General features: G+C 63.0%; 196 protein-coding genes and 6 tRNA genes (2 of these 202 cut by a window edge). 107 read left to right on the plus strand and 95 right to left on the minus strand.

Annotation, left to right across the window (positions count from 1 at the left end):
* Positions 1-51, plus strand: partial view of a succinate--CoA ligase subunit alpha gene (sucD, locus tag C4S68_RS07455; RefSeq protein ID WP_103932429.1) — the final stretch only. Its footprint begins 840 nt before the window's first position; the window shows 51 of its 891 coding nt (coding positions 841-891); the start codon falls outside the window, past its left edge; it ends in the stop codon at positions 49-51.
* A 71-nt stretch (positions 52-122) separates the two neighbouring features.
* Here sucD and C4S68_RS07460 read toward each other — a convergent pair whose 3' ends face one another.
* Together C4S68_RS07460 and C4S68_RS23140 are read right to left on the minus strand one after the other, a co-directional pair.
* Complete coding sequence (locus C4S68_RS07460; protein ID WP_146072062.1) at positions 123-497, minus strand: hypothetical protein; 375 nt, start codon at positions 495-497, stop codon at positions 123-125.
* Positions 498-586: 89 nt separating this feature from the next.
* Positions 587-757 carry a hypothetical protein gene (locus C4S68_RS23140; protein ID WP_160115050.1) on the minus strand — a complete coding sequence of 57 codons (171 nt, stop codon included), beginning with the start codon at positions 755-757 and terminating at the stop codon, positions 587-589.
* A 67-nt stretch (positions 758-824) separates the two neighbouring features.
* Between C4S68_RS23140 and C4S68_RS07465 the strand changes: the two genes are divergently transcribed.
* Complete coding sequence (locus C4S68_RS07465; protein ID WP_103932431.1) at positions 825-2,414, plus strand: tannase/feruloyl esterase family alpha/beta hydrolase; 1,590 nt, start codon at positions 825-827, stop codon at positions 2,412-2,414.
* 21 nt (positions 2,415-2,435) lie between these two features.
* Here C4S68_RS07465 and C4S68_RS07470 read toward each other — a convergent pair whose 3' ends face one another.
* A complete protein-coding gene (locus C4S68_RS07470; RefSeq protein WP_146072063.1) occupies positions 2,436-3,071 on the minus strand; it encodes a hypothetical protein in 636 nt (211 codons plus the stop codon).
* Between the two features lie 75 nt (positions 3,072-3,146).
* On the opposite strand from C4S68_RS07470, the gene ndk reads away from it, so the two are divergent.
* Both ndk and C4S68_RS07480 read left to right on the plus strand, forming a co-directional pair.
* Positions 3,147-3,563 carry a nucleoside-diphosphate kinase gene (ndk, locus tag C4S68_RS07475; RefSeq protein ID WP_103932433.1) on the plus strand — a complete coding sequence of 139 codons (417 nt, stop codon included), beginning with the start codon at positions 3,147-3,149 and terminating at the stop codon, positions 3,561-3,563.
* Between the two features lie 146 nt (positions 3,564-3,709).
* The gene (locus C4S68_RS07480; RefSeq protein WP_103932434.1) at positions 3,710-4,378 is read left to right on the plus strand and encodes an FmdE family protein; all 669 of its coding nucleotides are present in this window, start codon (positions 3,710-3,712) and stop codon (positions 4,376-4,378) included.
* A 97-nt stretch (positions 4,379-4,475) separates the two neighbouring features.
* Here C4S68_RS07480 and C4S68_RS07485 read toward each other — a convergent pair whose 3' ends face one another.
* The 5 genes from C4S68_RS07485 to C4S68_RS07505 all read right to left on the minus strand — a co-directional run bounded on the left by C4S68_RS07485 (position 4,476) and on the right by C4S68_RS07505 (position 9,478).
* Entirely contained in the window at positions 4,476-4,790 is a 315-nt protein-coding gene (locus tag C4S68_RS07485; protein WP_103932435.1) for a hypothetical protein, read from the minus strand.
* A 190-nt stretch (positions 4,791-4,980) separates the two neighbouring features.
* The gene (locus C4S68_RS07490) at positions 4,981-7,071 is read right to left on the minus strand and encodes a TonB-dependent receptor (protein ID WP_103932436.1); all 2,091 of its coding nucleotides are present in this window, start codon (positions 7,069-7,071) and stop codon (positions 4,981-4,983) included.
* 144 nt (positions 7,072-7,215) lie between these two features.
* Positions 7,216-8,670 carry an Asp-tRNA(Asn)/Glu-tRNA(Gln) amidotransferase subunit GatA gene (gene gatA, locus C4S68_RS07495; RefSeq protein ID WP_103932437.1) on the minus strand — a complete coding sequence of 485 codons (1,455 nt, stop codon included), beginning with the start codon at positions 8,668-8,670 and terminating at the stop codon, positions 7,216-7,218.
* Positions 8,671-8,795: 125 nt separating this feature from the next.
* A complete protein-coding gene (gene gatC, locus C4S68_RS07500) occupies positions 8,796-9,143 on the minus strand; it encodes an Asp-tRNA(Asn)/Glu-tRNA(Gln) amidotransferase subunit GatC (RefSeq protein ID WP_103932438.1) in 348 nt (115 codons plus the stop codon).
* Between the two features lie 20 nt (positions 9,144-9,163).
* Positions 9,164-9,478 carry a DciA family protein gene (locus C4S68_RS07505; protein WP_103932439.1) on the minus strand — a complete coding sequence of 105 codons (315 nt, stop codon included), beginning with the start codon at positions 9,476-9,478 and terminating at the stop codon, positions 9,164-9,166.
* Between the two features lie 99 nt (positions 9,479-9,577).
* On the opposite strand from C4S68_RS07505, the gene rfbC reads away from it, so the two are divergent.
* The gene (gene rfbC, locus C4S68_RS07510) at positions 9,578-10,141 is read left to right on the plus strand and encodes a dTDP-4-dehydrorhamnose 3,5-epimerase (protein ID WP_103932440.1); all 564 of its coding nucleotides are present in this window, start codon (positions 9,578-9,580) and stop codon (positions 10,139-10,141) included.
* Between the two features lie 9 nt (positions 10,142-10,150).
* Here the strand turns inward: rfbC and C4S68_RS07515 are convergent, their stop codons facing one another.
* Both C4S68_RS07515 and C4S68_RS07520 read right to left on the minus strand, forming a co-directional pair.
* Positions 10,151-10,723, minus strand: a complete 573-nt coding sequence (locus C4S68_RS07515) for a D-glycero-alpha-D-manno-heptose-1,7-bisphosphate 7-phosphatase (RefSeq protein WP_103932441.1) — start codon at positions 10,721-10,723, stop codon at positions 10,151-10,153.
* Positions 10,724-10,753: 30 nt separating this feature from the next.
* Positions 10,754-12,853 carry an alpha/beta hydrolase family protein gene (locus C4S68_RS07520; protein ID WP_103932442.1) on the minus strand — a complete coding sequence of 700 codons (2,100 nt, stop codon included), beginning with the start codon at positions 12,851-12,853 and terminating at the stop codon, positions 10,754-10,756.
* 108 nt (positions 12,854-12,961) lie between these two features.
* Between C4S68_RS07520 and C4S68_RS07525 the strand changes: the two genes are divergently transcribed.
* The 16 genes from C4S68_RS07525 to C4S68_RS23145 all read left to right on the plus strand — a co-directional run bounded on the left by C4S68_RS07525 (position 12,962) and on the right by C4S68_RS23145 (position 23,789).
* Complete coding sequence (locus tag C4S68_RS07525) at positions 12,962-13,546, plus strand: thioredoxin family protein (protein WP_103932443.1); 585 nt, start codon at positions 12,962-12,964, stop codon at positions 13,544-13,546.
* Between the two features lie 70 nt (positions 13,547-13,616).
* On the plus strand, positions 13,617-14,294 hold the full coding sequence (locus C4S68_RS07530) for a carbonic anhydrase (protein WP_103932444.1): 678 nt from the start codon (positions 13,617-13,619) through the stop codon (positions 14,292-14,294).
* A gap of 325 nt (positions 14,295-14,619) precedes the next feature.
* Positions 14,620-14,994, plus strand: coding sequence for a phosphoribosyl-AMP cyclohydrolase (gene hisI / locus C4S68_RS07535; RefSeq protein ID WP_103932445.1), 375 nt, complete (start codon positions 14,620-14,622; stop codon positions 14,992-14,994).
* A 102-nt stretch (positions 14,995-15,096) separates the two neighbouring features.
* Positions 15,097-15,972, plus strand: coding sequence for an ATP phosphoribosyltransferase (hisG, locus tag C4S68_RS07540; protein WP_103932446.1), 876 nt, complete (start codon positions 15,097-15,099; stop codon positions 15,970-15,972).
* Positions 15,973-16,341: 369 nt separating this feature from the next.
* Positions 16,342-16,818 carry a hypothetical protein gene (locus C4S68_RS07550; protein WP_103932448.1) on the plus strand — a complete coding sequence of 159 codons (477 nt, stop codon included), beginning with the start codon at positions 16,342-16,344 and terminating at the stop codon, positions 16,816-16,818.
* A gap of 35 nt (positions 16,819-16,853) precedes the next feature.
* A complete protein-coding gene (hisD, locus tag C4S68_RS07555; protein WP_103932449.1) occupies positions 16,854-18,113 on the plus strand; it encodes a histidinol dehydrogenase in 1,260 nt (419 codons plus the stop codon).
* 36 nt (positions 18,114-18,149) lie between these two features.
* A complete protein-coding gene (locus tag C4S68_RS07560; protein WP_103932450.1) occupies positions 18,150-19,298 on the plus strand; it encodes a pyridoxal phosphate-dependent aminotransferase in 1,149 nt (382 codons plus the stop codon).
* A complete protein-coding gene (locus C4S68_RS07565; RefSeq protein ID WP_103932451.1) occupies positions 19,291-19,527 on the plus strand; it encodes a hypothetical protein in 237 nt (78 codons plus the stop codon). Before C4S68_RS07560 ends, C4S68_RS07565 begins: the two co-directional genes overlap by 8 nt.
* Positions 19,524-20,162 carry an imidazoleglycerol-phosphate dehydratase HisB gene (hisB, locus tag C4S68_RS07570; protein ID WP_103932452.1) on the plus strand — a complete coding sequence of 213 codons (639 nt, stop codon included), beginning with the start codon at positions 19,524-19,526 and terminating at the stop codon, positions 20,160-20,162. The genes C4S68_RS07565 and hisB overlap by 4 nt, the downstream gene beginning before the upstream one ends.
* On the plus strand, positions 20,159-20,446 hold the full coding sequence (locus C4S68_RS22900; RefSeq protein ID WP_146072066.1) for a hypothetical protein: 288 nt from the start codon (positions 20,159-20,161) through the stop codon (positions 20,444-20,446). The genes hisB and C4S68_RS22900 overlap by 4 nt, the downstream gene beginning before the upstream one ends.
* A 51-nt stretch (positions 20,447-20,497) precedes the next feature.
* The gene (locus tag C4S68_RS07575) at positions 20,498-20,752 is read left to right on the plus strand and encodes a DUF2164 domain-containing protein (RefSeq protein ID WP_235011442.1); all 255 of its coding nucleotides are present in this window, start codon (positions 20,498-20,500) and stop codon (positions 20,750-20,752) included.
* Positions 20,753-20,770: 18 nt separating this feature from the next.
* Entirely contained in the window at positions 20,771-21,382 is a 612-nt protein-coding gene (gene hisH / locus C4S68_RS07580; RefSeq protein WP_103932454.1) for an imidazole glycerol phosphate synthase subunit HisH, read from the plus strand.
* Positions 21,383-21,385: 3 nt separating this feature from the next.
* Positions 21,386-22,165 carry an imidazole glycerol phosphate synthase subunit HisF gene (hisF, locus tag C4S68_RS07585; RefSeq protein WP_103932455.1) on the plus strand — a complete coding sequence of 260 codons (780 nt, stop codon included), beginning with the start codon at positions 21,386-21,388 and terminating at the stop codon, positions 22,163-22,165.
* Positions 22,166-22,333: 168 nt separating this feature from the next.
* Positions 22,334-22,753, plus strand: coding sequence for a hypothetical protein (locus C4S68_RS07590; RefSeq protein WP_103932456.1), 420 nt, complete (start codon positions 22,334-22,336; stop codon positions 22,751-22,753).
* Positions 22,754-22,796: 43 nt separating this feature from the next.
* Entirely contained in the window at positions 22,797-23,498 is a 702-nt protein-coding gene (locus C4S68_RS07595; RefSeq protein ID WP_103932457.1) for a 1-(5-phosphoribosyl)-5-[(5-phosphoribosylamino)methylideneamino]imidazole-4-carboxamide isomerase, read from the plus strand.
* 129 nt (positions 23,499-23,627) lie between these two features.
* Positions 23,628-23,789: a hypothetical protein gene (locus tag C4S68_RS23145; RefSeq protein WP_160115051.1), complete on the plus strand. Its 162-nt coding sequence runs from the start codon at positions 23,628-23,630 to the stop codon at positions 23,787-23,789.
* A gap of 22 nt (positions 23,790-23,811) precedes the next feature.
* On the opposite strand, the gene C4S68_RS07600 is transcribed toward C4S68_RS23145, so the two are convergent.
* A complete protein-coding gene (locus tag C4S68_RS07600) occupies positions 23,812-24,951 on the minus strand; it encodes a VWA domain-containing protein (RefSeq protein WP_235011443.1) in 1,140 nt (379 codons plus the stop codon).
* Positions 24,952-25,268: 317 nt separating this feature from the next.
* Between C4S68_RS07600 and C4S68_RS07610 the strand changes: the two genes are divergently transcribed.
* The gene (locus tag C4S68_RS07610) at positions 25,269-26,642 is read left to right on the plus strand and encodes a VWA domain-containing protein (RefSeq protein WP_235011444.1); all 1,374 of its coding nucleotides are present in this window, start codon (positions 25,269-25,271) and stop codon (positions 26,640-26,642) included.
* A 5-nt stretch (positions 26,643-26,647) separates the two neighbouring features.
* Positions 26,648-27,547: a DMT family transporter gene (locus tag C4S68_RS07615; protein WP_103932459.1), complete on the plus strand. Its 900-nt coding sequence runs from the start codon at positions 26,648-26,650 to the stop codon at positions 27,545-27,547.
* 6 nt (positions 27,548-27,553) lie between these two features.
* Here the strand turns inward: C4S68_RS07615 and C4S68_RS07620 are convergent, their stop codons facing one another.
* The 3 genes from C4S68_RS07620 to C4S68_RS07630 form a co-directional block, all read right to left on the minus strand.
* Entirely contained in the window at positions 27,554-27,763 is a 210-nt protein-coding gene (locus C4S68_RS07620) for a hypothetical protein (protein ID WP_103932460.1), read from the minus strand.
* Positions 27,764-27,828: 65 nt separating this feature from the next.
* The gene (locus C4S68_RS07625; RefSeq protein ID WP_103932461.1) at positions 27,829-28,737 is read right to left on the minus strand and encodes a polyphosphate kinase 2 family protein; all 909 of its coding nucleotides are present in this window, start codon (positions 28,735-28,737) and stop codon (positions 27,829-27,831) included.
* A 137-nt stretch (positions 28,738-28,874) separates the two neighbouring features.
* Complete coding sequence (locus C4S68_RS07630) at positions 28,875-29,099, minus strand: Sec-independent protein translocase subunit TatA/TatB (RefSeq protein ID WP_103932462.1); 225 nt, start codon at positions 29,097-29,099, stop codon at positions 28,875-28,877.
* Positions 29,100-29,393: 294 nt separating this feature from the next.
* Between C4S68_RS07630 and C4S68_RS07635 the strand changes: the two genes are divergently transcribed.
* Positions 29,394-30,212 (plus strand): hypothetical protein, encoded by an 819-nt coding sequence (locus C4S68_RS07635; RefSeq protein ID WP_103932463.1) that lies wholly within the window; start codon positions 29,394-29,396, stop codon positions 30,210-30,212.
* Between the two features lie 153 nt (positions 30,213-30,365).
* Here C4S68_RS07635 and C4S68_RS07640 read toward each other — a convergent pair whose 3' ends face one another.
* The 5 genes from C4S68_RS07640 to C4S68_RS07660 all read right to left on the minus strand — a co-directional run bounded on the left by C4S68_RS07640 (position 30,366) and on the right by C4S68_RS07660 (position 35,309).
* Positions 30,366-31,367 carry a GNAT family N-acetyltransferase gene (locus C4S68_RS07640; RefSeq protein WP_235011445.1) on the minus strand — a complete coding sequence of 334 codons (1,002 nt, stop codon included), beginning with the start codon at positions 31,365-31,367 and terminating at the stop codon, positions 30,366-30,368.
* A gap of 82 nt (positions 31,368-31,449) precedes the next feature.
* On the minus strand, positions 31,450-33,231 hold the full coding sequence (locus C4S68_RS07645; protein ID WP_103932465.1) for an ArnT family glycosyltransferase: 1,782 nt from the start codon (positions 33,229-33,231) through the stop codon (positions 31,450-31,452).
* Between the two features lie 141 nt (positions 33,232-33,372).
* Entirely contained in the window at positions 33,373-34,377 is a 1,005-nt protein-coding gene (locus tag C4S68_RS07650; protein WP_103932466.1) for a DHH family phosphoesterase, read from the minus strand.
* Positions 34,378-34,399: 22 nt separating this feature from the next.
* Entirely contained in the window at positions 34,400-34,846 is a 447-nt protein-coding gene (gene rbfA, locus C4S68_RS07655) for a 30S ribosome-binding factor RbfA (protein ID WP_103932467.1), read from the minus strand.
* Positions 34,847-35,000: 154 nt separating this feature from the next.
* On the minus strand, positions 35,001-35,309 hold the full coding sequence (locus tag C4S68_RS07660) for a DUF503 domain-containing protein (protein ID WP_103932468.1): 309 nt from the start codon (positions 35,307-35,309) through the stop codon (positions 35,001-35,003).
* A 52-nt stretch (positions 35,310-35,361) separates the two neighbouring features.
* Between C4S68_RS07660 and C4S68_RS07665 the strand changes: the two genes are divergently transcribed.
* From C4S68_RS07665 to C4S68_RS07675, 3 genes are all read left to right on the plus strand, one after another.
* Positions 35,362-37,206 carry a TonB-dependent receptor plug domain-containing protein gene (locus tag C4S68_RS07665; protein ID WP_235011446.1) on the plus strand — a complete coding sequence of 615 codons (1,845 nt, stop codon included), beginning with the start codon at positions 35,362-35,364 and terminating at the stop codon, positions 37,204-37,206.
* Positions 37,207-37,274: 68 nt separating this feature from the next.
* On the plus strand, positions 37,275-39,086 hold the full coding sequence (locus C4S68_RS07670; RefSeq protein WP_103932469.1) for an amidase: 1,812 nt from the start codon (positions 37,275-37,277) through the stop codon (positions 39,084-39,086).
* Positions 39,087-39,180: 94 nt separating this feature from the next.
* Complete coding sequence (locus tag C4S68_RS07675) at positions 39,181-40,449, plus strand: glycoside hydrolase family 28 protein (RefSeq protein ID WP_103932470.1); 1,269 nt, start codon at positions 39,181-39,183, stop codon at positions 40,447-40,449.
* Positions 40,450-40,507: 58 nt separating this feature from the next.
* On the opposite strand, the gene C4S68_RS07680 is transcribed toward C4S68_RS07675, so the two are convergent.
* On the minus strand, positions 40,508-41,800 hold the full coding sequence (locus C4S68_RS07680) for an NAD(P)-binding domain-containing protein (protein ID WP_160115052.1): 1,293 nt from the start codon (positions 41,798-41,800) through the stop codon (positions 40,508-40,510).
* 282 nt (positions 41,801-42,082) lie between these two features.
* Here C4S68_RS07680 and C4S68_RS07685 point away from each other — a divergent pair, with 282 nt between their 5' ends.
* Entirely contained in the window at positions 42,083-43,327 is a 1,245-nt protein-coding gene (locus C4S68_RS07685; protein WP_146072068.1) for an ATP-binding protein, read from the plus strand.
* 176 nt (positions 43,328-43,503) lie between these two features.
* Here the strand turns inward: C4S68_RS07685 and C4S68_RS07690 are convergent, their stop codons facing one another.
* Positions 43,504-45,054 (minus strand): sugar transferase, encoded by a 1,551-nt coding sequence (locus tag C4S68_RS07690; protein WP_103932473.1) that lies wholly within the window; start codon positions 45,052-45,054, stop codon positions 43,504-43,506.
* Between the two features lie 361 nt (positions 45,055-45,415).
* On the opposite strand from C4S68_RS07690, the gene C4S68_RS07695 reads away from it, so the two are divergent.
* From C4S68_RS07695 to C4S68_RS07725, 7 genes are all read left to right on the plus strand, one after another.
* Complete coding sequence (locus tag C4S68_RS07695; RefSeq protein WP_103932474.1) at positions 45,416-47,620, plus strand: exopolysaccharide transport family protein; 2,205 nt, start codon at positions 45,416-45,418, stop codon at positions 47,618-47,620.
* Between the two features lie 102 nt (positions 47,621-47,722).
* Positions 47,723-48,556 (plus strand): polysaccharide biosynthesis/export family protein, encoded by an 834-nt coding sequence (locus C4S68_RS07700; protein ID WP_160115053.1) that lies wholly within the window; start codon positions 47,723-47,725, stop codon positions 48,554-48,556.
* A 26-nt stretch (positions 48,557-48,582) separates the two neighbouring features.
* A complete protein-coding gene (locus C4S68_RS07705) occupies positions 48,583-49,983 on the plus strand; it encodes a glycosyltransferase family 4 protein (protein WP_160115054.1) in 1,401 nt (466 codons plus the stop codon).
* 84 nt (positions 49,984-50,067) lie between these two features.
* Positions 50,068-51,387: a lipopolysaccharide biosynthesis protein gene (locus C4S68_RS07710; RefSeq protein ID WP_103932477.1), complete on the plus strand. Its 1,320-nt coding sequence runs from the start codon at positions 50,068-50,070 to the stop codon at positions 51,385-51,387.
* Positions 51,384-52,826, plus strand: a complete 1,443-nt coding sequence (locus C4S68_RS07715) for an O-antigen ligase family protein (protein ID WP_103932478.1) — start codon at positions 51,384-51,386, stop codon at positions 52,824-52,826. The genes C4S68_RS07710 and C4S68_RS07715 overlap by 4 nt, the downstream gene beginning before the upstream one ends.
* Positions 52,823-53,854 carry a glycosyltransferase family 2 protein gene (locus C4S68_RS07720; protein WP_103932479.1) on the plus strand — a complete coding sequence of 344 codons (1,032 nt, stop codon included), beginning with the start codon at positions 52,823-52,825 and terminating at the stop codon, positions 53,852-53,854. Before C4S68_RS07715 ends, C4S68_RS07720 begins: the two co-directional genes overlap by 4 nt.
* A complete protein-coding gene (locus tag C4S68_RS07725) occupies positions 53,851-54,996 on the plus strand; it encodes a glycoside hydrolase family 26 protein (protein WP_103932480.1) in 1,146 nt (381 codons plus the stop codon). Before C4S68_RS07720 ends, C4S68_RS07725 begins: the two co-directional genes overlap by 4 nt.
* A gap of 23 nt (positions 54,997-55,019) precedes the next feature.
* Here the strand turns inward: C4S68_RS07725 and C4S68_RS07730 are convergent, their stop codons facing one another.
* The 5 genes from C4S68_RS07730 to C4S68_RS07750 form a co-directional block, all read right to left on the minus strand.
* The gene (locus C4S68_RS07730) at positions 55,020-56,297 is read right to left on the minus strand and encodes a BamA/TamA family outer membrane protein (RefSeq protein ID WP_103932481.1); all 1,278 of its coding nucleotides are present in this window, start codon (positions 56,295-56,297) and stop codon (positions 55,020-55,022) included.
* A gap of 74 nt (positions 56,298-56,371) precedes the next feature.
* Positions 56,372-57,361: a tagatose 1,6-diphosphate aldolase gene (locus C4S68_RS07735; RefSeq protein ID WP_103932482.1), complete on the minus strand. Its 990-nt coding sequence runs from the start codon at positions 57,359-57,361 to the stop codon at positions 56,372-56,374.
* 308 nt (positions 57,362-57,669) lie between these two features.
* Positions 57,670-58,161, minus strand: coding sequence for a hypothetical protein (locus C4S68_RS07740; protein WP_103932483.1), 492 nt, complete (start codon positions 58,159-58,161; stop codon positions 57,670-57,672).
* 78 nt (positions 58,162-58,239) lie between these two features.
* A complete protein-coding gene (locus C4S68_RS07745) occupies positions 58,240-59,748 on the minus strand; it encodes a sigma-54-dependent transcriptional regulator (RefSeq protein ID WP_103932484.1) in 1,509 nt (502 codons plus the stop codon).
* Between the two features lie 10 nt (positions 59,749-59,758).
* A complete protein-coding gene (locus C4S68_RS07750) occupies positions 59,759-60,586 on the minus strand; it encodes a sensor histidine kinase (RefSeq protein ID WP_160115055.1) in 828 nt (275 codons plus the stop codon).
* 646 nt (positions 60,587-61,232) lie between these two features.
* Here C4S68_RS07750 and rph point away from each other — a divergent pair.
* Together rph and C4S68_RS07760 are read left to right on the plus strand one after the other, a co-directional pair.
* Positions 61,233-61,982, plus strand: a complete 750-nt coding sequence (gene rph / locus C4S68_RS07755; protein WP_103932771.1) for a ribonuclease PH — start codon at positions 61,233-61,235, stop codon at positions 61,980-61,982.
* Positions 61,983-62,125: 143 nt separating this feature from the next.
* Positions 62,126-62,401 (plus strand): UBP-type zinc finger domain-containing protein, encoded by a 276-nt coding sequence (locus C4S68_RS07760; RefSeq protein ID WP_103932772.1) that lies wholly within the window; start codon positions 62,126-62,128, stop codon positions 62,399-62,401.
* A gap of 72 nt (positions 62,402-62,473) precedes the next feature.
* On the opposite strand, the gene C4S68_RS07765 is transcribed toward C4S68_RS07760, so the two are convergent.
* Positions 62,474-64,171 carry a M28 family metallopeptidase gene (locus tag C4S68_RS07765; RefSeq protein WP_103932486.1) on the minus strand — a complete coding sequence of 566 codons (1,698 nt, stop codon included), beginning with the start codon at positions 64,169-64,171 and terminating at the stop codon, positions 62,474-62,476.
* Positions 64,172-64,279: 108 nt separating this feature from the next.
* Between C4S68_RS07765 and C4S68_RS07770 the strand changes: the two genes are divergently transcribed.
* The 5 genes from C4S68_RS07770 (at position 64,280) to C4S68_RS07790 (ending at position 72,330) form a co-directional block, all read left to right on the plus strand.
* Positions 64,280-64,528, plus strand: a complete 249-nt coding sequence (locus C4S68_RS07770; protein WP_103932487.1) for a CDGSH iron-sulfur domain-containing protein — start codon at positions 64,280-64,282, stop codon at positions 64,526-64,528.
* A 403-nt stretch (positions 64,529-64,931) separates the two neighbouring features.
* Positions 64,932-66,815 (plus strand): CocE/NonD family hydrolase, encoded by a 1,884-nt coding sequence (locus tag C4S68_RS07775; RefSeq protein WP_235011447.1) that lies wholly within the window; start codon positions 64,932-64,934, stop codon positions 66,813-66,815.
* Positions 66,816-67,151: 336 nt separating this feature from the next.
* Complete coding sequence (locus C4S68_RS07780) at positions 67,152-68,354, plus strand: hypothetical protein (RefSeq protein ID WP_146072069.1); 1,203 nt, start codon at positions 67,152-67,154, stop codon at positions 68,352-68,354.
* A gap of 179 nt (positions 68,355-68,533) precedes the next feature.
* Positions 68,534-71,554 carry a TonB-dependent receptor gene (locus tag C4S68_RS23375; RefSeq protein WP_103932489.1) on the plus strand — a complete coding sequence of 1,007 codons (3,021 nt, stop codon included), beginning with the start codon at positions 68,534-68,536 and terminating at the stop codon, positions 71,552-71,554.
* 149 nt (positions 71,555-71,703) lie between these two features.
* Entirely contained in the window at positions 71,704-72,330 is a 627-nt protein-coding gene (locus tag C4S68_RS07790) for a GNAT family N-acetyltransferase (protein WP_103932490.1), read from the plus strand.
* A 63-nt stretch (positions 72,331-72,393) separates the two neighbouring features.
* On the opposite strand, the gene C4S68_RS07795 is transcribed toward C4S68_RS07790, so the two are convergent.
* The 9 genes from C4S68_RS07795 to allB all read right to left on the minus strand — a co-directional run bounded on the left by C4S68_RS07795 (position 72,394) and on the right by allB (position 82,452).
* Entirely contained in the window at positions 72,394-73,944 is a 1,551-nt protein-coding gene (locus tag C4S68_RS07795) for an NAD-dependent succinate-semialdehyde dehydrogenase (protein WP_103932491.1), read from the minus strand.
* 350 nt (positions 73,945-74,294) lie between these two features.
* Positions 74,295-75,629: a M20 family metallo-hydrolase gene (locus tag C4S68_RS07800; protein WP_103932492.1), complete on the minus strand. Its 1,335-nt coding sequence runs from the start codon at positions 75,627-75,629 to the stop codon at positions 74,295-74,297.
* A gap of 6 nt (positions 75,630-75,635) precedes the next feature.
* A complete protein-coding gene (locus C4S68_RS07805) occupies positions 75,636-75,932 on the minus strand; it encodes a hypothetical protein (protein ID WP_103932493.1) in 297 nt (98 codons plus the stop codon).
* Positions 75,933-76,498: 566 nt separating this feature from the next.
* Positions 76,499-77,272 carry a (S)-ureidoglycine aminohydrolase gene (gene allE, locus C4S68_RS07810; RefSeq protein ID WP_103932494.1) on the minus strand — a complete coding sequence of 258 codons (774 nt, stop codon included), beginning with the start codon at positions 77,270-77,272 and terminating at the stop codon, positions 76,499-76,501.
* Between the two features lie 200 nt (positions 77,273-77,472).
* Positions 77,473-78,729: an allantoate amidohydrolase gene (locus C4S68_RS07815; protein ID WP_103932495.1), complete on the minus strand. Its 1,257-nt coding sequence runs from the start codon at positions 78,727-78,729 to the stop codon at positions 77,473-77,475.
* 213 nt (positions 78,730-78,942) lie between these two features.
* Positions 78,943-79,809: a factor-independent urate hydroxylase gene (gene pucL, locus C4S68_RS07820; protein ID WP_103932496.1), complete on the minus strand. Its 867-nt coding sequence runs from the start codon at positions 79,807-79,809 to the stop codon at positions 78,943-78,945.
* Between the two features lie 3 nt (positions 79,810-79,812).
* On the minus strand, positions 79,813-80,160 hold the full coding sequence (gene uraH, locus C4S68_RS07825; RefSeq protein WP_103932497.1) for a hydroxyisourate hydrolase: 348 nt from the start codon (positions 80,158-80,160) through the stop codon (positions 79,813-79,815).
* Between the two features lie 167 nt (positions 80,161-80,327).
* The gene (uraD, locus tag C4S68_RS07830) at positions 80,328-80,849 is read right to left on the minus strand and encodes a 2-oxo-4-hydroxy-4-carboxy-5-ureidoimidazoline decarboxylase (protein WP_103932498.1); all 522 of its coding nucleotides are present in this window, start codon (positions 80,847-80,849) and stop codon (positions 80,328-80,330) included.
* Between the two features lie 55 nt (positions 80,850-80,904).
* Positions 80,905-82,452, minus strand: a complete 1,548-nt coding sequence (allB, locus tag C4S68_RS07835; protein ID WP_103932499.1) for an allantoinase AllB — start codon at positions 82,450-82,452, stop codon at positions 80,905-80,907.
* 55 nt (positions 82,453-82,507) lie between these two features.
* Here allB and C4S68_RS07840 point away from each other — a divergent pair, with 55 nt between their 5' ends.
* Positions 82,508-82,981, plus strand: coding sequence for a nucleoside deaminase (locus C4S68_RS07840; RefSeq protein WP_103932500.1), 474 nt, complete (start codon positions 82,508-82,510; stop codon positions 82,979-82,981).
* A gap of 36 nt (positions 82,982-83,017) precedes the next feature.
* Positions 83,018-84,328 carry a homoserine dehydrogenase gene (locus C4S68_RS07845; RefSeq protein ID WP_103932501.1) on the plus strand — a complete coding sequence of 437 codons (1,311 nt, stop codon included), beginning with the start codon at positions 83,018-83,020 and terminating at the stop codon, positions 84,326-84,328.
* Between the two features lie 82 nt (positions 84,329-84,410).
* Here the strand turns inward: C4S68_RS07845 and C4S68_RS07850 are convergent, their stop codons facing one another.
* The 6 genes from C4S68_RS07850 to C4S68_RS07875 all read right to left on the minus strand — a co-directional run bounded on the left by C4S68_RS07850 (position 84,411) and on the right by C4S68_RS07875 (position 90,593).
* Positions 84,411-85,427, minus strand: a complete 1,017-nt coding sequence (locus tag C4S68_RS07850) for a hypothetical protein (protein WP_200821505.1) — start codon at positions 85,425-85,427, stop codon at positions 84,411-84,413.
* A gap of 57 nt (positions 85,428-85,484) precedes the next feature.
* Positions 85,485-86,693, minus strand: a complete 1,209-nt coding sequence (locus tag C4S68_RS07855) for a GAF domain-containing sensor histidine kinase (protein ID WP_103932502.1) — start codon at positions 86,691-86,693, stop codon at positions 85,485-85,487.
* 65 nt (positions 86,694-86,758) lie between these two features.
* Positions 86,759-87,961 (minus strand): sensor histidine kinase, encoded by a 1,203-nt coding sequence (locus C4S68_RS07860; protein WP_103932503.1) that lies wholly within the window; start codon positions 87,959-87,961, stop codon positions 86,759-86,761.
* A gap of 199 nt (positions 87,962-88,160) precedes the next feature.
* The gene (locus tag C4S68_RS07865; protein ID WP_160115056.1) at positions 88,161-88,628 is read right to left on the minus strand and encodes a DUF4440 domain-containing protein; all 468 of its coding nucleotides are present in this window, start codon (positions 88,626-88,628) and stop codon (positions 88,161-88,163) included.
* A gap of 278 nt (positions 88,629-88,906) precedes the next feature.
* The gene (gene moeB / locus C4S68_RS07870) at positions 88,907-90,130 is read right to left on the minus strand and encodes a molybdopterin-synthase adenylyltransferase MoeB (RefSeq protein WP_103932505.1); all 1,224 of its coding nucleotides are present in this window, start codon (positions 90,128-90,130) and stop codon (positions 88,907-88,909) included.
* A 160-nt stretch (positions 90,131-90,290) separates the two neighbouring features.
* Positions 90,291-90,593 carry a MoaD/ThiS family protein gene (locus C4S68_RS07875; protein ID WP_103932506.1) on the minus strand — a complete coding sequence of 101 codons (303 nt, stop codon included), beginning with the start codon at positions 90,591-90,593 and terminating at the stop codon, positions 90,291-90,293.
* A 141-nt stretch (positions 90,594-90,734) separates the two neighbouring features.
* Here C4S68_RS07875 and hemQ point away from each other — a divergent pair, with 141 nt between their 5' ends.
* Positions 90,735-91,574, plus strand: coding sequence for a hydrogen peroxide-dependent heme synthase (hemQ, locus tag C4S68_RS07880; RefSeq protein ID WP_103932774.1), 840 nt, complete (start codon positions 90,735-90,737; stop codon positions 91,572-91,574).
* Between the two features lie 79 nt (positions 91,575-91,653).
* Here hemQ and C4S68_RS07885 read toward each other — a convergent pair whose 3' ends face one another.
* The 6 genes from C4S68_RS07885 to C4S68_RS07915 all read right to left on the minus strand — a co-directional run bounded on the left by C4S68_RS07885 (position 91,654) and on the right by C4S68_RS07915 (position 98,089).
* A complete protein-coding gene (locus C4S68_RS07885; protein WP_160115057.1) occupies positions 91,654-92,961 on the minus strand; it encodes a glycoside hydrolase family 28 protein in 1,308 nt (435 codons plus the stop codon).
* Between the two features lie 136 nt (positions 92,962-93,097).
* The gene (locus tag C4S68_RS07890; RefSeq protein WP_103932508.1) at positions 93,098-94,540 is read right to left on the minus strand and encodes an ATP-binding protein; all 1,443 of its coding nucleotides are present in this window, start codon (positions 94,538-94,540) and stop codon (positions 93,098-93,100) included.
* A gap of 186 nt (positions 94,541-94,726) precedes the next feature.
* Positions 94,727-95,197 (minus strand): Mov34/MPN/PAD-1 family protein, encoded by a 471-nt coding sequence (locus tag C4S68_RS07895; protein WP_103932509.1) that lies wholly within the window; start codon positions 95,195-95,197, stop codon positions 94,727-94,729.
* A gap of 152 nt (positions 95,198-95,349) precedes the next feature.
* The gene (locus C4S68_RS07900; RefSeq protein WP_103932510.1) at positions 95,350-95,838 is read right to left on the minus strand and encodes a helix-turn-helix domain-containing protein; all 489 of its coding nucleotides are present in this window, start codon (positions 95,836-95,838) and stop codon (positions 95,350-95,352) included.
* Between the two features lie 566 nt (positions 95,839-96,404).
* The gene (locus tag C4S68_RS07910; RefSeq protein WP_235011448.1) at positions 96,405-97,454 is read right to left on the minus strand and encodes a PLP-dependent cysteine synthase family protein; all 1,050 of its coding nucleotides are present in this window, start codon (positions 97,452-97,454) and stop codon (positions 96,405-96,407) included.
* 170 nt (positions 97,455-97,624) lie between these two features.
* On the minus strand, positions 97,625-98,089 hold the full coding sequence (locus C4S68_RS07915; protein WP_160115058.1) for a DinB family protein: 465 nt from the start codon (positions 98,087-98,089) through the stop codon (positions 97,625-97,627).
* Positions 98,090-98,465: 376 nt separating this feature from the next.
* Between C4S68_RS07915 and C4S68_RS07920 the strand changes: the two genes are divergently transcribed.
* Together C4S68_RS07920 and C4S68_RS07925 are read left to right on the plus strand one after the other, a co-directional pair.
* Positions 98,466-98,786 carry a hypothetical protein gene (locus tag C4S68_RS07920; protein WP_235011449.1) on the plus strand — a complete coding sequence of 107 codons (321 nt, stop codon included), beginning with the start codon at positions 98,466-98,468 and terminating at the stop codon, positions 98,784-98,786.
* 80 nt (positions 98,787-98,866) lie between these two features.
* On the plus strand, positions 98,867-99,568 hold the full coding sequence (locus tag C4S68_RS07925; protein ID WP_103932514.1) for a hypothetical protein: 702 nt from the start codon (positions 98,867-98,869) through the stop codon (positions 99,566-99,568).
* A gap of 177 nt (positions 99,569-99,745) precedes the next feature.
* Here the strand turns inward: C4S68_RS07925 and rsmI are convergent, their stop codons facing one another.
* The gene (gene rsmI / locus C4S68_RS07930; protein WP_103932776.1) at positions 99,746-100,654 is read right to left on the minus strand and encodes a 16S rRNA (cytidine(1402)-2'-O)-methyltransferase; all 909 of its coding nucleotides are present in this window, start codon (positions 100,652-100,654) and stop codon (positions 99,746-99,748) included.
* Positions 100,655-100,716: 62 nt separating this feature from the next.
* On the minus strand, positions 100,717-101,922 hold the full coding sequence (locus C4S68_RS07935) for a site-2 protease family protein (RefSeq protein WP_103932515.1): 1,206 nt from the start codon (positions 101,920-101,922) through the stop codon (positions 100,717-100,719).
* A gap of 2 nt (positions 101,923-101,924) precedes the next feature.
* Here C4S68_RS07935 and rsmD point away from each other — a divergent pair, with 2 nt between their 5' ends.
* The gene (gene rsmD / locus C4S68_RS07940) at positions 101,925-102,494 is read left to right on the plus strand and encodes a 16S rRNA (guanine(966)-N(2))-methyltransferase RsmD (RefSeq protein WP_103932516.1); all 570 of its coding nucleotides are present in this window, start codon (positions 101,925-101,927) and stop codon (positions 102,492-102,494) included.
* Positions 102,495-102,584: 90 nt separating this feature from the next.
* Here rsmD and C4S68_RS07945 read toward each other — a convergent pair whose 3' ends face one another.
* From C4S68_RS07945 to C4S68_RS07955, 3 genes are all read right to left on the minus strand, one after another.
* Entirely contained in the window at positions 102,585-103,190 is a 606-nt protein-coding gene (locus tag C4S68_RS07945; RefSeq protein WP_103932517.1) for a hypothetical protein, read from the minus strand.
* A gap of 102 nt (positions 103,191-103,292) precedes the next feature.
* Positions 103,293-104,306 (minus strand): thiamine-phosphate kinase, encoded by a 1,014-nt coding sequence (thiL, locus tag C4S68_RS07950; RefSeq protein WP_103932518.1) that lies wholly within the window; start codon positions 104,304-104,306, stop codon positions 103,293-103,295.
* A gap of 257 nt (positions 104,307-104,563) precedes the next feature.
* Positions 104,564-104,968, minus strand: coding sequence for a nuclear transport factor 2 family protein (locus C4S68_RS07955; RefSeq protein ID WP_103932519.1), 405 nt, complete (start codon positions 104,966-104,968; stop codon positions 104,564-104,566).
* A 312-nt stretch (positions 104,969-105,280) separates the two neighbouring features.
* Here C4S68_RS07955 and C4S68_RS07960 point away from each other — a divergent pair, with 312 nt between their 5' ends.
* The gene (locus C4S68_RS07960; protein ID WP_103932520.1) at positions 105,281-106,303 is read left to right on the plus strand and encodes a M23 family metallopeptidase; all 1,023 of its coding nucleotides are present in this window, start codon (positions 105,281-105,283) and stop codon (positions 106,301-106,303) included.
* A gap of 177 nt (positions 106,304-106,480) precedes the next feature.
* Here the strand turns inward: C4S68_RS07960 and C4S68_RS07965 are convergent, their stop codons facing one another.
* Positions 106,481-107,374, minus strand: a complete 894-nt coding sequence (locus C4S68_RS07965) for an SDR family oxidoreductase (protein ID WP_103932521.1) — start codon at positions 107,372-107,374, stop codon at positions 106,481-106,483.
* A 209-nt stretch (positions 107,375-107,583) separates the two neighbouring features.
* Between C4S68_RS07965 and C4S68_RS07970 the strand changes: the two genes are divergently transcribed.
* The 5 genes from C4S68_RS07970 (at position 107,584) to C4S68_RS07990 (ending at position 112,349) form a co-directional block, all read left to right on the plus strand.
* The gene (locus tag C4S68_RS07970) at positions 107,584-108,519 is read left to right on the plus strand and encodes a helix-turn-helix domain-containing protein (protein ID WP_103932522.1); all 936 of its coding nucleotides are present in this window, start codon (positions 107,584-107,586) and stop codon (positions 108,517-108,519) included.
* 158 nt (positions 108,520-108,677) lie between these two features.
* Positions 108,678-109,223 carry a helix-turn-helix domain-containing protein gene (locus C4S68_RS07975; protein WP_103932523.1) on the plus strand — a complete coding sequence of 182 codons (546 nt, stop codon included), beginning with the start codon at positions 108,678-108,680 and terminating at the stop codon, positions 109,221-109,223.
* A complete protein-coding gene (locus C4S68_RS07980) occupies positions 109,220-109,843 on the plus strand; it encodes a hypothetical protein (protein WP_103932524.1) in 624 nt (207 codons plus the stop codon). Before C4S68_RS07975 ends, C4S68_RS07980 begins: the two co-directional genes overlap by 4 nt.
* 201 nt (positions 109,844-110,044) lie before the next feature.
* Positions 110,045-111,478: a flotillin family protein gene (locus C4S68_RS07985; protein ID WP_103932525.1), complete on the plus strand. Its 1,434-nt coding sequence runs from the start codon at positions 110,045-110,047 to the stop codon at positions 111,476-111,478.
* A 178-nt stretch (positions 111,479-111,656) separates the two neighbouring features.
* Positions 111,657-112,349, plus strand: coding sequence for a PspA/IM30 family protein (locus C4S68_RS07990; RefSeq protein ID WP_103932526.1), 693 nt, complete (start codon positions 111,657-111,659; stop codon positions 112,347-112,349).
* A gap of 70 nt (positions 112,350-112,419) precedes the next feature.
* Here the strand turns inward: C4S68_RS07990 and C4S68_RS07995 are convergent, their stop codons facing one another.
* From C4S68_RS07995 to C4S68_RS08015, 5 genes are all read right to left on the minus strand, one after another.
* A complete protein-coding gene (locus tag C4S68_RS07995; protein WP_160115059.1) occupies positions 112,420-112,890 on the minus strand; it encodes a tryptophan-rich sensory protein in 471 nt (156 codons plus the stop codon).
* Between the two features lie 255 nt (positions 112,891-113,145).
* Positions 113,146-114,570 carry a PQQ-dependent sugar dehydrogenase gene (locus C4S68_RS08000; RefSeq protein WP_103932528.1) on the minus strand — a complete coding sequence of 475 codons (1,425 nt, stop codon included), beginning with the start codon at positions 114,568-114,570 and terminating at the stop codon, positions 113,146-113,148.
* A 221-nt stretch (positions 114,571-114,791) separates the two neighbouring features.
* Positions 114,792-115,754, minus strand: a complete 963-nt coding sequence (locus C4S68_RS08005) for a hypothetical protein (RefSeq protein WP_103932529.1) — start codon at positions 115,752-115,754, stop codon at positions 114,792-114,794.
* A 3-nt stretch (positions 115,755-115,757) separates the two neighbouring features.
* Positions 115,758-116,714: a hypothetical protein gene (locus C4S68_RS08010; protein WP_103932530.1), complete on the minus strand. Its 957-nt coding sequence runs from the start codon at positions 116,712-116,714 to the stop codon at positions 115,758-115,760.
* A 179-nt stretch (positions 116,715-116,893) separates the two neighbouring features.
* Positions 116,894-117,691: a hypothetical protein gene (locus C4S68_RS08015; protein ID WP_103932531.1), complete on the minus strand. Its 798-nt coding sequence runs from the start codon at positions 117,689-117,691 to the stop codon at positions 116,894-116,896.
* Positions 117,692-117,982: 291 nt separating this feature from the next.
* On the opposite strand from C4S68_RS08015, the gene C4S68_RS08020 reads away from it, so the two are divergent.
* The 12 genes from C4S68_RS08020 (at position 117,983) to rplK (ending at position 123,305) form a co-directional block, all read left to right on the plus strand.
* Positions 117,983-118,058, plus strand: a tRNA-Thr gene (locus C4S68_RS08020).
* Positions 118,059-118,235: 177 nt separating this feature from the next.
* A tRNA-Tyr gene (locus C4S68_RS08025) sits at positions 118,236-118,322 on the plus strand.
* A 50-nt stretch (positions 118,323-118,372) separates the two neighbouring features.
* Positions 118,373-118,660: a hypothetical protein gene (locus tag C4S68_RS08030; RefSeq protein WP_146072070.1), complete on the plus strand. Its 288-nt coding sequence runs from the start codon at positions 118,373-118,375 to the stop codon at positions 118,658-118,660.
* A tRNA-Thr gene (locus C4S68_RS08035) sits at positions 118,656-118,730 on the plus strand. Before C4S68_RS08030 ends, C4S68_RS08035 begins: the two co-directional genes overlap by 5 nt.
* Before the next feature lie 129 nt (positions 118,731-118,859).
* A tRNA-Gly gene (locus C4S68_RS08040) sits at positions 118,860-118,934 on the plus strand.
* Positions 118,935-118,972: 38 nt separating this feature from the next.
* Complete coding sequence (locus C4S68_RS08045; RefSeq protein WP_103932533.1) at positions 118,973-119,335, plus strand: hypothetical protein; 363 nt, start codon at positions 118,973-118,975, stop codon at positions 119,333-119,335.
* Between the two features lie 92 nt (positions 119,336-119,427).
* On the plus strand, positions 119,428-120,942 hold the full coding sequence (locus C4S68_RS08050; RefSeq protein WP_146072071.1) for a glycosyltransferase family protein: 1,515 nt from the start codon (positions 119,428-119,430) through the stop codon (positions 120,940-120,942).
* Between the two features lie 246 nt (positions 120,943-121,188).
* Positions 121,189-121,338: a 50S ribosomal protein L33 gene (rpmG, locus tag C4S68_RS08055; protein WP_103932535.1), complete on the plus strand. Its 150-nt coding sequence runs from the start codon at positions 121,189-121,191 to the stop codon at positions 121,336-121,338.
* 93 nt (positions 121,339-121,431) lie between these two features.
* A tRNA-Trp gene (locus tag C4S68_RS08060) sits at positions 121,432-121,507 on the plus strand.
* Between the two features lie 84 nt (positions 121,508-121,591).
* A complete protein-coding gene (secE, locus tag C4S68_RS08065) occupies positions 121,592-121,855 on the plus strand; it encodes a preprotein translocase subunit SecE (protein WP_103932536.1) in 264 nt (87 codons plus the stop codon).
* 110 nt (positions 121,856-121,965) lie between these two features.
* Positions 121,966-122,631 (plus strand): transcription termination/antitermination protein NusG, encoded by a 666-nt coding sequence (gene nusG, locus C4S68_RS08070; protein WP_103932537.1) that lies wholly within the window; start codon positions 121,966-121,968, stop codon positions 122,629-122,631.
* A gap of 236 nt (positions 122,632-122,867) precedes the next feature.
* Positions 122,868-123,305, plus strand: a complete 438-nt coding sequence (gene rplK / locus C4S68_RS08075) for a 50S ribosomal protein L11 (RefSeq protein ID WP_103932538.1) — start codon at positions 122,868-122,870, stop codon at positions 123,303-123,305.
* A gap of 80 nt (positions 123,306-123,385) precedes the next feature.
* Here rplK and C4S68_RS08080 read toward each other — a convergent pair whose 3' ends face one another.
* Positions 123,386-124,024: a CDP-alcohol phosphatidyltransferase family protein gene (locus C4S68_RS08080; protein WP_103932539.1), complete on the minus strand. Its 639-nt coding sequence runs from the start codon at positions 124,022-124,024 to the stop codon at positions 123,386-123,388.
* A 354-nt stretch (positions 124,025-124,378) separates the two neighbouring features.
* Positions 124,379-125,302, minus strand: a complete 924-nt coding sequence (locus C4S68_RS08085; protein ID WP_160115060.1) for a GntR family transcriptional regulator — start codon at positions 125,300-125,302, stop codon at positions 124,379-124,381.
* A 615-nt stretch (positions 125,303-125,917) separates the two neighbouring features.
* Here C4S68_RS08085 and C4S68_RS08090 point away from each other — a divergent pair.
* From C4S68_RS08090 to C4S68_RS08130, 9 genes are all read left to right on the plus strand, one after another.
* Entirely contained in the window at positions 125,918-126,091 is a 174-nt protein-coding gene (locus tag C4S68_RS08090; RefSeq protein WP_103932541.1) for a Flp family type IVb pilin, read from the plus strand.
* 348 nt (positions 126,092-126,439) lie between these two features.
* Positions 126,440-126,982 carry an A24 family peptidase gene (locus tag C4S68_RS08095; RefSeq protein WP_103932542.1) on the plus strand — a complete coding sequence of 181 codons (543 nt, stop codon included), beginning with the start codon at positions 126,440-126,442 and terminating at the stop codon, positions 126,980-126,982.
* Between the two features lie 2 nt (positions 126,983-126,984).
* Complete coding sequence (gene cpaB / locus C4S68_RS08100) at positions 126,985-127,794, plus strand: Flp pilus assembly protein CpaB (protein WP_103932543.1); 810 nt, start codon at positions 126,985-126,987, stop codon at positions 127,792-127,794.
* 8 nt (positions 127,795-127,802) lie between these two features.
* On the plus strand, positions 127,803-129,806 hold the full coding sequence (locus C4S68_RS08105; RefSeq protein WP_103932544.1) for a type II and III secretion system protein family protein: 2,004 nt from the start codon (positions 127,803-127,805) through the stop codon (positions 129,804-129,806).
* A gap of 20 nt (positions 129,807-129,826) precedes the next feature.
* Positions 129,827-131,050 carry an AAA family ATPase gene (locus tag C4S68_RS08110; RefSeq protein ID WP_103932545.1) on the plus strand — a complete coding sequence of 408 codons (1,224 nt, stop codon included), beginning with the start codon at positions 129,827-129,829 and terminating at the stop codon, positions 131,048-131,050.
* A 65-nt stretch (positions 131,051-131,115) separates the two neighbouring features.
* Positions 131,116-132,474, plus strand: a complete 1,359-nt coding sequence (locus C4S68_RS08115; RefSeq protein ID WP_103932546.1) for a CpaF family protein — start codon at positions 131,116-131,118, stop codon at positions 132,472-132,474.
* Between the two features lie 4 nt (positions 132,475-132,478).
* Positions 132,479-133,459 (plus strand): type II secretion system F family protein, encoded by a 981-nt coding sequence (locus C4S68_RS08120; RefSeq protein WP_103932547.1) that lies wholly within the window; start codon positions 132,479-132,481, stop codon positions 133,457-133,459.
* 2 nt (positions 133,460-133,461) lie between these two features.
* Positions 133,462-134,367, plus strand: a complete 906-nt coding sequence (locus tag C4S68_RS08125) for a type II secretion system F family protein (RefSeq protein WP_235011450.1) — start codon at positions 133,462-133,464, stop codon at positions 134,365-134,367.
* A 406-nt stretch (positions 134,368-134,773) separates the two neighbouring features.
* Complete coding sequence (locus C4S68_RS08130) at positions 134,774-135,124, plus strand: DUF192 domain-containing protein (protein WP_103932548.1); 351 nt, start codon at positions 134,774-134,776, stop codon at positions 135,122-135,124.
* A gap of 101 nt (positions 135,125-135,225) precedes the next feature.
* Here the strand turns inward: C4S68_RS08130 and C4S68_RS08135 are convergent, their stop codons facing one another.
* The 5 genes from C4S68_RS08135 to C4S68_RS08155 all read right to left on the minus strand — a co-directional run bounded on the left by C4S68_RS08135 (position 135,226) and on the right by C4S68_RS08155 (position 139,763).
* Positions 135,226-136,497 carry a glycosyltransferase family 87 protein gene (locus tag C4S68_RS08135; protein ID WP_103932549.1) on the minus strand — a complete coding sequence of 424 codons (1,272 nt, stop codon included), beginning with the start codon at positions 136,495-136,497 and terminating at the stop codon, positions 135,226-135,228.
* The gene (locus tag C4S68_RS08140) at positions 136,484-137,740 is read right to left on the minus strand and encodes an ArnT family glycosyltransferase (protein ID WP_103932550.1); all 1,257 of its coding nucleotides are present in this window, start codon (positions 137,738-137,740) and stop codon (positions 136,484-136,486) included. The genes C4S68_RS08135 and C4S68_RS08140 overlap by 14 nt, the downstream gene beginning before the upstream one ends.
* 6 nt (positions 137,741-137,746) lie before the next feature.
* Complete coding sequence (locus C4S68_RS08145) at positions 137,747-138,229, minus strand: GtrA family protein (protein ID WP_103932551.1); 483 nt, start codon at positions 138,227-138,229, stop codon at positions 137,747-137,749.
* A complete protein-coding gene (locus C4S68_RS08150) occupies positions 138,226-138,906 on the minus strand; it encodes a CDP-alcohol phosphatidyltransferase family protein (RefSeq protein WP_103932552.1) in 681 nt (226 codons plus the stop codon). The genes C4S68_RS08145 and C4S68_RS08150 overlap by 4 nt, the downstream gene beginning before the upstream one ends.
* An 80-nt stretch (positions 138,907-138,986) precedes the next feature.
* A complete protein-coding gene (locus C4S68_RS08155) occupies positions 138,987-139,763 on the minus strand; it encodes a hypothetical protein (protein ID WP_103932553.1) in 777 nt (258 codons plus the stop codon).
* A gap of 167 nt (positions 139,764-139,930) precedes the next feature.
* Here C4S68_RS08155 and C4S68_RS08160 point away from each other — a divergent pair, with 167 nt between their 5' ends.
* The 3 genes from C4S68_RS08160 to C4S68_RS08170 all read left to right on the plus strand — a co-directional run bounded on the left by C4S68_RS08160 (position 139,931) and on the right by C4S68_RS08170 (position 143,291).
* Positions 139,931-140,854 carry a winged helix-turn-helix domain-containing protein gene (locus C4S68_RS08160; protein WP_103932554.1) on the plus strand — a complete coding sequence of 308 codons (924 nt, stop codon included), beginning with the start codon at positions 139,931-139,933 and terminating at the stop codon, positions 140,852-140,854.
* 33 nt (positions 140,855-140,887) lie between these two features.
* Positions 140,888-142,546 (plus strand): amidohydrolase family protein, encoded by a 1,659-nt coding sequence (locus tag C4S68_RS08165; protein ID WP_103932555.1) that lies wholly within the window; start codon positions 140,888-140,890, stop codon positions 142,544-142,546.
* Positions 142,547-142,805: 259 nt separating this feature from the next.
* Entirely contained in the window at positions 142,806-143,291 is a 486-nt protein-coding gene (locus C4S68_RS08170) for a hypothetical protein (RefSeq protein ID WP_146072073.1), read from the plus strand.
* Between the two features lie 110 nt (positions 143,292-143,401).
* On the opposite strand, the gene C4S68_RS22905 is transcribed toward C4S68_RS08170, so the two are convergent.
* Positions 143,402-143,644, minus strand: a complete 243-nt coding sequence (locus C4S68_RS22905) for a hypothetical protein (protein ID WP_146072074.1) — start codon at positions 143,642-143,644, stop codon at positions 143,402-143,404.
* Positions 143,645-143,686: 42 nt separating this feature from the next.
* On the opposite strand from C4S68_RS22905, the gene C4S68_RS08175 reads away from it, so the two are divergent.
* The 3 genes from C4S68_RS08175 to C4S68_RS08185 all read left to right on the plus strand — a co-directional run bounded on the left by C4S68_RS08175 (position 143,687) and on the right by C4S68_RS08185 (position 150,127).
* A complete protein-coding gene (locus C4S68_RS08175; protein WP_235011451.1) occupies positions 143,687-147,073 on the plus strand; it encodes a TonB-dependent receptor in 3,387 nt (1,128 codons plus the stop codon).
* 97 nt (positions 147,074-147,170) lie between these two features.
* A complete protein-coding gene (locus C4S68_RS08180) occupies positions 147,171-148,391 on the plus strand; it encodes a tetratricopeptide repeat protein (protein ID WP_103932557.1) in 1,221 nt (406 codons plus the stop codon).
* Entirely contained in the window at positions 148,391-150,127 is a 1,737-nt protein-coding gene (locus tag C4S68_RS08185; protein ID WP_235011452.1) for a CRTAC1 family protein, read from the plus strand. The genes C4S68_RS08180 and C4S68_RS08185 overlap by 1 nt, the downstream gene beginning before the upstream one ends.
* 42 nt (positions 150,128-150,169) lie before the next feature.
* On the opposite strand, the gene C4S68_RS08190 is transcribed toward C4S68_RS08185, so the two are convergent.
* Positions 150,170-151,621 carry a glycoside hydrolase family 30 protein gene (locus tag C4S68_RS08190; protein ID WP_103932558.1) on the minus strand — a complete coding sequence of 484 codons (1,452 nt, stop codon included), beginning with the start codon at positions 151,619-151,621 and terminating at the stop codon, positions 150,170-150,172.
* Positions 151,622-151,852: 231 nt separating this feature from the next.
* On the opposite strand from C4S68_RS08190, the gene C4S68_RS08195 reads away from it, so the two are divergent.
* Together C4S68_RS08195 and C4S68_RS08200 are read left to right on the plus strand one after the other, a co-directional pair.
* Positions 151,853-153,316, plus strand: coding sequence for a carboxylesterase/lipase family protein (locus C4S68_RS08195; protein ID WP_407641100.1), 1,464 nt, complete (start codon positions 151,853-151,855; stop codon positions 153,314-153,316).
* A 123-nt stretch (positions 153,317-153,439) separates the two neighbouring features.
* Positions 153,440-156,052 carry a glycoside hydrolase family 3 protein gene (locus C4S68_RS08200; protein ID WP_235011453.1) on the plus strand — a complete coding sequence of 871 codons (2,613 nt, stop codon included), beginning with the start codon at positions 153,440-153,442 and terminating at the stop codon, positions 156,050-156,052.
* Between the two features lie 71 nt (positions 156,053-156,123).
* On the opposite strand, the gene C4S68_RS08205 is transcribed toward C4S68_RS08200, so the two are convergent.
* On the minus strand, positions 156,124-156,819 hold the full coding sequence (locus C4S68_RS08205; RefSeq protein ID WP_103932560.1) for a response regulator transcription factor: 696 nt from the start codon (positions 156,817-156,819) through the stop codon (positions 156,124-156,126).
* Positions 156,788-158,227: an ATP-binding protein gene (locus tag C4S68_RS08210; protein WP_160115062.1), complete on the minus strand. Its 1,440-nt coding sequence runs from the start codon at positions 158,225-158,227 to the stop codon at positions 156,788-156,790. Before C4S68_RS08210 ends, C4S68_RS08205 begins: the two co-directional genes overlap by 32 nt.
* Positions 158,228-158,497: 270 nt before the next feature.
* Here C4S68_RS08210 and C4S68_RS08215 point away from each other — a divergent pair, with 270 nt between their 5' ends.
* Positions 158,498-161,830 carry a carboxypeptidase-like regulatory domain-containing protein gene (locus tag C4S68_RS08215; protein WP_235011454.1) on the plus strand — a complete coding sequence of 1,111 codons (3,333 nt, stop codon included), beginning with the start codon at positions 158,498-158,500 and terminating at the stop codon, positions 161,828-161,830.
* A 93-nt stretch (positions 161,831-161,923) separates the two neighbouring features.
* Here C4S68_RS08215 and C4S68_RS08220 read toward each other — a convergent pair whose 3' ends face one another.
* On the minus strand, positions 161,924-163,195 hold the full coding sequence (locus tag C4S68_RS08220) for a hypothetical protein (RefSeq protein WP_235011455.1): 1,272 nt from the start codon (positions 163,193-163,195) through the stop codon (positions 161,924-161,926).
* A 355-nt stretch (positions 163,196-163,550) separates the two neighbouring features.
* Here C4S68_RS08220 and C4S68_RS08225 point away from each other — a divergent pair, with 355 nt between their 5' ends.
* Complete coding sequence (locus C4S68_RS08225; RefSeq protein ID WP_235011456.1) at positions 163,551-167,072, plus strand: TonB-dependent receptor; 3,522 nt, start codon at positions 163,551-163,553, stop codon at positions 167,070-167,072.
* Positions 167,073-167,177: 105 nt separating this feature from the next.
* Entirely contained in the window at positions 167,178-168,641 is a 1,464-nt protein-coding gene (locus tag C4S68_RS08230; RefSeq protein WP_103932565.1) for a GH1 family beta-glucosidase, read from the plus strand.
* 188 nt (positions 168,642-168,829) lie between these two features.
* On the opposite strand, the gene C4S68_RS08235 is transcribed toward C4S68_RS08230, so the two are convergent.
* Positions 168,830-168,906 (minus strand) — tRNA-Pro (locus tag C4S68_RS08235).
* Between the two features lie 278 nt (positions 168,907-169,184).
* A complete protein-coding gene (locus C4S68_RS08240; protein ID WP_103932566.1) occupies positions 169,185-170,858 on the minus strand; it encodes an OmpA family protein in 1,674 nt (557 codons plus the stop codon).
* A gap of 450 nt (positions 170,859-171,308) precedes the next feature.
* On the opposite strand from C4S68_RS08240, the gene cysD reads away from it, so the two are divergent.
* From cysD to C4S68_RS08265, 5 genes are all read left to right on the plus strand, one after another.
* On the plus strand, positions 171,309-172,199 hold the full coding sequence (gene cysD, locus C4S68_RS08245) for a sulfate adenylyltransferase subunit CysD (RefSeq protein ID WP_103932781.1): 891 nt from the start codon (positions 171,309-171,311) through the stop codon (positions 172,197-172,199).
* Between the two features lie 101 nt (positions 172,200-172,300).
* Positions 172,301-173,950: a sulfate adenylyltransferase subunit CysN gene (gene cysN / locus C4S68_RS08250; RefSeq protein ID WP_103932567.1), complete on the plus strand. Its 1,650-nt coding sequence runs from the start codon at positions 172,301-172,303 to the stop codon at positions 173,948-173,950.
* A gap of 24 nt (positions 173,951-173,974) precedes the next feature.
* A complete protein-coding gene (locus C4S68_RS08255; protein ID WP_103932568.1) occupies positions 173,975-174,676 on the plus strand; it encodes a phosphoadenylyl-sulfate reductase in 702 nt (233 codons plus the stop codon).
* Positions 174,677-174,730: 54 nt separating this feature from the next.
* The gene (locus C4S68_RS08260) at positions 174,731-175,783 is read left to right on the plus strand and encodes an XdhC family protein (RefSeq protein WP_103932569.1); all 1,053 of its coding nucleotides are present in this window, start codon (positions 174,731-174,733) and stop codon (positions 175,781-175,783) included.
* The gene (locus tag C4S68_RS08265; protein ID WP_160115063.1) at positions 175,780-176,376 is read left to right on the plus strand and encodes a nucleotidyltransferase family protein; all 597 of its coding nucleotides are present in this window, start codon (positions 175,780-175,782) and stop codon (positions 176,374-176,376) included. The genes C4S68_RS08260 and C4S68_RS08265 overlap by 4 nt, the downstream gene beginning before the upstream one ends.
* 19 nt (positions 176,377-176,395) lie before the next feature.
* Here C4S68_RS08265 and C4S68_RS08270 read toward each other — a convergent pair whose 3' ends face one another.
* Genes C4S68_RS08270 through C4S68_RS08280 form a run of 3 tightly spaced genes read right to left on the minus strand, consistent with a single transcriptional unit; the run spans position 176,396 to position 180,241 of the window.
* The gene (locus C4S68_RS08270; protein ID WP_103932570.1) at positions 176,396-177,271 is read right to left on the minus strand and encodes an FAD binding domain-containing protein; all 876 of its coding nucleotides are present in this window, start codon (positions 177,269-177,271) and stop codon (positions 176,396-176,398) included.
* Positions 177,272-177,331: 60 nt separating this feature from the next.
* The gene (locus C4S68_RS08275; protein WP_103932571.1) at positions 177,332-177,829 is read right to left on the minus strand and encodes a (2Fe-2S)-binding protein; all 498 of its coding nucleotides are present in this window, start codon (positions 177,827-177,829) and stop codon (positions 177,332-177,334) included.
* Positions 177,830-180,241 carry a xanthine dehydrogenase family protein molybdopterin-binding subunit gene (locus tag C4S68_RS08280; protein ID WP_103932572.1) on the minus strand — a complete coding sequence of 804 codons (2,412 nt, stop codon included), beginning with the start codon at positions 180,239-180,241 and terminating at the stop codon, positions 177,830-177,832.
* A 116-nt stretch (positions 180,242-180,357) separates the two neighbouring features.
* On the opposite strand from C4S68_RS08280, the gene C4S68_RS08285 reads away from it, so the two are divergent.
* Positions 180,358-181,296 (plus strand): MBL fold metallo-hydrolase, encoded by a 939-nt coding sequence (locus tag C4S68_RS08285; RefSeq protein WP_235011457.1) that lies wholly within the window; start codon positions 180,358-180,360, stop codon positions 181,294-181,296.
* A 14-nt stretch (positions 181,297-181,310) separates the two neighbouring features.
* On the opposite strand, the gene C4S68_RS08290 is transcribed toward C4S68_RS08285, so the two are convergent.
* The 4 genes from C4S68_RS08290 to treS form a co-directional block, all read right to left on the minus strand.
* Positions 181,311-181,565 carry an acyl carrier protein gene (locus tag C4S68_RS08290; RefSeq protein WP_103932573.1) on the minus strand — a complete coding sequence of 85 codons (255 nt, stop codon included), beginning with the start codon at positions 181,563-181,565 and terminating at the stop codon, positions 181,311-181,313.
* 172 nt (positions 181,566-181,737) lie between these two features.
* Positions 181,738-182,496: a hypothetical protein gene (locus tag C4S68_RS08295; RefSeq protein ID WP_103932574.1), complete on the minus strand. Its 759-nt coding sequence runs from the start codon at positions 182,494-182,496 to the stop codon at positions 181,738-181,740.
* 55 nt (positions 182,497-182,551) lie between these two features.
* Positions 182,552-183,808, minus strand: a complete 1,257-nt coding sequence (locus C4S68_RS08300) for a hypothetical protein (RefSeq protein ID WP_103932575.1) — start codon at positions 183,806-183,808, stop codon at positions 182,552-182,554.
* A gap of 10 nt (positions 183,809-183,818) precedes the next feature.
* Positions 183,819-187,262: a maltose alpha-D-glucosyltransferase gene (gene treS / locus C4S68_RS08305; RefSeq protein ID WP_103932576.1), complete on the minus strand. Its 3,444-nt coding sequence runs from the start codon at positions 187,260-187,262 to the stop codon at positions 183,819-183,821.
* A gap of 107 nt (positions 187,263-187,369) precedes the next feature.
* On the opposite strand from treS, the gene C4S68_RS08310 reads away from it, so the two are divergent.
* A complete protein-coding gene (locus C4S68_RS08310; protein ID WP_103932577.1) occupies positions 187,370-187,597 on the plus strand; it encodes a DUF433 domain-containing protein in 228 nt (75 codons plus the stop codon).
* 81 nt (positions 187,598-187,678) lie between these two features.
* Here C4S68_RS08310 and C4S68_RS08315 read toward each other — a convergent pair whose 3' ends face one another.
* Together C4S68_RS08315 and C4S68_RS08320 are read right to left on the minus strand one after the other, a co-directional pair.
* Positions 187,679-188,182, minus strand: coding sequence for a DUF2199 domain-containing protein (locus C4S68_RS08315; RefSeq protein ID WP_103932578.1), 504 nt, complete (start codon positions 188,180-188,182; stop codon positions 187,679-187,681).
* Positions 188,183-188,186: 4 nt separating this feature from the next.
* Positions 188,187-190,265, minus strand: a complete 2,079-nt coding sequence (locus tag C4S68_RS08320; RefSeq protein ID WP_103932579.1) for an alpha-1,4-glucan--maltose-1-phosphate maltosyltransferase — start codon at positions 190,263-190,265, stop codon at positions 188,187-188,189.
* A 122-nt stretch (positions 190,266-190,387) separates the two neighbouring features.
* On the opposite strand from C4S68_RS08320, the gene C4S68_RS08325 reads away from it, so the two are divergent.
* The 4 genes from C4S68_RS08325 (at position 190,388) to C4S68_RS08340 (ending at position 197,675) form a co-directional block, all read left to right on the plus strand.
* Positions 190,388-192,352 (plus strand): glycoside hydrolase family 15 protein, encoded by a 1,965-nt coding sequence (locus tag C4S68_RS08325; RefSeq protein WP_235011458.1) that lies wholly within the window; start codon positions 190,388-190,390, stop codon positions 192,350-192,352.
* A gap of 210 nt (positions 192,353-192,562) precedes the next feature.
* Positions 192,563-195,214: a malto-oligosyltrehalose synthase gene (treY, locus tag C4S68_RS08330; RefSeq protein WP_103932580.1), complete on the plus strand. Its 2,652-nt coding sequence runs from the start codon at positions 192,563-192,565 to the stop codon at positions 195,212-195,214.
* Positions 195,215-195,262: 48 nt separating this feature from the next.
* Entirely contained in the window at positions 195,263-197,032 is a 1,770-nt protein-coding gene (gene treZ, locus C4S68_RS08335; RefSeq protein ID WP_103932581.1) for a malto-oligosyltrehalose trehalohydrolase, read from the plus strand.
* Between the two features lie 76 nt (positions 197,033-197,108).
* On the plus strand, positions 197,109-197,675 hold the full coding sequence (locus C4S68_RS08340; protein ID WP_103932582.1) for an NUDIX domain-containing protein: 567 nt from the start codon (positions 197,109-197,111) through the stop codon (positions 197,673-197,675).
* A 356-nt stretch (positions 197,676-198,031) separates the two neighbouring features.
* On the opposite strand, the gene C4S68_RS08345 is transcribed toward C4S68_RS08340, so the two are convergent.
* The gene (locus C4S68_RS08345) at positions 198,032-199,618 is read right to left on the minus strand and encodes a deaminase (protein ID WP_103932583.1); all 1,587 of its coding nucleotides are present in this window, start codon (positions 199,616-199,618) and stop codon (positions 198,032-198,034) included.
* 1,029 nt (positions 199,619-200,647) lie between these two features.
* Complete coding sequence (locus C4S68_RS08350; RefSeq protein WP_103932584.1) at positions 200,648-201,871, minus strand: vWA domain-containing protein; 1,224 nt, start codon at positions 201,869-201,871, stop codon at positions 200,648-200,650.
* A gap of 262 nt (positions 201,872-202,133) precedes the next feature.
* On the opposite strand from C4S68_RS08350, the gene C4S68_RS08355 reads away from it, so the two are divergent.
* Together C4S68_RS08355 and ftsA are read left to right on the plus strand one after the other, a co-directional pair.
* Complete coding sequence (locus C4S68_RS08355; RefSeq protein WP_103932585.1) at positions 202,134-203,411, plus strand: cell division protein FtsQ/DivIB; 1,278 nt, start codon at positions 202,134-202,136, stop codon at positions 203,409-203,411.
* Positions 203,408-204,634, plus strand: coding sequence for a cell division protein FtsA (ftsA, locus tag C4S68_RS08360; RefSeq protein ID WP_103932586.1), 1,227 nt, complete (start codon positions 203,408-203,410; stop codon positions 204,632-204,634). The genes C4S68_RS08355 and ftsA overlap by 4 nt, the downstream gene beginning before the upstream one ends.
* Positions 204,635-204,730: 96 nt before the next feature.
* On the opposite strand, the gene C4S68_RS08365 is transcribed toward ftsA, so the two are convergent.
* Complete coding sequence (locus tag C4S68_RS08365) at positions 204,731-206,116, minus strand: Zn-dependent hydrolase (protein WP_200821506.1); 1,386 nt, start codon at positions 206,114-206,116, stop codon at positions 204,731-204,733.
* Between the two features lie 182 nt (positions 206,117-206,298).
* Between C4S68_RS08365 and C4S68_RS08370 the strand changes: the two genes are divergently transcribed.
* The 3 genes from C4S68_RS08370 (at position 206,299) to C4S68_RS08380 (ending at position 210,540) form a co-directional block, all read left to right on the plus strand.
* Positions 206,299-207,039 (plus strand): outer membrane beta-barrel protein, encoded by a 741-nt coding sequence (locus C4S68_RS08370; protein ID WP_146072076.1) that lies wholly within the window; start codon positions 206,299-206,301, stop codon positions 207,037-207,039.
* A gap of 279 nt (positions 207,040-207,318) precedes the next feature.
* Positions 207,319-209,049: a cell division protein FtsZ gene (gene ftsZ / locus C4S68_RS08375; protein ID WP_103932589.1), complete on the plus strand. Its 1,731-nt coding sequence runs from the start codon at positions 207,319-207,321 to the stop codon at positions 209,047-209,049.
* 168 nt (positions 209,050-209,217) lie between these two features.
* A complete protein-coding gene (locus C4S68_RS08380; protein WP_103932590.1) occupies positions 209,218-210,540 on the plus strand; it encodes a penicillin-binding transpeptidase domain-containing protein in 1,323 nt (440 codons plus the stop codon).
* Positions 210,541-210,708: 168 nt separating this feature from the next.
* Here C4S68_RS08380 and C4S68_RS08385 read toward each other — a convergent pair whose 3' ends face one another.
* Positions 210,709-212,280 (minus strand): outer membrane beta-barrel protein, encoded by a 1,572-nt coding sequence (locus C4S68_RS08385; protein ID WP_146072077.1) that lies wholly within the window; start codon positions 212,278-212,280, stop codon positions 210,709-210,711.
* Between the two features lie 233 nt (positions 212,281-212,513).
* Here C4S68_RS08385 and C4S68_RS08390 point away from each other — a divergent pair, with 233 nt between their 5' ends.
* Together C4S68_RS08390 and tsaE are read left to right on the plus strand one after the other, a co-directional pair.
* Positions 212,514-214,226 (plus strand): NAD(P)H-hydrate dehydratase, encoded by a 1,713-nt coding sequence (locus C4S68_RS08390; protein WP_103932592.1) that lies wholly within the window; start codon positions 212,514-212,516, stop codon positions 214,224-214,226.
* A gap of 14 nt (positions 214,227-214,240) precedes the next feature.
* Positions 214,241-214,702: a tRNA (adenosine(37)-N6)-threonylcarbamoyltransferase complex ATPase subunit type 1 TsaE gene (gene tsaE / locus C4S68_RS08395; RefSeq protein WP_103932593.1), complete on the plus strand. Its 462-nt coding sequence runs from the start codon at positions 214,241-214,243 to the stop codon at positions 214,700-214,702.
* A 749-nt stretch (positions 214,703-215,451) separates the two neighbouring features.
* Here tsaE and C4S68_RS08400 read toward each other — a convergent pair.
* The 7 genes from C4S68_RS08400 to C4S68_RS08430 form a co-directional block, all read right to left on the minus strand.
* Positions 215,452-216,354, minus strand: a complete 903-nt coding sequence (locus C4S68_RS08400; RefSeq protein WP_200821507.1) for a class I SAM-dependent methyltransferase — start codon at positions 216,352-216,354, stop codon at positions 215,452-215,454.
* A gap of 53 nt (positions 216,355-216,407) precedes the next feature.
* Complete coding sequence (locus tag C4S68_RS08405) at positions 216,408-216,707, minus strand: DUF59 domain-containing protein (protein ID WP_103932594.1); 300 nt, start codon at positions 216,705-216,707, stop codon at positions 216,408-216,410.
* Positions 216,708-216,720: 13 nt separating this feature from the next.
* Positions 216,721-217,137 (minus strand): hypothetical protein, encoded by a 417-nt coding sequence (locus tag C4S68_RS08410; protein WP_103932595.1) that lies wholly within the window; start codon positions 217,135-217,137, stop codon positions 216,721-216,723.
* Positions 217,138-217,193: 56 nt separating this feature from the next.
* Positions 217,194-218,153 (minus strand): polyprenyl synthetase family protein, encoded by a 960-nt coding sequence (locus C4S68_RS08415; RefSeq protein WP_103932596.1) that lies wholly within the window; start codon positions 218,151-218,153, stop codon positions 217,194-217,196.
* Positions 218,154-218,178: 25 nt separating this feature from the next.
* Positions 218,179-219,960, minus strand: coding sequence for a glycosyltransferase family protein (locus tag C4S68_RS08420; protein ID WP_103932597.1), 1,782 nt, complete (start codon positions 219,958-219,960; stop codon positions 218,179-218,181).
* Positions 219,961-220,013: 53 nt separating this feature from the next.
* Positions 220,014-222,953 carry a penicillin acylase family protein gene (locus tag C4S68_RS08425; protein ID WP_160115064.1) on the minus strand — a complete coding sequence of 980 codons (2,940 nt, stop codon included), beginning with the start codon at positions 222,951-222,953 and terminating at the stop codon, positions 220,014-220,016.
* Positions 222,954-223,026: 73 nt separating this feature from the next.
* Positions 223,027-224,148, minus strand: a complete 1,122-nt coding sequence (locus C4S68_RS08430; RefSeq protein WP_103932599.1) for a CPBP family intramembrane glutamic endopeptidase — start codon at positions 224,146-224,148, stop codon at positions 223,027-223,029.
* A gap of 162 nt (positions 224,149-224,310) precedes the next feature.
* Here C4S68_RS08430 and C4S68_RS08435 point away from each other — a divergent pair, with 162 nt between their 5' ends.
* The 3 genes from C4S68_RS08435 to C4S68_RS08445 all read left to right on the plus strand — a co-directional run bounded on the left by C4S68_RS08435 (position 224,311) and on the right by C4S68_RS08445 (position 227,107).
* Positions 224,311-225,321, plus strand: a complete 1,011-nt coding sequence (locus C4S68_RS08435) for a DHH family phosphoesterase (protein WP_103932600.1) — start codon at positions 224,311-224,313, stop codon at positions 225,319-225,321.
* A 33-nt stretch (positions 225,322-225,354) separates the two neighbouring features.
* Positions 225,355-226,014, plus strand: coding sequence for a CatA-like O-acetyltransferase (locus C4S68_RS08440; protein ID WP_103932601.1), 660 nt, complete (start codon positions 225,355-225,357; stop codon positions 226,012-226,014).
* Positions 226,015-226,144: 130 nt separating this feature from the next.
* Complete coding sequence (locus C4S68_RS08445; RefSeq protein WP_103932602.1) at positions 226,145-227,107, plus strand: sugar-binding transcriptional regulator; 963 nt, start codon at positions 226,145-226,147, stop codon at positions 227,105-227,107.
* Positions 227,108-227,133: 26 nt separating this feature from the next.
* On the opposite strand, the gene C4S68_RS08450 is transcribed toward C4S68_RS08445, so the two are convergent.
* Positions 227,134-228,585: a hypothetical protein gene (locus C4S68_RS08450; protein WP_103932603.1), complete on the minus strand. Its 1,452-nt coding sequence runs from the start codon at positions 228,583-228,585 to the stop codon at positions 227,134-227,136.
* Positions 228,582-229,552, minus strand: partial view of a glycoside hydrolase family 30 beta sandwich domain-containing protein gene (locus C4S68_RS08455; protein WP_103932604.1) — the 3' portion only. 952 nt of this gene lie beyond the right edge of the window; only the last 971 of its 1,923 coding nucleotides appear in the window; its start codon lies off the right edge, out of view; it ends in the stop codon at positions 228,582-228,584. The genes C4S68_RS08450 and C4S68_RS08455 overlap by 4 nt, the downstream gene beginning before the upstream one ends.

Raw genomic sequence — 229,552 nt, forward strand, 5'->3', positions numbered from 1 at the left:
TCACCAGCTGAGATCGGCGACGCGATGGCGAAGCTGCTAGGCAGGGATTAGGGATTAGGGATTAGGGATTAGGAAGAGCGAGAGGGAGCGTGCTTCGGTGCGCTCCCTTTGCTTTTCGTGGATCAAAGATGGTCCGTGATTTTCGACCATTCAACCTCGAACTCGTCCACACCGTCTGGGACAGGTTCGCCCGCGATGCGCCGGAATGAGGCCCGCATTTCTGCCTGACAGCCTGGGTTCACCATGAAGGCATTCGCAAGTTGTATCGCAATCTCTTCATGACGGGATCGGTCGGCGGGTAGCGCAGGATGCGTGTCTAGCGTCGTTGATCCTACGTCAAACGAAGCCTTCCACCGTGTCCAGATATCCCAGTCTTCAAGCACCAGAGCAAGGTCCTGGTCGGTGATCTGGGAGACGAGAAACCGATCAGTGTAGTCGTCGGCCGTTTCGTCGAAGATGCACCTGAAGGCATGGGGTACTCCGAACACTTCCGCCACTCCCGACCGTGGCCCATCCCAGTAGTCGTGGACTGTATAAACCCGCTCCCATCCCATGGGAACATCGTAGCGCCGAGAACGACGCTTCTCTACCTCTTCGGCTTCGTCGTCTGCGCGAAGAAGGCGAAGGCCAGGCCGAAGACGGCGGCAAGGGCGAAGGCGAGTTTGGCGTTGGCGGGGTGGCCGTGGCGCGCTTCGAGGGCTGCGTCGAGGAGCCAGGCGGCTCCTCCCACTGCCCAGATCCAGGTCTGCCAGCGCATGCGTAGTTGGACGTGGAAGTGACGGGAATCGCTGCAGCGAATTTTGCCGTGGCTATACTGCTCGGATATGAAGCGAGCGAACTTCGTTGTTCTTGCAGCCGCTGTGTTTGCGGTTGTCGCCCCAATTGCGGCTCTTGCCCAGACGGGACCCGAGGTGATGTGCCTGGGGTTGCAGGGGCGCGAGCTGAACCATGCACGGGTGGTGACGGCGAGCTTCGTGCTGCATGGCGAAGGGTTGGAGGCGGCGAAGCTGCCGCCGACGGCGACGGGTTCGCTGCCGGCCTTCTGCCGCGTGCAGATCGAGGATAGGCCCTCCGCCGATTCCGACATCCGCACCGAGGTGTGGCTGCCGGTGGCGTGGAACGGCAAGTTTCGCGGGCAGGGCAACGGCGGGTTTGCGGGGAACATCGATTACCCGGGACTTGCAGCGGCGGTTGCGGAAGGCTACGCCAGCGGTGGAACCGACACCGGGCATGTGGGCGGGTTGCCGAACTTTGCCCTAGGTCATCCCGAGAAGGTGAAGGACTTTGGCTGGCGCGCCGTGCATGACATGACCGTGCAGGGCAAGGCGCTGGCGACGGCGTTCTATGCGAAGCCGGTGGCGCACTCGTACTTCACGGCGTGCTCCGACGGAGGGCGCGAGGCGCTGATGGAGGTCGAGCGCTTCCCGCAGGACTACGACGGCGTGCTGGCCGGGGCTCCTGCCTACAACTGGAGCGGCCTACTCTCCGGCGGGGCGGCTGGAGAGCAGCGGATGCACGCCTCCACCGCGAGCGAGATTACTGCCGCGCAGCTGCCCATGATTGCGAAGGCCGCGCTGGCCGCCTGCGATGCGAAGGATGGGCTGGCGGATGGCGTGCTGAGCGATCCGGCGCACTGCGGCTTCGATCCTGCCACTTTGGCCTGCAAACAGGGCCAGACGGACACGGCAGGCTGCCTCACGCCCGAGCAGGTGGCGACGCTGCGTGGCTTCTACAGCCCGAAGCTCGACGCGAGCGGCAAGACGATTCTGCCAGGCTCGGTTCCCGGCGCGGAGGATGCTCCCGGCGGATGGGATACATGGGTGGCCGGTGACAAGGCGCTGGGTATTTTTTACTCGCAGGGCTACTTCCGCAACTTCGTTTACGAGAAGCCCGACTGGCAGCTTGCGAGTTTCGACCTCGACCACGACTACAAGCTCGCCACAGCCAAAACAGGCGCGGATCTCAACTCCACCAGCACGGCGATCCAGCCGTTCCTCTCGCACGGCAAGCTGATCCTGTACCACGGCTGGGCGGACCCGGCGATCCCCGCGCTGGGCACGGTGGACTACTACAACGGTGTGATCAGCACGGTGGGGCAGAAGGCGGCGGCTGAGTCGACGCGGCTGTACATGGTGCCGGGGATGCTGCACTGCGGCGGAGGTCCCGGCGCGACGGTCTTCGGCCAGGCGGAGTATGGTCCGCGTGGGGATGCGCAGCATGATGTGTTCACCGCGCTGGAGCAGTGGGTGGAGTCGGGCACCGCTCCCGGCACGCTGGTGGCAACGAAACTCGGCAGCGAGAGGACTGCGCCGAAGCCCGTGATGACGCGGCCGTTGTGTGTGTACCCGCAGACTCCGGTTTACAAGTCGGGCAATGCAAACGACGCGAACAGCTTCAGCTGCATCGCTCCCTGACGACGCCGAAGGCATTCGGTCTTAGGTGTGGCTTTCATCACTAAGTCCGAGTGTCACGATGTCGGAAGGCATGGGTTTCGTATCAACGGTGACAACTTCATTTCCTTGCCGGTCCTGGTTCCATTGCCAGACAAAGTACGCAAAGCCCCCCAGCAACAGGAAACACCCTCCGATGAGCTCGCTATACGCGTCCGATTGATAGCGAAGTGACCAGCCGGGATGGATGCCGTCGATCACATCGATGGAGAGGATGGTCTCGTCCCACGTCCTGTACTCGATCTGGAGCGTGTCGCCCTTCGCGAGAGGGCGAAAGTTGGACGAACGGCTTCCGAGGCGATCGGTCTCCAGCAACGGGCTATATCTTCCGTCCGGGAGGGCGAGGACAAACTCATCGGCATAGCCACCTTTGCCCTGGGGATCCTCGTTCAGCCGCGCTACGACTCCTGAAAGTTTCACGCGAGGAGAGTAGGCCTGGGCATGGTGTTCCCGAACGGAAAACGCCGAGGCCGCAAGAAATGCCAATACTCCGGTAAGGGCTCCCTTCCAACCCTTCGAGAGGCGGCGAACGTCTATTCTTGTCGCCGCATACGACACGATCGTCGCCGCGACCAGCGCATAGCCGACAAATTGCAGCCAACCCAGATCCATACTCTGCATAGGTCACTCTTTCACGCAGAGACGATACAATCAAAGATGCGAAAGCCGCAGAAAATCAGGGAGTCTGAATACAACATGTCACAACGTACTTTCAGCATCATCAAGCCCGACGCCGTGAAGAAGGGCTACACCGCCGCCATCCTCGCCGAGATCGAGAAGGCCGGCTTCAAGATCGTCGCCATCAAGAAGATCGGTCTCACCAAGGACCAGGCTGCGGGCTTCTACTACGTTCACTCTGAGCGTGGCTTCTTCGACGAGCTCACCACATTCATGAGCTCCGGCGCCATCTTCCCGATGGTTCTCGAAAAGGACAACGCCATCGCTGACTTCCGCAAGCTCATGGGCGCGACCGACCCGGCCAAGGCCGACGAGGGCACGCTCCGCAAGCTTTTCGCCAGCTCCATCGGCGAGAACGCGGTTCACGGTTCGGACGCCGAAGAGACGGCCGCCTTCGAGATCGGCTACTTCTTCACCGGCTACGAACTCAAGTAGCTCAATTCAGGGACAAAAAAGACCGGCGAGGAAGATTCCCCTCGCCGGTTTGTCTCATCAGGATTGGTTGAAACGCTTGTTACTGTGCGACTCATCGGCTGCCCCGGCCCGTGTCTTGAGTGCTGCAGTGTGGAAGAAAGGCTGCCATGGCCGAGCTTATTCCCGTTCTGAAATCGCCCCTGTCTCCCGCCTCCCTGGATGAATTGCTCCAACTCGCCGAGGAAGCCCATGGCCACCTGTGTGCCGGGCAGATCCTGGGCGTGCGCATGGCCATGCTGGCGCTGGACCGGCTCGGTGTGCAGAACCCTACCGCACGCCATCTTCCTGACGGCACACTGAATCCGGACCGCAAGCGCCTGGTGACCTTTGTAGAAATTGATCGCTGTGCCACGGACGCCATCGGTGTAGTGACCGGATGCCGCGTGGGCAAGCGCGCGCTGAAGCTGCGCGACTGGGGCAAGATGGCGGCCACCTTCGTCGACCTTGAAGCGAAGCTCGCAGGGAACGAATACAAGGGCCTCCGCGTGGTCGCGCTGGAAAGCTCCAAGCAGTGCGCCAGAGAGCTCTACCCTGAACTCGACAAGAACGTGCAGCAGATGAAGGCGTACCGCGAGATGCCGGATGCGGAGTTGTTCGATGCCCAGTGGGTGCGCGTCCCGCTGCCGCCCAGCGAGTTCCCGGGCTTCCGCGGACAGCGCGTGGTGTGCGATGGTTGCGGTGAAGGCGTTAACTTCGACCGCTTCATCGAGCGGGAAGGCCAGCGCTTGTGCCTCGCTTGCGCGGAGCCGGAGTCGGTCTACTTCCGCGCGCTATAGATCCCCAACACAAACGGCAAGGCCGCTCTCATTTGGAGAGCGGCCCATGCGAACGTGGATCGTTAGGTTGAGTGCAGAAGGAGCTGTCGGTTATCGCTTAGCGATGCCACCGGCCCTCATAGCCGCGGTGCCAGCCGTAATCGCGATGCCAGCCATGGAAGCGGTCATAGTAGCCATACCCATACGCCGGGCCGCCATAGACGACCGCCGGGCCAGCGGCGTAGTAGGGTTGCGGAGCAACATATACCGGACGGGGCGCCACGTAGCGGGGGCCAACTCCCACTCCGACGAAGAAGCGCTGAGCCTGTGCGGCAGGAGCCGCGACGGCGAGGGTACCTGCGGCGAGGGCGGCAACAGCGGCGCCTCGCGCCACCTTGGTCCTGAGGATGTTTGCAACGGTTGCGAGTTTCATATTGCCTCCTATCCGAGCGCTTTCGGTCATCGTTGACCTGCGCTCCGTATGTTGAATGAAACGCAAGTAGCTCGCAGAGGTTGCGCGCAACTTTCAGCAGGATTTGCGGTTGATAGGAGCCTTCCAGCTATGCGAGAGAAATAGAATCGAGCTGCGAACCCTCGCATCGCCATCAGTTGCTGTCACGTCGCTATCGCTTGAAGGTGTAACGAATGCCGCCCTGCACAAGGCGTGGCGCAGCCAGCGTTAGGATCGGGGTGCGGCCTGCGTCGATGGAGCGATTGAGCAGGTTCTGCGCACCGGCGAAGAGGCTGAACCCGTGCGTGAGCGAGCGATCCGCCGAGACATCGAAGCGCGCATAGGGATGCAGAAGGTACTGGTTCGACGAATCGTCGAAGGCCTGGCCCGTGTAGCTCACGATGGCATGGAAGCTCGCGACGTGCGGCGCGCTGTAGTTGGCTGTAGCTGTCGCCATCTCGCGCGGCACTTCGGGGATCCAGTTGCCCTTGAGGTTGGCTTGCACGGTGGAACTGGTATTGAAGGCTGTCACCGTTGCGACGGCGAGTTGATAGCCGAAGCTTGCATCGAGGCCGCGCCAGCGTGCGCTTTGCGCTTCGAGCATGATGCCTCGGCTGCGGATCTGCCCGAGGTTCTGGCGTTGCAGCGTCTGTGTCGTGGCTGTCTGCGAGAGCAACACTGCGGAGATGGGACGGTTGGCCTCGGTCCAGAAGTAGGTCGCGCGCAGATGGCCGATGCGCCGATCAAGCTCGATGCCACCTTCGGCTCCCGTCGCGCGTTCCGCGTGCAGGGAAGGGTTAGCGAGTGTGGTCTGCTGACCCACCTGGCCGGTGCGGTAAAGCTCGTTCATCGTGGGCCCGCGAAAGGCACGGAAGGCCGTTGCCGTCAGCGCGAGTCCGCGCGGCCACGCATGCGATTGAGGTTGAAAGACCAAGCCCAGTCGCGGGCTAGCGACCAGCTCGCTGACGTCGGGCAGGGGAACGATTGTGCTCGAGGTGGAGACCGCCTGCCGGGCATCGTAGGTGTGGAAGCTGTCCACACGTACTGAGCCCGAAAGCGACCACGTGCGCGGCGTCCAGATGGCATCGACGAAGCCCCCGGTCTCACGTTGACGAGCGCTGATGCTGGTCGTGGCGGTGGCGAATATCTTGGATACGGCCGCCTCGTTATCGGTCGCGCGCACGTCGTCGATGTCGAAGCCGACCGCTGCGGTGAGCTGATGCGGCATCGCACGCGCAGCCTGCGCGACGAGGCCGGCCTGATCGAGTGGCACACGCTGCAGCTTGGTCAACGTCTCGGAGTTGCGATCGGTGGCGATCGACGAGAAGCTCTGGCGATAGGCTTCGCGGGCGCCGTAGAGCCTCAGCAATGCAGTGGACTTTCCTGCAGCGTAGTCGGCGCCGGCGGTGTAGCGCCACAAGCGCGTGCCGTTGGTCTGGAGCGGCGTGCCATTGCTGCGAGCTTCGTTCAATACGTTGCCGCGCAGGAAGGCCGAGGCCTTCTGCTGCAACGCAAAGCCTCGCAGCCCCACGCGACCGGCTTCGCTGGTCACGTTGGAGGGAATGTCCACGAGGCCTCGCAATGACGGTGCTGTCGGGATGTAGCCGCCCGTGGTGAGGAAGCTCTCCGCGCCAAGGAAGGCAACGCGCTTCGATGTGGTGGAGAGCAGGGCATCCTGATTGGCGGAGTTCTCGCTCGCGCCTGCTGCGTCGGCGGAGAAGAGCAGGCTTTCGCCATGGCGTGTGCCCGGCTCAACGGGCACAACGTTGACCACGCCGCCGATGGCGCTGGAGCCGTAGAGATCGCTGGCTCCGCCTCGTTCCAGCTGCACGCGATCGATGGCGAGCGCGGGGATCTCGTCCCAGTGAATCCAGCCGCCGAAGGGATCGTTGAGCGGCACCTCATCGCTGACGACGAGCGTGCGGCTGGCGGCGGTTGAGCCGAGGCCGCGCAGGCTCACGCCTTCGGTCGTCGGATTGGCGGTCCAGGAGCCGGTGCGGCGATAGAGGGTGAAGCCTGCGACCTGGTGCAGCGCATCGTCGAGTGAAAGGCCGGGTTGCTGCTGCATCTGCTCGGCGCTGAGGGTGGTGGTGCTGGTCGCGGAGTCGTTGATGCCCGCGAGGCCGCGGTCGGCGGTGACTGTCACGGAGTCCTGCGCTGTGGGCCTGGTGCTTGCGGGTGTGGGTGTGCTCTGCGCGCGTGCGGCCATCGCGCCACTCATGCAGAGGGCGGCCCAAAGGTGGCGGCGTGCGAGGTGCTTCATGCTTTCAGGCTCTCACGGGTGGTGGGTGCGCGGACGTAGCGGTACGGTGACAGGGACGTGGCCAAGAAGGACGTGGGCAAAGAATGAGGCTGCTGCATCGGTAGACGCAGCAGCCCTGACGCAAGACGAAGGTGATCGTGAAGCTTAGCTGGCCTTGCGTGCGGCTTCGATGGCCGCGCCGACGCGCAGCATGGTGGCCTCGTCGAAGTGCTTGCCGAGGACCTGCACGCCGATGGGGAGGTTATCGCGGGTGTAGCCGCAGGGCACGCTCATGCCGCAGATGCCGGCGAGCGATGCAGCGACGGAGAAGATGTCTTCGAGGTACATCTGCACGGGGTCATCGGTTTTCTCGCCGAACTTGAACGGCGGCGACGGCGTGACCGGGCAGACGATGGCATCGACCTTGTGGAAGGCCGCGAGGAAGTCCTGCGTGAGCAGAGCACGTACCTGCTGCGCCTTACGGTAGTAGGCGTCGTAGTAGCCCGCCGAGAGCACGTAGGTGCCAAGCAGGATGCGGCGCTTGACCTCGGGACCGAAGCCTTCTTCGCGCGAGTTCTTGTACATCGCGGAGAGCGTCTCGGAGTGTGCGGAGCGGTGACCGAAGCGCACGCCATCGAAGCGCGAGAGGTTGGCGCTGGCTTCGGCGGTCGCGATCACGTAGTAGGTCGGCACAGCGTATTTGGTATGCGGCAGGGAGATCTTGACCAGCTCGCAACCCTGCTCGCGCAAGGCGTCAAGGCTCTTCTCGATGGCGGCGCGGATATCGTCATTCAGGCCCTCGCCGAAGTACTCCTCGGGGATACCGATGCGGAGGCCGCTGACGGGTTTGGCCAGCTCGGCGGTGTAGCTCTGCGGCGCTGTGGTCGAGCTGGTCGCGTCCAGCGGATCAGGGCCAGCGAGCACCTCGAGCATCGTTGCCGCATCGGCGACGTTCTTCGTGAACGGACCGATGCGGTCGAGCGAAGAGGCGAAGGCGATGAGGCCGAAGCGCGAGACGCGGCCATAGGTGGGCAGCACGCCGACGACGTCGCAGAAGGCCGCAGGCTGGCGGATGGAGCCGCCGGTGTCGGTGCCCAGCGAGGCCACGCAAAGGCCAGCAGCGACCGATGCCGCCGAGCCGCCCGAGCTCCCGCCCGGAACGTGACCGGGAGCCTTGGGATTCATCACGGGGCCATAGGCCGAGTTCTCGTTGGAACTGCCCATCGCGAACTCATCGCAGTTGAGCTTGCCGAGCACGATGGCGCCAGCGGCTTCGAGCTTCAGCACGGCGGTCGCATCATAGGGCGGCTTGTAGCCTTCGAGAATCTTTGAACCGGCGGTGGTCACCGTGCCGCGGGTGGCGAGCACATCCTTGATGCCGACGGGCACGCCAGCAAGCGGACCGAGCTGGCCGCCAGCCTTCACGGCAGCGTCGATCTTCTCCGCCTGCGCGAGGGCGCGCTCCTGGGTCAGCGCGAGGTAGCTGTGCACGTGCGTGTCGATGGTGGCGATGCGCTCGTAGTGCTCCATCGTCAGCGCGGCGGCGGAGGTGCGGCCTTCCACGACGGCGGCGCGGGCCTCAGCCAGCGTGAGTGTCTCCAGATTCAGTGCGTTCGACATCAGGGTTCGTCTGTCCTTCGAGGGGAATTGTCCCTCCGGGGCTGAAGCCCCTTCGTTCCTGTGCTTTGACGGACGGGTTGAAGCCCATCCCCAACAAAACGTTGTGCTCGATTCTCGCGGGCTTCTTAACGCTCAATGACCTTGGGGACCTTGAAGAAGCGGCCATCGGTCTCGGGAGCAGCGGCCATCACGGCGGCCCGGTCCACGGAGGGCCGCACCACATCGGGACGCAGCGTGTTGCCTGCACCGTCCGGCGTGAGGCCCAGCATCTCGCCCACCTGGGCCATGGGAGCGACGGCAGCGGTATCCAGCTGGTTGAGCTCGGCGATGTAGTTCAGGATCGAGTTCAGGTCGCGAACCATGCGCGGCAGCTCCTGGTCGGTGAGCTCCAGGTTGGCGAGGTTGGCGACGTGGCGGACGTCCTGTTCGGACACGCCCGCGGTCTGGTTCTCCGCAGTGTGGGTGTCAGCCATGCGTACTCCGTTCGAAGTGGTTATCGCGCTGGGCGGCGAGCGCGTTCTGCCGCGCGGCCCTGCTCTTCGAAGTGTATCCCGTTCAACGGGACGCGAGCGATGCGGGCGAGGTTCTGGCGCAGAGAAGACCGCATATCGAGGAACTCGCGCATCCACTCCGCGCCTTCGACCCGGATGTGCACCGTGCGCTCGGCGTCGAGTTCGACGATCTCTCCATGGCGGGCGAGGGAAGCTCCGCAGGCGACAGGCCACGCGGTGGCCAGCCGGTCGAGCTCGCTGAGCGCATCGAGGCTCAGGCCGAGGCTCTCTCGCAGAACGTCGCGCATGCGCTGCATGTTGTCCTCCGGTGGGCCGGTGCAGGACGAGCGATTAGCGTCATCGCAACGCCTCTGGGGTAGGCCGAGCTCAGTCTCTCATGCGTTATCGTGAACAACATGGAGATCGTGGAGACCCCCCTTCGGGACGTAAAGCTGGTTCGGCCACGCATGCATGGCGACGACCGTGGATGGTTCACCGAGGTATTCAACGCGGAGCGTTTTGCGGCCGTTGGACTGCCTGCCGAGTTTGCGCAGGACAACCAGTCGTTCTCGCGCCGGGGTGTGCTGCGTGGGCTGCACTACCAGCTCGGTCAGCCGCAGGGGAAGCTCGTGCGCGTGCTCAGCGGGCATATCTGGGATGTCGCCGTGGATGTGCGTCGCGACTCGCCGCAGTTCGGCCAGTGGGCAGGCTTCGACCTGCGACCGCTGAATGAAGCTGGGCAGCTGGAGCTGCTGTGGATCCCCGAAGGCTACGCGCACGGCTTCGTGGTGGTGTCGGAGACAGCCGAGGTTCTTTACAAGACCACGCGCGGGTACTATCCCGCGGGTGAGCGGTCGATCCTTTGGGACGATCCTCAGCTGGCGATCGCGTGGCCGCTGGATAAGCTGGGCGGCGCCGCGCCGGACCTCAGCGCGAAGGACCTCAAGGGCTCGCCCTTCGCGACAGCTGAGGTCTACTGACGTCCGGGCTTACTGCGCGGGCGTGTTCGCGATCAGCCACTGCTCCACTTCGGCGAGCTTATCCACGGGAATGTAGCTGCCGCTGCAGGGGCCGGTCTCGGTGCCGGCGATGAGGAACGCCTGGCGCAGGCCACCGTTGTTGGCTGCGCCGATGTCCGTGCAGCGGTCGCCGATCATCACGGACTGCGAGAGATCGAGGGCGTGCTCGCGTGCGCCACGGAGCAACATGCCGGGCGAGGGCTTGCGGTCCTCGTGCTCGCGACGATAGCGCTCGTCGCCGTGGCCCGGATGGAAGGGGCAGTAGTAGTACGCCGTCAGCGGGACCTCGCGGGCGGCGAACTCGGCGACCATCCAGTCCATGAGCGTCTCAACGTCTTCCGCGGTGAAGTGCCCGCGCGCTACGCCGGACTGGTTCGTGACCACGACCATCTTGTAGCCGAGCCGTGTCGCGGTGGTCGCGAGCGAGAAGATGCCCTCGATCCACTTGACGTCCTCGATCTTGTAGAGGAAGTTGGTGTCGACGTTGATGACGCCGTCGCGGTCGAGAAAGAGGGCAGGACTTAGCGTGGTTTCTTCAGGCACACGCCAAGTTTACAAGCTTTGCACTGTGCCCTACTTCGTGGGCACGAGCCTCGTGCCCACGGCTTGGTACAGGTCATCGACGTCGTAGTGCTTCAGGACGCCGGGGAGGATGTCCTCGGGCGCGTCCCTGGGCATGGGATCGGCGATGAGATCGCGGTAGTTAATGATCTCGCCGAGGACGAGAACGGACTTGAGTCGCGTATCGAGCACGGCCGCGTGGAGCAGCACGAGGGCGTAGTGGCCGGAGGCTTCGGCTGCAAGCCGCGGGGTGTGGGCTGGCTGCGAGTGCTGGGTTGTCAACGTTGCGAGGTAGTTTGCCGCGACGATGGTGTCGTCGACGCGGAGACCAATGAGCGTGCGGCCAGTGAGTTCGGCACGCAGCTCCGTGAGATAGAACTCTCCCAGAACGCCAGCCTTGGATTCTTCATTGCCTTGCGGTGATGGACGCGGCTGCATCGCGAGAACCACGCCTCCCTCCTTGCTCTGTTTGAGGACTTTCTCTCGTAGCGACGGCGTGGGCTCGCCGGTCTTGTCGAACTCGTTGGTCAGGAGCAGCTTTCCATACTTCGGCTGTGACAACGCGCTGCTTCCCAGCAAAGCGTGGAAGTTGCTGCCTCCGGGATACGTGAAGGTCAATTCCAGCAGGCCGGGCGCGATGTCCTTGCCGGCGATCGAAACTGTGGCGGAGGGAGACAGCGTGCAGCTGCCCTCAAGACCTTCCAGATGGCAGCTGCCGGGGATCGCCATCGCATGCGTCACGCTGCGCACCGCCTGCTGCATCGCGAGAAGTCCCTTCGGATGTGGCGTGACGACCTTCTCCGCGCGGGCTCGATTCAGCGTGAAGACGGTGGCTGCGTCGGGATAGGACGTCGCGACCTGTCCGGTCGGCGTCACTTGCGTGAGCTTGGGATCGGGTGGTGTGGGCTTCAACACCGGAAGAACGGTGGTGAAGGGATCGGTGATTGGAGGAAGGTTCTTCGCGTAGGCCGCGTCGGGATGAAGGTGTGCGGTGAAGAAGGCGAGGATCTGCGGAAGGATGGGCCGCAGGTTGCCATGGTGGCCGGGGCCTTTGATCCAGGTCAGGTTCGTGTCCGCGCCCAGATGAGCGTAGAACTTCTGCGCCTCGGCTTCGCTGGTGGTCGCTCCGGCGAAGGGGAACATGTCTTCCGTGGTCGAGATGATGGCGTAGGGACGGGGTGCTGCAACCTCGACCCAGTCCGGCAGGTCGAGACCGCTGGCGATGAAGTTGGGGATGGACTGCTCGGCGTCCTGGGGGCCGAGGGAGGGTAGCAGGGCGTCGAAGCTGGTGATGTAGCAGGCCACGCCGATGGCCGCGACGCGTGTGTCCAGCGCGCCCAGCAGTGCTGTGTCGGTGCCGCCGCCGGAGCAGCCGAAGGCTCCGATGCGCTTGCTGTCGACCTCAGGTAGCGAGGTGAGATAGTCGACGGCGCGCATGCCGTCCCACAGCATGTATTGCGCGATGGCGTTGCCGAGGAGGGTGGGTTGCAGGCCCGCTTCGCCGTGCTCGCCCGTGGGCGCCTTCGCCAGCGTTTTGCCTTCGTGCTGCGGATCGGGATACTGCAGGCGCTCGCCCTGGCCGAAGGGGTCCCAGCTGAGGACAACGAAGCCTGCGCGGGCGAAGGCTTCGGCGAAGGCGACGTCCCCGGCCTTGCCGCTGGGAGCGTGCCCGGGCGCCATGACGATGGCTGGGAACTTCGTGGTCATGTCGCTGCCGTTGGGGCGGTCGGGCACGTAGAGCAGCGCCGTCACGTAGAACTTCGGCTGAGATTCATAGAGCACGCGATCGACGCGGAAGCCCTCCAACTGCGTGGAGCCGGTGACCTGCGCGTTGAGCGGCGTGCGCCCAGGCAGCGGTCCGAGGAGTCGAAGCATGGTCGCGCGCACCTCGTGCTGGCGTGCTTCGGCGTCGGCGTTGCTCGCGATGGCAGCAACCTTGGCGCGGCGGGCAGCGGTCTCCTTCGCGGCGAGGGCGTTCAGCTCCTTGTTCAGCGACTCGCGGCCGGGGCTGGGGACAGGCTTTGCCGTCTGCCCGTGGAGGGCGTGCGTCAGAAGCAGGGGCATCAACAGGAGGGAGGCGAATCGGGCGCGCGGCGAAAACCTGTCTGACATGGTGCCCACTTGATACATCCGGAGATAGACCCCTGGCAAGGGCGTTCACGCGAACGCCACACTGACAGGACGCGCGAACGCTATCATGGCAGGTGGAGGTCCGCCGCAATGTCGAGAACTGAATCCACGATGGTCGAGCTAGGCACCATCGCTCCGCCGTTTGAGCTGCCCGATGTGGTCAGCGGCAAGGCGCTGGGCCGCGACGACATCTTTGCCGGACGGAAGGGCCTGCTGCTGGCCTTTGTCTGCGTGCATTGTCCCTATGTAAAGCATGTGGAAGAGGAGCTGGCGCGCATCGGCAAGGATTACTTCCAGGGCGGCAATGGGCCCATCGCGATGGCGGCGATCTCCTCGAACGACATCGTGCAGTATCCGGAGGATGGCCCCGATCAGATGTGCGAGCAGGCGTCGCGGCTGGGCTGGGAGTTTCCATATCTCTTCGACGAGACGCAGGAGGTGGCGCGTGAGTATGAAGCTGCCTGCACCCCGGACTTCTTCGTCTTCAACGCCGATTTGAAGCTGGTCTATCGCGGCCAGCTGGACGACTCTCGCCCGCGCCGCAAGGACTTTGGCAACGACATCCCGGTGACAGGCAAAGACCTCCGCGCGGCGCTGGATGCGGTGGTAGCGGGCAAGCTTCCCGACGCTCATCAGGTGAGCAGCATTGGTTGCAACATCAAGTGGAAAGAGTAGAAGCGAGCTTCTAGCTTCTAGCCTAGCTTTTCGCCTCTAGCTGAGCGCTGGGGCATACAGTTTCTAAGGAATGAACGCAGGCACTATGGATGAGACGCTTGAGCAGTTGAAGGAAGGTGTGCGCCGCTTTCGCACCCAGATTTATCCCGAACGCGCGGAGCAGTTTGCGCAGGCCGGAAGCGAGCCGCAGCGGCCGCATACGCTGTTCATCGCTTGCGCCGACTCGCGCGTGGACCCCAACCTGATCACCAGCACGACGACGGGCGAGGTCTTTGTGACGCGCAACATCGGCAACATGGTGCCGGCGTATGGCGAGATGCTGGGTGGTGTGAGCGCGGTGGTGGAGTTTGCGGTGACGGGGCTGAAGGTGCGCCACATCGTGATCTGCGGCCACTCCGACTGCGGCGCGATGAAGGCGTTGCTTGCGCCTGACAACAGCGGCAAGCTGCCGGCTGTGACGAACTGGCTGACGAACGCTCACGCAGCGCTGACCGTTGCCGAGACCGTGAACGAGCGGGATGTGGCTCAGGGGAGCGACAAGCCGTTGATCCTGGAGCTGACGGAGCAGAATGTGCTGCTGCAGATGCGGCACCTCAAGACGCATCCCTCGGTCGCGGGCGCCATGGCGCTGGGTGAGCTGACGGTGAGCGGATGGATCTACAACATCGGAACCGGCGAGGTGCGTGTGGCCGAGGACGGCGAGCGCACGTTCACCCTCATCGATCCGGCGCCGGAAGACGGCGTCTGAAATCCGGGGTGGCGCGCATTGACTTCGGGCGGCCCGGGCATCTACCCTTACAGGAGATGATCGTTCGGCTGCACCATCACGGACTCCACCATCACCATGCGAAGCGTGTGGCGGCGGTTCTGTCCGGACAAGAGAAGTAGTCGAAGCTCACCGGAAATGGACCAGGCCCGCTGCCGCGACACCGCGAGCGGGCTTTTTGCTGCGCGGTGACGGGGCTTCCCCGCAGCACACCGGACGGTCGCGAAGAGCACACCGGGCCGGCAGATCAACGAATTAACGAAGGATTGGCACCAGGAACTTCAGCAGGACATCCAGCAAGGAAACCATGGCAGACCAGCAGACGCAGCCCACGAACTCCACCACACCCAGCCCCCTCATCGACTTCGCCAAGACCGGCGGCCTCGTCGCCGGCATTGTGCAGGACGCCGCCACCGGCCAGGTGCTCATGCTCGGCTTCCTCAACGAGGAGAGCTACCAGCACACCCTTCGCAACGGCTTCGTCACCTTCTGGTCACGCAGCCGGAGCAAGCTGTGGATGAAGGGCGAGACCAGCGGCAATCGCCTGCGGGTCGTGGAGATGGCCACCGATTGCGATAACGATGCTCTGCTCTTCAAGGTCGTCGTCGAAGGCGATGGCCTGGTGTGCCACGAAGGCACGGTGAGCTGCTTCACCAAGCCGATCCCTTTCGAGAAGGCCTAGGTTCTCCGTTGTCGGTTCTCCGTTCTCCGAGCCGACGACCCTGAACAAACGGAGAACGGACAACTGAGAACGAACAACTGGGAACGGATAACGGACAACATCATGGCCAACAAGCTGAAGCTGGGAATCCCGAAGGGCAGTCTGCAGGACGCAACGCTGGCGCTGTTTGCACGCGCTGGCTGGAACATCTACGCGAGCGGCCGGAGCTACTTTCCGACGATCGACGACACCGAGATTGAGTGCATGCTGGTGCGCGCGCAGGAGATGGCCCGCTATGTGGAGCATGGTGCGCTCGACGCTGGGCTTACGGGCAATGACTGGGTGCTCGAGAACCTTGCGGACGTGGAGCGCGTCACGTCGCTGACCTACTCCAAGCAGAGCAACACCCGCGTGAAGTGGGTGCTCGCGGTGCCTGAGGACTCGCCCTTCCAGAAGCCCGAAGATCTCGAGGGCAAGACCATCGCGACGGAGCTGGTGGAGTACACCAAGCGCTACTTCGCTGAGAAGAAGATCAACGTAAAGGTGGAGTTCAGCTGGGGTGCGACCGAAGTAAAGCCGCCAACGCTGGCCGATGCCATCGTTGAGGTGACCGAGACCGGAAGCTCGTTGCGCGCGAATCGCCTGCGCATCATCGAGACCCTGATGGAGTCCGAGACTCAGCTGATCGCGAACAAGACCAGCTGGGCCGACGACTGGAAGCGCGAGAAGATCGAGACGCTGAGCCTGATGCTGAACGGAGCGATGGCAGCGCAAAGCCAGGTGGGTCTGATGCTCAACGTGGAGAAGTCGAACCTCGACGCCGTGCTGGCCGTGCTGCCGGCGCTGAACTCGCCCACGGTGAACCAGCTGCATGATTCGAACTGGGTGGCGGTGAATACGATCCTGGAGCAGTCGACGGTGCGGGATGTGATTCCGCAGCTGAAGGCGGCGGGCGGCACGGGGATTGTGGAGTATCCGTTGTCGAAGGTTGTGTTGTAGGGAGGAAACGTGAGGCGACGGCGACTGCAGGCGAAGGCTCGTGTACTCGCGCGAGCGGGAATCGATGGATCATTGGGCCCTGCCGAACTTTGCTTGTCTCTGTCGCCTTACACGTCTTGGGTTCCAGAGTATTTCTCCGAAGAGGAGAAGATTCTGATCAAGGCCATCAACAGTGAGACGGATGATCTTCCTGTGGGTCGCCTCGCTGAAAATTGGCACCCGGATTTTCTGCCTGCGAGACTGGAACAGTTGGCTCGTTTTGAAACTCAGATTGCACCTCAAGTTCGATCGATGTGCGAGCAGATTCTTGTACGAGCGGGAGCGGCATCGGGGAAGCACATCGACGATGCAGCTTAGGAGAGAACAACGATGAAGAGTCCTTTGATCATTGCCCTGATCGTCGTCCTGGCCGTCGGTATCTTCGCCGCCGTGCGCTACTTCCTGGAGCGCGCACGGCAGAAGAAGATCGATGCCACGGGCACGGTCGTTTATGCCACGCTCGTCTCGTCGGAGCCGGTGAAGGTCTTCGGCAAACTGCAGGCGGACTTCGTGAAGATCAACATGCGCGTGCAGGAACCGGGCACCACCGAGTCGCGCGACGTATCGATGAGCACCCGCGTGCCTGCCAATCAGCGGCTTGAGGTTGGCATGCGCATCCCCGTGGTGCTCGATCCCAAGAACCCCAAGCGCGTTTACCCCGCCAGCGAAGCTTCGGCCAAGCGGGTCGTAATGACCGGTTCGCGTGATGAGCGCCGCATGATGCAGCAGCAGCTTCGCTCGCCGGGCCGCGCTCCGCGCCAGCAACAGACCGGGTACATTCCGCCCAACATGGGCCGTCGCCGCTAAATCTTCTGTTTGACCCCGAGGACACCCAACCAACGATGAAGATCCTGAAGACATATGGCGAGACCGCTAACGCTGCTGAGAACGCCATTCGCCAGATAGAGCGCCGCGGCGCCACCAACACCGCCAAGGTTGACGACGTCGTCCATGAGATTCTCGACGCCGTTCGCTCGCGTGGTGATGCTGCACTGCGCGAGTACGCCGAACGCTTCGATGCCCTCGCACCGGGGCAGTCTCTGCGCGTGACGCGTGAGGAGATGCAGGCCGCCTGGGAGTCACTGGGCGAAGAGCTTAAGGCTGCCATGCGCATGGCGCAGGCCAACATCCGCATCTTCGCGGAGAAGCAGCTGCCGCGTGCCTTCAGCTTCCGCCCGAGCGAGGGCATGGAGGTTGGTCAGGTCATTCGGCCGCTGGTCAGTGTGGGGTGCTACGTTCCTGGTGGACGGTACCCGCTGCCTTCGACGCTGCTGATGACCACCACGCCAGCGCAGGTCGCTGGTGTGGAGCGGATCGTCGTCTGCTCGCCGAAGCCCGCGCAGGAGACGCTCGCGGCCGCACACCTCGTCGGTGTCACGGAGTTCTATCGCATTGGCGGCGCACAGGCCATTGCAGCGCTGGCGTACGGGACTGAGAGCATCGAGTCCGTGGACAAGATCGTCGGTCCGGGCAACATCTATGTGACTGCGGCCAAGTCGATCGTGAGCCTTGAGTGCGGCATCGATATGCCGGCTGGGCCGACGGAGATCGTCGTCACCACAGAGCACGGTGATCCCGATGGCGTCGCAGCCGATCTCGTCGCGCAGGCCGAGCATGATCCCGAGGCACTCGCGGTCCTCATCACTCCGAACGAAGAGCTTGCCGAGGCCGTGGTCCTTGAAGTGAAGCGCCAGGTCCAGGGCAATGCCATTGCAGAGCAGTCGATTGCAGCGCAGGGCTATGCCTTCGTGACGCAGAGCCCTGATGAAGCTCGTGAGCTTACGAATCGTCTCGCGCCAGAGCACCTCACGGTCGATAGCGGCGCGGACCTGCGTTGGGTAAAGAACGCCGGTTCGGTCTTCGTTGGAAATCACACGCCGCAGTCCATGGGCGATTACATCAGCGGGCCGAATCATGTGCTGCCCACGGGCCGCAATGGCCGCGTGCGCGGTGGGCTCAGCGTGCTGGATTTCATCAAGGTCATCACCGTGCAGCAGTACACGCTGGACGCGTTGCGTGTCGTTGGGCCGCACGCAATCACGCTCGCCGAAGCCGAAGGCCTCAAGGGCCATGCGGACAGTGTTCGCGTCCGCATGCGCTAGGTTATTGCACCGTTTTCACTCGCTGGAAGGATCACCATGGCTCTCACCGCCGAAGACGTAATGCTGGTGCAGCCGCGGGCCCGCGTGCTCGCGATGCCCGAGTATCACCCGCCGCTCGCTGGCCGCGATGCCCTGCGGCTGGACTTCAACGAGAACACCTCTGCGCCGAGTCCGCGTGTCTTCGCGAAGCTTCAGCAGCTCAGCGCGGAAGGGCTCACGATCTATCCCGAGCGCACGCCGGTGGAGCGCATCGTCGCGGCACACTTTGGCCTCGCGAGCGAGCAGGTGCTGCTCACCAACGGCGTCGATGAAGCGATTCATCTCATCGCGTGCACCTTTCTTGATGAGGGTGACGAGGCGCTGGTGTGGGTGCCAAGCTTCTTCATGTACGACGTCTCGATCAGCCTAATGACGCCGGGCCTCAAGCGTGTGCAGAGCGATGACTCGCTGGCCTTCCCACGCGAGCGCTTTCTTGCAGGCATCACGCCGAAGACCAAGCTCATCATCGTGGCTTCGCCGAACAATCCGACGGGTGCGACGGTCGCTCGCGAAGACCTGCTGGCCATCGCCGCCGCCGCGCCGCATGCGGTGTTGATGGTGGACGAGGCGTACTTCCACTTCCACGGCGAGACGATGCTTGACGAAGTGAACTGCATCCCCAACCTGCTGGTCACGCGTACGTTTTCGAAGGCGTATGGCCTCGCGAACCTTCGCGTGGGCATGGTCGTTGGCGATGCGCGGCTGCTTGGCTTCCTGCGCAAGGCGAGCTCGCCGTACAACGTGAACGGTGTGGCGCTGGCGGTGCTGCCTGAAGCGATTGCGGATGAGGACTACCTCAACTGGTACGTTGCGCAGATGCGCGCAGGGCGTGAGCGGGCTTTTGCGGAGCTTGCGAAGCTGGGCGTCCCTACGTGGCCTTCGGCCGCGAACTTCGTGCTGATGGATATCGGCCCGAAGCATAAGCAACTGGTAGAAGCGATGCGCGAGCGTGGCGTGCTGCTGCGCGATCGTTCCTCCGATCCGGGCTGCGATGGCTATGTGCGACTCACCATCGGTCTCGAAGATCAGATGACGCAGGGCCTCGCAGCGTTGAAGGATTCGCTTGATGCCATCGGCTGGACGCCTGCCGAGGCGCGGCATGCACGCGGGACCTCGAGCGAAGGGCATGAGTATGAGTATGAGTAAGGGCGTCAGCTCCGCGCAGCGCAAGGGGCTGCTCATCATTGGCAGCGTTGTAGCCATGAGTGGCGTTGCGGCGTCGCTGGGGCAGAAGTTCCCCTTAGTGGTGTGGCTCTACGGGGCCTATCTGCTCTGCGCGTTCGGTTATGTGGTCGTGCAGCTGGTCAAGGTCAAGCGGTTGCAGAAGCGCCGCAAGAGCCTGTCCGCCGCGACAGGCAGGGGAGGAAGAGCATGAGCGAGATCGTAAGTGAGCTGGGCGTGACGCCCGTCGCTGTTGAGGCCGAACGCATCGGCACCGTGAACCGTAAGACGCTGGAGACGGACATTGCGCTGCGGCTGAACGTGGATGGCATGGGCACGTACAAGGTGTCGACGGGTATCCGCTTCTTCGACCACATGCTGGAGAGCTTTGCCAAGCATGGCGGCTTCGACCTGGAGCTGAAGTGCATCGGGGACCTCGACGTCGACCAGCACCACACCGTCGAGGATGTGGGCATCGCGCTGGGGGAAGCCTTCGCCGAAGCTCTCGGCGACAAGCGCGGCATCCTGCGGGCGGGATACTTTGTGATGACGATGGATGAGACGCTGGCTGTCGCTGCTGTCGATCTCTCGGGTCGCGTGGCTTGTGTGGTGGATGATCAGTTGACCGCGCCGGTGGTTGGTGACCTTGTCACCGAGCTGGTGCCGGACTTCTTCGATGGGTTCGCTCGTGGAGCGAAGTGCAACGTGCACGTGAAGACGATGTATGGGCGTAACAACCATCACAAGATTGAAGCGATCTTCAAGGCGTTTGCGCGAGCGATGCGGGGAGCTTGCTCGAAGGATGAGCGCATGCGGGAGCTGCTGCCGAGCACGAAGGGGTTGCTGTGAGCCTCGCTCCACTGCGGCGCATCTACCTCGCCTCTGCCGCGACAGTTTGCGCGTTGGCTGCGATCGGGGTTTGCTTTTCTCATCCCAGGCCGCCCATGGATCTTGGAGCGTGGACTCTCATGGGCATCGTCCTGCTCTGCGCGATGACTGCGTCGGTTCTCCTGCATCCGCTGCGTGCGAACAAAGGTGTCCGTCTTTACGAGGCGGTGACGCTCACCATTGCCGCTGTTGCTGTGATTATGACTGCCGGCGCCAGGATCATGGCCTGGGCCATCTATCACTGATATGGCGGCTCTGATTGCTAAAGTTCGAGGGGTTGATTGATGACCGTTGAGTTGTCGAAAGAGAATCGCGCGGAAGCGATTGCGTCGATGCAGCAGTACTTCGAGCGCAACCTGCCGGAGCCGATCGGTGAGTTGCCTGCCGGGTTGCTGTTGGATTTCTTCCTCACTGAGGTTGGGCCGCTGCTCTACAACCAGGGGGTGCGCGATGCCGCAACGCGGATGACGCAACGTATCGAAGACCTTGAAGGTGAGCTGAATGAGGACGCCTTCACGTACTGGGTGAAGCAGAAGAGCAAGCGGCGATAGGCGGGCGCAAGGGACTTCATGATCGCAGTCATTGACTACAAAGCGGGCAATCTTACCAGCGTCGTGAAGGCGCTGAAGTTTCTCGGTGCGGACGACATCGTCGTGACGCAGAAGCCGGATGATGTGTTGCGGGCGGACAAGGTGGTGCTCCCGGGCGTGGGGCACTTTCAGGCGACGCAGCTGTTGGAAGACCTTGCGCTGACGCAAGCGGTGCGCGAGATCGCGGCCAAGGGCACGCCATTCCTGGGCATCTGCGTTGGATTGCAGTGGCTGTATGAAGGGTCGACCGAAGCTCCGAATACGTTAGGACTTGGCCACTTTGCAGGGCAGTGCGAGCGCTTTCCCGCAGCGTATGAGGGCGCGGAGCTGAAGTCGCCGCACGTGGGCTGGAACTCGCTGGAGGATGTGCGCGCGGACTCGCGGCTGTTGAAGGACGTCACGCCGGGAAGCTTTGTGTACTACACGCATTCGTGGCGTGCGCCGCTAGGTGCGGACACCGCAGCTTCGACGATGTATGGCGGTGCCTTTACCGGTGCGGTCGAGCGCGACAACGTGATGGGTGTGCAGTTCCATCCGGAGAAGTCAGCGGAGACCGGGCTGAAGGTGCTGAAGAACTTTCTGGAGCTGTAGGACATGCTTACTAAACGAATCATCGCCTGCCTGGACGTACGCGGAGGCCGCGTTGTCAAAGGTATCCAGTTCGTCGACATCATTGACGCCGGCGATCCGGCGGAGCTGGCCCATCGTCATGCGGCTGCCGGAGCCGACGAGATCGTGCTGCTCGACATTACTGCGACTCATGAAGGTCGCGGCACGCTGCTGGAAACGGTGAAGCGCACCGCCTCGCAGCTCTTTGTGCCGTTCACTGTCGGCGGAGGCATTCGTTCGGCGGAAGAGGCTGCCGCGGTGTTCGATGCGGGCGCGGATAAGGTCTCCATCAACTCCTCTGCAGTCTCGCGGCCCGAGCTGATCGGCGAGATTGGTTCGAGCTTCGGAGCGCAGGCGGTGATCGTCGCGATCGATGCGCGGCGTGCGGCTGGCAGTGCTGATCCCGTGCGCGAAGCCGAGGTCTACGTGAGTGGTGGCCGCAAGCCGACGGGGCTGCGTGTCGTCGACTGGGCGATTGAAGCCGAGGCGCGTGGCGCGGGTGAGATTCTGCTGACCTCGATGGACTCCGACGGCATGCGCAACGGCTTCGATTGCGAGTTGACGCGAGCGGTGAGCGAGGCGGTGCAGATCCCGGTCATCGCTTCGGGCGGTGCTGGCTCGGCGGCTCACTTTGCAGAGGTCTTTCTTGCAGGCAAGGCTGACGCAGCGCTGGCTGCGAGCATCTTCCACTTCGGTGTAACGGACTCCCGCGTGCTCAAGGCGGAGGTCGCGCGTGCGGGCGTGCCGATGCGTTTGCCCTGTTAGCCCTGTAAGTCGTGTTGCCGGATAGAGTTCGAAGCGCAAGTGACGCGGATGCCGCAATTTGCGACGCTTCGTCCCCGGCGCGGCGGAGCTTGTTGTCTGCGAGTACACCACGCAACACTCCTTGATCTACGTCGATAGGTACCTCCGTCTGGTTACCAGGAGGTCAGTGTGCGTGCAAAGTCGTTGATCGTGATTGCCGTGATTCAGGTCGCGGCGGCTTTGGGTACGAGCTTCCTTCCAGCGCAACCAGCACAGGGCACAAAGCCTCAGCCAACGGCCGTGCAGACGATCTGCGCGAGGGTGCAGGACCCTTCCACCACTGCGCTGCGTCTGGTGGTCGAACAGGGACAGCTGCGCAGGGCCATGCCTGGCGTACCCTGGACGCTGCTGCTGGCTCTTCTCACCGTGCCGTGCAATATCGTGGTCTGGCAGGCCCTCTGGCGTGTCCTTGCCGGTGATGGTCTGAGTTCCAGCGAATCCGAGGACTGGTCCTCGCGCACGCTGCAGCGAACGATGGTGATTCCTCAGACCGGCAGCGTCAACGGCAGCTGGACCTTTCCATCGTCGATGACCACGCACCGTCGCTAGCGAGTCGCGATGCTCGCGACCTGTCTGCTGCGACAATAGAAGCATGCTCATTCCTTCCATTGATCTGATGGGCGGCCGCATTGTGCAGCTCGTCCAGGGCGAGACCCTGAAGCTGGCGTTTGATGACTTCGAATACTGGATCGAACGCTTCTCGAAGTATCCGCTGGTGCAGTTAATTGACCTCGATGCCGCGATGCGGCAGGGCTCGAACGCCGAGCTCGTTGCGATGATCTGCAAGCGGCTTCCATGTCAGGTGGGCGGCGGTCTGCGCTCGGCCGAAGACGGCAAGCGGCTGCTGGACCTGGGTGCGAAGCGCGTGATCTACGGGTCATCGTTGTTTGGAACCTCGGAAGACGGCGAAGCACGCCGCCACAAGCTCATCAGACTGGAGTTCGCCGAGGGCCTGAAGAAGGTGCTTGGCGAAGACGCGTTGTGCTTCTCCGTGGATACGAAGAAGGGCCAGGTGGCGGTGAAGGGCTGGAAGGACTCGGTCGCGCTCACACCGGAAGAGGCCGTGACGTGGCTGGAGGACTCCTGCTCGGCGTTCCTTTACACCCACGTGGACACCGAAGGCACGATGAGCGGTTTCCCGATTGACGTGGCTGCGATTCTCAGGTCGACGACGGCGAAGCAGCTGATCGTAGCCGGGGGAATCAAAGAGCAGCGCGAGATCGACGAGCTGGACGCCATGGGCGTGGACGCCGTCGCGGGCATGGCGGTCTACTCGGGAGCGATGGACGCGTAAGCCACGCAGGCTGCACGAATTTTCATTGAAGCGTTTCGAGCCACGGGCCGATAAGTGGCCCGTGGGGCACCCGTGCTGCGGAAGATGCCCCGGCTTGCGCCCAAGGCGCGAGAACGAGGTGGGATTCCAGTGAACGTGGGCAACGAGTACGGGTTGATCGAAGAGCCGCGAGGCATGGTGGAGCGGTTCTTCTCGGGCGACAGTCTATTGTGGACCCAGGCCGCCATCGCCGTCATTGCGGCGGCAGGCGTGCTGATTCTCGCAATCATCGTGCAGACGATCTTCTTCTAGGCCTGGATGGCGGAATCGATTCCTACTGGTTCCCGGTAGGGTCGTCGCCACCCGGCACAGCGTAGTACCCCTTGCGGGCCTGGATCTTCAGTCCCTTGCCGCAGTCCATCTCGATCTTGCGGAACTTGCCGTCGGCGGTCTTGTTGGTGGGCGTGTAGCTGGCGATGTACTGCGAGCGGAGTTCATCCTGGATCTGGTCGAAGGCGTCGTCAAGCTTGCGGCCGTTGTTGCCGACGTTGATCACGCGGCCTCCGGTCTGCTCCGCAATCTGGCTCATCGCTCCCGAGCCCATGTAGATCTCGCCGTACGACGCGTACATGGCGCGGTCGGCGATGAGGATGGGGTAGACGATGACGTTGGCCTTTTGCGCGGCCTCGATGGCGTCCTTGATGCGGTACTGCGAGCCCTGGTCCTGACCGTCGGTGAGCACGATGATGACCTTGCGGCCGGCCTGGGTCTGGAGCTTCTCCGTGGAGGCCAGGTGGATGGCGTCGTAGAGCAGGGTGCCGCGCGGGTTCGAGGTGGGGAACGGTCCGCCGCCGATGCCGGGGACGCCTGCCGAGCTGGAAGCCTCGTTGATGGAAGCCTTGTTGATGGCTCGGGTGAGCTCGCGGGGCGAGTTGGTGAAGTCGGCGAGCTCATCGACGTTCACGTCGAAGGAGATGAGGAAGGCCTCGTCCTTGGGGGTGATGACCTCGCGGAGGAAGCGTGAGCCGGCGTCCTGTTCGAGGGGAAGGACGTGCTCCTGGGAGCCGGAGGTGTCGAGGAGGATGCCGATGGTGAGCGGGAGATTCTTCTCGAGCGTGAGGCGCTTGATGGTCTGCGGGGTCTTGTCCTCGGCGATCTGGCAGGAGTCCTTGCTCAGGCTGGTAACGAACCCACCCTTGTCGCGGACGGAGAAGTACACGTCGACGAGGTTGACGTTGACCTTGAGGGTCTGGCCGTCGTGAAGGATCGGGCCTTCATCGGAGGGCGCCGCGGCCGTCGAGGGCGGCGGCGGAGCGTCCACGGAGGGAGCGCACTGCCCGTGCAGCGCTGCCGGCGTCAGCAGCAGGCCCGCGGCGAGGCTCAGCGAGGCCATCGCTGGCAGGATGGTAGAGGGCGTCGAGAATGCAGAAGGCAGCAGGGAGACGGGGAATCGGCGAGTAGGCTGAAGCGGCATGGGGTCTCTCGCCCTATTAGACGGGTTGGCGGGCTGTTTTGGCGACACAATCGGCATCCGGCGGGCGGGGCGTCGCCCGATGATGCAGTTTGGGGGCGATCCGGTGGGAATCCCGCGCAACGTTGCGGTGGGGTCAAGCGTCAGAGCAAATAGAACCATCACCGCGAGAGAACGGAAGCCGGTCACGCGCATGCGCTTCCGATACGTTTGAGCGGGTAGGGTTGCGTTGATTTTGTTGATACTCTCAAAGGGTATTTTGAACCACAGGCATTTGAAGCCGGGACCAAAACTGGTCACGGAGGCTGAAAAGAGGACGTATGGCGTTGGGCACCACATTGAAGACGACGGGCATGGTGATGGCAACAGTGCTCACACTGGCTATCGCAGGCGGAACCGCCGCAGCACAGGGCGGTCAGCAGAGCATCCCGGACGCTCCGCGGCCACAGACGCTGCCTGATCTCAACACTGTGACTCCCGTGGGCCAGGCGCTGCCTGCGACCCCTCCAGCGCAGGCGTCCACCCCTGCCGAAGACAAGGCCGCCGAAGCCCAGGCCGTGAAGGAGAACGGGGGGATCGCTCCCTCCGGCAAGTTGCCAACCTCGGCCACCAAGGAGCAGACGGAGGACGAGGACGGTCCGGTGCCCATGCCTACGGGCCCGGAGAGCTCTGCATCCATCATCCGGGTGCACGTCAACTTCGTGCAGGTCCCAGTCACGGTGAAGGACTCCAAAGGCAAGTTGTACCCCGGCCTGACGTGGCGCGACTTCCGGGTCTTCGAGAACGGTGTGCGCAAGAACATCACCTACTGGTCCTCGGATCCGTTCCCGATCTCTGTAGCGCTGGTCGTCGACCAGAGCGTGGACTTCCAGACGATGGAGAAGGTGAACACCTCGCTGCACGCTCTGCAGGGTGCGTTCACTCCATACGACGAGATGGCGGTCTTCACCTACAACAACGGTGTCACCGAGCAGACCAACTTCACCGCCGCGCAGAGTCAGCGTCTCGCCGTGGTGCTGGATCGCTCCAAGACCGCTGGACGCGACCAGGTCTGGTATGGAGCCGGCCCGCTTGGTCAGACGACCTACAAGAACGGCTTCGACGTCGATCCCAACACCAGCCCCACGCATTCGGCGGCTGGCAATGGGACGGTCTACCCGGAGAAGGAGTTCCACACCCTCAACGACGCGATCCTGACGGCTGCAGCGGCACTGGCGAAGACGCCGAACAATCGCCGCCGCGTTCTGTTCGTGATCTCCGACGGCAAGGAGTACGGCTCCAAGTCCAAGGAGAAGGACGTCATCAAGTTCCTGCAGGCGCACAGCATCGCGGTCTACGCCACGCTGGTGGGCGACTCCAGCGTTCCGGGCATGGGTTTCCTCGACCGCATCCACCTCCCGCTGACGATGCGAGACAACGTGTTGCCGCGCTATGCCGCCGCCACTGGCGGGCAGTGCGATCCGGAGTTCCGCCCCAAGGGGATCGAGGAGAGCTTCGCGAAGATCAGCGAAGAGGTCCGCTCGCAGTACACGCTCGGTTACTACTCGAACGAGAGCGTGCTGGACGGCAAGTACCGCACCGTCGAGGTGCGCGTCCTTCGGCCGAATCTGGAGATCATCTCCAAGAAGGGGTACTACCCCACGGCGAGCGCCAGCTCGATCACTCCGCCGTCGTCCAACGCGCCCACGCCCTAGTCAGGATGCCGTTTCCTTCCAATGCATTTGTAGCTCTCGCTGCCGCCGCCTCCTGGGGCGGCGGTGACTTTTCCGGCGGCATGGGCGCGAAGTACGCAGCCGAAGACGCGGGCGACGCCACGCGCGGCGCGCTGCGGGTGGTCATCGTGGGCCATGCCACGAGTCTCGCCGTGCTGCTGGCGGTTCTCTTCGCCCTGCATGCGGTGTGGCCGCTAGGCGCGCCCATGTACTGGGCCCTGGCGGCAGGCTCTGCCGCGGCAGTCTCCCTCACCGCGTTCTATATCGCGCTCTCACGCGGGGAAATGGGCGTCTCCGCTGCCCTAAGCGGACTGCTGGCGGCGGCCATTCCTGCGCTGGTCTCAGCCTTCGTGGAAGGCCGGCCCGGAGCCTTGACGATCGCTGGCTTCGTCCTGGCTGGCGCAGCCATCTGGGCCATCGCAGCGGGGCCTTCGCCGGAGAATGCCGACGGTGCCGCGGCAAAGGGCACGATGACCCTCGCGCTCATCGGCGGTGTGGGTTTCGGCTTCTATTTCACTGCGCTGAAGTTCGCGAACCCGTTAGGTGTGCTGGAGCCGATCGCGCTGGCCCGCTCCTCGAGCCTTGCAACCTGCCTTGTGCTCCTGGCCGGATATTCCATCTTCAGCAAGGCAAGGTCGCCGAAGCGATGGCTCAGCCGCAACGCGGTGGCCTGGGCCATGGGGATCGCGCTGCTGGATACGGGCGGTAACCTGCTCTTCGTGGCTTCCACGCGGCTGGGACGGTTGGACGTGGCGTCTGTGCTGGCGAGCCTGTATCCGGCAGGGACGATCCTGCTCGCGGCCTGGCGCCTGCACGAGCGGCCGACGCGAAGGCAGCTCGGCGGGATGCTGCTGGCTCTGGGCGCGGTGGTGATGATTACGTTGTAGGCGGGGCTAAGCCGCCGGTGTGGATTTCCAGCGTGAGAACGCCAGCACGTAGAGCGCGATGATGTTGGCCATGGGGACGAGCATCAGGAGCGAGAGCGCCGCTGGGAAGCCGGCCTTCTTGAAGATCATCCAGAACGGCAGGACGACCAGCGCGGAAAAAGGTAGCCCGAAGATCATCAGGATCAGCAGGTGCGCTGGCTGGAATAACTCGCCCATGGTGTAGACCTCTGCGTGGAATGAGCTACAAATAACCGAGCATTCCAAAGAAGTCCAGCAAATTCCTACTGGCTCTTCTTCCCGTAGCTCATCGAATCGGCATCCGGCGCACGCTTTTCGCGGTCGGTGCGGATCTTCACCTGCTTCGCTGCCGCCTTGGGGCTCTCCTTGCCCAGCTTGATGCCGCTGGGGTCGAAGGTGGCCACCGGGTACTCGAGCTTCATCGAGCTCAACGCATCGACGAGAATCTTCGAGATCGCGAGGTTGCGGTACCACTTGTGGTCGGCGGGGATGACGAACCACGGTGCGTGCTTCGGGCTGGTGTGGCGCAGGATCTCCTCGTAAGCCTGCTGATACTTCGGCCAGAAAGGCCGCTCCTCAAAGTCCGCGGGAGATAGCTTCCAGTGCTTGGAGGGCGTGTCGATGCGCTCCTGCAGGCGCTGGGTCTGCTCCCCGTGGGAGATGTGCAGGAAGAACTTGAGGATCACCACACCGTTGTCGGTAAGCGTCTGCTCCCACTCGTTGATGTCTTTGAAGCGGAGGCGGCGCTGCTTGTCGCTGAGCGTGCCATGGACCCAGGGTGAGAGCACATCCTCGTAGTGCGAGCGGTTGAAGATGCCGATCATGCCGCGCGGCGGCACCTGCGCGTGACAGCGCCACAGAAAATCATGCCGCGCCTCGATCGGCGTGGGCACCTTGAAGCTGGCGACCTGGCAGCCCTGCGGGTTCACGCCGGAGAAGATGTGCTTGATGGTGCCGTCCTTGCCGGCGGTGTCCATGCCTTGCAGCACCAGCAGAACGGACCTGGACTGAGCGGCGTAGAAGCGCTCCTGCAGGTCCTCGAGCCTGGTGCGGTGCTCGACGAAGACGGCCTGGGCGGCGCCTTCGTTGAGGCCGTCGTGCGCGCTCGTGGAGTGCGAGGACAAGCGGACCTTCGTATGCGGCTTGATCAGGTACGGGCTCTTCAGCTTCATTCAAAGAGAGATGCGAGATACGGGATGCGAGATGCGAGGGGAGGTGCGGGCGGATGTCCGGACGCAGAAAAGCCCGGCATCTGCCGGGCCTCTCGAAGAGCCTGATGTTTCGCCGCTGGATGCGGCTGGCCGCGCGGTTACGCGACGGGGGGCTTGGTTGCGTCTTCGGCCTTGGGAGTCACGACGTGTGCGGTCTCGCCGGGCTTGGCCGGATCCTCGGTAACGCCCTTCATGCCTTCCTTGAAGCCGCGCAGGCCTTCGCCCAGACCCTTACCGAGCTCCGGCAGCTTCTTGCCGCCGAACAGTACAAGCAGGATCACGCCGATCACGAGCAGATGTGTAGGCTGGAAAAGTTCACCCATAAAAAGACTCCGGGCCGCGCAGACGCGGACTCCGAACATTGTCGCACGTTTGGGGTTCAGCGGGCATGTGCGCTGCCGCACAGCGTTTTGCTTCGTCCAACAGGGCAAGAGTTAATCGTGCGAGATCGCCATACAGATGGCCGGATCGGGCCGAAGACGCCCGCGCCGGTATATCCTTGAGGCACGGACACCAAAGCTGGGCCGCCCTGTGGGCTGCTCGCGGTACAGGCAGGTTCGAAGGCGCCCCGGCGCTATTTTTTACGGCGCACACCACGAGGGCGCGGTTTGAGGACGATGCTGCACAAGACATTCATGCGTTCAGACACGGCGATGCGTAACACCACGAGCTCGCTGGCAACCAAGTTGACTTCGCGTAAAGCCGCGACCCTGCTGCTGGCCCTGGCCGGCGTGATTGGCGGCGCTGCGGGCGCCCAGGTTGTTGCTGCACCCGGCACGGCGCCCATGCAGCCCAAACCCGTGGCCCAGCTGACGGCCTACACCGGCCCCAAGTACAACAACCGCTATGAGCTCTTCGGCGGCCTCAGCTTCATGAACGGCCAGGCCGGACAGAATCTGCAGTCGAAGTACAACATGGGCGGCGGCGAAGGCCAGTTCACCTACTGGCTGGGCAAGGGGCCTGTAAGCCGCCTCGGTGTGCTTGGGGACTACCGCTTCGAAGCGGGCACCACGCCGACAATCCCGAATCCCGGCAATGCGCAGAACGTCCACCTTAACCGCGTGCTCGTCATGCAGCACGTCTTCTCGGGCGGCGTGGTCTATCGCGGCTTCAAGAATCGTTACTTCGCCATCGATTACCACGCACAGGCTGGCGCCTCGCACGGCATCTTCGACCACGCGACGCAGAACTACCCTGGCGGAAGCCCCGTCTCTGCCTGCCCCGCGCAGCAGACGGCAGGACAGACCGGCAACCTCGGCCTGTACTGCAACAGCACAGCTCCCTGGGGTGCGGTCGGTGGTTCGATCGACTTCAACCAGAGCAGCCGTTTCGCGGTGCGCCTCTCGCCGGACATGATCTTCGAGCACTTCGGCACCGAGACCCGCGAGTACTTCTCGCTCGGCGGTGGTATCCTGTGGCGCTTCGGCGCGCGGTAGGGAGAAGCGGTTTTCCGTTCTCCGTTGTCGCGAAGACCCTCCTCTGGAGGGTCTTCGTCTTTTCGAACGAAACATGAGAGCTAAGAGCTAAGAGCTGAGAACGGAAAACTGAGAACGGAAAACGGAGAAAGTCCAACCCCTCCCACCCTCGCCTCAATTTCCCGGCTTCTCCCACACCATGGCTTCAAACCGATGCCATGCCTGAAATCCGAGGCCTTCGTAGAGCTGTCGTGCGGGTCCATTGGACTCCGTCACCGTGAGCGACAGTGCCGTGTAGCGGCGTCGCAGCAGCACGCTGGCCACCTGCTGCAGCAGGAAGCGTCCCAGGCCCTTGTGGCGGGCGCCAGGGGCCACGCAGAGCTGCGTGATGTGCCCTGCGTCGTGGTCGACCCGGGAGCTGAGCACCATCGCCTCAATCCGCGGGATGCCATTCGCCGAAGCCGCATCCAGCAGCAGCCACGAATTGTCCGCATCGAAGACCCCGCAGCCGGGGAAGCGGATGATGTTGTGCAGGAAGCGCTCTGCGCCATGCAGCGTGCGGTACTGGTCGTTGATGCTGGCGTCGGTATGGCCTTCATAGCAGCGATGAATCAGCTGAGCTGCCTGCGTGGTGAAGCTCGTTCGCCAGGGCTCGAGATAGATTCCCGCAGGCACCGGAGGCGGCACGAACTGCTTGCCCAGCGGAGACTGCGCGAGATCGCACAGCATGAAGAGGCGCGGGTGGGCCTGGAATCCTCGCGAGAGAAACGGCGTGTGCAGCGACCCGGCGGGAAACATCAACAGCTGAGACTCGATGCGGTCGACGGCTGGCGTCGCTTCGAGGATCTCGATCAGGTGCATCAGCATGTTGTCGCAGATGGGGTTGATCTGCGATCCGGTCTCGGTAAAAGCGTACACGTCGCCGATGACAGCCTTTGCTGCCTCGTAGACCGCGAAGGCGTAGCCGATGACCCGCTTCGAGGAGTACGCCACCACGCCTGGCAGAATCCGGCTATCGAGGTACTCAAGCAGCAGGTCGGTCGACTGGGTGTAGTTCCAGTGCAGCCGCCTCTGCCATTGGGACGCTTCATCGCGCAGGAGGGGGCGAAGCTGCGCCGCCGAAAAGTGGCGCAGGTCGAGAATCTCCATTTGCGAGCCGGGGGACATGGTACCCATCGACTCTACAGGTTACGGACCGGATTGGCGATTGCCGATCGGCGGTTGGGGCTGTTACCGCGCGAGCGCTGCTATGGGCTGGCTACAGAGGAGCTGCTGCGGACGTCGCGGCTGCAGCGCTCACCTTGTACACGTTCAGTCCCTGAGGACCATAGGTAAACAGCTTCTGGTACGGACGGCCCTGCAGATAGTGGTCGATCTGGCTGGATTGCCGAATGGGCACGACCAGGATGTGTTCGCCTGCCGGGACCTCGCCACTGTAGTTCAGGATGCTCTGGTTCCGGTAAAACGCCAGGCCATAGACCATGTCGCGACGGACATCGAGGACGGCGACGGTCTGCTCGTGGGGGGTGAGCCCTGCGATCTCTTCGGCGAGAGGTCGCGCGGAGTAGTTCTCGTCGATCGTGCGGCCGTTGAGTCCCAGCAGGAACCACAGCAGGCAGCAGAGGGGAATCAGCGTGGCCAGGCGAAGCTTAGCGGGGCCACCGCGCCGCACCAGCACGATCACCAGGGCGGAAGCCAACACACCGCATACGGCGGCCTGGATAAAGAAGCGCGGCGCCGGCACGATCTTCTCGTACACCATGTACTGCGGGCAGAGCAGCAGCACGAAGGTCAGCACCCCGGTCAGGATCGCATGCGAGTTGAGCAGCCACTTCGGCATACCCGTGCGGCGGATGCGGTAGAGGTAATCGCCTGTGAGGATGGCCAGCGGCGGTATCGAGGGAAGGATGTAGCCCGGCAGCTTGGATCCCGCAAAAGAGAAGAAGAGGACCGGGAAGAGCGCCCACAGCACAAGGAACTCGGGGAAGGCATCACCTGCGCGAATGTGGCCCAGGTAGCGCTGCGGCTTGTGGCGCGACCGCCACTCCGCCAGCGAAATCTCGAGGCCATCCACCAGCGCCCGCAGGCCGACGGCCGTCCAGGGCATCAGTCCCAGCACCAGGACGATCAGGTAGTAGTACCAGGGTTGGTGATGCTGGTAGAGATTCGTGGTGTACCGCTCGATGTTGTGTTCCCAGAAGAACTCACGAACGAAGCTCGGATTGCGCCGCTGCACCGCGATGTACCAGGGCAACACCATCAGGAGGTACAGGAGGATGCCTGGGATCCAGATCGTTCGCTTGAGCGCGCTCCATTCCTTGCGCAGTCCCAGGAACAGGCACAGGATGCTCAGGATCATGAACGGAGCGACGGGGCCCTTCGCGAGCGTCGCCGCCGCGCCAAAAAAGTAGAGATCGAAGAGCCAGAACTTCTTGCCGGTCTCGTACCACGCATACCAGCCGAGCATGCCGGCACATAAGGGCGCTGCCAGCTGCATGTCCGTCGACGCCCCACGCGCGAATGCCACCATACCGACGCTGCTCACCATGATCAGCGCGGCGTCGAGGTGCCCGCCAGGACGGAATCGTCGCAGGTGCAGAAATGCCAGCAGGATGAGCACTGCCGTGGCGGTCGTGGACGGCAACCGGGCCGACCAGTCCGACACGCCGAACTCCTTGAAGAAGCCCATCGCGCGCCAGTAGTACAGGGCCGGCTTCTCGAGCCACGGTTTGCCGTAGAGGATCGGCGTAATCGTGCCGCCCACCAGGCACTCGTACGAGGCGTGGATCGCGCTCGGAGACAGGTTGTGCGGCGTGATCTTGGCGTGGACTTCGTGGCAGTCGATGGAGTGCTGCTCCAGCATCTCCCGTGCGATCTGCGCATAGCGGGGTTCGTCTGCCCCCACCAGGCCGACGCGATCGCCGCCAAACCAGGGGATCAGCCCGAACAGCAGGAAGTAGCCGCCCACCACCACCAGTACGAGGAATTCCCAGCCGGAGCGCCCAAGCTCGGTGGCCATCATGGAGCGAAGTCGGGCCATGGGACGCGCACTCGCTGCTGAGACGTCGGCGGGTTGGGAGGGGGCGTTCAAATGGGCCGGATAGGGTAGGGACAGGCGAACGTTGACCCACGACACGAGTTTCAGCGTCGTGGGTCAACGGTCCCAGAAACAGAATCGAGCTTAGGCTAACAGAGTTGAGCGCACAGAGGGGCAGGCCGCCTGAAGTGCGGCCACGATGCGGGCGGTAGCCCTGTCGGCCGGACCTTCCAGGGTGCAACCGCTGGCATTGCGGTGGCCCCCGCCTCCCAGCTCCTCCGCTACCCGGGCCACATCGATCTCGCCCTTGCTGCGAAGGCTCAGCCGGTAATGACGATCGTTGTCCGGCAGAGCGACCTCGCGGAGGAACGCTGCGGCGCGAACCCCAGCGATGCCAATCAGGTAGTTCACCACGCCTTCGCAGTCTTCCACCTGGGCGCCGGCCTGGCGCATCTCGTCCTCGGTGACCAGCGTCCAGGCCACCTCGCCGTCGATCTGCATGTTCGAGAGCGCGGAGCCCAGCAGCCGGATCTTGCCGACAGAGTTCGAATGATAGACCTGCTGGGCGATCCCGTTGGGATCGGCGCCACACTGGATCAGGTGCTCCGCGAGGGAGAACGTCGATGCCATGGTGCCTGCATGGGTAAACGCCGCGGTATCGGTCAGCACCGCAGTGTAGAGGCATGTGGCCATCGCGCAGGTGATGGGAATACCCATCGCCAGGGTCAGGTCGTAGATCATCGCGGCAACCGCGCAGGCCTTCATGTCGATCCAGTTGAAGTCCGCATAGTCGCGGCCGCTCTGGTGATGGTCGATGTTGACGACCATTCCCGGTCTCATCGCGGCAAAGCTGCGTGGATCAAATCCGGTGCGTTCCACCGAGTCGCACTCGAGAATCACGGCAACTTCAGGCGCAGCCGAGGGCAGAGCGTGAACGATGCGCTCCACTCCAGGTAGCGTGAGATATGTGTTGGGAATGGCGTCGGCGAAGGCGACTACCGAATGCTTTCCAAGCGCGTCAAGCAGATGCATCACTGCCAGGGAGGTACCGATGGCGTCGCCATCGGGCCGGGCGTGAGACGTAATGAAGAAGCTCTGATGGCGCGCAATGATCCTTTGCAGCTCGGCGATGGCGGATTCATTGGTCATGTGGGGTCTTCGAAGCAGGGCGTTACTTGGCCTTTGGAGTTGGGTCGCTGGTTGGGGTTGAGTCGCCTTTCGGAGCGGCCTTTTTAGCAGCCTTCCGGACGATCTTCTTACGGCGTTTTTCGATATTCTCGAAGACCTGGTCCAGACGGGCCCCGATCTTCTCCGAGCGGTCGATGGCAAAGCTGATCTCGGGAACATGGCGAACGCCCATGCGGTCGCGGATCTCCGTGCGGATGTAAGCGCGCGCGGCCATCAGGCCCTCGAGCGTGGAATCTTCCTCGTCCTCGTCACCATGGACGGCCACCAGCACCCGGCAGCTCTTGCCTCCGGGGGCGAGGATGACCTCCGTGACATGGCAGGATGCAATCCGGGGATCCGACAGCTCACCCTCGAGCATGGCGGTAATCTCTTCCCCGAAGGTGCTGGCCACTCGGCCGCGGTGATAATCTCTTGCGCGTTGAACAGGCATATAGACAGTGCAGGATAGCACTTGCCAGGCGGCGGGGGACTTGCTGCTTTTGGGTCAGGTACCGTTATCGTCGGGTACCGCAGCGTACCAAAACGGAGTTAACGTCGCGTTTTGCACACGGGATCGACAGCGTAACGGCTTGTCGCAACGCGGATTAGCCCTCCGGGAGCTCGACGTCCGCTTCGATGAAGCTGTCCACGATCTCGCAACCCAGCCCGTTGGCGATCCGCCGCGCCGCTTCTTCCACCTCACGCAGCTGACCCGCAAGGTAGGCGGACGATCCGGAGATTGCCGCCACGCCGATGGTGGCGCGGTTCCAGACCATCGCATCGTCCAGCTCTGCGACCGAGATGTTGAAGCCGTGCCGCAGCTTGTCCTTGAGCGAACGAACCGCCTGGCGGCGGTCTTTGAGCGACTGGGCGTGTTCGATGGCGAGTTCCAGCGTGAGCGAAGCGATGGGCATGGGGCGTGCCGCCACTGGCGGACAGTATCCTGTAGGGCGGGTATAGACATTGTTGTCCGAAAACACGTTCCTCCGCTTTGCCGTCGCTTCCTTCGCCGCCATCTCCTCCACCCAACTCCTTCCCGCACAGACTCCGTCTCCGACCTCCCCGTCTACGCCGCAACCTCCATCGTTGCGCGAAACCGTCGTCGTCCTCGGAGAGATTGAGCCGGTGACCATCGGCGAATCGGCGCGGCCCGTTGTCACGCTGGATCTCCTGCCGCTGGTCCAGGGGGACGTCGAGGACGCGCTGCGCACCGACGCTTCGGTGGACATTCAACAGCGGGCTCCGGGCGGCGTGATGAACGACGTCTCCATCCGCGGCGCTAGCTTTGAGCAGACGCTGGTGCTGCTCAACGGCCTGCGGCTGGATGATGTGGAGACCTCGCACTTCAACCTGGATCCGCCGGTGCCGCTGTTAGCGATTGTGGGGGCGGATGTGCTGCACGGCTCCGGCTCCACGCTCTACGGCTCGGACGCCATCGGCGGCGTCATCGATCTGCGAACTCGCAAGCCGGAGGGCGACTCGTTGCTCCTGCGCGCGGGTGGCGGCAGCTTCGCCAGCGACGAAGAGGGTGTGCTGGCGACGTTGGCCCGCACCCGATTCAGCGAGACGCTCGCTGCTGATCGCGCCCGCTCCGAAGGCTTCCAGTTCGACCGCGACTACCGCACGCAGGACGTAAGCAGCGAGAGCTGGTACAAGTCGGCCCTCGGCACCAGCGATCTGCTGCTTGCCGGGGATGAGCGGCTCTTTGGCGCGAACCTGTTCTTCGGCAACTATCCCTCGTGGGAGCGGACTAAGGGCTGGTTCGGCGCGCTCACGCAGCAGTTCAGCGAGCACACAACGGCCTCCGTGGCCTACCGTCGGCATACGGACGAGTTCGTCCTCTTCCGCTACCAGCCGTCGATCTACGAGAACAACCACATCGACCAGGGCTACGAGGGCTCAGTGCGTGACAGCCGAACGCTGCGGCATGGGCTGACGCTGCTCACGGGGCTCGACGAGACGACCGACCAGATTCACTCGACGAACCTTGGAGACCATGGACGCAATCGCGGCGCGGGGTATGGTGAACTGCAGTGGCATGGTGTGCGGGGCTCGCTCACCGGTGGGCTGCGCGAGGAGGTCTTCTCTGGTGGCCGAGTCGTCAGCTCGCCGATGGGCGAAGGGACGCTGCGTCTCGGCGAAGACTGGAAGCTGCGCGGGGCTGTGAGCTATGGCTTCCGCCTGCCGACGTTTCTCGACCTCTATTACAGCGATCCGACGACGGTGGGCAATGCAAAGCTCGCGCCGGAGTCGGCCTGGAACTATGAAGGCGGAGCGGACTGGTACCCCAGCGCGAAGCTCGCGGTGAGTGCCACGGTCTTTACGGCGCGGCAGAAGAACACCATCGACTACACACGGGCGAACTCCACGCAGCTTTGGCAGGCGACGAACCTCGGAGCACTGGCCTTCAGCGGCGTCGAGTCCCAGGTGGAGTGGCGCGCGACCAGCTCGCAGCAGCTGCGGTTCAGCTGGACGTATCTGCACGGCTCGCAGAGCGCCCTGGGCAGCCTGCAGTCGGAGTATGTCTTCAACTACCCGGTGAACAACGGCCGCGCGACCTGGCTGTGGCATGCGCGGCAGGGGCTGCTCTTGAGCACTCAGCTGGGTGTGTTGGAGCGCACGAAACTCGCGCCGGTGCCCTCGGCGCCATACGCGGTATGGGATCTTTCCATCGCGCGCGACAAGGGCCGCTGGCAGCCCTACGTCCGCGCCACGAACCTCAGCAGCACCGGCTACCAGGAGATTCAGGGGGTAGCGATGCCGCCACGAGCGGTGATGGCTGGTGTGCAGATCGTGCTTTCGCGCAAGTAGGTGTCACTCCGGTGATATACCCGTTCTTGTTCCCCTCAGTACAAGCCTCAAAGCAGGAGGAAGAGACGATGGCAGGTTCGCGGCGCGAGTTTCTGACCAAGGGCAGCATGGGAATCCTGGCTGCCGCTGTGGCGGTAGCTGGAACAGATGAGGCTGCGGCGCAGGTTTCGCAGACGCCGACTCCCGGCCAGCCTCCCGTTCCAAACAGTGCGCAGCCGGTCGGGCCCGCCGTTTCCGGCGCCACCTTCGCTGAGGCGGAGAAGCTGCAGCAGATCAGCTTTTCTCCCGCACAGTTAGAGGAGGCAGCTGCCGCGTGGCCGGTCGGCGTGGCGCCGATGATGGAGCGGCGCGTTGGGCCGCGCAAGGTTGTGCTGGGCGATGCGGATGCCCCAGCCACCATTTGGCGGCCGCAACTCGCGGCCGGAGAGCACCATCCAGAGCCCGTGCGGGAGCCGACACCCGTGCCCGTGAAGATGCTGCCAAAGCTCCCGGTTGCTGACGACGACATTGCCTTCGCCCCGGTGTGGCAGCTCTCTGGTTGGATTCGCACGAAGCAGATCACCTCCGAACGACTTACGCGGATTTATCTCGCAAGGCTCAAACGGTTCGATCCGCAGCTCAAGTGCGTCATCACGTTGTGCGAAGAGCATGCTTTGGAACAGGCTCGTGCGGCCGACGCCGAGATCGCAGCCGGGCACTATCGCGGCCCGTTGCATGGCATCCCGTGGGGCGCGAAGGACCTGCTCGATACGAAGGGGATTCGTACCACCTGGGGCGCGGAGTTCCTTCGCGACCGCGTGCCTGCCGAGGACGCCGCCGTTACTCGCATGCTGAATTACGCCGGTGCTGTGCTGGTTGCCAAACTCTCGCTGGGTGCGTTGGCGCTGAATGACATCTGGTTCGGCGGCCAGACGAAGAACCCGTGGAATCTGGACGAAGGGGCATCGGGCTCAAGTGCAGGTCCCGGAGCGGCTGTGGCTGCGGGGCTGGTTGGCTTTGCGATCGGCAGCGAGACGCAGGGGTCCATCATTTCGCCTAGCATGCGTTGTGGGGTCACGGGGCTGCGGCCCACCTTCGGTCGCGTGCCACGCACGGGAGCGATGACGCTGAGCTGGAGCTGCGACAAGCTTGGTCCCATGGCTCGCAGCGTCGATGACACGCTGACTGTGCTGCGGGCCATCACCACGACCGACAATCGGGACTTTGGCAATGTGCCCTTGCCGGTCGAGTTGCCACATGCCAGGCCGCTGCCCCTCACGCGAGTCGGCTACGTGGAGAAGTGGATGGCCGAGGCTACCGATGTCGATCGCCATGCGCTTGAGGTGCTGAAGAAGCTCGGCGTGCAGACGGTGCCGGTCACGCTGCCCGATCTGCCCTACGATTCGCTCAACGTCATCCTGCTGGCGGAGGCGGGAGCCGCCTTTGAGGCGGAGACGCTGGATGGCCGCGTCGAACAATTGAAGATGCAGACGCCGGATGCTTGGCCCAATACGTTCCGGCAGGCACGCTTTCTCAGCGCGGTGGATCTTGTCCAGGCCGATCGTTTGCGCCGCCGGGTCGCGGTGGAGATGGGCAACCTGTTCATGAAGTTCGATGTGCTTCTCGTCCCGAGCCTTCGCGATGAGCCGATGGTGATCTTCAATTTCACCGGGCACCCGAGTCTCACGCTGCGGGCGGGCTTCGTCGAGGTCACCGAAGAGCGGAGCGACTGGATGCCGGATCCGGCGCATCCGCTCAAGAAGTTTTCTCCGCCGCGCCGCGTGCCGCATGGCATCACACTTGTCGGGCCGCTCTTCGGCGAAGAAGTACTGGGGCAGATCGGCGCCGAGCTGGAACATGAGCTGGATGTAGCGGCTGAGCGGCCGAAGGGCTTTCAGTAACCGTGTTCCGCGCCTCGGACCTGGCTCAGCGTGGCAGCTGAAAACGTTGTCTAATGACTCTGGTTCCTCGAAACACATTCAGTGAGGGTTGTGCATGCGTGCAGTGATGTTGCTTGGTCTTGGCCTGGGTGTCGCTGTTGCAGGTAGCTCCATGTGTGCCCAGATCGCCCCACCGACGGCCCCCGGCCAGCGCACCTGCCCGGTCGAGAAGTACGCGAAGACCGTCGGCGACGGAGAGCATCTCGACACAGTAGCCATCCAGAAGGCCATCGACGACTGCGCAGCCAAGGGCGGCGGCGTGGTGGAGTTGCACGGCGCGCCCCTGTTCGTCAGCGGCCCGCTGGAGCTGAAGAGCCACATCACGCTGGAGATCGCCGAAGGCACCACGCTGGCCGGCAGCGAGAACCACGCGGACTACCCGGAAGCCGAGCTGCTTCACGAGCCCTCACTTCGCGGCCTGCTATGGGCGAAGGATGCCGAAGATATTGCCATCCGTGGCGGCGGTATCATCGACGGCCGTGGCCAGAGCTGGTGGCTTCATCCGCAGACTCCGCGCCCGCGCATGATCTTTTTCGACCACGTGAAGGGGCTCACGATGGAGAACATCACCGTCGAGAACTCGCCCATGTGGCAGATCACTGCCTACGAGAGCGAAAACCTGACCTTCCGCAACATGAAGATCCTCGCGCCTCTGCCTGCGGGCCACAACACGGACGGCATCGATCCCTTCAGCTCGAAGCACATCCTGATCGACCACGTCTTCATCGACACGGGTGACGACAACGTGGCGATTAAGAGCGGCCAGCCCGGCTCGGCGGGACCCAACGATCCCACGGTCGACGTAACCATCACCGACTGCACGTTCCTGCATGGCCACGGTCTCTCCATCGGCAGCGAGATCGCTGGTGGCGTGCAGCATGTCCGCGCGGAGCGCATCACGTTCAGCGGCACCACGCAGGGCATCCGCATCAAGAGCGGACGCGACCGCGGCGACGACATCGGCGACTTCATCTACTCTGACATCACGATGGAGAACGTCGGCACGGCCGTGCAGGTGACCGACTACTACGGCGGCCCCAAGGGCGGCGCAGCCGTCGTGGAGACGGCACCGGTCACACGCCTCACGCCGCACATCCACGACGTCACGATCCGCAATCTGAAGGTGACCTCCGCGAAGAACGGCCTCGAGGTCGAAGGTCTTCCGGAGGCTCCCATCAAGGGGCTAACATTCGACAACGTGACGATCACAGCGCAGAAGGCGGGTCGCGTGGCCTACGCCGACATCTCCGCGAAGGACCTGACGGTGACGGGCGCGGACGGCCAGCCGCTCACGATCGGCAAGGATGTCACAGGAATCAAATAGCTGGGCTAAATGCGAGAGACGAGATTCGAGATGCGATCGTCTCTCGCATCTTCTTCGCTTACTTCACCGGCCGCACACGCTGAGCCTGCACTGCCATCGAGGGCCGGGCGAGGCCGCGGATGCGGGCGAAGTCTGCCGCAAGGTGATTCGTCACCTGGGTCGCTGCGTAACCGGCTCCGGCGGCGAAACGCAGCAGGGGACCAAAGCTCGCAGCCGCAGCCGGTCCGACCAGGTACAGTCCCGGAACCGAAGTCTCGAAGCTGCGGCTCAGCACCGGAGCCCCGTACTTCTGGCGGTGAATCGAGGCCCGCAGATTTGCGGCAAGGAACCGATAGCGGTCCAGATCCGTCCGGTACCCTGTGCCAGAGATGATGTGCGACGTGGTGATCTCGCGCCGCTCACCCGCTTCGTTCGCCAGCTTCACGCGAACCATCTCCTCGCCGGACGGACCGGCAACGGCTTCGGCCTTCAGAACCGACCAGCCGCGCAGGATCGGCATCCTGCCTTCAATGCGTCCCTGAAGCGTAGACCCCCCGGCTGGGCCAAGGTGCTTGTAGACCAGCGCGCGGCGCAGCGGCGCCGGCAGAGCCTGGAAGACTCCAGGAAAGTTTGAGGACAACCATGACCGGAGACTCTCGCCGAGCGGCGAGGAAGGATGCCGCAACCGATACCACAGCGGCGTCTTGCCCTCAAACGCGGGCCGGTGGATGTGGATCTTCTGCGAGCGGGTCACGACGGTGGGGTGCGAGCCGATCTCGTTGAGGATCACCGCGGCGTTGAGCGAGCTTGCGCCGCGGCCCAGCACCAGTACCTCGCGTCCGCGGAATTGCTCGAACGTGCGGTGGTCAGCGGTGTGAGAAACGAGGCTGGCCGGCAAGTGCCGCAGCATCGGAGGAATCCACGAAAAGAGGCTTACGCCGGTCGCAAGGATGACGTGGCGAGCGAGGAAGCTCTCGCCGGTCTCCAGCGTCAGCCGGAAGGCCTTGCCTTCGGACTCGATATGCGTGACGTCGACCTCTTCAAGTTCAGGAACGAAGCGGTGCGCAAACTCCTGCCCATAAGCGATAAAGTCCTCGAGAGCAATGGGCACCGCGGTCGCGTGGTAGGGGCGGCCGGTAAGCCGCGCAAAGTCCTCCAGCGTAAAGGGGACCGAGCCGGCGGAGAGGTTCGAAGCGAATCCATCGGACTTGAGCTTCATGCCCACGGGCATCTGCGTCGCCCAGGAATGCATGGGCCGTCCGAAGATGCGGTGAGGCACGCCGGCCTCGCGCAGGTGGGCTGCGAGCGAAAGTCCATAGGGCCCCGCGCCGATGATGGCGGCGTGGAGGAACGACCCGGTATTGCGGTTCACGATCAAGCTCCGTCCTTTCGCGGCTCTGCGGACGCTTACGAAGATGAGAAATCCGTCGCTTCGGGGCCGCTATCCCCCGGATGAGTTATCCCCATTACGAACGGGTGCTGCGGCTCGCAAGAGGTGTTGGTATGGGACGTTCCCGCAGCGGATACCCCACCTTTGCGGGACAACGTGCACGGACTGTCGTGCGATAGACTCGACTTCGTTTCCATCACGGCGTCCTGCAGACGACTTGTCTAAGGGACTCGTTCAGAGGACCGGTTACAGAGGACCAGGGGATTGAGCACAAGCTCAGAAGATTCGAGCCGGCCGGGCAAGAGCAAAGTGCTGCTCCTGGCGGGAGCAAAGTGGGTGTCGACCGCCCGTTTGGTGCTGGCTCTGGCCTCCTTCGATTGCGACGTCGAACTCATGGCGCCCAAGTCCCACCCGGCAATCCGGGCTGGCGTCGTGAAGCGGGGATATCGATACGACGTATTACGACCTGTCGAAAGTATCCTCAAAGCGATCCGTGCGTCGCAACCCGACATCGTGATTCCTGTTGATGAGCTCACCGTCCTGCATCTGGAGGAGCTGCGGTCGGCTGCGGAGGTCAGCTCTGGCGAGGACCAGGAGGCGATCCGGCGCCTGCTGGCGACCAGCGGAGAGCGCGCTGAGACCACCGCCTTGGGCCGCTCGCGTCTGGCCCTGCTGACCCTGGCCGCGGGGCTGGGAGTCGCCACCCCCGACACCATTGCCGTTTCCTCGCCGCAGGAGCTTGCCGTCGCCGTGCGCGATCTGGGGCTGCCTCTGGCCCTCAAGGCTGACGCCACCTTCGGTGGCCGCGGGGTCCGCCTCGTCGCCACCGAAAGTGAGGCCGCGCGCGCCTGGGGCCGTCTCCATCGGGCATCGACGTTCCTCACCGCACTTAGGCGCGGTATCGTCTGGCACGACTGGAGCTACATCCGCGAATGGGCCAACGGCACCACACGCGACGTCGCTGCCCAGCGCCTGGTCCGTGGAACGGAACGAACCGCCATGGCCGTCGCCGTCGCTGGGGAATTAAGGGCTGCTGTCTGCCTGGAGGTGATTCAGACTGCGGAGTATCTCGGCCCCTCCAGCGTGCTTCGGATCGTCGAGGACGAGACCATGATGGAGGCTATCCGCAGCGTCGCGAAGGGCGCCAACGTCAGTGGCTTCTGCGGCTTCGACTTCATCGTCGACGAAGCGACCGGTACGCCTCTGCTGATCGAGATGAACCTTCGACCGACACAGCTCGCCCACCTTCCGCTGGGGCCTGGGCGGGATCTGGTTGCGGCTTACCTGAGGGGGATGCTCGGGCTCAACGTGGAAGATCGGCCAGCGGCTACCGCGCAGGACCTGATAGCCCTCTTCCCTCAGGAGCTTCTGCGGGATGCGGACAGCGAATGGACTCTAAAGGCTTACCACGATGTCCCATGGGACGTGCCTGAGCTGGTCCGGGAAGCACTGGACAGGAATGTGCCCGAGGTCATCGCGGCGGATAAGCGATATGGCGCTCGAGGATAGCGCTTCGCGTTAGCCGCTCCGCGGGCAGCCCTTTCGGGAGCGGCTTCGCCGTTAGGTCGTTAGCGCCTTCGCCCTCAGCTCGTTGTTGGTTCGCGTTGGCGGAAAGCGACCCTGACCGCGAAGCGGCTGACGGCAACGCCGCTATCCCGAAGGGCTAACGCGAAGCGCTGATCTCTTCAGTACGCCCCGCGCCGGCGCACCACCGCGGAGAACGTCCGCAGCAGGATCTTGATGTCCAGCAGCAGGCTCCAGCGGTCGATGTAGCGCAGGTCGAGCTTGATGAGGTTGTCGAAGTCCGACAGCGAGCGCCCGGAGACCTGCCAGAGGCCCGTAATTCCGGGCTTGACGGAGAAGCGGCGCATCAGCCACGCCTCGGAGAAGCGGCGCACATCACGCTCCGGCAGCGGCCTGGGGCCAACAAGCGACATCTCGCCCTTCACCACATTGAATAGCTGCGGCAGCTCGTCCAGCGAGGTCTTGCGGAGAAAGGATCCGACCTTCGTGACGCGGGGATCCTGCTTGATCTTGAAGGTGGGGCCGTCGTTCTCGTTCAGGTGCTCGAGCGCAGCCTGCCGTGCCTCGGCGTCCACCACCATGGAGCGGAACTTGATCATCCCGAACATCCGCTTGCCCAGCCCATAGCGCTGCTGGATGAAGAAGACCGGCCCGTTGCTGGTGAGCTTCACGGCGAGCGCAATGAGCAGTAGCACCGGGGCCAAAATCAGCAGGCCCAGCGATGCCAGAATGCGATCGAAGATGTTCTTGACCAGCAGGCGCTGGTCGCGGTGCACCATCTCCAGCACTACGCGATTGCCGTCCCCGGCGCCGACATGATGGTGCTTGGTCGCGGCGGCGGTGAAGAGGTCGAGGGAGTACTGCACCTCGATGCCTCCTCGCCCGCAAACGTTGATGATCTGTTCGATCTCGTTGAAATGGCTCTTGATGGGAAGCGCGATCAGCACTTCGTCCACCGGCAGCCGCATCAGCAGCATCTCCAGGTCGGAGACGTGGCCCAGATACGGCGCGAGGCCGTCGCACTCGGGCTGTGGCGTCGAGTCGACGTAGCCTTCCAGGTGATAGCGGAACTCCCGATCATCCGGAAGCTCCAGCGTCGCGCTGCGGGCGCGCATGCCTGTGCCGCAGATCAGCACCGTCCGTGGCTTGCGGAAGGCCGGGCGGATGTTTTCCTCGTAGGTGTAGACGCAGACCCGCGTCGCCAGCATCAGCGAGCACCCCAGGAACCAGAACAGGCAGGCGGAGGTAATCGGGTCGAGGTGCTGCGCTCCGGTGTGCAGGGGTAAGACTGCGACCAGGGTGCACAGCGCGGCGCTCAGCGGCACCTTCACCATCACCGAGGTCAGGGTGCGGGTCAGCCGCGGGTGATACAGCCCCGTCAGCCAGAAGATGAGTCTCCACGTAAGCAGGAGAGCCAGCACGGCCAGCAGGTTGTGAACCGATATGCGTAGCTGGAGGAAGCTGCCGAGGCTTCCGTCGTGGTGAATGGCGAAGCTGTAAGCTGTTGCGAACAGGGCGGCGCACAGGCTGGCCTGGTCGAACAGTCGCACCAGGGGGGAGGCCAGTTGCCGGACGAGAGGCGGCACGGCGGGCGCACGGCCGTCGAAGTCGCCGGGCAGAACGGGTGCCAGCGGGGCGGAACGGGGCGACGTCCGCATCCGGCTCGTGCCGGACGAAGCCTGATGGATAGCCTCGAAGGTCTCTTCCGCCATAAGAGAACAGCTTTCATCGGCCGCTGAGGCCGAGGACTGAGTGAGTGGTACAAGAGGCCCGGGTGAGCTCTCGAATGAAGTTGGTCTCAATCTACCCCTTCAATTGCCGAAGCGTAAGCCTCTAACGGGGACAGCGAAATTCGTCTTTGGTGTTACGACAATTTTAGTCGTACTACCTTTGCCTGCACGAAAGAATGATATTCCTTGCTAACGGTGTAGCGTCGATCCGGGTTTCTCACCGGTTTTCCTCCGCAATCGTCGGCTTTGTTCCCGGAATTCAAGGTAAAGAGGTTGGTACACTGGTGCGGGCAGCGAGAAGATACTGGACGAAACGGCAGCCTGTTCGCGTAAGTAACGCAAAATGAACAGTTACGCTCCGCCAAAGATGCGACAGATCGTCACCGAGGCCGTCTTCCGGCGGCGGCGCATCTTCCTGTTCACCATATACATCGTGGTTGGCGCGGTTCTTCTCCTCACGCTGCTCATGCACCGGAAGTACCAGGCGGAAGCCAAGTTGATGGTGCAGAATCTCCGTGCGCAGGCGCCGTTGACCACCAGCCCTGCCGAGCACCTCGTCCAGGCCAACGACGTCTCGACGACCGAGATCAACAACGAGGTCGACCTGCTGACCAGCACCGGCGTCGCCCGCCGCGCGCTCGGCCTCGATCCCCAGGGGACCAGTACGCGGGATGAAGAGAAGAGCATCTCCACGCTGGAACGTCATCTCAAGGTCGACCCCGTCCACCAGAGCAGCGTCATCGACATTTCTCTGATCGATAACTCCCCCGAAGAAGCCCGCGACCAGCTGCAGAAGATCATTGACGCCTATTTCGCCGATCGCGGCGATGCGGCTCGTTCCAGCGGTGCGGCGGAGTTCTTCGACCAGCAGGTGAAGGAGAAGGCCCGCCAGCTCGACGAGGATCAGCAGGAGCTGACACAGTTTGAGGTCGACCACCAGATCTCCGATCTGGAAGACCAGATCAAGCTGCAGACGCAGCGCGTCGGCGGGCTGCAGGACCAGCTGTCGCAGGCGGACGCGATGCTGGCCCGCCAGCAGAGCTCCCGTGCCGCGCAGCAGCGCGAGCTGGACAAGACCCCCCAGCGTTCCCGCACGACGGTCCGGACGATTACCAACCAGTACTCGCAGGAGCGCCTGAATACTGAGCTGGTAGACCTCGAGAACCGCCGCACCGAGCTGCTCAAACGCTACCCCGCCACTGACCGCCAGGTGCTGGAGATCGACGAGAAGATCGAGACCACCAAGGATGCGGTGCAGGCGGCGGCGAAGAACCCCGCCGGCGAGACGGCCACGGACGTTAACCCCGTCTACCAGCAGCTCAGCTCAGCCATGGCGACTTCGACGGCGGAGGTCAGCGGTACGGTGGCGGCGCGCGCCCAGCTGGGAGAGCAGGTCAAGAACGCAAAGGCCCGCCTCGATGAACTGGAGCAGGCTACCACCGAGTACAACGGCCTCAAGCGCAAGCTCGCCCAGGCCCAGGACGACTACAAGGTCTACGCCCAGAAGCGCGATGAAGCGCGCATCTCCGACGCGCTGGACAAGGCGAAGATGTTCGACGTGGCGCTCGTCCAGGCTCCCATCGCGTCTCCGGATCCCGTGCGGCCAAAGCCGGTCCTGTATCTCGCGGCGGGTCTTGCCTTTGCGATCCTGCTGGGGACGCTGCTCGCGGTCTACGCGGATACCTCCACCGAGCAGGTCTACTCGCCCGCCAGGCTCGACGAACTCACCGGCATGCGCACCATCGCCACCTTTGCTGACGAGGATGACCACGATGGTGCGAAGGACGGCAATGGTGTCGAGTACCGGCGCGTTCTCGTCGCAATCCGGGGAGGTCTCGGCGCCGATCAGGATGGCTCGGGCGCCAGTGCGCACTTCGCTCCCGTGGCTTCAGTCGACGGCAGCGAAGGAGCTTCGGGCTGGGCCGCCGCCATCGCGCCCGCGCAGCGCAGGACAGCGAATGCCACGGCAAGCGGCCACGACGAGGCTGTGGCGCTGGGCAAGGGCAAGCCTGCTGGGTACGCTGTGGCCTTCCTCTCTGCGCTCTCAGGCGAAGGCACCTCCTACGTCGTCCGCAATCTTGCCACGGAGGCCTCACGCCAGGCCTCGAGCCGCGTGGCCATCATGGATATGGGCAAGCTGCTCAAGCACTTCGAGGCCGAGGAGGATGTCAGCTTCGGCCTGAAGTACGACTCCAGCAAGCTCTGCTGGGTGCTGGCCACAAACGGCGAGCTGGGCTCTCGTCCACGCCAGCGCGGAGCGACCCAGGGCCAGTTCTCGGCACGGCTTCGCCCGCTCATGATCGAGGCCCGGCGCGAGTTCGACTTCATCTTTCTCGACTGCCCCAGCCTGCAGGCCTCCACGCTCGCCAGCGAGCTAGCCCTCTGCATCGACGGTTACGTCGGCGTCGTCGCTGCCGGGCAGTCGCGCAAACAGAATCTCGAGCAGCTGCAGGCGATGTTCGGCTCCACGCGGGTTCCGTTGCTCGGCTATGTTTTGAATCGCCGCCGCTACGCTGTTCCGGGCTGGCTGCACAAGCTGTTGTTCTAGGAACTTGGGTTCTGCTTTGAGGATCTGGTCTTCGGTTCGGGGTTCCGTACCAAGTTAGGCTCTTGGCCCGGACGTCCGGCACAGGTCATGCTGAGGAAGAAGATGCGCAAGGTGTCTGCCAAATCGAGCTCGTACATGAACCCGGTGCTGGGGCTTGCGTTGGGGTGCGCCCTGGGCGGGTTGCTTCCGTGCACGTCCGCTCTTGGACAGAATGCCACCCCCCCGGATTCCCCGAAGACTCTGCCCGGCTCAGTCCCGTCGACGCCCGTCGTAAAGGCAAAGGGGTCTTCGATCATCGCCGGTGCAGGGAAGTCCGAGACCGGTCCGCAGCACATGGGGGATGGCTCCGCGATCGGGCCGCAGGGGTACTACGAGGTCGAGCCCGGTGACACGGTCACCGTCAACTTCCGCTTTACTCCCGAGTTCAACGACGAGGTCGTCGTCGGCCCTGACGGCCGTGCGAGCCTCAAGTCCACCGGCGCCGTGAAGCTGGCTGGAATGACGGTGCCCGAGATTGAGCGCATGATCGTCCGCGAGAGCTCGATGAAGCTCGTCAATCCCGAGGTCACCGTCAGCCTCAAAGACTTCCAGAGGCCGCAGATCGTCGTCGCCGGCGAGGTGACGACCCCCGGGCACTTCGATCTCAAGCGGCCCATCACCGCGACGCAGGCAATCTTGATGGCCGGTGGCCCGAAGGACGATGCGTCGATGGGCCACGTGCTGCTCTTCCGCCGGATCAACTCGGAGTACGCCGAGGTTCACGTGCTGGAGCTGGGACGCTACGACGCCCGGACCCGCGCGAAGAACGACATGATCCTGCAGCCCGACGACCTTATCCTGGTCCGGCATGATCTGGTCTCGAAGATCGATCGCTTCGTGAAGCTCATCAATCTCGGCGTCTACTTCAACCCGATCGGCAACAACGGAATCTTCTAGCGCATGCTGGAACCATGGAGCGACGCGTGAAGGTTCTGCTGATGGCCTACGAGTGCAGCCCTTACCGTGGCTCGGAATGGGCCGTGGGTTGGGGAAGATTGCTTGAGGGCGCCCGTGCGGCCGAGCTCCACGTCATCACCAGTGAGTCGAACTTTGCTGCACTGCAGCGTGCCGACAGCGAAGGGCTCCTTCCAGCGGGCGTCCGCTACTACACCCCGACGCCGGATGCAGCTCTCCGAAAGATGGAGCAGAAGCCCGCCCTCTTCGCCTACAACTACACCGCCTACCACCACTGGCAGAAGCTAGCCTTCGAGCTCGCGAGGAGCCTGCACGCAACGGAGAAGTTCGATCTCGTCCACCAGGTGAACGTCTGCACCTTCCGCGAGCCCGGCTATACGTGGCAGCTCGATATCCCGTACCTGTGGGGACCGGTTGGCGGGACGCAGAACTTCCCATTCAGCTTCCTCTCGATGCTGCACCCGGTCGAAGCCATCAAGGAGTTCATGCGCGCCGTCAGCAACGAGTGCTCGCTGCGCTTCAAGGGGCGTGTGCGGGCCGCCGCGCGACACGCCGCAATGATTATCGGGGCCAATTCCACCAATCAGCGCGACTACGAGCGCGTCTTTCAGCGCGACGTAGGCTTGCTGCTCGAGACCGGTCTGCGCACGGTGATTGAACCTGATCGCTCGCGCTTTCAGTCCCGCGTGGACGACAAGCGTGCAGGACGGTCGGCACGGCCCATCAAGCTTCTGTGGAGCGGTGAGTTCCAGACCCGCAAGGCTCTGCCCATCCTGCTGCGAGCTCTTGCCAGGCTTGAAGAGGAGGATGTGCGCTGGGAGCTGGACATCCTCGGCAACGGCCCCATGTGGACCTCGTGGATCGCCGAGACGGGAAGGCTTGGCCTGCTGAGCATGGTTCGCGAGCCGGTGGCGCTCGCTCCATCCGCAGGCCCGGGCACTCCACCGGTCCTTCCCGAAGAGACGCTCGGTCGCCAGGCCAGGGGCCAGCGTCAGCTGGAACAGGCTCGCGCCGCCGGACGCAACATCGTCCACTTCCTCGGCCGTCTGCCGTTCCAGGAGGCAGTCGCGAAGATGAACGAGGCAGAGGTCTTCTGCTTCACCAGCCTTCGCGACACCAGCGGCAACGTGGTGCTGGAGGCGCTGGCCGCGGGTGTTCCCGTGGTCTGCTTCGATCACCAGGGAGCGGCCGATATGGTGAGCGACGACAGCGGGGTGCTGCTGCCGGTCGTCTCCCCCAGCGCCGCAGTCACCGACTGGGCTGCGACCCTGCGCGAACTCGTCGACGACCCCGAGTACCTGCTCGAACTGAGCGAGGGCACCACGGAGCAGGCGCGGAAGTTCCTTTGGAGTACCAATGGCGACCGTATCAACGAGATTTATCGTGAGCTCGCAAGTCGGCACGCCTAGGTTCCATTCGGCACATCACCCGGGGTGCGATAGTGCGCGAAAGGGGCATCGTGCGACCCTTGCGCGGATGAGACGATTGAGGCTATGACGCCGCTTTCCGAGGCCGGTACTGCTGAGGAGATCGAGGTGAGCCCTGTCCGCCCACAGGGGCTGCTCACCCGTGCCCGCAAGCTCGTCAGCGAGCGCTTCGGTTATGCGCTGGGCGATCAGATCGTCTTCTCCCTCGGCAATATGGCTGTCGCCGCGTTCATCTCGCGCTACTGCACGCCGTGGGAGTTCGGCATCTACATCCTCACGCAGAGGTCCATCGATCTTATTCAGCAGCTCTGCAGCGTCTTTCTGTGGGCGCCGCTGATGTTCAACCTGCCTTCCCTCGAGAAGGAGAAGCAGCGGGCGTACCTTGGGAGCATCTTCGTCCTCCAGATCCTCGCGCTGCTCTTTGCGACGCTCGTGCTGCGCGGCGCAGCATGGTGGTCCACTACACCATCGCGCGGCATGTACTACGGCGTCTTTGCGCCACTGGTCGTCACCGCCTTCGGCATCATCTTCCGCGAATACACCCGGCGCATGTACTTCGCCGAGATCCGCATGAAGGAAGCCTTCTGGACCGATGTCGCCACCAACGGCCTGCAGGTCATTGCGGTTTGCTGGCTTTGGAGAGCGCATCGGCTCAACGTCGGGACGGCTCTCTCCGCCCTTTCGATCTGCGCGATCCTCGTGTCTTTCTGGTGGCTGATCAACGAGTGGAAGACCTTCGACATTGAGTTCAGCTCCGTGCTCCCCGACCTCTGGAAGAACCTGCGACTGGGTAAATGGTTCCTGGGCAGCAACATGGTCTTTACGGTCAGCTCGCAGGCCAACCCCTGGCTCCTCGGCGCGCTCATGGGCGGCGGCGGCGTGGGCGCCTACTCCATCTGCGAACAGGTGGTGAACATCCCTCGCGTTGCGCTGGTGTCGATCCAGAACATCATGGCGCCGATGATGGCGCGGGCCTACGCTGATGGCGGCCGGCCGGCGCTGACAAAGATGGTCCGCCGCCTCGATGGCATTCTGTTCGGCGGAGCTGCCCTGTTTGCCGCGGGTGTCCTGCTCATCGGGCCGCAGTTTGCTCAGTTGGTCTACAAGCACTTTCCGGCCAACGGACGGATGGTGCTCGTGGTGCTCGCGCTGAACCTTGTGGTCTACGCTTCTACGATGGCCCAGGGGTATGCGCTCACCGCGATCGAGCATGCGGACTTCACCTTCTACGCGCAGCTCGCCGGGCTCGTCGCGCAGCTCGCGATCAGTGTCTGGCTGGTCCATGCCTTTGCCCTGCCGGGAGCCGCAGGCGCGATGCTGATCGGCAGCGCCGTCGTGCTGGTGGTGCGGCAGTTCTTCTACACACGGGAGCTCAAAGCCATATGAGCCTCCTTTTGAGTGCGCAGGTAGCTCGCGCCGAACTGCAGAAAGCCGCGCTCGAGCAGGGCCGCGCCGACTACCGGTTGAAGCTCATCAAGATCGTTTGCGCTGTGCTGCTGGGCGTCTGCTTCTGGTACTCGGTGCCCTACTATCTCCCGCTCAAGGTCGATCCCGATCCGCTGAAGGCGGCGGCCAATGAAGCTCAGGCTTACGAAGGCAACTTCAGCCGCCAGGTCGCGATGCCGATCGTCCTCGTGATCGCCACGTTCATGCTGTGGCGGCTCCCAAAGCGAGGGCGCTTCGGTGGTCCGCTCATGTTCGTGGCCATCGGCTACGTCGCCTGGTCGTTCGCGAGCTTTGGCTGGAGCGAGGACCCCGCCATCACAGGGAAGCGGCTGGTCGTCTTTGGCATCGACGCCTTCTTTGCGTACGTGATCGCGCGCGTCTATTCGAATCTGGAGATCGCCCTTTGGGGATTCCTGGCGACGGGCACCGTTGCCATGATTTCGTTCTACGTCGATTGGCTGCAGGAGGGCATCTTCCAGCCCTTCAACCCTGACTACCGCTTCACCGGCGTGATGACCGCGAACTACCAGGCGATGAACCTGCTCGTCTGTACGCTCTGCGGCCTGACGTTGTGCATGCGAAGACCTGAATGGCGCAGCAGGCTCTTTCCTTTTCTCGCCTTCATTCTCGCGCTGCTCTTCTTCACACGGGCCCGTATGGGTGCGTTCATCTGCCTCGGTCTTGTGGTGATCATGTTCACGCGCATGACGAAGCGCCAGATGCGCCCCGCAGACCGAGCCATGCTGCTTCTCGCTTCGGTGATGATCGCTGTTCCTGGACTCATCCTCGTGCTCGGCCGTAACGCGAAGGGCGCGGCTACCGACATCTTCATGATGGGCCGCACCGACACCCAGAACACCTCCAGTCTGTCCAACCGCGCACCGCTGTGGTCTGAGCTGATGGAGAGCGTCGAAGAGAAGCCGTGGCTCGGCTTTGGCTACGAGGCCTTCTGGGAGCCGAAGCGCGTCGAAAAGGTCTCAGCCGACCAGGGCTGGATGGTGCCGCACGCACACAACACCTTCCTCGATCAGACCCTGTCGCTCGGAGTGGTCGGAGCACTCCTCTATGCAGGGATGATGGTTGGTGCGTTAGTCATCGCCTGGAAGCGCTATCGCCGCACGCGTTCCGAGAGCGACATGCTTCCCGCCGTGCTGCTCACCTGGCTCGTGCTCACCAGCCTCGCCGAGTCCACGCCGCTCGACCCATACCTGCCATCGATGTTCGTCTACATCTCGGTGGTCAAGATGTGCATGCGTGAAGGCTCCGAGGCGGAGAGCGATCTTGGCCTCGGACCGAAGGACATCATCGGGGGCATTCCTTTGCAGCCCACCGCTGCAAACGGCCGCAGATATCCTGCGTTGGCCGGAGACCGGTCATGATGTCGCGAACGTCTCCATGCCTCGGAGGCGTGCAACTCTCTCCGCGCCGCGTGACCAGCCTTGGTCCTGGTCTGCCGGGACTCGTCAGCATCATCATCCCCACGTATCGCCGCGTGAAAGAGATGCGTGAGGCCGCGCTGAGTGCGCTTGCGCAGACCTACCCGAATGTTGAAGTCATCGTTGTCGCAGATGGGCCAGACCCAGACGCGCGCGCCGCCGTCGAGGGCATCGATGCTCGACTCCGCTACTTCGAGCTGGAGAAGAACTCCGGACCGGCAGAAGCGCGCAATCGCGGCGTGCGCATGAGTCGCGGCGAGTGGCTCGCCTTCCTCGACGATGACGACCTCGTGCTGCCCGAGCGCGTCGAGCGCTGCATCGCGGCTGCCCAGGCCGACCGACCGAATGTGATGATCGCCTGCCGCACCATCTATCGCCGTGACGGCAAGCAGGACGACGTGTGGCCACAGCGGCCCATCGGTCCCGACGAGGATGTCTCTGAGTACATCCTCGTGCGGCCTTCGCTGCTGGGCAGGCCGGGCGTCATCCCGGTGCAGGCGCTCATGGTCCATCGCTCCATCTTCGAGATCGTGCCGTTCACCACGCATCGCGATCACGAGGACTGGGCCTGGCTGCTGGAGGCCTGGAATATCGCCGGTGCGCGGGTCGAGTTCGTCTGGGAACCCCTGGTGATCTACAACATCGTCACCGAGAGCATCTCGCGCAGCCGCCGCATGAACTGGCGCGACTCGTTGCACTGGGCCAATCGTTACCGCAAATGGCTCACGCCTCGAGCGTACAACTCGTTCCTCGCCACCAAGGTCGCCCTCAAGGCCAAGCGCGCGGGCGAGCTCAAGGGCGTCGCCGAGATCTTCATGACGATCGCGAATAACAGGCCGCGACCGCTCGATATCCTCTTCGTCGCCGGCGTGGCCCTGCTGCCGAATGTGCTGCTCCAGGCCGCGTGGAAGCGGTCGCTTTCGTCAGGTGAGAGCCATGAAACGCCCGCGGAGGCTTCGACGCCGCGATGAACTTCCCGCGCATCTACACCGCGCTTCTTGCCTTGATGGCCGCAGGCGCCGGTATCGTCGCGTTGCTGTGGACCGCTCCCCAGACGAAGCACCGCCTCGCGCGAAGCGTGCTTCGCGAGGTACAGGCGCAGCAGCGTTCAAGCTCCACCACGGGCCAGAGCCTCGCAGCGGCTCCGCTCGTGGCGCGTACCTACTATGGCCGCCGGCTCGAGCCGCGCGACCCCGTTGTGCTGCACGGCGCCGGGCAGAGTGACGCCGCCACTTTCATCGCATACTCCAGGGCCGTCGAGCCATCGCAGCCGATCCTGTCGATGAGCTATGTCGACTTGCACGACGATATCCCCGCATTCTTCGCTCGGCTGCATGATGAGCTCATCAGATATCCCGACCTGGTGGTGCCGCAGATCGGTATCGCCATGAACGAGGGCGACGCGAAGAAGCACTACGAGCAGGAGGTCGCCGACGGTGTTGATGACTCCCGCCTGCGCGCTTTATGCGACGGCCTCAAGTCGCTCGACCGGCCGGTATTCCTTCGCGTGGGCTATGAGTTCAACGGCTCATGGAACGGCTATCAGCCGCGCAGCTACGTCGACGCCTTCCGCCACGTCTCAGAGTCGATCCGCAGCTGCCATCTCGAGAACGTCGCGCTGGTTTGGGATCTGTCGGCCGAAGCGGAACTCGACACCGAGAACGGCGGTGCTCAGGTCAGCGACGCGGCGAAGCGTTGGGGAGCGTACTATCCGGGCGATGCATGGGTCGACTGGTGGGCGATCAATCTCTTTCGCAGCGAATCCATCACGTCGGAAGCCACCCGCGCGTTCCTCGCCGATGCCGACCGCCATCGCTTCCCGGTGATGATCGCCGAGTCCACGCCCTTCCACCACAGCGTCGAGGCGGGCCAGGCTCCCATCGACGCGTGGTTCGCCCCGTACTTCGGCCTCATCCGCAGCCAGCGCGGCATCAAGGCCTTCTGCTACATCGACTGGGACTGGAGCTCTTACCCGCAGTGGAAGGACTGGGGCGATGGCCGCATCGAGCGCAACCCCGCAGTGCTCGCGTTCTATCGGCGGCAGGTCAGCGCGCCGCTGTTCGCCAATGCACGCACCCGCGCGGCGACGATGAAGCTGCTCAACGCGAAGTAGCCTCAAAACAGCGGTTCGCATTGTCAATCGCGTGGTGCAGCGGTACGAAACTCGACCACATAGGTCACCGTGTGCTCGAGGCGGTCGACGCGCTCTCCAAGATTCAGCGCTCGATGCGGATAGAGCGGCATCAGGTCCTCGGCGATCGCATGTCCTATCTCGTTGTCCGCAGGAAGACCAGGCGAGAGTCGCTTGTCCTTTGCAAGCTCGGTCTGGGCATCCACGGGCAGCGCTCCTGTCAGGATCCCCGCAACGTGATACAGCGTGCCTGCCCTCAACGTCAGCGTGTACGCGGCCGTGTGAGCCACGTTGTCGAGTGAGATCGACTGCGTCGCGCTGGCGTCGAGATAGCCTCGGTCCGCGTAGAGCCTCGCCATCTTCTGCCCGCTGATGAGCAGCCCCATGGGAGCAGCAGGGTCGCCCTTCTTCAACTCCGAGACGGCACGCAGCTCGGACTCCTGCAGCGGCTGCGCAGGAACGATTGCGAGCTCCACCACCTTGTAGATATCCCCGCGATGGACCGTTACCTTCGCGTCCACGGCGTAAGTCCCCGCGGCCAGAGGGTGGGGCTCCGTGAACACTGGTGGGTCGATGGCTACATCGAGGTATCCGGCGTTACGGAAGATGTCTCTTCCATCCTCCGTGATCGTTGTGGCCGTTGTGACCACGTCCAGATCTTGTCCGCGCATGCCTGCGACGAAATCGGAGATCTTCGGCCCGAGGGCCGGCCGGACATCGTCAATCGCGATCCGGCCGACGACGATATGAGGCTGATCGATACTCAGCACAATATGCCCGGCTCCGTGCTCGGCCGACACCTTGATGTCCAACCCCTTCTGCTTCGCCAGCTTGACCAGGGCCGCTTCCACTTCGGTGGTCAGCGACCCCGTGAGCGAGATCTGCCCGTGATAGATCGGCACCTCGGCTTCAAGAAGGCGCTCCAGCTCTTCCGGTTTCCACCATAGGAAGTTGGCGAACCGCACCGGCAGCAGCCCGGCGTTGTCCGAGCTGCCCAGCTTGATGACGAGTGCCTGGCTGTTCACCGTATAACTGATGTCTGTGAAAGAACCCGTATCGGCGAGCTTTCCCAGCCCGGCTTCGATCTGCTCCTTCGTCACCGTCGCGCCCGGGGTAAGGCCCGTGATGGCGAGCAGCCGCGCCTGGTCCTGGTCGGGAGCACCCTCAAAGCGAATGGCCTTGGGCTGGAAATCCTGCGCGACGATGTGAAGCGCGCACGCGAAGAGACTGACGACGGCAAAGAACCTCAGTGGCCGGAGCATGCGTGCAGTGTACTGCGACACGCCGTGGGTTCCTGCAAAAGCAAGCCGGGCCCGCGAACGGGCCCGGCTCCTGGTGCTGCAGGCAAAGGGAAGATCTATGCGTTCTCAACCTTGCTCGTCCAGGGAGTAGCGCCCTCGAGAGCCTTGTTCACGTTCTGAATGTTCTCGGTGCCGACGGTGTCGAGCCATTCACGGAAGGCTGCCTCGCCCTGCTTGGCGTAGATGGCGATGCCATCCTTCCAGGTCGCCCGGCCGCAGAGGACACCGTTGTACGCAACGCCCGACTCGTTGGCGAGCTCCAGGGTCTCGATGAAGACCGGGTTCGAGACGCCTGCCGAGAGGAAGATGAAGGGAAGCGCCGTGTTGTCTTCGACGTTGCGGAAGAGCTGCATCGCTTCCTCGCGGGTATACGCTGCGTCGCCCTTGAATGCCTTGGTGCCAGCAACGAACTCCATCTGGATCGGCACTTCGACCTTCAGCACGTCCACGCCATAGTTGGGCTTGGAGTACTCTTCCATCCCGCCCAGAACCACGGAAGGCTTTTTGCGCGCATACTCCACAGTCTTTTCATCGCCGCCTTCGGCGTCATAGCCCACCAGCTCAAGGAAGAACGGAATGTCGTTGGTGCGGCACTCGTCGCCAATGCGCTCGACCCACGCGTGCTTGAATTCGTTGGCCGAAGGCTTCTCGAAGGGGGTGTAGTAGAGCAGGATCTTGATGCAGTCCGCTCCTGCAGCCTTGAGGCGCTGCACGCTCCACACATCCAGCAGGTCCGGAAGGCGGCCGGGCGTCGCGGCATCGTAGCCGGTCTTCTCGTACGCCAGCAGCAGACCCTTGCCGTTGCGATGGTGCGAGGCCGGAAGGCCGAACTCGGGATCGAGCAGGATCGCTGAGGCGTACCTCGTCAAGGTGTCGGCGACACAGGTCTTGAAGACCTCGAGATCGTGGCCGGTCGCAATTCCACCGCGTTCTTTGGCCAGCGACTTTTGCAGCGAGCCGCGCTGGTCCATGGCCGCTGCGGCAATGACGTTGCGGGCGTCAGATACTGCCTTCATCCCCGCAAGTTTTCCAGGGGTAAGCTTCATCGATTGTTCTCCCAGGCGATGTCGAAACAGTCTTTCAGATGCGCACGGCGAGCCGGCGGTTCGGCGATTCTACACACAAGGCTGTACGGTATGCAGACACGCCGGACGGTAATCGATGGCTGCTATCGCGGCTCCTTCGAGCCCCGTTCAGCGCCCGGCGGAACAAATCCCCCGTGATCTGCCTGGCACATCACAGCCGTACTTCTACGATGGAGGGCACGCCTCGCCGGGATCATACCCCAGCCACCATGTCGGCCGCATCCCTCCATCCGGCGAGATTCATCCGATCTTCTTCATCGCCTTGTGCCCTATATCTGAGCTCGAAGCCGGTCGCGGAGGTCGCCCGCGAGTTCCACCAGGTGCCGCAGCTTGGGAGCCTGGTCGGGCTGCGCACTTCGCAGAGCCAGTTGCGATTCCAGCAGGATTCCAGCCAGCGAAGCGTTCAACTCGGAGTGCAGGGATGCTGTTACGGCGGCACGAGCCTGGGCGCGCTCGTGGGTGGCTCGTGCAATGGCGGCACGAGCCTGCCGCAGGATCCGTGGCGCCGTCGACACATGGAAGCTCATCTCCAGCACCGGGGCGGAACCCGCATTCTGGTAGATGATGTCGGCGGTTTCGGGCGAGGCCGAAGCGAGGCTCTCGTCGAGCAACACCAGGGCATACTCCGCCCGGCGCAGCGCGGCGAGGCCTGCACGACGGTTGGGGGCAACCTCCACGGCAGAGTCCAACTCCCGCCGCAGCAGGTCGGCAACCTGCGTCGCGGCGGCTTCGGGAGCGATAAGAAGAATGGTGTACGGCATCTTGTGCCTCCCCTGAATTCAACTTTCCTGACCCGCCGACATCCCATTCCCTAAACTCCGGGATGTCGGTGATTTCCGTTACATCAGGCTTGCATCGCTGCCAAGCCCGTACTCCTTCAACTTCCGGTAAAGCGTCGTCTTGCCAATCCCCAGAAGCTTCGCCGCCATCAACTTGTCGCCCTTCAGCTGCCGGATCGTATTGAGGATCGCCTGTTTCTCCAACTCGGCAATGGAGAGCACTGCTTGTGGTGCGATGCTTCCCAATGGAATCTCCTCTGGAGCTGCCGAAAGAGCCATCGTGTCGGTCGGATTCGTCGCGTGAGCATTGTGATACTGCACCTGGGTCGGGAAGTCGGCCAGATGCAGGACCGGTCCGCTCGACAGGGCGCAGGCACGCTCGATCGCGTTCTCCAGCTCTCGCACATTGCCTGGCCAGTCGTATTCCACGATCATTCGGAGAGCGTCGTCGGAGAACGTAAAGGCCGTGCCCGTCTGGCGCTGCAGGTTGTCGAGGATATGCGCCGCCAGCAGCGGAATATCAGCCCGTCGCTCCCGCAGCGGTGGGATGCGCAGCGTCACTACGTTCAACCGGAAGTAGAGATCCTTCCGGAATCGCCCGGTCTCCACCATCGCCAGAAGGTCACGGTTGGTCGCCGCAAGGATTCGCGCCTGGATCGGAACCGCCTGCGTAGCTCCTACAGGACGCACCTCTTTCTCCTGCAGAGCGCGAAGCAACTTCGCCTGCAGATCCAGCGGAAGCTCTCCGATCTCATCCAGAAAGACCGTCCCGCCTTCCGCCGCGGCGAGTAGACCCGTCTTCGATCGGTTCGCTCCCGTGAACGCACCCTTGACGTAGCCGAAGAGTTCGCTCTCGATCAACGTAGGAACCAGCGATCCGCAATCGACAGGGATGAACGGCTTGGAGGCATTCGGTCCATTCTGGTGAATGGAGCGCGCGATGAGCTCCTTGCCCACGCCGCTCTCTCCCAGAATCAACACCGGATGCGACGTCGTCGAGACCTTCGAGAGGATTCGGTACAGCTTCTCCATTACCGGAGAGTGGCCGACGATGCCTCCCATGCCGGAGTCTGTGCGAAGCTTCTCCCGCAGGTTGCGACTCTCGACATCAAACACGCGCCTTTGACTGGAGCGCTCGAGGACGGTCGATACCTCCTCCAGCGTAAAGGGCTTCGTCAGATAGTCGGTCGCACCCGTCCGCATCGCTTCCACTGCCGAACTCACCGTAGCGAACGCCGTCATCACGATGACGATGACGTCAGGCTGCTTGGCGCGAACCTCTTCCAGCAACGTAAGTCCGCTGCCGCCCGGCAGCTTCAGGTCGAGAAGGATGATGTCGATCGGATGATGAGCCAGCACCGCGCGCCCGGTTTGAACGGAGTCGGCCGTATGCACAATGAAGCCAAGACTCGCTGCAATCTCGGCGCAGGCGCTTCGCACGGGTTGATCGTCGTCAACAATCAGGACGTGCACCGGAGGTTGCCGCTCCCCAGCGGCTCGCGATGGCGCCGGCCTGTTGTCGGTGATGGTTGAGGATGTGCTGCTCGGCGGAGTTACTTTGCTCTCCATGAAATCTTCCTCAGTGGCCCATGCGCGGTTCCTGCGGTGCAGCCGGCTGCGCGCCGGTCGCCGAGGACTCATTGTTGCGTTGGGCTGGCCAGCTCAACGAGAAGGTACTTCCTTGTCCGGGGCGCGAGCGGATGGACAATCTAGCTCCTGTGGCGCCTGCGAGTTCATGTACGACTCGGTGCCCAAGACCGCGTTCAGAGCCCGACATCGGATCAGACGGCAGCAGAAATGCCGCCGCCATCTCTGCCGAGATGCCTGGACCGTTGTCCGTCACCTCGAGCAATGTTCGCTTTCCCGATCGCCGCAGAGTCACTGCGATACGCCCCTTCGGGGTCGCGTCTTGTCGCGTACCGCTCTTATCGGCCAATGGGCGGCGACTGGACAAGCCGCTTGGCGCAAGAGTCTGGGCCGCGTGACAAACCAGGTTGACGACAATACGCTCGAGCGACTCGGCCGGTGGCGTAGCCCACTCGTCCAGGCCATCCCCAATCTCCATCTCAAGCTTCGCGTAAGGAAACGCGAGCGACCGCAACAGGGGTTCCATCTGGCGAAACTTCGTGGCAGGTAAATAGGACTTCCCCGCAATAGGGGGACGACCATTTCCCGCCGCAGGCTCCGAGTGCGCTGAGACCCGGGCCGAAGCTCCGCTCCGCTCCGTCAGCTGGTCGAGCAGTCGCTCGACCAGCCCGGAGCTCCTTCGCGCCAGCTCGTTCAGCTCGCGCGCGTAATGAAGGTGGCGCGGTCTCAGGACGCCGGGCTGCTGCAGCAGATCGCAATAGAGCAGCAGCGCGCTCAGGATATTCGCCGCGTCATGCGCCACCGCGGTCGTCTCACCCACTTCAGGAATTGCGCCGGATAGGAGGACAGACCCCACCGCGGCGCCCGTATGCGACCGAGGTGGAGATAACGAGAATCTTGCGGCCGTAAAACTCTGCGGAAGAGCCTGCATAGAGATCTCTGTTCCCTGGCGGACTCGGACACCCTTCACGCTGCCGCAAATGACAGCACCGCATGCCAAAACCCGTCGGGGAACTGTGGTTACGGAGAAAATCCCAACACTTCGAGTACCAAACTGGAATCTCTGTCCGCAACTGCTGCAACTGCCAACGTTTGCTCGCATTATAGAGAGTGAGAGCAAACCCGTCTTTTATGTAATTCCATCCCAAATCGGAACAGTAAAATCCGTGCTCGTTCTAGCGGCCTTCACTATCAGTCACTTATGCGCATTCCCGGTTTGGTATGGCTATTCCCGAAATTGATCCAAAGTGTACGCCTAAATTTATTGTCTGGCGGTTCGCGCTAGAAAATTCGCTACGAGAAAATTCGGCGCCCAAACCTTGCCTGTATGAAATCGGTAAGCGTCCGTTTCCCACAACTCGCCTCGGCTCACACCTGTGATGTCACCTACCCGAGTGGCGTGGCTTGCAGCGCGAGTCCCGGAGCGGTAGTTCCTGATGTCGGCCTCTCGTTCCTATAATGGCGGGATGGTTGAAGCTTTGAAGCAACAAATATTCCGCTCCGGCGGACGTGGAGCGGGCGATGCGCGTCCGCTGAAGATGACTCCGGGGTGGGCCGCGACGGCCGAAGGCTCGGTGCTCATCGAAGTTGGTCATACGAAGGTGCTGTGCAACGCTACGGTGGACAATGGGGTGCCCGGCTGGCTGCGTAACTCGGGACGCGGTTGGGTCACAGCGGAGTATGGCATGCTCCCGCGAGCGACGCTGACCCGAACAGCTCGTGAGGCCGAGAAAGGTAAGATCGGTGGCCGTACACACGAGATACAACGTTTGATCGGCCGCAGCCTGCGCAGTGTCGTGGATATGAAGGCCCTCGGGGAGCGAACCGTGACCCTGGACTGCGATGTCCTCCAGGCCGACGGGGGGACGCGCACCGCGGCCATTACCGGAGCTTGTGTTGCGCTGGCGATCGCGCTCGACAAGCTCGTCGCAGCCGGAACCTTGAAGGCTTCTCCGATCCGCGAAATGGTCGCGGCGACGAGCGTGGGTGTTGTGGACGGCGACGTCCTGCTGGATCTGGCCTACGAGGAAGACTCCCGTGCTGACGTGGACATGAATGTGGTGATGACAGCATCGGGCGGCCTGGTAGAGACCCAGGCGACGGCAGAGCACGACACCTACTCGCGTGCGCAGCTCAACGAGATGCTGGATATTGCAGAGAAGGGTATTCAAGTGCTGCTGGCGGCTCAGCTGGATTGCCTGAAGGCAGCAAGGTAAACGCATAAGCGATCCCGTCCGCGGTCCGTCGCCGGTGATTCGGGTGACGGACCGCGAACGTCAAGTCCCAAGCGACTCTTTTGGCTCTGTTGCATCGAAGAGCCAGCACGATACCCTCGATGCTTGAGAAGGAGAACCCCGCCATGTCCTGCCATCACTTTGAACATCTCAAGCCCGTTCCTCCAGCCTCGGAGAGCTACAAGAAAGGCTGTGAGGAGTGCAACAAGACCGGCGGCTGGTGGGTGCACCTGCGCGAGTGCCTGGTGTGTGGCAAGGTCGGCTGCTGCGACTCCTCGCCGAGCAAGCATGCCACCAAGCACTTCCACGAGACCAAGCATCCCGTGATGCGCTCGGTCGAGCCGGGCGAGACGTGGGGATATTGCTACGTCGACGGCAACATGGTGGAGATGGGGAAGTGAGTAATGGACAGTGAGTAGAGAGCAGAGGAACCTCGTCTACTCTCTACTCACTGATGTCTACTCACTCGGCTTCTACTGCTTCTCAAACCGGTGAAAGAAGCTCGAATCCAGATAGTGCGGTGTCGCTGGATTGTTCGCAACTTCGGTCGCCAGGTCGGCGTAGAAGCTGTTGAACTGCGCGGCAGCGACGAGGTCGACGGGCTGGTCCAGATCATCCGTCGTTGAGTGATACCGCTGCGCCAGCCAGTTGCGCCAGGCCTTGTACTCGGGGGTGCCGAACTCCCAACCGAACTTCATGGCGAGGGCGGGGACGCCGGCCTGCACGAAGCTGTATTGATCCGTGCGGGTGAAGCTGTTGCGATCGGGCTCGGGATCGTTGGCGATGATGATGTGGTGCTCTGCGCCGACCTTGCGGGCGTCGTCGCCCAGCGTCGATTCGGCCAGCCCTTGTACATGCAGCTTCTTGAAGGCGAACAGCGGCATGAACATGTCGAGGTTCAGGTCGGCGGTCAGCGTGCTCGCGGGCACCGTGGGGTGGCTGGCGAAGTAGCGTGAGCCGAGCAGGCCTTTCTCTTCCGCGGTGAAGCATAGAAAGAGGATGCTGCGCTTGGGACGCTCGCCCTTGGCGGCTCGGGCGCTCATCAGTTTGGCGGTCTCGAGGACCGTGGCGACACCCGAAGCGTCGTCCATGGCGCCGTTGTAGATGCGCTTGTTGGGGTCGGCGGGGGGCGTGGTGACGGGTTCGCCGACGCCGAGGTGATCGAGGTGCGCGGAGACCAGAACATACTCGGCCTTCAGCTTGGGGTCGGAGCCTTCGAGCTTCGCCACGATGTTGGGCGAGACTACCGTCGAGTGCTCCACGGAGACGTGAGCCTTGACCGACTTGTGCAGGTCGAAGCGGGGCAGCGGCTTCTGGGCGTCGGCGAGGGCGAGGAGTTCGGCGAAGGTGTGACCCGTGCCGGCGAAGAGCTTCTCAGCCTCGGCGGGATTCATCGTGACGCTGAGGGTGTGATTGTGGAAGTTGGCCAGCGCCGGATGTTCCTTCGCGACGGCGAGGTCGGCAGGCGTCGCGGCGAGGGTCATGGCAGGCTGCGACGCGCCGGTGGCGACGCGCTCGAAGCCGAAGTCCATGGACTTGGGCGTGGGGATGCTGATGACGCCGACGATGCCGAGCTCGGCCAGCTCGCGCGCGTGGGGCGAGGTGCGGGCGTAGCTCTTCAGCGGGCCGGGAAGATCCGAGGGACCGCCGTTGATCTCGACGACGATCTTGCCCTTGAGTGAGGCGGCAGGGAGATCGGCGGAGTTGAAGTCGTCGTAGCCGCTTTCGGGCAGGTGCAGACCGTAGCCGATGAAGACGATGGGAGCGCTCACGTCGCCCGGCGGGTTGGAGCGGGCTCCGAGGATGGCGTCCTTGCCGAGAACGAGCGGGGCGGTCTTGCCGTCGTTGGTCAACGCGAGCGAGGACTTCGACTGGTCGACACGGGTCACGTCGAAGTGCACCTGCTGGAACCAGCCGCCGTTCTCTCCGGCAGGCTTCAGGCCGTCGGCCTTGAACTGATTCACCACGTAGTCGGCGGCCTTGAGGTACTCGGGCGAGCCCGTGAGGCGGCCCTGCATTGCGTCGCTGGCCAGGTATTGCACGTGGGCCCACCACTGTTTGCCGTGGGCTAGATCGGTAGATGGATCGGTGTCGGCGGGCAGGGCGGAGAACGCCAGCGTGGCGGGAAGGAGCGTGGCAGCGGTGGCAAGACGAAGGACGCGGCTGTTCATCGGTGGCTCCAGCAGGTTCTGGTTTCGGTGAAGGTGAGGCTAGCACAGGCGCCGTGTCATCAGCCGTTGCGGTGGCGCTGGTATCCTGAGGGTCTCGGAGGAACCACTATGTCTGAAACACCTTTGCCGCTTCCTGCTGCTCCTGTCACGATTACGGTCCGTCCTAACGGCCCGCTGCGCGTGGAAGGCCACATCATCCTGAAGGACGTTGACGGCAAGGAATGGGACCTGACCGGCAAGCCGGCGATCAGCCTGTGCCGTTGCGGTCTCAGCGAAAAGCGTCCGTTCTGCGACGGCTCCCATGGCCGCCAGGGCTGGCAGTGCAACGTGATGGCGCCGGGCGAGAACCTGGGCTAGGCGAATCGGGGGCGGGGTACCCCCCCCCTCCCCCTGTTTTCTGCAAAATATTCAAACGGCGTGGGTTACGAGGGTACTTGGTGGCATCGAGCGTCGTCACGCGTCGCATGCGAGACGCGCCTTAGCGGCTCAAGTCGCTATTCGCTGAAGCTTCAAATCTCACGGCAGAAGTCCATCAGCGGTACCAGGATGTCCGGGACGACCTGCCGTTCGTTGGCTGTTGATGTGTCGGGCCTTCAGCCCTCGGACGTTCTGTAAACCCCAACCTAGGCCTGCGGCCCAGGCTAGTATGTATCGGGCCTTTGGCCCTCCTAACGACCTGCTACGAGGTTTCGACAAAGAGCCCTAGATTCATTGTAGAGAGTTGAGACGGGAACTACGCCAAATGGCGTGCGGAGTGTCGATGACGAGGATGATGTGCTGGGCCGCGGCGGTATTGCTTGCGGCGACGTGCGGAGTGCAGGCGCAGGAGCCTGCGGCGGGCCTGAAGTATGAGCGCACGGAGGCGATGATCCCCACGCGCGACGGTGTGAAGCTGCACACGGTCCTCATCCGCCCGATCGGCAGCGAGAGCGGCGAGAAGCTGCCCTTCCTGATGCAGCGGACCCCCTACGGGGTTGATGGCGCTTCTCCGGAGAGCGTCTCGCGCTCCAAGCCGGAGCTGGCGGCGAGCGGATACATCTTTGTGTTTCAGGACATCCGCGGGCGCTACAAGAGCGAAGGCACGTTCGTGATGAACCGGCCGGTCGTCGCCCACAAGACGAAGGCCGATGTCGATGAGACCACGGACACCAACGACACGATCAACTGGCTTCTGAAGAACGTGCCGAACAACTCGGGCAAGGTGGGCGTATTGGGGGTCAGCTATCCGGGATTCCTGGCGATGATGGCGGGGATCGACGCCAGTCCTGCGGTGAAGGCAATCAGCCCGCAGGCGCCGATGACCAACATCTGGAAGGGCGACGACTTCTTCCACAACGGCGCCTTCCGCGAGACGTACGGCTTCGACTATGTGCAGGAGCTGGAGGCGCAGAAGACCGACGGCACCGTCGATTCCAAGGAGGATCAGTACGACTTCTTCCTGCAGCATGGCAACTTCGAGGGCGCGGCGACCTCGGCGCACATGGAGAACCTACCGACGGCGAAGGTCTTTCTCTCGCAGCCGAGCTATGTGAAGTTCTGGCAGGACATGGCGGTTGAGCCGCACCTGAAGGCTCCGGAGGTTCCGACGCTGGAGGTGGGTGGCTACTGGGACCAGGAGGATATGTGGGGCACGCAGGCTGAGTATGCCGCGCTACGGGCCGGAGAAGAAAAGGCGGGCCTTCGGCCTGGCTCGAATCCCAATGATCCAAAGCACCGGGTCTTCATGGTGCTGGGACCGTGGAACCACGGCGGCTGGGGCCGCGGCTCCTGCACCGAGCTGATGAGCAACTGGGGCGGCGTAGGGTTCGGGGGCAAGAACATCTGCGGCGAGTACCACACGATGTTCGAAGCTCCGTTCTTCGAGTTCTACCTGAAGGGCAAGCCGGGCTTCGACCTCAAGGACACGGCCAGCTTCCGGACGGGAGAGAACGCCTGGCATCGTTATCCGGTATGGCCTCCGGTGGAGGGATTTACGACCAGGAAGCTGTACCTGGCTCCGGAGAAGAGGGCGACGTTTACCTCGCCGTCGGGTGCGTACGACGTGAAGGCTGCGGCGTATGTCGCTGATCCTGCGGACCCGATCCCATTCCGGCATCGGCCGGTGCAGTCGACGTATGGGGATGGCTCGACCTGGCGGACGTGGCTCGTGGAGGACCAGCGGTTCGTCTCGGGACGCAAGGACCTGGCCAACTTCACCACGCCGGCTCTGGATCATGACGTAACCGTGGCTGGCGACGTGAAGGCTGATCTTTTCGCGGCGACGACGGGCACGGATGGCGATTGGATCGTGAAGCTGATCGACGTCTATCCGGATGGACAGGAGCTCATGGTGGCCGAGGAGATCCTGCGCGGGCGGTATCGCAACAGCTTTACGACGCCGGAGCCGGTGAAGCCGGGCGAGGTGAACGAGTACAAATGGAGCCTCCACGGCATGGACCACACCTTCCTGAAGGGCCACAAGATGATGGTGGAGGTGCAGTCGACGTGGTTTCCGCTCTACGACCGGAACCCGCAGACCTGGGTGGAGAACATCATGAAGGCGCCTGCGTCGGCGTACAAGGCAGAGACCATTAGCATTTATGGTTCCGCGAAGTATCCGTCGCATCTCGACCTACCGGTGTCGAGCGATAGCGAGCTGCCTTAGTCTTCAGCAAGAGGATGCCACGAAGGCACGGCTGCAGCCGTGCCTTCGTGGCGTTCCGGAGAGAGAAATGCAGCCTGCCTTAAGCATCCCTTCAGCGGGTCCGCGGTAAGGTCATAGACCAGAAGGCCAGCGTTACGAAGAGTTACAAACTCCGGGGAAACTTTTTGATTTCCCTAGCGTCTCCTCAGCATCAGTCCAGACAGGGGGTACCGTCCGGAGGCTCGGCGCATCCCGGCCCCCCGATGTTCCCCATGTGACTGAGAAGATTGGCGCGGAGGAGGAATTTCGCGCACGAGTTTTTCGATGCGCCATGCATCGATCTCTGGAGTTTCTCGAATGACGAAGACGGTTCGCACAGCGGTTTTGTTTACAGCGAGCCTGGCGATTGCCAGCGTAGCAATGATTCCCGCAGAGATGGTCGCTCAGGCCACGGCGACGCCGCACCAGTCCGGTACGGTGAAGTCTGTGGAGGGCGATAGCCTGACGGTGACCAACGCGGCCGGCCAGGATTACACGGTCAAGGTTCCGGCCGGGGTCTCGATCCTGAATGTACCTCCCGGGGCGAAGAGCCTCAGCACCGCAACGCCGGGCCAGATCAGCGACGTCGCGGTGGGCGACAAGGTGATTGTGACTGGTACCGACGGCGATACGGGCACAACCCTTACTGCGCGCCGCGTGGTGCTGATGAAGTCGGCGGCGATCGCTGACCTCCACGCTGCGGAAGAGGCTGCGTGGGCGAAGGGCGCCGGCGGCATTGTGAAGAGTGTGGATGCAGCGTCGGGCACGATTGTGGTCTCGAGCGGCATGAAGCCGGTGACGGTGAAGACGACCGCGACGACGGATGTGAAGCGCTACGCGAACGGTTCGGTGAAGGCGGCGGACGCGGTGAAGAGCAGCATCGCAGAGATTCATCCGGGTGAGCACCTGCGGGTGCGCGGGACGAAGTCGGAGGACGGTTCGACGATTACGGCGGACGCGATTCTGGCGGGCGACTTCAAGGATTATTCGGGGCTGATCTCGGCGATTGACCAGACGGCTGGGACCATCACGCTGAAGGACCTGACGACGAAGAAGTCGGTGACGGTGGTGGTGGGCGCGAACTCGGACATGCGGGCGATTCCGGAGATGATGGCTCGTATGGTGGCGGCACGGATGAAGGGCGGCGCAGCGGCTGGTGCTGGAGCTGGCCGTCCGGGTGGTGCGGCGGGCGCAGGTCCGGGGGCAGGTCCAGGCGCTGGGGCGCCGGGAGGCGGAGCTGCGGGTGGTGGTTTTGGCGGAGGCGAAGGCCGTCCGCGAAACATGGACCTTGGGCAGATGCTGCAGCGGCTGCCGACGCAGACTCTGGCGGAGCTGAAGCCGGGCGAGGCGATCATGATCGTTGCGATGCCGCCGATGACGGGCTCGGGTCCGGCTACGGCGGTGACGTTGCTGTCGGGTGTGGAGCCTCTGCTGGAGGCTGCTCCGAACGGACAGGGAGTTTCGCTCTCGGCGTGGAGCCTGGGTGGCGGGGATGCAGGCGCTGCGGGCATGCCGCAGTAGCGTTTTGGCGCTGTGCCGCGGTGATTCGACGGCGGCAGGTACGAAGAGTTTGAAGACCGGGCAGGGCGGATGCGCGAATGCGGACCGCGCCCCCGGGAGACGTGTGGATCCGGCTCGTATGGTCGGACAAAGAAATTCGCGTATGCGTGCCCCAAGGCCGCGACGACTGAGGAGAAGGAATGACGCGCAGGAAGATGCAACTCGGAGCAGTGGCTACGATGCTGGTGCTACCCGCCATGCTGTGGGGACAGGCGGCAGCGGTCACCGCGGCTCCTGGGACCTCGCCCCAGGCCGCAGCGGCGGCCCAGACGGCGGCGGCGAAGGCTCCGGCCTCGGCGACGAAGGTTCATGGAACGATCACGGATCCTGACGGAGAGCTGATCCCAGGTGCGACGATCACGCTGACGCCGTCCAGGGGGCCTGCCGTGGTGGTCAAGTCGGGTTCGGACGGTACGTACGCGGTGAGCGCGACTCCAGGAACGTACACCTTCGTCGTCAGCATGCCGGGTTTTGCTTCTTACGTTGGCAACGGCGTCAAGATCACTCCGGTGGTGAGCATGACGCTGGATGCGAAGCTGAAGATTGGCACCGCGGACCAGGTCATCAACGTGGATGCCGACTCGGTGCAGCTGTCGGTCGATGCGGACTCCAATGCGAGCTCGACGATTCTCTCCGGTAAGGACCTGGAGGCGCTCTCGGACGATCCGGATGAGCTTTCGAGCGAGCTTCAGGCGCTGGCCGGCCCCTCGGCCGGCCCCAACGGCGGCCAGATCTACGTGGATGGCTTCACCGGTGGTCAGCTGCCGCCGAAGTCGTCGATCCGCGAGATCCGTATCAACCAGAATCCCTTCTCGGCGGAGTATGACCGGCTGGGCTTCGGGCGCATTGAGATTCTGACCAAGCCGGGCACGGACAAGCTGCACGGCAATATCCAGGTTAACGGCGATCCCTCGCAGTTTGATACGGCGAACCCGCTGACGACGGGCTATCAGCCGCCGTATCACACGACCTTCATCTTCGGAAACATGACCGGTCCAGTGAACAAGTCCGCGTCCTACAACCTGGGTGGCTCGTTCCGTCAGATCCAGGACGACTCGTTTACCAACGCGACGATCTATGCGCTGCCGGGAACGACGACGCTGTGCGCCGCCCAGACGGCGGGCTGCGCTTCGACCAGCTACCAGACCTCGACGTACTACCCCCAGACGCGCGGTGACATCAACCCTCGCCTCGATCTTGCGCTGGGCTCGAAGAATGTTCTGACGACGCGCTACCAGTTTGTGCGCAACGTTTCGACCGATGCCGGACTCGGGAACCTGACGCTGCCTTCGGCGGGCTACAACACCAACTCGATGTCCAACATCGTGCAGGTGAGTGACTCCGAGACGGTGAACTCGCACATCGTGACCGAGACCCGGTTCGAATATGAGCGCGAGCATGTAGCGAACTCGACGACGAACAACAGCCCCAGCGTGTCGGTCTCAGGCGCATTCAACGCGGGTGGCTGGAGCGGACAGCTGCTTTCTGATCACCAGGACCACTGGGAAGTGCAGAGCTACAGCTCGATCCAGCTGAAGAAGAACTTCATCCGCTTCGGTGGCCGCTACCGCGCAACGCGTGAGGCGGAGAATACCGCCGGCAACACGAACGGCTCGTTCCAGTACAGCAGCCTGACGAATACGAACGGCAGCACGCTGGATACGAGCTATGCGACCGGCAAGCCGCGCCAGTTCGGCTACACGATTGTGAACAATCACAAGATCGGTGACACCTACCAGGATCTTGGCCTGTACGCCGAGGACGACTGGAAGCCCAAGTCCAACCTCTCGATCAGCTACGGCCTGCGGTACGAGACGCAGAACCACCTGGGCGATCATCATGACTTTGCTCCGCGTCTCAGCTTCAGCTACGGCATGTTCTCCGGGAAGGGATCTCCCAAGACGGTGCTGCGCGGCGGCTTCGGTATCTTCTACGATCGCTTCGCGCAGAGCAGCATTCTGAACCTGCAGGCGGAGAACGGCACGAACGAGACCGTCTACACGATCAGCAACGTTCCGACCGGTTGCTCGGCGCCTGCGCCTGGGACGACGCTCTCGTCGACACTGCTCGCGACCTGCCTTGCGGGCGCGACTGCTTCCTCGCAGACGACCTACCAGACAGCAAGCAACCTGCGCACGCCTTACATCGTGCAGGAGGCCATCGGCGCGGATCAGCAGGTGGGCCGGATGGCGACGCTGTCCTTCAACTACATCCACTCGCAGGGTGTGCACCAGCTGGCGACACAGAACATCGGCTACGTTCCGGAGACCACGCCCGGTGTGGTTCGCTCGACGGCGACGTACCAGTACTTCAGCGAGGGCATCTTCAACCAGAACCAGGCGATGGTGAACGGCCGCATGCAGATGTCCAAGCGCATCTCGCTGTTCGGATACCTGTCGTTCAGCAGCGCGCACGGTGATTCGTCGGGCGCTGGTTCGGCGATCTCCACGCCGGGCAACATCTCGGCAGACTACGGCCGGACCTCCTTTGCGGTGCGCACGCGGTACTTTGTGGCTGGTTCGGTAACGCTGCCGCACTACATCCTCTTCAGCCCGTTCATGATTGGGCAGAGCGGCAACCCTTACAACATCACGAGCGGTTCGGACGACAACGGCGATACGTTCTTCAACGATCGTCCGTACCTGGCCAACGGGGCGACGCCCAACGGCACAACGATCAAGTCAATCGCCGGTTGCGGTACGTTCGCTCTGTCCGGCTCGCAGCCTACGGGCTCGACGATTGTGCCGATCAACTACTGCACGGGACCATCGCAGTTCACGTTCAACTTCCGCCTGACGAAGACCTGGGGTTTTGGTGGCATGCGTAATGCGCCGGCTGGACGGGGTCAAGGTGGTCAGGGCGGTCCTGGTGGTCCGGGAGGTCCGGGCGGCGGCGGCCGTGGTGGTGGCGGCGGCGGTGGCCGTGGCGGTGGTGGCGGCGGCGCAAACTTCGGTGGCGGCGGTGGCGCCAGCACTGGCAAGCACTATAACTTTGCTCTCGGCCTGCAGGTACAGAACCTCTTCGGGAACAAGGACTACGCGACTCCGCAGGGCGCCCTGACTTCGTCAAACTTCGGCACGTCCACCCAGCTTGCAGGCGGACCCTACACTACGAATGCAGCGACTCGCCGCATTGCGCTGCAGGCGTCCTTCCAGTTCTAGATCGCCAGCAGGTTTCCGATGCCTTTCCGGGCATCGCGACCGGCTGGAAAGATGTCCACTCGGGTGCCCCGGGGCCGTCGATCGGCCGCGGGGCTTCTTTTTTGCCGCCGTGGAATTCCCATCGTACGGACTCCCTTAGCATTGGTTTCATGCGTAACGATTGTCCCGTGCTGGAGGGACGCCACGTCCGTCTGGAGCCGATGCAGCTCACCCATCTGGATGGCCTTGTGGCCGCAGCAGCCGTCGATCCGACCCTGTACGGGTGGACGATCGTCCCGCAAGGCCGGGCGCCCATGCTCGGCTATATGGAGAGCGCCATCGCGGCGCGCGAAGCAGGCTCTGCCGTGCCGTTTGTGCACGTGCGGGTTGAGGATGGCCGCGTGGTGGGATCGACGCGATTCTTCGATCTGGATCGCTGGGCGTGGCCGGAGACGCACGAGCGCTTTGCGGGCTCGATCTACGATGGCTGCGAGATCGGCTGGACCTGGCTTGCGGCGGATGCTGTCCGCACGGCTCTCAACACCGAGGCCAAGCTGCTGCTGATGACGCACGCTTTCGAGCGGTGGAACGTCCTGCGTTTGCAGCTGTCGACCGATGCCCGCAATGAGCGCTCGGCCGCAGCGATCGAGCGGCTGGGTGCGAAGCTCGACGGCAGGCTCCGTGCGCAGAAGCTGGCTTCGGATCTCACGCCGCGGCTGTCGCTGCGTTACTCCATCCTGAACGACGAGTGGCCTGCGGTGAAGGCAGGGTTGGAGCATCGGCTGGCGCGGAGTTAGCCTCCTGTCTCAGAGGGACTGCCGTTATTGCCGTCTGGTTCGTGATTTCCGGGGCGGGGGCTTCTACTCAGATCCGCGGGAGCGGCCGAAGATCGAATGGCTGCGGAGCGGCAGCAGGTCGGGGTCGCGCTCGAGGAACGGCTCCATCGGAGGGGCCATGGCGGGCAACGGCTCCGGCTCGGGGTGCTCAAACAGTGACGGCTGATCGGCCGGGCTTGCCACGCCTTCCACGACGACGGTCTTGGCGTTGAGGAACTCCCGCATGCCTGCGCTGGAGAGCTCGCGGCCGTAGCCGGAGTGCTTGATGCCGCCGAAGGGCAGGCGCGGGTCGCTGGCGACGGGGGCGTTGAAGAAGACGCAGCCTGCCTGGATGCCCTCGGCAAGCCGCTCCTGCTCTTCGGGGTCGTTGGTCCAGCAGCTGGCGCCGAGGCCGAAGGGGGTATCGTTCGCGAGCTCGATCGCGTCTTCCACGTCCTCGACGCGGAAGAGCATGGCGAGAGGGCCGAAGGTCTCTTCCTTGGCGACGGCGGCATCGCGTGGTACGCCCGCGATGACGGTGGGCGGGAAGAAGCAGCCTGGAACGGCACTCGTGTCGACGGCGTTTTCGCCGAAACCGGGACGGCCACCGCACAAGAGGCGTCCGCCGGCGGCGACCGCGGCCTGTACCTGAGTCACGAGTGCGGAGACGGCGCTGGGCATGGCCATTGGGCCAAGTTCCGTGGTCTCCCGCATGGGATCTCCCACAACAGTCGCCTGCATCGCTGCGACGAAGCGTGTCTCGAACTCGTCGTAGATCGCCGTGTGGACCAGGAAGCGCTTGGCGGCGATGCAGCTCTGGCCGTTGTTGATGAGGCGGGCCTGCACGGCGTTGGTAACGGCGGCATCGAGGTCGGCGGACGGAAGGACGATGAAGGGGTCGGAGCCGCCGAGCTCCAGCACGGATTTCTTGATCAGCCAGCCAGCCTGCGCGGCGATGGCGCGGCCGGCGGCTTCCGAGCCGGTGACGGTGACGGCGGCGACGCGCTTATCGGCGAGGACGGCTTCGACCTGCCGGGCTTCGATGAGCAGCGTCTGAAAGACGCCGCGGGGGAAGCCGGCGCGGCGCACCAGGGCCTCGATGGCAAGGGCGCACTGCGGCACGTTGGAGGCGTGCTTCAGGAGGCCGATGTTGCCGGCCATCAGCGCCGGCGCGAGGAAGCGAAAGACCTGCCACAGAGGGAAGTTCCACGGCATGACGGCGAGGACCACTCCCAGCGGGTCATAGCGCACGTAGCTCTGGGCATGCTCGGATTCGATCGGCTCGGGCGCAAGGAAGCTGTCGGCGTTTGCGGCGTAGTAGCGGCAGCCTGCCGCGCACTTCAGCACCTCGGCGCGTGCGGAACGCAGGGTCTTGCCCATCTCGGCGGTCATCAGCGCAGCCAGATCGTCGGCGTCGTTTTCCAGCTGGATGGCGAGGCGGCGCATCCAGAAGGCTCGCTGGCCGAGGGGCTCGAGGGGATAGGTCACCGCAGCCTGAGCGGCGAGCGCGAGCTTGGATTCGAGCTGTTCGGGCGTGAGGGCGTCGAAGCTGCGGAGCAGCTGGCCGGTGGCCGGGTTGAGGGACTGGATGGGCATGAGGCGAGGGTTCAGGGGTTAGGGCTCAGGGCCCAGAGTTAAGGGTCAATCAACAGTTTACGGGATTGAAAGAATGATTTGCGGTTCCAGGCGCGATTGGGTGGCGGAGCCCGTGAAACCCGGGGCTGAAGCCCCCTTCGTGATCGCCGGCGTTCCGCGGGCTGAAGCCCGCTGCTACTCCGCCTCGCGTAGCTGGCAGGCGATCTGGAATCCCACTCGTTGCGAGGATGCCATCACTATCACGGAATGGGGGCTGGGCATTCCCTCTGCGGCTGAAGCCGCCTTGCAACCGCGTGCTCTTATGGTGGGACTGAAGTCCCGCCCTGACAAAACACATCGAGGGCTCATCCTCACTCGTTGGCGAGGCGGGCGAGGGTGAGGGCCAGGACACGGGTTCCTAGCTCGATGGCTTCGGGTGTCGAGTACTCGTCGGGCCGGTGGGAGACGCCGTTGCGGCAGGGGATGAAGAGCATGGCGATGGGCGCGATCTGAGCGATGAAGGTGGAGTCGTGGTACGCGCGGGAGACCATTTTGCGGTAGCTTGCGCCTTCGGCTTCGCAGACGGCCTCGAGGGTGGCCACGATGGACTCGCTGGAGTGGGCGGGGGCGTCTGCGTTGACGAACTCTTCGGTCACCTTGACGCCGCGCCGCTGCTCGAGCTCGCGGATGTCAGCGCGGACGGCGTCCATGGTGCCGTTGCGGCGGTTGACGTCGGTGTCGCGGATGTCGAGGTTGACGAGGACGCGGGAGGGGACGGCGTTGACGTTGCCGGGGTGGATCTCGAGCTTGCCGACGGTGGCGACGGAGTCGACGCCGGAGTGGCCTGCGGCCCTGGCGGCGGCGTTGGCGGCTAACGTGTGGCGCTCGATGGAGAGGATGAGCTCGGCGGCGGCGCAGAGGGCGTCGCGGCGGTCGGGCATGAGGAGAGCGCCAGCGTGTCCGCCGAATCCTTCCACGAGGAACCGATAGCCCGCCGGGGCGGAGATGGCAGTGACGATGCCGAGGGCGATGCCATCGCGTTCGAGAAGCGGGCCCTGCTCGATGTGGAGCTCGACCCAGGCGTGGTAGTGGTCTGCGGCGAGCTTGACGTCGGCGAGCGAGCCGGTGAAGCCGGCGGCGGTGCGGACGTCGTGGAGGGTGAGAGCTATATCCGGCTTGGGGGCGCTGGGGTCGGATTCAGCGATGCGATCGGGGAACGCGTCGGCGGTGTGCGGATCGAGGACGCCGCCGAGGAGCCGCGAGCCGAGGCAGCCGATGCCGAAGCGGGTGGGCTCTTCGCTGGTGAGCAGGAGGAGCTCGAGGCTTCGTTTGGGCTGGAAGCCGGACTCCTTGAGTGCGCGTAGAGCTTCGAGGCCGCCTAAGACACCGACGGTGCCGTCGTACATGCCGGAGTGGGGTATGGCGTCGATGTGGGAGCCGGTGCCGACGGCGGGGAGCGAAGGCTCGGAGCCTTCCCAGCGGATGAAGGTGTTGCCGACGGGGTCGACGCGCACGGTGAAGCCTGCGGCTTCCGCGAGGGACGTGAGCCAGGCACGGGCTTCGAGATCGCGGGGCGTGAAGACGATGCGCGTGACGGCCTGCGTGGGCTCGGGGAGCGAGGTGTCCGTGTTGGGCGGGCAGTCGGTGATGGTGGCGAGGTGGTGGAGCTCGCGGAGGAGGCGGTCGGTGTTGATGGGGAGGGTCATGGTTCTCTATTCGTGCTCGGTGAGGTGCGCTAAGTCGCCCGGCGTAGCCCAGTGTATGCAATCCACAGGATTTGCATCGATTCCGGCCTGCGCCCGGGTGATGAATCCTTCGGGAACCCAGGCGAGGATGGCTCCGTCGGAGTACCAAAACCAAGTGTCCCAGGGCGGCGTGTCGTGAAGGTCGAAGAAGCCGTGTGAGGAGGCCTCGGCGGCACCGCAGTCCACCGTCTCCATGGGGAAGTAGACGAGGAGGCGTCCGCGCGACTGCGAATCGTCGCTGTGTTTGATCGTCGCCGGCCTCATCTCATTTAGTCGTTCCGACCGGCGCAGTGTCAGTTGCGCTATGGAGCGACCGTACTGCTCGTATCTCCGTTGAGACCAAACCCCGATTGGATCTCCGTCGTTCCAAGGCTCTGGCTCGAGGGCTCTTGACGGATCAATTTCAGGACTTCGAAGGTTGTGTGTTTGCGAACTGTTGAGCGAACACCAGGCGACCGTTTCCGCGAGCGCTTTTGCAGCGGCCGGAGAGAGCCGAGGAGGAGCAACGGGTTGGGGACTTGAGAGGCCAAGTCGGATCATCGGCTGCGCGTTCCCTGGAGACTACGATCGTATCTCGAAGGTAGATTCTGGTGGTCGCCGTCCGACGTGGCTTCGCGCCCTCAGCGGCTGAAGCCGCATCGATGGGAGGTCTCTTTTGTCACGGCTGAAGCCGTGACCTGCCGTCCGTGCTGGGTGACGGTGTGCGCTTTCCCTTGGGGGATGTTCACGCGTGTCACATAAGGGACTGGGATCGCGCGAAGGTCAGGGGGGAGCTCGCGCGTTCGATTCATGGACCTCAAGCAGCGGCATCCGTCGAGGATCGAGGGCGTCTACGCCAGGGTATGGCGATTAAAATCCTTGTAAATAAGGTATTTTGCGGGGGCCTTGCCTAGCGCGCCGAACCATTGGGGGCAGTAGGTGGCCATCCAGATGAAGTCGCCTGCCTGGGTGGGGTACCAGGAGTCGCCGACGCGGTAGATGCCGCCGCCTTCGAGCATGAGCAGGCCGTGCTCCATGTAGTGGACCTCAACCTGGGAGAGTGCGGCACCGGGCTGGTACTCCATGGTGTTGCAGGCGAAGTCGAAGGCGATGGACGCGGGCATGAGCGAGCGGACCTGGAGGTCTTCGTCGCCGCCGAGGGGCGTACCGGGGAGGTCGGGTTCATGACCGACGAAGAACCAGGGGACCTCCTGCTCGCCGCGGGCGGCGATGAGTTTGGCGTGCTCGAGCGAGAGTGGTTGGTACGGCTTTTCGATGACGGCGACGCGAGCTTTGGTGTCGGCGGTGAGCATGTGCTCGTAGCCTTCGGGGCAGAAGGCGAAGCTGCCGGCGGTGAGCTCGTGGGGCGTGGGGCTCTCGGGTTCGGAGAGCGCGAGCGAACCTTCGAGGACGTACAGCAGCCGCTGCGTGGGACCTTCGGTGAGCGTGCCGCCGGGCTCGAGCTCGACGGTCATCTGCGTGAAGCCGGCGCCCGTTTGCGGGGCGACGTGGATGATCGCCACGCCGTCGGTGAGGCCGGGGAGCGGCGTGCGGATGAAGGTATCCGGGGTGAGGAAGAGATGGTCGCGCCGGTTGGCGCTGCGGGTGTGGCCGAGTGAGTGCATATAGGGATGAGTGAGTAGAGAACAGTGAGTAGAGAGTAGTGAATAGGGAATGCGGCCCGGCGTCAAGGGTGGGTGGGGTTCAGATCCCAGATGCCAGTGGGCCAGATGCCAGTGAAAGAATCTGGTTCGAGTCGTGGGATTCGAGTTGCGAGTTGCGAGTCCTTCGGGCTACCGCAGCCAGCCAGCGTTCTCACTACTCACTACTCACTGATCTTGTGCGGATGCAGGTGGATGAGCAGGTTGAGCAGGGTGGCGAGGGCGGCTTCTACGTCTTCTTCGCGGACGTTCTCGTCGGGGTGATGGCTGAGGCCTCGGGGTGAGCGCACGAAGAGCATCGTCGTGGGCACGTGGGGCGCGAGGATCATCGAGTCATGGCCTGCGCCGGAGAACATTGGCTCGGCATCGAAGCCGGCTCGCTCGGCGGCGCGGTGGAGGGCGGTGGTGAGGGTGCGGTCGAGGTTTACGGCCTTCTGCTCGGCCATAGCCTTGGCAGAGACCTTGACGCCGCGATGCGTCGCAGAGGACTCGGCCTTGGTCAGCAGGTGAGCGACGGCGGCATGACGCGACTCGTCCTTGGGGTGTCGGACATCGAGCGTGGCATGGACCTTGGCGGGAACGATGTTGGTCGCGCCGGGGTAGGCATCGACGCGGCCGACGGTGGCGACGAGCTGCTTGTAGTTGGCGGCGTACTGCTCGACTTCTACGATCCACTGGGCGGCGGCTACGAGGGCATCGTGGCGCAGGGCCATGGGGGTGGTGCCAGCGTGGTTGGCCTGGCCCTCGAAGGTGAGCTCGAAGCGGGACTGGCCGACGATGGCTTCGACGACGGCGAGGGAAGCGTCTTCCTTCTCGAGGACGGGACCCTGCTCGATGTGAACCTCGATCGCGGCGAAGGTGCTGGGCGCGAGCGGGCAGGTTTCGGGGATTCGGGTTGGATCCAGCCCGAAGCTGCGGATGGCCTCGGCGACGGAGATGCCCTGCTTGTCTTTGCGATCGAGCATTGCGGCGTCGAGCTTGCCCACGACAGCGAGCGAGGAGAGGAATGGGAAGCCGAAGCGTGCGCCCTCTTCTTCGGCGAAGGCGATGAGTTCAATGTGGAAGGGAAGGGCCGTGGCGCCGAGCTCCTCGATGGCCGCGAGGCCAAGGAGCACGCCGAGCGGGCCGTCGAAGGCACCGGCGTTGGGGACGGTGTCGATGTGCGAGAAGAGGACGAGGGTAGGTGCGTCAGGCTTTCCGGAGCGGCGGACGGCGCGCAGGTTGCCGGCGTCGTCGGTACGGGATTCGAGCCCGGCCTGACGCATCCACCAGCTGATCAGGGTGTGTGCATCGCTTGTGGCGGGCGAAAGGAAGAGGCGGGTGGTCTCGCCGGGGATGTCGGTGATGCGGGCCAGCTCGCGGCAACGGGTGATGATCTTAGCGGCGCGGGTGGTGGGGTCGGGGGAGACTGCGTTCGACATGCAGGGTCGATTGTACGGCGGGGCGGAGATGCTAGATGCTAGATGCTAGATGCGAGATGCTAGATGCTAGATGCGAGATGCGAGATGCGAGATGCGAAGAGCGAGAAGCGAGAAGCGAGAAGCGAGAAGCGAGAAGCGAGAAGCTAGAAGCTAGAAGCTAGAAGCTAGAAGCTAGAAGCGGTCCCTCTTCGGGGATGACAACCAGAAAAACAGCTAGGCGCGGGTGATGGTGGCTTCGATGGTGCCGTGCGGCTCATCCGTGGGGACGAAGATGTGGTTGGGGTTGTCGAGACCGAAGCGGGTCATGTCGACAGGCAGCTGATGCTTGTTGGGCATGCGCAGGGTGATCTCGCTGATGACGTTGGTGTGCGCGAGCGCTGCCTCGCCCATCGCGAAGAGGGTCTGCTGAACGCTCAGGGAGTCGTGGTCGGCGAAGGTGGCGAGCATGGCTTCGCGGAGGTGGGTGCGGACCTTGTTGAAGTCGATGCCAGCCGCCAAAGCTTTGGGCGTGTAGGTCCACATGGCGCGCATGGCGGTGGCGAAGAGGCGGTCTGTTGTCGGAGGCAGCGTGGTCAGCTCATCCTTGATGTAGCCGACGAATCCGGACTTGGAGGTCTTCATCACGGTGAGGTCGTCGAGCCCGCTGGAGATCGAGAAGGCCTCGCCCTGCTTGCGGGCGACGGTGGTGATCTGGCGCTCGTCGGATCCTCGCATGAAGGCGGTGGGGTGCGGCTTGCCGGCGACGGTCAGCCGCTTCCAGAGTGAGGACTCGACGACGCACTCGGCGGCGGAGACCTGGGGATTGCGGCTGAGGAGGAAGTCGACGAGCTCCTTCGCGTAGTCCTCCATGCTGGTGGCGGTGGACTTGCGCGCGACGTAGTAGACCGTGTTCTTCATGGTGTCGGTGGGCAGGATCTTCGAGTTGTCGCCGAGGGTGTGGGCGGTCTCGAAGTCGCCGGAGAGGAGGATCTGGACGTTCCACTCGTCGACATCGTGGTGGGAGTCATGGCGGGTGACGCGCATGAGGCGGACGCGGGATTTTCCGTAGCGGTCAGAGATCAGGCGGGCGGTAGCGGCCATGGTTCAGCTTCCTCGATAGGTGGTGTAGCCGTTGGCTGTAAGCAGCAAGGGTATGTGGTAGTGCTGCGCGGGATCACGCACGGTGAAGGCAATCTCGATGTCGGGATAGAGGCTTTCGACTTTGAGGTCGTAGAAGTAGACGGAGGTACCGAAGCGGAGCTTGTAGTCAAGTGCCAGGAGAGGTGTGTCCCCGAGCAAGGTCTTGCAGCGGCCGTCGGCATCGGTGCGACCGCCGCCGATGGCCTCCCAGATTCCGTCGATAGCCGTGTCGCGCCACCGGTAGAGAGTGATCCCGACGTTGGCTGCGGGGCGGCCTAGATTGGTATCGAGGATATGTGTTGAGAGTCCCAAGCCGTACCTCAGGGGCTAAAGCCCGTTTGCTTTGTGTGCTGCTACGGCACGGCTTAAGCCGTGCCCTTAACGAGTGCCTAGCTGCAAGCGTCTTGCCTGCGTCCTGCCCGCGTTATGGTGAAACTCCGGGGCTCTGGCTGCGGTCAGAATAAAGGCGGATCAAGCGGTTAGGACAGCGGGCCGAGCCACTTGCGTAGGCGGATCTGGGTGATCTGGCGTTGCTGTTCGGCGGTCTCTTTGAGCTCGGTTTCGGGATCGTTGTTGAGGCGGCGGTGGAGGACCTCGATCATCTCGGGGGCGTTCTTGCCGGTGGCGCAGACGATGAAGATGCGGCCGAACTTCTGCTCGTACTCGCGATTGCCCTCGGCCAGCGTGGCCTGCATCTGCTCGTCGGGTTTGGCTGCGGCCTGCTCGCCGGCTGACCACTCGAGGCTTTGCTTGGTGGCGTGCATGGCGAGCTTTTCGCCGATGCGGGGATGCGAGTCGAAGGCCTGCTGCCAGTCGTGCGCGGGCAGCGCCCACCACACCTTGTCGGCTGCCGCGAAGAGCGAGCTTGCGGTGTGGAAGGGGCGCGCGGCGGCCATGCCTTCGGCCCAGGCGCGGGAGCCGTTGCAGGGCAGAATGGCCATCATGGCCTCGGCGGGCGTCATGTCGTTGAATGCTTCGAGCGTGGGACTGAGATCGTTCATAGCGGACGAGAAAAACAGAAGGACTGCACGGGAACCGCGGTTGTTGGGGCTTGCATCAATGTGTGTGGAGCGAGTCTAAAGTGTACTCTCGTCCGCCGGGAGCGAGGGGGAAGGCGGGGTGCTCGCGGTTCTCATAGACCTGTTGCCCGCGCAGCCAGGTGGAGCGGACGACGCCACGGAGTGTCTCGCCCAGGTAGGGAGAGATTGCGTGGCGATAGTGCAGCCTGTCGGGTGTGAGGCGGAAGGTGGCGTCGGCGTCGAAGGCGACGAGGTTGGCGTGCTTGCCGGGCTCGATGGAGCCCACCCAGGCGCCGAGGCCGGCGAGTTGTGCGGGCGCGGCGGAGGTCCAGTGGGCGAGCTTCGCCAGGGGGACGCCACGAGCGACGCAGTCGGTCCAGAGGACGGAGAGCGCGGTGGAGAGCGATGGGATGCCGCCCCAGGCCTGGTCGAAGCGGCCGTATTCGAGGCCGGGGGGCGGCTGCGATGGTAGAGAAGCAGGTCCTTCGACTGCGCCCTGCGCGCTGCGCTCAGAATGACGAAGTTGGGGGTCATCGGGAGCCAGGCGCTTCATGTGCGGCGGGCAGGGGGAGTGGTCGGTCGCGATCATGTCGATGAGGCCGCTCTCGAGCGCGGCCCACAGCTGGTCGCGATTGGCTGCGGAGCGGATGGGCGGAGCGCACTTGAAGAGCGTGGCGCCGTCGGGGATGTCCTCGGCAGCGCAGTGGAGATAGTGCGGGCAGGTCTCGACGGTGACGGGCAGGCCTTCGAGGCGGGCGGCCTGCAGCATCGGCAGCGCCTTCGCGGTGGAGAGGTGCACGATGTGCAGGCGAAAGCGGTGCGCGCGGCAGAGGTCGAGCAGCATGGCGATGGCGTCGAGCTCGGCTTCGTCGGGACGCGAGGCGAGGTAGGTCGAGTACTTGTGCCAATCAGCGCCGGATGCGTTGAGGCGCGCGACGGCGCGGTCGATGGAGGGTGCGAGTTCGGCGTGCGTCAGCAGCGGAAGGCCGGTCTTCGCGATGTGGGGGATGGCGAGCTCGAGGTTGGCGCGGTCGATCTCGGTGAAGCCGTCGCAGCCGGGGTAGATGAGGAAGCACTTGTAGCCGGCGACGCCGGCTAGGGCGAGTGGCTCGATCTCGGCCTGGTTGCCGTCGACGGCTCCGCCCCAGAAGGCGAGGTCGACGAGGCACTGGTTTGGGGAGGCGTTGTTGGTGGTCGGGTGTTGGGTGTTGGGAAGAGCGGAACCGAAGGCTGCTTCGCGCTTGAGGGCCAGCGCGCGCTCGTCGATGGTCTCGGGGAGGCAGTTCAATGGCATATCAACGAGGGTGGTGAAGCCGCCTGCGGCGGCGGCGCGGGTGGCGGTGGCGAAGCCTTCCCACTCGGTGCGGCCGGGCTCGTTGATGTGGGTGTGCACGTCGACGAGACCGGGGAGCAGGGCCAGGTTGCCAAGGTCTTCAATGGGAAGTCCGGTCGGCAGATTCGAGATGCGAGAGTCGAGATGCGAAGCGGGGTGGACGCCGATGATGAGACCATCTTCGATGACGACGGTAGCGTCGATTTCGCCATGCGGTGTGACGACGCGACGCGAGCGCAGAGCGTGTACCATGAAGCTGATTAGAGCAAGGGAACAGGGATTAGGGAATAGGGATCAGGAAGAACAGATGCACGGGAATGCGGAGTTTATGCGCCAGGCGATTCGCCTGGCTACGGAGAATGTGACGAGCGGCCGCGGTGGTCCGTTCGGCTGCGTCGTCGTGAAGGACGGCAAGGTGATTGCCACCGGCACCAACCAGGTGACGTCGAACAACGATCCCACCGCGCACGCCGAGGTCACGGCCATTCGCAACGCCTGCAATGTTCTTGCGACCTTTCAGCTGATCGACTGCGATGTGTATACCAGCTGCGAGCCCTGCCCCATGTGCCTGGCCGCGCTCTACTGGTCGCGCTGCCGCGCGATCTATTACGGCAATGATGCTGCCGATGCCGCGCGTGTCGGCTTTGACGATTCGTTCCTCTACGAGGAAGTGAAGAAACCTCTCGATCAACGCACCATCCCCATCGTGAACCTGTTGGGCGAGGAAGCGTGGGAGAGCTTTGCGCTGTGGGAGAAGAGTTCGTTTCGCGTGGATTATTAGCCGCGTGGATGATTCGTTTGTGAGGTTGGAGTTCTGATGGCTGCAGGAGAAGCAAGCAAGACGCTGCGTGTAGGGTTGCTGGGATTTGGCACCGTGGGCAGTTCGTTCGCAGAGGTGCTGGACGCGCATCGCGAACGGCTGGAAGATGCGGGATCCGCAGTGGTGATCACGCGTGTGTTCAACCGCGGTGTGGAGCGCAAGAAGGCTCATCCCAAAGCAAGCTTTGTCCCGGCTTCTGCCCAGTGGACGGAGAACGTCGACGAGGTGCTGACTGCCGATGACGTTGATGTCGTCGTCGAGCTGATGGGCGGCCTCGATCCGATCGAGGGCTGGCTACGCACGGCGCTTGAGGCGGGCAAGCATGTGGTTTCGGCGAACAAGCAGCTGATTGCGTATCGCGGAGCTGCGATGTTCGAGCTCGCCGCAAAGCAGGGCGTGCAGCTGCTGTACAACGCTGCTGTGGCTGGTGGTGTGCCGGTGATTCCGGGCATGGCGCAAGGGTTGAGCGGCGACATCATTCATCGCATCAGCGGCATTGTGAACGGGACGTGCAACTTCATCCTCAGCTCGATGGAGTCTGGCGCGGAGTATGCCACAGTGCTGAAGGAAGCGCAGCGGCTGGGTTATGCCGAGGCCAATCCTTCGGCCGATGTCGATGGCTTTGACGCGCGGGCCAAGCTTTGCGTGCTGGCGCGCATCGCGCTGCGGGCTGAGATCAATCCCGATGACGTTCCCGCACAGACCATCGCGCGCGTCGATGCTATCGACTTTGCTTACGCGAAGGAGCTGGGCTGCACGGTGCGTCAGGTCGCGCGTGCGGAGCTCGATGGCGATACGGTTCGCGCAGCGGTGGGTCCGGCGCTGGTGCCCAAATCCTCGCCGATCGCCTGGTCGCACGGCACGCAGAACATGGTGGTCACCAGCGGACGCTTCGGCGGCGATGTGGTGTTCAGCGGCCATGGCGCCGGGGGACATCCCACGGCGGTGGCTGTGCTGAGCGATGTGATCGCGGTGGCGAAGGGTTCGTCCAAAGTAAGGATGCCGGCGCGCAAGCTGAAGGTGTCGGGCGATGTGACGGCGCCGTTCTACCTGCGGTTTGTGGTGAAGGACAAGCCGGGCATCGTGGCTGCGATCGCGGGTGCGCTGGCGAAGGAAGACATCAACATCGATGCGATTCTGCAGCACCATGGCCATGCCAGCGAGCGGCTGCCGTTCGTCGTGACCACCGAGCCGTGCCTCAGCTCGACGCTGGAGCGCGCGGTGACTGAGATGACGAAGCTGGACTTCATGCATGATCCGCCGGTGGTGATGCGGATCCTGGTGGTCGACGACCCGGACAACATTTAGTCTTCTGATCCGGTTCAAGGAACACGCAAAGGGCACGGCTTCGGCCGTGCCCTTTGCGTGTTGGGTGCGCTGGTGACGATCCCTACTTCTCGCCGATCGCCTGCAGTTCGAGTGGGTCGACGCGACCGGAGTTTGGCAGCATCTGCCAGGCGGACTCGTCGACGACCTCGAAGTCTCTTGCTGTCACCCGGCCGAGGCTGTGCAGTTCGTCGTCGTTCCAGCGCGGATCGGAGAGGCCGCTGATGAAGATCGCAGAGCCATTGTCGGCGAGGATCATCCCGTAGCGTTTCATCGCACGCAGGATGACCTGGTCTTTGGCGGGGAAGCCGGAGATGTCGAAGTTGGCGCGCAGCCGCATGCGCATCCCCATCGGCGGCAGAGTCTCGTCGGTTTGGCTGGAGGCATCGTGACGGGCGGGCCAGATGTGGGCCTTCTGGGTCCTGGGTACCGTGAAGCGGATGGCGTGGTGGATCTCACCGGAGGCGACTTCGTCGTAGCGGACGAGGCCTGGCAGTATCGGGAGCCCCGCAGCGTCTGCCGAGGTCTTGCCGTCTTCGCGCAGGGCGTTGCTGGTGAGATCGAACTTTGACGCCGAACCGACGTGCCAGACGCCCGTGGGCAGCTGATGCGCGCCGAAGAGCTCGTACAGCAGGCATCGCCGGGTGTCCATCAGGAGAATGTGCGAGTCTCCGCCGGCTTCGAGGTGGGGATGCGCGGGCATGGGGTAGCTGCCGAGGTCGCTGTCGTCGCGATACTCGATCTCGAGCTGCACCCACTTGGTACCGGTCGGTACCTGGCTCACCCAGAAGCCGTTGCCAGGATCCTGCCCGAAGTCGGGGTGCACCTTGGCCGCGGCGCCTATGCTGGCGATGTACGCAGGGGTCTTATCCGAGACGGGAAGCTTGTCGACGGGCGTGTTCCAGACGTTATCGGCGGGGAAGACGGGGCAGCCGTTGAAGGTGTTAGCACCGGTGGCTGCGGTTGCAGGTTTCGCCGCGGGCCGGGCGGGCGCCGGGGCACAACCTGCGGTCGCGGTGAAGAGACTGACTGTTGCAAGACAAAGGCCGGCCATGCCGAACCCGATGCGCCATTGCGGCATGGAGAAGATCCTCAGAGACTGCTTGAGCATACTAGGCAGGCACTGGTGGCGCGGGGATCAATTCGCGAGCGGGAGCCGGATGATGAATTCGGTGCCGGGACGTACATCCGGGTTCGATTCGAAGGTAAGCGTGCCCTCCGCCCGTTCGACCATCTCGCGTGAGATCCAGAGCCCGACCCCAGTGCCGCCCTCGGCGCGTGTCGTGTAGAACGGCTCGAACAGGTGGCGGCGCGTCTCTTCGGAGATCCCCATGCCTTCGTCCCGGATGCGGACTTCGGCGAAACCTGAGGATTGCCGCAGCGTGAGCGTCACGGGCTGTCCTTCGGGGGAGAAGTGGGCGGCGTTCAGGATGAGATTGAAGAGCACCTGGCGCATCTCGCCGGGAACCAGGCTGACGATGAGCGAGTCTTCAAGGGAGGTGACGAGCCGGGTGTGAGCGGGAAGGTGGAGGTTGGCGGCGAGCTCGTCCACGAGCTGGCTGAGATTGACGGATTGCGGGACCTGCTTTTGTCCGCGGAAGAGCTCCAGCGTGCGCCGTGAGATCTCGGCCAGGCGTTCGACCTGCTCTTCGGCGCGTGTGAGCATCTCGGCGGATTCAGCGTCTGCGGCAGAGCCTCGGAGGAGGAAGAGGATGTTGTTGAGCGTCTCGAGGGGGTTGTTGATCTCGTGGGCCAGCGTGGCGCTCATGCGGCCGAGGGTCGCGAGGCGCTCCATCTCGCGCAGGCGGGCGTTCTGCATGCGGCGCTCGGTGGCTATGGTCACCTGCTTGGCGATGAGGCCGAAGAGGTCGTTCTCGTCGGAGGTGAACTCGTCGCGGTGTGTGCTGCCGAAGGACAGCGTTCCCGCGATGCGTCCCTGGATGATGAGCGGCTTGCAGGAGTAGCAGCGAATGCCGAAGGTGCGGATGAGGAAGGTCTTCGGGTCGTTGCTGGAGAGCACGTGCGTGGCGGTCATGGGAAGGCAGGTCTGGGCTACGGTGCCGCAGATGGCTTCCCCGAACTGGAGGGTGGTGCCGAGTGCATCGCGTACGGTCTGGTTGCCGCCGGAGGATGCCAGCTCCAGCTGCGTGCCGTCTTCGCTGACGAGGTAGTGGAAGTAGACATCGAGCTGCAAGGGGCCGCGGATCGCTTCAAAGACTCGCTGGCAGAGCGTGTCGGCATCGGCGTCCATCAGAAGCACGTGGGCGGTCGTACTGAGCAGGCTCTCGTACTGTGGCGGCGGTGCTTCGATGAGGGAATTCGATGCAGCGAATGTTGTGTGAGGCACGGTACGGGACCCCTCCCGGTTGGGAGTTACAACGGAAGTGTACCGTGGGATGCTCGAAGACGTTCTTAGGCTGCAAGCGGCAGCGTAACAACAAACGAGGTCCCGGGGTGGAGCTCAGGGTGTGAGTTGAAGCTCATGTCGCCGCCGATGTGGCGCACCATCTCCCGTGAGGCCCACAGGCCGATGCCGGTGCCCTCGAGGCCGCGGGTGGTGAAGAAGGGCTGGAAGACGCGATCCCGTGCGGCTGCGGGGATACCGGGGCCCTGGTCGGTGACGCGGATCTCGGCTGTTGTCGTGGCGCGCCGGAGTTCCAGCCGGATCTCGCGGCCAGGCGGCGAGAAGTGGGCGGCGTTGAGCAGGAGGTTGAAGATAACCTGCCTCAACTCGCCGGGCACCGCAACGACTGAGACCCCTGGCTCGATCGAGGAGACAAGCCGCGCGTTTCCGGGCAGCCGGGTGTCGAGCAGAAGCTCGCGCGCCAGGCTGCTGAGGTCGCAACGAACGGCAGTGGCATGATCGCCGCGAAACATCTGCAGTGTGCGATGGGTGATGCCTGCCAGTTCGTCCACCTGCCGGCCGGCTCTCTCCAGGAGCCTCTTAGCGTCGGGGGAGTCGACCTTGTCGCCCAGCTCTTCCAGGTAATTTTGCAGGCAGTGCAGGGGATTGTTGATCTCATGGGCAAGGGTTGCGCTCATGCGGCCGGCTGCGGCGAGGCGCTCCAGCTCCTGGAGTTGTCCGATCTGGCGGCGGCGCTCGGTGGCCAGCGTTACCTGTTCGGCGATGAGCGAGAAGAGATCAAGCTCCCCTTGCTCGAAGCTGTCCCGAGCGGTGCTGCCAAAGGAGAGCGTGCCCAGCAGCCGGCCGTTCGCCAGTAGCGGATAGCACGCGTAGCAACGGGTACCGAAGCCGCGGATGGACTCCGTCATGGCGTCGGTCCGCCCCAGCAGGCAGAGATAGAGGCTCTTCTGACGCAACGCGACGGTGCCGCACACGGCGGAGCCGAAGTCCATGGAGGTGCCGATGGCCTCACGGACCTCTGTGCTACCGCCCGCAGAGGCAAGCTGGAGGTGCGTGCCGTCCGGGGTCACAAGATAGTGGATGTAGACGTCGATGCTGTGTGAGTCGCGCAGGATGGCGAAGACGGCCTGGCAGAGTGTGTCCGGATCGCCGTCCTGGATGAGCAGGCGGGCGGTCGAGCTCAGGACTTCAAAGGCCAGAGGATCGAGCGGGCGAATACCTGTGCGGGGAAACTCGATGGTTTCGTGCAACGGATGGACCTCTGGTCCAGGTGGAACAGGCTTAGTCTAGGCCCTAGCCCTTCCACTTTGGGGGCTCGCGGGTTGCACTTTCTGTTTGGCTGCCGTCGCAGTTCAGTTCTGGGCTGAGGATCCTGCCCCATGGCAGACCGCAGCATTTCTCCGCTGCCGGGGCTAAAGTTACCCCACTACACCCTACAGGGAAAAGGCTTTAGTGGGGTTGGTTTCCGGTGCTGAGGGTGACAAATAGTTCGGAGCGGATCTTCCAGCCAGCGGGCGTTTGCTGCCACATGGCCATGTACGTTCCGGTGAAGGCGGTCGATCCGTCGACTCGGCGTCCGATCCAGTGGCCGTGTTCTGCGGCGAGACCCTGTTCCGCATTGACCTCGATTTTATCGGCGACGCGCTCGTAGATGACGCGCTTGCTGCCGCTGTCGAAGTCCTGCTTGAAGAGGCCGACGTACTCCTTCTTCGAGGAGACGAAGCCGCCATCGCCGACGATTGCGACGTAGTCGTCGGCCAGGGATTCCGCGACGCCGAGGAGGTTGCGATTCACGATGGCGCGGTTGGAGTGGGTGCGGGCGCGGCGGATGGCGGCCTCGTCGTCGGGGCCGTGGTCGAGGAGGGTTGCGGCAGGGAGCAGGAGCGCGAATGCGGTGATGAGCGTGGCGGCTAGCATGGGTTTGTTGTAGCACCGGGCGGAGGTGAGCTGTAGAGGGGTGAGGTCTTCAGGACGCCGCTGCGCGGCTGGAGCGACGAGGTGATGGCTCGCGTTGCGCCGTCCGGAGTCGCAGCACCCCGCGGGGGCACGGCATGCCAGAGTAGCAGCGCCCTTCAGAGCGCGGCATCGAACAGGGAAAAAGCGATGGGCTTCAGCCCTGGATGTGGTGAAACTTCCAGGGCGAAAGCCCATCACGATGTTGGCTCTCTACCGCGCCCTGAAGGGCGCTGCTACTCCTAGTACTTGGGGAGGGACTTGTCGATGCGGTCGGCCCAGGCGGTGATGCCGCCGGCGAGGTTCTTCACGTTGGTGAAGCCCTTGGCCTTGAGGGCCAAGGCGGCGCGCTGGGAGCGGCCACCGGACTTGCACTGGGTGATGATCTCGGTGTCCTTGGGGACGGACGGTGCGGCCTGACCCGACTCGATCTGGCCGACGGGGATGAGATGGCCGCCGATCTGGACGATCTGGTACTCGTGGGGCTCGCGGACGTCGAGGAGGAAGGGAGTTTCGCCTGCGTCGAGGCGGGCCTTGTACTCTTCGACCGAGATCTGGGGGATGCCGTCGATCATGCTGTCTCCTTGCGGGGTGATGCCGTGCGAGCTGACCTCGAGGGGGCCGACGGAGGTGGGTTTTTCGATGCCGCAGAACTGGTCGTAGTCGATGAGTTCCTTGATCTCGTGGGTACCGCAGGCGGGGCACTCGGGGTTCTTGCGGAGCTTGAGCTGGCGGAAGTTCATGCCGAGGGCGTCGACCAGGAGCAGGCGGCCGATGAGCGGCTCGCCGATGCCGAGAATGAGCTTGATGACCTCGGTGGCCTGGATGACGCCGACGAGGCCGGGGAGGATACCGAGGACGCCGCCTTCGGCGCAGCTGGGGACGAGTCCCGGGGGCGGCGGCTCGGGGTACAGGCAACGGTAGCAGGGGCCGTCCTCGGTGGCGAAGACGGAGGCCTGGCCTTCGAAGCGGAAGATGCTGCCGTAGGCGTTGGGCTTGCCGGTGAGCACGCAGGCGTCGTTGACGAGGTAACGGGTCTGGAAGTTGTCGGTGCCGTCGGCGATGACGTCGTAGTCGGCGAAGATCTCCAGCGCATTCGCGCTGGTGAGCATGGTGTTGTGCTTGACCACGTTCACGTTCTTGTTGAGGCCCTTGAGCATGATCTCGGCCGAGTCCACCTTGAGCTTGCCGACGGTGGACTGGGAGTGGATGATCTGGCGCTGCAGGTTGGATTCGTCGACGACGTCGAAGTCTACAAGTCCAATTGTTCCCACTCCAGCCGCTGTGAGATAGAGCGCGAGCGGGGCTCCGAGGCCGCCGGTGCCGACGCAGAGGACCTTGGCGGCTTTGAGCTTCTGCTGGCCCTCGAGGCCGACCTCCGGGAGGATGAGGTGGCGCGAGTAGCGGGCGATCTCCTCGTTGGTGAGGGCGGGGAGGGTCTTCTTCAGTTCTTCGGTGGCGATCATGAGGTCCTTGTGGTCCGGAGCCTGGTTCGGGAGGTGTCACCCGACGTGGCGAAGGAGCCGCTGGTGTGCGCTAAGGCACGAATGCTTCCATTGGAACAGATGTCCCAGCGGAGCTGCATGGTTCAGTTGGAGAGGGAGGGCTGCGGGTTCTCGCGGTGAACTAGCGACAACAACCGTCAGAGGGGCGACAACAGCCGCCGGCGATCGAGGGGATGATGGTGAGTTCGTCGTTCTCGGAGGTGGGGGTCTCTTCCTTGGCGGGAAGGTAGCGGACATCTTCGTCGTTGAGATAGACGTTGACGAAGCTGCGCAGCTTTCCGTCCGCCGAGTAAAGGTGCTGCTGGAGGGCCGGATGGGCCGCGACCAGCGCCTTCAGCGCGCCGTCGACGGAGGCGCCGGTGACCGTGACGGTCTCCTGCTTGTCCGTGTAGGCGCGGAGCGGGGTTGGGATGTGGATCTTCATTGCCATCATTGTAGAGATGCGGGAGGAAAGATTCGAGATGCGAGATTCGAGGAGCGGCCCGCGGCGTGGCGTGCGTCACGTTCCGGGAGCCCTGGCGCGTTGATAATGGTTGGGTACGTGGAGGATAGCGATTTGGCCGAGATGCCGCAGGTTCCGTTGACGCTGGAAGGTTCGAGCGTTCTGCACCAGATGTTTCATTTTGACTGGACGGCTTGGAAGAAGCTCGCTGTCGAAGAGCGGGGAGCGATCGCTGCGGAGTTTGCCGCGCTGCTGGCACGCTGGGAGTCGGGCGCCAACCCGGGCGATCCTACGGTTCCGCCGAACCAGTCGGCGCTGTTCTCGATGCTGGGGCACAAGGGCGACCTGATGCTGATCCACTTTCGGGACACCTTTGAGGCGTTGAATGCTGTCGAGCTGGAGCTGGCGCAGACTGGGATCAACGCGTTCCTGACGCAGACGACCTCCTATGTGTCGATTGTAGAGATGGGATTGTATGAGTCGACGGAGAAGATCTACGCTCCGCTGCTGGAGAAGGGTCTGCAGCCGGGCACGGTGGAGTGGGCGACGGGCATCGAGGATGGTTTGTCGCGCACGCGGGCGGCGCTGACGCCGCGGCTGTATCCGGCGATTCCGGCGGCGAAGTACAACTGCTTTTACCCGATGGATCGCAAGCGCGGCGAGCAGGTGAACTGGTACACCGAGCCCATCAGCGACCGGCGCGTGATGATGCATGAGCACGGCATGGTGGGGCGGCGGTACGCCGAGACGGTGCGGCAGATCATTACCGGCTCGATCGGCATGGACGACTGGGAGTGGGGTGTGGACCTGTTCGCGGAGGATCCGCTGACGTTCAAGAAGCTGATCTACGAGATGCGTTTTGACAAGGTGAGCGCGGTGTACGCGAGCTTTGGGCAGTTCTTCCTGAGTGTGCGTGTGCCAGCGGCCAACGCCGGTCATTGGCTCGAAGGGAAGCTGGAGTAGAGGCTTCGAGACAAGAGAAAGAGCCGCCCGGAGGATGCCTCCGGGCGGCTTTGTTTGTGGGCGTAGTTGCTGGGAGGCTCTAGGCGGCTGGGCCCGTCTGGGGCTTGCCGTTGACGATGACGTTCTCGAACTTGAGGTCGGTGACGCCGGAGGCGGCGAGCTGGTCCTTGTCGCAGGTGACGTCGAAGTCCTTGAGAAGGATGTTGCTGATCTCGGTCTGCCCGGGGTTGGGGCGAATGACGCCGAAGGCTGCGAAGTGGCCTTTGACGCCGGTGAGGCTGATGTTGCGGACGACCGAGTGTGGCGGAGCGGCGCCCTTGAGGTCGAAGTACTGCGACCAGGGCTGGATGGTGAGGATCTGCGGCGCGTCGGCCTCGGAGGTGATGTTGCGGAAGTGGATGTCTTCGTAGTGCTGCGGGGTATCGGGGCGGAGCTTGAGCGTGGCGATGCGGACGCGACCGGTGATTTTGCAGTCCTCGACGAGGACATCGCGGACGATGGTGGCTTCGCTGCCGAGGGTGAGGACGCCGCCGCCGCGCTTGTAGGTACAGTTGCGCACGCGGATGTGCTCGACGGGAGGGCTGGTGAGGTCTTCGAGGGCGTGTGGGCCGCGGGAGCCCTTGCAGGCGATGCAGTCGTCGGTGACGGAGAAGTAGCAGCCGTCGATGGTGACGTTGCGGGAGCTGTCGAGGTCGATGCCGTCGGTGCTGGGGGCCTGCGGATAGTCGTCCGGAACCTGGAAGCGGACGTTGTGCACGAGGACGCCGTCGCAGTGGTAGATGTGGAGGTTCCAGAACTGCGAGTCCTTGAAGGTGACGCCTTCGATCTTCACGCCATGGGAGTTTTCGATGAGCGCAAGGCGGGCGCGGGGGATACCGATGTTGGGGAAGTTTCCGCCTTGCGGCGAGGCCTTGCGCAGCTTCCAGAAGAAGTCCCAGATGGGGCGGCCTGCGCCGTCGAGGGTACCTTCGCCGGTGAGCTGGAAGCCGTCACAGTTCTTGGCGTTGATGAGGGCGGGGGTGAACTTTTCCTCGAAGTGGCCCTCGATGCGGGTGCGCTGGTCGGGAAAGTTCGCGGCGACATCGGTGGAGCACTGGAGCACGGCTCCGGCTTCGAGGTGCAGGTTCACTCCGGGCTTGAAGAAGATGGCTCCGGTGACGAAGGTGCCGGAGGGGACGATGACGGTGCCGCCACCGTGCGCTGCGAGATCATCGATGGCTGCCTGAATGGCCCTGGTGTTGACGGTCGAGCCGTCGGCGAGGGCTCCGTGGTCGGTGATGCTGGACTTTCGCGTGGAGGCGGCGTTCGACTTCCAGGCGGACACCAGCAGGGGGGCAGAGAGCATCCACGACATGAAGCGGCGGCGGGGGTAGGTGGGGCTGGGCATGGGCTCCTCTGGCTTCCTTGGGACTTCTCTGGATGCTCTGGACGTTTGCGTCAGAGACAGCATCGCAGATGGGATGCCCGGGTGTCGTCGCGGTGAGGATGTTCCGTGCTTCGATATTCGGCTTGTGGTGAGCCTCTCAGGCGGGCTCCGCGCGTTTTATGCGGAGGTTATTGATCGCGTAGTTCAGGTACTTCGGATTGAGCGAGACGGGCTCTTCTGCGAAGTTACAGGAGCCGACGACCTGGTCGAGGACGAATCGCGGCTGGAAGGCTGCGAGGTCGAGACCCTTTTCAACCTTGATGCGATGGACGATGGCGTCGAGCATCGCTTCGTCGACCGGGATGCCGTGGGAGAGGCATTCCTTCGCGAGGATCTTCTTGAAGAGGGCGACGGAGGGCGAGCCAATCTCGATCTTGTACGGCAGGCGGCGGAGGAAGGCCGGGTCCATGAGGTCTTCGGGATCGAGGTTGGTGGAGAAGATGACGAGCTCGTCGAAGGGGATGCTGAAGCTCTTGCCGGTGTGGAGCTTCAGGTAGTCGAGGCGGCTTTCGAGCGGCACAATCCAACGGTTGAGGAGGTTGGCGGGGCTGACGAGCTGCCGTCCGAAGTCGTCGATGACGAAGCAGCCGCCGAGCGCCTTCATGTGCAGCGGAGCTTCGTAGAGCTTGGACGTGGGGTCGTAGCGGAGATCGAGCATCTCGAGCGTGAGCTCGCCGCCGGCGACGACGAAGGGACGCTTACAGGCGACCCAGCGGGCGTCGACTTCCTCGCCCCGAAGGATCGAGGGCGCGCGGGTGTCGGACGCGGAGTTGGGCTTGATCGCGATGTGGACGCTGGGATCAAAGACGCGGATCGTCTGGCCCTCGACGGTGACGGCATAGGGGATGTAGACGATGTCCTTGAATACGTCGGCGAGGCGGAGCGCGAAGGTTGTTTTGCCGTTGCCGGGAGGACCATAGAGAAGGATGGCGCGGCCGGAGTTCAGGGCGGGGCCGGATTGCTCGAGCAGCTCCTCTTCGATGTTGAGGTCGCCGATGCGCTGGCGAACCAGGTCGAAGGTCACGATCTCGTTGGTGATCTTCTGCTGGTTGACCTGCAGGTTGAACTGCTTGAGGGTTACGGGCGCGGGCCCGTTGTACTGGGACTTTTCGAGGGCATAGTTGGCGAAACGCTTTCCTTCTTCGGTGAGGTCATAGGTCATCACGGCAGAGTTGTCTGCGCGCACGCCCTTGGCGTAGAGAAGCTTGCGTTCCACCGCCAGGCGGACGAGGTCGGTGACGATGAATCCGGGGAGCTTGATGGCATCGCCGAACTCGCTGGCGGAGCGAAGGCGGAAGGCGTGGATCTGCTTGATGAGGAGCTCAGTGAGGTCCGTTTCATCGAGGCCTGTGGCTTCGATGGTCTTGGGCTCTACGGGAAACTTGGCGAGGAACGCAGCTAGGGCCTCCGGGGTGAGAGCACCTGCGGCGACGAGGTGTTCTCCGAGGCGGCCGCCCTGGCGCACCTGCCGGTCGAGGGCCTCGTCGAGCTGCTCCGGCGTGATGAGGTTGGCCAGAACCAGCAGATTTCCAAGCTGCATTCGCACAGCGGTACGTCCTCCGGGAAGCTCTTCGGTGAAGAGGCCGCTTTGATTCTGCCTGAAGAGGCGGGGGAGAGCCCTTCCACGAAGGCGGACGTTACTGGTGGGTGCGATCCGTGGGCGGTTGTGGCGCCTGCAATGGGAGATTGCTGGTAGAGGCTTTGGCGCGCTGCTCTCAGCGCGGAGTCACGCGACTTCGATGGACTGGCTGGCGAAGGTCTTGTCTTCTTCAGTGCTGCCGGTGAGGAGGAAGCTGTTGGTGATCTGCGCTGTGCCGGTGGTCTTATCACCATCGACGGAGGTGATGACGTAGGCGCAGCCGAACCAGTGGGCCTCGTTGAAGTCGGTGATGGACCACTGGGCGGGGTGGTCGGGGTGGGAGTGGTAGAAGCCGACGATGTCGAGGCCGGCGTTGCGGGCCTCGCGCTGGGCCTTGAGGAGCTCCTGCGGGGCGATGTGGTAGCGGTTGTGGGCGGAGTCGGTGCGGGTGTTGCCGGCGCGGATGAGCTGTTGGACGGAGAGGGACTCGTCTTCTCCGGTTTCGCTGTGGGCACTCGCTTTGCCGAGCATGATGCCGCAGCACTCGTTGGGGTAGGTCTCTTCGCCGTGGGCGCGGAGCTGGTCGTAGAGGGATTGCGGGATGTGCAGGGTGCTCATGGCAGGTCTCGGGGTATCTCACCGGTTGCGGAAGCCTTGAATTCGGGGATCCTTCGGTAGTGCCTCAGTTTGAAATTCGCTAGGGTCGGTGTAGAAACGAGAGGCCCGCTGCTATAGCGGGCCTCTCGTTTGAGCGGTTGTCCTTCTTTAATCTAGATTGTTTGGACTTCCATTGTGTCCATGTCAACTCGCATTTGCTCGGGACGATACTCGTCTACGAGCCATTCGAAGGATTGCACGCCCTCTTCGGTGCGTTCTTTCAATCCGTCGCCTAACGCCAAAACTACAGATCGGATGAGGCGTTCACTTTGTGGTCCGATCTTCTGCTTGCCATTTTCCCAATTGGATAGTGTGCTTCTATCGGTAGCGATCAGCTTAGCGAACTCAGTCGCACTCATTTTGAGGTATTTCCGTAGAAATCTAACCTCCTCGCCGTTCAGACGATATTTGCGCGTGGCGATATGCCACGCAAGTGCGGCCATTAGGTCATTGACGTTCGGAATCACGGGATCGGTATTCCCGCACTCTTTGCACGTCAACAGCTCAATTCCTGTGAGCGTGACGTTATTCAGCCCACTCTCACGAAACTGATATACCCCTTGTGTGGTGGCAGATTCAGAACCGCAATTGCTGCAGTCCACGTGTCCTCCTCCTCCTCGTTATTCGTCCCTTGCCTTCGCTGCTACGGAGAAAACCGTAATGAGGAAAGCCCGGGAAACACTCTTAAAACTGAAGACAATGACGAGGTACTTGCCTCCAGGCTCATGTCCCTCGACCCGATACTTCCATTCACCTGTTTTGATGTCTGGTTCTGGTGGATCGAGTACTCTTCCTGATTTCAGAACGACCCATGCATCCTCAAAGGTAAGGTCTTCCTGCAATAGTTCGTCCCTGAAATGGCGACCCGGGACGATTTCACCGCCTCCTTGAAGACAAAACCGGAGGAGGTCTTGCGCCTCTAGTACGGTGTTAACTATCGTCCGTCTCTCCATAATGTGACATTTTACCAACGTGTGGTCTTTTGTCAACTAAAGTTGTAGAGGAGATCGTCCCGTATCGGACCTCACCCTTGCTTTCGCTTGTAAGGGCCACGCTTCTTGGCGACTGGCTCTGGCAGGAGCGCGATCAGCTCTTCGACCGACCAGACGTGCCCGGAGAGTCCAGCCGATCCTTCGCCTTCGGCTCAGGATGACGGCAAAGAACGGGGCTATCGGGCGGTCCCCAGCTTGGCTTCCAAGTCCTTGTCCGCGGCGATGGTTTCCTGCCAGAAGTGTTCGCTGAGGTACTTGTCGGCGGAGTCGCAGAGGATGGTGACGATGACGGCGTCGCGGCCGGCGGCGGCTTCTTCTTCGGCGACCTGGAGGGCAGCGGCGCAGGCTGCGGCGGCGGAGATGCCGACGAGCAGGCCGGCGTTGCGGCCGAGCCACTTGGCCATGGCGTAGGCGCGCTCGGTGGCCATGGGGAGGTCGCGGTCGGCGAGCTTGTCGTCGTAGATGGGCGGGACGATGGCCGTTTCCATGTGCTTGAGGCCCTCGAGGCCGTGGAAGGGCGAGTCGGGCTGCATGGAGATGCACTGGATGGCGGGGTTGAACTCGCGCAGGCGGCGGGTGGTGCCCATGAAGGTGCCGGAGGTGCCGAGCGACGCGACGAAGTGGGTGATGGCGCCTTCGGTCTGCTGCCATATCTCGGGTGCGGTGGTGCGGTAGTGGGCGAGCCAGTTGTTGTCGTTGCCGTACTGGTCGGCGTAGAAGTAGCGCTCGGGGTCGGCGGTTGCGAGTTCGCGGGCTTTGCGGATGGCTCCGTCTGAGCCGTCGGCAGGGTCGGTCCAGACGATCTCGGCGCCGTAGGCCTTGAGGATGCGCTTGCGCTCGGGTGAGACGTTGGAGGGCATGCAGAGGTGCACGGGGAAGCCGAGCGCTGCGCCGAGCATGGCATAGGCGATGCCGGTGTTGCCGCTGGTGGCGTCGAGGAGGATTTTTTGATTGCTGGCCGCGCCTGGCGTGAGTTTGCCTTCGGCGATGGCGGCTCGAATGATCGAAGAGGCGGCGCGGTCCTTGACGGAGCCACCGGGGTTGGCCCACTCCGCCTTGCCATAGATGTGGATGTTCACGCCGTACTGCGCGTTGAGGCGGGCTGTGAGGGCGTCGAGCTGGAGGAGCGGGGTGTTGCCGATGCGGTCGAGGAGTCCCACGCCGAGGGGGTTGGTTGTCGAAGGGGCGGTGCTGATCATCGGTGTGTCTGTCATCGCGGAGGCCATGTTGTCTCTTGGATGATCTTATGGGCGGCGAAGGAGCGGGTTGCTGGTCGCAGAAACCCACATCTCAAAGGCGAGATGTGGGGCACCCTGTTCCTGGGGAACCTTGGAGACTCGTGGTGACTTAGCCCGGGTCGAGAGTCCGGACCCGGGGCACCCTGATGGTGGAGGCCCTAGGCGGCGGCGGGCATCTCGGGCTCGATGCCCATGAGCTTGAGGTGGTGGGCGAGGTGCTTCACGTAATCCTTGGCGAGGTGCTCGAGGGTGGTGGGCATCTCCGCGCCGATCTTGCAGACGGTCTGGAGTTTGGCCTCGGGGATGTGGGCGATGACGTGGGCCAGGAGGCGGTTGTAGGCGAGGAAGAGGTCGACGAGCATGGCCCAGCTGGCGGTCTGGAACTGCTGGACGCGGATGTTGCCGTTCTGGTCGTAGCCGGGGAAGTTGAGCTCGCGCTGGAGGCTGGCGCGGACGATGCGCTGGTGGTTGTTGGAGGCCGAATCGATGAGGTGGCCGAGGAGCTGGCGTCGGCTCCATCCGCCGGCACGGACGGGAGACGTGGTGGTGGAGTCGTCGACCTGGGCGAGCTGCGGAGCGGCGGCCTCGATGAGGGAGAGAAGCTTGCGGCTAAGGGAGTGCATCGGTACATCCTCCGGGGCAATTTCGCGGCTGCGGCGGCTTCCGAAAAAGGAGTGTCGTGACGTTTTCTTTGAGGGAAAACGCCTCATGCCAGTCCTTCCCCGGCTCTACCTACAGCAGGAAATGCTTGTGGGTCGGGCAAAAAGGGCGACTCTGGAGTGCCCCGCGCCGGGATTGGAGCATTGAAGCGCGGTGCCTGGATGTGCGAAAGTTGGGTTAGAGTCTCACGCGGAAATGGCGTTGTAAAGCCTGCTTCGCGAAAACGAAGGTCTGGATACGATGCCAAGAACCGTAACGGTTCCAAGTTTTGACGAAGTGCTCTCGCGCCTCGGCGATGAGAAATTTGACGTTTCACCAGCCACAGAAGGTGCAAATCGTGTGGCCGGTGCTCGCCGGGTGAGCAAATATGGCTGCGCGGCAGAGATTGCGCCGAGCGACGTGAAGGATGCGCCGGTGCGCTTGCTGGCGCGTTCGGGCTGGGTGCTGGCGGGGGAGATCTCTCGCCTGACGGACCGGGGATACCAGAAGTTCTTCAAGACCTCGAAGTTAGAGGTTCCGGCGACGGCGGATGCGCTGACAGCGCTGCACAAGTTCGATGAAGAGCTGAAGAACGCGATCGGCGCGCAAGAGCTTTATAACGAAGCGATGGGCACGACGAGCGACAAGTACATCTATGACCGGCTGAAGGGGCGGGCGTAGATATAGTTTTTTTGATTTCGCGGGAACGGTTTGCGCCGTATTTCAGTCTATCCATCGGGCAGTCTTCGAGGAGGACCGAGATGCGGCGTTTCGCGTTGCTGGGTGTGGTGGCCGGAGTCCTGAGCGCTACGGCGTGGGCGCAGCAGAGGAGCACGGAGCAGCCTCCGCCTCTGCCGCTGAAGCCGATCGCGATGCCGGCGGACCGTGAGGCGGATTCTTATGCAATCTACTCGCAGCTGCTGCCTCATGGGTTGATCGAATGGGCCGACGCAGAGCGGACCGTGTGGCTGGTGGAGGACACGACAACTACGTCCGTTCGCAGTGATGAGCCTTGCGATCCTGCGCCGGGAGAGGGAGGCGGCGGGATTTCGATGAGTCCGAATCGTGCGATCCAGGTTCCTCCGGAGCGAGAGCTGGAGTGGCGCGCGCTGCTGGCCGACTTCGATGCGCACTGCCACGAGCGCCTCGCGCTGTCGGCCGATCGGCTCCAGCCGGGCCTGCCCGTGCACCTGATGGATGAAGCGGCGATGGCCCGCTATCGATCGACGCGGATGGGGGTTACACAGGAACAGGCGAGCCAGCTGAACGCGCACGAGTTCGATGGAGCGGCAGGGATGCACAGCTTCAGCGAGGTGTACTTCACGCCGGATCATCGCCTCGCACTGGTGCACACGGGAATGTGGTGCGGCGGGCTGTGCGGGATGTGGGCGTGGGTGGTGCTGGAGCACGTCGACGGAAAGTGGAAGCCGCTGCCGTGGGTGCACAGCTTCACGATCTCGTGAGCGCACAGGCCGTTTACCGAAGCTGGCGGGTCGTGGTTCTGTAGAGCGATGAGGTCTTGAGGTCGCCCGCTTTGCGGGCTGGAGCGATGAGGAGAAGCCGGTCCTTCCCCATTCGCTTCGCTCAGGGGCAGGATGAAAAGGCGAGAGAGCGGGCTGACTGCCGGGTTGGCTGCCAGGTCAGCGGCGGGAGCGTTGCCACTCGCGGTAGGCTTCGCTCTTGCCAAGTCCGCGGGATTTGGCGACTCGCTTGAGGGCGTCTTTTTCGGAGAGGCCTTCGGTGCGGATGAGGTGGGTGACCTCGTCGGCGATGGTCTTGACTGACGAGTCCTCGTCGCTGTGCCGGAGTGTGCCGTCGAGCATGAGGACCATCTCGCCGCGGATGCTGGGGCGGGCGGAGAGCGTCGCGAGGACCTCGGCGGCGGTTCCGCGCAGGAACTCTTCGTGCAGCTTGGTGAGCTCTCGGGCGAGGGCGATGCGGTGTTGCGGGCCGAAGACGGCGACGACGTCTTCGAGGGCACCGAGGATGCGGTGCGGGGTCTCGTAGAAGAGGTGGGTGGCCGGGCCAGGGTTCAGGGCCCAGGGGCCAGGGTTCAGAGGGCCGGAGGCCAGTGAGAGGCGGAGGGCTTCGAGGACGGTCTTGCGGGCGCCTTCCTTGGCGGGAAGGAAGCCGTGGAAGGCGAAGCTTTCGGTGCTGAGGCCGCTGGCGATCAGGCCGCTGAGGGCGGCGTTGGCTCCGGGGATGGGATAGACAGCTACGCCCGCGGCGATGGCTTCGCGGACGAGGACCGAGCCGGGGTCGGCGATGGCGGGGGTGCCGGCGTCGGAGACGATGGCGATGCGGGCACCGGCTTTGAGGGCCGTGATGAGCTCGGAGGCACGGCCGGTCTCGTTGTGGTCGTGATAGCTGACGGTGGGGACGCGGAGGCCGAAGTGCGAGAGCAGCTTGGCGGTCTGGCGCGTGTCCTCGCAGGCGATGCGGTCGACCGAGGCGAGGACGCGCAGGGCGCGCAGGGTGATGTCCTCGAGGTTCCCGATGGGTGTGGCGACCAGGTAGAGGCCGGGAGCTAAAAGTGAGGGATTAGGGATTAGGGATAAGGGATTAGGGGCCACGGGCAAGTGGTCAGAAGGTGCGCCAGGGGTCTCGTCGCTCACTGCTGCTCGCGCTCCGCGGCGATCTGCTGGGAGCGCAGCAGGGAGGCGACCTGGGCGGCGCGTCCGAGGCTCTGGGGCGTCAGGATGCCGAGCATGGCGCCATCTTCGATGACGGGGATGAACTCGCTGGCTCCGAGTGCGGCGGCGCGGCGGAGGGCTTCGCCCAGCTTCTCTCCGGGAGATGCGAACTGGAGGGTGCGGGTCATGATGCCCTGCAGGTAGCCGTCGCCTTCGACCATGAGGCGATTGATGAGGGTGGCCCGGGCGACGGAGCCGACGAGGAAGTTGCCGCGCATGACGGGGAAGACGTCCTGCAGGCTGTGGGCGGTGTGGTCGAGTGCGCTGCGGAGGGTGTCGGTGGTGGAAAGCAGCGTGTACTCGGTGAGCATCACGTCGCGGACGAGGATCTCGGCTGCCGTGGATGTGGCTGCGGGCTGGGCGAGGGTGATTTGCGAGTAGAGCAGGAGGAACGCCCCGCAGAGAACCAGCCAGAGGTGCATCGGGAGGACGATGCCGCCGATAATCATGGCCAGCGCCAGGAAGCTGCCGGCGTTGAGGGTGGGAACGCGAAGGCCTGAAGGAGCCTGCTCCTCATCCTTGCGGGCGTTGCCGGGCTGCGAGGCGGGGGTGTCGTCGGCCTTGGCGCGGCGTGAGTTGAAGAAGCGCTGCGAGGTGAGCGTGGAGACGGGCAGCAGGCCGACGGCTCCGAGGATGAACTGTGACCAGATGAGGCTGCGCAGGATGTACTGGACGGAGATCCAGGGGGTTGCGAGGAGCGACACGTGGCCGTCGATGGCATAGGCTGCGGCGAGCAATACAAGTCCGACCGCGAAGTTTGCGAAGGGGCCGGCGGCGCTGACCAGTCGCGTGCTCGAACTCTTCGGTTCAGGCTGTCCCGGCATGGGAGCGAGCGCCATGATGCCGCCGACGGGAAGAAGGAAGATGGCTCGCACGCGAAGGCCGCTGTAAACGGCTGCGAGGGAGCGTGCGGCCTCGCGGATGACGACGGCGAGGCATAAGACAAGCCAAAGTCCGAGGCCGCGCCACGAGCTCTGATGCAACAGCGTGGCGTACATGAGCGAGAGCAGCAGGAGCAGAGGAAAGCTCAGGTGCACGCGCACATCGACACCGAAGAAACGGCCCAGCGGAATGGAGGAGCGCAGCACATGGTTATTGTAGAGGTTGGAGAAGAACGGACACACGTATGCGCGTCATTGCTGGAGAGTATCGGTCCCGCCTGCTTGCGGCGCCATGTGGATTGGACACGCGTCCGACGAGCGACAAGCTGCGCGGCACGTTGTTCAATGTGCTGGGGCCGCGCCTCGTGGGGGTGCGGTTTGCGGATCTGTATGCGGGCTCGGGCGCGGTGGGGATTGAAGCGATCAGCCGTGGTGCGGAGTTTGTGTGGTTCGCGGAGAATGCAAGGCCTGCGGCAACGGCGATTCGCGACAACCTGCGCACGCTGAAGATTGCTTCGGGCTATGCGCTGGAGGATCGCGGAGCGCGGAAGCTGCTGGAGTCGCTGACGAAGAAGGGGACTGCGCTGGATGTGGTCTTCCTCGACCCGCCGTATGAGGAAGGACGCGAGTATGAGGAGACGCTGGGGTATCTCGGGCGGAACGCTGCTGCGTTGCTCAATGCGGAGGCCGTTGTGGTGGCAGAGCACTCGCGCAAGAAGCCGTTGACGGAGCGATATGGGAAGCTCATGCGGACTCGCGTGCTGGAGCAGGGTGAGGCGGCGTTGAGTTTTTATGGGGTGGAGCAGGGGGAGTAGGAAGCGGCGCTCGACGTTGTACGTTGTGCGTTCTACGTTGTACGAGGGGCCATCGCAATTACGTATAACGTACAACGCACAACGGAGTTCTTACCGTTGAAAGCCTCCGCCTTCATGGGCGCCGGTCTTGAGATCGACGGTGAAGGGGACGTCCCTGTTGCTCATCATGTTCCAGCCGGTGCCGTGGAGCTTGCCTTCGGCGATATCGGTCATGGAAAGGCCTTCCCAGGTGAGGCGGGCGGACTCCCAGCGGATGCCGTTGGCGTCCAGCGCGAGCACGTTGTGGAATCCGGCGAGCAGCAGCAGGCCGGTGGGTTCTTCGTCTGACGGGGAAACGGCTGCGATCGCTACGACTGGCTTGAGCTGGATGTGCAGCGCGCGGTCGGGGGTAAGGGTGTTGACCAGGTAGGCGTAGCCACCGGCGACGGCGAGCATCTCGTCGCGCGCGGGGCAGGCGAAGACGCCGGTGGGCAGTGAGCGATCCTTGAAGCCAAGCGAGCAGGTTGCGAGAAAGTTGCCGCCTGCGCGCGGCTGCACATTGAGCAGCATCGCTCCGCGGGCGAGAGCTTCCTCCTCACCGGGGACGAGCTGTGGGTAGGTGAAGTGGCGCGTGGGCAGGATCATGGGCGGCGCGGCGAGGATCTGCGCGGTCCAGGTGCGGGAAAAGGTGTCGAGCGTGGGTGGTGCGAGGGGCATGCTTTGGTTCTCGATGCTTCTGAGCGCGAAAGGGAGCGATTGCTGTAGAGGTGCGAGGTGGCGAGGGGCTCGCTTCGCGAGCCGGAGGTTTGAGGGAGATGCCTAGCGGAGGTGTTCCCAGCCTTGCGGCTTGAGGGGAATGCTTTTGCCTGACGTCGATATCAGGGTGAGGAGGGGCCTGCGGGGCAGCTTGTCGGTGATGCGGCCGATGCAGGTGATGGGGACACCGGCGATGGAGCGGGGGAGCTTCGTGCCGGGTCTGGCGGTGAAGAGGAGCTCGTAGTCCTCTCCGCCGTGGAGCGCGGCGTGGAGGCGGGCTGTGGCATCGGGGAGCAGCGTCTGGGTGAGCGGATGGAGCGGAAGTGCCGTTTCGTCGATCTCGGCGGCGACGTTGGAGGCTTCGCAGAGGTGGGTGAGGTCGGTGGAGAGGCCGTCGGAGAGGTCCATGGCGGCGGTCGCGAGGCGGCGGCGGAGCAGGGCCTGGCCGACGGCGAGGCGGGGCTGGGGGAAGTAGTGGGGTGAGGGGCCAGGGCTCAGGGGCCTGGGCTCGGAGGGCGGCGTGGCGAGGAGCGGTTGCAGTTCGGCGGCGGCGCCACCGAGGGCTCCGGTGACGTAGAGCAGGTCCCCGGGGCGGCCGGTGCTGCGACGGAGGGCTTGTCCGGTGGGCGTGCCGCCGAGGAGGACGATGTCGGCGAGTACAGCGTCGGAGGGGGACTCGCTGGTGTCGCCGCCGGCGAGGGGGACGTTGTGGAGCTTCGCCAGGGTGAGCAGGCCCTCGAGGAAGCCGTCGAGGAATCGGGTGTCAGTTGCGGCGGACTTCGGTAGCGCGAGTGACAGGAAGGCTGCGAGCGGGGTGGCGCCCATGGCGGCGAGGTCGGAGAGGCCGCGCGCGAGGGTGCGGTGGCCGATGCTCTGCGGGGTGTGCCAGTCGCGGCGGAAGTGGCGGCCTTCGAGGGAGAAGTCCGTGGTGACGACGAGCTCCTGCCCGCGGGGGACACGGAGGATGGCGCAGTCGTCGCCGATGCCGAGCCGGAGAGCTCGCGAGGGCTGAGCTTCGGTGCGGCGGCGGATGCGGTCGATGAGGGCGAGCTCGCCGGAGATGCGGGGGACTGCCATTTGCTCTTAAGCCTACTGGAGGCGAGGGGGGGAAGAGGGGCGGTGCTTCCGATGAGTTCGAGGCACCGAGGGGTGTTGGCGTTCATGGGAATCCTGCGAACCCACATGCCGGAAGCGAGATGCGGGGCACCCGGTCTGTGGGGGAGCTGGGTGTTGGTGGCCGGAAAAGGAGAATGTTCGATCGAGTGGCGAGTGGCGAGTTGCCAGATGCTGGGCAATTTGACTTGCCACTTGTCACGTATCACTTGCCACTGGTCTTACTGTCTGGCGAGGATCTCGTAGACGGGTTTGTTGTCGGCGAAGACACGCCATTCCTGCAGCTTCCGGTTGCGGATGATGACCTTGAAGGCGGCTGGTGTCTGCCAGCTCGTGGCGCGGATGGTTCCGCCGACCATGCCGGTGGCGAGGACGAGTTCGCCGTCGGTGAGGACGTCGGAGAGGCGGATCCAGTAGTCGGGGCACATGGCGAAGTAACCGCGCCAGGCGGTGCGGGCGGCGACGGCGCTCTCCAGGCGGTGGCCGACGGAGTCGATGAAGACGTGATCGCGGGGGAGGAGCGCGAAGATGGCGTCAAGGTTATGGGCGTTGATGGCTGCGACGAAGTTCTCTACGGACTCCTGTGGGTTCTCCTGCTGGACCGGTGTGGGCTCCTGCGGGGTCATGGTGTGCTCCTGGGGAAGTTCTCTCTGGAAAAGGGGACAACCCCGATTGTCCCAAAGATATGAGCGGAACTGTAGGCGGGAACCTTGCTGGGCTCCTCTACGTCCGTTAACATGACAGGTACGAGCTTGTTTCGTACCGGACGGCGTGGGGTGGGCCCCGTCGGCGGAGACTGCGCGAGCAGACCATACCCATGGGCTGCCCTACGGGGTGGATTGTGGATTCCGGTCGGCGCGTTGAAGCTGGGACCGCCGTGGGCCCTCCTTGTAGTGGGGAGTGCCTGCGCGCGCATACGGAAGACGAGGCGGCTGCATTTGCGGAAGCGTTACATCGAGTACGTGACACACGGAGAGGACGGAACCGCAGAGCGGGTTCTGGTTCCCATGCGTTATGTCTACGGCTTTGCCGCTGCGGCGCTGATGGGGCTGTTTACCTTTGCCGGGATGGCGGGCAGTTATAGCCGGATGCTGGTGAAGGCGGAGACGGTCAATCGCCTGCGCGAAGAACTTGCGATGAGCCGCCGCGACTACCAGCACCTGGAAAAACAGACCCACGAGAAGGACGTTCAGGCAGCGAGCCTTGGCTCCCTGGCGACCGAAGTCTCTGCGATCTACGGTCTGACGGCGGGCAAGCTGACGCTGCCACACGGTCTGAATGTGGGAAAGTTCGCTCCAGCCAAGGCGAAGAGCGGAAAGCCCGAGGCGGTGGCTGTGGCTGCGGCACAAGCTGCGCTCAAGGACGATACGGCCTTCTTCAACGACGAAAGCTACATGAAGTCGCTGGATACGTACGTGGCGCTGAAGGACACGGCTGCGACGGGTGGGTTGTTGTCGGTGACGCAGGTTGAGCCGGGGCTGGCGACTCGCGCGGCGCTGAGCAACTTTGCCAACCTGGACACGAGCATCGGCGGCAATACCCCGGACATGTGGCCCGTGATAGGGCCGATCAATTCTGGCTTTGGCGAGCGTGAAGACCCGATCCTGGGCAGCGGCGAAGGCGAGTTCCACAAGGGAGTCGACATTGGCGCGCCGAACGGCACGCCGGTGCATGCTCCGGCTGCGGGGCGGGTGGTGAAGGCCGGCATGGGCTCGGGCTATGGCCGCGAGATTGCCATCGATCACGGCAATGGAATCACCACGGTGTACGGCCATCTTTCGGGCTATAACGTTGTGCCGGGGCAGATGGTGGCCAAGGGCGAAGTCATCGGCTATGTGGGCCATTCGGGCCGCACGACAGGCTTCCATCTGCACTACGAGGTACAGATCCGCGGCACGGCTGTGAACCCGCACAAGTATCTGCGGACGACGATGGCGTCGCTGGGCGGGGAAGCCCCTTAGAAGCAGCAGGACAGCGAATAGCAGAACAGCAGAACAGCTAGAGCAGAGCGGCGGAACCGGTGGACTGGTTCCGCCGCTTCTTTTGGTGGTTCGGCTAGAGGTTCTGGGGAGGTCCGCGGTCATCCTGCGAACCCACGTCTAGAGTCGAGACGTGGAGCACCAAGTTGTGCTGGTTGGTTAGATTGCCAGGTTGTTGTAGTCCATGTTGTCGAGGTCCTCGATGAGGCTGGGGCCGGTGGGCTTCCAGCCGAGCTTCTGCCGGGTGATGGCGCTGGAGGACGGCATATCGTGCATGGCGAAGCGGGCGAGCCAGCCGAAGTGTGCCTCGGCCTCCTCGGGCTTGATGCTGACGACGGGCACCTTGAGGCCGCGGCCGATGGCTTCGGCGATGGCCTTCATGGAGACGCCTTCCTCATCGACGGCGTGGTAAATGGCGCCGGGCTCGGCCTTCTCCAGCGCGAGGCGGTAAAGCTGCGCCACTGACTTGACCGGCGCGGCCGGCCAGCGATTGAGGCCTTCGCCGATATAGGCGGAGAGCTGCTTATCGCGGGCGGCCGCAGTGACGTAGGGGACGAGGCCCTGCTTGTAGTTGTCGTGGATCTGGGACAGCCGGACGACGGAGGTGTTGACGCGGGCGGTGAGCTCCTGGACGGCAGCTTCGGAGGCGGCGCGGGGGTTCCACGGGGCGGTGGGGCCGTCTTCGGTGGAGGGCTTGCCGACTATGTTGGCGGCGATGGCGGTGCCGGAGGTGACGAGGAACGGACGCGACGAGCCGGCCAGGACCTCGCCCATCGCGAGGATCGCGGCGCGGTCGTCGTCGCAGTTCTTCTGGAACTGGGTGAAGTCGTGGTTGAAGGCCAGGTGGATGATGCCGTCGGAGTCAGCGGCGCCTTTGCGGAGGCTGTCGAGGTCTTCGACGTTGCCATAGAGCACTTCGGCTCCGGGCTTGCGCAGGGCTTCAGCGCCTGACTCGGAGCGGGTGAGGCCCAGTACGGTGTGTCCAGCGCCGAGCAGCTCGGCGACCACCCTTGAGCCAATAAAGCCAGCGGATCCGGTTACAAAAACTCGCATCGAAATCTCCTTGTAGGGCCTCCAACTTGCAAACGACGGAATCGAGCCCTGTGGGCCGTAGCATCCAATCGAGGACCGGCGCGTGGAGGCGGGCAGCGTCGACCTGTGATGATGGTCGTCCTTCCGGGCTGGTAGCAGCGACCCGAAGGCTGCTGTGATTGACCCAAATCGTGCTGTTCCTCGTTTGCGATACCTGGAGATCTGAATGTATGCCGAACCTATTGGAGCTGGACCTGAAGCAGCGCCACTTCCACGAGAGCAGTCTGCGGCTGGCGCAGGCGTCCGGCGCGGGCGTGCTGGAGAGCAGCCTCGATGCGGGCTGGAGCTCGCTGCTGGTAGTGCGCCGGGGCGTGCCTTTGGCGAAGGAGAGCTTCGAAACGCCGGCCGTGGAGGACTTTCACATCGGGCTGGTGGTGCGCGGCGTGAGCGACTTTACCGGCGTGCATGAGGGCCGCACGTACACCACGAGAAAAGAGCCCGGACACGTGACGCTGGCCGCCCCGACGGAGACCTACCGCATGAGCTGGCGCTCCGTGACCGGGGAGCCGGGCGAGGTGCTGTCGGTGTTTCTGCCTGCGGTGTACTTTGCGGAGGCAGCGGAGGAGTATCGGCGAGCCGGGACCGCGACGGCGAAGGGCGCGGTGTGCGCCATGGGTGTGCGCGATCCGATCGTGGGGCAGGTGATGCAGTCGCTGCGGACGGCGGCCCAGGACGGGATGCCGGACTCGTATGCGGACTCGGCCGGGCGATATCTGGCGACGCATCTGCTCGCGACGGCGCATCGGTGGTCGGATGCGACGCTGAGCCGGGACCCCGGCGACCTGACCGACCGCCGGCTGGCGCGGGTGCTGGAGTACCTGGAGCATCAGCATCGCGAGGATGTTTCGAACCAGCAACTGGCGGAGGTTGCGGGCATCAGCCCGTTCCACTTCGCGAGGCTGTTCAAGCGCAAGGTGGGCTGCACGCCGCACCAGTATGTGCAGCGGCTGCGGATGCAGAGCGCGCGGAAGCTGCTGCGGTCGACCGACCTGAGCGTGCTGGAGGTCGCGTCGGCGTGTGGGTATACGAATGCGAGCCACTTCGCGGCGGCGTTCTGTAATGCGTTTGGTCAGAATCCGGGTGAATTTCGGGTGAGTCTGGGGTAGTGCCAACCCACGTCTCAGAATCGAGACGTGGGGCACCCGGCGATTGCGGTGCCCAAGGTCTCTTGACATGTATCGCAATTTGCAATATAAATATTGCAATCCGTTATGTGCTGTGAAGCGGTACGGAGGGGGCTGGCGGTTTTCGCTGCCCGGGAGCCATGAAGCTCGGCGACAAAATTCGGTATCTGCGGGAGATGGAGGGTTCTGTGCGCGGCCTTGGCCGGGCGATGACCCAGGGTGAGCTGGTCAAGGCCATTGCGGCCGAGATGGACCAGAAGCTCAGCCAGAGCTACCTCTCGCAGATCGAGAGCGGCGCGCGCCCGCACCTGACCAACACCACACGACTGCTGCTGGCAAAGTTCTTCAAGGTCCACCCGGGATTTCTGGTGGAAGACCCTGAAGGGTATTCGGCGGAGCTGATCAGCGATCTGCGCGGGCAGGAAGACAAGCTCGACCTGTGGCTGGTGGCGGGCGCGGAGAAGTTCCGCAAGGATACGGAGCTGCGACGGGCGTTGCTGGCGATCTCCAAGCATGAGGATTCTCGCGGCAGCCTGTTGCTGCTGGAGTGTGTGCTGGAAACCCCGAAGCTGGCGGAGCGGCTGATGGAGGTTTTGCGGCCGGGACCGGTGGCGAAAGCCCGGGTCCCCAAGGGCGAGGGACCCGGGGCACCCAGAGTTGTGGAGAAGAAGGGAGGGACGCGATGAGCGGATGGGATTGGAATGCGATTTACCTCACGTGCTTTGGCGTGGGTCTGCTGTTGAGCTTGATCTCCTTCTTTGCCGGTGGACTGCATCTGCATGTGGGGCATGCGCATGTTCACCTGCATGCGCCGCGTGGTCTCAAGGGAGGCATGAAGCATGGAGCTTCTCCGATCAATGGCTTCACGCTGATGGCTTTCCTGTGCTGGTTTGGCGGGGCGGGCTACCTGATGCATCGGGCGAACGTGTTGGGAGCTTCGCTGGTGCTGTTGTTCTCCGCGCTGAGCGGGCTGGCGGGAGCGGCGATCATCTTCTGGTTTCTTACCGCCGTGCTGATGAAGGGCGAACGCACCTTGCAGCCGGAGGACACGGAGATGGTCGGCGTCATCGGGAAGCTCAGTGCGTCGGTGCCGTTGAAGGGTACGGGCGAGATGCTCTATGCCCAGGGCGGAGCGCGGCGCAGTGCCTTGGTGCGCAGCGATGGCGGCGAGGTGATCGAACGCGGAGCGGAGGTCATCGTGATGCGGTACGTGCGCGGTGTGGCCTACGTGAAGCGCTGGGATGACTTCGAGCACGGACTGCTGGCGGAGAAGCAGGAGCAGCAGGGTTTAGGGCGCAGGGATTAGGGTTCAGGGCGAAGAGCCAGAGGATTCGCGATCCAGTTTCGAGCTTCGGGTTGCGAGTTTCGAGTGAGGTGAGCGGTGCGGTTCTACAAGTATTGACGGCGCTCGAGCGAGGTGACATCGCGAGCGTCTTGTATGCCCCGGGGTCAAGTGCGGGGTACGTTTTGGAGGCTGTCTTTACGTGGAGCAGGAAAGAAAAGGCATATGAACGACAACTACATTGTGATTATCGGATTGATCGTCCTGGGCACGCTGGTACTGATGGCGGTGATGGCCCGGATGTATCGCAAGGCTGGCCCGAACGAAGCGATTATTCGTTATGGCTTCGGTGGACCGAAGGTGATCATCGGTCATGGTGCGCTGGTGTACCCGATGGTGCAGCACACGCGCATTCTTTCGCTGGAGCTGATGAGCTTCGATGTGGCGCCGAGCCAGGACCTGTACACCAAGCAGGGTGTTGCGGTGACGGTCGAGGCTGTGGCGCAGATCAAAGTGCGCAGCGACATGCAGAGCATCATGACGGCGGCGGAGCAGTTTCTATCGAAGTCGCCGGCGGAGCGCGATGGCTTGATTCGCCTGGTGATGGAAGGCCATCTGCGCGGCATCATCGGCCAGCTGACGGTGGAACAGATCGTCAAGGAGCCGGAGATGGTGGGCGAGCGGATGCGCTCGACCTGCGCGGAGGACCTGAGCAAGATGGGCCTGGAGGTGGTGAGCTTCACCATCAAGGAGGTTCGCGACAAGAACGAGTACATCACCAACATGGGCCGGCCGGATGTGGCGCGCATCAAGCGCGACGCGGAGATTGCGCAGGCCGAAGCCGAGCGCGATACGGCGATTCGCCGCGCGATTGCGATGCGGGAGGCTGCTGTAGCGAAGGCCGAGGCGGACCAGCAACGCGTGCTCGCGGAGACGATGTCGCTGGCCAAGCAGGCTGAGGCGCAGCGCGACCTTGATGTGCAGAAGGCGCAGTTTGCAGAGGCTGCGCAGAAGCAGCAGGCGCAGGCCGATAAGGCTTATGAGCTGCAGACGAACGTGATGCAGCAAAAGGTCATCGCCGAGCAGGTTCGCGTGGTGCAGATCGAGAAGGAAGCGCAGGTCAAGGTGCAGGAGGCCGAGATTCTGCGTAACGAGAAGGAGCTGATCGCGACGGTTCTGAAGAAGTCTGAGATCGAGGCTCAGCGCATTGGCAACATGGCGAACGCCGAGAAGGCTCGTCTTGTGGCGGAGGCTGAAGGTAAAGCCCAGGCGATCCGCTCGCAGGGTGAGGCTGAGGCTTCGATTGTGTTCCAGAAGGGCGAGGCCGAAGCGAAGGCGATGCACGTGAAGGCCGAAGCGTACCAGGAATGGACGCAGGCCGCGGTGGTCGACAAGCTGATCTCGAACATGGCGGATGTTGTTCGCGCGATGGCGGAGCCGTTGAGCAAGGTGGACAAGATCACCATTGTGTCTACCGGTGACGGCAAGAACGTGGGAGCCCACAAGCTGACCGGCGAGATGACGGAGATTGCCGCGCAGGTGCCTGCGTTGTTCGAGGCGCTGAGCGGCATGAAGATGAGCGACTTGATGTCGAACGTGAAGCAGATGACGGCGCGTTCGACGGACAGCGATGACAAGGCTCCGAAGGCTGGAGCGTAACAAGGACGCGGCGCGCGAAGGGATTCGCGCGCCGCGTTGGTTTTGCAGGGAAGTGTGTGGCTTGCATCGGGAGTGAGTGCCGCTGCGGGAGAAATGCAGGGGTTCCTCGCTTCGCTCGGAATGACGAGAGTTGAGGTTGTTTGAGGACGCCAAGGCGAAGGAAAGAAGGAGCAATGCTATGTCGCTGATGGAACGAGTTGCCACGCTGTTGCGCGCGAATGTGAATGACCTGATCGATCGCGCCGAGGATCCCGAGAAGATGATGAAACAGCTTGTGCTCGACATGGAGAACCAGCTGTTGCAGGTGAAGACGCAGGTGGCGATCGCCATTGCGGACCAGCACGTGCTGGAGCAGCGGGCGAAGGATGAGCGCGCGGCTGCGGAGTCGTGGAACAAGAAGGCGGAGCTGGCGGTGACGAAGGGCGAAGAGGAGCTCGCGCGGCTGGCGCTGGAGCGGTCGCTGAGCCATGAGCAGATGGCGGATGGATTCGCGCAGCAGGTGACGGAGCAGAAGGTGGAGTCGGAGGCGTTGCGGTCGACGTACAACAAGCTGCAGGCGAAGCTGACGGAGACACAAGCGCAGTGCGAGATGCTGATTGCGGAGCATCGGCGGGCGCGGATGGTGGGCAAGGCCACGAAGGCGCAGGAGCGGATCGCGTCGGAGAACCAGAGCGTGCGTGGTAACGTGCTGGGGCGGTTCAAGGCGCGGATTCAGAACGCAGAGGCCGAGAATTATGCGGGCCGCACGCTGCTTGAAGGGAATTCAGAAGCCACGTTGGAGGATCGGTTCCGGGCGCTGGAGAAGGATGACAAGGTGGAGCGGCTGCTGGATGAGTTGAAAGCGAAGACGAGGATGCTGGAGGCGGGGTGAGGAAGGCAGTGGTTAGACAGTAGAGGTTAGAGAGTAGAGGGCCGTTCCTGGTGGCGCCTGGCAGCTGAAGTTACCTGAAGAGCTCTGAGCCAAGCGCCGTGCCAGCGTAGGCGAGCCATACGATGACCGGGACGATGAGGGCGGCGGCAGATGTGCGGATCGGGCGGACGCGCAGGAGTACAGCGGCGGCAAGGATCAGCGTGGCCACGGTTCCCCAGAAGCCGATGGTGAGGCTGCGCAGACCTGCGGTGTAGAGAGGGTAGAGCATGCAGGCGAGGGCGAGGGCGTCCGGCCACCGTGCGATGGCGGCGTTGCGCTGGGCGGCGAGCCAGCGGGCGAGGCCCATGGCGAGGAAGAGGAGCATCCAGATGCTGCCGACGATGGCTCCAGGCGGGAGCATGGGGTTGGCGGGGTGCGGCGTGTCCCAGTGCAGCGCGAAGATGATGCCGTTGAGCAGGAGCGGGCTGAGGAGATAGATCGCCAGCGTGAGGGCCAGAGACTTGCGGGACGTGTTGGCGGTGGTGGGCATGGTTGTGTTCATGGGCGAGGCCTGAGTGGTTGCCGCAAGTGGATGGACGCGGTCTGGTGGGTTCGCGTTGCGATGCCTCAGCATTTGTGGCGGATTAGCCCGGGTCCCTTGAGGGACCCGGGGCACCCGGCGTGTGCGTGATCCAGAGAGATCGTGCGAACCCACCTCTCATAGTCGAGAGGTGAGGCCCCGATTGAAGTGCTTTGATCGAGATTGCGGTTTTGGGGTTCGAGATTCCAGTGGGCCAGATTCCAGATGCCAGTCGGGTTACTTGCCGGTATAGCTGATGTGCCAGACGGATTTGCTGCCGTCGTCGACGACGAAGAGGGAGCCGTCGTTGGCGACGGTGACGCCTACGGGGCGGCCCCAGACCTGGCCGTCCTTGGTGACGAAGCCGGTGAGGAAGTCGTCATACTCGCCGGTGGCCTGGCCGTTGCGGACCGGGATGTAGGCGACCTCGTAGCCGGTGCGGGAGGCGCGGTTCCAGGAGCCGTGCTCGGCGGCGAAGGCACCGCCCCAGTAGGTCTGCGGGAACTTTGATGTGAGGTGATTCCCGGTGGGGACGTGGTTAGGATCGCCTGTCCAGATCGTGGCCGCCGGATAGAAGGCCATCTCCAGCGAGGCCATGTGGGGCTGCATGAGCACGTCGGGGGTGCGGACGCGCTTGCTGATGTCTTCGCGTTTGCAGTCCTTGGATTGCTCCGGCGTTAGCGATTGCGCGAGTTGTTGATTGGGGCCGGAGCCAGTGGCGCAGGGGTTGTCGCGGCGCGGGTCGAGGTGGCCTCCCATGTAGTACCAGGGCCAGCCGAAGAAGCTGCCTTCGGGGACGCTGGTGACGTAGTCGGGCACGAGGTGGTTGCCGAGGACGTCGCGCTCGTTGGTGGAGCACCAGAGCTGGCCGGTGACGGGGTTGATGGCTTCGCCGACGCAGTTGCGGATTCCCGAAGCATAGACGGACAGGAACTTGCCTTCGGGGGTGAAGGCAAGAACGTCAGCGCGGTGGAACTCCTTGGGGTCGGTGTCGGGGTCGTTGATGTTGGAGCCGGAGCCTACGGAGATGAGCATGCGCCCGTCCTTGGTGAAGACGACATCGCGGGTCCAGTGGCCGGTGACGACGTGGGGGCGACCGGGGAGCTCGGCGACGATGGTCTCGGCGGGGCCGGAGGCATGCAGGTCGCCGCTCTTGTAGGGGAATCGGACGACGCTGGTGGTGTTGGCGACGTAGACGAACTTCGGATCGGCGGCGGGCCAGAAGTTGATGCCGAAGGGGTGGTCGAGGCCGGAGGCGAACTTCTCGAGCTTGGCGACTTTGCCGTGGGTTTCGGTACCGCGGAGTACCCAGATGTCGCCCCCGACGGAGTCGGAGAGGAAGAGGTCGCCGTTGGGCGCGGTGCGGATGAGGCGTGGGGTGTTGAAGGTGTCATCGCCGCCGGCGTAGAGGGTGACTTTGAAGCCTGCCGGGGCCTGGGGCCAGGCGTCGGCGGGGCGCGGGATGACCTTGGGGCCGTTGGTGACGGACTCGTCGGGATTGGGCTCGGGGAGGTCGGCGACGGTGATCTTGTGGCGGACGCCGGGAGCTTCCTGGTTCCAGTCGGTGAAGGCGGCCTGTCCGGTGAGGAGGGGCTGCTGGGCTGGCTGTTGGGCGGCGAGGGGAAGCGCGGTGAAGAGGGCCAGGGCGAGGATGGGCTTCATGGTGCGGATCTCCGGTGAGAGGAGTGGGAGCGCGTCGCGAACAGTGTAGCTGGGTCAAACAGGACCTTGGGTAGGGAGGGGAGAAGCAGATCCTCTTCGAGGATGACAACCAGAAAGGCGGCAGTGAGGTGAGCCCTGAGCTGTCGTGGTGAATTAGCCCGGGTCCCTTAAGGGACCCGGGGCACCCGGGGCACCCGGTTTGTGCGGGGGCAAATCCGGGGTCAGTGGGCGCTGAGGGCCCTGAGCTGGTCGGCGGTGGCGCTGGCGGAGATGATCGCGTGGGCCTGGTGCTGCTCGACCTGGACGGAGTCTAGGATCTTCGCGAGGGCGTCGTCCTGCGGCGTGTGTTGCTGTTGCTGCGTGGAGATGCCGCGCACGATGCCGAGGAGGCTGCTGACGGCTTCGACAGTCTTCGCTGCGGAAGTGGCGTCGGGGGCGAACTCTTCGATGCGGAGCCTGGCGCTGGTGGTGTAGCGCAGGCTCGCGACGAGGTCGGTGTCGGCGGCCATGGGGAGCGTGAGACCGAAGGCGTTGATCTGGCCATCCTGTGAGAAGGGAAGGCCGATGTGGCCTATGCCCCAGGCCTGCGAGAGCAGAGGGACGTCGTGATAGTGCTTCGAGAGCAGGGAGCAGCCGGTGAGCCCGATGGCCGAGGCGCGCGAGCGATCGAGCATGGAGTGGATCTGCTCGGCGGTGGGCATGTTGGAGGCGGCGATGGTGTCGAAGTCGAGCTGGGTGATGCGGAGCTGCCGGTTCTCGATGGGGATGGTGTAGATGGTGTGGCCGGAGTACTCCTCTTTGGCGGGCGCGAGGCCTTCGAGGTAATGGCGGAGGCGGTCGCCATCGAAGCGGCCGACGAAGACCTCGGAGTAGGCTACGGGGCCGTTGGGGCCATTGGGGTCGGGCATTTCATGCAGCGCGAAGGCGACGGCATCGATGTCGCGCTCGGGGTCGACGCCGGTGGCGTCGATGAAGCGCTGGAAGTCTGCGGAGCGGGTGATGGGGGTCTGGTCGAAGTGGGTGGCGGAGCGGAGGGGAGCGACGTGGAGATAGATGATTGCGTCGGACTCGGGCAGGAGGCGCGCGGCGTCAGGCGGAGCGAGTGCGCGGAGATAAAGAGCGACGCCAAGGCCTGCAGCGAGGGTGCAGGCGATGATGGTGGGGACGAGCGTACGTTTTCGCATGAATTATTCGGCGATGGAGAAGGTGAAGATCTTGCCTGAGCCTTCGATGCCCTTGACGTTGGAGCTGCCTGGAGGAAGGACACCGTACTCGCCCTTGATGATGTCGACGGGCACGGTGAAGGTGTAGAGCTGGGGGCCGATCTTGACGGGGTGGAAGTCAACCTGGTTGCGGTCGGAGCCGGTCTCGGAGTGGAAGACGCCGCCGGTTTCGACGCGGAACTCGCGCCAGGTGGACTTCTCGATGAAGCGGAGGAACTGGTACTCCTCGGCGGAGGTACCGGCGGGCGCGTAGATGAGGATCTCGACGCCGGTGGGGAGCACGAGGGTGGACTTCGGGCCGTCGAGATGGCCGTTCATGTCCTTGTTGATGAGGCCATGGGTGAGGACGCTCTTGACGGCTCCGCCCTGCTTGAAGACGACGCGCTCGGTGTGGAGGGGGATCCATTCGCCGGTCTTGCCCTTGTAGTAGACGCCGATCTCGTCGATGCCTGCGGCCTGCGCGGTGAACTTTGGCGCGGCGGTTGGTACGGGGCGCGTGGAGAGCCCCGAGGCGACGGCGCTGTGCTGCTGCATGGCCTCGATGACCTTGTCGGAGAGGCCCTGCTTGCGGAGTTCGATGAGGTCGTCCGGATTCACGTCGTAGTGGCCGGGCTGCATGGTGATGGTCTGGACGAGGACATCGTCGCCGAGGCCGGCGGCGTGCATGCGCAGGATGGCGTCGTTGCCGATGAGCTTCGGCCGGGAGAAGTCGTGCGACTGCTGCAGGGGGCCGTCGGTGGTTGCGGCGGCGGTTGAATCGGTGGCGTCGGGCAGACTGCCGGACTGGGCTCCGGACTGGGCTCCCGACTGGGCGTGCAGGGCTGCGGCCAGGAGCAGAACGAGGCAGGAGCTCAGCAGGCGAAGTTGCCGAAGGCTCCGCCAATGGGGCTGGAGGCGCAGCCGGCGAGGGTGCGACGTCATGGCCGTTATCGTACCACCGGGGCAAGAATCGCCATCAGGGACGGCGGAAGTGAGGACGGAGTCGATGCGGGGGCAGATCATCCCAGAGAAGACGAGCCTCGCTGCCAGTTGGGCTACGGCGGCGAGGCGCGAGAGAATACGGGCTCGGGAGGCAGAGCGTGCGAGGAGGTCGCCTCCGGCTACTCGACGAGGCTGAAGGTGTAGATCTTGCCGGAGCTTGCGGCGTTGCCCTGGGAGTTTGCTCCTGTGGGAGGAAGGAAGCCGTACTCGCCCTTGCCGATGGAGGCGGGCAGCGTGACCTGATAGACGCGGGGAGCGATCTTCTTCGATTCGAACTCGACCGAATCGCGGTTAGCTCCGGTGGAGGAGTGGATGACGCCACCGGTCATGGAGCGGAACTCGCGATAGTTGCTGCCAGGCCGCAGGCGGAGGAGCTGATACTCGGTGGGGGACTGGCCTTCCATCAGGTAGATGATGACGTTGACCGGGGAGACGACCTTGAGCTTGCTGTCGGCGCCGTTGATGTTGCCGTTGAGGTCGCCCTTGACGATGCCGCCGGTCGCGAAGCTCTTGAGGACGCCACCGGTCTTGTAGTGGACGATCTCGCTGGCGACTTCATTCCACTGTCCGGTCTTGTCCTGGTAGTAGAGGCCGACGTCGGTGATGCCCGGCGGCAGCGCTGAGGCGGCTGCGACGGGTGCGGCAGCAGGGGCGGGTCCTGCGGGGTTCGCGTTCTTGGCGATCATCGCGCCAACGACGCGATCGGAGAGGCCGGCCTTCTTGAGGGCGATCATGGCATCCATGCCGGTATCGAAGTGGCCGGGGGACGCGGAGATGGTCTGGACGACGAGGTCGTCGCTGAGTCCGGCGTTGTGAAGCTTCAGGACGGCTGCGTTGTCCATCACCTGTTGCGCGAGAGCGACGCAGCCAGCGACGGAGAGGGCTGCGAGAAAGAGAGTGGCGCGAATCCTGAGCATCGTTTGAGCCTTCCGGAACAGGGAGTGGGAGACAACACGCCGTGTGAGCAGCGGCTATCTCGATGGCCCGACTCTTTGCAACTTTTGAGTGCGGGAAGGATAGCATGCAGCTGTGGCGTTGCTGGAGGTTTCTGGCGGGGCGCGAAGGAGTTTTCCGCGAGCGGTTTCCGTGCTTCGGGGTGGCATTCCCACTGTCCCTGCCGCGACCCCCTGTGATACATTCAAAAAGTACTGCCGCTGTTGCGGCGGTGCGCCGATAGAGGCTTTGGTCTTCATCGGTACGCGGGATGGGCTGGCGTAGCTCAGCTGGTAGAGCACCTGATTTGTAATCAGGCGGTCGGGGGTTCAAATCCCTTCGCCAGCTCCAGTTTTAGCCGGTCCCGCGGCAAGAAGAGTTTGGTTGTACCTGCACGAAGTCCCCTTCCCCCGCAGTGTCCAACGAGCACAACTTCGATTCCAGCGAGATGTGCGGCCTTTGGCTGCGCGAAAGCAGGACGAAGGGTGCCGCGGGATGGCGGTTGGAGAGAGATCAGAGCGGGAAAGTGCACAGGTGGCCGAGTGGTTAATGGCAGCAGACTGTAAATCTGCCGCGTTATGCGCTACGGAGGTTCGAATCCTCCCCTGTGCACCAGTTTGAATGAGCGTGTACCGGGGCGACCCGGTGGTTGGTATGAGGGTGGCGTGGAAGCCAAACGAGGAAGCGAGGGATCGCTGAATCCAGCGGCGAGCCAAAGCCGGATGGTCATGGCGCTGGGGCTTTTGGTAGTCTTAGGACTGCTGGCCTGGTTCACGATTGATCCGAGCGCCACGCTGCACGTTCACGGGTATCAAAGCAGTCTGGTGTCGATTCAGGATCGCGACATTGAGCTGCGTTGGATACCGGAGTTGTTGTTGGGGATGTTTGGGTTCAGAATCGTGATGGCGCATCTGCGCGCGCGGCTGGAGTCCAGGCAGTCCCGGGAAAGCTGATGTAGCTCAGTGGTAGAGCACTCCCTTGGTAAGGGAGAGGTCGAGAGTTCAAGCCTCTCCATCAGCTCCAGATTTTGGATTCGAGAGGCGAGATTCGGGATACGGGAGGAACGGTTGCCGCAGGCAAGACCTTTCTTTCGCATCTTCAATCTCGCCTCTCGCATCTTGTAACGCGGACGTGCTTGACGCGGCCGCATGGGCGGGAGTAACTCAGTGGTAGAGTCACAGCCTTCCAAGCTGTTGGTCGCGGGTTCGATTCCCGTCTCCCGCTCCAGTGATTCAGAAGCTCCGAAGTAAGGACCAGACCAGCAAATGTCTCAGCCGAACGCAGCCAGCACCTCTTGGAACGTCGACCGCACGACAGCCCTTTATGAGCGCCCCGCGCTCGAGCCGCAGGATGTTGCGAGCTTCAATGCCGTCAAGGGCGACATTGAGACCTCGTTTTCGTCAGGGCAGGTGGCGCGGTTTCTGGAGTCGCTGACCCGCACAGGGCTGCGCATCCGTGAGTTCGAGTCGGTGGCCTCGGCCGGCAAGCTGGGGTTGCAGACGGCTCCGCTTTACGCGAAGCTCTCGGCCGGCGATCAGGGCCAGATCCGCGAGCTCTATCTCGCGAAGCTGGAGCAGGTCGATCCGGCGCTGCGCAAGAAGTTCTTCAAGCTCTACGCCTACTACTGAGCGTAGCGGCTGGCTTCAGCTGATGTTGAAGCAGGCGGCTATTGCCAGCCGTGCTGGCCCTCATGGCGTAAACCCTTGATAGACTTGAGGGGATGCCCTCTCAAAACCCAGTGCTCCCCTGGCGCTACCGTTCTGTAGCGCTCGGAATCGTCGTCGCCGGAGCTCTGGTGTGGAGTATCGCCCTGGGGCGATTCGATCCTTTCTATACCGACAATCCCTTCTTCTCTGTACCGGCTCTGCGTGCCTCACTGGGGTTCCCGTTTACCTACCAGGTAAGCGTTCATGCGCCGTTTGTGGACTCTCTGTGGGCGTACCACGGACCTTTGCTGCCGCACCTGCTCGCGGTGCTGTATCGCTGGTTTGGGTTCAGCCGGGCCATGGCGAGTGTTCCCAACTTCGTTGGTGGCTGGCTGGCGGCTCTTCTGCTGGTGGGCTTTCTCATCCGCCGTGGCTACGCACAGGCGTGCCTGATCTTCGCGGTGCTGTGGGTGGGGGACCGCGCGGTGCTGGAGATTCTCTACGCCCGGATGGAAGGGCTTGCTCTCCTGTTTGCGGCGATCGGGCTGATCCTGGCGGTGGAGGCGGCTGAATCGAGTTCGCGCCTGGCTGCGGCCCTGTGCGGGATCAGCTGTGGGCTTGCTCTGCTCAGCCATCCTTTGTGTGCGACGTTCTCCCTTGCTGCGGGTGGCTCGTTTCTGCTGCGGCGGCAGTTTGCGGTGGCGGCGTTCTTCGTCCTGGGACTCGCGCTGGATCTACTCCTGCTGCTGAAGCTGTGGGGATTTCGCCCGCATGATGCGGTGCGGCAGTTCCTGTGGCATGCGGGAATCAACCGGTCGGAGACGCACGGTCACGGCATCCGCTCGCTGCTGGGCGCACTGCGCTGGAGTGAGGGTTGGGTGGCGTGCCTGATCGTCTTTTCGATTGCGATGGCAATGGTGATTGGCGCGCGGAGCCGCACGGAGATGGCATTGGTCACAGGGACTGCGCTCGATCTGCAGTTCCTTGCGGCGTACTCCCTGTTTTCGGTTCCGCTGCTGTTCATGGGGGCGACCTTTCCTTACTACCTGGTGTATGCGTCGATCTGGCCGCTGCTGGCGCTGGCGGTTCTTCTGGAGCGGGAGTGGCCGAGGTGGCGGCTGGCGGCGGCGGTGCTGTTTGTGTTCTGGCTGGGATCGGTGGCCTGGAACCTTTCGAGGCTGCGGGAGCAGTGGAAGTTTCATCGCGCCCTGAGCGCACATCTGCTTGTTGCGGAGGTGACGCGCGATGTTCCGGAGGCGGACGAGCTTATGGTGGGTTCGGATCTGTACGCGATTCCTGTTGAGGCCGGGCATCGGCGCTTTGCGCTCGCCAGCCAGCTGTTCGAGCCGGAGTCGATCTGCGCGCACTGCTATCTGCTGGTTCGGCAAAGGGATCTGGACCTATTCCCCGAGTTTGCGAAGGCCGCTCTGGTGGGATCGCGGGAGATGCTGTACGACGGCCCGGTCTTCCCGGATGGGGGAGGCAGCCTGAATCTGGAGAAGGTTCTGCTGTTGGGGCCGGTTCGGGGATCTGCTGCTGTGTTGACGGGATCTGCCGGGTTCTGGGAAGGCGCTGGGCGGCCCAGGTAGGGGATTGTGGGCCTGCCGTCAGTCGTTTGCAGCTGTGTGTCTGCCCATTTGCCGCGTTCGGCCCTGATGGGGCATAATGTTAGGAGCAGGTCGTTGCCTGACCGCTCTGCTTCCGTACACACAATTCAGGATTTGGTCTGCAGGGGCCAATAAGCCCTGCGTCGCGGCGTGTTCAGTCCGAAAGGAAATGGGCAAGCTGCTTGCCGGTCGAAGTGATCGGTCACGATAAAGGAAAGGAAATACCCAATGCGCGAAATCGTAACCCTCCAGTGCCCGGTCTGCAAGAACCGGAACTACTCGACGACGAAGAACAAGAAGACCACCACCGGCCGTCTCGAGTTCAAGAAGTTCTGCAACACGTGCCGCGAGCATACGCCGCACAAGGAAACGAAGTAAGGCGAGGGCCCAGCGTCCAGGGCCCGGGGTTCAGTGAAGTTGCGCATGGTCGCCTTCTGAACCCTAGCCCTGCCCACTGAGGCCTTGCTCCCTGGGGGAGTAAGCTCAACGGTTAAACTGTCGGTCTCCAAAACCGAACTTCTCGGTTCGAATCCGAGCTCCCCCGCCAGATTGAACCGCCCGACTTCAGTACTCTGGAAGCCGTAAGCGGCAGGAATACGTATCAGCATCACGCAGCATCAGGAGTAAGGCCATGTCGAAGACGGCCGTAGCAGAGACACACGAAGAAGGAACCGCGGTGGAGCAGGCCCTTTCCGGCCCAGCCCGCCTGGTGCAGTTCTTCAAAGACACGCGTCAGGAGATGCGCAAGGTCGTCACGCCGACGCGCAATGAAGTGCAGTCGACGACGATCATCGTGATCGCGACGGTCTTCGTCTTTGCGGCGTACTTCGCCCTGATCGATGCCACGCTGGGCCATGGCGTGGATCAACTGATCGTGAAGCTGACCAAGCACTAAAGCCGGACGGCGCCCCGGAAGGTAAGGGGACGCCGCCAATTCCACCCTGGGCGGAACCGCGGAAGAGCCAAGCCGCGAAATACCCTCGGCGCGAGAGAGCAGAGAAGCTGATGGCAGACGAATTCGATAACGAGCAGGCCGAGAACCTCGAGGCAGAAGAGCTTGTAGCTGAGGCCACCGAGGGCGAGGGCATTCCCATCCCTGCCGAAGAGACGGCTGAAGCCGCTCCGGCGCCTGAGAACCCGTTCAAGTGGTACATCATCCACGCGTACTCAGGCTTTGAGCGCAAGGTCAAGGAGTCGCTGGAGTCGCGCGTGCGTGCGTACCGCCTTGAGGACAAGGTCGGCCGCATCGAGATTCCGACCGAGCCCACCACCGAGATGCGTAACGGCAAGAAGTACACGATCGATCGTGTGTTCCTTCCGGGCTACGTGTTTGTGGAGATGGCGCTCGACAATGATATGTGGCACGTGGTGAAGAACACCCCGCGCGTCACAGGCTTTCTGCAGACGGGCGACCAGCCGAATGCGCTGAGCGAGGCTGAGGTCAACGCCATGCTCAACCGCTCGGATGCGACCAAGGAAAAGCCGAAGCTCAAGCTCAAGTTCAGCAAGGGCGAGCAGGTTCGGATTACCGATGGCCCGTTTGCAAACTTCAACGGCGCGGTGGACGAGGTCAACGAAGACAAGCAGACCCTGAAGGTCATGGTCTCGATCTTCGGACGTCCGACGCCGACCGAGGTCAGCTTCGCTTCTGTCGAGAAGGCCGAAGAGTAGCGAGCGCGGGGCGCTCGTTAGCGCTTCGCGTTAGCAATCGTTAGCGCGCTTGTGCGCGGTAGCGAACAGAGTTTTGGGAGATACAGCCCGGCCGCTTCACCGGACCTTCTAACTCCCACTTGCAGTAGACGACGCTGGTTACGGAGCTTCGCGCTTCGACTGACGTCAGGATGACAATTCAATTGTGAGGTGCTCGCCGGCCAAAGGCCGCGTGCACGCAAAGAAGGACTAGGAAGATGGCACCGAAGAAGATCAATGGCTACGTCAAGCTGCAGATCATTGCAGGCAAGGCGACTCCCGCTCCCCCGGTAGGCCCGGCGCTCGGTCAGGCGCAGGTCAACATCATGGAGTTCTGCAAGCAGTTCAACGAGCGCACCAGCAAGGATCCGGCTGTCGCGGGCATGACCGTTCCGGTTGTGATCACCGTGTACTCGGACCGCACGTTCTCGTTCATCACCAAGACCCCTCCGGCTCCGGTTCTTCTGCTGAAGGCTGCTGGCATCCCGAAGGGCTCCGGCACCCCGAACAAGGACAAGAAGGGCAAGGTCACCGAAGCGCAGATCCTCGAGATCGCCAAGGTGAAGATGCCTGATATGAATGCTGCTTCGATCGAGGCTGCGGCGAAGACGATTCGCGGCACCGCCCGCTCGATGGGCATCGATGTCGTCGCGTAAGCGATAGCATTTTCGTAGATCAAAGGCGTCCGGAGCTTATGCTCCGGACGCCTTTTTATTTGTGGCGAGCTTGTCGTGCATTATGGCGTGGGGATGATCTCACCGTCGGTGAGGAGTTCGCGGCGCAGGCGCAGGGCGGCGGCCAGGGAGCGTACGTCGCGACGCCAGCGGGGCAGGATGAAGGTCATCAGCAGGCCTTCGAGCTGAGAGAGGATGCCGACACCGAGACCTACGGTGAGCAGAGCTCCGGCGACGGCGAGCAGGATGTCGGGGCCCTCGTCGGCGGTGAGCGCGGCGACGACGCCCAGGGAGATGAGCAGTCCGGCGAGCTTGGAGAGGAAGGCGTGGTAGCTGGAGGGCCTTCGGAAGCGGGCGAGGTCGGCGATGAAGCGCAGGGCCTCGAGCGCGATCATGGCGCCGACGACGGGGCGGTAGATGTCCCAGAGGTCCGGGCACTCGAGCGCGAAGGCATAGCCGGCGCCGAGGTAGAAGATGATGTCGGTCATCGAGTCGGTGAGGCGGAGGGCGTCGGTGTCGGTCTTCCAGCGCCGGGCGAGGGCGCCGTCGAAGATGTCGGAGACGAGGCCGACGACGACCATGGAGGCGAGCGCGGGGCCGCTCCAGCCAGAGGCCTGGCAGAGGACCAGCACGGGGCCGAGCAGGCCGCGACCAAGGGCGAGACACCAGGGAAAGAGGCGGCGGAGATTGAGCATGCGCATGGGGCGCTCCTTTGGACTTCGTGGCAGGGGCTGTTCCGGCGGAGAACAGCCTACGTCTGCAATGAAGCCAGCGTAGGAGCGCGCGCGAGGCGGCGCGGGGGCTTGTATTTCAGTTTCAGGAGTGACACAGAAGGACAGCGGAACAGCAGAACAGTTGAGCAACCAGCATGGGGCGGGCGTAAGGCGGGTGATCGTCAAGACTGAAGGGGGTGAGCGATCTTGCGCGTGGAAGCAGCGAGGCAGGTCCTTCGACTTCGCAGGTCGCCGCTTCGCGCCGACCTGCTCCGCTCAGGATGGCGGCTGATCCGTTCCTCTCGGATGACGGCTTATCTGCTTCGGTCGGGATGACGGAGTCTATCTCTCGGAAGTCACCGGCTCGCCATGGGTGCGGAGGAAGTCGAGACTGGGGTCGGCGATGAGGGGGAAGATGATGTGGAGCGGGCCGGCCGGGAGTTGCGGCAGGGCGGCGGTGGGGGCGTCGCAGAGGATGCCGGCAGCCTGGTCGAGGCCACGGTGCCACCCCCGGACCGTAGAGTCGCGGAAGAGGAGCTGATCTTCGCTAAGGCCGGCCGAGGTGAGCATGGTTCGGGCCGTATCCCGGAAGGTGGGCCAGTGAGAGACGACGGCGATCAGGTAGCCGGCGGCCTGTCCGAGGCGGGGTTCGAGCCAGCCGCGGGCAGAGGTGATCTGGAGGGTGTGGAGCTCGATGCCGGAGGGTAGCGCGGCGCGCACGGCGCGTTCCTGGCTGGGGCGGCAGAGCGGGACGGCGCCGGTGAGGTGCTGGGCAGCGTTCTCGTCGAGGTCGGCGGCGGTGCAGCTGATGACGGGAAACCGGGTGACCGCGGCGATCTCAGCCTGGAGAATCCTCACGGCGGCGGGGTCGGGGTCGATGAGCAGGAAGTGGCTGGGTGGCGGGGCAGCGAGCCACTCGGCGACGCGGCCGCGCACCTCGGAGAACGGAACGTCCAGATCTCGCGCGAGCCGGAAGACGTGGGCGATGGCGTGGTCGAGCTGCTGCTTCGGGGTTGAAGGGCGGTCGGTCTGGGGACGGACGTAGACTCCTCCACCGCGCCGGTGCTCGGTCCAGCCGGTGCGTTCCAGCTGGCGGTACCCGGCGCTGACGGTGTTGGGATGGATGGCGTAGCGGCGCGCGAGCTCGCGGGTGGACGGGAGGCGGTCGCCGGCTTTGAGGTCGCCGGCGAGGATCGCGAGCTCGACCTGGGTGGTGAGCTGCTGGTAGAGCGGGACATCGCTTCCGGGGGCAAACCAGAGTCGCACAGGACCTCTCGAGCGGGACAAGGTGGATTGTAGCTGGCCGGGGCGGGCCGCCGAAGCGGGTGCCTCCAGGAAATACAGCGCTGCTGCGTTCATGAGGTGGGGTGCGTGATACGTCGCGTCAGGAGGTAACGGTACCGGCCATCGCGGCTCGAAGTTGAGGGAATCTGTGACTTAAATCCTGCCGGGGAAACTCATTGGTAACGGCACCGAGGTGCCGAAGGGCGGTTGCTGGTCTACAACGCAGGACGGTTCTTCTGCGAAATCCCCCGTTTGGTCCATGCGAAAAGGATTCGACACCGGCAATCGTTCCAGATTGGAATCTGAAGCAAACAGAGATGTTTCCGGAGGGAAAGTTGCCTTCGGGGCGTGCGGTACAGGGTACTTGAGAGCGGAGAGCGCTGCTGTTGAGCTCATCGAGACGACGTTGGTAACCGATGTGTAGGTTACGAAACCGCTCGTCTGGCTTGCCCTAAACGCTCTGGGTGAGTAACCCGAAGCGGTGATTGAGAGTTCCGGAGGTCACCTCTAGTCTCGGTTCCAGTAAGAGGGCTCGTCGCACCCGCAGTAGATGTCGCCATCACCCCCAAACCCCAAGTTTCCCCAAGGAGAACACCGATGAAGAACTTCATGCTCAACCTGATGACCGAAGAGTCTGGCCAGGATCTGATCGAGTACGCCCTGGTAGCTGGCCTGATCGGCCTCGCCGCCGTCGCCGCCATGTCCACCCTCGCCGGCAAGATCAGCAATGCCTTCAGCAACGTTGGCAGCCAGCTGACCAGCGCCGTGTAGTTTGCTGCTCGGGTTGGCATCCAGGGACTTCACCCGTCTCCGGATGCCAGCCAGGGCAACAGCTTCAACCTCGAGACCCAACCCCGCAATGCAAGGCTGGCGGGCGCAGACAGCAAGACAAACCACCCGGCGCAATAAGGCCTCCGGACGGCCGATGAACGATCGGCAGGGCCCCAGGGCGGAGAGAACTGAGCACTCTGATCGCACGACGAAGAGGGTGCTGAGTTCTGCTCACGCAGACCAGATTCCGAGAGCAGCCACCGGCGGAGATACGACCGGCGCGACGGACAAACAAAATCGACGGGACGCCAGCGAAAGGCGCACCGCCAATGAAACAGGAAAACTCCCATGACGATTGTCGAGAAACAGCTTCTGTATCCGGTCGCAGCATCGCTCTTCGCCGTCATCGGCGCGGCCTGCGATGTACGGACTCGCCGCATCCCGAATGTGCTGACGGGACCGGCCCTGCTGTTCGGGCTGGTGCTGCACGGTGTGCTGGATGGCTGGCGCGGGGCCGGAACGGCGCTTGCTGCAGGCCTGATCTGCGGCGTGATCTTCCTGCTGTTCTACATCGCCGGTGGCATGGGCGCAGGCGACGTGAAGCTGATCCTCGCGGTTGGCACGATTGCCGGCCTGAGCAACATTACCTACCTGCTGATCCTTACGGCGATCACCGGCGGACTGATGGGCGTTGGACTTGCCCTGCTGCGCGGCAAGCTGAAGGAGACGCTCTTCAATGTATCGACGATCACCAAGCATCACGGTGAGGTTGGACTGAAGCCGCACCCCGAGTTGAACGTCCGGAACACAGCGACGTTGCGTCTCCCCTACGGCCTTGCCATCGCGGCAGGCGCTGTTGTCACGCTGTATCTCCACGGAGTCCAGAGGTAATCATGCAGGCCCGCCGACTCATGACCGCGCTGGTGATGGCCCTGCTGGTATCGGGCGTCTTCACCTTTTGGCTTAGCAGAAAGTTTGCGAAGCCCCACGAAGCTGTTACGCCCAAGCTGCTGTACATGGCGACGGCCAAAGCCCTGGATGCCGGTGAGGTGCTTACAGCCTCTGACCTGACGACGGTCGACTGGCCGATGGGTACGCCCCTCGAAGGTGCGCACACGAACGCCAAGGACCTGATCGGGCGCTCGCTGCTCTTTCCGCTTCCTGCCGGGCAGCCGTTGCTCGATCAGCAGATGTCTGCACCGGGCGCTGGCATTGGCCTCTCGGCAAAGATCCCTGATGGCATGCGCGCTCTGTCTTTGCGCTCGGATGATGTCGTTGGTGTCGCAGGCTTCCTGCTTCCGGGAACGCGAGTGGATGTGTTGGTGACGTTGCATCCGGCGGGTTCCATCGATCCGGTGACACAGGTTGTTCTGCAGGATGTGCAGGTGCTGACGGCGGGGCAGAATACGACCCCGGACGGAACGGGCAAGGCGGTTTCCGCCAGCGTTGTGACTTTGATGGTGACGCCGGACCAGGCTCAAAAGGTGGTTCTGGCGACTGCGGAAGGCTCGGTGCACTTCATTCTCCGCAACGGAAACGATCACGAGATGTCAGCCGAAGTAAAGCCGGGCGCACCGAAGCCTGAGCGCCGTGAGCCGGTCCGTGTGGCGCCTCGGCCTGTCCAGGCTGCGGTGATTGCACGTCAACCCTACGTGGTGCAGACGGTAAACGGCAGCACGACGACGACGGAGAAATTCCAGTGAGCCCGCGAATGATCACGATCGAACGCAAGACGATGCTCGGCGCGGCGCTTTGCAGCGTGCTGGCAGCTTCGGCTGCAGCACAAACAACGACACCGGCTGACGCGACTTCGACGGCGCAGCCCCATCGCCTCGTTCTTCCGATGCCCAAGACAGCGGGTACGACTTCTACGAGCTCGCAGATGGCACCGCAACCGCAGACCGCTGCCGCAACGAGCACGGCACCGGCGCCCGACCAGGCAGCCGGCCAGGCTGCAGTTGCCGCGCTGATGCGGCAGATGGCGGCACTGCGCGATACGACATCGAACACGCATGGAACGCCGCGCACAGCGACTGCCGCAGCAACGACGGTTCCTGTTCGTGCGAAGGTATCGGCTCCAGCAGTGGCCCCCGCGCCGGCCACGCTGGCTTCGAACGACACAACGACGTCGGTGTTGTCGCCGCGCACCTCGATGACGAATGATGTGCTGGGCAATCTCGCACCGCCGTCTCCGGTGGCTGCTGCGACAGAGGGAACCGAACCTGTTGCTGTAACGGCTGCTGTGAATCCCATGCCTGCTGTTCCTGCGGCAAATCAGGGCGCTGTGGTGCTGGCAGGACACGGGGCCCATCCGATGGCGGGTGGGTCAGCGGCACAACCTGCAGCACCTCGCGCCGTGGCGGCTGCCCCCGCGCCTGTGCCGGTTCCCCCGGTGCAGCCAGCGATGGCTCCCCTGGTCTCCGCACCGATGGCGAGCGAGATGACCGGCAACTTCAACAACACCGAGGCCTCCGAGAAGGCGATGCATGTGACGGTGGGGCGCACGATCTTCATCGACACGCGCCGCCGGCTCACTCGCGTCTACGTGACCGATCCTTCGGTGTTGAACAGCTATACGGCGAATCCCAACCAGATCGTGGTGACGGCACTGAAGCCTGGCTCGAGCACGGTGCTGGTGTGGGACGAGACGGGACAGACGCAGGCCTATCTGATCTCCTCCGACATGAAGGTTGACAGCCTGCAGGGCGCACTTACGGTGGGCTTTCCGCAGGACGCGATTCATGTGGAAGGCAGTGAAGACCGCGTCGTACTGACCGGCTACGTTGGCACCGAGGACGATGCGATCAATGCGGGCAAGCTTTCGGCCCAGTTCACGAAGAACGTAACGAACTCGCTGGTGGTGAACTCCTCGCGTGTGAAACAGGTTCGTCTGAAGGTGCGCATCGTTGAGGTGGATCGCTCCAAGCTTGCGCAGTTCGGCTTCAACTTCTTCAGCGTGGGTGGCAAGAACATCGCGTCGACGAGCACAAACCAGTACTCGTCGAGCATGACGGGTGGTGGCACGACGACGACCATCGGCAACCCGTTGAACTTCAGCCTCTACAGCTCGAAGCTGAATGTGGGTGTGACGCTGGAAGATCTGGCGACGCAGAACATTGCGCAGATTCTTGCCGAGCCTACGATCACATCGATGAGCGGCCAGAAGGCAAGCTTCCTCGCCGGCGGTCAGTTTCCCTTCCCGGTGGTGCAGGCGAGCAGCGGCGGCGCGGCTTCGGTCACGCTGCAGTTCCAGCCCTATGGCGTGAAGCTCGACTTCACACCGAAGGTAAACCCGGACGGCACGATCGACCTGAAGGTGAACCCTGAGGTGAGCGCGCTTGATTACTCGAACGCTGTGACGATCGCCGGTTACACGGTGCCCGCCATCTCGACACGCAAGGCTGATACGGAGCTTGTGCTGGAGAGCGGACAGAGCTTCGCGATCTCCGGCCTGTTAGACCAGCGCATCACGGACGTCATGGAGCACACGCCGGGTGTGGCAAGCGTGCCGATCCTGGGTGAGCTGTTCAAGTCGAAGAGCCTGAACCATTCGGTTGGCGAGCTCATCGTGATTGTTACGCCGACCTTGATCGATCCGATCGCCGAAGCGAAGGCCGCTGAGGAAGGGCCTGCGACTCCCGCGATGGTTGTGCCGTTCATCAAGAAGGACAAGTTTGACAACGAGCTGCCGAAGTACGAGAAGAAGCAGCAGTAAGAGCGACCAGGAGCTAGATCATGACAGAAGTCTTTACAGCAGGAGTTATCACGATTTGCGCGGAACCGCGTGCGGCCGAGCAGTTCGTGGAAGCTGTGGAGCGCAAGCCCTGGCTCATCGTCACAGCAAACTTTGAGGGCTACATCTCGTCGCAGCGCCGGCCGTACATCTCTCCGGAGCTGAAGGCCGCCAGCGGCCTGATTGCACTGGTGGACTTCGATCACGATCCTGAGCAGGCCCTGGAGAGCATCAAGTTTCTGCGCCAGTTATTTCCGCGGATCCTGGTGGTTGCTCTTGCCGCGGACCGCGCGCCCGAGTTGCTGCTGATGGCGATGCGCGCCGGCTGCAATGAGTTTCTCCCCAAGCCCTTCAATCCTTCCGGTCTGGCCGACACACTCGATCAGATGGAAGGCATGTTTGTTGTGCATGAGGCGGTTGAAGAGCCGAAGGGGACGGTGATTTCGTTCTTTGGTGCGAAGGGTGGCGTCGGCACGACGACTCTGGCGGTGCACCTCGCCATGTATCTCGGTCAGTGCCAGGGCAAGAAGACGCTGCTGATCGATACGCACGATGAGCTCGGCCACGTTTGTGTGTATCTCGGATTGGACGGCACGCGGTATCACTTCCACGAGGTGGTGAGAAACGTGGATCGCCTCGACAGCGAGCTGCTCCGTGGATATGTGGCGCGGCACGCCAGTGGCCTTGAGGTACTCTCTTCCCCGGATGTGTGCGGTGGTGGACGTCCGATTGAAGCGGACAGCGTCCGCAAGACGCTGGATTTCCTGCGTAGCGAGTATGACTACGTGATTCTCGATTGCGAGACGGACCTCGATGACATCACGATGTCGATGATTGAGGCTTCGGCCTGCACGTACATTGTTGCGACGCCGGAGATTGGTGCCGTGCGCGATCTTTCGCGCTACGTGGATTCGCTGATTCAGCATGACTTCACGACCGACAAGATCAGCGTTGTGATCAATCGTTTCTCTTCGCGGTACGCGGTGAACGTCGAACAGATTGAAAAGGCGATTCGTCTGCCAGTGGCGATCAAGCTGCCGAATGCTTACATGGACCTGGTGCGGGCGGTAAACCTTGGCGATCCGATTCCTCCATCGCGCAAGGGTGATTTTACGCAGCAGTTCGTTCGCTGGTCGGCGACGTTGGTGGGGAGCTCGCAGAACCTGCCGACAGCGACCACCACGGTCAAGAAGAAAGAGTCGATATTTGCCATGTTTGGCAAGTAGCGGGAAACGTGCCTTCGCCGGAACGCAAGCGGCCAAACGTAGGAGATCGAAAAGGGACCTGACCCATGAGTACCGCCTCAAGCTATTCGGATCGTTCGCAACAGCCGCCCCCTGGGGCGGGCGTACGCCCCCAGCAGCGGGGCGTGCCAGAGGCCGTGCAGCAACAGATCAAGATTGCTGTGCACCAGGAACTCATCAAGCGGATGGACCTGGACAAGCTTGCCGAGGTGACTGCGACGCGCAGCGGGCAGGCGCAGCTGTTCTCGCTGATTCAGCAATTGCTGGTCGAGCAGGGAATCCCCCTGAGCGGCATGGAGCGCGATCGTCTTGCGCAGGAAGTGGTCGATGAGGTCTTTGGACTGGGGCCGCTGGAGCAACTGCTGAAGGATCCAACCATCAGCGATATTCTCGTGAACACGGCGAGCAAGGTCTACGTGGAACGTCGCGGCATGCTCGAAAAGACGTCGATCACCTTCCGCGATAACAAGCACCTGATGCACGTGATCGACAAGATTGTGTCGGCCGTTGGCCGGCGCATCGATGAGTCGTCCCCGATGGTGGATGCTCGTCTTGCCGATGGCTCGCGCGTGAACGTGATTATCCCGCCGCTGGCGATCGATGGGCCGTGTATGTCGATCCGCCGCTTTGGCAACAAGGCGCTGGAGTGGCCGGATCTGTTGCGCAATACGATGCTGACGCAGCCCATGATGGAGCTGTTGCGCGGCGCGGTGAAGGCAAGATTGAACATCGTGATCTCGGGTGGTACCGGATCCGGTAAGACAACGCTGTTGAATGCGTTGTCGAGCTTCATCAGCGAAGACGAGCGCGTGGTCACGATTGAGGACTCGGCCGAACTTGCGCTGAAGCAGGAACACGTGGTGCGGCTGGAGACGCGCCCGCCGAATGTGGAAGGCTCAGGCGCGATCCGGCAGCGCGAACTGGTGATCAACGCGCTTCGTATGCGTCCCGACCGCATTGTGCTTGGCGAAATCCGTGGTGAAGAGTGCATGGACATGCTGCAGGCCATGAACACTGGCCATGACGGCTCGATCACGACGATCCACTCGAACACTCCACGCGACGCGATTGCGCGTATGGAGACGATGTCGATGATGGGCGACATCCGGCTTCCGGAGAAGGCCATCAAGGCGCAGATCGCGTCCGCTGTGCACCTGATTATCCAGGTGTCTCGCCAGGCCGATGGCAGCCGCCGCATTACGCACATCACGGAGATCGCAGGCGCGTTTGAAGATGTCGTCGCCATGACTGACCTGTTTGTGTTCGAGAAGCAGGGCCTTGGGGCCAATGGCAAGGTTCGCGGACGTTTCAAGTCCACGGGCATCATGCCGAAGTTTGCAGAGAAGCTTGTCGCCTGCGGTATTGAACTGCCGCAATCCATGCGCGACCACGTGCAGGAGATCTAGCGCGATGGTTCTGGTGGTCATTTCGGCAGTGTTCATGGCGCTCCTCACCTTTGGGATCGTCATGTTCGTGATGCGGCCGAGCCGGGAAGAGAAGAAGCTCGATCGGCGCGTCGTGCAGGTGAAGGCCGCGAACCCCGGTGAAGAGACCGCTTCGATCAGCGAGGATCTTCGCCAATATCTGAAGGTTGAGGAGCAAGGGCCGTTCGGCTGGCTTGAAGATCTGATCGATACGTCATCCCTGCATCGTCAGCTGCAGATGCTGATCCTGCAGGCGGACAGCACGATCACTGTCGGGAATGTGATGGTGGCGAGCCTGGGACTGGGAGTCGTCGCTGCGCTTCTCGCCGACATCTTCGTGCATGTGCTGTGGATCGCCATTGTGGCGGGCTTTGGCTCGATGTTCATCCCGTTTTCGGTGCTGGGGTTCCGGCGCAAGAGACGGCTCAACAAGTTCAACAGCGTGCTGGCTGATGCGATCGATATGATGGCACGCTCGCTGCGCGCTGGACATTCCCTTCCTGCGGCGCTTGGCGTTGTTGCAGCGCAGGCGCTCGAGCCGGTGAAGGGTGAGTTCGACGAGGTCTACAAGAAGCAGAATCTTGGCCTGCCGTTGCGTGAAGCGATGATGCAGATGCTGGATCGCGTACCGTCGCAGGACCTTCGCGTGTTCGTGACGGGCGTGCTGGTGCAGAAGGATACGGGCGGAAACCTGGCGGAGATCCTGGACCGCATCGTGCATGTGATCCGTGAGCGCGTACGCATCCAGGGCGAGATTCGAGTGCATACGGCACAAGGCCGCATGACGGGGTGGATTCTGACCGGACTGCCTGTTGTGTTGCTGCTGCTGATCAACGTGGTGGATCCGGGTTATTCGACCGTGCTGTTCAATACCACCATCGGAAATTATCTGATCTACCTAGGCGTTGGCTTGCTTGTGATTGGTGGTCTCATCATTCGCAGCATCATCAACGGGATTGAGATCTAGCCATGAGCCAGATGGTGTTCTTCATCTGTATCGGATTCACCGCCTTCTGCATGGCGGCGCTGCTGCTGGTGCCGGTGCTGGTAAAGCCCTCACCGGAGGCGCAGCGCATCATGGACGTGGTGACGAGCACGCGCCCTGATGAGCGGATGGTGCGGAGCAAAGAGAAGTTCACCGAGGTGCTGCTGGAGATTGCCCGCGGCCTTCGAGCAAAGCTCGGGCTCACCGAGAACCGAAAGCTGAAGACACGGCTGATGGCTGCGGGCATGCGCAGTTCGGGCACAGCTGACGTCTTCTTTACTGTGCAACTTGGCTGTCCGCTCGTCGGACTCTTTGCGGGCAGCTTTATTCGAGACAACACGTTCTTCTGGGCGTTCGCACTTGCGATTCTCGGCTTCATGGGGCCGGACATGTATCTGTCGCGCATGGTGAACAAGCGCAAGATGCGAATCCGCAGAAGCCTACCGGATGCGATGGACATGCTGGTGATCTGCGTGGATGCGGGTCTGGGTATTGACCAGGCGCTGCTTCGCGTCGGCGAAGAGCTTGCGGTGAGCTACCCGGACATCAACGAGGAGTTCACGCAGGTCCACCTCGAGCAGCGTGCAGGCAAGCCACGCCTGGAGGCCTGGGAGAGCCTGGCGCAGCGGACCCAGATCGAAGAGTTCGCCTCGTTCGTCGCGATGCTGGTGCAGACGGACCGCTTCGGTACGCCGATCGGCAAAGCGCTGGGGCGCTTCTCCGAAGAGCTACGCATGAAGCGGCGTCAGCATGCGGAAGAAGCGGCAGCGAAGACGAAGATCAAGATCATCTTCCCGCTGGTGCTGTGCATCTTCCCCTGTATCTTCATCGTGCTGCTGGCTCCGGCGGTGTTGTCCATCATGGATGGCCTGACGAAGATGAGCAACTAGAACCAAAGTAACGGCGGTCCCGGAATATGAACGCGCGGTGAGAGATGCTCCTCCACCGCGCGTTTTGTTTTGCCTTCGCAAATGCTTGCCCCTATTGGCGATTTGGGTTCCACCTCGAAGGTGGATGCGATGGGCTCCGGACTGTCGTGTTCTGTCCCCGGAGTGTGCCAGGAGCAGCACTTTTGTGTGATTGAAGCCGCTGTCTGCGTCGGGGATGATTGCCTCGTTGGGCTGATTGGATTTGGTTTAGCGACTCCGAAGCTACTCCAGAAAGGAGGCATCATTTATGGATACGTCTCTGCTCGTTCGCGTGGCTGCTGGTGTTCTGGCCGCTGTCGTTCTCGGTTTCATCGTCGTTCGTCGTAAGAAGTCTGCGTAACCCAACCCTTCTGGAGTTCAGTCAAAGATGCGCGTCGTCAAGGTAGTCAACCAGAAGAATGGTGCCGTGGTCGCCGATCATGTTGAGGTCGCGGACACGTCATTGACCAGGTTCTGGGGTCTGCTTGGACGCCGCGGTCTCAAGGCCGGAGGAGGCCTCTGGATCAAGCCTTCCTCTGGCATTCACACTCTCGGCATGATGTTCACCATCGATGTCGTGGGTCTCGACAAGAATCTGCAGGTGATCAAACTGTGGAAGCGCATCGTGCCCTTCCGCATCACTTCGGTCAATATGAAGATCAAGAGTGTGGTTGAGCTGCCGGCAGGTCACATCGATGACAACGGCATCAACCTCGGCGACACGCTCGCGATCCAGTAGGCCGTTCAGCGCGAACGCGCTGGAGGACATCAGGTTTCTCACATGAGGTTAGCCCCGCTCCGGCGGGGCTTTTCATTTTGGAGCGAGTGTCTTCGTGGCTTTCAGGTGGTGATGGCCGGAGCGACTCCGAGTGGGCCCTCCGTGCTGCGCGCGAAGAGAACCAGCAAGAGCGCGCCCTGGATGAGACCGCCATAGACGAAGATCGTGGGATAGGTAAGGAAGACGAAGGATGCGAAGAGCGGGAGGAAGAGCCGCAGGGTGCCTTCAAAGCCCTTGAGCTTCAGGTGGGCGCGCTCCGCATCGAGCGCTGCGAGCACGAGCAGAGAGAATGCGGGGAAGAGCTCCACGATGGAGTAGAAGTATGCGACCGGGGGAAGCATGATCATGAAGCTGGTGATCGCGAGGACCTGGTTTTCGACCGGACGATGGACGATCTTGCGGAAGAACATCACGGCGAAGATCACGGCGAAGAGCGCGTAGTAATAAGGGGTGAGCCTGCCTGAGTCGATGCCGAGGATGATGGCGAGGATCTTCGCGTACTGGAAGAGTGAATGATTGGCGGAGAGCTCATGCAGGTTGAACTCGTTGCCGCGGGTGCCCTGGAAGCCAAAGATGTTGTGCAGCGAGCCGTGAAACGCCAGCGAGACGCTGGGGCCGAGCCAGAACATCGCGAGCCATGAGGCTGCGATGAACGCCGCGATGGCGAGCGCGAAGGCACCGTACTTCCTTCGTGCGAGGAAGAGCGCGAAGAAGAGCACGGGATAAAGCTTGGTGGCGGCAGCGAGGGCCCAGAGAACCGCTGCGAGGTTGTTGCGTCCGCGGACGAAGGCGACGACGCCGAGCGAGGCGAAGATCCAAAGGAATAGCTCGATGTTGCCGCGTTCCAGCAGCGCGGGGATGGGGAAGGACAAGGCTGCGATGGAGAGCGGGAAGAGCGTTGCGGTCATCGTACTGATGCCGCGCTGCATCATGGCGCGACGAAGCATCCAGACGCCGGCTGCGAGCCATGTACCCGCGACGAGGATGTAGAAGGCGAGCGGATGTGGCGTGAGATAGCAGAGGCGATAGAGCACGGCGCCGAAGGGCGGGTAGGCGACTGCGGGTGCATCCGGCGGATGGAAGAACGCCGCCGTGTGCACGTAGTGGAAGGTCGCGATGTACTCGTAGAGGTCGCTGAACGGGTATTGGGTGAAGGGGTTATAGCGGAGGCCCATCCAGTAGCGGATCTGCGCTGTGATGTACGTGAGCGCGAAGATCGCGGTGGTGGCGATCCAGAAGCGGCGGAGCGAGGCAGGGAGCGGGAGCGCCGTTGGTTCTTTTGGCTTCGCTGCGTGGGGCGATTCGATGTTGCCGATCGCGTCAGGCTGAGGCATCGGGCTCCTTGCGCGAGGTGAAGATGGCTGCGAGGGCGACGCCTGAGAGCACGGTGAGGAGGGGGTCGATCTCGAGGCGGTAGCGGAACTCCGCGTGGGTGATGTAGTAGGGCGCGGGGAAGAGGATCAAGGGGATCGCGAAGAGTGCGACCAGGGCGTAGCGACGCTTGCGCAGGAGCAGGCTGAGTCCGGCGAGGCCGAGCAGCGTGGTGAGGGTGGCGTGGAGCACGTAGAGCGGTGAGCCCTGCGAGTTGCCGTTGCCGCTCCAGAAGCGTACGAAGCGGCGGGCTGTCATCGAGGCGAAGGCTGCGGGGTTGGCGAGGATCTCCTGCTTTGCGAGGCGCGACTTGTTGTTGGTGTAAGCGATCTCGCCCATGCGCTTGTAGTCGTCGAGCTCCTGCTGGTTGTAGCTGGGGAAGACGGTCTCGTTGAGGTAACCGTGGGAGGAGGGAAGGTTGCCCATCCAGAGCTCGAAGCCGACGGTGGTGCGCAACGGGATGAAGGCGTGGAAGACGCGTGCATTGCGGATGGGCCAGGGCGAGAAGACGATGGCGAAGGTGAGCAGCGAGAGTGCGAGGCCGGAGCGATGGCTCGGGAAGGGCTTCCACGTGACGATGGCGAGCCACGCGAGCACGGCGACGATGGTCAGCAGCAGCGCGGGGTTGATGAGCGCGAGGACGGCGGAGAATGCGCCGAGGCCGATCCATGCTTTCTTCGAAGGGGATTGGCTGGCATTCAGCGTGAGCACGAAGAGCAGCATCAGCAGGGCGATGGAGATGGAGGTCTCCCAGAAGATGCTGGGCATCCAGAGCAGCGGGATCGAGCAGGCCCAGAAGAGACCCGCGAGGAGCGCTGCGGTACGGCCGGCGAGCCTCTTCGCGAGGACCATGATGAGCGCGACGGTAAGAACGTTCGCGGCGGTGTGGAGGAGCAGCAGGACGGCTTCTGAGGTCTGGGTGTAGACGCCGAAGAGCTTGAAGACTGCGGCTACCAGCAAGGGATAGCCCGGAGCGATGAAGGCGGTGGGGCCGGTGGGGGGGCCGAAGGGATTGCTGAGGCCCTGGCCTTTGAGGAGGGCCTCGGCAAGCCAGCCCATCTCCAGGCCGCGGCCGAAGAGCCAGCCGCGCGGCTGCTGCGTGAGGACGCTCCAGACGACGTAGAGCCGCAGCAGGCAGGCGACTGCGAGGACGATGGGCATGTCCCAGCGTCCGCGCTGCCGTTCGACTGTGATGGGGGATGGCATCCTCGATCAAAGTCTACGTGCGGGGGCTGGCGAAGCGTGTTTGGCAATGCGTTGGAGCGAACCGAGGAGGGCAACAGGGCCGCTGTTCCTGGATGATGCCGCGGGACGGCCGAAGACCCAGACGGCGGCAAGGATGAAGTTGGCTGTGGAGCACAGCGCGATGGCGGTTGCGTTGGCGGCGACGATGGGCAGGCCGTGGTGCGTGAGGAGCGGTGTGAGCAGCGTGTTGCCGGTGAGTGAGACGAGGCCGTTGCCGAGGTGAAAGCGGAGGAGCCCGGGCCAGTATCTGTGTGACGTTGAGCGGATTGGCCAGGTGATGCGGCGATGCAGCGTGAAGTTGAAGAGCAGGGTGAGTTCGACGGCAAACGCGGCAGCGAGCGATGCGGGCAGGCGGAGGAGCTTCGCGAAGACGGCCACGAGGGACAGCTGAAGGACGACGCCGATGGCTCCGACGGCGTTGAAGCGGATCCAGCGTTGAAGGTGGCTCATGGCAACGGCTCCTCGTGGGCGAGTTGGGCGGCGTGGCGGATGGCGGTGAGGATGGCCGCGGAGAACATGAAGGCGATGCCGATGGTCCCGCCGAGGTCGTAGAGCAGTGGGCGGTGGCCGAGGATGGCGACGCGGGGATGCTCCCAGGCGGTGAGGTTGCCGGCGATCATGAGCAGGCGGAGCTCGGTGGGGCCGAAGGGGCCTTGCGAGAGATGGAAGCGTCCGAGGGTGTGGGTGGCGAGGAAGCTCTCTCCGGCGAGCAGGAGGAAGCCTGCTAAGAGCCCCGCGCAGACCCAGCCATGCGCGAGGCCGGAGAGCGCAATGCCGGCCATGAGCGCGATGGAGCCGAAGAGGTCGCAGATGTGGTCGAGGTAGAAGCCGTAGCGCGGGCGTTGCTTGTGGCGGACGCGGGCGAGTGTGCCATCGAGGCTGTCGCCGAGCCAGTTGATCGCGAGCATCGCGCAGCAGAGGAGAAGCCAGTTGCGATGGAACGGGGTGAGCGCGTAGCAGAGGCCGGCGGCGAGCTGGCCGAAGAGGCCGAGGGCGGTGAGCTGGTCGGAGGTGAGCCAGGCGGGGGCGTGGCGGGCGAGGTGTTCGAGGAGGCGCTTTTCAGCGGAGGCGGTGAGGGATGCGTGGACGCGACGTTCGGGTGCTTTGAGGAGGGTGGTTGAGGTCATGGACGGTCCTTGTGGAGTTTGTGACGGCAAGTGCGAAATACAGGGGTTCCTCGCGTGCGCTCGGAATGACGAGATCGAGATCACCTGGCGTGCGCGAGAGCGTTGCGGGCGTGGGTGAGGGTGAACTCGAGGGACTCGCGGGGGATGGTATCGACGTAGGGGCCGACGATCCAGCCGAGGCCCCGGGGTACGGAGCGCGAGAGCGAGAGGGTTTCAATCTGGAGGACGAGGCCGTTGGCGCGCTCCTCCCAGGACCAGTAGGTGTTGAGTCGCCAGAGGAAGCCGTGTTCGCTGGCAGAGCTGAGGGCGTGCTCGCGGGGTGTGTTGGGGGAGTCGATCTCGGTGATGCGCTGGCTGCGGGAGAGGCTGTAGCCGCGATGGGGCGCAGGCTGCGAGAAGGTGACGTCGTAGGTGGCGCCCAGCACGACGGTGATGACGTGGTGCTGGCGGACGCGCATGGTCGCGAGCAGGCGGTGGGGGCCCGTGGTCTGGGCGCTTGCCGAGAGGACTTCGGGAGAGAAGGTGGTGGGGTAGGTGGAGAAGTTGTGGAGGAGGTCTTCGAACTGAGCGGCGGTGGCTCCGGGGACGAAGGTGACGCCGCGCCAGTGGTCGAGCCGGGCACTGCCTGGAAGGTCGGGCGTGGCGGCGATGCGCTCGATGCGCAGGTTATCTGAGGAGGCGGCACCAGTGAGGACGTATGCTCCGCTGGCGTGCTGGTTGGTGAGGCGTTCCTCGACGCCGCGGCAGTAGGCGTCGAAGGCGGCGGCGGCCTCGCGGGGAGGATCGGCCAGAAGGGCGCGGGGAAGATCGAGGGCAAGCATGAGGAGGAGCGTGAGGTGTCGGAGGCGGTGCTTCATGCCTCACCATCGCGCATCGGCGTGCGGAGGTCGATGCAATGGGGATCACCGTGGGCAGGATTGTTCCTCACGGCGCAAGGTGCGGTGGATGTGTGGTTTGCGGGGAGATCTCGCATGTATGCACCGGCTATGCAGCGGCTTGGCTTGAGTACACTGGCTGGAACGAGATGGACGCGACGACACCAGCTTCGACGGCAGCTTCAGCCACCCCAGGGCGCTATCGCTTCGGACTCTTCGAGGCGGACCTGGCTGCGGGTGAGCTGCGCCGGCAGGGGATGCGGATCAAGCTGCATGCCCAGCCGTTTGCGCTGCTGGGGATGCTGCTGGCGCGTCCTAACGAGGTGCTGACGCGGGAGGATATCTGCCGCGAGCTTTGGCCGGACGGGACGTTCGTCGACTACGAGCACGGCGTGAACTCGGCGGTGAACCGGCTGCGCGAGGCGCTGGGCGACAAGGCGGCGAATCCTCGGTTCGTGGAGACGGTGGCGCGTCGGGGGTACCGGTTCGTGGCGCCGGTGGAGCGTCTGGATGCTTCGCTGAAAGCGCCTGTAGCTGATGAGGCCGGGGACGCTGTGCCGCTGGCCGATGCGAGGGGACCTCATAGCGAGGCCGTGACGGCGGGTGTGCTGGCGGCGATGTTGTCGCAGCCCGAAGATCTGCCCACTGCGTCGTCACGCGTGGTGCAGACGCTGTTCCTATTGCTGCAGCTGATGTACCTGGGCTTCTATGTAGGGGCGCTGGGGAATCTTGGCGAGATCTCGCAGCTGCTGAGTGAGCTGCCGCATCCTGCCGCGATCTACTTTGTGCTGGTGGCGACGGCCGCAATGATGATTCCGATGCGCGCGTTCCTGCTGTCGGCGGTACTGATGCGTGCGCCGAGGTTGCGGGGCAAGTATCTGCGGCTTTGGCCGGTGCTGTTGCTGGCCGATGCGCTGTGGTCGCTGTCTCCGTTCCTGCTGTTGAATCACATCAACTTCGGGCTGGCGCTGGCGTGCACGGCGCTGCTGTTGTACGCTCCGTTCGCGCAGCGGTCGCTGATGCTGATGCTGACGCGGGAGCCTGCAATCCCCACAGCTCAGCAGCCTAAGTAACGTGCCGGGCGCGGTATGCTTGATGCACTTCCTATGACAAATGCACGGTACGTCCGCCCGCTGTTCTCACTCGCTTCCTTCGGACTTTGTCTGGCGATGGCCGCTACGCCAGCGCACGCCCAGGCGGGTTCTCCAGAGTTGAAGGCTGCCAGGGCCATGGAGGCCGCGCGCAAAGCGGGTCCCGGCGAGCTGTATGCGTTTCTGAAGCCGTTTCCCAAAGGCGCGGACCTGCACATGCACCTCTCGGGTGCGATCTATGCGGAGACGTTTATCGCAGAAGCGGCGCAGCAGGGCGCGTGCGTGACGGTGGTGGAGAAGGGCAAGCCGCCGGCTCCGGTGGGACAGGATGCGGTGAAGTTTGTTGCTCCGGAGAAGCCTGGCCTGTGTCCGAAGGAGACTGTGCCTGCGGCCGATGCGATGAAGAACCAGGAGCTGTACGACAACCTGGTGGACAGCTTCTCGATGCGTGCGTTTGTGCCGACGCAGGGCATCAATGGGCACGACCAATTCTTCTCGACCTTCTCGCGCTTTGGGGGGATGCAGGACGAGCGCGGAGCGTGGCTGGATGAGGTTGCGAGCCGCGCGGCTTCGCAGAACGAGCAGTACCTCGAGATCATGGATACACCGCCGTTCAAGCATGCGGCGGGGCTGGGATACAAGATCGGCTGGCCCGCAGGTGCGGAGAAGTCGATCACGCGCGAGCAGCTCGCGGAGCTGCGCGAGAAGCTGCTGGCGGGTGGCTTGCGTGATGAGGTGCAGGCCGACATTGCGCAGTACAAGGGCGAGTTGGCGAAGCGAAACGAGATCGAGCACTGCGGGGAAGCGACTGGACTTCTTGCAAACGCGGGTTTCAAGATCGTCAGCGCTTACGAGGGCGATTGTGAGATCAAGATCCACTTTCTGTTCCAGGTCCTTCGTGCGTTCCCTCCGCAGCAGGTCTTTGCGCAGACGCTGCTGGGCTTCGAGGCCGCGAGTGCTGACCCGGAAGACATCGTTGGCATCAACTTCGTGCAGCCGGAGGATGCGTACCTCGCGATGCGGGACTATGAGCTGCAGATGGAGATGCTGGATTATCTGCACAGCGTGTATCCGAACGTGAAGGTGAGCCTGCATGCGGGTGAAATTGCGCCGGGGCTGGTGCCGCCGGATGGGTTGAGCTTCCACATTCGCGAGGCGATCGATAAAGGGCATGCGCTGCGCATCGGGCATGGCATCGACGTGCTCTACGAAGACAATTCTGCGGCGCTGCTGAAGCAGATGGCGAAGCAACATGTGATGGTGGAGATCAATCTCACCTCGAACGATGGGATCCTTGGCATTAAGGGCGACGCGCATCCGCTGCATGCCTATATGGCCGCGCATGTGCCGTGGGCGCTTTCGACCGACGATGAAGGTGTGAATCGCAGCGACCTGACGCACGAGTACATGAAGGGCGTGATGGAGCAGGGGTTGACGTATGCGCAGTTGAAGCAGTCGGCGCGCACCGCGCTGGAGCATGCGTTCCTGCATGGGGAGAGCCTGTGGGCTGCTCCGGATGACTTCACGCACCGAAGAAGTGTATGCGTTGCTGCGATCTCCGCGAAGTCGCTGCCTTCGGGGGCTTGCAAGGAATTTCTCGATGCGAACGAGAAAGCGTCCGAGCAGTGGGATCTGGAGCGGAGGTTTGCTGCGTTCGAGGCTCAGGTGCAGTAGGTCGTCCTGGTTTAGTTAGGTTGCAAATGAGAAGGGCACGGCCAAAGCCGCGCCCTTCTTATTTGTGTCGAAAATTCCAGCGAGGGTGGCTGAGGAATTGCCTTGTAACTCGCTATCGAGAACGGCCGGTTGGGAACGCAAATTGATAACCCATCCTTATGGGGGGTTCCTGCTATTAACCAGATGCTGTATGGTTCCCTTCGCTATGAACTTTCAAGTGAGTAAGAAGCGAAGCGGGATCAGAAATATTGTGTGTGCGATGCTCCTTTTATCGGCGCTGGTGTTGGCGGCGCAGCAGGGGCCGTCCGCAGCAGTGATGACTCCTGCGGAGGTTGGTGCTGCGATGCCGGCGGTGGTCTACTTCAGCGGGCAGAGCAGTACGGTCCAGTTACGCAACGCCGCGGGTGTTCGCTGGGAGGCGAACCGTCAGACGTTGTTCGCGCTGGTTGATACGGGAGGATACTCGTCGGGATTGAGGGACCGATATCAGTTCTACTTGCTCACCGATGTTCCGATCGTAGTTGCGGGGAAGAATCTGGGCCCTGGCGCCTACGGTGGTGGCTTCCTGGAAGGGCCTGGGTTGGTGGTGATGGACCTTGGCGGCAACGAGATCTTCCACGCACCGTATGAGCGGGATAGCGACATGAAGAGGCCGCGTCCGTTGCAGGTGGAAGCGGGTCCTGTCTCGGGGAATTTTCGACTGTGTCTGGGGCGGAACTGCGTGGCGCTTCGGCGCGAACGCTGAACCGTTGGGTGCTCTACCCTCCGAAAGGCTCGTTACAAACTGGATGACCGTCCAGGCCCTTAGACGGCTGCCCGGTTGCGCTGCGGTGGTCTGACCGGGTGTCGCATTCGTTACACGACGAGTTTGCGGATGCGTTCGTGACGCGGGTTTCGTTCGCTGAACCGGTAAGGCATCTTTGTGGCCTCGATGGTTGGCGGTGGGAAGCTTGGCGCGCTCAGGAAAAACGATTGTCTTTGATTTCTGATTTCAGGATCGGGTGCGAGAAATTTCTTGACAGAAACATGTACCCGCCCTTCAAATGTTTCGGGATTTCCAACCAACGAAAAAGACAATCGCTTTTCTTGGGAAGACAATCGCTTTTCTGCTGAATTTTAGAAGTTTTCTTTGGAGGTTCGATGCGCAAATTACTTCAGGTGGCTGCAGCGGTGGTTCTGCTCGCGATGGCGGGGCGGGGCACACCGGCGGCGGCACAAAACACGAACTCGGGCGACATCCGAGGCGTCGTCAGCGACTCTTCGGGCGCCGTGGTTCAGGGAGCCAGCGTTACTGTGCTGGACACGGAGAAGGGCGTCACGAAGGTCTACACGACCAACCAGGACGGCCTCTTCGATACCGGTCCGATCGTCACAGGCAACTACCGGATCACGGTGCAGAAGGATGGATTTTCGAGCTTCGTCCGCTCGTCGGTGACGCTTGAGGTTGGCACGATCACGATCAATGCGTCCTTGAAGCCGGGCGCAGTGACCGAGCAGGTGGTCGTGACGACCGACGTTCCGCTGATCCAGACGGAGACTGGTGAGCAGTCCACGACGCTGGTGGCGAACGAGATGCAGAAGCGGCCGAACGTGGGTCAGGACTGGGAGAACTTCGTGAAGTTCATCCCCGGATCTTCGAGCGCGGCGTCTTATTCCGGCGCGACGGGCCAGGCTATTTCGGTGAACGGTAACCTGCCTTACAACGCGGTGCTGGCGGACGGCGCGTCCTCGGCGCTGTCGCACTCGGGCAACGCGGACGTCTCGGTCTTCGAGACGGTGCAGGAGGTCCAGGTGTCCACCTCGGCGTTCAGTGCGCAGTATGGCATTGGCGGCGTGGTGTTCAACCAGATCACGAAGGGCGGTTCGAACAGTTGGCATGGCTCCTTGTACGAGTACGCGCAGAACGATGCGTTGAACTCGAAGAGCTACTTCCAGACGTCCAAGCCCTATCTTCGCTTTCATAACTTTGGGGGCTCGGTCTCGGGCCCGGCGCTGAAGGACAAGCTGTTCTTCTACTTCGACTACGACCAGACGATCAGCAAGAGTGCATCGACGGGTTATGCAACGGTGCCCACGCAGGCTATGCGTAACGGAGATTTCAGCGCTCTCGCTCCGATCTACCAGCCCGGTACGGGCGCTTACGTCACGTACAACGGCAAGACGTATATCAACCGCACGCAGTATGCGAACAACAACATCGCGGCTCACATCGATCCCAGCGCCGCAAAGCTCCAGGCGCTGATTCCGCTGCCGAACTACAACGGGCCGCAGACGACCGTAAACAGCGGCAGTGGCATTACCACGAACAATTACTATTACTCGATCCGCGGCACGAACCCGTTCAAGAAGTACTTCGGCCGCCTGGACTACGATGTTACGCCGCACAACCGTATTACGGCGTCGGTGACACAGCATGACAACCCGGCGTTCTATCCCAACGCGTTCCCCTGCCCGGTGAACTGCTATGTGGGCGATGTGGATGGTTACAACTCGCAGATCACGGACGTCTGGAACATCAGCGACCACACCATCAACGAAGCTCGCCTTGGATACACCAATCAGCTGAACTTCTTCACCCCGCAGACGGAGGGTTCCGGAGTGGGAGGAAAGTTCGGCGTGGGGTTCCTCGCAGCGGACATTCTTCCGACGATCAACATCAGCAGCTACACGGGCCTGGCGCCTGGCACGGCGGCTGTCTACAAGGAGCACAACTACGATCCGTCAGATGTGGTGACGATGATCCGTGGGAAGCATGTGTTGAAGTTCGGCGGCGAGTACCTGATCTTCCAGGACAACTCGACGGCGTGGGGTAACATCAACGGCGCGACGTATGGCTTCACTGGTACGTACACCTCCTGCAGCTACTGCCAGCAGGCGGTGGGCGGCGGACAAACCTCCACGGGCAACGGCTACGCTGACTTCCTGCTGGGCACGGTGCAGAACTGGTCTGCCGGTGTAACGCCGGAGTTTGCGGGCCGCCAGAAGGCGCCGCAGATGTTTGTGCAGGATGACTGGAAGGTCAAGCCGAACCTGACGATCAACCTCGGACTGCGCTACCAGATCATGGAAGGGTGGAGCGACAACAAGAAGAACCAGAGCACATTTGATCCGCTGGTGCAGAACAGCCTGACGGGCACTCCGGGCGCGATATGGTTTGCGGTGAACAAGGACCACGGCCGTACCCAGCTGCAGGACAATGTGTACACGACGTTCCTTCCGCGCGTGGGCTTTGCCTGGCAGTTCCGTCCGGGCACGGTGATTCGCGGCGGCTACGGTCTGTACGCGTACCTCTGGAGCCTCGACACGTACGGCAGTGGTGAGGGCGCGGCGTTCGGCGGGAAAGGCTCTTTGAGCGATTCCACCAGCGGCCTGACCCCGATCGGCCAGCTTGCAACGACCACCAACTATCCGTACGTGACGGCCAGTACGTCGAACTCGGCGTTCAACGGCCAGAACGTAAGCATCAACGCGGAGAACACGCCGACGGCGCGGATCCATCAGTACAACCTGTCGGTGCAGCGTCAGATTGGCGCCAATATGTCCGCGCAGATTGCGTACGTGGGAAGCCGTTCGGTGAACCTGGGCTTCAACGTCGACAACAACCAGGTACCGGCGTCGAAGCTGATCGCCGCGGCCACCAACACGAATGCTCAGCGTCCTTACACGCAATACGGCACCATCGGCGGCAACATCTTCGACGCCGGTGCGAACTACAACTCGCTGCAGCTGGAGATGAACCGCCGGCTGTCGCGCAACATCGCGTTCCAGGCGAGCTACGTGTGGTCGAAGTTCCTGGATGAGTTTGACTCGTCCGCTTGGGGCAGCCGTGGTGGTACCACCACGTACCAGAGCGCCTACGACGTCAGCTCGAACTATGGACCGTCGAACTTTGACGCGCGCCATGCGTTCAAGGGGACGGCGTCGTATGTTCTGCCGTTCGGCAAAGGACAGATGTTCCTCAACCACAACGCGTTCCTGGACGAAGCAGTGGGTGGCTGGCAGCTCTCGGCCAACTTCTCCCTACAGACGGGCAATCCCTTCACTGTGACGGTCCCTGGCAGTCTCTCGGCTACGTACGCCGGCTCGGGCAATCAGTACCCGAGCTATGCGGGTAACGCGAACCTGCCCAAGGGACAACGTACGCTGGCTCACTGGTACAACACCAGCTACCAGCGCAACTCGACGAACGGCGGACAGACGGTGCTGTTCGCTGGCGATACCGCGCCGGCGTTCATCATCCCTGAGTACGCCACGTTCGGCAACGTGCATCGCGACAGCGTGTACGGTCCTGGATACGAGTACTTCGACCTGTCGATGGGCAAGAGCTTCAACCTGTACAAGGAACGGTACAAGTTCCAGCTGCGCATCGATGCCAACAACGTCCTCAATCACCCGACGTTCGCTCTGCCGGGCACCGGTCTGAACACTGGTAACGTGGGCTCCGGCAATACCGGAACCGCGGGCAAGATCACCGGTACGATCGGCAGCGGACGCGTGATTCAACTTGGTGGCCGGTTCTCCTTCTAAGGGTGCTGCCTCCGCAACCCCGGGTGGGCGCGTGCAACTTCGCGTCCACCTTTTCTTTTTTGCCGGGCCCAATGGTGCGGTGCTGTAATGGAGAACCATGCTGGTTGTTGGAATGTACCGCCGCCATCTCGGGATCGGGCTCGTTGCGGCTGCGCTCTCCCTTGGCAGCGTCGCAGTCGCGCAGGGTGACAATGCGAGCCAGGCCCGCCAGCATGCTGTGCGCGCCGATGCCGCGCTCAAGGCTGGGCACCCGGATCAGGCGATTCCAGAGTTCGAAGCGCTGCTTCGTATCGATCCGACGAATGTCGACGCGCAGGCCAACCTTGGTGTGCTGCTGTACTTCAAACAACGCTTTGATTTGGCAGAGGAACACTTTCGCTCAGCGCTCGCAGGGGAGCCGTCGTTGAGCAAGATCCGAGGCCTGCTGGGCCTCAGCGAGCGGGCGCTGGGACAGCGCGATGCTGCGATTGACGATCTGCAGCAGGCTCTGCCGCAGCTGGATGAACCGAAGTTCGCGAAGCAAGTGGGGCTAGCTTTGCTTGAGCTGCAGAGCGCGAAGCAGGATCTTGCCGGGGCGGTTGCAACCGCGCAGCAGCTGCGCAGTAAGGCTCCGGAAGACCCCGAGATCTTGTATGCGAGTTATCGCACGGCCACGGACCTTGCGGGTGACTCGTTGCTGAGCCTGTCCCTCGCAGCGCCGAATTCGGGGCAGATGCAGATGGCGATCGCGCACGAGCTGCTGCGTGTACGTGATCTGCCAGGAGCGATCGCGAGCTTTCGAAGAGCGATTGTTGCGAATCCTGCGCTTCCGGGGGTGCATTTTGAGCTGGCGGAGGCGCTGTATGCCTCGCCGAATACGGCGGACCACCCGTTGGCGGAGCAGGAGTATCGGAAGGCTGTCGCGGCGAACCCGCAGGATCTGCAGGCCAAGGTGCGACTGGCCGATGTGCTGGTCGAGCGCAGCGCGATGGACGAGGCTGCCGGGCTCTATCAGCAGGCCCTGAAGGCGAACCCTCACAATGTGGACGCAGCGGTAGGGTTAGCGCACATCGACAGCGAGCGTGGCGATGACGCGGCGGCGCTGCCTCTGCTGGAGCAGGCGATTGCGGATGATCCTTCGAACATGCTGGCGCGGTTTCGTTTGAGCACGGTGGATCGCAAACTGAAGCGGCTTGAAGATGCGAAGCGCGAGCTGGCGGAGTATCAGAAGCTCAAGGCGCTGAAGGACAAGCTGCGCGGGACATACAGCACGATGAAGCTCGCGGCACCGGGAACGAGCGATGCGGAGACGCCTGAGTCCGGCGGGATGTCGCATTGATGCGTCGAGTGTGCGCGGGGCTTCTCTTCCTGGTGGGAATGCGGTTGATGGCTCAAGCGCCAGCTTCGACTGCGGCGCGTCCCGTTGTGACGCCGCAACTGGTGGACATCACGGCGTCCACAGGGGTGCGCTTCAAGCATCTTTCCAGTTCGGATCAGCGGTACATCGTGGAGTCGATGAGCGGTGGGGTTGCGTTGCTGGACTATGACGGCGACGGTTGGCTGGACATCTACTTCACCAATGCGCCCAGTGTGGCGATGGCGCTGAAGGGCGAGACGGCGCGTAGTGCTCTGTTCCACAACAATCACGACGGCACATTTACCGATGTGACCGACAAGGCCGGCGTTGCGAACCCGTGCTGGGCGATGGGCGCTGCGGTGGGGGATTACGACAATGATGGCTGGCCAGATCTGCTGGTGAGCTGCTTCGGCGGCGTGAAGTTGTACCGCAATCAGCACGATGGAACATTTCGCGATGTGACGAAGGATGCGGGGTTGGCTGCGGACACAGCTTGGGCTACGGGCGCGGTCTTTGGCGACTACGACAACGATGGCTTTGCCGACATCTTTGTTCCGCACTATGTGGACTTTCACCTGTCGGATCTTCCGGAGTTTGGTTCGAAGTCGACATGCCGTTATCACGATGTGGCGGTGCAGTGCGGCCCGCGCGGGCTGAAGGGCACCACGGACCTGCTGTTCCACAACAACGGCAACGGGACTTTTACCGAGGTGGGAGCGGAAGCCGGCGTATCGAATCCGCAGCACTACTTCGGGCTGGGCACAGCGTGGACGGACTTCGACAACGATGGGAAACTCGATCTGTTCGTCGCGAACGATGGGCAGGCGAACCTGCTGTTCCACAACGAAGGGGACGGACACTTCAAGGAGTCAGGGCTCGAGGCGGGTGTCGCGCTGAGCGACGATGGCCTCGAGCAGGCGAACATGGGCGTGGCCGTGGGCGACTACGAGAACAAGGGCCGCATGAGCGTGGCTGTGTCGCACTTCAGTGACGAGTACATGACGCTGTATCGCAATGACGGTGGGCTTGCGTTTACGGATGTTGCGCGGCCGGCTGGGGTGGCTGCAGCGACGGTACCGTATGTGGGTTGGGGCGATGCGTTTGTGGACCTCAATAACTCAGGCTGGCAGGACCTGGTGCTGGTAAACGGGCACGTGTATCCGCAGGTGGAGGAGACCAGGCTGGGTATCCACTATCGCGAGCCGGGAGTGGTGTTTCTCAGCACGCACGATGGCAAGTTTCGCGAGGCCACGCAACAGGTGAGTCCTGCGCTTGGGTTGCCTCGGGTGAGCCGCGGGCTTGCGGTGGGCGACCTGTTCCATCGCGGTGCGCTGGATGTGGTGATCGAGAACCTCGATGGCGAGCCAACGATCCTCTCTTCGCGGCCTGACCCGGCGAATACGTGGATCTCACTGACGCTGGAGGGCGCACCGAAGAACAAGCTCGCGCTGAACACGCGGGTGCGGGTTATGGCTGGTGGGGTGACGCAGACGGCGGAGCCGCGTTCGGGCGGAAGCTACCTTTCGCAGAGTGATCTGAGTCTCCACTTCGGCCTGGGACGAGCGGGTGCCATCGACAGGATCGAAGTCGATTGGCGCGATGGGCCGCCGCAGGTGTTCACGAACGTCGCTCCGAACCACTTCTATGCTCTTCGCGAAGGACAGCCGCTGCGCGTGGTGACGTTCTTGCCGGCGGCACGCCCTGCTGTGAAGCGATAGGCAGGGCTCACTGCGCAGCAAGTTGCTGTGGAGCGTCCCGGGCTACCAGATGAAGGTGGCGACGGCTCCCGCGGGCAGCGTGGCTTCGGCTTGCTTCTTGCCAACGGCGATGACGAGCTTCGCATCGTCCTTGGAAGGGTTGCTGACGAGGAGAACGTGTTTGCCCTTGGGTGTGCGGAAGGCCACATGCGGCGCAGTGTCTGCCGGTGCATTGGAGGCGATGCGGATCGATCCGGGCGGTACGAACTTGGAGGCATGCGCTGCTGTGTAGTACGCGGAGAGGCGCTTGACGTTGTCGCCGTCGAGCGTCATTGCGCCGGCGCACATGGGGCAGCCGCCATCATTGGTGTGCGGGCCGTTGTTGGGATCGGCCGCGAGGTTCCAGAGCAGTACGTTGCGGCTCCAGTTCTCCATGGCGCCGATGACGACGCGAGCTTCTGGCTGAGCGATGGAGCTGTCTGTGATGCCGGTGGTGCGATTGCGGCGCGGGACGACCATCTGCTCGGTGAAGTAGATGTTGGTTCTGGGGAAGGCGTCGTGGACCTGGGTGAGGGCCGAGATCTGGCCGAGATAGAGATGGAAGCCTGCGCCGTCGGTGTAGCGGGAGGAGTCGGGGTCTTTGAGGATAGTCTCAGGATACTGCGGGTGGTCGCAGTTGTGGTCGAAGGCAATGATGCGCGTGTGCAGTCCCGCCTTCGAGATTGCGGGGCCGAGGGACTTACCGATGAAGGTGGCCTCCTGCTCGGCGGTCAGCACCATGCTGGGGGTGTTCTTGGGGTTTTCCGGCTCGTTCTGCGGGGTGATGGCGTCGATGTGGATGCCGCGCGACTGCATGCCCTGGAGATAGAGGACGAGGTAGTGCGCGTAGGTGTCGTAGTCCTCGGGCTTGAGTGTGCCGCCTTTGACTTTGCCGTTGTCCTTCATCCATGCGGGTGCGGTCCAGGGCGAGGCGAGGATCGTGATCTTCGGATTGATGGCGAGGATCTCTTTGAGGACGGGGATGACGTCCTTCTCGTCCTCGTGCAGGGTGAAGTGCGCGAGCTGCGGATCGGTCTCTCCCGCGGCGAGGTCGTCGTAGGTGAAGACGTACTCGTTCATGTCCGACGCGCCGATGGATACGCGAATGTAGCTGGTGGCGATGTCGTTGGGACCGTTGCCGAAGAGTTCCTGCAGCAGGGCCTTGCGCGCTCCCGGAGACATCTTCATGAGCAACTGAGCGCTGCCGCCGGTGAGGGCGTGACCGAAGCCATCGACGGTCTGGTAGGTGGTGCTGTCATCGATGTGGATGGCAGAGGGTGTGTCGGACGCCTTGTGCCACTTCAGGGGCTCGCTCTGCTGCTTGAGCAGGCTGCTCTGATCGGCGGTTGTCAGCCAGACGGTGACGGGCTTCTGGGCAGCGCTGGCAAGGGTTCCGCATGTGGCGAGGGCCAGCAGCGCAGAGGCCGCGCGAGAGCGGAAGGGAAGGCGCTCGACGAAGGTTGGACGCAGAGGCATGGAGATCCTTGGGCCGGATATGGGTTGAGCGAGAAGCCAGCTCGCCGCGGCGTCACTATTCAGCCCGAGACGAGCCTTGATTGTCAATCCCTTCGTGCGAAAACAAACGCTTGTCTCAAGTACGCGCGAGAGCTGAATCTAGGTTACGCTGTTCGCGGGAATGGGAGCGATGATTTGCTGACACGAAGGAGTCTGTTGGGCGGAGCCGCGGCTGGTGTACTGGGCTGCGCTTTGCCGCGGATAGCCTGGGCCTTTGCGGCCGGGGAAGGTGTGGAGGTTCTGACTCCGCTGGGACGTGTGCGGGGCGCAGAAGCAGATGGCTGCCGAAGCTTCCTGGGACTGCCGTTTGCGCAGCCACCAGTGGGAGCGCGGCGATTTCGTCCGCCGTCTCCGCCGTTGCCGTGGCAGGGAGTACGCGCCGCGACCAGGTGCGCTCCCGTCGCGATGCAGCCGGGAGACTCGTATCCGCAGAGTGAAGATTGCCTCTATTTGAACGTCGTGGCGCCTGCCGGCAAAGGGCCGTACCCCGTGCTGGTGTGGATTCATGGCGGAGGCTTTACGGGCGGGCGGGCCTGCGATCCGCTGTGTGATGGAGCGCAGTTTGCGCGCGACGGCGTTGTCTGCGTCAACATAGCGTATCGGCTTGGAGTGTTTGGTTTCCTTGATGTGGCTCCGTTGCTGGGCGCGGAGTACGCGGGCAGCGCCGTCAACGCGATGCGCGATGTGATCGCCGCGCTGGAGTGGGTGCAGAAGAATATCGCGGCGTTTGGCGGAGACCCAACGCGGGTGACCGTGGGTGGGCAATCGGCCGGGGCCAAGATGACGGACCTGCTGATGGGCGTGCCCTCGGCGAAGGGGCTGTTCCACCAGATGATCTCGGAGAGCGGCGGGGCGGAGCGGATCTGGCCGATGGAGCAGGCGCAGAAGATCGCGACGAGCTTTGGTGAGATGTGGAACGCGACCACTGGCGATGAGGTGAAGATGCTGCTCAAGTCGCCAGCGTCTACGCTGATCTCAGCGCAGGGGAGCTTCTATCGCGAGCCTCCGGTGCACTTCCCGCTGCGGTGCGAGATCGATGGGCAACTGTTTCCGGGGTCGCCGCTGGAGGCGATCCGTGGGGGCTCGACGCGCGGAAAGCGGTTGCTGCTGGGAACGAACCGCGAGGAGAGCGCTTCGTTCATAGGGCCGCACCCGGAGCATGACCCGGGACCTTCCGATCTGGGCAACCTGAGCGTGGATGTCTTCAGCAAGGTGGCGGAGCACTACGCGCAGGTGTACCCAGGGATGAGTGATGATCTTCGCCGAGTACGCTCGACGACGGCGGAGGAGTACTGGATTCCCTCGCTGCGAGTCGCGGAGGCGCATGTTACCGGAGGTGGTGCGGCCTTCGTGTATCGCTTCGATGATGCGGTGGCCAAGGGCCGCTTTGCGGGCGAGGTGCCTCATACGCATGAGTTGCCGCTGGTCTGGGACCAGACGAAAGGGCTCTCCGCCGATGATGCGCTGCTGGCTCACGAGATGCACGCGACGTGGGTGGCCTTCATCAAGGGCGACGCGTTGTCTGTCGGTGGAACTGCGTGGCCACGATATGACGCGACGCGGCGTCCGACGATTTTGTTGCAGCACGAACCTGTGGTTGAGGACAGGCCAGCGGATGCGGAATATCATCTGTGGGACGGTCTGCTGACACGATGAATCCGCCCGCACGGCGTGCAGTGCGGGAGCTGAAGAGACAAGCGGTTCTCTGCTGATTTACGATCCTTCTCGCGATTATTAAACGAACGAAATGGAGTTAGTGTGCCAATAGTTAGTGTGCCAATGATGATTGCATCCCGCCGGAAGGCCCATGTTTACCGCGGTCTCGCTGCTCAGCTTTCAACCATTGCCGTGGCGGCGTGCGTTGCAGCAGGAGCGCTTGCGCAGGCACCGCATCCGCTGACGGATGCCGATCGTCAGCATATCGATGAGATTGTGCACAGCATGACGCTGGATCAGAAGCTGGACTACATCGGAGGAACGGGCTTCGCGGTTCGAGCTGTGCCGTCACTGCATCTTCCGGCCTTTGAGATGTCGGATGGACCGGTGGGCGTGCGGTCCAACAGCGGACTTCCGTCGACGACGTATGCGGGCGGCATCGGGTTGGCGGCCAGCTGGGATCGCGAGCTCGCAGCGCGTGTGGGCGCGGGGATCGGGCGCGATGCGCGGGCACGCGGAGTGCACTACATGCTGGGGCCGGGGACGAACATCTACCGCTCGCCGCGCAACGGGCGCAACTTCGAGTACTTCGGCGAAGACCCGTACCTGGCGTCGGAGATGGTGGTCGGCTACATCGAAGGCATGCAGAAGGAGGGTGTGAGCGCGACGATCAAGCACTACATCACGAACAACTCCGAGTTTCTGCGCCATGATTCGAACTCGGTGGTGGATGAACGGTCGCTGCGTGAGCTGTACATGCCTGCCTTCGAGGCTGCGGTGCGGCGCGCGCATGTAGGGGCGATCATGGACAGCTACAACCAGATCAATGGGCAGCATGCGACGCAGAACGGCTATCTGAACATCGATGTGGCGCGGAAGGACTGGGGCTTCCAGGGCGTGGTGATGTCGGACTGGAACGCAACTTACGATGCCGTGGCCGCGGCCAACGGTGGGCTCGATCTCGAGATGCCGACGGGGAAGTTCATGAATCGTGCGAACCTTGCCGAGGCTGTGAAGTCGGGCAAGGTGCCGGAGGCGACCATCGATGACAAGGTGCGGCACATCCTTGCGCCGGCGATGATGTTTGGCTGGCTTGACCGCGAGCAGCGCGATCCTTCGATCTCACTGGATGACAAGGATAACAATGCCGTTGCGCTGGACTCGGCTCGCGAGTCTGTGGTGCTGTTGAAGAACGAAGGCACCTTGCTGCCTTTGGATAAGGCGCATGTGAAGACGATTCTGCTGGTGGGTCCGAACGCGTATCCGGGCACTGCTGTTGGAGGCGGAAGCGCGGGCGTGGTGCCATTCCACAACGTGAGCCTGCTCGAAGGTATGGGCTCTGTGGCTCCGGGTGTGAAGGTCTTGTATGAGGCAGGGCTGCCGACGCTGAGTGAGCTGGCGGGGCGCACGAGCTTCACCACCGCTGCTACCGATGGCAAGCCGGGCGTCACGCTGGAGATCTTCGAGAATAAGGAGTTTGAGGGCAAGCCGCGCAGCCTTGTCGTGCAACACATCAGCAATGAGGGCCTGGGACGCAATGTTCCGGAGAGTCTGCGCGCGATGTTGAACATGGGTCCCGGTGGTGGCGCCGGGCGCACCAGTGTGCAACGGTACACCGGCTACTATCACGCGGAGTCGGAAGGCGAGTATCTCGTGGCGCTGGCTGGCGGAGGCGAAGGCGCCGGGAATCGTGTGTATCTCGATGGCAAGGAGCTCATCGATAACTGGACGTTAGTGAAGGCCCTCGAGCCGCACCTGACGATGCATCTGAGCGCAGGAGTGCATAAGGTCGTTGTGGAGTCTTATGGCGGAGGCATGCTTGGCACGCGACTTCACCTGGCGATTGTGCCGGAGTCTACGCTCGTGAGCGATCGAGTGAAGCAGGCCGCGGCTCATGCAGATGTCGTCGTCGTCGCTGCGGGCTTCTACGCGACGCCGGAGATGGGGACAGAAAGCGAAGGTGGAGACCGCACCTTCTCGCTGCCGTACGGACAGGACGAGCTCATTCGCAGCATGGCGGAGGCGAATCCGCACACGATTGTGACTGTGACATCGGGCGGCAACGTGGACTCGAGCCGCTGGATTGACCGCGTCCCTGCATTGTTGGAGCAGTGGTATGGCGGGCAGGCTGGGGGCCATGCGCTGGCGGAGATTCTCTTCGGGGTTGTCGATCCTTCAGGCCGACTGCCTGTGACCTTTGAACGTCGCGCTGAGGATAACCCCACCTTTGCGAACTACTATCCTGCCGATGGCTCCATCGATATTACTTACAAGGATGGCCTGTTCGTGGGCTATCGCGGCTACGAGAAGAACAAGGTACAGCCGCTGTTTCCGTTTGGCTTTGGACTTACCTACACGAGCTTCCGCTACTCGAACCTGAAGGTGACGGGGCCCAAGGGGAGCACGATGGCGACGGCGGAGTTCGATGTGACCAACACCGGCAAGCGTGCAGGAGCGGCGGTCGCGGAGTTGTATGTCGAAGATGGTCACGCACCGGTGGAGCGCCCCATGCATGAGCTCAAGGGCTTCGAGCGTGTGCAGTTGACGCCGGGACAGACTCGGCATGTCAGCATTCCACTATCAGCTCGGGCGTTTGCTTACTACGATGTTGCGGGCAAGCACTGGACGATCGCGCCGGGTAGCTTCACGCTGCAGGTGGGTGACTCATCGGTCTCGCTCCCGCTGCATGGGTCGGTTTCGCTCACGGCTGCGCAAGTCGCGGGGGCTTCGTTCTAGCTCGACTGATCGAAGCAAAGGGAAGACGATGCGCTCTCGCAATATGCGGGGGCGCATCGTCATTTGCGCAATCAGGCATCGGGACGAGCGAAACGATAGCCGATGTAGTTCTCCGTGAGCAGATACTTCGGATGTGCGGGATCTTCTTCGAGCTTGCGCCGCAGCTGGTTCATGTAGGTCCTCAGGTATTCGCGTTCATCTCCGTACTCGGAGCCCCACACTGAGGTGAGCAAAGAGCGATGCGCGATGGGGCGGCCGGCGTTCTTCATGAGGACGTGAAGAAGCGAGAATTCGGTGGGGGTGAGGTGAACGATTTCACCTCCTCGGCGGACCTGATGGCCTTCCAGGTCGAGCCGGATCTCACCGATGGCAAGCAGGCTTTGCTCTGCACTGCGCCGCACGGCCTTCCTGCGCAGCGCAGCGCGAACCCTTGCGATGAGCTCAGGAAGATGGAAGGGCTTGGTGACGTAGTCATCTGCTCCGGCATCGAGAGCATTCACCTTGTCATCGATATGGTCTCGCACTGTAAGCACGATGATGGCGAGGTCGGGATGTGCTTCACGCATGACTCTGCAGGTAGCCATGCCACCCACGCCAGGCATATTCAGATCGAGCAGCACGACCTCGATCGGGTGGGTCGCGAGTAGCCGTAGAGCGTACTCACCTGTTGCCGCCATTTCAGTGTTCAAACCGAGTGCGGTCAGTGTTCCGTGAAGGCTCTCCAGCAACGCGGGGTCATCTTCGACGATGAGAATCGAACCTTGCATCGAACTCCTCTCCAGAAGGGATAGTGATGGTGAAGGTTGTGCCCGAGGACGGATCGCTCGAGAGAAAGATGGTCCCTCCGAGCGCTTCAATCGCCCGCGTGGCGACAGACAATCCAAGACCGGTACCGGGTGCGCTCTGCTCAACGCGCGGGCTGCGATAGAAGCGCTTGAAGATGAGCCTGGACTCCTCGGGTGGGATATACGATCCGTCGTTGTGGATCGCAATCGTCACGTATGACCCTTCCGCCTGAAGGTCGATTGTCACGATGGATTCGGGGGGGCTGTACTTGAGTGCGTTCTCGGCGACCTGAAGCAGCGCCATGCGCAGCAGTTCAGGGTCTGTAGAGACTGAAATGATGTTGCGCGCGCCGGTTCGCTCAACACGTCGAGCTGCCGGTGAATCCAGCTCATGCAGCACGTCGGATGTGAGCTCGAGTAAGTCAATCACCCTGCGCTTTGGCGTGATCTTTGCATCGAGCCTCGCGGTGCGAAGCAGCTTGTCGGTCAGGCCTGCGATGTAGTGCGCCTGGTCTTCAATGCGGGCGAGGAGTCGAGTCTGCGGCTCTGTCATATGACCCATGGCGATGACGCCGGCACTCGCGACAGAGATGGTTGTGAGTGGGGTCTTGATGGAGTGGGCCAGGCCGTCGAGGACGCTGCTACGCAACTGCTCGGAGTTCTTCTCGAACTGTGCCTGCACCTCGCTGGTCAATGCCCGCGCGCGCTCGAGGGTAAGAGCGACGAGCGTGGCGATGGAGCCGAGGATTGACTCGTCCGGCATAGATCCTTGCAGCTGGAGACTCCCGATGGGCCGAACCCCTGAGCGCAGTAAGCGGATTGATTGCCGTGACCGCGGCAGGTCGAAGTCCTGTGCGGCCATGAAGGCTGCCTGCAGAGCTTCGCGGCTCGTGGTGGTTCCAGTGGAGATGTAGCGGCTTTCGATATCGTCCCAGAGACTCACTTCGTCGAAGGCAAAGCATTCCCTGACGGTGTAGCAGAGTTCTGTCGGCAGAGATTCTCTCCAGTCGAGAACGAGGCATCGTTCAGCGAGGTGGTGGAGGGAGAGCTGTGCGGCATCCCGCTCGATCAGGGTGGTGGTCTTCTCGGACAGCCGACTTGATAGCCGGCTGATGGTGAGCACGACGATCAGAAAGCAGGCCAGGGTCGCGACGTCCTGCGCGGAGCTCATGCGGAGCGTGTAGCGAGGCTCGGTGAAGAAGAAGTCGAGGGTCAATGTGGTAGCGCAGCAAGCGGTGGCGGCCACGTTGAAGGGAAGCCGCCAGGCGATATAGAGCAGCGGCATAAGGAAGAGCGGAATGGCCGTCGCGAGCGGGACGGCGCGTGAAAGCGCCGCTCCGGCAGCGACAAGGATCGCGCTGCAGCAGAGTGCGGCAACGATCGACCTCATGCTGTTGCGCTCGCCCGACCTCATGTTTCAAGGCTAGAGCAGAAGCCATAAGGAGTTCGTAAGGATGAGGTTTATGCCTTCCTGAGCGAAAGAGGTGTCGGATGAGAAGTACCGGCTTGACCGGCATATGAGGACGACATGAATACCTTTGGAGGCTTTCCCCTTCATCTCTCTTTCGCATCGCTGCGCGCTACCCGGCGGGGGGCGTTGCGCTCTGTGCGACGCACAGCAATGTTATGGCTCACACTCTTCGCCCTTTCGATTTGCGCGATGGCGCAGTCGACTTCGGGAAGCGTTCGCGGCGCCGTGGCCGATTCGACAGGGGCGGCTGTCCCTGGCACTGCAGTCACCATCTCGTCGGTGGATCAGGGGTCACACGTTACGGCGACGACGGATAACAGCGGAGCTTTCAGCTTCGAGAACCTCAAGCCCGGTACGTATTCGTTGACGGCAGAGCACGCGGGTTTCGCAGGGACGAGGATCGCGTCGGTTGTCCTGGGCGCGAGGCAGGATGTTCGCTTGTCGGTCACGCTGCAGGTCGCTGCTTCGGCGGATACCGTTGAGGTACAGGGCGGTGTCGATCAGATCAATACGGAAGATGCTTCGATCGCTGACGACAAGAGCAACACGCTGATCACCGAGCTTCCTCTGAACAATCGCGCGAGCACGACAAGCCCGCTCGGCGCGCTCGCGCTTTCGGCGAACGTGCAGCAGGATAGCTCGGGCTATATCGCTCTTGGTGGTGCGTCGTCCTCGATGGTGAACTTCTCGGTCGATGGTGTGTCGACGGTGAACGTGCGCCAGAACGGAGCGCTGCAGGATGCCTATCCGTCGCAGGAGGGTATCGCCGGAGTGAAGGTTACGGCCTTCAACAACAGCGCTGAGTTCTCGCAGGTCGGTGATGTGACGTTCACCACAAAGTCCGGCTCGAGGAACTTCCATGGAAGCCTCTTCGAGTATCTCCAGAACGATGCTCTGGATGCCAATCCCTATGGCTTCTCCGGGAAGGCTCCGAAGCACTTCAACACGTTTGGAGGTTCGCTGGGTGGACCGGTGACGATCCCGCATCTCTACTCGGGCAAGTCGACGTTCTTCTTCTTCGACTATGAAGGCAATCGGCGTTCCACCGCGACGCTGCAGCAGTTTCTTGTGCCGACGGCAGCGGATCGTGCCGGGAATCTTACGGACATCTGCGGCCCCGCGGTGACGAGCATCAACCCAACTGCAGCTGCGCTGCTGAAGTACATACCGCTGCCTAACCAGGCCGTGACGTTGAGCTGTGGCACATCGACGGGTTTCAACTACGAGAACTTTCAGCGGATCCCGGCGAAGACGGATGGTGCGGACCTTCGCGTCGACCAGAACCTGGGCTCGCGTAACATGCTCTACGCGCGCTTCAGCAGGAAGAACATTCAGTCCGACGTGGCCAATGCTTTCCTTCCGAACGATAGCGACAGCATCCACAACCGCAGCCTGCTCGTTTCGGATACGTTCACGATCACGCCGAAGCTCCTGAACGAAGCGCGGTTTGGTTTGACCTATGTAACTACGAGCGTGAACTTCCCGATTGAAGGAGCCGCTGCATTACAGCAGCTCGACCTCAACGGAGTGGACATCAGCCAGCACGCGTTGACGCATGCGTTTCCTACGTTCAATTTCAACGCCGGTACGGGCTTCACGCCTATCGGCCGTGACAAGGCGGGTGTGACGCAGTCGAAGACGACGCAATTTTCCGACAACCTTACATGGACCTTTGGCCGCCACACGCTGAAGGGTGGTGTGGATCTTCGTCATCTTCGCTACTTCGATCTGGAAAGCTTTGCTCCGGAGTTCGCGTCGGATGATTTCGGCAACTTTGTCTTTCAGCCGAGCTGGGGCCAGAACGCCAGCGATATCTTCACGGGCAATGCGTTTGGCGACTTCCTTTCGGGCAAGCCGACGACGGAGTACTTCGCGGTGTCGAGCCCGGATGTGGGTGGTACGGCGACACAGTACAGCTTCTTCGTGCAGGACGAATACCAGGTGAACAGCAGGCTGACGCTGAGCTACGGCCTGCGGTGGCAGTTCCTTCCATCGTTCCAGGAGGATGGTGGAAACCTCGCGAACTTCGATCAAAACACGGGTTCGATTGTGGTTCCCGATAACCTTGCCGCTTACCTTCAGCAGCAGGGCCTTACGGCTTCGAATCTCGCGTTTCAGCAGTCGTTCAACTCATGCGGTCTCGCGGGGCGCAACACGCAGTTGCAGTGCACGCCTTATTTGACCGCGAGCCAGGACAAGCTGCCGAACGGGCTTCGCAGGACGTACTTCGGCAACTTCCAGCCGCGCGTTGCGTTTGCGTACCGGCCCTTCAACGATACGAAGACGGTAGTGCGTGGAGGCTTTGGCGTGTACACGATCACGAATCTTGGGCCGCTATCGTTCAACAACAGCGGCAATCCGACGTCGAACCTGCATATCTACTCGAACTGCGATCCTTCCAACCCTGACTGCGGCAACACCTCAGAGATTACTTTCCCCAACACCCGGCCTGCAACGACCGGTGTTACTTACGGTGGAGGTGGTCTTGACCAGGGTGTGGATCCGAATTATCGCGATCCGCAAGCGAATCAGTGGAGCCTCACGGTGGAGCGGCAGGTTGGCAAGGACTATTCCCTGCGTGCGAGCTATGTGGGCATGCATACCTATCGGCTCAGTGTGACGGAGGATCTGAACCAGATTCCTGCCAGCACGACCGCATACGATACGGGCGCAACGGCAGGGCCGTTTGTCGATACGCGTGCGCCCTACCAGAACTGGACGACGCTGTATTCGACCTTCAATGCGGGCAAGGCGAACTACGATGCGATGGAGTTAGAGGCTTCGCATCATATGGTGCACGGTGTGTATTTCGATGCGAACTATACGCTTGCGAAGAACCTTGCAGATAACCAGGGTGATACTCCAAGCGGCTATGCGGGGGAAGTGAACTACGGCGTCCCGATCGCGGATCGCTTCCACATCGCGCGGGACTACGGCAATGAGGAAGGCACGCGCCGGCATCGTTTCCTGTTCACGGCGATCTATCAGCTGCCGGTGGGCCAAGGGCATGCGTGGCTCAATGGCAATGGTGTTCTCAGCCGCATTCTTGGCGGATGGGAGCTCAACACAATCACGCTGCTGGAGACCGGGCCTTGGCTTACGCCGAGCATCAGTGCGAGCGCTGACCAGTCGAATACGAATGTCGTGAATCGTGGAGCTTCGCTTCGCCCGGATGTCGTGTCGAAGAGCTTCTACACGGGGCAGTCGCGTTCGAGCTACTTCAATCTTAGCGCGTTCTCTGCAACTCCAGCGGGAGCGGGGCGCTTTGGCAACGCTGGCGTTGGCATCCTGCAGGGGCCAGGAACACAGGCAGTCTCTCTGGGGCTTGCGAAGACGTTTGCGATCTCGGAGGCGGTGCATGTGCGGTTCGAGTCAACCTTTACGAATGCGCTGAACCACACCAACTTTGCGCCGCCCTCGACGCAGATCGACAACGCGACGTTCGGCCAGCTGACGGCTGCGACGACTGCGGAGAATGCGGGTAACCGGACGGGACAGGTGGCGCTGCGGATCGACTTCTAGCAGTCTGCCAGCAACCGTTCGTGGTCAAGGGTGGATTCACTATGTGAATCCACCCTTGACCTTTGCTATCGAGCCTGAGCCGTATGTGAAGGCTTACTGCAGGACGACAGTGAGGATCTTGGCGGAACCTTCGCTCCCGTTCACGACGTCGGTGCTGAGGACTGCTTCAAAGTCGCGATCGCGAAATGCCTTGTCCCCCAGCAGCTTTCGCAGCTCGGCCGCTCCCTCAGGACTTACGAGCAGCTCCCCAGCTGCGGCGGTGCCACTCATGCCGATACCTGCAGCGATCATCTCTGTCTGCCCGGTGACGTCGTCGTGGATGCGAGCGATGAGCGCGTAGTCGCGGGTCACGCTGGGCAGCTTCATCTTGAGGTCGAGCGACCAGCGGCGATTCGCCGGGTCCTTGTGATCCTGAATCCAGTAGGCGTCCGCGTCGCTCCCTGCGAAGCCGTAGCGCAGGCGGCTGAAGACGCGAAGCGCCCACTGATTGTCCATGCCGCCGATCAGTACGGCGGGTCCCTGGCGAAGGTCGTCCAGCGTCGTGCTGTTGTTGAGCCGGGCGTGCGACTCGGCGTGCAGGGTCGTCAGCAGGTCGGAGATGCGCGTCATGGCGGTGACGTCGGCGAAGACCACGTTCTCGCCGCCGGTCTCGAGCTGGAGGAAGCTGACCCATGGGCTGGAGGCTGCGGGCTCCGGGTCGGCATCGTTCACGGGGCGCTCGAGTGTAGCGTTGTCGCCGAACTTTCCGCCCGCCATGGGGAGGATGAAGGTGACCGGTTTGTGCTGGGACACGATGGGCTCCCACAGCTCTTCGAGCGGCGTCGGGCGGGTCTCGCGCCAACCTATATAGGAGCCGGCCGAGGCGAGGAGCAGGGCGGTCGCAGCCACTGCGATCCAGAACTTCCGCGACGACCGCCACCGAGAGGCCGTGTGGATGAGCTCAGCGGACGTGTGGGTATCTTCGAGCGGGGGCAAGCCTGGAGCTGGCAAAGGAGCGAGCTCGGCGCGGGGATGGGCGTCTGCTTCAGGCGGCGCCCCATCGGCGAGGTGTTCAAGTCGACCGTCACGGCCAGGCCGAAAGATGGGCTCGTAGGAGCCGGGCATCAGCTCGATGCGCATCTCGTGATCGTGACCGTCGTCGTGGTAGTACTGCGCGATGCGCTTGCGGACCTCGGCGATGGTGACGCGCACTACCGGGTCCGCCGCGGTGTCATAGTCCGCCGGACGGCCGAAGACCTGAACGCCGATGAGGCGCTCCTTCAAGAACTCACCGTGGCCCGCCAGCGCCTCCTCCACGATGAAGCGGAGGAGCGCAGGGTAACGACGGCTGTTGCGAAAGTGGCTGGTCTCGAGCAGACGACTCATCTGCTGGCGAACCACCTCGCGGTCCCGCTCACTTTGCGGGATCCATGGTGTGGCCCCGTCTACATGCATCAGCGATATACCTCTCTGCCGCCGCTGCTGAGGATATGTGACTGCTCCCCAACGTGGCAAGTCAGGTAAAGAGCCTCTTTACCTATCCTTGTAAGTGGCTTTATTTCAATTGTTTGAATAGATGCCTCCGGTGATGTTCCTGAAAGAGCCTTCACAGAGATGCAACGCGGTTCCTATTCTCCGTGCCGATTGCTAAACGACCCGCAGCCCGCTGTGAACGTAATGACTGAGCGGCGAAGCTGTGGCCATCTCCACGAAAGCAACCAGACGCAGGACAGGAAACGACATGAATCAGACAATATCAATACCTCTTCAACGCACCGGCCAGTGCATTGCGAAGCTTCGGAGGATGGGATGGGCGACAGGTCTCGCCTTTGCCTTTTGCCTCTCCACCTCGTCCGCTCGAGCGCAGCTCACCACTGCAGACATCCTCGGCACGGTGACGGACCCGACCGGGGCAGACGTCCCGAACGCTACCGTGACCCTGAAGAATCTGGGCACGAACGAAACCCGCACCGTGAAGACGGATAGCAGCGGCAACTATATCTTCCCGCTGCTGGCCCCGGGCCATTACAGCATCTCGGTAGCGGCGAGCGGCTTCAAGGCCTCGCGCACCCCAGACCTTGCGGTGGAAGCTGGCGATCGTGCCCGTGCCGATGAGGCCCTGGCGATTGGCGCGGAGAGCGAGGTCGTGAACGTCGAGGCACAGACGCCTCTGCTGCAGTCCGACAACTCAACCGTGAGCTCGACCGTGACGGCCCAGGCAGTGCAGGATCTTCCGCTAAACGGCCGCAACTACGTGCAGCTGGTCCAGCTGGTGCCGGGTGCGAACGAGGGCCCAGGCAACGGACTGACCAGCGGTGGCCGTCCGGATGACCGCCGTCCCTCGAGCAGCTTCTCAGTCAACGGCCAGGACGACACCCTGAACAACACCACGGTCGATGGCATCGACGACAACGAGCGCATCATCGGCACGACGGGTATCAAGCCCGTGGTGGAGGCGATCCAGGAGATCACCGTCCAGACCAACAACTACACCGCAGAGGCCGGTCGCACGGCGGGTGGTGTGGTCTCCATCATCACCCGGCAGGGAACGAACAAGTTCCACGGCACGGCGTATGAGTTCTTCCGCAACGACATCTTCGATGCCCGCAACGTCTCGCAGCAGACCGGCCGCAAGCCCGAGCTTCGCCAGAACCAGTTTGGCGGTTCGTTCTCTGGCCCGATCTTCCGCGACCGCACGTTCTTCTTCGGCGACTACGAAGGTCTGCGCACGGTATCCGGCGTCACGTACAGCAAGACCGTGCCGGATATGTACGAGTACGACGCGATCCACAGCCTCAACGGAGAGACGCCGCAGACGCTGATCAACGCAGGCAATGGGACCGCGGGTAATGGGATCGATCCGATTGCTCTGAACTACCTGATGTTGTTTCCCGCGCCGAATACTCCAGGTTGCACGACACCCACCCCGGTACCTTCGGCCAACTGCCTTACCAACAACTCGGTCATCAGCCCGAACAAGACGCAGTCTGGCAACAGCTTCGATGTGCGCGTCGATCACAAGTTCAACGACCGCAACCTGTTCTTCGGCCGCTACGACTCGAACAAGTACAACACCTTCACGCCTCCGGGACTGGGCACCGTCAACGGCATCCAGGTCAGCGGCGGTCGCTATGACTTCGATGGCCCCGCGACAGATTACGCGCAGCAGTATGGCTTCGGCTTCACGCACATCTTCACGGCGAATCTGCTGGTGGATCTGCGCGCGGCTTACACGCGCATCAATAACTTCTCTGCTCCGCTGAACTATGGCACCAGCCCCGACACGAAGCTGGGGTTCGGCACCAACATGAACTTCAACCAGTACTCCAACTACCTGACGCCGATTCAGTTCGGACCGTTCTCGGACATCGGTGATGGTGCGTACGTGCCGCTGGCTGATATCGATAACTCGTTCCAGTACCAGGCTAACGTCAGCTACACGCGTGGCAACCATAACTTCAAGGCTGGCGCCAGCTACATCCGCCGCCAGGCTCGCAACGTGCAGAGCTCGTTTGCCGCTGGGCAGTATGGCTTCGGACTTGTGACTGACACGGTTGCCAACAACAATGTGAAGACGCAGGACAACAACCTTGCATCGAGCCTTGTTGGCGCCTTCAGCTCGGACAGCCGTAATTATGATCTGAACCCGCCTGACTATCGCACCTACGAGCCGAGCTTCTTCGTTGAGGACAACTGGAAGGTGACCTCAGCGATCAGCATTCAGCTTGGCGTGCGCTACGACGTGTTCACGCCCTTCACCGAAGCGCACTCGCATATCTCGAACTTCGACTTCAACCAGGCGTTGGGTTCTAATGCGGGCAATATCAACAGTGCTCTGAAGATTGCAAATGTGAACGGGGTTGACGGGCACGCTGGCATCAAGACCGATTACTCCAACGTTGCTCCGCGCATCGGCTTCTCGGCGCGCATTCGTCCTGGCACCGTGTTGCGCGGCGGCTATGGCATGAGCTTCTTCCCCGGTAACTACACTTCGAATGCTGACCTGAAGAACATTCCCTTCGTCTCGGTCTTCAGCCCTAACTGCCAGTCGAACCTCGCGGTCGTGATCGAGACGAACGCGAACGGCGGCACGTTGCCTTCCGGCCAGAACGGAGCATGCTCCACCGTCGGCGCTCCGGGAACGTTCGATGCTGGTCTGCCGGTTCCGAGCGCTCCTGTGATCAGCAGTCTGCCTGCAGTCGCGAACCTCTCGTTCGTTGCTGAAGATCCGAAGTTCCGCAGCGCTCTCATCCAGCAGTTCAACCTGCAGATCGAACAGCAGTTTGGACCGAACGTCTTCACCATCGGCTATGTCGGCAACACCGGCCAGCACCTGCCGGAGACCATCAACGACATCAACTCGCCAGCACCGTTCAATCCTGACTCGAACCCAGCAGGCTCGGCATACAAGCTGGGTACAGTGCTTCCGCTGCTTTCAAGCGTGGGCTGGATGCAGTCGGAAGGTATGTCCAACTACAACGCGCTGCAGATGTCCTTCCAGCGTCGCTTCTCGCACGGCCTCTCGTTTGACACGAACTACACGTGGGGCAAGGCGATGAGCGACATCACCGGCTTCTCCGCTGAGGGTGGCGGCCGCAGCTGGAGCAATGCGGATCCAACACGCATTCGCCAGATTGAATATGGTGTTGCAGAGAACGACATCAAGAACCGCTTTGCATCGTCGGTGAACTACGCGCTCCCGTTCGGCAAGAACTTCACGGGCTTCAAGAAGGCTCTGCTTGGCGGCTATCAGATAAACTCCATCGCGGTGTGGCAGAGCGGCAAGCCGTTCGACATCGTCAACAGCGGTTCAGGCAATGACGTCACCACGGAGACGATTGGAAGCAAGACCTACACCGATGCGTTCAGCAACCGCTCCACGCCGCAGAACAGCGGTGGTCCGGATCGTCCTAACATCGTGGGCAACCCGCATGTTGGACATCCGACGCTGGGCGCGTACTTCAACACGGCAGCGTTCGCCCCGCAGCCCATGGGGACGATCGGCACAACGCAGCGCGATGCGCTCTTTGGGCCGCACTACCGCCACGTTGACCTGTCGCTCTTCAAGGACTTTACGGTCACCGAGCGAGTTGGTCTCCAGTTCCGTGCGGAGTGCTTCAACGTCTCCAACACACCGAGCTACTACCTGAATGATGGCAGTGGCAACGTGCAACTCGGCAACAGCTCCTTCGGCACGGTAACAAACGCGGACCCGAACTATACTCCGCGCCAGTTCCAGTTCGCATTGAAGGCGTCGTTCTAAGCAGCAGCGGCAGGTCGCAATCACTCTCGGGCCGCCGGACAGCAGAGTTCCATGTCCGGCGGCCTGTGTGTCTCTTGGCAACACGGCTTCTCATGCAGGAGGGTTATGTTCGGCAATATTTCCAGACGCGCACTCGCACGTCTGCTCGGTGGCTCAGCGGCTGCTGCAACTCTTCCGAATCTGGTGTCTGAATCGGGTGCACAGACTCCTGCCGAGCGCGTGGCGGGGCATCGCAGTTTTCCTCCAGGCTTCCTTTGGGGATCGGCCACGGCCTCGTACCAAGTGGAAGGTGCAGTGCATGAGGGGGGGCGCGGTCTCTCTATCTGGGACACGTTCTCGCATATGCCGGGCAAGGTCGATAATGGCGACACTGGCGATGTGGCAGACGACTTCTATCATCGCTACCGCGAAGATATTCAACTGATGAAGAACCTCGGGCTGAAGAGCTTCCGCTTCTCGGTGGCGTGGACTCGTATCTTCCCGAATGGCACTGGCGCGCCGAATCAGCAGGGCGTTGATTTCTATCTTCGGCTTACGGATGCTCTGCTGGAGGCGGGGATCCAGCCGTTCTGCACGTTGTATCACTGGGATCTGCCGCAGGTATTGCAGGACCGAGGTGGATGGGAGAACCACGACACTGCGAAGGCCTTCGCCGACTATGCGGGGTATACCGTGAGTAAGCTCGGCGATCGCGTGAAGCACTACATGACGATGAACGAACTCCGCACGTTCGTAGAGGTTGGCAACCAGGAAGGCCGACACGCACCGGGCCTCAAACTATCACGAGGCCGGCTTGCTCAGCTTACGCATCACGTGGTGCTGGGCCACGGGATGGCGGTGCAGGCGATACGCGCGAATGCGCCCGCGGGAACGAAGGTTGGCGTTGCGGAGAATCCTGTAGCGACGACGCCGGTCATTGAATCGCAGGAGCATATTGAAGCAGCCCGCAAAGCCTTTCGCGAAGAGAACGCGATGTATCTGACGGTCATCAAGGAGGGACGTTACACGGAGCAGTATCTCAAACGGCTAGGCAGCGACGCGCCGAAGTTTACTGCGGAAGACCTGCGCATCATCTCGAGCCCCATGGATTTTGTGGGGACCAATGTGTACCAGCCGGCATACGTACGCGCTGATGCGAACGAGCGTGGCTATGCGATGGCGCCACCACCAGCGTCCTATCCGCACATGTACAGCCCGTGGCTTACGATAGGCCCCGAGGCTTTGTACTGGGTGCCGAAGCTGGTGAGCGAGCTTTGGGATGTGCGCGAGATCTACATCACAGAGAACGGGACGTCTTCGACGGATACGATCGCGGCCGATGGGCATATCTACGACACGGACCGGGTGATGTTCCTTCGCAACTACCTGACGCAACTGCAGCGGGCCGTCAGCGAAGGTGTGCCGGTGAGAGGCTATTTCCTGTGGAGCCTGCTCGACAACTTCGAATGGGCCGATGGTTACGACAAGCGCTTTGGGATCACATATGTCGATCTGCACACGCAGAAGCGAACCCCAAAGCTGAGTGCAAAGTTTTACGCGGAGGTTATTCGGACGAGCCGGGTCGCATAGTGTTCGAGACGGCACGGTGTGCTGTGCTGTAACTCACGTTCTGAAGATGTCTGTTGGTGGATGGCTGCGTTGGAACTGCGCAGCCATTTTTTTTGTCAGAGGCACTTCGCACAGCAACGTCCCAGGTTTCCCAGGTAAGGGTGAACCTTGGGAGGACGATAGAGCCTTCTCTGAATGCTTGATTTGAATGGTCGGGGCGATTGGATTCGAACCAACGACCCCCTGCTCCCGAAGCAGGTGCGCTACCAGGCTGCGCTACGCCCCGATCCCTGGTGTTTGAACTTCGGTGAACAAGTGCAGACGCACCGGCGGGGAAAGCTCATGCCGTGCCCCTGCTTACCGACTGTCTCAGTCTACCAGAACTTTAGCTGACGCGGTGTGGGGTGCCTCGCCGCTGCTGGAAGAGCCGTCCGGGAACGTTGATCGCGCTCGTATCTGCGTCGTCTGGTCTTCTGTCACGGACATCTGCATAGGCAAAACGAGATGAGGGCGCGATCGGTTTGATCGCGCCCTCATCTCATTGCCGTTTTGGTCTCCGTCCCTTTACTGCTGGGGCGGAATCCCCGTTCTGGCTGCCATTGGTTTGCGCTTGTGGAGCGGCTTCAGCCCAGCCGACGTGGTGCCGTAGGCCTGGCCGTGCCGCTTGATCGTCGACTCATCGAAGACCTGCGTGTTGGCATCGTTGAAGGTAGCGCCCGCCGGCACCAGCACATCGTTGACGGTGCGACCGGAGGTATCGCCGACGCGAAGCTCAACGCGAGCCGGGTCGATGCCCTTTTCCTGCACCAGGTACTGGCGTGCATTCATGGCGCGTTCGGCAGCGGATTGTGGCACCTCATCGGGCGAGGCATTGCCGATCATCACCAGCTTCGCATCGGTGTGCTGTTGCATGGAGAGTGCGACGTCGTCGAGACATCCCTTGGCTTCGTTGTCGACGCGGACGGGGCGGCGCTTGTCGCGGCTGAAGGCGATGCTGCAGAGGCTCTGCGTCTGCGGAATCACCGGCACCGGCAGCGCGTTGACCGTGACACTGGTCGCCGCCGTGGCCGACTGGCCGAGGTCATCGACGGCACTGCAGCCGATGTTGATCAGCGTTGCGCCGAGACCTGCGGTGTTCAGCGTGGCTGTGGTGCCGTTGCTCGTGATCTGGCCGGCGGAGGTGGTGTATGAGTAGGTCAGCGGGCGGTTCTGCGGGCTCGTGCCTACCGTGCTGATCTGGACGCCGGTACCCGACGTGACCGTGCTCGGATTGGCGGAGCAGGTGACGGTGGGAGGCTCAAATGCCTTGACAGTGAACGGCGCAACGCAGGATGCCTGCTGGCTGGCCCTGGCGCCCTGGCTCACATGGCCGCTGACCGTGTACTGTCCCGGAGCCAGGCCTGTGGTGTCGATGGTTGCCGTCTCGCCCTTGGAGGTGACCTGCCCCCCGTTGGCGGTCCAGGTGTAGTCGGCCTTGTGCCTGGGGTTCAGGTAGAGCGTGCTTCCGGTGACGGTGACGGGGTCGCCGGGATGAATGCTGACGGGCTCCGCGGTGCAGCCCAGCATGACGGACTGCGATACCTCAGGCGCGCCGAAGCGATAGACCAGGCCGCCCGAGAGGTGTACGGCCTTGAGATCGCCCACTCCGCCCAGCGTCTGGTTGTAGACGGCGGGGTGCGGGAAGTGGGTGTGCGAGTAGTCCACGTCCGCCTGTACGGCCCGGACGGCAAGATGCTTGTTCCAGAAGGGAAGGACGAGGTCGACGCCACCGCCGCCGGTGACTCCCGTGCCCCACGTGATGGGCTGCGCTGCTGGGCCGCCGGCGCGAACGCCGCCTGCCAGCAGGTGGACGAACGGCACCACGGGGCCGAGCTGCCACCGAACCACCGGGCCAGCTTCGGCCGAGGTGAAATGGTTGTCGCACTGCCAGCCGTAACACGTCGGCAGGAACGAGTAGTGCTCCAGCGAACCGGAGAAATAGACCCCCTGCACCTGCACGCCGAACCAGTGGTTGAAGTAGCCGGTGACGCTGGCCGTGGCGTTGAGATTCGAGGTCGGCGTGTAGGAGATCTGGTTGACGGCGCTATTGAAAGGCCGCAGATAGCCGTAGCCGCCGTAGATCTCGAAGTGGGTATCGGGGTATTCGGAGGCCGATTTGGGGGCCTGGGCAGACAAGGCCGCCGGGGCCAGTGACAGGCCAAGGGCGATGGCGGAGGAAAGGATCGTGCGACGCAGCATCAGGCAGATGTCTCCCAGTGGACGCTTGATATAGTCGTTTCCACGTTAGCGCGGATACTTGCCGAACGCGCGCGGAATCTCGACTTGCGGCTCCAAGATAGGTACCTGTGTGATGCATGGGCGAGCGCGGGGTTTGCTCCGCAAGGGCCCGGGTTTGCCCCGCGCGGCCCGGGAACGTACAATCGAGAGGATGAACCTGCTCTCGACACTCGGCGTCCGCTGTTGTGCCTCGGGGGCGTGTTGTCTCTCCGGCTGTTGTTGCGAGCTTTAGTTCGCCCTTCCGGAGCCGCCTGAAGGTTCTATCCCGAACCCGGCGACTTTTTCCCCACTCCACAATCTGATCCTCAGCGCCTCGGCATCTTCGCCTTTGGCTGCTGTCCTCACCGGAGGCCCCTCGTGTCCACAATCGCCGATGCTCCAATTGATGTTGCACAGCTTCATCGCGAGCGCATGAATCATCTTCAGGCGCTCGAAGCGGAGAGCATCTATATCCTTCGCGAAGCTGTCGCTGAGTTTGCCCGGCCAGTCATGCTCTACTCCATCGGCAAGGACTCCAGCGTGATGCTGCGGCTGGCGCAGAAGGCGTTCTTCCCCGGCAAGATCCCTTTTCCTTTGCTGCACGTGGACACCAGCTACAAGTTCCCCGAGATGATCGCCTTCCGCGACCGGTACGTGAAGGAGATTGGTGCCGAGCTGATCGTGCACCGCAACGAAGAGGCCATTGCCGACGGTGCGAGCCCCTGGAAGCTGGGCACCCAGAACTGCTGTGGCGCGCTGAAGACGCGCAGTCTCCTCGACGGGCTGGAGGAGGGTGGCTTCGATGCCGCGTTCGGTGGGGCTCGCCGCGACGAAGAGAAGTCCCGCGCCAAGGAGCGGGTCTACAGCTTCCGCGACAGCGCAGGCCAGTGGGACCCCAAGAACCAGCGCCCGGAGCTGTGGCAGCTCTACAACTCCCGGCTGCGGAAGGGCGAAAGCATCCGGGTCTTCCCGTTGAGCAACTGGACGGAGCTCGATATCTGGCTCTACCTCTACTCCGAACAGATTCCCATCGTGCCGCTGTACTTCGCCGAAGAGCGCGACGTGGTGGTGCGTGGTAACACGCTGACCCTGGTCGATGAGACGACGCGACTTCTGCCACACGAGAAGGTGGAGAAGCGTAAGGTGCGCATGCGTTCGCTTGGCTGCGCGCCTTGCACAGGCGCCATCGAGAGCGATGCCGATACCTTGCCGGCGATCATCTCTGAACTCATCACCTTCCGTCGCAGCGAGCGTGAGAACCGTGCCATCGACCATGACGAAGAAGGTTCGATGGAGCTGAAGAAGCGCGAAGGATATTTCTAGAGGCTGTTGCTTGCCATTGGCTCTTCGACGTTGTGATTCACCGCACGCCACACAACGACCAGCAACGCAGTCTCTCCCGATTGATCTCAAGGACCACCGCCATGTCGACATTGATTACCGACCCCCGCGAAGCTGCCTTTCGCGCCTTCCTCGACGCTCACCTCGACCAGGAGCTGCTGCGCTTTACGACAGCGGGCTCCGTGGATGACGGGAAGTCGACCCTCATCGGCCGTCTGCTGCATGACACCCGCTCGGTCTATGAAGACCAGCTCGCTGCCGTGCGCGCCAGCCGCGTAAACCGCGCAGGCAATGGCCAGGTCGATCTCTCGCTGCTCACCGATGGCCTCCGCGCCGAGCGCGAGCAGGGCATCACCATTGACGTTGCCTATCGCTACTTCTCGACGTCGAAGCGCAAGTTCATCATCGCGGATACACCCGGCCATGAGCAGTACACCCGCAACATGGCGACCGGAGCTTCGACCGCTGATGTGGCGATTGTGCTCATCGACGCGGCTGCCTTCGTGAAGGCCGATGGCCTGTTGCCGCAGTCGCGCCGCCACACCAACATCGCTTCACTGCTGCGCATTCCACACGTGGTCGCTGCCGTGAACAAGATGGACCTTGTTGGCTACTCGGCTGAGGTCTTCGACCGCATCGCTGCTGAATTCACCAAGCTTTCAGCCGAGCTCCAGCTCGAGAGCGTAGCTCTCGTTCCGGTCAGTGCGCTGGCGGGGGACAACGTCGTCGATCCCTCAAAGAACATGCCCTGGTACACCGGGCCGACGCTGCTCGAATACCTGGAGACGGTGCAGTTGCAGGTGCGCGATGAGTCGCAGCAGCCGTTGCGCTTTCCGGTGCAGCTCGTCGTGCGTCCCGATGCAAACTTCCGCGGCTTCGCAGGACGCATCGAGCGCGGTGAACTTCGCGCAGGACTCAGCGTGCGGGCGCTGCCTTCAGGCCGCGTGACGAAGGTCAAGTCGATCGTGACCTACGATGGCGAGCTGAAGAGTGCGGCCTCGCCGCGCTCCGTCACGGTGGAGCTTGAGGACGAGATCGATCTTTCCCGCGGCGAGATGCTCATTGCGGAGAACGAGACTGCGCCACTGGTGACGAATCGTATCCGCGCCATGCTGGTCTGGATGCTCGAGCAGCCGCTTGAGCTGGGGACGAATTACCTGCTGAAGCACACCACACGCACCGTGCGTGCGACCGTCAGGGCCATCCGTCATCGCATCGACGTAAATACCGGCGAGCGTCTCGCCGCGACGAAGCTCAACCTCAACGATATCGCCGAGGTAGAGCTCGAGACCAGCCTTCCGCTCTTCTTCGATCCCTATGCCGAGAGCCGTGCGATGGGCTCGTTTATCCTCATTGATCCCGTGACCAACGCGACCGTGGGCGCTGCCATGATCGTCGCTGCGGCGGACGAAACCTCGGGCTCCGAGCCAACCGCAAGCCTTCGGCGCTTCGCGTTTGTACACTTGAGCGGCGACGATGCTGCCGCTCGCGCAACCGCGCTGCGTGAGTCGCTGCTTGCCATCGGCCGCAACGCCATCATCGTCGACGATGCGAAGATCTCACCGTCCTCGCTACCCTCAGTCGCCCGCGCACTGGAGCTCGCCGGCGTCATCGGCATCTCGGCGCGGGAGCAGCTCGACGAGGTTTCGCTGGTGGCATTACGCGAGTCCGCCGGGGAGGCGTTCTTCACCGATGAAGTCGCGGCAACCCACTGGATTCAAGCTACAGAGTAAGGCCGTCGGGCCATAGGAGCACGCATGACTGAGACCATCACCAATCTCACCGAACAGGCGGAAGCGCTCTCGGCAGCTGAGCTCGTCGATGCAGTCGTCGAGGCCTCCAGTGGCAAGGATGTCTGCTTCACCTCGAGCTTCCAAACCGAGGACATGGTCGTGCTGCACCTGCTGAAGCAGCGCCTGCCCGATGTGCCCGTGATCTTCCTCGAGACGGGCTATCACTTCGTCGACCTGATTGAGTACCGGGATCGCGTCGTGAGGGAGTGGAACCTGAACCTCGTGAATGCGCTACCGCAGACCACGCTCGCAGAGCACGAAGCCCAGTTCGGCCTGCTGCACATCATCGATCCGGGACAGTGCTGTGCGATCCGCAAGGTTGAGCCTTTGATGCGTTCGCTCGAGCCATTTTCATGGTGGTTCACGGGGCTGCGCCGCGAACAGTCGCCCACGCGCGCGAACCTGAAGAAGGTCGAAGACCATAAACTGCCCACCGGCAAGATGATGAAGAAGGTGAGCGTGCTCGCGGACTGGACCTGGGCGCAGGTCGATGCCTACGCGACGGAGCACAGCATCCCCCGGCTGTCGCTGTACGATCGCGGCTATACGTCGATTGGCTGCGAGCCCTGCACGAAGGTTCCCGAGGCCGGGGCTGATCCCCGCAGCGGACGCTGGGGCGGCGCGAAGCTGGAGTGCGGCATCCATACCTTCAGCGAGAAGGCGTAAATTGAGAGCAGTCGTCACGCGATTGCTTGCCTGACGTAACAAGGATTCTGCCCGATGCGCGAGCGCCGCAACATCGTTGAGCTTTGGAAGCGCGGCAACGCCGTGGCAATGGCCACACTGGTGCGCGTGGAAGGCTCGAGTTACCGGCGCGCCGGGGCGCGGCTGTTGATTGCCAGCAACGGCGAGTATGCGGGGGCGATCTCCGGTGGTTGCCTGGAGGCCGAGGTGCTGCGCAAAGCGCAGTGGATGGTGCGCGACGGAGCTCACATCGAGCGCTACTCGACACTCTTCGACGACACCGCTGATATCCCCTATGGGCTTGGCTGCGGCGGTACGGTCGATGTGTTGCTGGAACCCGCCGACACCGCTGAGTTCGAAGCACATCTCGAAGCGCTGGAAGCTTCGCTCCGCGGCGAGCGACGTCGCATCATCACGCAGCTGCCGGAGGGCGGTGCGAAGTTCGCGCGATGCGTGCTGGATGCTGCCGGCTCTGCGGTCTTTCGCAGTGGCCCTGCAGTCATCGATGCTTCGCTGCCTCTGTATGACGAAATCCTTGCAGCTCCGCAGCGGCTGATCGTCTTCGGCGCCGGGGACGACGCGCAACCCATGGTTCGCATGGCGAACATGCTCGGCTGGCGCACTGTCGTCCTCGACAGCCGCGCGCAGTGGGCGAAGCGCGAACGCTTTCCCGAAGCGGAGATCGTTGCCACGTCTGTGTCCGGCTTCACAATCGAGCGGGACGATGCGGTAGCGATTCTCACACATAGCTATGAGCAGGATCGCGAATGGCTCACGCGCTCGCTCGCCGCACACCCACGTTATCTCGGTTTGCTTGGGGCGAGGCATCGCAGCGCGTTACTGGTCAGAGACGCCGCGAGCGAACTCGGCTGGACGCTGGAGCGCGCCTGCGCTGGACTCTTTGCTCCCGTCGGCATGGATCTTGGCGGCGACGGCGCAGAGGCCATCGCGCTGGCTGTGATTGCGGAGATACAGGCCTGCGTGCAGGGCAAGATTGGATCCTCGCGCCGCATGACCGCAGAGATGGTGGAAGAGCAGGTCACGCGCGGATCGGCCGCTCGTTACCAGCAGACGCAGTGTGCCTTGTGAGTTCGCAAGCTTCACCGCGAATCGCGACGGTGGTGTTGGCGGCGGGGCTTTCGACGCGCCTCGGCCGGCCGAAACAGCTCGAGGTGCTTGATCCCGATTCGGGTGACACTCTCGTCGAGCGCGCCGTACGCTCCGCGATCGCCGCGGGTCTCTCGCCCATTGTTGTGGTCATCCGCAGCGAAGAACTGCTGGCTCCATTGCAAGCCCTCGGAGCGATTGTGCTGTTCAATCGGCAGAGTTACAAAGGGCTTGCGTCATCAATTCGTGTCGGCGTCGAGGCTGCGTTGCAGCTTGAACTTGACGGCGTGGTGCTGATGACCTGCGACCAGGTCGCACTTACCGCAGACCATCTTCGCGAGCTGTTGACCGCGCCAGATCGAGTGACTGGCTCGTATTACATGAGCCGCATTGGAGTGCCGGCGTACTTTCCACGCGCGAGCTTCGAAGCTCTCCTGCAACTGGACGGCGACGTTGGCGCGCGCGAACTTCTGCGCGGCGCACGCAGCGTTGCTTGCGAGGAGCTTGCACTCGACGTGGATACAGAGCAGGACCTGAAGCGTGCCAGGGAGTTCGTCGTGAAGTCGCGATCCTAGACCGTCATCGTGGTGCTGACTAGAGGACGAGTGAGCGGAGAAACTCCTCAAGCAGGTTCGCCGCAACGATAGAGCGATAGCGCCCGGTGGAGCGGATGTCGTCGATCGGTTTAGCTTCGAACGCAAGAGCCGCGCGGCCGGCTCGCACCGTCGCTTCAAGGTCGGCCTTCGCAATCGACAAGCCCGTCAATGCCGCTTCGATCCCCGTGCAGCGCAGCGGACGGTCCGCGAGCGATGCTGCGCCGATGCGGATCTCGGCAATCGTCTCGCCATCGAGCTTTGCGAGGCACGCGAGCGCGGTCTTGGAGATGGCCTGCGCATTGCGCGTGCCGACCTTGCGAATGTGCTGCTTCCACCCAGCGAACGTGCGCGGCACAGTGATGGTGTGCAGCAGTTCGTCGGGTCGCAGCGCCGTGCGTTTGTAGCCGAGATGGAACTCCGTGTAAGGAACGGTCCGCGTCCCATTGGTGCTGATCAGCGTGACGGTCGCTCCATAGGCGAGCAGGGCGGGAGGTGTATCGGCCGCGGGCGACGCGTTGCAGATGTTGCCGCCCAGCGTGCCGCGATTCTGGTTTGCCACCGAGCCGGTCCAGGAAGCAGAGCTCGCCAGCAGTGGAAGATCGCGGGCGATGTCGGCGTTGCGGCGAATGTCGGTGAACGTGGTCCCGGCACCGATGTGGATCGCATCGTCGTCAACGCGGATGAAGCGCAGCTCCTTCAGGTGATTGATGGAAAGAAGCGACTTTGCGGCAAGGCGGCCGACGCCAAGCGCGACCATCAACTCCGTGCCGCCAGCGATGGGCGTGTGCTTTCCGGGCTCAGCCGCAAGCTGCGCGAGCACAGCAGCGAGCGTTGTCGGCGCGGTAAGTTCGTATTGAGTGACGTCAGAGCGCATAAGGGAAAGAGGCGAGATACGAGATACGAGGTGCGAGGGACGGGTTGCGGTCTGGAATGACTATGTGCTGATTGTTGTAAGCGCTTGGGCGGCCTTCTGCACCGACTCGAAGATGCGCATGTAGCCGGTACAGCGGCAGAGGTTTCCGGCGAGGCCTTCCTTGATCTGCTCCAACGTCGGGTTGGGGTACTTGTCGAGCAGATGATGCGTGGCGAGGATCATGCCTGGCGTGCAGATGCCGCACTGCGCTCCGCCGTTCTCGAAGAAGCACTGCTGGATGGGATGCAGATGGGCGGGTTCTCCTTCTGCCGCAGCGCTGGGTGCGACGCCTTCGATCGTGCAGACGGATGCTCCATCCGCGTGCAGAGCCGGCACAAGGCAGCTGTTCACCAGCTCGCCGTTCATCAGCACGGCACACGCACCACACTCGCCTTCGCCGCAACCTTCCTTGGTGCCGGTCAGGTGCGCGTCCTCGCGTAGAACATCGAGCAGCCGCTTCATCGGTGGCACGTCGAGAGACTGGCTCGTGCCATTGATCGTGATCTGAATGGTGCTCATCTAAACCGTGACCTCAGGAGCTTCCACTTCGGTGTCGCGGTCGACGGTAGCGTCGATGTCTTCACTGCCGCCGTGCAGATGGCCGAGCGAGGTGAAGCGTTCGAAGATGTCTTCGGGCAGCAGTGGAATGCTGTGGAAGCTGACGCCGGTTGCGTTCTCGATGGCGTTGAGGATCGCGGGACCGGGGCCGTCCATTGGCAGCTCGCCGATGCCCTTGGCGCCTCCGGGGCCGTGCACGCTGGGAACCTCTTCGAAGTGCACATGGATCTCGGGAAGATCGGCGCTCGTGGGCATGATGTAGTTGGTCATCTGGTTGTTCATCATGCGACCCTCCTTCCATTCGCAACGCTCGTAGATCGCGTAGCCAATGCCTTGGGCTACGCCGCCTTCGATCTGGCCCTTCGCGAGCACGGGGTGCAGCACGCGGCCCACCTCCTGCAGCGCGTCGAAGCGCGTGCAGGTCGCCTGATAGGTGTTCATGTCGACGGCGACCTCTGCAACGTAGATGGCCCACGCAAAGCCCGGATAGGCCTCGCCGCGATAGAGCTGATCGTCCCAGAACACGGGCGCCTGCGGCTCATAGCGTACGGAGGTGCGGAGTGTTTCGTGCTCTGCGAAGTACCGTTCTGTGGCGGCGAAGAACGTGTCGCGGTCGCATGTTTCAGGTAGAGCAGAGTACGTGCGAAGTGTTTCGAGCAGCTTCAGCGACGCGCGTTCGACGAGCTTGCCCACGATCATTGCAGTACGGCTCGCCACCGTGGGACCGGAGTTTGGCACGACCGCCGTGTCGATCTTCGCGAGATACACATCGTCATAGGCAATACCCAGCGTATGTGCTGCCACCTGGCTAAGGATAGTATTTGTGCCCTGGCCAAACTCTGTTGAAGAGACGAGCACGCATACGCGTGCGGGCTGGCCGGCAGTGGCCTTATCGACGCGCAGCACGACCTCGGAGTTGAGCCGTCGTTCGCCTGAGCCGGTGAAGCCAGCACCATGCAGGAAGGCCGCGAAGCCCACGCCGCGCTTGATCGGCGAAGTCTTGTTCTCTTCTGCAAAGCGGGCCAGCTTCTCGTGATAGCCATGCTCCTTCAGAACGCGTGTGAGCATGGCGTTCATGTCGAAGGCTTCGTGAAGCTTCTGGCCGGTGACCGTAACGTCTCCGGTGCGGAGGAAGTTGCGGCGACGCAGTTCTTCTGGCGTAAGGCCGACGACCTTCGCAACGCGGTCCATGTGGCGCTCGATGCCGAAGAGTGCCTGCGGCGCACCAAAGCCGCGGAAGGCGCCGTGCGGAGGAATGTTGGTTGCCATGGCCTTGGACCGCACCCGCAGGAAGGGCCAGCGATACGGCCCTGGCGCATGCAGTGTGGCGCGTGAAAGAACCGTGGGCGAGAGCGTGGTGTAGGCCCCACCATCGAGCGCGACTTCAATCTCCGCACCCAGCAGCATGCCGTCCTTCGAGAGCGCCGTCCTATGGCGTGTGCGCGACGGATGGCGTTTGGTGGTGCCGGCCATATCCTCGGCGCGGTCGTAGACGATCTTCACCGGATGGCCGCACTTCATCGCGAGCAACGCAGCGTGCGATCCGATCACGGAAGGAAAGTCTTCCTTGCCACCGAAGGCTCCGCCGGTCTCGACCTGGATGACGCGGCACTTGTCTTCGGGAAGATTGAAGACGACCGTCAGCGCGTGTACGAGATAGTACGGGCATTGCATGGAGCCCTGCACGCAGAGGCTTTCGATGTTGCCGTGCTCGTCGCGAAAGCACTCGGCGATGACGCCGTTGTTCTCGATATAGAGCTGCTCCTGCGCGCCCGTAGAGTATTCGCCTTCGACGATGAAGGCCGCTTCTTCAAAGGCCTTTGCAAGGCCAGCTTCGGTCTCCTTTGCCTCGCCGGAGTACAGCTGGTATTGGCGGAAGCAGTTGGCGGAGCCGAAGGTTGCAGAGCCTGCAGCTTCGTTGGGCTCCCACATGATGCGCTCCGCGTCGCCGCTCTCGACGGCAGCCTCGCTCTCTTCGATGGTGAACACCCCGGGCAACGGGTCGTACTCGATGCGGATCGCGGCCTTCGCCCGAAGCAGAGCGGCCTTGCTGGGATGAGCGATGAGGAGGATCGGCTCTTCGGGATGATTCACGAAGCCGTCCGCCAGGCAGGGATGATCCTTGATGAGGTGGACGATCACGTTCTCGCCGGGGATATCCGAGGGACGTACGATGGCGTACTCACTCCAGTCGATCTCATCGGAGAAGGTGATCGAGCGGATGCGTCCGCGCGCAATCGTACTGCGCACGGTGGCGCCATGCCACATGCCGGGAAGCTCGATGTCGTCGATGTACCTGGCGGCGCCCAGCACCTTCGCGCGGCCCTCCTTGCGGAGGGGAGAGGCGCCGATAAGGCTTGGAGGTTCAGGCATCAGATTTGCTCGCGACTTGGATTCGAGTATCCGATGAGAATAGTACGAAACGGGGCTCCGGCGCTACGGCCAGGATGGATCGTCGGCGCGGCTGATGGAAGCTGGAGAGGTTTCAGATGATGAGAGGCGGGCACAGCGTGGTGAAGCTCATTGCGATGCTGGCGGTGTTTGCGGGGACATCGCACGCCGAGTTCGCTCCCCCGAAGCAAGTGGCCGCGGGTGTTTGGTTTATGGAAGGAGACCCGCACAAAGGCTATGCGAACACCGTCGTGATCGAGATGCAGCGCTACCTCATCGTGGTGGATGGCAGCTACCCGGGCCGGGTCGAGGAGCTGCTGCAGGAGATTCCGCGGCTCTCGCCCAAGCCGATTCGCTATGCCTTCATGACCCACCATCATGGTGACCACGCCTACGGCAATGCGTTGTGGACGAAGGCCGGCGTCACGACGCTCGCAACGCAGGGCGTGCGCGAGGAGATGGATCGCTACGAGCCTGAGCGCTGGCTTACCACCAAACCAAAGCGCGAGGACATGTGGACCTTACCGTATGACGATGTCGAACGACCTCGGCAGACCTTTCGCGGACGGAAGTTTGTGCTCAAGGATGGCACGCGCGAGGTCGACTTTCTGTATATGGGCTGGGGACATACACGTGGCGATGGCTATGTATGGCTGCCCAGGGAGCATGTCCTGTGCACCGGTGATGCAGTCGTGAATGGGCCGCGCAATAAGCTGTGGGATGCGGACCTGGCCAACTGGCCCCATGTGATTGAGAGGGCTGAGGCTCTGCGACCGGAGATCGTGCTGCCTGGCCACGGTCAGCAGGGTGGGATGGAGATGCTGGAGGGCCAGGCACGCTTCCTGCGAGATCTTCGGAATGCCTGCGAAGAGTATCTGCGCCGCGGACTCAGCGTCGAGCAGGCGACAAAGTCGCTCAAGCTTCCCGCCGTCGACGCGACTTGGGTCCGCGACGATATGACGCAGGACATCGAGATTGAGTACTCGGAGATCAAGGCAGGGAAACCCGCTGGATCACTCCCGCACACCTGGCAGTGATGGTGGCGCGGGAGCTATCGTCCCTGCGCTGCCAGCTTGTTCTGGATGAGCTCGGCCAGGTGGCCGACGTTGTGGATCGACTCCAGCTCGGCGGTGTGGAACTTCACACCGAACTTCGCTTCCACGGCGACAATCAGGTTGATGTGGTTGAACGAATCCCAGTCGGGTACGTCCGCGGCCGTCAGTGTTGGGACGGCGACGAGTTCTTCGTCGTCGAAGAGATCACGAAGGATGGACGTGAGCTGGTCGTAGATGGCTTGCTGCTGCATGAATCCTCAACAGGGATTATAGCGAGCGGGGCCACCGGCTCAGGCTTCGACTTGTTGATCAGACATAGGTTCTGCAGCCATGGTTCCATTTGCCGCCTCGATTGCCGTGGCCCATTTCCGTCGCGGGCAACACTTTAGCACGACACGGCGATGGTGCCTACATTTGTTGCCTTCAAAAATGACGGAGCTTCGAACGCGCAGGCTCGGGCTCGGTCAATGGTTGTGATTCTGTGGGTTTCGCCACAAACGGGCGATCGATGTTGCGTTCGATCGACCGCGTCACAAGATCGCGCGAGCCCAGCCCAATGGCCAGCGCCAGCGTAAGAACAATCCCCCCAAATAAGATGCCGAAGGCCAGCTCAACGATGTGTCCACCGACCTGCAGGTGGTCCAGCGCCATCGCTCCCGCCAGCACCAGGACGAGCCACTTCACGCCCAGCGAAAGGAACCGGGCATATTGCATCTGTGCGTTCACCGCGCCGATAAGAACGGAACGCGCCAGGAACCGCGCGAGGATCGATCCCGCCAGCACAATGAGCACCGCTCCGGTGATGTGTGTGACGTAGGGCAGGAGGAAGATGGAGATCGTTGAGTTGGCGGAGTACGAAGCGTCGAAGGCCGAAAGTCCCACCGCCACGCCGATCAGCACGCAGCCCCAGAAGACGAAGCGCGAGGCCAGCAGCGTGGGAGAATGCGACGGCGACCAGTCGGCGACCGAGGCGTTCGTGTTGATGGGCTGACGCGACGCCAGGCGTTCGTCGAATCGCACCGAAACGAGGACGCGGCGGAGCAGCACGCTCAGCCCCCAGCCGATGAGGGTAAAGAAGACCACCGCCAGCAGGAACGCCGCGATGCCCGGCAGGAAGTTGGCCAGCACGAGCACCACGCGGTGCATCGATTGACGTAATGCGGAGCCGATTTGCTGTCCCATGGGTACCTCTCTTTGCGTTCGTCCGACGTAGGTTGCAGGGCCGTCGATTTCAGGCCTAAGGGTTGAATCGATCCGGCCAGCGCCAACGCGCGACCACGTAACCGCGCTCGAGCTCGAAGGCCTGCGCGGTCTCTGTCATCATTTGCGCCGCTGAGGCTGGATCGACCTCAGCCGCGCGGGCATGCGATGCGACCCAGGCCATGTACAGCGGCGTAAACGCTCCCAGCAGGTGGCCCCGGTTGAGGGTCCGCAGCCGGTACGCCAGCGCGAAGTCGTACACGATGCGGGCCCATACCTGCGGAGCCACCGAAAAGCTCTCGGGCGGCGCAAGAGATAGCCTCTTCAGCGCCAGCAGCGTCTGTGGCGGAAGCAGCAGCGACCAGAGCTCCTGCAGGCTCTTGTAGGCAAGCCGGAAGTTGTCGATCAGCTCCAGCACCTCGGGCGAGACCTCGACCGCGCTGGTGGGTGGCGGGTGCGGAATCCCCGCCTGCGCGGAGGGTATCCCCGCAGCTCCAGTGGGAGCAAAGATGCGCGCTCGCTGCCAGTAGCTGGCCTTGGTCTCGATATCCGCAAAGAGCGAGGCCGCAACCGCGGTGAAGAGTTCATTGAAGGTGCTCTCGGGAGGATGTGGCAGCGTGTAGCCCTCGAGCGTCACCTCGCGAATGTGGCAGCCCGCGACGGCAGCCTCGCTCACCGGCCACAGCATCGCATCGTTGGCCGCGCTGGCAGATCGATGCGCCACCGTGCCGAGTCTCTCCAGCAGGCGTCGCGACAAGAGGGCGTCCGTCGGCAAGGGATAATGCACGTCCGCTGCAAAGAGCGCCCGCGTCAGTGGGTACAACAGCGCCGCGTTGACCAGCCCCTGCTCTTCGCCCGGCATGGGGCGTGGCGTTACGAGGTCGACTGGCCGGTCTCCGCTGGTATCGGCCAGCTTGCGCAACGCCCCCGGTGTCGCCCATGGGCCATGCGATCCCAGCAGGAGTGCGTAAGGAGCGTCATAGTCGCGAGCCGCGTGTGCCGCTTCGGCGAAGTCAGTCGCCGTCAACACCCACGCTCCCTGCGGTGCGAGCGTGTGCCGCACACCCCAGCGCATTCCCGGGGGCAGTGGCGAAGGCGCCGGCTCCGGGGAGATCACGACGATCGAGCTTCCGGCAAAGGCTGCTTCGAGCGCACTTACCGTCAGCGCGGAAGCCTCGCCCGGCTGGCCCGCCAGCCAGACCAGAAGCTCCGGCGTCGTCGCAGAACTTTCCCCAGCGGCGGAGTCGGTCGTCACTGAGGCGTGATTTGTTTCGAGCATGGGAGAGGTCGCCATCGTTTGTCTTTCAGTCTGTGCTCAGCGCGAGCAGTCCGTGAAGCGGCAGCGCCAGCCACGCAGGCCGGTTGTTCAGCTCGTACATCAACTCATAAGACGCCTTTTCGAGCAGCAGCGCACGCAGCAATTCATCCTGCTGAGCGGGCTGAGGAAGCAGCCCGTCGGTGTCGCGAAGAACCTCCCGGTAGGCATCGAGGAAAGCGGCGCAGGCCGCAGCCTCCCACAACGCGGCCCAGGAGCGCTGGTTCTCGACAGTCCCGTGAGGTTCACCCGTGCTCGCCGTCGCCAGGGCTGCGTACGTTGCATAGCTGAAGCTGCGCAGCATCCCGGCCACGTCCTTCAGTGGCGACTGTTTCTCGCGGCGCTCCGCGAGCGATCGTGCCGGCTCGCCTTCGAAGTCCACGAGGACAAACCCCGAAGCGGTGCGCAACGTCTGTCCGAGGTGATAGTCGCCGTGGACGCGAATTCGCTGGCCAAAGGACGCGGCAGCATCTCCCTGAAGCCCGCCAATCGCTTCAACCCGAGCCATCAGGCGCGCACGCTGCGCGGTCAGCTTCTGAGCCAGTTCCGCCTGGTCTCCGCTGAAGCTCGAGGCGCGATCCTCGAGCGCATTCAGGGCGTGTGTGACCTGGGCCGTGATGCGCTTCCGCTCACGCGCAAGCGCTGCATCGTCGTACGCCTCAGCCGCGAAGCCCGCATCAGCCGTCGGAGTGGCGAGTGCACGATGAAGCTCCGCGGTGATGCGTCCAAGCGTAGCTGCGGCCTCGAGACTGACTCCAGCCGCTGCCGTCAATTCAGCGGGAGGCAGGAACGTGGCAAGCGGATCTACCTTCTCCAGCACCGCGGGAGCAGGTTGGTCCTTCACCGCCGCAAGGAAGTTGATAAGCTCGCTCTGCATCCACTGCCAGCCGTCGCCTTCGTTCTTCGAAAACACCTGCAGGAAGGCGATGGTCGTGGCGTCGGACGCAATGTGCAAGTCGCCGAGGTAAGGCGCGATGTGAGGAAAATGAGCAACGTCGGTGAGGAACCTTGTGATCTCGACATCGGGGTTCTCACCCGAGCGCAAGCGGCGGAAGAGCTTGAGGATGGCGCGATCGCCGAAGAGGATGCTGGTGTTCGATTGCTCCACCGAACCCACGCGTGAGTCGACGTTCAGGTCGAGCTTCTTTAGCCCGGCGGAGTTGGCTGCAACCAGCGAGTAGGTTGCAGTGCTGCTGTCCGACTGCGCGAGGTTACCCGCCGCCGCGACCTCTTGCGCACCGCAGATCAGCTCCTTCAGTGCGTGCCGGAAGGCTTCGCTCGCCGTCGCATCGTAGACGATCTTGGTCTCTCCACCCTCTTCCAGCGCGGTGAGGATGGACTTTGTGGCGTCAGCGCGAACAGCCGTAGCTTCCTTGCCCGATGCGGTCGCGAGCGGCAGCTGATAGATTTCGTTTTTGCCACCATCTTCGAACTCAACCTCGATGCCTGCGAGAACCCCGGAGGTCTGCGGTACAGGCGTCGTCCACGCAATACGCGCCTTCGCGATGGTGCGGGACTTCGCTCCAAACCACCGCTGCCGCGCGAGAAACGCAGGGAGCGCGGCTTCGATAGCCTGCACACCCTGCGCGCCCGCGATGTCACCCAGGGTGTTCAACGATCCCGGCGTCTGCGCCACGGGAGCTGGTGTCGCCACGGCCGCGTCAACGTTGGCGGATTGCGTGATTTGCTGACCAGCCGCCGTCAGTGTGGCGGGGGCATCGACGAACGGCGCCTGCTGCGGTGCTGCTTGCTGCAGCTCGAGCCAGAAGAAGCTGTAAGGTGCGAGCGTCAGCGCGTAGGGCGTGTTGTCGATGGTGGGGAAGGGCACGTACCCGAGCATCTCCACCGGCACACGGCCTGCGTAGCGCGAGAGGTCCAGCTGGACCGGCTGCGCAAATCGTGACAGATTCGCAACGCAGAGCACCGTCTGCGACTGACCATCGTCGCCGTAGTAGCCGCTCTCCGGTTTGTACTCGCGAATGTAGGCGAGGATCTTGCGGTTATCGGGATGCAGGAATTCGAGCGTGCCGCGGCCGAAGACCTGGAAGAGCTTGCGCAGCGCGATCATGTTGCGCGTCCAGTGCAGCAGGCTCGAAGGGTCACTCTCCTGCGCTTCGACGTTGATCGCCTGGTAGCCCCAGATGGGGTCCATGATGACCGGGAAGTAGAGCCGCGCAGGCACGGCTTTGCTGAAGCCCGCGTTGCGATCCGAGTTCCATTGCATCGGCGTGCGCACGCCGTTGCGGTCGCCAAGATAGATGTTGTCGCCCATGCCGATCTCGTCGCCGTAGTAGAGGATGGGCGTGCCCGGGAAGCTGAATAGCAGCGAGTTCAGCAGCTCGATGCGGCGGCGGTTGTTGTCCAGCAGAGGAGCGAGCCTCCGGCGGATGCCCACGTTGATGCGCATGCGCGGGTCGGCCGAGTAGGCGAGGTACATGTAGTCGCGCTCGTCGTCGGTCACCATCTCCAGCGTCAGCTCGTCATGGTTGCGCAGGAAGAGACCCCACTGGCAGTTGGCGGGGATGGCCGGCGTCTGCGCCATGATGTCCGTGATGGGCAGGCGGTCTTCCTGACGTAGCGCCATGTAGATGCGCGGCATTAGCGGGAAGTGGAAGGCCATGTGGCACTCGTCGCCATCGCCGAAGTAGGGCCGCACATCCGCGGGCCACATGTTGGCTTCTGCGAGGATGAGCCGGTTCTCGTACTCCGCGTCGATGACCGCGCGGATCTGCTTGATGAGCACGTGCGTCTCGGGCACATTCTCGCAGCTGGTGCCATCGCGCTCGACGAGGTAGGGAATCGCGTCCAGCCGCAGACCGTCGACTCCCATGTCCAGCCAGAAGCGCATGGCGGTCAGGACCTCGTGCATGACCTGCGGGTTGTCGAAGTTCAGGTCCGGCTGATGCGAAAAGAAGCGATGCCAGTAGTACTGCTGCGCTACCTCGTCCCACGTCCAGTTGGACTTCTCCGTGTCGGTGAAGATGATGCGCACGCCTTCGAAGAGCTTGTCCGTATCGGACCAGACGTACATCTCGCGCTCGGGCGAACCCTTGGGAGCGCGGCGGGCCTTTTGAAACCACGGGTGCTGATCGCTGGTGTGATTGATGACCAGCTCGATCATCACCTGCATGTTGCGCGCATGGGCCGCGTCGAGGAACTGGCGGAAGTCCTGGATCGTGCCGTAGCTGGGGTTCACGCTGACATAGTCGGCGATGTCGTAGCCGTCATCGCGCAGCGGCGAAGGGAAGAATGGCAGGATCCAAAGGCATGTGACACCGAGGTCCGAGAGGTAGTCGAGCCGTGAGATGAGCCCCTGAAAGTCGCCGATGCCGTCCGCGTTGGAGTCAGCGAAGGCCTTGACGTGCAGCTCGTAGATGACCGCGTCTTTGTACCAGAGGGGGTCGGTCGTGCTGGCTGGCTGCTTGCGGATCATCGAGCGGGCGTACCTCAAACGAATCTTTGGGGTTGGATGCAGAGTGCGCGACTGGCGATGGTTGGCGGGTATACTTTCGACCAGCGGGTCATCCTCGGGAGAAGCGAATGAAACCACTGGATTGGTCACAGTGCGCTAGGGTTGAGAGCATCCCTGACAAGGTCGGGGGAGCGTGGGTGCTGCGCGGCACGCGGACGCCGGTGAAGGTGATCTTTGAGAACCTTGAAGTGGGACTGACGGTTGACGAGATCATCGAACAGTTTCCGGTAAGCCGGGAAGAGATCGAAAGCGTCCTCGAGTTCGTAGCGTCATCGCTCGAACAGAACGCTGCCTGACGCTGATGCGAATTTGTTCGTTGGTTAGTGCGTCGCGTGTTCTTATGTCGGCAGAGCGCTTGACATAAGCGAAAACGGCTACTAGTCATGCAAGACGAAAGATGCTATTTCTTGCGCCTCGGAGAGAGTCAATCCGCAACGCTGAGTTGTGCCGAGCGGGTGGTCTGCCTCATCAAGGAAGAAGAGTGGGCGTTCGCCGACAGGCCGAATCTTAATCGTGAGTTTGAGGTTACGCGTAGTTGGCGTATAGGGGCCAAATCCGTTGGCGAGTCTGCCCTTGAACGGCCCAGTAGTCGATTCACGGCCCTTCAGTTGCCAACTGTCGTGGATCTGGTCAAAGTCTTCCTCAGATACAGATGCCCACACACCCCATAGGAACGGATCCGGCTCGCCGTGAATTGGAATCTCGATCAGTCCTCGAACATAAAACTCTTTCTCGTCGATGATGCACTGATCCGAGGTGATGAGCGCCCGGGCGTCGCGTTCATCCGCGCTCATGTTGGCAAAATTGTCCGGAAAGTCTGCGGCAAAACTGAGCGGAACATCCTCGTGGTTCTGCCCGCAGGTGGAACAGATCCAGGCCATTCACCTACCTCACAATACGAAACACATGCGCCGGAAGCGCCGGGTTCAGGCTGACGTAGTTGTACTGTCCGTTCCACCGGTAGCGCGCCCCGGTCAGCAGGTCTTCCACCTCGAACGAATCCTCCCATGGCAGTCCCAGTGATGGCATCCAGAGATTGACGATGCCCGATTGGGTGTTCTTCGGATCGAGGTTCACGACTGTCAGGATGGTGTCTGCTTTTGCGGCTGCGGCCAGCGCGGCCTGTCCCTTGGCACCGAGCTGGTCGCTTGGTAGCTCCGGTGCGGTGGACTTCGAGTAAACGATGAGCTGGTCGTTCGCCACCGTGTGAAAGCGCGTGTTCGCGTTGGCCTGCAGGGCCGGATGCGCGGCGCGGATCGCGTTGAGCTGCGTGATAAGCGGCGCGATGGAATAGGGTGCGTCGAAGTCCCACGTGCGCAGCTGGTACTTCTCGCTGTCGAGGTACTCTTCGCTGCCGCTCTTGCCGGGCATCGTCGGTCCGGGGCGGCCTTCGAGCAACTCGTACGCGGGGCCGTAGATGCCATAGTTTCCGCTCAGCGTCGCAGCGAGGATCACTCGCTGCTGGAAGATCGCGCGCCGCTCAGCCAGGTCTTCCACCTGGAACTGGGCGTGCAGGATGTCCGGCGTGTTGGGCCACACGTTGGGGCGGAAGAAGTCCGCCACGGGAGCGTTGTTGATCTCGGTGAAGTAGGCCTCCAGCTCGGCCTTACCGGTGCGCCAGGTGAAGTACGTGTAGCCCTGCGTGTAACCACCCTTGGCCAGCGAGTACATCACGTGCGGCCGCGTGAAAGCCTCAGCCAGGAAGAGCGTTTCGGGCGCTGACTTGCGCACCTCGGCGAGGCACCACTCCCAGAAGGGCAGCGCCTTGGTGTGCGGATTGTCCACGCGGAAGACGCGCACGCCGCGGTCGACCCAGAACTTGAAGACGCCATAGAGCGCCTCCCACAGGTTGCGCCAGTCGGGCGATTCAAAGTTGAGCGGGTAGATGTCCTGGTACTTCTTCGGCGGATTCTCGGCGTACTGGATCGAGCCATCGGGCCGGATGATGAACCAGTCAGGATGTTCCTTCACCCAAGGATGTTCGGGTGCGCATTGAAACGCAACGTCCAGCGCGAGCTCCATGCCGTGGGTCTGCGCGGCGGCGACGAGCAAATCGAAGTCCGCGAAGGTGCCGAGCTCGGGCAGCAGCGCGGTGTGTCCGCCTTCCGCCGCGCCGATGGCCCACGGACTTCCCACATCGCCATCGAGCGCCGAGACCGAGTTGTTCTTGCCCTTGCGATAGCTGCGGCCGATGGGGTGAATCGGCGGCATGTACACGATCTGGAAGCCCATCGCAGCGATGGCCGGCAACCGCTTCTCGACGTCCTTGAAGGTGCCATGAACGCCTTCGACGTTGGCTGCCGAACGTGGAAAGAGCTCATACCAGTTGGAGTAGCGCGCCCGCTCGCGATCGACCCAGATCTCCAGCTCGCGGTCGGATCGCGCCGCAAAGCGCAGGTCGGGGTAAGAATCGGCCAGCGAGATGATTTCATCGCTGACGGGATAGCCGGCGTAGTACGGCAGGTTTTGTTCGGCCAGTGTACAAAGGTCGGTGGCGGCGGCCTTCAGCTGTGCGGCATCTGCGCCGCGCGCGCGATCTCCGGCAGCGTCCAGGAGATTGGCTCCGATGCGAAGAGCCAACGGAATGTCTTGTGGAACGGCATTGGCGGATGGGTTCGTTGGATCAGGCTGCGCACCGAGACGCTTTACCAGGTCGCTGGACCACGTGTCGAAGTGGTCGACCCAAGCCTCGATCTTGAAGCGCCAGGTGCCGAGGCGGTCGACCGGAAACGTTGCGGCCCACATGTCGTTGGGAAGCTCCGTGAACCGAGCTGTCCCCCAGGTCGTGTCGGAGGCATGGCTATAGAGGAGCCGAGCGGCGACGTGGTCGTGCCCGTCGGAAAAGATGGCAGCGGTGACAGTCACGTTATCGCCGACGGTGCGCTTGGCCGGATAGCGCCCACCGTCAATCTGTGGCTGGATCCCCTCAACGATGACGCGGCGGCGGCCTTCAATCGGTTTCATGGTCTTGTCAAACTCTCACGTCGTTAGATTCATTTGGTCCGAACGCAATCACCATAGCTTGCGCTCGAGCGGCGGGCTGGGCCGAACCTGCATCGAAGCAATCAGTACCCGCGGCGCGAAGCATGCCGCAGGTTGAGATCAACGCACTCCAACCTTATACCTCTCCCGCAGCCTGGCTGCATGAAGAGCTGGGCTGTTGGATGCATGTTCCAGGAACAAGCAAGCAGGAGGACCGATTGCCGGAGTGGTTCAAGAAGAAGGACACGACCCCGCTCCACGCCGTGCGGATCGAGGATTACGCCGTCATCGGCGACTGCGAGACCGCGGCGCTGGTCAGCCGCGAAGGTTCGATTGACTGGCTGTGCTGGCCGTCATTCGCCTCGAGCGCGTGCTTCGCTGCCCTGCTGGGGACTGCGAACAACGGCTTCTGGCGCATCCGGCCCAAGGGCAAGATCCTCGAGACCCGCCGCCGCTACCGCCCGCAAACCATGATTCTGGAGACGACCTTCTTCACCGAGGAGGGTGAGGTTTGCCTGGTGGATTTCATGCCCCCACGTGGGAAGTTTTCCGATGTTGTGCGCATGGTGCAAGGGGTCCGTGGCAAAGTCGAGATGCACATGGATCTGGTGCTGCGTTTCGACTACGGCCTCACGATCCCCTGGGTAACCATGCGTGACCAGGAACTTGTCGCAGTGGCCGGCCCGAACCTCGTGGTGCTGCGCTCCAGCTGCGCCGATGGCCCTGTGGCCGAGCTGCGTGGCGAGGCGATGACGACCGTCAGCGACTTCACCTTGAGCAAGGAGCGACAGGTCTGCTTCACCATGAGCTATGGGTCTTCTGTGGAGGAGGTTCCCCGGGCCATCCACCTCGACCATGCGCTGCGCGACACCGAGTCCTTCTGGACACAATGGGCCGCGGTCAACCAATACAACGGCCCTTACAAGGATGCCGTCGAGCGCAGCCTGATGTTGCTGAAGACGCTTACGTACAAGCCCACCGGTGGCATCGTAGCCGCGGTAACCACGAGCCTTCCCGAGGGCATTGGAGGCGAACGCAACTGGGACTATCGCTACTGCTGGCTGCGGGATACCGCCTTCACTCTGCTGGTCCTCCTGCGCGCCGGATATGTGGAAGAGGCCGTGGGCTGGCGACTTTGGCTGCTTCGCGCCATCGCCGGATCCCCAGACCAGCTGCAGACCGTCTATGGCATCTGTGGCGAGCGCAAGCTGGTGGAGTGGGACGCCGCGTGGCTGCGAGGTTACGAGGATTCGCGCCCCGTACGCATCGGCAATGCGGCTAGCGAGCAATTCCAGCTGGATGTCTTTGGCGAGGTGGCCGTCGCGCTCAGCCGCATGCCGGAAGCGGAAGACGATCTGCGTACCTCCTCCGTGGCCCTGCAGGCCTCGCTGGTGGATCACCTCTGCCACATCTGGACCGAGCCGGACGAAGGCATCTGGGAGGTGCGCGGCAAGCGCCAGCACTTCGTTTACAGCAAGGTGATGGCGTGGGTGGCACTGGATCGCGCCATCAAGCACTACAAGAAGTACGACGGCTCCGGCGATGTGAAGCGTTGGCGCAAGAATCGCGACATGCTGCACAAGGAGATCTGCAGGAAGGGCTTCAGCAGGAAGCTCAATTCCTTTACCCAGGCCTACGGCTCCGATGCGCTCGATGCTTCCTGCCTGCGGCTGGTCATCGTGGGCTTCCTGCCGCCTGACGATCCCCGCATCATCGGCACCGTGGATGCCATCCAGAAGGGCCTTATGCGCGATGGCCTGGTGCAGCGCTACGACACCTCGAAGACAAAGGATGGCCTTCGCGGCAGTGAAGGAACCTTCCTCGCCTGCAGCTTCTGGCTCGTCGTCGCACTGCATCTCATCGGCCGTCAGGAGGAGGCACGAGTGCTCTTTGAGAAGCTCCTGTTGCTGAGCAACGATGTAGGCCTGCTGAGCGAGGAATACGATCCCGTGGAGCGACGGATGCTGGGCAACTTTCCGCAGGCCTTGTCGCACATCGCGCTTGCTCACGCAGCGTTCGCCCTCTCTGGTCAATGGACGCCCGAGCCCTACACAGGATCAACGACATAACGCCCCGGTTGGCATGGGGCGGGCTACATGCTGAAGCTGAGTGCAACCTGAGACCTCCTTTCGGGACTCTATCTGTAAGGACAATGAGTTGCTTCCGGCCCGTGGTGTGCAGTCCGTGCGAAGGCATGGATTGTGCCTCGTGACGACCCGTGTGCCGGATATTCGAAAACGAGTCGCATCTGCGACGCAGCCCATGGAGAACGTGAACGCATGAAGCGGATTCCAGCTTCAACCTACCGGCTGCAGCTTCATAAGCAGTTCACCTTCGAGGACGCTGGCAAGATCTCCGACTACCTCAAGGAGCTTGGGGTTTCGCACGTCTATAGCTCACCTTATCTGCAAGCCGCGCCCGACAGCATGCACGGCTACGATGTCGTCGACCATCGCAAGGTCAACGAAGAGCTCGGTGGTCTCGAGGGCCACACGCAATTCTCGCAACGCCTCGGCGAAGTAGGACTTGGCCAGGTGTTGGACATCGTGCCGAATCACATGAGCCTCGCCCGCCAGAACCGCTACTGGTGGGATGTGCTAGAAAACGGCATGAACAGCCGCTATGCGGGCTTCTTCGATGTCGACTGGAACCCAAGCGAAGAGCGCCTCCGCGAAAAGGTGCTCGTGCCGATCCTGGGGGACCAGTACGGCCGCGTGCTGGCCGCCGGCGGCATCGTCGTAAAGCGCTCAGGCAGCACCTTCGTCGTCGATACCTCCGGACAGACGTTCCCAATCTCTCCCGAGAGCCTATCGACGATACTCGCTCGTGCCGCCGACTACGCGCGCAGCGATACCTTGAACTTCGTCGGCGCAAGTTACGGACGCTTGCCTTCCACCGACATGAACGATCGTCGCACGGTGCTGGCTCGGCATCGCGACAAGAATGTACTGCAGACGCTTCTCGACCGCCTATGCAATGAAGAGCAGGGCGTATGCGATGCGGTGGATCGGGCGGTGCGTGAGCTCAATGCAGATCCTGATGCCCTCGATGCCTTCCTTACGCAGCAGCATTATCGCCTGGCGTACTGGAAGACCGCCGACCAGCAGCTGGTCTATCGGCGCTTCTTCGACGTCAACACCCTTATTGGCCTGCGCGTCGAGCGCGAGTTTGTCTTCGACGAGACCCATGCGCTCATCCTGAAGTGGCTGAAGAGTGGGGTGCTCGACGGGGTGCGCGTGGATCATCCCGATGGTCTGCGCGACCCGATGCAGTACTTTCAGCGACTGCGTGACCGTGCACCCGAAGCCTGGATTATCGGCGAGAAGATCCTCGAACCCGGCGAATGGCTGCGCGACTGGCCCATCGAAGGCACCAGCGGCTATGACTTCCTCAACATAGTGCTTGGTGTGCTCGTCGATCGCGATGGCGTGGAGCGGCTTGGCGAACTCTGCGCGGAGTTTGCCGGTGATGCAACTCCGTTCCCGGCGATCGCTCACGATAAGAAGATCGCAGTCACCCAGGAGGCGCTTGGTAGCGATGTCAACCGCCTTGCCACAATCTTCGTAAACATCTGCGAGAGTCATCGCGAAGAGCGCGACTTCACTCGCGCAGAGATTCGCCGCGCCATTCGTGAGGTTGCGGCCTGCTTCTCGGTCTATCGCACCTACGTGGTGCCTGACCGCAACGAAATCCGCGAGGAGGATCGCAAGCGTATCGAGCGCGCCTGCGAGAGTGCGAAAAATAATCGGACGGACATCGACGGCCTGTTGTTCGACTTCATGCGCGATGTGCTCACGCTGAAGATATCGGGCAAGGATGAGACCGAATTCGTCCAGCGGTTCCAGCAGTTTACCGGTCCCGTGATGGCCAAGGGCGTTGAAGATACCGCGTTCTACTGCTTCAACCGCTTGACCGCTCTGTGTGAGGTCGGCGGCGACCCCGATTGCGGCGGCTTCACGGTTGAGGCCTTCCACGACTATCAACGCAAGGTGCTCGCGACCACGCCGTATACGATGACGACTCTCAGCACGCACGACACGAAACGTGCCGATGACGTGCGCGCGCGCATCGCTGTGCTCAGCGAAATTCCACACGAGTTTGCCTCGGTCGCCTCCCGGTGGAGCGAATACGGCAGGCGCTATCAGCTTGGCGATCTCATCGACACGGGCACCCAATGGTTCCTGTATCAGACTCTCGTTGGCGCATGGCCCATCACGCAGGAACGGCTGACGGAATACATGCTGAAGGCCATGCGTGAAGCCAAGGAGCGGACCAGCTGGGTATCGAACAACGCCGAGTACGAGACCGCTCTCGGTCAGTACATCGAAGCGATGCTTGGCGATACCGTATGGGTCGGGGAGATCGAAGCCTTCGTCGCGAAGATCCTTGAAGCAGGGCGGTTCAACTCGCTCACGCAGACCCTGCTGAAACATACCGCTCCAGGTGTTCCAGATCTCTATCAGGGAGGCGAGTTGTGGGACCTCTCACTCGTCGATCCTGACAATCGGCGGCCCGTGGATTATGAAATGCGTCGCGCTCTGCTGGCAGAGATGAAACATCTGGATGTGCGTGGTGTGATGGCTCGCATGGATGAGGGGCTGCCCAAGCTCTGGCTGATCCACCATGCGCTTTGCCTGCGCAATGAGCAGCGGGACTGGTTTGGCGCTGAAGCCTCCTACGAACCGCTGACCGCAACAGGGCGACACGCCGAATGCGTCCTCGCTTATGCCCGCGGAAAGAACGTCGTCACAGTTGGGCAACGCCTGGGCATGCGTCGCGAAGGCGAATGGGCCGACACGCGGCTCAAACTTCCCGAGGGCGCATGGCTCAATCGTCTGACCGGCGAGCGGCTCGAGATCGAGAGGGCCCAGGAGATCGCGCTGAGTGCACTGCTCATGGAATTCCCGGTTGCGCTGCTGACCCGGAACTAGTCGGTCGTCGTTGGTGCAGAGTGGTACCGCTGCAGAGGAAGGAAGATCATGCATCGCTTCGGAGTTTGGGCGCCGCGCGCGCAGAAGATGTCTGTGAAGTTTGGTGATGGCAAGTTCGCAATGGAAGGCCCGAACGCGCGTGGCTGGTGGAAGCTCGAGCTGAAGGATTGCGACTGTGGCGATCGATATGCCTTCCTGCTCGACGATGACGAAACGCCCTATCCTGACCCGCGCAGCCTCCGGCAGCCCGAGGGGGTGCATGGCCTCAGCGAACTGTACGATCACAGCGTCTTTGCATGGCACGACCAGCTGTGGCGCGGAGCTCCCAAGACGGGAGCCGTTCTCTACGAGCTGCATATTGGAACGTTCTCGAAGGAAGGCACCTTTGACGGTGCGATCCAACACCTCGACTATCTGCGGGACCTTGGGATAACACATGTGGAACTGATGCCGGTGGCGGCCTGGGCAGGCAATCAGGGCTGGGGATACGACGGAGTCTCGATCTTCGCGACGCACGAAGCGTATGGCGGTCCCGATGGTCTGAAGCGCTTTGTCGATGCGTGCCATGCGCGGGGACTCAGTGTCATCCTCGACGTGGTCTATAACCACTTTGGTCCGGTGGGGAACTACACGAACAAGTTCGGGCCGTATCTCACCGATCACCACAAGACTCCGTGGGGCAATGCGGTGAATCTGGATGAAGCGGGCAGTGATGAGGTGCGTCGTTTCTTCGTCGACAATGCTTTGATGTGGCTTCGCGATTACCATATCGACGGCCTGCGGCTCGATGCGGTGCATGCTTTCATCGATCTCTCCGCGGTGCACTTCCTTGAACAGGTCTCGAGCGAGGTGGAGCGCCTGGGCGCTACTCTGGGACGCGAGTTCTATCTCATTGCGGAGAGCGATCTCAATGACCCGCGCATCGTGCGCCCTCGTGAGGCACAGGGCTATGGCATGGACTCGCAGTGGAGCGATGACTTCCACCATGCGCTCTTCACGCTGCTCTATGACAAGGAGCCGGGGCGTGCCTACTACTCCGACTTTGGCTCTGTTGGGGACCTGCACAAGGCACTGAAGCATGCCTTTGTCTACGACGGCCAGTACTCGCAGTATCGCCGGCGCAAGCATGGCCGTCCTGCAGAAGGCCTTGCAGCACATCACTTCATCCACTTCGATCAGAATCACGATCAGGTAGGCAATCGTGCGCTGGGCGAGCGCCTGGAGCACCTCGTCGGCATCGACGCGGCCAGGGTGGCAATCGGGATCGTGCTGTTGGCGCCGTATGTTCCCATGCTCTTTATGGGCGAAGAGTTTGCGGCATCGACGCCATTTCTTTACTTCGCCGACCACGAAGACGAAGAGATGCGCAAGGCTGTCTCCGAAGGTCGCAAGCGTGAGTTCTCCGCGTTCGGCTTCTGGGATGAGGTGCCAAACCCGGAGGACGTGAAGACCTTCGAGGACTCCAAGCTCGACTGGAGTGAGGTGGAAGACGGCAAGCATGCGGAGATGCTGTCGTGGGTGAAGGCCCTCATCAAGCTGCGGCGCAGTACCGTTTCGCTCAATGATGGAAGCATGCAGCGGTTGCGGGTCTCAACGGATGACGTGCGGCGCACGCTCGTGATGCAGCGCGACGAAGTTCGCGTCCTGGTGAACCTCGGGCGCGAGACTCAGCGTTTTGACCTGTTGCAGCAGGAGGGGCTCCTGCTGGCTTCGCGTTTCGATCTTTCCCAGGACGACACGCACATCGAGCTTCCGCCGATGACTCTTGCGGTCCTTCACTGCTCCGAAGAGACGATGGACAATCGCGAGGTTCAGTAGCTGCAGCCACCCCTTTCTCTGTCACGTGGGGCTGAGATAATTGCGCAAGTCACAGCCCCTGCGTGACGGAGGTCGCTTGCACGACGAGAGCCGCAAACCCATCAGGACCATCAGCAGCCGGGAGATCTACCGCAACAAGTGGTCGCGGTGGCGCGAGGACATCATCGAGCGAGCCAACGGCCAGCGTGGCATCTACGGCGTACTGGATAAAGACCCGGCGTGTATCGTCATCCCCATTGAGCATGCGGCAGATGGCGACTACGTATGGCTCGTGCATCAGTACCGGTACACCGTGGGCGCAAGCTTTTACGAGCTGCCGCAGGGCGGTTGGGAAGATGCCAACGTCGACATTGAAGAGATGGCGCGCGGTGAGCTTCGCGAAGAGACAGGGCTTACTGCGGAGCTCATGCAGCCCATCACAAAGCTCTGGATTGCCTACGGTGCGATGAATCAGATCCATCATGTCTTCCTCGCCGAAGGTCTCACGCAGGGTGAGACGGATCGGGACGACGAAGAGGACGACATGACGGTACACCGTGTGCGCGTCGAGGAGTTTGAAGCGATGCTGCTCGACGGGCGGGTGATGGATAACTGCACGGCGGCTGCGTGGGGCGTTTACCTGGTTTGGAAGCGCGGCCGGTAGGGGTACCCCCCCCCCCCCCCCCCCCCATTTTGCGTAAATGCTCAAAACAGAGACTTTAGGTCTGGACCTCTCATTTTTGGAGGTCGTGTTTCGAGTGTGCTGGTCTGCGTGGCGGGGTGAGGTGAAGAACAGGCCTACTTCCATTGTAGAGAGTGGGGCAGGGAAGTACGCCAGATGCTGGGTGGTTTTTCCGGGTGCTCTGGAGCGCTATGGGTTGGCGGCTGTGCGGGTAGCGCTTCAGGCTGAGGCAAGTAGCGAGCCTGTTACGAAGCTCTCGCCCGGCGAAGGGCGAGAGCGGTGGCGATAGGCCGACTTATCGGTGCGAATTCTGGATGAGGCCGTGCGACTCCAGAATCTCAATCGTGAAGGACTTCGACCTTCACTTGAATAAACAACTCCTGCAGAGGTTGGAAGTACTCTCTCCATGTAGCTTCTAACCAAAGCCAAGATGCCCCTTCGTAGGGCGCAGACGGTATTCGCAAGTCTATAACTGCTTTTGCTTCGGGCAGATCCAGAAGATCGACGAGATCGTCCCTGATTGCATCAATGTCTCGGTTGATCTGGCTGATCAATGCCCCATTGAAAACGGCTTCTTGCGGGCCAGGTGGAAAAGCAAACTTGCATTGAATGCAATTGATTTTGCTGATCAGCTTATAAAGCTTTCGCTTTTCTTGTATGGCCCGATCTTCTTTGGCTTTGAGAATCCCTGCGCTTGGCTGAGTGAAAGAGCGGATAAAGTCGCGATTCAACTCCAAAAGCTCGTTGGCGAGCGCTGGCGGGAATAATGTCACCGCGATGCCTGCTGCCTGAAGCTTTAATACACCATTACCGCGAATTTCCGGGTTTGGATCTAGAACCCCGATAACGACGCGAGCAACTCGTCTTGCAATTAGACGGTCAGCGCAAGGAACTTTCGGAGAATTGCGCCCTGTGCAGGGCTCCAATGTGGCGTACACCGTGCAGCCGGCCAACGTCTCATCTTTTAACTTTTTCTCAAGCGCTGCGTATTCTGCGTGACACGCTTCGAATTCACCTCTATGCGCTCTCGCTAGAACTCTTCCATCTTTTACTACAACGCACCCGACCTTTGGGTGAGGCCGATCATCTTCATTTTTGCTCTTTCGCGCTTCTTCCAAGGCCATTTTGGCGAAATCCTCGTCCGACACCATCGAGTGAGGGCGAACGGGTGGAATCACTTCGAGTTCTTTGATGAAGGCTTGCAGCATAGTCTTCTTGTCACGGATGTGCTGCACATGCCACGCTTGCTTTTCTTCATCAGCCTGACGCGCGTAAGACATTGTCACCGCATAATGTTTTGCATTTTGTGACCGTTCGCCGAAGGCGCGACGGACAATCTTCAATGTCAGCCGTTTCCATGTCTCTACCCTGACATCGTCATGACGTAGTGATTCCACCTCGTCATTGAGTTGAGTCTGCAACAATCGAATTGCCTCATCCGCTGGAAGCAGTTCCTCACTCGACGCTATGGTCTCCGTAGTAGGTCGTGGCAGATTTTGTGCTTGAGTTCTCTCGGCCTCGGCAAATCTTTGCTCAAGGTGCCTTAAATGGGCGATCCGGCCCCCAACCTGCTCCCAATGAATCGAACCGGGCTGTCCTTCTTGTTGACGTCGAACCCAGTAATCTAGTTCTTTCATTACCCCTTCGCGATTCTCGGGGAATGTCACTTGGAGCTGTTCCTCTAAACTTCTGGCATTCATAATCGCTACCGCCTCATCCACTCCCTCTTGCGTCAGCGCGAGTGATCCATGACGAGTTTCAGTAATAACTCCCGCCGCCAGGAGCTCGTTTCTAAATTCGCGCTCCTCTGGGCTTATGGGGGGTCTTCGACTGGAGACCGTAAATCTGCCAGATTCGCCGGAATTCAGATAGTGCAAAGAGCAGAGGAGATCCTCAACCCGTTTTGATTTTGTGTCTTTAGGCATAATGAAGTTCTTGCTGAGCCATCGAAAGCCAACTTGAGTGTATCCTCGGGCAACTCATTCTAATAGATACCGGTAAACGCGCTTACCACCAGTTCGTGGAGTAGCGATGGGTCGCGCCTTCAGCGCTCTGGTGGTTTGTGGGCGTGCACCTGGGGTTGCGCTTCGCTCCACCCCAGGCTGATATGTCGTCGGGCCTTTGGCCCTTGGAGTTGGCGGCGTGATTGCGGGTTTGTGCTTTGGCTGGCATCCTGCGAACCCATGTCTCAGAATCGAGACATGGGGCACCCGGCTGGTATGGTTCGCGCCGATGGCGCTGAAGGGGCGCCAGACGCGGGTCCCTGAAGGGGGCAGGCCTGGTGACGCAGATTGTCTTCGGGAATGACAAGCAAAGAGATACAAAGGCAACAGCTGATGCTCTCCGAGGATGACAACGAGAAAAGCAAGAGCAGCCGCAGAGTTCTTGCGGAAATGACAATGACAAGGCGGCCTGGCTGTAGGTCTATCTGCGGAAACGCTATTGTCACCGGTTTAGTGGGCAGCGATGGGCCGCGCCTTCAGCGCTTGGGTGTTTTGTGGGCGCGCACCTACCAGCCTGGGGTTGCGCTTCGCTTCACCCGAGGTTGGTATGGGGCGCGCCGATGGCGCTGAAGGACCGATGGACGTCTTCTCATTACCCCTACAGGTGCGTGAGGTGATTCGATGTTGGGTCCTATTGTGTGAAGCCAGGTACTTCCGTCTCGGGCTGCCGCGCAGCGCTGACTCCCAGGGCACCTTTGTTTAAGTAGTGCTAGCGTACCCCAGCGGCTAAAGCCGCGCTGATTCTGCGGGCTTTACGGCACGACTGAAGTCGTGCCCTTAACGAAACAAGAAGCAGGTTTCTCCGCTACGCGGGACGATGAGACCGTCCCGCTTCGGTCGAAATGACACATCCTGGGTGGGGCGGAATCTGTCGAAACGACACATCCTGGGTGGGGTGGAATCTGTCGAGACGACAGATATTGGGCGGCGCGGAATGCACCGGTAGAAACCCTAATTGATGTGCTTGGAGCGGCGGGACATGAAGTCCATCAGGAGGTAGTTGCCGAGGTTCTGGGGTGTGGTGAAGTAGGCTTTGCCGCGGCACATGGCGCTCATCTGTTGCACGAACTGTACGAGAGCGTAGTCCTGGGCGAGCATGAAGGTGTTGATCATGATGCCGGAGCGTTTGCAGCGGCCGACCTCTTCGAGGGTTTCGGAGATGACGAGGGGGTCGAGGCCGAAGGCGTTTTTGTAGATGCGGCCGTCTTCGAGCGTGAGTGCCGAAGGCTTGCCGTCGGTGATCATGACGATCTGCTTCATGTCCTTGCCGGAGCCGCGCAGGATGCGCTGGGCTACGCGGAGGCCTTCGCGGGTGTTGGTGTAATGCGGGCCGACCTTGACGCGCGGGAGTTGCGAGATGGGGATCTCTTCGGCGGAGTCGTGGAAGAGGACGAGGGAGAGCGAATCGCCGGGGAACTGGGTGCGGATGAGGTGCGAGAGCGCCATGGCGACGCGCTTGGCGGGGGTGAAGCGGTCTTCGCCGTAGAGGATCATGGAGTGCGAGCAGTCGAGCAGCACGACGGTGGCGCAGGAACTCTGGTAGTCGGCCTGCTGGACGTGGAGGTCGGCGTATTCGAGATTGAGGACGCCTGAGCCATTCGGTGCGCCTTCGCGGGCGAAGACGGAGTTCAGCGTGGCCGTGATGTCGAGATTCAGGGTGTCGCCAAACTCGTAGGGCTTGGAGCTGCCGTTGGTCTCGACGCCCGCGGCTTCGTGGCGGGTGTCGTGGCGGCCGAGCGAGCTCTTGCCCAGCGGGCCGAGGAGGTCGCGCAGGGCCTTGTAGCCGAGGAAGTCCATCGCCTTGTCGGTGACCTCGAAGCGGGCGTCGCCTTCGCCTTCACCCTGTTCGCCCTGGCCCTGGGAAGGCTCTTCGGCGTTGAGGTACTGTTCGGCCTTCATGCGCTGGATGATCTTGTCGATGAGCTCTTCGACCTGGGGCTCTTCGAGCTCGTCGTACTTCTCCTGGCCGTCCTCATCGAGGAGTTCGCCGGAGTCGAGCGCCTGGCGGATGGCCTCGCGCAGGCTCTCCATGGAGTCGTCCATGTTGGCGTTGGGGGAGAAGGGATCGTAGTAGCCGGAGTCGAGCAGGAAGTCCCCAAGCTGCGAGAGCAGATCGTCGAGGTCGAAGCTCGTGGAGAGATCGCCGGTGAACTTCGTATAGCGGGTGAGTTTCATCGGGGGCCGACTCCTTGGTTCCCATTGTAGATTCGCGCGGGTGCGGCGGGGATTCAGGGGACGTTCTCCGTTGTCGGTTGTCCGTTCTCTGTAGATCGGCATCCCGGGAGAACTCCTCGGACAACGAAGCACGGAGAACGGACAACGTGCGTTCGGTTTCCTCGGTCGATACCCTCGGGAAACTCGCTGCCTTCCGGCCGCATCGGGCTGGTATGTTCAAGTCTGGCGATTCTTCCGCGGCCTTGCTCTGGGCTCAGCGGGTATGAAGATGGGAACCAAGCGCGGCTCAACCGCTGCGGTGCTGGAAGCGCCGGAGGACAGTTATACCTCCGCGAGCGCCTACTCGCACCCGGCACCTGTTGGCTCACTCCGGCGTGGCTACGACGCCGGCGATGGCGCAGGTGCTGACGCGGCGGACCGTTCCTCGTACTCCCGGCGTGCGAACGGCGCGCGGGGGGCGAAGGGACTGCGTGTGCGCTTCCGCGGCCTGCCCCGCACCCTGAGCGGTCGCCTCATGGCGGGCGGAGCTCTTCTGCTGGTGGCCGGCATCCTCGGGGCGGTTGGCCTGGTCGTCCGCCAGTATCTGACGCACAGCGAGCGGTTTCTCCTCGCCAGCGCGGATCAGGTCGAAGTCCTTGGCAATCATGAGCTCTCCCGGTCGCAGGCGCTGGGTGTCTTCGCCAACGACCTCGACCGAAACATCTTCCACATGTCGCTGGCCGAGCGCGAGGCTGACCTCGAACGCCTCCCCTGGGTGCAGCACGCCACGGTGATGCGGCTGCTGCCGAATCGGCTCCGCGTGGCCATTGTGGAGCGGACGCCGGTAGCCTTTGTGCGGCAGGGAACGCAGATCGGTCTCGTCGATGCGACGGGTGTGCTGCTGGATATGCCGTCGGACGCCGCGGGCGACCCGCACTACTCCTTTCCGGTGCTCACCGGCATCAGCGCGGCTGATCCGCTCTCGACCCGCAAGGCGCGCATGGGGCTCTATACCGACTTTATGAAGGCCATGGCGGCGGGTGGCGAGCAGATCACGGACAGCCTCAGCGAGGTGGATGTGACCGACCCCGAGGATGTGAAGGCGATCGTGGCGCGGGATGGCTCCGACATCCTGGTGCACTTCGGCGACGAGAACTTCCTGGCCCGCTACCAGACGTTCGACCAGCACCTGCCCGAGTGGCGCCAGATGTATCCCAAGCTGGTTTCGGCGGATATGCGCTACTACAGCAAGATCGTGCTGAACTCGGGTACAGCCGGACCGCCGGCGCCGGTGAGCACAGCGACGGGCCCGAGCGCGGCCGATGCTGCGGCTGCAGCCCTTGCGGCCGCACCCAAGGCTGCAACGCCAGCCGCGAAGGTTGCGGCGTTGCCGAAGTCGAAGACGGCGCAGTCGAAGGCAGGCGCGGGCAAGCCGCAGGCGGGTATCGCCGCGCCTCACCCGTTGACGTTGAACAAGACGGCGCATCCGGTGAAGAAGGTCCCGGCCGCGTCACATCCCAGGCCGAAGCAGGCGCATCCCGCAGGAGGGCCCCAGCGATGAACGGCAAGGGCAACAATCTCATCACCGTGCTCGATGTGGGCAGCTCGAAGACGACCGTGCTGGTGGCAGAGCTGCTGGACGGTGTGTTGCGCTATCGCGGTCACGGCGTGGAGAACTCGCGCGGCATGCGCCGTGGCGTCATCGCTGATCTTGGGCCTGCAGCCGACGTCGTGAACCTGGCTGCGCTGGCGGCGGAGAAGGCCTGCAAGGCTCCCATTGAGACGGCTGTCGTCGGTGTGGGCGGACCGCACATCCGCGGTATGAACTCGCAGGGCGGCATCAGCATGGGCAGCCGCATGAAGGAGATCACCCGCGAGGACGTGCGCAGTGCGATTGACCGCGCGCGGTCGATTGGGTTGGCTCCGGACCGCGAGGTGCTGCACCTTCTGCCGCAGCAATTTATTCTGGACGACCAGGCTGCCATCCACGATCCCATCGGCATGGTGGGCAATCGGCTGGAGGTCTGCCTGCACCTCACCACGTGCTCCGGCTCCGCGCTGCAGAACGTTGTGACGTGCGCCAACAAGGCGGGTCTCGAGGTGGTCGACACCATCTACGAGGGCATCGCTTCGGCTGAGGCTGTGCTTTCGGCCGATGAGCGTGAGCTGGGTGTGTGCCTCGTGGACATTGGCGCGAGCTCCACCGAGCTGATCGTGTACTTCGAAGGCGCAGTCGCCCACACGGCGGTGCTGCCGATCGGCGGCGATCACTTCACCAACGACCTTGCGGTCGGCCTGCACATCAGCGTGCAGGAGGCCGAGCACCTGAAGCGCACCTTCGGCAGCGCTGTCGTGACCAGCGTTCCGCAGCTCAACGAGATTGAGGTCGGCGGGGACCTTTCCACCGGCGGGGGCGCGGCACGGATGGTGCGGCAGCGCTATCTCGCGGAGATCCTCGAGCCGCGTGCGCTGGAGCTGCTTCGCATGTTGCGCGACAACCTGCGCAACGGCGGCGTGCTGGAAGCCATGGGCGCGGGTTGTGTCTTCACCGGCGGCGGCGCTAACCTTACTGGCCTGATGGACCACGCGGAGAGCCTGCTGCGCGTGCCTGCGCGCATCGGCTACCCTGTACCGCTGAGCCGCATGCCGCCGGATCTGGCGCGGCCGGAGTTCTCCTCCGCCATAGGGATGCTGCTCTACACGCACCGCACGCAGGTTCGCAGGGCCAGCGAAGAGCAGGGGCTCAAGCAGAAGCTGAAGGCGATCTTCGCGGGAACGTATTAGGAGCAGCGCTGGCGCGTTAGCGGCTGCTCTATTAGCGGCTGCTCTATCGGTGGTTGCTTTATCGGTGGTTGAAGGGCGCGGCCGTATTGGGGGGCTTTACTTTGGGTCGGGTTTCGCGTCGATGCGCAGGATCGTCTGCAGGAGGACGTTGGCGCCGTTGGCGATGTCGGGCCAGCGGGAGAGCTCCTTCGGCGAATGGCTGATCCCCCCGATGCTGGGGACGAAGATCATGCCCATGGGAGCGAGCTTGGCGACTTCCTGGGCATCGTGACCCGCGCCGCTGGGAAGATGCATTGCCGTCAGGCCCAGCCCGGCGATCGAGGCCTCGATATCGCTCTGAATCGCCTTGTTTGCCAGCGCGGGACGCGCCCGCTCGAGATGGGTCATGGTGATCTCGGTGCCCGTCTGCCTGGCGATCTCCTGTACCCGGAGCGCCATCGCTTTGCCCAGGGAATCGATCGTGCTTTCCGAGAGATCGCGGAACTGGATCGACAAGCTCACCCGCCCCGGAATCACGTTGGGAGCATCCGGAAAGACCTCGAAGCGCCCCACTGTACCGACCTGGCGGCCGGGCATCGCGTTCGTCACGTCGCGAACCGCCTGCACGATGTAGGAGGCGGCATAGAGGGCGTCCTTGCGGCCCGCCATGGGCGTGGTTCCGGCATGGTTGGCGAAGCCCTTTACCTCCACTGCATAGTCATCGATGCCGACGATGCCATCCACGACACCGATCTGGATGCCGGCCTTCTCCAGGTTTCCGCCCTGCTCGACGTGCAACTCGAGGTAGCAGCACATCGATCCCGGCTTTCGCAGCACCTCGGCCAGCCTGTCGGGGTCGCCGCCGATCTTGCGCAGGCCATCGCGCATGGTGATGCCGTAGAAATCGCGATTGAGCGTCGCCGCGCCCGGCGTCTCCAGCAGGGACGCGCTGCCGTGGGTTCCGCCTTCTTCGTTGGACCAGATGGCGACCTCCAGCGGGTGGCGCGTTGGGATGTGGTGATCATTCAAGGTGCGAATGGCCTCGATCGCTCCCATCGAACCGACATCGCCGTCGAAGTTTCCTCCGTTGCGCACCGAATCGATGTGCGATCCAAAGACGATGGGCTTGAGCGACGGGTCGCTTCCGGCTCGCTTGCCAATGATGTTTCCTGCGGGATCGATGTGGGGATCGAGTCCGGCCTCGCGCATCAGGCCCATCACGTAGGCTCGGCCCGCGACGTCCGCATCGGAGTAGGCCACCCGGCTCACGCCGTCGGCAAAGGTGCCACCGGCTGGGCGGCCGAAGGTGCTCAGGGTCTCCAGGGACTCCTGCAGGCGCGGCGCGTTGACCCGGGCTGCGGTTTCGCTCTGGGCGCGGCCAGCAGCCGGAATGGCCATTATCAGGAAGGCGAGCGCCAGGGGCGCGGAGGCCGGAATCGCCGAAATTCCGGGGCATCGCGGCGGCTGCCTCGTTCCCAATACCCGCGTGGTCATTCGCTGCATGGCTTCGTCTCCCGGATGGATTGTGATTTTTGTCAGCCTACACCCCGTCCCGGTCAGGTCTTCGTCTAACCTGCAAAGGCATCAACTTTGGGGAACGCGGGAGCAAGCGACTCACCCGGCTCAAGGGCCGTTCTTCGGGCTCCCCAAGACGATTCCGCATCCCGTTCGGTAGACTGGTATTCATGATTTTCGGTAAGCGGTTTGGTGGGTGGAGGTCCGGCCTCGGGCTGGCCCTGGTTTCGTGTGGGCTGACTGCCCTTCCGGTGGCAAAGGCACAGACGCAGGCTGGCGTATACGTGGGCTATGCGGCGACGCGAATGAGCGACATCTCCTGCCTTTCGACCTCGGTCGCCTGTTCGAACGGCACGGCCGCTGTGAACGGTACGACGGTCTCAACCGGTCACCTGAACCCGTCAGGCGTGTTCGTGGGCGGCTACTACGACTGGCGCAAGTTCGGACCCATGACGCTGGGCTTCGACGTCCGCTACATGGATGCACGCTCCAACAAGAGCGCTGTCACCTCCGGCGGCGGCGAGAACATGGTCACCTCCAACACCGTTCTGGGTGGTGTCCGCGGTTCGTTCCCGACGCCGATCCACTGGATTCGGCCTTACATCCAGGCTTCCGTGGGCCACACCAGTTCGAACGTCACAGAACCCACCTGCATCACGGGTGGGGGCGGGACGCTGCTTTGCAGCTCCACGACGGTGACCAGCCCGGTACCGCGCCAATACGACAGCTTCTTCACCGTCGAAGGCTTTGGTGGCGTGGATATCCGCATCTCGAGCTTCCTTTCGCTGCGTGCGATTGAGCTTGGCTACGGCAACATGAACCGCCTCGGCAATGGCACGAGCGGCACCACGAGCTCGGTTGGCCTTTCGTCCGTCGGCGCTGCAGTGATCCTGCACCTGCCGCAGCGGTAAGGGCGTTTTCGTTCGTGCCATGAGCCGCCTGCGGGCGGCTCATGGCGTTTCAGGGCCCCGAGCTTCGCGCGGAGGGTGATCTCCTTCGCCCATGCCGTTCCAGGGCAGGCAGAGTCTTACCAACAACAGGTATTTCGGGAAGTTTCTTCACGAAGGCGGCTTTTCTGTAGCCCAACTGGGTGCACGAGGGAAAGTTTGCGGAGAATTTCCCCGGCCTGCCGTTGCACAATGAGTTAACGCGGGCCTTGGCACGCGTGTGTCTGAAGGAGCCTTACTCTCATGTCCAATCAGCCTGACGACGCGCTGCGGATTCACTATCACGACGAGGTGCAGCGCAATGCGCGCATCAAGGTCATCGGTGTCGGCGGCGGTGGCACCAACGCTGTCAATCGCATGATCGCAGCCAGTGTGGAGGGCGTGGAGTTCATCGCCGCCAACACGGACGCCCAGGCGCTCGAGCAGTCGAACGCCCCGGTGAAGCTGCAGCTGGGCGTCAAGCTGACCAGCGGCCTCGGCGCAGGTGCGAATCCGGACATCGGCCGGCGCGCGGCTCTTGAGGACTCCGACAAGATCATTGAAGCGCTCGAGGGCGCGGACATGGTGTTTATCACCACCGGCCTTGGCGGAGGCACAGGCACGGGCGCTGCCCCGGTCATCGCTTCGCTGGCCAGCGAGATGGGCGCGCTGACCGTTGCGGTCGTCACCAAGCCATTCGCCTTTGAGGGCAAGCGCCGCGCCAAGCAGGCCGAGCGCGGCGTGCAGGAGCTGCTGGAGTCCGTCGACACGCTGATCGTCATCCCCAATGAGAAGCTGCTGGCCGTTGCCAAGGACGCGGGGTTCTTTGAGAGCTTCCGCATCGCCGACGACGTGCTGCGCCAAGGCGTGCAGGGGATCTCAGACATCATCACCATCCCGGGCGTCATCAACCGCGACTTCGCGGACGTGAAGACGACCATGGCGGGCATGGGGTACTCCGTGATGGGGACTGCCGTTCGCTCCGGCCCGGATCGCGCCCGTGAAGCTGCGATGGCCGCGATGGCCTCGCCGCTGCTCGAAGCCGGTGCGATCGACGGCGCGAAGGGCATCCTGATCAACATCACGGGCTCGAGCTCGTTGAAGCTCAACGAGGTGAACGAGGCCTCGACCATCATTCAGAACGCCGCACACGAGGATGCCAACATCATCTTCGGCGCGGTGCAGGATGAGCGCATGGGCGATGACGTAAAGATCACCGTCATTGCCACTGGTTTTCGCGACGAGCAGCCCGCGCGCCGCGAGCGCATGCTCTCCGGCGCTCTGACCGGCCATGATCACGATGCGGCGGAGTTCGTTCCGGAACCTACCCCGGTGGCTGCGCGCGTCGCCAATGTGCCCTTCGCCAGCGAAGTTCAGGCTGCTGCAGCTCCGATTCCTGTCATCACGGCTCCGGTCGCGCATGCCGCGGTTGCAGCGGCTCAGCCTTCTGCGCCATTCGCCACCACCGCGCAGGCGCCTGTGGCGCAGGCACCTGTGGCGCAGGCTCCCATGACTCCGGCTCCCATGGCTCCGGCCGCGCCGACCTTCCCGGCCGCGCTCTCCAGCGCCATGCACTCCGCTGGTTCGGGCGCGATCCCCATGCAGGAGCCTGCTCCGGGCTATTTTGAACCACGCGGAACTCCGCGCCAGGCCGCTCCGACCCTCAACTTTGAGGATCCCCAGCCGCCGCGTCCACGTTCCCTCGAAGCGCACCAGCCCCCCAGCGCGCCGCGCATCGCAGCCCCTGGCTCCTACGTGCCTTCGGCCTCGGCTGTGCCGCAGCCGGAGCTGGTCCCCGTACCGGCGTCGGTCTTCGACGACGACTTCTTCCGCAAGCCCAACGAGGAGCTGCGCGACAATCCTGAAAAGGTGACGCCGCCCGAGTCCGCGTGGCCGGAAGCCCGTATCCCAAGTTTCGCGGGGTATGCGCCTGATTCTGGAGACCATAACGACGACGAGCTGGAGATTCCTGCCTTTCTGAGGCGTAACCCATAGTGGTATTGCTCCCCAGCGATTTGTTCCAGGAAGCTACAGCGCTGCAAGGAATGCGCCGATAAGTGGGGAGAGTTTCAACCTCACACCTTCAGGCGGAGGACGATTCGTCGTTCTCTGCCGCACCGGGAGGGTCTTTTTAGGCTCATGACACACCAGCCCTTTTCCAGAATGTTCCGGCGCCTCGCAACGGCAACCGCGCTGACGCTGCTTTCGGCGGCGACCGCCTTTGCCGGCACGACGGTACACCACCGCGCCGCGGCGAAGGAGCGCAGCTCCGGCCGGGTAAGCTCCCACGTGGCTCCCACGGCGCACTCACGCCACGCGGCTGCCGCGCATACGGCTGCTTCCCGCACTTCGAGGGTTCCTGCGGAGAGAGCTTCGGCGGGTCGCCGCACGGTGCATGGCCGTGCCGCTGCTGTCCCCGTCGTCACCCGGCGCCACTATTATGGCGAACGCTTCACGGCCTCCAGCTTCGCCGATACGTCCTCGGTCACGGCCGGGGACGTCACCGCCGGTGAGGATCCGGTGGTGCGCGCCGCAGCCATTGAGGCGCTCGGCAACATGAACGGCACCGTCGTCGCGATCGATCCCTCGAGCGGCCGGATTCTGGCGATGGTGAACCAGAAGCTGGCGCTGAGCTCTGGCGCGGAGCCCTGCTCGACCATCAAGGTCGCCGTGGCGCTCTCGGCGCTGAAGGAAGGCCTGGTCAAGGCCGATACCCCGGTGAATCTCGGCGGCCACTACTCGCTGGATCTCACCCATGCGCTCGCGAAGAGCGTGAACCTGTACTTCGAGGTGCTGGGGCGCGCGATGGGCTTCGAGCGCGTGAAGCACTACGCGAACCAGTTTGGCCTGGGCGAGCTGGCGGGCTACAACATCCCCGGCGAGCAGCTGGGAACCTATCCCGACAACGAGCTTCCGCAGGCGCAGGGTGGTGTGGGCCGCATGTGTTCCTTCGGCGAGAGCATCTCCATGACGCCGCTGCAGCTGGGCGCGCTGGTCTCGGCGATCGCCAACGGCGGCACGCTCTATTACCTCCAGCACCCCACCAGCCCGGACGAGCTGACCGCCTTTGAGCCCAAGGTGAAGCGGCTGCTCGACATCAAGGACGTCATTCCTGAGATCCTGCCCGGCATGCAGGGTGCGGTGAACTTCTCTAACGGGACTGCCCGTTCCCTGCGCGCCAACTTCCAGCAGTTCCCGGTCTTCGGCAAGACGGGCACGTGCTCCAACAACGGCACGCGCTTCGGATGGTTCGTGAGCTATGGCGATGCTCCCACCGGGCGCATCGTCACGGTGATCTTCCTCGAAGGCGGCAGGCCGACGTTTGGTCCCAAGGCTGCGGAGCTGACCGGAGAGTTCTATCGCGCGATGTACGAGAAGAACTACTTCGCTCCCAAGACCGAACCGGCGACGACGGCCTCCGGGGCGACGAACTCGGCATCGCGGACGGCAGCTGCGGCTCTGGCCGCTGCGCACCCGGGACGGTAGGGAAGAGCTTTTGGGGCAGCCGCTTCGCGGATAGCTTTCGCGATAGCGGCTACGCCGTTAGAGCGGAACGGATAGATTGCGATCTTTGGGTGTCCCGGGTCCGGACCTTCGGACACGGGTTTCCATTTCTGCGGGCAATCCTCAACTTCAACTGTCTACTGTCTGTTCCTACCAGGCTCCCTGCTTGCCTCCGTACGACCACACCATGCCCAGCGTGACGACATCCTGGTGGTTGGAGGGCGTATTGTTCGGTCCTTGCAGGAAGTACTTCGTGTTGGACCAGTCGCGCCTGTACTCGAGGAAGCCCACGAAACCATCCGCGAAGTTGTACTTGTAGGCGATCGTCGCTTCCTTCAACGCCTGCGAGGCGTTGGAGAAGAGCCCGTTGCGGTCGCTCAGGTACTCGCCTCGAATCGCCAGTGAAGCCCTGGGGTCGAACTGGTACTGCGCATAGGCAGCGCCACCGTCGACGTGCGACGGCGCCGCCGACTCGCCCGGTCCGGCGTTACGCCACTTGCGCGAGATGAAGTAGTCGCCCTCGCCAACGAGCAGCAGCTTCGGCGTCGCCTGGAAGGCAACGTAGTTGTCGATGATGTGGGTCCGGCCGTTCGGCGCAGGATTGATGGGGGTGTAGCACAGGCCCGGCTGCACGGGGAGCGTGCAGCTCGTGGACGCGACCGAATCCGGGTTTTCCTGCCCGAGATAGTAGTTCGAAGTCCACGAGATCTTCCTGGTCGGGGAGTAGGAGAAGCCGAAGAGCTCGTCCTTGAAGCTGTTGGTGGGCTCCGTCTGGTTGGTGCCGTTGACCATCCAGTAGTTGACGGAGAGCTTGTCGTTGAAGGCGTAGTTGGCGCGCAGACCCGCATGGTAGAAGGGCAGGAAGTTGAAGAAGAAGGCGCGGCTGTACTGCATCTGGTCCTTGGAGTAGTTGCCTTCGTAGCCGAGCGAACTGGCCCACTTGCCCACGTCCACGGTCACACCCTTGCCTGCCGGGATGACGTATCGTCCGTAGGCCTGGAAGAGGTTGCGCCAGAGGTCAGGGCGGCCCTCATTGGCCGGGCTGCCCTGAAGCGTTGCCGTCGCCTGGCCGTACTGGAGATCGAGCCGCAGGCCGTAGCGCCGTCCTGCTGCGAGGTCCGGAAGCAGCTCATACATCACGTCGGCCTGGTTGATCCCGTAGACGTCGTCCAGCACATCGTAGGCGTGCAGGTAGTTCACGCGGCCCACGGACTGGTTGGCGTTGTAGCCGATGTAGGTATCGATCAGCAGGTTGATCGTGGAGCCGTTGGGAAGCATCAGCAGCGAAGAGGCGGGTACCGAGCTGGCAGCGGTCTGAACGACGGGCGTTGCCGTGGCCGGTGCGGCAGCGGAGGCAACTGAGCTGCTTGTGCTTGCGGGGCCGGCGCTCGTGGGTGCGGCTGGCGCGGAAGCTGGCGCCGCCGTCGAGGCCGCCAGCACGGCCGGTGCAGCTGGCGCCACGGGGGCTCCCGCCGCATGTGCCCTCTCCGCCGCCAGCAGCGCCCTCACCTCGTTCAGGTCGGCCTGCATCTGGTCGATGCGGTGTTCGAGCACGCTGATCCGGTCCGGCTCGGACTGGGCGGCTGCCGGGGCCTGGGCCGCGGCTGTCAAACTCATGGCTGTCAGAGCGAGCAGCCCGGCGCTCAGAGCGCAGCGGCAGAAAAAGCTGTGCAGCTTCTGCTGCATCTCACATAAAGACAAGGTCATCGGCTGGGGGGACATGAAGCTCCTCGACGTCAACACAGTCGTCACAGTTCCCGTGTTCTATCGTCAGCAGGCGGGATCGGTGAAAGACTGTTCTCCGGAGTGACCTGTTTCAGATCACGCACCGGGCTGCGGCGCATGACCGCAGTGTCGATTACAGCAGCCAGTCCGCTAGGAAGCAGCTAAATTTTCGAGCTCAGAGAGCCCGGACGTACCCAAACCGCAACACCGACAAGCAAGGAAGCTCGAAGATGAAGATCCTCTCTGCCCAGGACATGGCCGCCGCCGACAAGCGCGCCGTCGAAGACGGTACCCCGGTAGCGACACTGATGCACAACGCAGGAGCGGCCGTGGCGAAGTTCTGCCTGCGTCGCTGGCCCCAGGCGGGAGACGGCGGGGGAGTCATCGTCGCGCTCTGCGGCAAAGGCAATAACGGCGGCGATGGCGTGGTTGCCGCGCAGGAACTCGCACGGGCGGGCCGGACCGTCCGCATCGCTCTCCTTGGAGCTGAGACTGACGTGAAGGGCGATGCCGCGGCTGTACTGGGCGCAGCCCGCAAGCCGGGCGGACCCGAGTTTGTCGCAATCTCCGACGAGTCCGAGTTGCGCGCGGCGCTCGCGGACGCGACCCTCGTCCTGGACGCCATCGTCGGCACCGGCTTCAAGCCGCCTCTCCGGGGACTCGCGGCTACGGCTCGCGACCTTGTCGCTGCCTCCAGCGTGCCTGTCGTTGCCGTGGACCTGCCGAGCGGCTGGGATGCCAACGCGACCACCTTGCGCCAGGGCTCGGCCGACGACCCCGCCTCGCAGCCCTTTCGCGCGGACGCGGTTGTCACCTTCGCCGCACCCAAGCTCGCGCATGTCTTTGGATTCCTGACGGTTGGCGGAAGCTCGAAGCCTGCCGACAACTTCGGTCCTGTCGTCGTTGCGGACATTGGGATTCCTGCCGCCGCCGTCCAGGCCTCCACGGGACTGTACTGGGGCGGATCCTCGAAGGCGATCTCCGAGGTCCCGCGCAGCATTGACGGCAACAAGGGACGGTTCGGCCACGTCCTGGTCGTTGGCGGAGCGCTGGGCAAGGCTGGGGCGCCGGCGATGGCCTCGCTCGCTGCGCTCCGTGCCGGAGCCGGGCTGGTCACCGCGGCTGTCCCGCGCGAGATTCTGCCGACAGTGGCCACCATCGCCCCGGAGCTGATGCTGACCCCGCTCGCGATGGCCTCCGACTTCGATGGGGCGGGTCTGGACTCGAGCCAGCTTCTCGGGGAGCCTCTGAAGGCCATGCTGATGGGAATCAACGTCCTGGCTGTCGGCCCGGGCCTTGGCCAGCAGGGCGAAACTCCTGAGTTCGTCCGCACGCTGCTGGAGCGAACCACCCTGCCGCTGGTGCTCGACGCCGATGGGCTCAATGCCATCGCCGCCGACATGGACAGCCTCCGCGAGGTTACGGAAGCTGCCCGCCGCGAGGGCAAGCCCCGCACGATCGTGCTCACGCCGCATCCCGGCGAGATGGCCCGCCTCACCGGCATGTCCGTTCGCGAGGTTGAGTCCGACCGCCTCGGCATCGCCCGGCGTTTCGTGCGCGAGTATGGTGTCACGCTGGTGCTCAAGGGCTGGCGGACGCTCATCGTCAGCCCCGGCGGCCGCATCGCCCTGAATACCAGCGGCAACCCAGCCATGTCCAAGGGGGGAAGCGGCGATATCCTGACAGGGATCGTCGCCGCGATGCTGGCGCAGTATGCCGTGGACAAAGACGGCGCCGTGCCCGATCTGAACCGCGTCGCGCAGGCCGTCGAAGCTGCGGTCTACCTGCACGGCCTCGGCGGCGACTTCGCGACCCTCTCCCAGGACGAACACACCGTGCTGGCAACAGATACGGTGAACCACCTCGCCAACGCCTTCCGGGCGCGACTGACCGACGAGGACGGCTTCACCTGGATTACCGGCCTCGCCGGACGTAATCGCTGAAAGGAACCCCAAGCATGACGCCTTACACGCGCGAGAAGCGCCTGCGGACCCGCAGTGTCGCAGGAACCCACGCGCTCGCCGAGACCATTACCGAGATCCTGCGCTCCACCGGCAAGGGGCCGCGGCTCGTCATTCTTACCGGCGAGCTGGGTACGGGCAAGACCACCCTGGTGCAGGGGATTGCCGCTACGCTGGGAGCATCGCAGGATGATGTCTCCAGCCCCACCTTCACGCTGCTGCACGAATATCCCACCACGAAGGCGCCGCTCGCCCACCTCGACCTTTACCGGCTGGAGAGCGACCGCGAGCTGGAGGGCATTGGCCTGTGGGACCTCGCCAGCCGCAGCGAAGATTCGCTGATCCTGGTCGAGTGGGGAGAGCGGTTTCCGTCGGTTGTGGAGCGCGCTGACGCGGAGATCACGATCAGCCATGGAGAAAACGACACCGAGCGGCTCTTCCTGGTTCGGTGGCGCTGAGAAAGCTTCCAACGAACTGAATTCTCTCTCAGGCTCTGAATGCTGGTCCCGGGAAAGTTAGTTTGAGGTGGCAAACGGATCTGAATAAGCTAAGTCCGTACCCGGATGGGCATTTGCGACTGCGCATTTCTCTTCTGGAGGCATCCTCGGTCTTAAACAGCGAAGGCCCTGTCATGAGACAGGGCCTTCGTTGCGATCGTATTTGTTTCGTTGGGCTTACAGGGTGCGCCAGTTGGAGTTGGTGCGAGCGCGGATGCCGATGAAGCTGGGAACGAAAACGGTAGCTGCGGAAAAGAAGGCGATAGCAAGGGTATACATACGTGTTTCTCCTTTGGCGCGCGCAATGTGCGTCGGCGCCGAACCCATTCAGGGGTGGTAGTTAGGTGTCTTCAGCGCGGGCGGTTCTGAGGTCTTGACTCAGCCGTCTACACACACTGGCTCATTTTGTGGGTTCTGGATCGTGTGGCGCGTCCCCGATCGCGGGTCGCAGCGCACTATCTTCAGCTTTGAAGCCCAGATCCCTCGTACTAATAAGATCGTCCAATTGAAGGAAAGATTCAACTGTAATCGACCAACTTGACCGATATCCGAACTTCTTTTTTCAGATTTCCGGCCAAACTCAAACATCGTACATAAGCCAGTACGGAGCCCTCTGCGAGAAGGTTCCCTGCCCAGAAAGAAATTTTCGTATTTCTTTGTAACTTGTAATTCACACGCGTTGTTACACAGGCAGGCGGGGCGTAGTCGTGCTACGACTTTGCGCGCCGGCTGGCCAGTTTCGCCGGGCTCTTCCTGGCTGCAGCCTTTTTGGCCGGTGCTTTCCGGGCCACAGCCTTCTTTGCGGCGGCCTTCTTTGTGCCAGCAGCGGTCTTCTTCGCTGCTGCTGGCTTCCGGGCAGCTGTTTTCTTCAACGGCGCTGCCTTCGGGGTTTCGGGTTGTCCGACGAAGCGGTAGATCGCGCACAGCTCATCGCCCGTCGAGCCATATTCCTTCTGCTGGGCGATCTCTGCCATGTCGGCCTTGTGGTCCTCCGGTGACATGGGCACGTTGCCGAACCACACCCGCTCGAAGGAAGGATGCTTGTCCAGCCAGGCGTCGTGCTCGGTGTTGGCGTAGATCAGGTCGAACGGGTGGGGGTGCTCGGCGAGCGTCCGCTCCACGTGCGCCACGAACCGCTTCAGCATCGGCAGCTCAAAGGGATGGAAGAGAAACGCGAGCGACGCGCCTACAGGAAGGGGATGCTTGGTCGCATCGTCCTGCACCAGCTTCAGGGGCGAAAGCTCATCGTTCTCGGGATGCTGTTCGAACTTCGCGATGTTGGCCTCTGCGACACGAGCCAGCCTGGGGCTGAGCTCGATGCCTTCCACGCGCAGGAACGGATACTGCGAGGCCACCAGCATGGCCCGGCCCTTGCCCGCACCCACGTCCAGAAACACGGTGTGCTCGATCTCGTTTTCCGGCTCGGTGCGCGTCAGCCAGATGTCCAGCAGAGTGTGCAGGATGCTGGGAGCGATGCCGTAGTAGGCGGTCAGCTCCTCGACGACAGCCCCGGTACCGCGTGCGATCACCTGACCGGTCAGCAGGCCGGAGGTATCCGTCCCGAACTTGCGATCGAACGGATGCATGACGGGAGTGGAGGCAGGCTGCTTCACCTCTCCCACGATACACATGGAGTCTGTGGCTTAAGCGGGTTTGACAGCCGCCGTTACAGGATCGGGAAAAGTGCCGGCAATAACGTCACTTGGCTGCGGCTGATGGCTTCGATTCCGGCGAGCCGATTCTCGATCTGGGCGACCAGTTGCGCATTCTGGGCCTCGTCGCTCCCCGGTGCGGTGATGGACACATGCGCGATGAACTTCTGCGGGACGCCAGGGATGCCGGAGCCAGGTGCCTCGAGGTCGCGCGTGACCTCCACGCCGCGCACCATCTTCAAGTCGACGATGTTGCGGCGCAGGACGGGGTGGAAGCAGTCGCGGAGCGCATTGAGCAGGGCTACTTCGTTCATGGTCTGCGCGTGGCTACTGTGCTGTGGTGTCGAGGTGGAACTGCACGCAGCCGTTCAGGTGGCGCTCGCTGCGGTTCTTCCACGTGATGTCATTGCCGGGGTGCAGCTTGCCCTGGCGATAGAACTGGAGCCAGGTCTGGCAGCCCTTCACGTCGGTGGTGGCGGCCTCGGCGGGAGCGGCGGCGATCCTGGCCTGGAGAGCTTTCATCGCGGGAAGGAACTGATCGTCCGGAGCGTCGCGCAGATCCACGGCGAGGTCGAAGGCCGTCCACGCCGGGGTATTCACGCGGGCAGCCGTGTTCACCACCGGAGCAGGAGCTGCGGGGATGGCCTGTTGATCGGACTTCACGCGGTGATACCGCACGACGTTCCACACAAACAGACCGAGGATGACAGCAAGAAGGATGAAGTGACGCGGACGCAGGGACATAAGGGCCAGTGAGTAGAGGGCAGTGAATAGTGAGTAGTGAGTCGTGAAGAAAGGCGCTAGTGTTTGCGTTCGACCAGGTATTGCGCCAGGGCTTTGAGCGGGGCAGCGGACTGGCCGTAGGGCTCGAGGGCGGCGAAGGCGTCCGCGATGTAGCTGGCGGCGTCTTTCTCGGACTGCTCCAGACCGTAGACGGCGGGCCAGGTGGCCTTGTCGCTGGCGGTGTCCTTGCCGGCGGTCTTACCGAGCTGTTCGGAGCTCTGGGTTACGTCGAGGATGTCGTCGACGATCTGGAAGGCGAGGCCCGCGTTTTCGCCGAAGCTCCGCAGGGCGGCGATGACGTCCTTGGGACTTGCTGCGAGCGTCGCGGAGCTGTCCGGTTGCGCGAGCAGGTCGCCGAGCCCGAGGATGCCGCCGCAGACGATGGAGGTGGTGATGAGCGCACCGGTCTTCGCGCGGTGGATGCGCTCGACGAGCTCGGCGGTGGGCTTCTGGCCTTCGCCTTCGATGTCCATGACCTGGCCGCCGATCATGCCGGAGGGAAGGCCGGTGTCCATACCCACGCCGGTGCCGATGGCGAAGGAGAACTCGCGGATGATGTCGATGAGCGTGGCCGGCTGCGCTGCAATCTGCGAGAGCGTCTGGAAGGCGAGTGTCTGCAGGGCGTCGCCAGCGAGGATGGCGATGGCCTCGCCGAAGGCGACGTGGCAGGTGGGCATGCCGCGGCGGAGGTCGTCATTGTCGAGCGCGGGCAGATCGTCGTGGATGAGCGAGTAGGTGTGCACCATCTCCAGCGCGGCGCCGAGCTCGTCGGCACCCGGGACTTCGCGACCGGCGACCATCTTCGCGGCTTCCATCGCGAGGATGGGGCGCAGGCGCTTGCCGCCCGCGAAGGTGGAGTGCCGCATGGCGCGGTGGATGGAGTGGGGAAGGGTATTGGCGGAGGGCAGAAGCCGCTCCAGCGCAGCGTCCGTAACGACGACGCCGTTCTTCAGGATTTGCTGGACATCAACGTTCATAGAAGGGTCGATCGTAAACGCACGATCAATCCCTCATTCTACGCGAGCGCCACCATGGCAGTCCCGAGGCCAATCCAAGGATAGCGAGGCCTGCAAGGCTGAGCGCGAGTCCGAGGTTGTGGTCCGGGGTGCGATGCCAGCGCACATCGATGGTCGAGTCTCCGGCGGGGAGCGCGATGGCCAGCAGGCCATCGTCGCGCTGGTATGGCTTCGGCGTCTCCAGGCTCAGGCTATCCGGACCCGTTCGCGTGACCTCCCACGCGGGGTAGTCGCGCAGGTTGAGAATCAGCACCCGGGGCATTGCCAGATGCAGGTTCAGATGCAATGGAGCGTTCGCGGAGACGGTCTGCGCGTCGTCGAGGTCGTTGGGATCGAAGTTGGGATCGACCTGGACGGGGTTGGGTTGGGTGCCGGGGGCGGGAACGTTGGGGTCGTGGAGATCGCCGGCCAGCCAGTAGGCGGGGTTGGTGGTGCGCAGGGAGTCGTTGTCGGCGGTGCGGGGCGTGTACTCGTCGGTGGGCTGCATGCCGTGATGCGAGGCGAGCAGAGCCGCGCGGGCAGAGGGAAGGTCGTCCGTGTCGCAGGCCTGGCGGTAGAGGTGGTTTGCGGTTGCGCTCATGCCGAGCGTGAAGAGGATGCTGAGGAGGGCGGAGGTGCGGAGCGAGAGCTTGTTTCGCGGTAGAGCGAGCGCGACGGCGAGGCCAAGCATGACGCCTTCGAGCGAGAGCAGACGCCAGGGGAACTGCAGGAAGGCGAGCTTCGGCAGCAGATGCCAGACGAAGAGCGATACAGGAGTCAGCAGGAAGAGCAGGATCGCTGTAGTCACGGCCAGCACGGAGAGCAGCGGACGGCGATGCTCTGAAGCGATGCGATCGCGCCTCATCCACGCGACGGCAAGGAGTACCGCCGTCCCAGTCATCAGCACCACGGCGATCATGCTGGCTGTGTGCAGGACCATGTTGTGGCCGGCATCGCTGGTGTGGCCGAAGAGGAAGCTGTCTTCGACGCGCATGTTGGGCAGCGTGGCCATTGCAATCTGCACCCAGCGCTGCTCGTAGGCTGCGGGGACGAGATAGAAGCCGACCAGCAGGATGCCGGTGATTGGTCCGGCGGTCGCAAGGAGGGCACGCTTCGCGAGGTCTTTCGCGTGGTCCGGCTGGGTGCGGGTCTGATGCCATTGCGTCGCAAGCGAGAGCGCCACGATCAGAGCGAAGCCATAGCTGCCGATGACAGCGGCCGGGGCGTTCGTGAGCCAGAGCAACGCAAGAGGAATTGCGATGGATGCGGGCCTTGCTCGGGCATTCAGTGCGGCCATCACGATTAGCGGCATCCAGGCGGCGGCCAGCAGCTCGGCGTAGGCGGTGCGCTCGAAGCCGGTGAAGAGGATGTAGGGATTGGCCAGGTAGATGGCGCTTGCCAGCAGCGCGGCTGGAGTTGAAGCGAAGGGCCGTGCGAGGAAGTACATCGAGAGGCCCGCGCCGGTGAGCGCGAGCCAGGTGAAGACGATGGGGACGGCATTGAGCGGCAGAGCCATGGTAAGCAGCGCGCCGAGCATCCACGAGAGTGGCGGATAGAAGACGAAGCGGGGCTCGCCTGCGTTCCAGGCGGCCGTGAAGGCCCATTGCGGATAGAGCGTGCCGTGGCGCATCTGTTGGGCCGCGTCGAGCCAGCTTTCGAGGTGAAACTCGAAGTCGTGGCCGCAGGAGCAACCATGCACCACGAGTGGATGCACGGCGAGGAAGGCGAACAGGGGGACGAGCAGCCACGCGAATCGTTGGGCGCGGGTTGGGGATTCGCTGCTGCTCATCAGGCGGCTCCGCTGGACTTCATGCTGCGCCTATTCTTGCATCGCGGGCCGGGCTATGGTTCCAGCTTGAGCGTGTGCTCGACCTTCGGATGCTGGAGCGCGAGCGGGAAGCTTTCGCCGACGAGCCAGGAGTGGAACTGGTCGAGGTACCAGGGGCTGGCGGGGCTGCCGCTTTGTCCGGTCGTGATGTTGCCCAGCGTTGCGTCGCTGTCCTTCAGGTCGGCGTCGAAGCGCTCGCTGGGACCGAAGTGCAGTCCGCTGGCGCGGACTGTCGTCGCATCGCCGCGTACCGGCTGCAGGCCGGAGCCGGTCGCTACGCCCAGCAGGCGGCTCATGATCGTATGGCTTCCGAAGACCGGGTGCGCGATCTCGGTGGAGTGATACTGCGCGAGCTTCCAGCGATTGAGGTCATGCGGTGCGCCTGCCTCGCGCAGCGCGCGGTCCACCGAGACTGCCAGCAGGTCGTTCCAGCTGGCAAAGTTCTTGGGCAGCCAGCGCGCGGGCTGGCGAGCCAGCAGCATCTCCAGCGCCGTGGTCTTCTCTGCCCACAGGTAGAGCTTTGCGCCCTCACGAGCTGCGCTGCTATCAGCCTTCACGTGGTCATGCTCGGCGATCTTCGCGGTCAGCAGCACCGGCCACAGCACGTCGCGCGTCGCGAGGACGATGGCTGCGGCGGGCGAGTCCGGGTCCATGTGCCCGTCCCAGCGGCGCAGGAGCTCGGCGGCCTGCTTCATACGGTCGCGGTCATGCACCGCGGTGGTGTGGTCGATTGCGTAGGCGAGCTTCTGGGCCACCGTCCGGTCCAGGTCCGAATAGTCGTCGTTCTGGATCGCGAGCATGTCCGCCGGTGTCAGGCCCTGCCGGTCCTTCAGCAGCGTCGTGATGCGCTCGACGCGATAGGCGTCGACCCAGTCGCCGGATAGGAAGAATGGGTAGTCGTCCGGCGTGACGCGGGCGTTCGCCGTGGCGAGGTAGCCGGTCGTGGGGTCGGTCACCGAGGGCAGCTTGTCGTAGGGCACGTAGCCGGACCATGCCTGTCCTGGGTCGAGGGCATCGACGGGCTTGTACGCGATGGCCGAGCCGATGGTGTAGTCGATGCCGGGCTTGGGCGCGACGTGTTCGGGCGACGCTCCGGTCGAAGGCGGAGCCATCTGCGGTGCGGTGTCGCTGCCGTCTTCGCTATCGTCGGCTTCGGCCTCTTCGTCGGCGGGAAGCGCACCGTTGTTGTCGAGGTTCAATGGCGAGGTCATGGGCTGTTGAATATCGCGCGGATGTTGCATTGCGGGCCCGCGTACGGGGATGCGACCCAGCGCGTGATAGCCAATGTGCCCCGCGTCATCTCCCCAGACTGCACTCAGCGTCGGGCCGCCGAAGTTGCCAAAGGCCGCTACGAGCTGCGTGCCATTGGCTGCGGTGTCCATCGCCAGGCCGGGAATCTGGAGCGCCTGTGGGTCGTAGGCTGTCCAGGCCAGCGAGAGCATGCGCTTTTCGCCGGGGAAGATCGGGCTGATGATGGGCGTTGCCATCGTTCCGCTGCCCAGGGGAGCTTCGGTCAGCAGCACATCGAGCTTCACATCACGCCCGCCGCGCACGCGGATCAGTTCATGACGATGCGCGACAGGGGCCCACGAACCGTCCACGCGCTGGAACTCCATCCTGTCGCCTGTGCCGCGGGTGTGTTCGATGCGGACATCCTGCACATCGCCGAGCATGGCGGTGAAACCCCAGGCCACATGGGCGTTGCGGCCGACGATCACGAACGGCACTCCCGGCAGCGTGAAGCCTGCGACGTCGAGCGAAGATTCAGGCTGATCGAGTGCCTTTACGTGCAGCCCGGCCTCGTACCAGATGTCCGGCGCGGTGAGGCCGAGGTGCATGTCGTTGGAGACGAGCGGCGCGCCGGAGGCCGAGCGCGAGCCTGCCACCACCCAGTTGTTGGAGCCCGAACGGCAGTCCTCGCAGGCCGCCTGTTCGAAGTTTTCGGCGACGCGCACGATGTCGCGGGGAGTTGCCGATGGCATGTTGGGTTGCTGGAGAAGGCTCTGGGTCTTGTCGAGGGGGACCTGCTCGATCTCTTCGTGTTGTTGGGTGAGGTCGGGCTGCGGCTGCGAGGGAGGGCGGTCGCGCCAGGATCCCACGGGGTAGAGATCGCCGAGCAGTTGTGCGGGAAGATGCTGCGCGAGCGCTTCACGCGCGATCTTCGTGGGGAAGCTGGTGGCGAGGTCCTGCCACATGCACAGGACCACCAGCATGGAGTCGCGCGGTGTCCATGGGGCGGGCTTGTAGTGCAGCGCGGCGAATTCCACGGGCAGCCGGTCGGCGTGGCTGTCGAGGTAGGCGTTGACGCCCTTCGCGTAGACCTCGAGCTGATGGCGCTGGTCTGGAGGAAGAGCCGCTACGGCGCGCTCGGCTGCGGCACCGAGTTGCAGGATGCGCTGGCTGCGGTCGTGGTCGACGAGCGCCGGGCCGAGGATCTCTGCGAGCTCGCCGGCACCATGGCGGCGCAGGGCGTCCATCTGCCACATGCGGTCCTGGGCGGTGACGTAGCCTTGCGCGAAGAGCACATCGTCGAGGCTCTGGGCCTGGAGGGAAGGCACACCGTGGGGGTCGCGCGTGATGATGACTTCGCCGCCGAGGCCTGTGGCCTGCAACTGGCCGTCCAGCTCTGGTAAAGACGTGTGCAGACGATGCCGCAGATACAGCACGCTGCCGCTCAGCAGGACGACGATCAACAGCAGGAGCGCGGCGGTGGAGAGGCCAATGAGTTTTAGCCGGCGGGTTCGGCCGGGACGGTCGTCCTCGCGCTGATTGCGGGCCTGGCGGAGGCGCAGCTCGGAGAGCCGCGAAAAGAGGCCGCGATGTTCGGGGAGTAGGTCGCGATCGTCGCGACGAGCCTGCAGCTCTTCGCGCAGAGAGCGCGTGACGAGCCGGGGCTCGCGGGACGCGGTGTCGTCGCGGGAGGGATGTCTGGGATCGTTAGGGTTCAGGCTCATGCGCTCAGTACTGATGTTAAGCGATGGGGCTGTGAAGCCCATTGCCACGAATGGGGGCGATGACGTTATACCGCTAAAAGATAAGTGGCATATCTTCAGAGCGTTCGGACGCATGTCGATACGACCCAGGCTCTGCCTCGAGGGGCGGCTGCACGCCGGGCTTCGCCATGCGAATGGCGAGGAGCACCAGCAGCATGACTGGAATGACGAAGACGCTGCCTTCGGGGCCATCGGAGCCGCCGGAGAGGAGCACCTTGCCCACCGGATGGGTGTTGAAGAGTCGGCCATAGCTGAGGTTGCCGGAGTCCGGCACGCCCCACAGAAAGCTCTGGGCCCAGTCCCACGCCATGTGGAAGCCGATGCCCCACCACAGGCTGCCGGTCCGCCACAAGGCGTAGCTGAAGACGATTCCGGCCACGAAGACCATCAGGAGGCCCATCACGTTCTCTCCGCCGTTGCCGAGGTGCAGGCAAGCGAAGATCAGCGACATGACCGTGGCCGCGCACCAGAAGGCCACGAAGCGCTGCTTCGGCTCCGGTCCGCCGCCGATGCCGAAGAAGCCCCGCGTGAGCGTGAACTGCAGGTATCCGCGTGTGAGGTACTCCTCCAGGAACCCGACGAAGAGGAACATGATGAGCCACTCAACGCCGAAGCGGACGATGGCGATTCCGTGGATCGCCATGCCGTCGAAGACGAGCAGATGCATGGCCCGCAGGATGCCGACGAGCGCGCTCAGAGACACCAGGCCCCAGAAGGCTCCGGGGAGAAGATCGGCAATTCGCGAACCGCTGATGCCGAAGACCCGCATGCGGCGGCGCTCGATCTTTGCCATGGCGAAGGTGGCCAGGGCGATTCCGCCAAACTGGAAGGCCTCGGTCAACGCGGCATAGCCCGGCTTCAGGTCAGAGGGTTCATGCTTCGGGGCAGGACGCCCGGTCTTCTTGGCCACCGCGGCTTCGTGCTGGCGCTCGACCATCTTGCCCCACTGGCCCGAGGCTCCGACGGCCGCCAGGCTCGCCAGAAAGATGGCCGCGACGGCCAGCACAGAGAAGATCAGGGCGCTCCAGCCCGCGCGGAGTCCAAACGGCCCGAGCAGCACGCTGTGCTTCGGCGCTGTATACGTGACCGCTTGTGCGGCCTTCGGGCTGTTGTATTCCGACGGTGACACAGGCTGGTTCTCGTTCTGGCTTTCCATGGACACTCCGTTGATTCTTTACAGGAGAGCATACGTGTCTGCGGGCCTTGGGGTTCCGCAAGACGTTTTCCGTCGCACTGCCTGCACTATTCTTGAAGAGGCAGCCGCGGCTTGTGTGCGGAGCCCACCGTAAGTTTGCGTACCCCGTCAGGAAGGTCCCACTTGAACTGCCGCGTCTTCTATCACGATCGCTGTTTCGACGGCGCATGCTCCGCTTCGCTCTTCACGCGCTTTCACCGCGAGTGCATCGGTACGGTCGACAGCTTCGAGTACCAGGGGCTGGTGCACCGCGCCGGTTCTCTGATGGAGGAGGGCTGGTTCGCGACCGAGGGCGAAAACGCCATCGTCGATTTCAAGTATTCGGCCTCGCCGCGGCTCACCTGGTGGTTCGACCACCACCAGTCCGCGTTCCTCGATGCCGCCGACGAAGCCCACTTCCGCGCCGGTCAGCTCAACCCGGACGGCACACCCGGACCGCTGGCGATGCGCCAGTTCTTCGACCCGCTCTACATCAGCTGCACAGGCTTCCTCTCGCACATTGCGAGCACAAAGTTCGGCATGGACATCGCGCCGCTGAAGGAGCTCATCCATTGGGCCAACATCGTCGATGGAGCGAAGTACGAGAGCGCCGAGGCTGCTGTGGGCATGCGCGAAGCCGCGATGAAGCTCACCATGGTGATCGAGAGCGCGAGTGATGCGGATGGGAAGTCGATCACGAAGCGCATCATCCCGCTGCTTACCGAGATGAGTCTCGACGATGTGCTGGCGCAGCCCTTCATTCAGGCCGAGCTGGGACCTCTGCTCGACCGCCACTGGCAGGGCCTCGAGCTTATCCGCGAGCGCGCCCAGCTTGACCGCGGCGTCATCACCTTCGACATCACCGACCAGCCGACCGAGGGCTACAGCAAGTTCATCCCGTATTACCTTTATCCCGAGGCGACCTATGTCGTGGGCCTCTCGAAGTCGAGCTTCCGCTGCAAGGTCTCTGTCGGCACCAACCCGTGGACGAAGAAGCCCGCCAGCGAGCTGGTGAATCTCGCGGCGATCTGCGAGCGTTACGGAGGCGGCGGCCACGCAAGGGTCGGCGCCATCAGCTTCCCCGTGGAGCAGGAAGCCGAGGCCCGCAAAGCCACCGCGGAGATCGTCGCCGAACTGCGCGCGACAGATCGGTAGAGCCGCGCCAACATCCAGAAAAGCAGAGGTCCGATGGAACAGGGAAACCGTCGCAAGATCGATCTGGCCACGTGGCCGCGCACCACAATCTTCAACTTCTTCAAGGAATTTACTGAGCCCTATCACGGCGTCTGCCTGCGCCTGGACTGCACGGAGGCGTTTCGCTTCGCGAAGGCCAATCAGCTGTCGGTCTTTCTCACGATGGTCCATTGCTCCCTCGTGGCGTCGATGCGCGTGCAGAACTTTCGCACCCGCATTGAGGGCGAAGACGTATGGGAGTATGAGCGCATCAACGGCGGAAGCGCTGTGGGCCGGCCCAATGGCACGATCGGATTCGCCGACTACCCCTTCTTCGAGGACATCGAAGAGTTTGTGCGCGCAGGTTCGCTCGAAGTCGAGCGCGTGAAGGGGCGCACCGATCTCGAGCGCCACCCCTACACGAACCTCATCCGCTTCTCGACCCTGCCGTGGTTCGACTTCACGTCGATCTCCCACGCCCGCAACTTCGCGTTTGAAGACTCGGCGCCAAAGATCACCTTTGGCAAGATCACCGAGAGCGGAGGCCGAAGAACACTGCCGATTTCGATCCATGTGCACCACGCGCTGGTGGACGGCCTGCACGTGGGCGAGTTTGTCGAAGCCCTCCAGGATCGGTTCGACCATCCTTCCGCCCGATTCGATCCTTCGGCCTGATCTAGCTTGAAGGTCGCGTCCCGGAGCCCGGAACGCCAAACGCCTGCGTGGCGCAGGGCGGCGGACCTGCACCGTAGCTTTTGCGTTTCCGCCTCCACGAAACCGCTTACGCTGTGACAGAATCATCCCTATGCCTCATCTCGACGAGATGCGCCTGATGGCGAAGGTCGCGCGTATGTACTACGACCATGGCCTGCGCCAGAAAGAGATCACCGAGCGGCTGAGCATCCATCAGTCTACGGTGTCGCGCCTGCTCCAGCGCGCGCGCGAGGCCAACATCGTGCGCATCAGCGTCATGTCGCCTCCCGGCATCTTCAACGAAGAAGAGGACGCGCTCGAGAAGCGCTTCGGCCTCAAGGAAGCCATCGTGATCGAGACGCGCAACGACGACGAGCACCTCGTCAGCGACCTCGGCGCGGCCGCAGCGTTCTTCCTGCAGACCACCGTCAAGCCTGGTACGTTGATCGGCATCTCTTCGTGGAGCCGTGCGCTGTTTGCGATGGTGGAGTCCCTGCACAGCTCCGACTGCGGACGTGGTGGCAGCGTTGTGCAGATCCTGGGCGGCTTCGGCGCGGCCAGCGCGCAGCATCATGCGACGCACATTGCCCAGCGTCTCGCGGGGCTCATCGGAGCGAGCCCGGTGTTGCTGCAGGCGCCTGCGGTTGTGGGCTCGGCGGAGGCGCGCCGCGTGCTGATGAAGGATGCCAGCGTGCGCCAGGCCGCAGACCTCTTCCCGCGCCTCAACCTCGCGCTGGTCGGCATCGGATCGATGCATCCTTCACCGATCCTCGTCAGCTCCGGCAATGTCTTCTCGGCAGCCGAGATGCAGAACATGCGCGCCCAGGGCGCCGTCGGTGACATCTGTTTCCGCTTCTACGATGCTGCGGGCAAGGCGGTTCGCTCTGCGCTCAACAGCCGCGTCGTGGGCATCGAGCCGGAGACGTTGAAGAGCGTCGAGCGCGTGGTTGGCATCGCGGGCGGGCCGAAGAAGCTCGAAGCGATCCGCGCCGCGCTCGTCGGCCAGCGCATCAACGTGCTCATCACAGACGTGAACACGGCGCACAGCCTGCTGAAGGATCAACCTTCAGTCTAGGAGCCGCAACAACATTGCGAGCGCAACTAGTCGCGCGCCAGATGTAACGCGGTGTAAGGCTCAAGCCGCAACGTCGTCTGCGGATGCGTCACCTTGCCTGCCCACGCCAGCGTCGTGTCGGATGTTGCATCGATCGCCGGCGCGCTGAGCTTTTCCGACTGCCAGGGCTTGCCTGCAAGAATCTCCTTCGGCAGTCCGATCTCCACAACGCGATTGGACTTGTTGATCAGCGCGACATGCTGGATTCCCTTGGCATGCTTCGCCGCCCGCGCGGCGTACGCCCGCACGAGATTGTCGTCGCAGTCGAGCTTCACCTGCATCAGCGTCGCTCCCGCCAAGCGTTGTGCAAACTGCATCCCAGAGTATTCGGGCCTCGCAATGATGCCAGTACTCGGCGCTCCGACGATTGGCGAGTAAATTCCATTGCCGCCGCCATGCAGGTACACGCCGCCGAAGCCATAGCTCGCGAAGCGCAACATGGCATCGGCACACCACAATGCAGAGGCGAAGGTGTCGGAGACGCCGCGCTGACCGCCGTTCCAGCACGAGTTGCCTTCCGAGATGCGATAGGGAAGGCCCGTCTTCTTCATCGCGTCCTGGATGGTCGCTACGCCGCTCCACTTCATCGTGGTGGACTTCGGCTCCTCGCTTAGCAGGTTCGCAATCGTGGCATCGGGCCTGCCTGCGGGGCCCATCGCATAGTAATGCCCCGTGAGCATTACAACGTCCTTATGCTTCATCGCTACATCGGCAAAGGCAGTAAGGTAAGGCAGCTTGTTGGAGATATCCGGGCCAGCGAACTTCGCGTCCGGAACCTTCGCGACGATGGCTTCGCGGAACTCGCTCCACTCGCGGACGAAGTCCTCCGGCGTATAACTCGCCGGACGAAATCGGTTGCGAAAGCTATCTGGCTCGTTGCCGATCTGCAGCGCCACCAGCCGCGGTCCCAGGATGCGATGCGCGGCCATCGCCTCGTTCACGGCATTCTCTTTGGTGCCTTGTCCGAGGTTCAGCCCATAGAGGCAGCTCCAACCCGTCGCGTCGAGAAAGCCGCGCAGGTTCTCGAGCGCGCGCGCCGTGGTCACGGTGCCCTTCTTGTTGGTCTTGTCGGTATCGGGCCCGAAGACCTCGAAGGGTGTAGGCTCGGTCGGCGCAGCGTCGGAGTAGGTGGTGTACTCCGAGGTTCCACCACCGATGCGCAGCACGCCGCTGGGTGAAAGCTGGCGGAAGAGCTGCACCAGTTCCTTGTTCGACGGTGCGAAGAATGCCGGATTCGCCAGCTGCGCCGCCTCGTAGCTCAGTCCTGTGAAGTCTGTAGGAATCGTGAAGATGGGATCCGCGAATACGGCCAGCGTTGCATGCAACGGCGCGCTGGGGTCCTGTGCGTGGAGCATCGACGGGAGAGCCAGCGACGAAAGCGCCGCGCCCGATAGCTGAAGAAACTCCCTGCGATTGCGCGGCTTGTGATGGTGGCTCACTGCACGGCCTCCGTCGTCAGCGTCAGGATCTCCCCGGGAGCGATCACCAGTCGCTCGAGCGACGTGATTGTCTCCACCTGGTTGTCCGCGTAGGTGCTCGTGCGCTCCAGCGTGCGAAACACCGGCGCCTGCGCCCAGTCAAGGTGCAGCGTCGTGGGTTTTGTCGACCGGTTCATCACGACCAACGTCGCGGCATGGTCCGCACCCACAAACGCCGTTGCCATCACATCAGCATCGCCCGTTGCAACGTCAACGCGCTTCATGCCCTTACGCACGTGGCGGCTGAAGGCCCCCATCACACGCAACTGGAAGCTCGAGGCGACAGGCACATCTCCGTGCGTCCGGTCCGGCACCAGCAGCGAGCGCGATCCGCCAAACGTCGGCTGCTCCACGTCGAGCAACAGCCAGCAATACATCAAGGCTTCTGCATCCAGCTCGACCAGGTCCTTGTGATAGAGCTGTCCCACCTGGAACGCGAGGCGATACGAGGGCTCCTGCGCATTGCCATCGTTCAGGCAGATCTCGGTTGCAAGAAACGCCTTGTCCGGTGAGGCATCATGCAGCTTCTTCAAGCGGGCGTCATAGAGGTCGGGATTCGCGAGGAATCCCTGGTAGTCGTATTGGTGCGCGGTGACGTAATCCGTCGCCTTCCAGGCGGCCGCATCACGCTTCAGGTCATTCACGCGGCCAATCGCCATCGACACATACGGTGCATCCGCCATGTGGATCTGCGTGCTCGTGAAGCCTGCAGCATCGAGCTCGCGGCGCAGCGTGGTGGTCATCTTCGCGAAGATCTCGGGTGGCTGCTCCACTTCGTTCTGTACCCCGACGATCGCGGGCGCCGCACCCGTGTGGGCCTTCAGGGCTTTGCAATAGCCCACGACAATCTTTGCGTACACGTCGGGATCTGCGGCCTCGCGGACGTACCTGTTCCAGGCGTCCATCACCTCCGGCTGTCCCGGCGCAG

Origin of the sequence: Bryocella elongata (assembly GCF_900108185.1) — a bacterium.
Lineage (GTDB): Bacteria > Acidobacteriota > Terriglobia > Terriglobales > Acidobacteriaceae > Granulicella > Granulicella elongata.

What these genes read in the sequence shown, in the direction of transcription:
- C4S68_RS07890 (WP_103932508.1), bottom strand. Translation starts at nt 94,540, where the DNA reads ATGCAGCTTGGAAATCTGCTGGTTCTGGCCAACCTCATCACGCCGGAG.
- C4S68_RS23140 (WP_160115050.1), bottom strand. Translation starts at nt 757, where the DNA reads ATGCGCTGGCAGACCTGGATCTGGGCAGTGGGAGGAGCCGCCTGGCTC.
- C4S68_RS07815 (WP_103932495.1), bottom strand. Translation starts at nt 78,729, where the DNA reads ATGTCGAACGCAGTCTCCCCCGACCCCACCACCCGCGCCGCTAAGATC.
- C4S68_RS07695 (WP_103932474.1), top strand. Translation starts at nt 45,416, where the DNA reads ATGAACAGTTACGCTCCGCCAAAGATGCGACAGATCGTCACCGAGGCC.
- C4S68_RS07955 (WP_103932519.1), bottom strand. Translation starts at nt 104,968, where the DNA reads ATGACCCCGCAGGAGCCCACACCGGTCCAGCAGGAGAACCCACAGGAG.
- treZ (WP_103932581.1), top strand. Translation starts at nt 195,263, where the DNA reads ATGCATCGCTTCGGAGTTTGGGCGCCGCGCGCGCAGAAGATGTCTGTG.
- C4S68_RS08145 (WP_103932551.1), bottom strand. Translation starts at nt 138,229, where the DNA reads ATGAGCCACCTTCAACGCTGGATCCGCTTCAACGCCGTCGGAGCCATC.
- C4S68_RS07640 (WP_235011445.1), bottom strand. Translation starts at nt 31,367, where the DNA reads ATGGGTACCATGTCCCCCGGCTCGCAAATGGAGATTCTCGACCTGCGC.
- C4S68_RS08240 (WP_103932566.1), bottom strand. Translation starts at nt 170,858, where the DNA reads ATGCTGCGTCGCACGATCCTTTCCTCCGCCATCGCCCTTGGCCTGTCA.
- C4S68_RS08310 (WP_103932577.1), top strand. Translation starts at nt 187,370, where the DNA reads ATGAAACCACTGGATTGGTCACAGTGCGCTAGGGTTGAGAGCATCCCT.
- C4S68_RS08080 (WP_103932539.1), bottom strand. Translation starts at nt 124,024, where the DNA reads ATGCGCATGCTCAATCTCCGCCGCCTCTTTCCCTGGTGTCTCGCCCTT.
- C4S68_RS07865 (WP_160115056.1), bottom strand. Translation starts at nt 88,628, where the DNA reads ATGCTAGCCGCCACGCTCATCACCGCATTCGCGCTCCTGCTCCCTGCC.
- C4S68_RS08045 (WP_103932533.1), top strand. Translation starts at nt 118,973, where the DNA reads ATGTCTCAGCCGAACGCAGCCAGCACCTCTTGGAACGTCGACCGCACG.
- C4S68_RS07740 (WP_103932483.1), bottom strand. Translation starts at nt 58,161, where the DNA reads ATGCCGTACACCATTCTTCTTATCGCTCCCGAAGCCGCCGCGACGCAG.
- C4S68_RS08355 (WP_103932585.1), top strand. Translation starts at nt 202,134, where the DNA reads ATGAAGATGGGAACCAAGCGCGGCTCAACCGCTGCGGTGCTGGAAGCG.
- C4S68_RS07885 (WP_160115057.1), bottom strand. Translation starts at nt 92,961, where the DNA reads ATGCCCAGCCCCACCTACCCCCGCCGCCGCTTCATGTCGTGGATGCTC.
- C4S68_RS08385 (WP_146072077.1), bottom strand. Translation starts at nt 212,280, where the DNA reads ATGTCCCCCCAGCCGATGACCTTGTCTTTATGTGAGATGCAGCAGAAG.
- C4S68_RS08290 (WP_103932573.1), bottom strand. Translation starts at nt 181,565, where the DNA reads ATGCAGCAGCAAGCCATCTACGACCAGCTCACGTCCATCCTTCGTGAT.
- C4S68_RS07845 (WP_103932501.1), top strand. Translation starts at nt 83,018, where the DNA reads ATGGCTGCAGGAGAAGCAAGCAAGACGCTGCGTGTAGGGTTGCTGGGA.
- C4S68_RS08005 (WP_103932529.1), bottom strand. Translation starts at nt 115,754, where the DNA reads ATGCGAAAACGTACGCTCGTCCCCACCATCATCGCCTGCACCCTCGCT.
- C4S68_RS08120 (WP_103932547.1), top strand. Translation starts at nt 132,479, where the DNA reads ATGGTTCTGGTGGTCATTTCGGCAGTGTTCATGGCGCTCCTCACCTTT.
- C4S68_RS07520 (WP_103932442.1), bottom strand. Translation starts at nt 12,853, where the DNA reads ATGTCAGACAGGTTTTCGCCGCGCGCCCGATTCGCCTCCCTCCTGTTG.
- C4S68_RS07615 (WP_103932459.1), top strand. Translation starts at nt 26,648, where the DNA reads ATGCCGTTTCCTTCCAATGCATTTGTAGCTCTCGCTGCCGCCGCCTCC.
- C4S68_RS08200 (WP_235011453.1), top strand. Translation starts at nt 153,440, where the DNA reads ATGATGATTGCATCCCGCCGGAAGGCCCATGTTTACCGCGGTCTCGCT.
- C4S68_RS08285 (WP_235011457.1), top strand. Translation starts at nt 180,358, where the DNA reads ATGATGAGAGGCGGGCACAGCGTGGTGAAGCTCATTGCGATGCTGGCG.
- C4S68_RS07525 (WP_103932443.1), top strand. Translation starts at nt 12,962, where the DNA reads ATGTCGAGAACTGAATCCACGATGGTCGAGCTAGGCACCATCGCTCCG.
- C4S68_RS07840 (WP_103932500.1), top strand. Translation starts at nt 82,508, where the DNA reads ATGCACGGGAATGCGGAGTTTATGCGCCAGGCGATTCGCCTGGCTACG.
- hisD (WP_103932449.1), top strand. Translation starts at nt 16,854, where the DNA reads ATGAAGATCCTGAAGACATATGGCGAGACCGCTAACGCTGCTGAGAAC.
- hisH (WP_103932454.1), top strand. Translation starts at nt 20,771, where the DNA reads ATGATCGCAGTCATTGACTACAAAGCGGGCAATCTTACCAGCGTCGTG.
- C4S68_RS07710 (WP_103932477.1), top strand. Translation starts at nt 50,068, where the DNA reads ATGACGCCGCTTTCCGAGGCCGGTACTGCTGAGGAGATCGAGGTGAGC.
- rplK (WP_103932538.1), top strand. Translation starts at nt 122,868, where the DNA reads ATGGCACCGAAGAAGATCAATGGCTACGTCAAGCTGCAGATCATTGCA.
- C4S68_RS07745 (WP_103932484.1), bottom strand. Translation starts at nt 59,748, where the DNA reads ATGGAGAGCAAAGTAACTCCGCCGAGCAGCACATCCTCAACCATCACC.
- C4S68_RS08420 (WP_103932597.1), bottom strand. Translation starts at nt 219,960, where the DNA reads ATGAGCAGCAGCGAATCCCCAACCCGCGCCCAACGATTCGCGTGGCTG.
- treY (WP_103932580.1), top strand. Translation starts at nt 192,563, where the DNA reads ATGAAGCGGATTCCAGCTTCAACCTACCGGCTGCAGCTTCATAAGCAG.
- C4S68_RS08255 (WP_103932568.1), top strand. Translation starts at nt 173,975, where the DNA reads ATGACTGAGACCATCACCAATCTCACCGAACAGGCGGAAGCGCTCTCG.
- C4S68_RS07775 (WP_235011447.1), top strand. Translation starts at nt 64,932, where the DNA reads ATGACGAGGATGATGTGCTGGGCCGCGGCGGTATTGCTTGCGGCGACG.
- C4S68_RS07625 (WP_103932461.1), bottom strand. Translation starts at nt 28,737, where the DNA reads ATGAAGCTGAAGAGCCCGTACCTGATCAAGCCGCATACGAAGGTCCGC.
- C4S68_RS07790 (WP_103932490.1), top strand. Translation starts at nt 71,704, where the DNA reads ATGCGTAACGATTGTCCCGTGCTGGAGGGACGCCACGTCCGTCTGGAG.
- C4S68_RS07600 (WP_235011443.1), bottom strand. Translation starts at nt 24,951, where the DNA reads ATGCCGCTTCAGCCTACTCGCCGATTCCCCGTCTCCCTGCTGCCTTCT.
- C4S68_RS07910 (WP_235011448.1), bottom strand. Translation starts at nt 97,454, where the DNA reads ATGGCCTCCGCGATGACAGACACACCGATGATCAGCACCGCCCCTTCG.
- C4S68_RS07595 (WP_103932457.1), top strand. Translation starts at nt 22,797, where the DNA reads ATGCTCATTCCTTCCATTGATCTGATGGGCGGCCGCATTGTGCAGCTC.
- C4S68_RS07970 (WP_103932522.1), top strand. Translation starts at nt 107,584, where the DNA reads ATGCCGAACCTATTGGAGCTGGACCTGAAGCAGCGCCACTTCCACGAG.
- C4S68_RS08155 (WP_103932553.1), bottom strand. Translation starts at nt 139,763, where the DNA reads ATGAAGCACCGCCTCCGACACCTCACGCTCCTCCTCATGCTTGCCCTC.
- C4S68_RS08390 (WP_103932592.1), top strand. Translation starts at nt 212,514, where the DNA reads ATGAAGATCCTCTCTGCCCAGGACATGGCCGCCGCCGACAAGCGCGCC.
- C4S68_RS07470 (WP_146072063.1), bottom strand. Translation starts at nt 3,071, where the DNA reads ATGCAGAGTATGGATCTGGGTTGGCTGCAATTTGTCGGCTATGCGCTG.
- C4S68_RS08430 (WP_103932599.1), bottom strand. Translation starts at nt 224,148, where the DNA reads ATGGAAAGCCAGAACGAGAACCAGCCTGTGTCACCGTCGGAATACAAC.
- C4S68_RS07765 (WP_103932486.1), bottom strand. Translation starts at nt 64,171, where the DNA reads ATGAACAGCCGCGTCCTTCGTCTTGCCACCGCTGCCACGCTCCTTCCC.
- nusG (WP_103932537.1), top strand. Translation starts at nt 121,966, where the DNA reads ATGGCAGACGAATTCGATAACGAGCAGGCCGAGAACCTCGAGGCAGAA.
- C4S68_RS07670 (WP_103932469.1), top strand. Translation starts at nt 37,275, where the DNA reads ATGGCAGGTTCGCGGCGCGAGTTTCTGACCAAGGGCAGCATGGGAATC.
- ftsZ (WP_103932589.1), top strand. Translation starts at nt 207,319, where the DNA reads ATGTCCAATCAGCCTGACGACGCGCTGCGGATTCACTATCACGACGAG.
- hisB (WP_103932452.1), top strand. Translation starts at nt 19,524, where the DNA reads ATGAGCGAGATCGTAAGTGAGCTGGGCGTGACGCCCGTCGCTGTTGAG.
- hisF (WP_103932455.1), top strand. Translation starts at nt 21,386, where the DNA reads ATGCTTACTAAACGAATCATCGCCTGCCTGGACGTACGCGGAGGCCGC.
- C4S68_RS07610 (WP_235011444.1), top strand. Translation starts at nt 25,269, where the DNA reads ATGGCGTTGGGCACCACATTGAAGACGACGGGCATGGTGATGGCAACA.
- C4S68_RS08095 (WP_103932542.1), top strand. Translation starts at nt 126,440, where the DNA reads ATGACGATTGTCGAGAAACAGCTTCTGTATCCGGTCGCAGCATCGCTC.
- C4S68_RS07975 (WP_103932523.1), top strand. Translation starts at nt 108,678, where the DNA reads ATGAAGCTCGGCGACAAAATTCGGTATCTGCGGGAGATGGAGGGTTCT.
- C4S68_RS07550 (WP_103932448.1), top strand. Translation starts at nt 16,342, where the DNA reads ATGAAGAGTCCTTTGATCATTGCCCTGATCGTCGTCCTGGCCGTCGGT.
- hisI (WP_103932445.1), top strand. Translation starts at nt 14,620, where the DNA reads ATGGCAGACCAGCAGACGCAGCCCACGAACTCCACCACACCCAGCCCC.
- moeB (WP_103932505.1), bottom strand. Translation starts at nt 90,130, where the DNA reads ATGATCGCCACCGAAGAACTGAAGAAGACCCTCCCCGCCCTCACCAAC.
- C4S68_RS07980 (WP_103932524.1), top strand. Translation starts at nt 109,220, where the DNA reads ATGAGCGGATGGGATTGGAATGCGATTTACCTCACGTGCTTTGGCGTG.
- C4S68_RS07985 (WP_103932525.1), top strand. Translation starts at nt 110,045, where the DNA reads ATGAACGACAACTACATTGTGATTATCGGATTGATCGTCCTGGGCACG.
- C4S68_RS08010 (WP_103932530.1), bottom strand. Translation starts at nt 116,714, where the DNA reads ATGACGTCGCACCCTCGCCGGCTGCGCCTCCAGCCCCATTGGCGGAGC.
- C4S68_RS07800 (WP_103932492.1), bottom strand. Translation starts at nt 75,629, where the DNA reads ATGACCCTCCCCATCAACACCGACCGCCTCCTCCGCGAGCTCCACCAC.
- C4S68_RS08345 (WP_103932583.1), bottom strand. Translation starts at nt 199,618, where the DNA reads ATGCCTAAAGACACAAAATCAAAACGGGTTGAGGATCTCCTCTGCTCT.
- C4S68_RS08410 (WP_103932595.1), bottom strand. Translation starts at nt 217,137, where the DNA reads ATGTCCCTGCGTCCGCGTCACTTCATCCTTCTTGCTGTCATCCTCGGT.
- C4S68_RS07480 (WP_103932434.1), top strand. Translation starts at nt 3,710, where the DNA reads ATGGCCGAGCTTATTCCCGTTCTGAAATCGCCCCTGTCTCCCGCCTCC.
- C4S68_RS08180 (WP_103932557.1), top strand. Translation starts at nt 147,171, where the DNA reads ATGCTGGTTGTTGGAATGTACCGCCGCCATCTCGGGATCGGGCTCGTT.
- C4S68_RS08190 (WP_103932558.1), bottom strand. Translation starts at nt 151,621, where the DNA reads ATGCCTCTGCGTCCAACCTTCGTCGAGCGCCTTCCCTTCCGCTCTCGC.
- allE (WP_103932494.1), bottom strand. Translation starts at nt 77,272, where the DNA reads ATGCACTCACTCGGCCACACCCGCAGCGCCAACCGGCGCGACCATCTC.
- secE (WP_103932536.1), top strand. Translation starts at nt 121,592, where the DNA reads ATGTCGAAGACGGCCGTAGCAGAGACACACGAAGAAGGAACCGCGGTG.
- C4S68_RS08270 (WP_103932570.1), bottom strand. Translation starts at nt 177,271, where the DNA reads ATGCGCTCTGACGTCACTCAATACGAACTTACCGCGCCGACAACGCTC.
- C4S68_RS08000 (WP_103932528.1), bottom strand. Translation starts at nt 114,570, where the DNA reads ATGAAGCCCATCCTCGCCCTGGCCCTCTTCACCGCGCTTCCCCTCGCC.
- C4S68_RS07490 (WP_103932436.1), bottom strand. Translation starts at nt 7,071, where the DNA reads ATGAAGCACCTCGCACGCCGCCACCTTTGGGCCGCCCTCTGCATGAGT.
- treS (WP_103932576.1), bottom strand. Translation starts at nt 187,262, where the DNA reads ATGATCCGCAAGCAGCCAGCCAGCACGACCGACCCCCTCTGGTACAAA.
- C4S68_RS07560 (WP_103932450.1), top strand. Translation starts at nt 18,150, where the DNA reads ATGGCTCTCACCGCCGAAGACGTAATGCTGGTGCAGCCGCGGGCCCGC.
- rph (WP_103932771.1), top strand. Translation starts at nt 61,233, where the DNA reads ATGGTTGAAGCTTTGAAGCAACAAATATTCCGCTCCGGCGGACGTGGA.
- rpmG (WP_103932535.1), top strand. Translation starts at nt 121,189, where the DNA reads ATGCGCGAAATCGTAACCCTCCAGTGCCCGGTCTGCAAGAACCGGAAC.
- thiL (WP_103932518.1), bottom strand. Translation starts at nt 104,306, where the DNA reads ATGGCAGTCCCCCGCATCTCCGGCGAGCTCGCCCTCATCGACCGCATC.
- C4S68_RS07780 (WP_146072069.1), top strand. Translation starts at nt 67,152, where the DNA reads ATGACGAAGACGGTTCGCACAGCGGTTTTGTTTACAGCGAGCCTGGCG.
- C4S68_RS07675 (WP_103932470.1), top strand. Translation starts at nt 39,181, where the DNA reads ATGCGTGCAGTGATGTTGCTTGGTCTTGGCCTGGGTGTCGCTGTTGCA.
- C4S68_RS07770 (WP_103932487.1), top strand. Translation starts at nt 64,280, where the DNA reads ATGTCTGAAACACCTTTGCCGCTTCCTGCTGCTCCTGTCACGATTACG.
- C4S68_RS07715 (WP_103932478.1), top strand. Translation starts at nt 51,384, where the DNA reads ATGAGCCTCCTTTTGAGTGCGCAGGTAGCTCGCGCCGAACTGCAGAAA.
- C4S68_RS07645 (WP_103932465.1), bottom strand. Translation starts at nt 33,231, where the DNA reads ATGGCCCGACTTCGCTCCATGATGGCCACCGAGCTTGGGCGCTCCGGC.
- C4S68_RS08115 (WP_103932546.1), top strand. Translation starts at nt 131,116, where the DNA reads ATGAGTACCGCCTCAAGCTATTCGGATCGTTCGCAACAGCCGCCCCCT.
- allB (WP_103932499.1), bottom strand. Translation starts at nt 82,452, where the DNA reads ATGGTACACGCTCTGCGCTCGCGTCGCGTCGTCACACCGCATGGCGAA.
- C4S68_RS07465 (WP_103932431.1), top strand. Translation starts at nt 825, where the DNA reads ATGAAGCGAGCGAACTTCGTTGTTCTTGCAGCCGCTGTGTTTGCGGTT.
- C4S68_RS08140 (WP_103932550.1), bottom strand. Translation starts at nt 137,740, where the DNA reads ATGCCATCCCCCATCACAGTCGAACGGCAGCGCGGACGCTGGGACATG.
- C4S68_RS07505 (WP_103932439.1), bottom strand. Translation starts at nt 9,478, where the DNA reads ATGCAGCGCATGCGCGACGTTCTGCGAGAGAGCCTCGGCCTGAGCCTC.
- C4S68_RS07965 (WP_103932521.1), bottom strand. Translation starts at nt 107,374, where the DNA reads ATGCGAGTTTTTGTAACCGGATCCGCTGGCTTTATTGGCTCAAGGGTG.
- C4S68_RS07925 (WP_103932514.1), top strand. Translation starts at nt 98,867, where the DNA reads ATGCGGCGTTTCGCGTTGCTGGGTGTGGTGGCCGGAGTCCTGAGCGCT.
- cpaB (WP_103932543.1), top strand. Translation starts at nt 126,985, where the DNA reads ATGCAGGCCCGCCGACTCATGACCGCGCTGGTGATGGCCCTGCTGGTA.
- C4S68_RS08415 (WP_103932596.1), bottom strand. Translation starts at nt 218,153, where the DNA reads ATGAACGTTGATGTCCAGCAAATCCTGAAGAACGGCGTCGTCGTTACG.
- C4S68_RS07850 (WP_200821505.1), bottom strand. Translation starts at nt 85,427, where the DNA reads ATGCCGCAATGGCGCATCGGGTTCGGCATGGCCGGCCTTTGTCTTGCA.
- C4S68_RS08365 (WP_200821506.1), bottom strand. Translation starts at nt 206,116, where the DNA reads ATGCAGCGAATGACCACGCGGGTATTGGGAACGAGGCAGCCGCCGCGA.
- C4S68_RS07635 (WP_103932463.1), top strand. Translation starts at nt 29,394, where the DNA reads ATGCTGCACAAGACATTCATGCGTTCAGACACGGCGATGCGTAACACC.
- C4S68_RS07565 (WP_103932451.1), top strand. Translation starts at nt 19,291, where the DNA reads ATGAGTAAGGGCGTCAGCTCCGCGCAGCGCAAGGGGCTGCTCATCATT.
- C4S68_RS08370 (WP_146072076.1), top strand. Translation starts at nt 206,299, where the DNA reads ATGATTTTCGGTAAGCGGTTTGGTGGGTGGAGGTCCGGCCTCGGGCTG.
- C4S68_RS08315 (WP_103932578.1), bottom strand. Translation starts at nt 188,182, where the DNA reads ATGGCCTGGATCTGTTCCACCTGCGGGCAGAACCACGAGGATGTTCCG.
- C4S68_RS23375 (WP_103932489.1), top strand. Translation starts at nt 68,534, where the DNA reads ATGACGCGCAGGAAGATGCAACTCGGAGCAGTGGCTACGATGCTGGTG.
- C4S68_RS08175 (WP_235011451.1), top strand. Translation starts at nt 143,687, where the DNA reads ATGCGCAAATTACTTCAGGTGGCTGCAGCGGTGGTTCTGCTCGCGATG.
- C4S68_RS08425 (WP_160115064.1), bottom strand. Translation starts at nt 222,953, where the DNA reads ATGAGCCTGAACCCTAACGATCCCAGACATCCCTCCCGCGACGACACC.
- cysD (WP_103932781.1), top strand. Translation starts at nt 171,309, where the DNA reads ATGAATCATCTTCAGGCGCTCGAAGCGGAGAGCATCTATATCCTTCGC.
- C4S68_RS07795 (WP_103932491.1), bottom strand. Translation starts at nt 73,944, where the DNA reads ATGCCCATCCAGTCCCTCAACCCGGCCACCGGCCAGCTGCTCCGCAGC.
- C4S68_RS07725 (WP_103932480.1), top strand. Translation starts at nt 53,851, where the DNA reads ATGAACTTCCCGCGCATCTACACCGCGCTTCTTGCCTTGATGGCCGCA.
- ndk (WP_103932433.1), top strand. Translation starts at nt 3,147, where the DNA reads ATGTCACAACGTACTTTCAGCATCATCAAGCCCGACGCCGTGAAGAAG.
- C4S68_RS08295 (WP_103932574.1), bottom strand. Translation starts at nt 182,496, where the DNA reads ATGGGACAGCAAATCGGCTCCGCATTACGTCAATCGATGCACCGCGTG.
- C4S68_RS07485 (WP_103932435.1), bottom strand. Translation starts at nt 4,790, where the DNA reads ATGAAACTCGCAACCGTTGCAAACATCCTCAGGACCAAGGTGGCGCGA.
- C4S68_RS07875 (WP_103932506.1), bottom strand. Translation starts at nt 90,593, where the DNA reads ATGAAGATCCACATCCCAACCCCGCTCCGCGCCTACACGGACAAGCAG.
- C4S68_RS07995 (WP_160115059.1), bottom strand. Translation starts at nt 112,890, where the DNA reads ATGAACACAACCATGCCCACCACCGCCAACACGTCCCGCAAGTCTCTG.
- C4S68_RS08220 (WP_235011455.1), bottom strand. Translation starts at nt 163,195, where the DNA reads ATGAGTCGTCTGCTCGAGACCAGCCACTTTCGCAACAGCCGTCGTTAC.
- C4S68_RS08300 (WP_103932575.1), bottom strand. Translation starts at nt 183,808, where the DNA reads ATGGCGACCTCTCCCATGCTCGAAACAAATCACGCCTCAGTGACGACC.
- C4S68_RS08260 (WP_103932569.1), top strand. Translation starts at nt 174,731, where the DNA reads ATGCGCGAGCGCCGCAACATCGTTGAGCTTTGGAAGCGCGGCAACGCC.
- C4S68_RS07915 (WP_160115058.1), bottom strand. Translation starts at nt 98,089, where the DNA reads ATGCACTCCCTTAGCCGCAAGCTTCTCTCCCTCATCGAGGCCGCCGCT.
- C4S68_RS07630 (WP_103932462.1), bottom strand. Translation starts at nt 29,099, where the DNA reads ATGGGTGAACTTTTCCAGCCTACACATCTGCTCGTGATCGGCGTGATC.
- C4S68_RS08185 (WP_235011452.1), top strand. Translation starts at nt 148,391, where the DNA reads ATGCGTCGAGTGTGCGCGGGGCTTCTCTTCCTGGTGGGAATGCGGTTG.
- rsmD (WP_103932516.1), top strand. Translation starts at nt 101,925, where the DNA reads ATGCGCGTCATTGCTGGAGAGTATCGGTCCCGCCTGCTTGCGGCGCCA.
- C4S68_RS07990 (WP_103932526.1), top strand. Translation starts at nt 111,657, where the DNA reads ATGTCGCTGATGGAACGAGTTGCCACGCTGTTGCGCGCGAATGTGAAT.
- gatA (WP_103932437.1), bottom strand. Translation starts at nt 8,670, where the DNA reads ATGTCGAACGCACTGAATCTGGAGACACTCACGCTGGCTGAGGCCCGC.
- C4S68_RS08125 (WP_235011450.1), top strand. Translation starts at nt 133,462, where the DNA reads ATGAGCCAGATGGTGTTCTTCATCTGTATCGGATTCACCGCCTTCTGC.
- C4S68_RS08130 (WP_103932548.1), top strand. Translation starts at nt 134,774, where the DNA reads ATGCGCGTCGTCAAGGTAGTCAACCAGAAGAATGGTGCCGTGGTCGCC.
- C4S68_RS07720 (WP_103932479.1), top strand. Translation starts at nt 52,823, where the DNA reads ATGATGTCGCGAACGTCTCCATGCCTCGGAGGCGTGCAACTCTCTCCG.
- C4S68_RS07620 (WP_103932460.1), bottom strand. Translation starts at nt 27,763, where the DNA reads ATGGGCGAGTTATTCCAGCCAGCGCACCTGCTGATCCTGATGATCTTC.
- C4S68_RS07650 (WP_103932466.1), bottom strand. Translation starts at nt 34,377, where the DNA reads ATGACCAATGAATCCGCCATCGCCGAGCTGCAAAGGATCATTGCGCGC.
- C4S68_RS07945 (WP_103932517.1), bottom strand. Translation starts at nt 103,190, where the DNA reads ATGCCCCTCGCACCACCCACGCTCGACACCTTTTCCCGCACCTGGACC.
- C4S68_RS07805 (WP_103932493.1), bottom strand. Translation starts at nt 75,932, where the DNA reads ATGAGGCCGGCGACGATCAAACACAGCGACGATTCGCAGTCGCGCGGA.
- C4S68_RS08050 (WP_146072071.1), top strand. Translation starts at nt 119,428, where the DNA reads ATGCCCTCTCAAAACCCAGTGCTCCCCTGGCGCTACCGTTCTGTAGCG.
- ftsA (WP_103932586.1), top strand. Translation starts at nt 203,408, where the DNA reads ATGAACGGCAAGGGCAACAATCTCATCACCGTGCTCGATGTGGGCAGC.
- C4S68_RS08405 (WP_103932594.1), bottom strand. Translation starts at nt 216,707, where the DNA reads ATGAACGAAGTAGCCCTGCTCAATGCGCTCCGCGACTGCTTCCACCCC.
- hisG (WP_103932446.1), top strand. Translation starts at nt 15,097, where the DNA reads ATGGCCAACAAGCTGAAGCTGGGAATCCCGAAGGGCAGTCTGCAGGAC.
- C4S68_RS08170 (WP_146072073.1), top strand. Translation starts at nt 142,806, where the DNA reads ATGCTCCTTTTATCGGCGCTGGTGTTGGCGGCGCAGCAGGGGCCGTCC.
- gatC (WP_103932438.1), bottom strand. Translation starts at nt 9,143, where the DNA reads ATGGCTGACACCCACACTGCGGAGAACCAGACCGCGGGCGTGTCCGAA.
- C4S68_RS08325 (WP_235011458.1), top strand. Translation starts at nt 190,388, where the DNA reads ATGCCGCAGGTTGAGATCAACGCACTCCAACCTTATACCTCTCCCGCA.
- C4S68_RS08280 (WP_103932572.1), bottom strand. Translation starts at nt 180,241, where the DNA reads ATGCCTGAACCTCCAAGCCTTATCGGCGCCTCTCCCCTCCGCAAGGAG.
- C4S68_RS08205 (WP_103932560.1), bottom strand. Translation starts at nt 156,819, where the DNA reads ATGCAAGGTTCGATTCTCATCGTCGAAGATGACCCCGCGTTGCTGGAG.
- C4S68_RS08230 (WP_103932565.1), top strand. Translation starts at nt 167,178, where the DNA reads ATGTTCGGCAATATTTCCAGACGCGCACTCGCACGTCTGCTCGGTGGC.
- C4S68_RS08215 (WP_235011454.1), top strand. Translation starts at nt 158,498, where the DNA reads ATGGCGCAGTCGACTTCGGGAAGCGTTCGCGGCGCCGTGGCCGATTCG.
- uraD (WP_103932498.1), bottom strand. Translation starts at nt 80,849, where the DNA reads ATGAACGATCTCAGTCCCACGCTCGAAGCATTCAACGACATGACGCCC.
- C4S68_RS08320 (WP_103932579.1), bottom strand. Translation starts at nt 190,265, where the DNA reads ATGAAACCGATTGAAGGCCGCCGCCGCGTCATCGTTGAGGGGATCCAG.
- C4S68_RS07735 (WP_103932482.1), bottom strand. Translation starts at nt 57,361, where the DNA reads ATGAAGCTTACCCCTGGAAAACTTGCGGGGATGAAGGCAGTATCTGAC.
- pucL (WP_103932496.1), bottom strand. Translation starts at nt 79,809, where the DNA reads ATGGCCGCTACCGCCCGCCTGATCTCTGACCGCTACGGAAAATCCCGC.
- C4S68_RS08445 (WP_103932602.1), top strand. Translation starts at nt 226,145, where the DNA reads ATGCCTCATCTCGACGAGATGCGCCTGATGGCGAAGGTCGCGCGTATG.
- C4S68_RS08225 (WP_235011456.1), top strand. Translation starts at nt 163,551, where the DNA reads ATGAATCAGACAATATCAATACCTCTTCAACGCACCGGCCAGTGCATT.
- C4S68_RS07895 (WP_103932509.1), bottom strand. Translation starts at nt 95,197, where the DNA reads ATGAGCACCCTGCACATCCCGCAATCCCTCTACGACCAGCTCCGCGCC.
- cysN (WP_103932567.1), top strand. Translation starts at nt 172,301, where the DNA reads ATGTCGACATTGATTACCGACCCCCGCGAAGCTGCCTTTCGCGCCTTC.
- rbfA (WP_103932467.1), bottom strand. Translation starts at nt 34,846, where the DNA reads ATGCCTGTTCAACGCGCAAGAGATTATCACCGCGGCCGAGTGGCCAGC.
- C4S68_RS08275 (WP_103932571.1), bottom strand. Translation starts at nt 177,829, where the DNA reads ATGAGCACCATTCAGATCACGATCAATGGCACGAGCCAGTCTCTCGAC.
- tsaE (WP_103932593.1), top strand. Translation starts at nt 214,241, where the DNA reads ATGACGCCTTACACGCGCGAGAAGCGCCTGCGGACCCGCAGTGTCGCA.
- C4S68_RS08440 (WP_103932601.1), top strand. Translation starts at nt 225,355, where the DNA reads ATGGAACAGGGAAACCGTCGCAAGATCGATCTGGCCACGTGGCCGCGC.
- C4S68_RS08110 (WP_103932545.1), top strand. Translation starts at nt 129,827, where the DNA reads ATGACAGAAGTCTTTACAGCAGGAGTTATCACGATTTGCGCGGAACCG.
- C4S68_RS08165 (WP_103932555.1), top strand. Translation starts at nt 140,888, where the DNA reads ATGACAAATGCACGGTACGTCCGCCCGCTGTTCTCACTCGCTTCCTTC.
- C4S68_RS07700 (WP_160115053.1), top strand. Translation starts at nt 47,723, where the DNA reads ATGCGCAAGGTGTCTGCCAAATCGAGCTCGTACATGAACCCGGTGCTG.
- C4S68_RS08350 (WP_103932584.1), bottom strand. Translation starts at nt 201,871, where the DNA reads ATGAAACTCACCCGCTATACGAAGTTCACCGGCGATCTCTCCACGAGC.
- C4S68_RS08380 (WP_103932590.1), top strand. Translation starts at nt 209,218, where the DNA reads ATGTTCCGGCGCCTCGCAACGGCAACCGCGCTGACGCTGCTTTCGGCG.
- C4S68_RS08015 (WP_103932531.1), bottom strand. Translation starts at nt 117,691, where the DNA reads ATGCTCAGGATTCGCGCCACTCTCTTTCTCGCAGCCCTCTCCGTCGCT.
- C4S68_RS08210 (WP_160115062.1), bottom strand. Translation starts at nt 158,227, where the DNA reads ATGAGGTCGATCGTTGCCGCACTCTGCTGCAGCGCGATCCTTGTCGCT.
- C4S68_RS08105 (WP_103932544.1), top strand. Translation starts at nt 127,803, where the DNA reads ATGATCACGATCGAACGCAAGACGATGCTCGGCGCGGCGCTTTGCAGC.
- C4S68_RS08135 (WP_103932549.1), bottom strand. Translation starts at nt 136,497, where the DNA reads ATGCCTCAGCCTGACGCGATCGGCAACATCGAATCGCCCCACGCAGCG.
- C4S68_RS07660 (WP_103932468.1), bottom strand. Translation starts at nt 35,309, where the DNA reads ATGCCCATCGCTTCGCTCACGCTGGAACTCGCCATCGAACACGCCCAG.
- C4S68_RS08090 (WP_103932541.1), top strand. Translation starts at nt 125,918, where the DNA reads ATGAAGAACTTCATGCTCAACCTGATGACCGAAGAGTCTGGCCAGGAT.
- C4S68_RS08160 (WP_103932554.1), top strand. Translation starts at nt 139,931, where the DNA reads ATGGACGCGACGACACCAGCTTCGACGGCAGCTTCAGCCACCCCAGGG.
- C4S68_RS07690 (WP_103932473.1), bottom strand. Translation starts at nt 45,054, where the DNA reads ATGGCGGAAGAGACCTTCGAGGCTATCCATCAGGCTTCGTCCGGCACG.
- C4S68_RS07760 (WP_103932772.1), top strand. Translation starts at nt 62,126, where the DNA reads ATGTCCTGCCATCACTTTGAACATCTCAAGCCCGTTCCTCCAGCCTCG.
- C4S68_RS07530 (WP_103932444.1), top strand. Translation starts at nt 13,617, where the DNA reads ATGAACGCAGGCACTATGGATGAGACGCTTGAGCAGTTGAAGGAAGGT.
- hemQ (WP_103932774.1), top strand. Translation starts at nt 90,735, where the DNA reads ATGCCGCAGGTTCCGTTGACGCTGGAAGGTTCGAGCGTTCTGCACCAG.
- rfbC (WP_103932440.1), top strand. Translation starts at nt 9,578, where the DNA reads ATGGAGATCGTGGAGACCCCCCTTCGGGACGTAAAGCTGGTTCGGCCA.
- C4S68_RS08150 (WP_103932552.1), bottom strand. Translation starts at nt 138,906, where the DNA reads ATGACCTCAACCACCCTCCTCAAAGCACCCGAACGTCGCGTCCACGCA.